Source organism: Thalassospira sp. SN3W, assembly GCF_038070535.1.
Classification (GTDB): domain Bacteria; phylum Pseudomonadota; class Alphaproteobacteria; order Rhodospirillales; family Thalassospiraceae; genus Thalassospira; species Thalassospira xiamenensis.
On sequence record NZ_CP121124.1, the window covers coordinates 1,490,199 to 1,720,884 of the forward strand.

Consider the following 230,686-nt stretch of genomic DNA (forward strand, 5'->3'; position numbering starts at 1 on the left):
CTTCTTCTCGATTTCTTCGCCACAATTGTGGCAGAAGCCGTAATCGGCATGCTCGATCCGGGCCAGCGTCTTTTCGATGCGATCAAGTTCAGCGGCACGACGGCGCTCCTGTTCCAGATGCATTTGCTGATCCTGAAGCGCATCCATCCGTGACAGGCGGCCGACGGCCTGTTGATCAAGCTCGACCGGCTTTCGATAATCTTCCGAATGATTTGAATGGGCACTTATATCCGCGCGCCGATCTTCAAGTCGCTGACGCAAGAATGCAATGTCAATATCGCTACGCTCAGACATTCTGGTCCCTCATCGATTTGTTGCCGCCATAAAACATATATATGGGTAGCGACCGATGCATTTCGCCAAGGGGGGATACGAATTTGTTCCACCCCGGCATTCAGCCTTGCCTAGCCACAGTTTCCGCAGGCATCCAACAGCTTCTCCATCGCCGCCTCCGCTTCGTCATCATCGAGTTTTTCGGCCTTCATCTTTTTCTGGATATTGCAGCACAGTGCAGGACCATCGGCAAAGGCATGGTCTGTCCAGAACGGAATATCGGTGCCGAAATATCCAATCTGATCAAGGAACGACACACCATAATAATACGCCGCCCCAACCGAATTATAAAAAGTCGGGTCATCGATGAACCCGCCATCCGGCGTCATGGATTTGGTCAGACACCAGTCCAGGATCGTGGAAATATCGGCTGATGCCAATTTCTGGCTATCGCTGTCGACTTCCGCCCAGCCAAGGTCAAAGATTTTGGCAACGTCATAATTGTTGTGATTGTTGAAGTCACCATTGTGCTTCCAGCCAAACGGATAGGCATCATCACGGATCGCCAGTGTCGTTTTGAAAATAGCGGGCCAAAGCCCGACCTTGCCATGCTGATACGAAATATTGTGGAACGTCAGACTAAGGTCCGGGCTTTTCAGAATATCGCCCGTATCTGTTTCAAACCAGCCGCCCCAATATCCCGATTGCGCGTCCTGCCAATCATCCAGCCAGCTTTTATAAGCTGCGATATAATCGTCGCTAAGATCGAAACCTTTGACATACTGGCGGAAATAATCGCGGATTTCGCTTTTGAAGCACATTTCCGACAAGGCGGCACTGACCGCGCCCAATGCATCGCGGCGATCCAGACCATCGGCAAAAATCCGTGATGTTTTCTGACTGTCCAGCCAGGCAACAAGATCGGCGGGTTTGGCAATCGGCGACAGAAAAGTCAGCGGATAATCCGGTGCAATCCCCTCATCTGCCAGCGCGTTGATCGCATCGATCATCGCATCCACCTTCAGGAACCACTGGTCATAGCATGGTCCCCACGAACCATCGCTTGCCACCTGTTCCTCGGCCCAGTCCTGATCCTTGTTTTTCAGCGATTTTTCAAACTGGGCTATCTTCTTTTCCAGCCCATCCCAGTCAGCGGTATAAAGCAGCAACCACTTGCACTCGATCATATACTGATCGGACGCGGCCATGCTGTTGCCGGTCTGCTGGGCCGCAATCAGTTTTTCTTCCAGCGGGGCAAGCTTGTCGGCATAGGCACCTTTTCTATCGGAATAGTCCGGATCAAAAGCACTGAACTGCTGCTCTATCAAGGAATTGAAATCTGTCACGCTGGCCCCCTGTCATCGGTGTGTTCGACGACTTAAAACAGGTGCCGCCCGAAATGCAAAGTGAAACAGAAACAAAGATCAGAAACGACCATCAGTTCTGGGCCAACCAATTTCTGATCACACGCAATGCCTGTCCAGGATCGGTATCGACAATCCGGTTTGCCATATTGGCCTTGCGACGATCAATTTTCCCGTCGATACCGGCCACAGAAAAACTGTCAGCATCAATACCATCTCCCTCATCGTTCGGGCGATGACGGCCCGGCGATGATCCCGGCTGATAACGCGGGATCGGTGCCGACGGCTTTGGCCCGGGCAGATACCCCGGATCAGAAGAAGCCTGCCCGGATGATGCAGATTTTTTTGCCATTCAGAAATTGTCTCTCCGATCCGCTCGTTCTGGCAAGAAGAATCACAATTGGTGTCTTTGACGTCAAATACCCCAGGAAACGGCCCAGAACGAAATTGATCACCGAAAACTTATATGATGGCAGTACCCATATTAGGTTGTGTTAAACTTTAGTCGAATTCGCCGTTGATCGGGGCAAAAGATCATTCCTGTCCAAATGGTCGGGAAACCGGCACAGATCAAGGTCAAAACTCTTGACCTTGGCGTAACCGGGGCCCTTCAATCGCTTCATTTCACTTGGTTCAAGCGAAAACACGGCGGACCGATATGTTGTTTATCGATCCCAAAAGGTGCAAATAGGAAAATTATCCGCCTTTGCGTTGTAAAAACGAACAGCTCGCGCATCTTTAAAAGATCAGGGGAGAATCCGCTTTCAGAACTTTACCCGGAAATGGCTTTAGGATATTCACCACCTAAGAGTAGGATAATCGATACCTTTCGATAAGCATAAGAAATTCAGGGGAAGCCCGAAGTGTACAGGGTAGTGGGTTGCTTTATATCGCTGGTATTATTGCTGGCCGTGGTTTTGACCGCGCCCCGGAATAATGCATATGCAGCCGAATTCGGCGAAGCGCCGATGCTTGCCGAGATGGTGGCGAACGGCAAATTGCCCCCGGCCGCAGAACGCCTGCCCAAGACCCCGATGATTGTTACCCCGACTGACAAGCTTGGCCAATATGGCGGCACCTGGATGATGGCGCAAAATTCGGAACGCGATCACGCCCTTCTGATCAGGACGATCGGCTATGAACCGCTTCTGCGCTGGACCCCGCAATGGACAGACACGGTTCCCAACGTTGCTCTTTCGATGCAGGCCAACAGTGACGCCACGGAATTTGTCTTCCGGTTGCGTCCGGGCATGCGCTGGTCAGATGGTGCGCCTTTTACCGCCGAGGATATATCCTTCTGGTACGACGACATTTTACGCAATCCGGCTTTTGGCAATGCGACGCCTGAATGGCTGACCGCGGGCGGAAATCCGGTGCATGTTGAAAAAATCGACGAAACCACGGTCGCGTTCCGCTTCGACACGCCCTATGGGCTGTTTCCGACCTTTCTTGCCCGGCCCGAAGGTGTCGAACCGGTAAGCTATCCCGCCCATTTCCTGAGGCCCCTGCTTCCGAAATATAACAGGCACGCAGATGCCGATGCGCAAAAGCTTGGCTTCAAGGATTGGAAAGATCGCTTCCTTTCGGTGTTCGGAACGCCGGGCACCATAGACGATCCCAGCCGCTGGATGAACCCGCAGGTTCCGACCCTGAACGGCTGGATTCTGACCGGGACATATGGCAAAGACGATCCGCTGGTTGCGGTTCGCAATCCGTTTTATTGGAAAATCGATCCGGGCGGACGTCAGTTACCCTATATTGATCGGGTTTCCTTTGATCTGGTCGGCAGCAAAGATGAAGCCGGTGACACCGCCATCACAGGCAGGGTCAATATGCAGGAACGCCATATTGGCCGCCGCGTGGACGAAATTCTTGCGGCCAATAACAATCTGCAATCCTTCACGCTGATTGAAAGCGACATGAATATCCTGACCCTGTCGCTTAATCTGAACGACAGGGACCCGGTGCTTCGCGACATATTCCAGAACAAGGAATTCCGCGTGGCCCTGTCGCATGCCATCGACCGCGACAGCATCATTGGCCGGTTCGTTCCCGGTGCCCTGCCCCATCAGGCCGCACCACGTCCCGAAAGCCCGCTTTACCACACGGTTCTCGCACGCCAGTTCATTACCTATGATCCGGTACTTGCCGCAAGCCATCTGGCGAATGCCGGTTTGACACGCAAAGACGACGAAGGTTTCCTTCTGCGTCCCGATGGCAAAAGGCTGTCCTTTACCATCGATACCGAAGGCGCATCCCGCTTCGAAATGCTCTCTGCCGTTATCGATTACTGGCGTGATGTCGGACTTGATGTGACGGCCCGCGACTTATCGCGTGATGTATTTGTCGATATGCGTGAAAAAAACAATCACCATGCCAGCGCATGGGGCGGTGATGGCGGGCTTGATGCCATGGTTCTGCCGATCAACTACCTGCCGGTATCCAGTGAATCATCCTGGTACGCCACCGGTTGGGCACAATGGTATTCCGACCCGGAAAATCCCGACGCGGTTGAGCCCCCGGCCGAGGTTATCCGTCAACTGGAACTCTATAACCAGTTGAAAGCCACCGCAGATGCAGAAAAACAGAATAAACTTATGCGCGATATTCTCGACATCAGCGCAAATCAGTTTTACGTTATGGGAATTGCCTTGCCGCCCAATCGCAAAGGGCTGGTGGCAAAGAACTTCAAGAATGTTCCCAAGGTCATCCCGGCGGCTTGGAGCTATGCCACACCGGCACCAACCAATCCATCCCAGTATTATCTTGAGAGCCAATAACAGAATTCACCGGCAATCAGGCTGGGCCAGGGTTTAGAGGTTGGCGTGAAGAAGCTTTTTGACCGCCTGTTTGGCAGTCTGGTTTTCAAGATCGGGATCGCAATTGTTATTGTCGAAACCATCCTGCTTGGCCTATTTGGTGGTTACTATGTTCAATATTTCGGTGCAGAAATTGATCGGCGGATCGCCGAACAGATCAGTGCGCCCGGCCGCCTGATTCAGGATGAACAGCTTAAGATTTCCGTCATTAGCGATCCCAAGCAGCTTGAACTGCTGTTGGGACCGCATCTTCGCGAAGCCATGGCCATAGGCTTTGATGGCACGATCTATCACGCGATGGACCCGATGCTGATCGGATCCGATATTGCCTCTGTACCGGATTTCCCCAAAGACCGGCTTTCTGCTGATTTGCGCAGTCAGGTGCTGTTTACCACTGATGGCCCGGATGGCCGCAACATGGTCAGCATCACACCCCTGTTCAGCCTGAATGCCAACCAGCCCTTCATGTTTGCTTATTTCAAGGTCTCGACCCTCGGTCTGGAACAAAGCCAGCGACAGATGCAGTCGGTTCTGCTGATCGGCTCGGTTCTGTGCATTCTGATGACGTCGGGACTGATTTTCCTGTTTATGCAGCAAACCGTGCTCCGTCGCCTTATCACGGCCGCGCAATTTGTTTCTGAAATCCAGTTTGGAAAGCTCAGTGCCCGACTGAAACCGGCTGGTCGCGACGAAATCGGCGCGCTTGAACGTGGCCTGAACACCATGGCCGAAAGCCTGGAGCGGCGCACCAACCAGCACCAGATCGCCCAAGAGGCCCTTCGCGATAGCGAGGAACGTTTCCGCGACTTTACCCTGTCGTCCGCCGACTGGTACTGGGAAATGGGGCCGGACCTTAAAATCGCGTTTGCATCCTACAAATTCTATCAGCTGATCGAAGAACTGAACGGCTCCCCGCAGGGTCAATCCTTTGACAAACTGGGCCTCAAAGCCGAAACAGATCATAGCTGGAACAGTCTGGTCAAACGGCTCGAAAGTCATCTTGCATTCCAGAATTTCGAATTTTCCTGGATGTCGCGGGACGGACAAAAACATTTCGGGCGCATCAATGGCGTCCCGGTTTTTGATCTTGATGGCTCGTTCAAGGGGTATCGTGGCACCGGTAGTGACGTCACATCACAGCACCGCGCGACCGAAGAACAGCATGCCCTGCAACGTCAGCTCGCCACGTCACAAAAACTCGAAGCCGTCGGTCAGATGGCAGGCGGCGTGGCGCATGAATTCAACAATTGCCTTGCAGGTATTCTAAGCTTTGCCGAAGTAGCTCGCGCGAAAATTGATGATCCGGAACGGGTCAAGGAATATCTGGACCATGTGATTTCCCTTGGCGAACGCGCCACCAGTGTCGCCGATCAGCTTCTGATGTTCTCGCGCCGCCGGATTGATCAGCCGACCGTCGTTCAGGTCGATACAGCCATTACCGAAATGGAAAAGCTGCTGATCACGCTGCTGGAACACCGTATTGAATTGCAAATCTGGGCCAATGATGCCCCGCTATATACGCGGGTTGACCCGACACAGCTATCGGCCTGCATCCTGAACCTTGCGATCAATGCCCGTGATGCGATGCCCGATGGCGGCACATTGCAGATTTCCTGCTATGGCGCGACAGTCCCGCCTGCGGATGAACGCTCCCCCGATGACGAAGATGACATCTTCCCGAAGGCCGCCGCAGGCGACTATGTCGTGGTAACAGTTCAGGATACCGGCACCGGCATTCCTGCCGACATTCTTGGCAACATCTTCGAACCCTTCTTCTCGACCAAGGAACCCGGCAAGGGCACCGGGCTAGGACTGTCGATTGTTCATAGCTGGGTCGAAGAATCGAACGGCTTTATCGATGTCGAAAGCGTCGAGGGCGAAGGCACGACCTTCTCGATCTATCTGCCGCGCTCCGAAGCCGGAAAGGTCAAGGCATCCGCCTTGCAGGAAATCGACTATTTTCCCGGCAATGGCGAACGGGTTCTGATTGTTGATGATGAGCAATCCCTGCGCACGACCGCCAAGATCATCCTTGAAGATGCCGGCTTTGATGCCCTTGTGGCCCGCAGTGCCGAAGAAGCCCTGCAAATCATTACCGAATCCCATAAAACAGATCGCATTGATGTCATTCTGACCGACGTTGTGATGTCGGGACTGAGCGGACCGCAACTTGCGATCGAGGCACAACGTCAATATCCCGATCTGGCCGTCGTCTTCATGTCCGGCTATCCGGCACGCACACGCAAGGAAATGGAAAAGATGCTGGGCGACTATATCTTTGTCAAAAAGCCGTTCCGCCCGGCCCAATTGCAAAAAGCCATTCACGAGGCCCTGGCCCATAAAACCGAACGCCAGCGTCTTTAGAAACCTTGTTCGATTCGTTCAAGCTCATCCAATGTTCTGGTCTTCCGCACGGCAAGCCCCCCGCACGCAAAAATTTTATTATTCCAGCCACAGATAACCCATTGATATAAAACGGCTCACAAAAATGTCATCGGGTTCAAATGCCACATTGTGACAGCTGTCACTTTAAAAGTGTTAATTGAAGCCTAATCTCTAAGTCAGAAGCAAGGATATCTCGATATGCAGGTATCACAACTTCACGAAATTTGAGGCGAGGATACAATGATCGGTTCAGTGGGTTCAGGACTAAGTTCAGCAGCGCAAGCCGTTAATGACGCCATTACGCCGGGTGGCGGAAAAGATGGCGTATCCGCACCGCTCGCCGCTGCAACCTCCTCCATCCAGAAGGCTCAGGGCCTTTCTCAGGTTATCGGGTCCATCGTTACGGAACATCAGCCGCTTGAAACCAGCGGTGCACGCGGTACCCGCGTCAATCTTCTAGCGTGATTTTTCCCTCTCGTTAGCTTCCTTGGGTGGTTTTGACCACCCCTTTTTCTGTGTGCGTCCCTGTCCACAGCGGTCCCACCCGCTACCCGCTTCAACGTCATGACAAAACCCGTTGATCATGCTAATGTTTTTGCAGTTTCAGAACGGATAAACTCATGGCAACCAACCGGATTGGCAGCAGCGCCACACAAACGGGCCTTCTTGATGCCCGATCCATGCCGCAAGGCGTGCCTTCGGGTACGCGCGGCCGTGTTGCCGCGAACATGGATCAACCTTCATCCGACAGCTTCATCGCCGCCCAGCTTGCCCGTCTGCGCAATCTGATCGCCGCCGACCAGATTGACCACAATGCGCGGCGCGGGACATATCTGAACATTGTCCTTTGATCAGGCCTTATCCTGGCCTACCCTTGCCTTGTGGGATGACCAAAAACCCGGATGTAACGTTCGACCTGCCTGGGATCGCCAGAAATCTTTTCCGGATTGTCTGAAAGCTTGACCGCCGGATGACCATTGGCACTTGTCACCTTGCACACCAGCGACATCGGCTCAAGCCCTTGTTCCCCCGCCGGATCACAACCGCGAAAATCATTGGTCAGGTTAGTGCCCCAGCCAAAGCTCATACGGACCCGGCCATGGAAATGCAGATAGGTTTCGATAATCGCATCAATGTCGAGATTGTCTGAAAAGACCAGAAGCTTCTCGCGCGGGTCCTTGCCGTGCTTTTCCCACCATCGAATGATCTGTTCACCGCCTTCAATCGGCGGCGCACTGTCGGGGCGAAATCCGGTCCAGTCCGCCAGCCAGTCGGGCGCGCCTTCAAGGAACGCCGCCGTTCCATATGTATCGGGCAACGCGATCAGAAGATTGCCGCTGTAATGCTGGCGCCATTGCTCCAGCACCCGATAAGGCGAAGCCGCAAGTTCGTCATCATTTTTGGAAATCGCCGCTTCGACCATCGGCAATTCATGGGCGTTGGTGCCAATCGCCTCGATATCGGCTGTCATTGCCAGCAGCACATTCGACGTGCCGATGAACCGGTTGCCGATCCCTTCTTTCAGGGCCTCGACGCACCAGCGCTGCCACAAAAAACCATGCCGCCGCCGGGTACCGAAATCGGCAAGAACAAGGTCTGGCAAATCGCGAAGCCGTTCAACCTTTTCCCAAAGCTTGGCCTTGGCGCGCGCATACAGCACATCAAGTTCAAACCGCCCGCGATTGCGCAACACAGCACGCGACCGCAATTCGGTAATGATCGCAAGGGCCGGTGTTTCCCACATCGAACTATGCGTCCATGGACCCGTAAAATGCAGCTCAAACTGCCCGTCGATCTTGCGCAATTCATATTCCGGCAATTGGAAATCGCCAAGCCAGCGGATAAATTCCGGCTTGAACATATGGTTGCGCCCGTAAAATGTCGCCCCCGCCAGCCAGATCAGTTCCTGGCGGGTAAAACGCAGGCTGCGCGCATGGTCAAGCTGCGCGCGTAATTCATCTTCATCAATGATATCGCCAAGCCTTATATGATGGCTGCGATTGATCAGCGAAAAGGTAACGTCCACATCCGGGTGTTCCTGCCAGATCGCCTGCAACATCAGAAGCTTGTAAAAATCCGTGTCCAGAAGACTGCGGATAATCGGATCAAGCTTGAAATTGTGATTGTAGGTCCGCGTGGCAATGTCGGTAACGGTCATGAAACACCTGTCGGAATGGCAAAGATGTTCGCTTTGACATAAGTATCGATGCCGCCCGGCGAAAGCACCACCCCATAAAGACCATAACCGGCAAAAAAGAAGCCCCGTACAAAGTACGGGGCCAGTTTGTTTGTCCGGGTGTATGGACAAGGGAGCTTGCGCAAAAGCGTGAAAAAGGGTTCACGCAGTTGCCTGGTTTTCGCTCATCGAGCGAATGGGGTTTTCCAGCTTGTCGACGATTTCTTTCGGCACGATCTGCCAGAAATTACCGCGTTCGCGATCCCAATTGTCAAGGATGGTCCGTGCAAAACCGCTATCGGTTTCCGCAACATGCTCTTCAATCAGCGAACGACAGACTTCGTCCCAATGCTGGGTTTCAATACGCTGGTACAGGATGGAACCATCATTGACGACATCCCCAAAGGTGCCCTCGACGTCATAGATGAACGCCATGCCGCCGGTCATGCCAGCACCAAAGTTCTCACCGACCGCGCCAAGGATCACGGCGGTACCGCCGGTCATGTATTCACAACCGTTCGAACCACATCCTTCGACCACAACCGTAGCACCCGAGTTACGAACGCAGAAACGTTCCCCGGCCTGACCGGCAGCAAACAGCTTGCCCGCCGTTGCACCATAAAGGATGGTGTTGCCGATAATCGTGTTTTCGTTGGTCTTAAGCGGGCTTGACGGCCGCGGGCGCAATACGATGGTACCGCCCGAAAGACCCTTGCCGACATAATCGTTGGCATCGCCCTGAACTTCGATTTTCAGCCCCTGAACCGCAAACGCGCCCAGTGACTGACCGGCAGAACCGCGCAAACGCACATGCAGATGGCCCGGTTTCAGGCCGGTCATGCCATATTTCTGCGTGATCAGTGACGAAATACGCGTCCCGATAGCACGCTGCGTGTTCTGAATGTTGTATTGCAGCTGCATCTTTTCGCCGTCTTCAAGCAATGCGCGCGCATCCTTGATCATCTGGGCGTCAAGCGTATCGGGCACTTCGTTGCGCCCTTCAATCGTGCAGTAACGCTTGTGATCACCGGCATCGGCCTGTGCAAGCAGCGGGTTCAGGTCAAGGTCAACAAGGTCCTTCGCACCGCGATGAACCTGCTGCAACAGGTCCGAACGGCCGATGATTTCCTGCAGGTTGTCATAGCCAAGCTCGGCCAGGATATCCTTGACCTCTTCGGCCATGAAGGTGAACAGGTTGACCAGCTTGTCCGCCGTACCGACGAACTTGGCACGCAATGCCGGGTCCTGTGTACAAACGCCAACCGGGCAGGTGTTCGAATGGCACTGACGCACCATGATGCAGCCAAGCGCAATCAGGGATGCGGTGCCGATACCGAATTCTTCCGCGCCCAGCATCGCACCGATCACCACGTCACGGCCGGTTTTGAACCCGCCATCAACACGCAGTTTCACCTTGCTGCGCAGGTTGTTCAGCGTCAGAACCTGATTGACTTCCGAAAGGCCCATTTCCCAAGGAATACCGGCATATTTGATCGAGGTCTGCGGGCTGGCACCGGTACCGCCATCATATCCCGAAATCAGGATGACGTCGGCCTTTGCCTTTGCCACACCGGCCGCAATCGTACCGACACCCGAACGCGACACCAGCTTGACGCAAACGCGGCAACGCGGGTTGATCTGTTTCAGGTCATAGATCAGCTGCGCCAGATCTTCGATGGAATAGATATCGTGGTGCGGCGGCGGCGAAATCAGGGTCACACCCGGCGTCGCATGACGCAACTGTGCGATTTCCACCGTGACCTTAAAGCCCGGAAGCTGACCACCTTCGCCCGGTTTTGCACCCTGGGCGACCTTGATCTGGATTTCTTCACAGTTGTTCAGATATTCGGCAGTCACACCGAAACGACCCGATGCCACCTGCTTGATTGATGAACGTGCGTTATCCCCGTTCGAACGCGGCCGGAAACGTTCACGCGATTCACCGCCCTCGCCAGAGTTCGATTTCGCACCGATGCGGTTCATCGCAATCGCAAGCGCCTCGTGGGCCTCGGTCGAAAGCGCACCGTGGGACATGCCCGGGGTGACGAACCGTTTGCGGATTTCGGTGATGCTTTCAACCTGCTCCTGACGAACCGGTTTGCGGTCGGAACGGAAATCAAGCAAATCACGAAGATGAAGCGGTTCACGCGAACGAAGCCCCTCCGAAAACTTGCGGAAGGTATTATACGACCCCGTGGTGACGGATGACTGCAACGTATGGATCAGCGGGCCGGTCCAGACATGGCGTTCACCCGAACGACGATATTTGTAAAGGCCACCGACCGGAAGGGTCACGACATTGCCGTTAAACGCTTCCTTGTGCTGGGCAATGCAACGACGCTGGATACCCTGAAGACCGATACCCGAAATGCGCGACGGCATGCCGGGGAAGAATTCCGCCACCAGCGACCGCGACAGGCCGATACTTTCAAAGTTATAGCCACCGCGATAGGAACTGATGATCGAAATGCCCATCTTGGACATGATCTTGAGCAGTCCGGCATCAATCGCCGCCTTGAAACGCTGCATGACTTCGGCCGTGCTGCCGACATTGGGGAACAGCCCGCGCGCATAACGGTCCAGAAGACCTTCCTGCGCCAGATAGGCGTTCACCGTCGTCGCACCTACACCGATCAGAACCGCAAAGTAATGCACATCCATGCATTCCGCCGAACGGACGTTAAGCGAGATATAGGTACGCAGCGACGTTTTCACGAGATAGCTGTGTACACCACCCGTCGCCAGAACCATCGGGATTGCGGCACGCTCGGCCGAAATGCCCTCGTCGGTCAGGATGATATGAAGCGCGCCACCACGAACCGCTTCTTCGGCTTCGCGCTGGATGCGGGTAATCGCATCGCGCAGTGCTGACGCGCCGCCATTGATGTCGAACGTGGTGTCGATTTCGACCGCCGTATCGCCCATATAACCGCGCATCGCGTCATACTCGGCATTGGTCAGAACCGGGCTTTCAAGCTGCAGCAGGTCACACTGGCTTTCATCCTCGTCAAGGATGTTGCCAAGGTTGCCAAGGCGCGTTTTCAGGCTCATGACGCGGGCTTCGCGCAAAGAGTCAATCGGCGGGTTGGTCACCTGCGAAAAGTTCTGGCGGAAGAAGTGATGCAAACCGCGATACCGATCCGACAGGATCGCAAGCGGGGTATCATCCCCCATCGAGCCAATGGCTTCCTTGCCGTCTTCACCCATCGGATGCAGGATCAGTTCAAGGTCTTCGTGCGTAAGACCCATTGCCTTCTGCAACCGCAGAAGCGCTTCCTTGCCGAGGCGCGCGGGTTCAGTGTGCTCCGGCGAAATCAGGTCATCAAGCACCTTGGTGCGACCCACCCATTTTGACCAGTCACGACGGTTCGCAAGCTTATCCTTAAGCTCGCTGTCATGGTACAGCTTGCCTTCCTCAAGGTTGATGGCAATCATCTGCCCCGGGCCAAGCCGCCCTTTTTCAAGGCAGCTTTCCTCGTCGATATGCACCATACCGGCTTCGGAACCGGCGATCAGAAGACCATTGCCCGTGACGGCATAACGCAGCGGACGAAGACCATTGCGGTCGGTACCACCCATCAGCCACTTGCCGCCATAAGCTGCCAGTGCCGCCGGGCCGTCCCACGGTTCCATCACCGCGTTGCAATAGGCATAAAGGTTTTTATAGCTGTCCGGCGTCGATGCCTTTTTCGACCATGCTTCGGGGACCATCATGGTTTTCACCATCGGCAGGTCACGACCGGCACGCACCATCAGTTCGAACACGGCATCAAGGGCGGCCGAGTCCGATGACCCCGGCTGAATGACCGGTTTCAGATCTTCGATAGTGTCGGAAAAGGCCTCGTGCGCCATGCGGGCTTCGTGGCTTTTCATCCAGTTGACGTTACCGCGCAGCGTGTTGATCTCGCCGTTATGGGCCAGAACACGGAACGGCTGCGCCAACGGCCAGCTCGGGAAGGTGTTGGTCGAATAACGCTGATGATAGACGCAGAAGTTCGAAACGAACCGCTCGTCACGCAAATCCGGATAGAAAATATCGACCTGCTCGGCAAGGAACATGCCCTTGTAGATGATCGAACGGCACGACATCGAACAGATATAGAAATCCTTGATCGCTTCGGACAGGACCGCTTTCTCGACACGACGACGGATGGTGTAGAGATCGACCTCGAACTGGTCTTCATCAACGTCACCCCGCGCACCGATCAGAACCTGTTCGATTTCAGGCCGCGTCTGGTTGGCTTTTTCACCGATAACCGAAACATCCACCGGAACCTGACGCCAGCCAAGAATGCCGTAACCCTGTTTCAGGATTTCGGTTTCAACGATGGCACGGCACCGTTCCTGTGCCGACATATCGATACGCGGCAGGAATACCTGACCAACCGCAATCAGGCTTTCCGGCGCTTCCTGATTGATAACCTTCAGATACGCCTTAAAGAAATCCTGCGGGATTTGCAGGTGAATGCCTGCGCCATCGCCGGTTTTGCCGTCGGCATCAACGGCACCACGGTGCCAGATCGCCTTAAGCGCTTCGATACCGGCTTCAACCACCTCGCGACGCGGCTTGCCATCAATCGCACCGACAAGACCCACGCCACAGTTGGCGTGTTCTTCGGCCGGATCATACATACCGTTCACCGACAGATGTTCGGCATTCTTTTCAAAACGGGCGATCTCTTGCGCGCCACGGTCATGAATAATCTTGTTCATAACTCTCTCTCCTAATGCGGCAGCGGGCTTAAGCAGCAGCTTCTTTGCGCGCCAGCAGATATTCATCGATCCGGTCAGCCGCATCGCGACCGTCACGGATGGCCCAAACCACCAGCGACGCACCGCGCGCAATATCACCGGCGGCAAAAACGCCATCCAGATTGGTCATCATCGAACGGAAATCGATTTTAACCGTGCCCCAGCGCGACACACCCAGTTCCGGCGCATCAAACAGGGTCGGCAAGTCTTCCGGCTCGAAACCAAGGGCCAGAATGACCATGTCGGCATCCATGGTGTAGTTCGACCCTTCGATCAGTTCGGGGCTCTGGCGGCCACCGGCATCCGGGGCACCAAGGCGCATCTTGACCGCACGTACACCGGTCACCTTGTCGTCGCCAACAAAGGCTTCCGGGTTGGTCAGCCAGACAAATTCAACGCCTTCTTCCTCGGCATTGGCCACTTCGCGCTGGGACCCCGGCATATTCGCACGGTCACGGCGATAAAGACATTTGACCGATTTCGCACCCTGACGGATCGCGGTACGAACACAGTCCATGGCCGTATCGCCACCGCCAATAACCACAACATTTTTATCTTTGGCATTCAGCGTGCCATCGTCATAGGCGGCAACCGTGTCGCCAAGGCCGATGCGGTTCGACGTGGTCAGATATTCCAGTGCCGGATAGATATTGCCAAGACCAACACCGGGCAGCTTCAGATCGCGGGACTTGTAAACACCCGTGGCGATCAGAACGCTATCATGTTTGCGGCGCAGTTCATCAAGCGTCGCGTCGCGGCCAACCTCGAATTCGGTGTGCATGACGACACCACCTTCTTCAAGCAGCTTCACCCGGCGTTCGACGATATGTTTTTCAAGCTTGAAACCCGGAATCCCGTAAACCAGCAACCCGCCCATGCGGTCATAGCGGTCATAGATATGGACTTCATATCCTTTAAGGCGCAGTTGTTCCGCAGCCGCCATGCCTGCCGGGCCACCACCGATGATCCCGACCGACATGCCGTTTTCCTGCGTCGGCTTGGGTGCCTTGACCCAGCCATTCGCAAAGGCGGTATCGGTAATGTATTTCTCGACCGACCCAATCGTGACCGCACCATGCGTTGACTGTTCGATCACGCAATTGCCTTCGCACAGGCGATCCTGCGGGCAGATGCGGCCGGTCACTTCGGGCATGTTGTTGGTGGCCGCCGAAATGGCATAGGCTTCTTCCATGCGACCTTCGGTCGTCAGGCGCAGCCAGTCCGGGATGTTATTATACAAAGGACAATGGGCCTGACAGAACGGCACGCCACATTGCGAGCAGCGCGCAGACTGATCCGCCGCGGCTTCTGTCTCGAAACCTTCGTAAATTTCATTGAAGTCCGTGCGACGCTCGGATGCTTCTCTCTTGTGCGGATATTTTTGTTCAAGATGAACAAACTTCAGCATCTTTTCTGTCATAGCGGCCCTCTAAAAGGGTTTTATGTTGCGGGTTGGCTTTTGTATACGCGCCGGTTTTGCAAGAATCCAGCACAAAATGCATGATAGGTCAACATTGCTGACCATTATGTCCCCAAATAAAATCAGGATATCGGGAATTTCGGGATTTAAAGCGCTGAAAGAAAGTTTCATTAGTACCACAATGGTACTATTAATGCATTTCGTCTGTTTGCGCTAAGCTGCTATAAGCGGTGAGTTTTTGCCGATAACAGCGATCGAGGCCGGGGTGACGTTACAACATATAATTCTTCTGGCGGTCATCCAGGGGATCACGGAATTCCTGCCCATCAGTTCATCGGGTCACCTGATCCTGACCCCCGCCCTGACAGGCGCAGCAGATCAGGGTTTGTTGGTAGATGTTGCCGTTCATGTCGGTACACTGGCCGCCGTCCTGATCTATTTCTGGCGCGATGTTTTCGCGATGATCGGCGGATTCTTCTTCCTTTTGTCCGGTCGGATCAACCCCGGGGCCCGACTCGCCCTGCACATCATCCTTGCCACCATCCCGGTTGTCGCGGTCGGATTCTATCTGAAGGTCTCCGGGATCGAAGAACAGATGCGCTCGGTCGAAATCATTGCATGGACCACACTTGTATTTGGCATCGTGCTTTGGATTGCCGACAAGATCGGCATGACGATCAACCGGCTTGAACATATGCGTTGGGGCGGGGCGCTGTTCATCGGCCTTGCACAGGTTATTGCCCTCATTCCCGGCACCAGCCGTTCGGGCATCACCATGACGGCCGCACGCCTGATGGGCTATGAACGCGCCGATGCCGCACAGTTTTCCATGCTGCTGTCGATTCCGGTTATTCTGGGCGCGGGTCTTCTGGCGGGGATTGACCTGCAACAGTCCGGTGACATGGCCCTGACCATGGATGTCCTTCTCGCGGCGGGCCTGTCCTTCATTACCGCCCTGATTGCCATTGCCATGCTGATGAGCTGGCTTAAACGCTCCACCTTCACGCCGTTCGCAATCTATCGCATCCTTCTGGGCGGCGGTTTGCTGGTGTGGATCTATGGCTATGGCGGCGGTCCGATCCCGTTCCTTGGGTAAAACCGCAACTGACCATGTGATTGACGATGACAACCCGAATGTTTCTGCGTCCGCTTGATCCTGTTGCTGACGGTGCGGCTCTCCACGCTATTTTTGGTGATCCGGAATGCTGCACATGGCTTCCCGAACCGGCCTTTGCATCGGTCGCGGATACCATCGCAAAGCTCAAAGACTGGAACAGCGGCTTTGAAAAAACGTCATGGGTGGTCGCTGCGTCGCCCGATGGCCCGGCCCTTGGCCGCATCGCCCTTTATAATACCGGCGATGATCCTGACGTATGGGAAGCTGCCTGCATGATTTCCCCTGCGGCACGCGGGCAAAACCATGCCGCCCGTGCCCTGTCCCATGCAGTTGGGTATCTGTTTGAAACGACAAGCGCACGTCGCGTTTTTGCCGATATAGATCCGGATAACATTGCATCAATCCGGGTATTTGAAAAACTGGGCTTTACCCGCGAAGGTCTGCTTCGCGGGACCTGGAACACCCATATCGGCATTCGGGATTCGGTGATCTTTGGATTGATGAAAACAGATCCGATGCCCGATATCGGCCCGGCCCCCGTCGTGATGATATGAATCCGGTCCGACAACACGACCGGAAGGCATCAATCCTGCCAGATCGGCCCACCCGAAAGAATGACTTGCGCGCGCGCCGGGTCTTCCGGTGCATAACCGCTATCTTCGGCAAAACGCACTAAAAACGGCTCATGCGACATTAAAAAGTCAATCGCACCCAGTTGGACTTCATTGCTGGTAATCCCGGCTTTCAGGTCATCAAGCCCCATACCGGTTTGCGCAAAAAGCCCCTCCAGCAACTCGTCATCACCTGCAATATGCGCGATTGCCCGAATGGCAAGCGTTTCTGCTGCTTCCTTGTTCATCGTCCATCTGCCCTTTGCCGCAAGACCTGTTTATTGACCAAAAGCACTAGCTGAACCACTTGGCCTTGGCCAAGGCTCGCCAGACAACCAGCCCGGCAATCACGATCAGAACCGTGCCGATCATACCGAAATTCTGCCCAAGCAACACGACAAGCCCCCAGAACCCGATAGTACCAAACCCGACAGCAAGTGCGAGGAACGCCGATTTTGTAAGGCTATCCTGATTTTTCTGGGCGGCTTCGGCGCGTTTGAGTTCGTCAACAATCTCGTACCAGGCAATCTGTTGCCAGCGGGAATATTTAAGGCCCTTGCGCGGACCTTTGCGCAGGAACTCGTCAAGCAGCTTGACGATATTGTTCGCGCGCTCTTCGGGTACGACATATTTGCCGAACCGCTCTTTCTTGCGCGGGCCCTCGTCTTCACTATCGATATCGTTCACCCAACCACTCCGAAAGCTGCCCGTTTTCAGGCCATGTCATCGGTCATAAGCGTTTCTGATTTATATCCGGTAAATCAGAAACGCCATGATGACGATCACATAGCACTTTATGTCCCGCAATGGATTGCAGGAAAAAGATCACGGCAGAAACCAGACGGTTGGAAATATCCAGGCTCAGGCAACAACCATTGCGGTAATTGCAATCACGCCAAATGCAAGAAGATGGATCATCATTTTCTCCTGTTGCTAGGGACATTCGTCCCGGTCAAACGTATGCATCTTACGTTTGTTCCTGATCCCTAATCTGCAAAACAGGTAATTTGATGGCGCAATTCCGCGCCAAAAACGGTGATCAAACAATCGTGACTGGGGGATATGGTGCGGGCGGCCGGACTTGAACCGGCAAGGTCTTTAAGGACCGGCGGATTTTAAGTCCGCTGCGTATACCAATTTCGCCACGCCCGCAAAGCGCTTACAAGGTTGGTGTCCAACCGGCAGAACAGGGTTCTAGCGCGGCTTTAAAAACGGCGCAATACCGGAATGCCTGATTTTATCAATCCGTAAAAGCCGAAATCCGATGCCATCGCACAAAAGCGAATGCGGCATTACGACAGAATTGCCTGTCTTTCACCATATTACCCCCATTTTTCTGCGACACGGTTGCAAGGATCCCATCGGAATCAAACAGGCGTACCGGTTGACCGTGAAGAGGCGCAGCTACATTTCACTGGCTATCTCAGCATGTCTGGCACTTGCCATGCTTGGCCTTTTGCTGCGTCACGAAATCGTCCCGAATGCCAATGCCGAAGATGACGGCTCCGGTCGCCCCGACGCTCCGATTTTGCGCAGCGAAACACTGAACCGCGCCGCCAACCAGCAACGCCATATCGACCGCCTGTATGACAAGATGGAAAATGACCTGCTGGGCAGCACCATCGGCCCCCTGTTTCTTGACGATTCTGTTCCCGCGTCCGAACAGCCGCCCAATGCCCTTGCGCTTGGCACCGGGAATGCGACCACGATTGAAACCTTTGGCGGGCGCTCGGCACTGGCATCCATCGCCAAGAAACTGGATTTCGATACCGCAAATGGCACCTTCCCCAACCAGACCCGCCGCGGTGCCTCCCCGATCAGCCTTTGGGTCCATGGCAGCCAGACCGATATCGAAAACAGGGTTACCGAGACCGGCTATAACCCGAACCTCAGCGGCGACGTCATTTCAATCGATACCGGGGTCGATTATCTGGTGGATGACAGCCTGATCATCGGGCTTGGCGTTGGCTGGGGCAGCACGCTTAGCGAGGCCGCCGCCCGTCAGGTACTGTATCGGGAAAACAACGTGACCTTTTCCCCCTATTTCGTGTCGCGCATGACCGAATGGCTTAACATTCGTGGCAGTGTGGGGATGGGCACAAGTACCATCACCCAGTCCGCCATTGATGGCGGCCCGGATGATCTCAGTTACGCCGAAAATCTTGAAAGTTCGACACTATCAAGCTCGATCGGTTTTGGCACCGAATACGACCTTGGTTTCCTGCCCGTCACCGTAAGCCTTGATGGCGACATCATCACCGCCCGCGAAGAATTTGAAAGCGCACGCGGTGCCGACGGGTCACTGATCCCGGCCAGAACCGCCCTGACCCAGCTTTTCGACAGCACCGCCGAGGCCCGCTACAACCTCGTGCTGGGTGATCATCGCCTTGTGCCCTTCGCCGGACAGGATCAAACCATCACCCTGATGAACCAGGGATACGGTCGATCCACCAATCGCCGCTACTTTGCCGGAAGCGAATATGCCTATGACCCGTGGAATTTCGGTTTATCACTCGAAGGATTCCGCGAATTTGCCCCCAATACCGATCCCTTGGAAGGTGTTCGCTCGGAACTCAGCCTCAGTTCCGAACTCCCCTATGGCTACGGTATTCTAAGCCCCTATGTGACAAGTGAAAATACCAGTACCTATTCACAGCTGGGCGGCGGCATCACCCATGACTGGGGTGGCATTCCCGGCCAGATGAGCCTCGAAGTACAGCGCAAACTGACCTTTGCGACCGAACACAACAACCTGTCAGGGCTGATGACAATCCATTTCGATTTCTGATGCTTTCCCATGCGCGCCCCCATCTTGTGTCTTGGCGTAATAGTGCTGTGCGGTTAGGGTGCACAAAGAATTGAAACCGCCAAGACCAGCAGGTTCGCGCCATGACCCGATCCGATCGCGATGCGCCCGATACGTCCGACGCGCCCAACGCGCCCACCGCGACAGATACACTGACCCCGCCGGTGTTTGATCGCACCTTTCAAAAACAGTTCATCGATCTGTTGTTATGGCGGCGTGACGTGCGGCGTTTTCGCACCGACCCGATCCCCAAGGAAGACATCGACGGCCTGATCAAGGAAGCCTGCCTTGCGCCATCTGTTGGCAACTGTCAGCCATGGCGCTTTGTAAAGGTCAACGATCCCGACCGCCGCAAAGCCATCCGCGACAGTTTCGAACGCGCCAATCAGCAGGCGCTTAACGACTATCACGGCGAACGTGCCAGACTTTATGCGTCGCTTAAATTGCAGGGCATGGATCAGGCCCCAGTGCAGCTCGCCGTTTTCGCCGACGAGGACACCGAGGCTGGCATGGGACTGGGCCGCAAAACCATGCCCGAAATGCTCGATTATTCCGCCGTCGCCGCCGTACAGCTTTTGTGGCTGGCCGCGCGCGTCAAGGGCATCGGGGTCGGCTGGGTTTCGATCCTTGAACCCGAAACCGTTCTCAAAACGCTAGACGTTCCGTCGCACTGGCGTCTGATCGCCTATCTGTGCATCGGCTATCCCGAAGAAGACCACGTCGTTCCCGAACTCGTCCGCGAAGGCTGGCAGGATCGCATCGATCCGGCTGCCCTGACGCTTGAACGCTAACCAAATTCGATCATCAAAGGAAACCCCGATGTCCGCCGACAAAGGCCAACCGACCAATCCCGAACAACCCGCCAAGAAAAGCCTGCCGAACGGTCACTATTTCAAGATCATGGGCTATCTGCTGACTGCGGCATGGGTCGGCTACATTCTGGCGATTTCCGGGGGCGATACCACGCACCCGATGTTTGATTATATCTTTGTCGTTCCGCTGGCATTCTGGATTGGCGGCATGATCATCGGCAAAATCCTGCGCGCGCGCAGTGGTGCAGATCGGCCCTAGAACCTTTTTATTCGCCCCTGCCGTCATTGCGGTCATTCCGGTGGCTTTTGCGTTCGTCCTCATAACGGTCGTTATCGGAAAAACCGCCCAGATTCATGATCCCGATGCCAAGACTGATGCCGCCAAACGTGATGAACAACCCGAAAAACAGCAACATGATAAAGATCGGCGCATCGCGTGATGCCATGGCAAGGCTGTAAATCCCGCCAATATCAAAAAACAGCACCAAGGCACCAAAAACCAGCGCCCCGAACCCGCCATAGGCGGTATGTTCAATCATGAATTTGACAATCGACCGGGCTTCGCGCGCAGCCCGGCTGTTGCGAATTTCATCCGTTTCCTTCGGGTCACCTGTCATACCGGTCCCTCCAACGCACCCTCAAACGATTGTCATAGCCGCAATGATAGCCCCGCCAAAATGATCAATCGCAATCCGCACGTTACGAAACGGCACCACTATCTTCGATAATCTCGCGGCCCAGCTCAATGATCACCGCGCGAATGCGCTCTGATGCAAGGTCAACATCCTTGGCCTCTTCGCCCCGCACCACAAGCGTCGTGCCCAGCTTCCCTTCGCGCAGGAACGGATAGGACCCGATATCAGTATCGGGGAAATCATGCTGGATCTCGCCCAGCACCTTGGCAATCGTGCCTTCCGGGATATAACCGCCAACTGATCGCGATACCATTGGTCGCCCGCCGGTCAGCTGATGTTTGATCCCCTGGAACATCGCCTGCATGATCATCGGCACACCGGCCATGACATAGACATTTTCCATCCGGAACCCTGGTGCCTTGGAAACCGGGTTATCAATCAGCTCCGCCCCCACCGGAATATGCGCCATGCGCAGCCGCGCCTCGTTCAGGTCGGCAGGGTTCTCATAATGGCTTTTCAGCAATTCATGCGCTTGCGGGTTCAGTTCGATCTCGACCCCGAACGCACGCGCCACACAGGGCGATGTAATATCATCATGGGTCGGACCTATGCCGCCCGTGGTAAAGACATAGTCGAACTTTGCCCGGCATTCATTGACCGTCTCGATGATCGTGGTTTCGATATCGGGAATCACCCGCGTTTCTGCCAGGCGAATGCCAAGCTTGTTCAGCTCCTCCGCCAGATAAGGCAGATTCTTGTCATGGGTCCGTCCCGACAGGATTTCATTGCCGATAATGATCAGACAGGCCCGAACCGCTTCAGACATCACAACCTCGCAAACTTGAACTCAGTATTCAAATACGACCGCCAAGAGGGGTCGGATCGTCACAGAAAATCGCGCAACATCGCCACCAGCGGCACATCGGCAGGCGGCATCGGATAATCACCCAACCGGATCGGGCGCACCCATTTTACCTGCTGGCCTTCCATCGGGGTGATTTCCCCTTTCCAGACCCGGCACAGATAAAGCGGCATCATCAGATGGAAATCATCATAGGTAAATGACGCAAAGGTAAAAGGTGCCAGACAGCTTTCGGTAATATCAATGCCAAGCTCTTCCTTAAGCTCGCGCACCAATGCCATCTCCGGCGTCTCGCCGGCCTCGACCTTGCCGCCGGGAAATTCCCAAAGCCCCGCCATGGATTTGCCTTCGGGGCGTTGTGCGATCAAGACACGATGATCGGCATCCACCAGCGCCACCGCACTGACAAACACCGTTTTTTCGGGGATTTTTCCCTGCCGCAAGTCCACCGACATGCAGCCTCTTTCTGGATTTTGAATGGTCATGCGATTGTTTTATCCTGCATGGCGGCTTTCGCCAAGAGATGCATTTGACGGATACCCGCCCCTTCCCGATCCGGGTTGAAACGGCAATATCCTTTGCGTCATATTTCCCTGAAATAAAAAAGAACCCGATAGCGGGCTATCGCGTACAACAGTCAAAATCAAATCAATAATATCTGTTTTACGGTGACAATGCGCGTATTCAAACTGACGGCAAATGCCCTGATCGCGGCCCTGTTTCTCGCCGGTTGCGATAAGCTCGCCGCATTCAATCACCTTCAGGCTGGCGACTATCAGCCGACCCTTGCCGATCTGCGATATGGCGATGCGGATCGCCAGAAACTTGATCTTTATCTGCCTGCTGATCGCACAAAACCGGCCCCGTTGATCGTCTGGTTTTATGGCGGATCATGGGATTCGGGCGATAAGGCAAAATACGCTTTCGTCGCCAAACGCTTTACCGAAATGGGCTATGCCGTCGCCATCCCCGATTATCGTCTGGTGCCTGAAATCCGTTTCCCGGAATTCATCAAGGACGGCGCAAAAGCCCTCGCCTTTCTGAAACAGTACGGCCAGGAACATCCAAACCGCATCACCGCGACCCCGATGATATTGGCCGGTCATTCCGCTGGTGCCTATAACGCGGTTCAACTGGTGGCCGATCAATCTTATCTGGCATCCGTGGCGATGACCGCCAACGACATTGCCGGGATCATCGGACTTTCCGGCCCCTATGATTTCTATCCCTACGACGTCAAGGCAACCCAAATCGCCTTTGGCGATACCCCCGCCGCCCAAAGCCAGCCGGTCGAGCAGGATTTATCCCACATGCCGCCGATGCTTCTGATCACCGGCAACCGCGATCACACGGTCTATCCCCGCAATTCCCGCCGATTGGCCGAACTCGCCCCGAACACGAAACTGATTGAAATCGCCGAAACCGGCCATGCCGGAACCCTCATTGCTCTGGGCAGTATCCTGACAGAAAACCGGGAAATTCTGGCACCAATGTCTACGTTTCTAACCAAACATCTGCCCGCGCCAACAAAGAGGACTGACGCATACTGAAACGTGCATCAGCCGCAATAGTCGTCGTCGCTCTCATTCAGTCCTATTTGTAACGCTACCCTATTTGATCTCGATATCCTGCGCCGCCTTACCTTCGCGATACAAGTCATATGCATGGGTGAAGGCCGCCTCCAGATGACGTGTGTAACGTTCGGAATCAAACAATGGATGCGTCGAACGGTTCTCGGCCAGTTTACGACGAATATCTGCCAGCTTTTCCGGATTCAAAGCCAGATCAAGGGCAATTTCTTCGTAATCCGCATCACTTCTGGCCACAAGCTCCGTCATGCCAACTGCATGCAGAAGACTTGCTGCGACGCGCGCAGCAAACTGTTTTCCGGGCCGTGTAATGACCGGCAAGCCTGCCCAAAGTGCATCACTGGCCGTCGTATGTGCATTGACGTTAAAGGTATCAAGAAACAGATCGGCATGCTTTTGCCGCGCCAGATGTTCTTTCTCAAGAAGCCTTTGCGCAAAGACCAGGCGGTCCGGGTCAACACCACGTGCCTTTGCCTCGCGGCGCAGGTTGTTCACCGCCCAGTCATTTGAATGAAACAGCCAAAGAACGCTTCCCTCAACCTTGTTGAGCAACCTCATCCAGATATCAAATTCTCGCGGGGTAATTTTGTAATTGCCGTTAAAACAACAAAAAACAAACCCGTCGTCGGGCAATCCGAAATCCGCGCGGGTCGTCTTTGTATCTGCTATTTCCCGGCAATTGTCATTTGGCTGATAACTGTCGGGCAGATAGATAACCTTTTCCGTGTAACAGTCTTTGTATTCCTGCGGGATGACAACCTTGTCGGCCACGATATAGTCGATGAAATCAGTGCCCAATGTTCCCGGATAACCGACATAGTTCATCTGGACCGGCGCCAGTTTATAGGCAAACACCGCTGTCCTGCCTTGGCGGGTGTACCCCTTCAGTTCAATGGCAATATCCAGATCCTTTTGGCGTGCGCGTTCCACCATTTCCTCATCGGAAACCCCGAACACATTTTCAAAAGAATCCACAAGACCCAGTAACCGGTCTCTCGTTTGACCCTGCTGGACTTGACCATAACTGAACGCATGGATTTCAAACTGATTGCGATCATGATGCTTAAACAGCCCCATCATCAGGGATACGGTCGCATGGTTATGAAAATCGGCAGAAAAATAGCCGATTTTCAACTTGGCCGTTTTCTCTTTCGGTTTTCCAAATACCGGCTGTGGTGGTTTATGGAAATTGGTACGCGCATATGCCTGTGACCGCTGAAGCTGATGCTTCGGATCATCCTCATAGGACAGCATGGTAAAGGGCTCGATGGCCTGATCTCGCTTACCAATCCGATCCGCAACCCGTTCAAATTCGGTTATTCCCGACCAGTCACATAGAATGGCCTGAATATAAAGCTTCTGGGACAGGGCACTCCAATAATCCGTCCTCATCCTGCAGGCAAAGGCAAAACCCTCCTGCGCTGCGGTAAGCTTGCCTTTGTCAAACAGGACAGTTCCAAGATTGTTATAAGCTTCGGCATATTTTGGATTGGCTTTGACCGCTTGAACAAAATATGCCTCGGCCGCGTCCAGCCTGCCAAGTTTGTAAAGCACACCACCAAGCGTGTTGTAGGCTTCTGCATCATCCGGATTTGCTTTAATCGCCGCAACCAGGGTTTCGCATGCGGCGTCCATCTTGCCCTGATGGAAATAAAGCGTGCCAAGATTTGAAAGTGCCTGTGCGAAATCCGGGCGAAGTTCGATTGATTTTTTCAAGCTGTCTTCGGCAACATCAAGCAATCCGAGACGAAAGGCTGATGCACCTCTGATGTTCCAGGCCATCGCCGCATCAGGGAATTCTTCCACAAGCGCGCTTGCACCCGAAAATGACTGGCTTACCTGCCCTTTCGCGAAAAGACTCACAACTTCTTCAAGTCTTTTCTGCAATGGTCGTCCCTGATCCTGTCTCTGCGCAGTCAGGTCCGCAAGGGCTTTGCGTGCACGTTCGTTTTTCGGGAAAGCATTCAGAAACTCTTGATAAAGCCCGACGGCCTGCCCGACTTCCCCGTCGCGCACCAACTTTTTTGCCCGTCGTGCGACCTGATCAAATGTAAGCTTCAAACCCCGTTCTCCAAACAACCCGCAACATAATTCACCAGCATCCCCCGAACGACGACACACCTCAAATATCTAACCGTTTATACGACTACGGTTACAATAAAGCTAATTGCTCCGTCCGTCTGGAAACAACTTTTACCACACAAAAAGCCCGGAAAATCTCTGTGATTTTTCAATCGTCATGCCTCGTCCCAAGGCCCATTTTCACCATCAGGCGCAGTCCCGGCACGGTGATTATCCCGGGCTCAGCCCCCTAACCTTACGAAACAAAAATATGATCTGGTTCTTTGCCTTCGAAATAACGGTCATATGCCTCAACATATGCTTTTTCCAGATGCTTGGTATAAGTCGCCGAATCAAATAGCGGCGCGCTTAAACGGTTATCGATCAACTGCTGGCGGATTTGAGCAAGCCGTCCGGGGTTTTCCACCAGATCAATGATCAACGCTTCATATTGCTCTTCGGTTTCTGACACCAGCTCAGGCAATCCAACCGCACAAAGCAGACTTGCCGCAACGCGCGCCGCAAAGCTCTCCCCGGTTTTTGTCACAATTGGCAACCCGGCCCAAAGCGCATCACTCGCTGTTGTGTGCGCATTGACATTAAATGTATCAAGGAACAGATCTGCATGTTTGTGGCGTGCCAGATGCTCGGGCTCTTGTAACCGTTCGGCAAATACGATCCGTTCCCGTGCAATTCCCCTGGCTTCGACCTCGCGCAACAGGTTTTCGCGAACGCCTTCATTGGCGTTCAACAGCCAAAGAACGCTGTCGTCATATTTCGCCAAAAGTCGCATCCAGATATCGAATTCTCTGGGCGTTATCTTGTAATTGCTATTGAAGCAGCAAAACACAAAACCCTTTTCGGGCAGTCCAAAGTCGCTGCGCGTCGTTGTTGTTTCGGGAATGATGCGGTTACGGTCATTGGGCTGATAACTATCGGGAAGATAGATCACTTTTTCGGTGTAAAACTGTCGCAGATTGTCAGGAATGATGACCTTGTCAGCAACGATGTAATCCATGAAATCTGCGCCAAGCGTCCCCGGATAGCCGAGATAGCTGATCTGGATCGGTGCCAAACGATAGGCAAAAAGCCCACTGCGCCCCTGACGGGTAAAGCCCTTCAGATCAACAGCGATATCAATTTTCTGCTGCCTGACGGCCGCCACGATCTGCGGATCGGACGCCATCGAAATATCGACAAAGCTGTCAACAAGCTTGCTCAATCGGTCCCGTTTGACACCCTGTTTGACGATCCCATAGCTATAGGCATGAATTTCAAACTTCTCGCGATCATGATGCTCAAGCAATCCGATCATCAGAATAAGCGTCGCATGATCGTGGAAATCGGCTGAAAAATAACCGATTTTGATTTTTTCCGATCGGGCCACCGGTCGCTCCGGCAACGGCACCGCATTCACGTGACACCGTTTGCGGATCATATTGGCCGCACGCTTTTGCTGGCGTTCTGCATTGTCATCGTATGACAGCATGGAAAATGGCTCGACGGCATCGCCTTCAATACCGATACGCGGCGCAAGCTTTTCAAAATCGGCAATTCCCGACCAGTCACATAACAGCGCCTGCATATAAAGCTTTTGCGACATGGCGGGCATATTCTCGCCCTGAACCTGTGCCGCAAAACCAAAACTTTGCTGCGCAGCACTGATCTTGCCGCTTTTGAAGAAGGTATTGCCTAGATTATAATAGGCTTCGGCATAGTTCTTGTTGGCCTTTATCGCCCCAACAAAGTATTTCTCCGCCGCGTCAAATTTACCCAATTTGTGGTAAATGCCGCCGATGCTGTTGTATCCCTCGGCATATTGCGGATTGGTTTTGATCGCGTTGGCAAAGGCTTCCAACGCGGCCTGAAGCCTTTCCTGCTGATACAGCAAAACCCCCAGATTGGCGTGGGCTTGGGTAATTTCCGGTTCCAGTTCGACCGCTTTGCGGAAACTCTGCTCGGCAAGGTCGAATTTCTTAAGGCCAAAGGCCGCCGCGCCGAGCAGATTCCAAACCACGCCAGAATTCGGCACTTCTTTTAACACCGCGTTCGCCGCATCAAATGACGCTTGGATCTGTCCGCTGTCAAACAACCTGCGAACTGCGGTCACTTTCTCCTGCAACGAACCCTTGGCGACTTCCGCTGGCAGCTTAAGCTCGGCAAGTGCCTTTCGCGCGCGTTCATTTTTCGGATAGGATTCCAGGAACTCTTCATAAAGCTTGATCGCCTCGTTCTTGCTTCCCTGACGCTCAAGTGATTTCGCCCGACGCCTGACCTGATCGAATGAAAGCTTCAAGTCCGGTTCCCCACAACACACAAATTATCAATCAACCTGCCCGATCCCAAACTTGGGACTCCTCGGTCTCATTGTTCCGTTCAGGCAGTATTTGTCTTCCATCATCATGAAAAAAGCCCGGATCAACAATCCGGGCTTTGTATTAATTTATGATTTCTGTCTTACGCCAGCTGACCGTGGCAATGCTTGTACTTTTTGCCTGATCCACACGGGCAGGCGGCATTGCGTGCAACACGGCCCCAGGTCGATGGATCGTTCGGATCAACATTACCCGATGCAGCCCGCGAATGGACCGTTGCGCTGTCACCCCCCTCACCTGCCATGGCTTCGGGTTCCGGGTGATTTTCGTGCATTTCCTGCGGCGCGCGGCGCGGTTCCAGATCTTCCGGGCGGGGCGTCGATTGCAATTCAACATGTGACAGCATCTGGGTCACGCGTTCGCGCAATGTCACCAGCATGCCTTCAAACAGGTTGAACGCCTCGCGCTTGAACTCGTTTAACGGATCGCGCTGGCCATAAGCCCGAAGCCCGATGCCCTGACGCAAATGGTCAAGGGCGAGAAGATGCTCTTTCCATGTCTGGTCAAGCAGCTGAAGCACAAGGCTCTTTTCAACCTGGCGCATGATATCGGCACCATAATTGGCAACCTTGGCTGCCATCTTGCTCTCGACCGCCTGCTCGATCCGCTCGCGCATGACTTCGACATCAATGCCTTCTTCCTTGACCCACTCGGCCACCGGAAGATCAAGACCGAACAGACGTGTGCATTCTTCATGCAGGCTGGCGGCTTCCCACTGTTCCGGATAAACCTTTTCCGGGCAGTATTTGGTCACAAGGTCCTCGACGACCTCGCTGCGCATATCCGCCACATCTTCGGCAACATTCTTGGCCTGCATCAGATCGCGGCGCTGTTCATAAATGACCTTGCGCTGGTCATTCATCACATCATCGAATTTCAGTACGTTCTTACGAATGTCGAAGTTACGCGCCTCGACCTTCTGCTGTGCCTTTTCAAGCGCCTTGTTGATCCACGGATGATAGATCGCCTCGCCTTCCTGAAGGCCAAGCTTCTGAAGCATCCCGTCCATGCGCTCGGACCCGAAAATGCGCATCAGGTCATCTTCAAGCGACAGGAAGAATTTCGATCCGCCCGGGTCACCCTGACGGCCGGAACGACCGCGAAGCTGGTTATCAACGCGGCGCGATTCATGGCGCTCGGTACCGATCACAAACAGACCACCGGCATCAAGAACCTTCTGCTGGTCGGCTTTGACTTCGGCCTTGATCCGCTCGATCCCCTCGGCGCGCTTTGCGTCGTCTTCGATATTGGCAAGCTCGATCTCGGCACGCATTTCAACGTTGCCACCAAGCTTGATGTCAGTACCACGACCGGCCATGTTGGTGGCAATCGTGATCGCGCCCGGCGCACCGGCCTGTGCCACGATGAACGCCTCGCGTTCATGCTGTTTGGCGTTCAGGACCTCGTGCGGGACTTTTCGTTCTTTCAGCAACGCGCCAAGAATTTCCGACTTTTCAATCGACACCGTGCCGACAAGGGCTGGCTGGCCGCGTTTGTGGCAATCTTCCAGAAGATCGGCAATCGCGTTCCATTTTTCCTTGGCCGTCCGATAAATTTCATCATCGGCGTCTTTACGGGCAATCGGGCGATGGGTCGGGATTTCGACAACCTGAAGATTGTAGATTTCCTCGAATTCCTCGGCCTCGGTCATTGCCGTGCCGGTCATGCCCGCAAGGGTCGGATAAAGACGGAAATAGTTCTGGAAGGTGATCGATGCCAGGGTCTGGTTTTCGTTCTGGATCTTGACCTTTTCCTTGGCTTCCAGCGCCTGATGCAAACCGTCCGAATACCGGCGGCCTTCCATCATGCGGCCGGTGAATTCGTCAATGATCACGACCTTGTCGTCCTTGACGATGTAATCGGTATCCTTCTGGAACAGCTTGTGCGCCTTAAGCGCCTGATTGACGTGATGCACCAGATGCACGTTGGCAACGTCATAAAGCGTGCCTTCGGTCAGGATGCCCATCTGCTGCAAAAGCTGCTCGGCATTCTCGGTGCCATCTTCGGTCAGGGTGACGGCACGTGCCTTTTCATCCTTCTCGTAATCGTCCTCGGTCAGTTTCGGGATCAGCGCATCAATCGCGCGATACAACTCCGAACTGTCTTCGGCCGGGCCGGAAATGATCAGCGGCGTCCGTGCTTCGTCAATCAGGATGCTGTCAACCTCATCGACAATGGCAAAGTTGAACGGGCGCTGCACCATGTCTTCAAGGCGGAACTTCATGTTATCGCGCAGATAATCAAAGCCCAGCTCGTTATTGGTCGCATAGGTGATATCGCATGCATAGGCCGCACGCCGCTGGTCATCGGTCATGCCATGCATGATCACGCCAACAGAAAGCCCCAGGAAGCCGTAAACCTGCCCCATCCATTCCGCGTCACGACGCGCCAGGTAATCGTTGACCGTCACAACATGGACGCCCTTGCCTTCGATCGCGTTCAGATAAACCGGAAGCGTCGAAACCAGCGTTTTACCTTCACCGGTTTTCATCTCGGCGATCTTGCCAAGTGTCAGAACCATGCCGCCCATCAGCTGCACATCGTAATGACGTTCGCCGCGGACACGTTTGGCGGCCTCGCGAACGGTGGCAAATGCGTCAGGAAGAATATCCTTCAGAGTCTCGCCCTTGGACAGACGTTCGCGCAGCCAATCGGTACGGGCGCGCAGTTCGTCGTCACTAAGCTTCTCGACTTCGGGTTCCAGGGCATTGACTTGCTCGACCGTGGCCCGCAGGGCTTTGACTTCACGATCGTTAGCTGAACCGAAAATTTTCCGGGCAATTACGCCGAGCATTAAAACGTTCCTGAACAAATGAAAAAACAGTTATGGGGCAACGGCTATATACCGAGGCCCGATCACAGATAGAACCCTGTCTGCCATCTGTCAACGGAACGAACCATTATCACTAATGTTAGGGCGGTTATGGCCGCAAAAAGTCCCGACCAAGGGCACGCAGTTATACAACCTTTGCCTGCACACGCAGATGTCACTTCCTTCACGCTTGAGGAAATCACAAAAAACACGTATGATCTGTGTTCAACTTTGAATTTCAGAGCAAGTAGCTCATCTTTTTCGCGATATCTCAGGGCTTGGGTGCCCTGCGCGAAAGAAGCCTCAGGAGGAGGAAATGGTGGATTTCTCCACGCTTAATCCCTTTCGACAGGGACAATCATCCCTGACCGACGCGCGTCAGCCGATTGCCACATCTGGCAGTCAGGCTGGTCAGAATGCAGGCAAAACCGGTGGCAATCCGACCCCGGTTGTTGATCCTGTTGACTTGTCCGAGGATGCGGTTGCCGCACGCAATGCGGATAAAAACCCGTTGCAGGCTGCCGGTTCGAAATCCCTGAAATCCGAACCGATGACCACCGACGAGCTTTTCGCCAAGGCGCTCGACGCCGCCCTTGAGCTGATCAAGGATGACATGGTCGAAATGTTCAAACTGGCCGGAATGGATGACAAGGAAGCCCTTGCCGCGACCAACGCGATGTTCAAGGGAATCCGCGAAATGGCTGCTGATGACGGCCAGATCGATTTCTCCTTCCAGCAGGCCATCGCAAGTCACTCGCGCACCGAAATTTCCTATGCAGGTGCCAATGGTGCGGGTGTCGGCGTTTCCGAGTCCGCGATGATGGCGATGCAGTCTCTTGATATCAACATCAACAGCGACACCGGCGAGTTTTCATTCAATTACGAGGCCTCCAAGATCCAGGTTGTCAGAACCGAAGCCGTTGCCATTGGCAACAGCATGGGGGCGGCGATGGGCGCGCTTGGTACCGTGATGAACGGCCTTGGCGGCGGCAATCTCGTCGATATGCTGGGGAATCCGGCCGGTGCCGGTAATGGCGGTCTTCTGTTTGATATGGAAGGCAGCGGAGTCGCTGACTTCATCCGCGATCTGATGCTTGATACCACCGGGGCCGCACCGGCCGCCGACGGCAAAGAAAATGCAGATGGCACCACCGAAGACGCCAGCATGCAGGAAATTCTCGCCAGCCGCATGGCCAAACTCAATGCCCAGATCATGGAACAGGCAACTCTGGTCGTACGTGGCGTGACCGAAACCATGGCCGAAGACGGTTCTGGTGATCCGATGCTGAAACTGTCGGTCGACATGCTGATGCCGATGGGCCGTTTCGGACAGGATGAAAACGGTGCCACCTTCCAGTTGCCGAACGGCGAAACCGTCTCCGTAATTGACCCAAGCCAGGAACAGGACGTTCTGGCCTGACCATAGCAGCACGGGATGGGGCCGCAGCAATTGCCCCCATCCCGCAGCCCTTCAGGAAGGAGGCGCTGAATGTTTGGACAAATCAATATCTCCAATTCTCCTGCCGACGCGACAGAACGCTATGTCGCTGCGACACCTAATGTCGTCACGAACGTCGTTGACGAAGCCAAAAGCACCGCGCAGCTAGAAGAAGACATCGCCCGGACGCGAAGCATCATCGACAATATCGAGATCAGCCAAGAAGCCAATGAACGACTGAAATCGACCGTCGAAGAGTTCGACAAGCCGGTTTTTGAATTTCAAAGCAGCGCACTTGACGTTCTGAACCTGATGAAACCTGCGCTTAGCGATGCGCAAAAGCGCATGAATAACGAGGCTTTCATCGTTCTTGCGATGATGGGAATCCCCCCGGAAAAGGCACGCGAAATTGCCAATTCCATGACGGGAAATACCCCCGAAGGGCTCGCCGTTTCAAATCTGGATGGCACCGCCGCCTCGGTCTCAGTGCAAGAACTGTCTTTAAATGCCACCAACGAAACATCTGTCATATCTGCTGGCGGGATGTCGATCGTTTCACAAAGCTTCAAGCTTGACCTGACCCAGCTCGAAAGCCGTTTCTCAAAGATCAAAGGCAGCGCGAACATCTCGATCTCGGAATTCCGCGCCCAGATCGAAATGATCCGCATTGAAATCACCCAAGTCTATCAGAAAGATCCGCTCATCCTTGATCTTGACGGGGACGGCATCACCACCTCACACGTCAATGATAACAAACAGTTCGATATTGATGGCGATGGAACTGTTGATCAAACCGCATGGATCGGCGGCAATGACGCACTTCTGGCGCTTGATCGCAACGATGATGGCATCATCAATGATGGCACCGAATTGTTTGGCGATCAAAACGGTGCCAAGGACGGCTTTGCCGAACTCGCCAAATATGACGACAACAATGATGGCGTGATAGACAATAAGGACAAGGTCTTTTCCTCTTTGGTCCTGCTGCGTGCTGATGGTAGCCAAAGCTCGCTTGAAAGCGAAGGCATCAAATCGATTTCGCTGACAATGATCACCCCGCTTGATCAGCGCCTGATCGGTGGTGATCTGGTTGCTAAATCACAATTTGAGCGCGATGACGGCACCACCGGCACCGTCGGCGAAGTCTTTTTTGACGTTCGCGCCTGAAGGCTATTTCTGGATTCTGGCAGAAACCGGTGGGCAAGGGCGCGAAATCACCCTTGCCCGCGCCATTATATTTTCCGCACTACATCAGCATTTCACATTTTAGCCAGATTGCTTTGAAAAAACCGTGACATCCGAGGGGAACCCTTGTGTGTCACGACCGGATGTGATTTATCCGTGGGGTGAGGCATGGGGAAAAATCCCCCTTAAATGAAAAGTCTGGAGAAAATATGCTGCGCAAAACCCTACTCGCTGCGTCACTTGCGACCGTCATGTTTGCAAGCCCGGTTATGGCACAGGACGCTGCACCGGCCGAAGACCAGGTTCTTGCAACCGTCAATGGCGAGGAAATCCTGGAATCCGAAGTGCGCGCGACACAAGAGGGCCTGCCCCAACAGTATCGCCAGCTCCCGTTTGAAATGCTCAAGCCGATGCTTGTCGACCGCGAAATCAATCAGCGCCTGCTGATGCTTGCCGGTCAGGATGCGGGTCTTGCCGACGATGAAGAGGTCAAGAATCAGCTCGCAGCTCTTGAGCGCCGCCTCGTTGCCGAAACCTATCTTGAACGCGCAATCGCCGAGAAAGTCACCGACGACGCGATCAAAGCCCATTACGACGAATTCATCAAAACCAACGAGCCAGAGCCGCAGGTTCACGCGCGTCACATCCTTCTGGAAAACGAAGACGACGCCAAAGCCGTGATTGCCGAGCTGGATGACGGTGCCGATTTCGTCGAACTCGCCAAAGAAAAATCAACCGGCCCGTCCGGTCCCAATGGTGGTGATCTTGGCTTCTTCAACAAGGGCGACATGGTCGCACCGTTCGCCGAAGCTGCCTTCGCGATGGAGCCGGGCACATACAGCAAAGAACCGGTTCAGACCCAGTTCGGCTGGCACGTGATCCTGGTTGAAGAGAAAAAAGACGGCGTACAGCCGACCCTGGAAGAAATCCGTCAGCAGATGGAAGCAGAAGTCACCCAGCAGGCCGTTCAGGACCTGATTGAAGAACTTCGATCCGATGCCGAGGTGGTGAACAACACCGAAACCCCGGCCACAGACGACAGCGCAGAAACCCCGAAAAACTAAGCCCCACGGCTTAACCGGTTTCAAAGCTGAGATCCAAAACGGGGTGAGCCGTCCGGCATCGCCCCGTTTTTTTTGTCATCCACCCGTGCCAAATGCGCTACCTTTGGATTAATGGCAGGGTTACGTTCAACGAAGGAAATTGAACAGATGGTTGCGACGTCGCTTTCTCCGCTGGCCCCGGCCAGCTTCCCCGATCTTCCGGCAATTCCCGGTGTCAAACTGCATACCGTGACCCTTGGCATCCGCTACAAGGGCCGCCCTGATGTCCTTCTGGCCGAACTCGAACCGGGCACACAGGTTGCGGGTGTCTTCACCACCTCGACCACGGCATCGGCCGCTGTTCGCTGGGGACGCGAGGCGCTTAAAGGCGGCACCGGCCGGGCATTCTTTGTCAATGCCGGTAACTCGGTTGCCTTCACCGGCAAGGCGGGCGAAAAATTCGTCGCAGACAAGGTCGAAGCCGCCGCAAAGGCGCTGGGCTGCGACAAGACCGAGATTTTCACCGCCTCCACCGGTGTCATCGGGGAGCCGACCACCGCAAACCGCATCACCGATGCCCTGCCCGATCTTCTGGCAAATGACGCTGGCTGGCTTGATGCCGCCAAGGCGATCATGACCACCGACACCTTCCCCAAGGGCGCATCGGCCACCGCCACCATCCACGGTGCCAAGGTCAGCATTGCCGGTTTTGCCAAGGGTTCAGGCATGATCGAACCGAACATGGCAACCATGCTGGGCTTCATCTTTACCGATGCCGCCGTGCCCCATGCCGTGCTGCAATCCCTGCTTGCCGATTGCACCAACCGGTCGTTCAATGCGATCACGGTCGATAGCGATACCTCGACGTCTGATACCGTCCTTCTGGCGGCAACCGGCAAGGCGGGCAATGCCGCCGTCACCGGTATTGATGATCCGGCACTGGCCGGTTTCAAAACCGCGCTTGAAGACGTCATGCGTGATCTTGCCCATCAGGTCGTGCGCGACGGCGAAGGGGCGTCAAAATTCATCACCGTCAATGTCACCGGCGCCATCAGCGAAGCAGAAGCCAAAATCACCGCCAAGGCGATTGCGAACTCTCCGCTGGTCAAAACCGCGATTGCCGGTGAAGACGCCAACTGGGGCCGCATCGTCATGGCGGTTGGCAAATGCGGTGTGCAGGCCGACCCGAACAAACTGACCGTTTCCATCGGTGGCATTGTTCTGGCGAAAAACGGCGAACGCGTCGCCGATTATGACGAAGCCCCGGTCGCAGCCCACATCAAGGGCCAGTATATCGATATCGATGTCGATCTTGGCTTTGGCGATGGCACGGCCACCGTCTGGACCTGCGATCTGACACATGGCTATATCTCGATCAATGCGGATTACCGTAGCTGATCAGCTTGCCAGACCCCAAAAGATCAAATCCGCCTTTCACCCGAAAGGCGGTTTTTTTTACAGATACCCCCGACCTTCAAAATCAGGCGTGATCGGGCAAACGCCCATTCAGGGCCGCGGCCACATTGGCCCCGGCAAAATCCACACTGCTCAGGTCCGTTTCACCAAATGCAACGCCGGAAATATTGGCGCGCACCATTTTGACTTCCGCCATCTTTGGCTGACTGAAACTGGCATTGCGCATATCGGCCTTGGAAAAATCCGCACCGCTCAGATCGGCATACCAGATCACACCTGTTTTTTGCCCATTGCCATCACGTTGTTCAACGGCACCAAACCGCGCGCCCTGGAATATCGCCTTCTGGCAGTTGGCCCCGTTCAACCGCACACCGTTTAATATCGCACTATTGAATTTCGCCAGTTTAAGGTCTGCCCGCCGCAGTGATGCCATGGCAAGAATGGTATCGACGAACAACGCACCGCGTAAAACGCAATTTTCAAAACATGCCGCCGAAAGATCCAGGCCCGAAAAATCCATCCCCGAAAGGTCACGCCCGTTCGCATCCAACGGCTTGCCCTGTCGTCCACCGGTCGAAAGCCATTCGCTATGTGCATTGACCAGATCGCGAATATCTTCGGGCAGGGGGGCCACTGCCTTGCTGCCAAGGCTGTTGGCGGTATTGGCCTGCGAAAGATCGACACCGTTCAGATCGACATTGCGAAGGTTCGCTCCGCTTAAATCGGTACCGGCCAGAACTGCATTATGAAGCTTCGCCCCCTTGAGGTTGGCGTTCTTCATCTTCGCCCCCGAAAGATTGCAGCCCGTTAAATCCGCCCCGGCAAGATTGACGGCAAACATGTTCGCATCACTCAGGTCGGCATCCACCAGACTGGAACCCGACATATTGGCTTCCGAAAGATTGGCCCCCGCCATCACCGACCCTGCCATGTCGGCATTGCCAAGATCGGTGGCCCGTTTGACCCGGCGTTCCCGCCCGGCATCCATCACGATCATCACTCCGGACCGAAGGTCGGCCGCCTTGAGACTGGCGTTTCGCAACTTGGCCCGCGCCATATTCGCCCCGCGCAAATCGGCCCGCTCAAAGCTTGATCCTTCAAGATCGGCTTCGACAAAGTTGGTTCCAAACAGGTCACAGAAATTGAAACTGACATCCTTGATCACGGCCTGGATGAAGTTTGCTCCGGGCAGGATGGCGTCTTCAAGGCTGATCTTGCTCATTTTGATACGCGAAAGGTTCCCGTTGCGAAGCTGCATGCGCTTGCCACCGGGCTGCTTTAAAACATATCGCTGATGCTTTTTGATCGCCTCAATCAGCTCCGGTCGTGACACCATGTGATAGAATCAATCCCCCAGCAACCTGCCCCAACCGCAAAATGCAACGTTACAAAATTAGTATAGCCGGGCCGGGCCCGTTATTTTCTGACACTATATGACATCTTGGAATTTGCCGGGCGCTTTCCAACAACCAGCCAACATAAATTGTAAAACAATTATGCTCGCCCAAGGCCTGTTCGATGCGGCATTGATCGACCCTGTATCGCCTGTGCACGACTCGCGGCCCGCCGCCGAAATGCGCCATCACATCCTGAACGTGCAGAATATCTTTTCCTGCAATTTTATTTAAATGTGATCGAGACCTTTGATCTGGCGGACAAAATCACCAAATTCATAGTCAGTTCTCGTGGCATGGACCTATTTTATGAACAATATCCTGTTCGTTGATGATGACGAAAACATCCTGAACGGCCTGCGGCGGCGGTTGCGCGGCATGCGTCCGGACTGGCACATGGTTTTTGCCACCAGTGCGGCTGCCGCCATTGAACTTGCCAGTCACGAAGAATTCGATGTGGTTGTATCGGATATGCGGATGCCCGGTATGGATGGCGCAACGTTGCTGAGCACCCTGCAAAAATCCCATCCACACGCCACCCGCATCATCCTTTCGGGCTTCGCCGAGGAAGAAGCCGTTCTGCGTACCGTAGGGCCAGCCCATCAATATCTTGCCAAACCGTGCGAAGACCTGGTGCTGATCGAAACCATCGAAAACGCGCTTGATTTGCGCAGTCTGCTGACCCGGCCGGAATTGCGGTCCCTCGTTGCCAGCATCGACACACTCAGTTCCCCGCCCGATACTTACCTTCGGCTGGTCAAGGCACTCGAAGACCCGAGAATATCCCAGGATCAGATCACCCGGATCGTTTCATCCGATATAGCCCTGACCGCCGAAGTCCTGAAACTGACCAACTCCGCCTATTTCGCCATCGCCCAGAAAATCAGTTCCGTCTCCCATGCCGTACGCATGATCGGGACCGAGACGCTAAAAGCACTGGCCCTTTTTGTTGGCATTTTCCGCGGATTTGATGGCCCCAAAAGCGAAGCCGACAAATTGCTGCGCCTCTGCCATCGCAGCCAGCAGATCGGCGTCACCGCCGCCCTGATTGCCGAATATGAAAAACTGCCGCGCGCCATCTGCCACGCTGTTCCCTCGACCGGCATGCTCAGCCACGTCGGCAGCCTGATCCTTTACGCCAACCGCAATGCCGAAATGGCCAAGGTGATTGACCGGGTCGAACAGGAACATATCCCCATCGAACAGGCCGAAATCGAACAGTTCGGCGCCGGTCATCCGGAAATAGGCGCCTATCTTCTGGGTTTATGGGGCTTCCCGGCACCCGTGGTACAGGCCGTTGCCTATCACCACCGCCCGATGGATACCCCGCATCGCGAAATGAACGTCCTTACCGCAATTTATGTCGCACAGGACCTCACCCGGCAGGTTGCCGCCGAAGAAACCGGCAAACAGGTCGAAAGCCATATCGACATGGAATATCTGAAAACCATCGGCAAAGCTGACCAGCTTGACGAATGGCGCATGATCGCGCGCGTTGTCGCCGACAAATACAAAACCCTGACCCAGTAAAGATCCGTGGCCATGGAAAAAAGCAAAGTCCTTTTCGTTGATGACGACAAAAACCTGCTGCATGCCCTGCAACGCAAGATGCGCCACAAATACGATTTTGAAATCGCCATTGGCGGGCAGGAAGCCTTACGTATCCTGATGGAAGACGGTCCCTTTGCCGTCTGCATCGCCGATATGCGGATGCCTGGCATGGACGGTGTGAAACTTCTGACCGAAATCGGGCGCGTCAGTCCCGATACGGTTCGCATGATGCTGACCGGCAATGCCGACCAGCACACCGCCGTCGAGGCCATCAATCGCGGCCATATTTTCCGGTTTTTCAGCAAACCCTGCGATGACGAGGTGCTGGAACAGGGGATCAACGATGCCATCCGCCAATATCATCTGATCACGGCGGAACGCGATCTTCTGGAACAGACACTGGCAGGCAGCGTCAAGGTTCTGACCGATGTTCTGGCCCAGCTTAATCCCCTGATATTCGGCCGGTCCATGCGGGTGAAATCATGGTGCGACATGATTGCGCGCGATATTGGCTATCCCCAGCCGTGGGAACTTGGTCTGGCCGCCCTTCTTGCGCCGATTGGCCTGGTCTCGCTACCACCTGAAACGCTGGCGCGTCTGGCCATGGGCAAGGTTCTGCAACCGCTTGAACGCGACCTTTTGAAACGCACGCCAGAGGTGGGAAAACGACTGATTTCCAATATCCCGCGTTTGAACCATATCGGCGAAATCGTCTATCTTCAGTTCCGCAATTTTGACGGGACGGGCTTCCCCACTGACAACAGTCCGAAGGGTACGGATATTCCTCTTGGCGCGCGCGTGCTGCGTATCCTCAATGACCTTGCCGAAATCAGCACCAGCGACATGCCACTGGCCCAGAATTTCGATGAATTGAAAGAACATTCGCATCGCTACGATCCGGAACTTTTCGGTCAGATTTCCGACCTGCTGGCAATAGTTGACGACTCTTACGATGTCGATATCCATCCCAAGGGCCGCGAACAGGATATCTTGCTGAAATCGCTGCGTGTGCACGACTTCCTGATGACCGATATCGAAACCGTCGATGGTCATGTGCTGCTGACCCACGGCAACCACGTTTCCGAGGTCCAGTTGCAGCGCCTGCGCGTGTTTCAACAGATTCACAAATTCCATGAACCGATCCGCATTCGTCGTGGCGGCATGAAACCTTCGCAAAACGGTTGAAACACGGAAAGCCGGTATGAACGACACACACCACAATGACGAAAACCTCAAGGTCATCCACCCGACCAGCGATTCGGCAGGTACCGACGACTTGCTCGACGCGATTGATCAACTTGATGTCAGCCCCGAAGCCCTGAAGCAGATTCATGCTCTTCTGAACGAACAGAAGAAACGCGAAACAGAGTCAAATCAGCGGCTTAAAACCATCCTCAACAGCGTTGTCGAAGGCATTCTGGTCATTGATGGTGCCGGGATGATCTGCGATTGCAACGAGTCCGCACTCAATCTGATGCGGGGCACGATGTCCGATATGCTGGGCCGGTCGGTTGATGCCTTGTTTGTCGATCGAAAATCGACCGTGCGTCACAAATTGCTCAACCGTTGCATCAATATCAGCAGCGGCACATTGCGCTATGACTATACCGAAACCATGGGACAGCGCCTTGATGGCGATACCTTTCCGATGGAAATCACCGTAAGCCCCGCCAATTTCACCGGCGAAATGAGCTACCTTTACATTTTCCGCGATATCACGCGCCGCAAACAGGCCGAAGAATCGCATCAAAAGCTCGAAGGTGAATTGCGCGAAGCCTTGAAACTCGAAGCCATCGGTCATCTTGCCGGGGGCATTGCCCATGAAATCAATACGCCCAGCCAGTATATCCGCGACAACCTGAAATTCCTCAATGACGGCTATGGGGCGCTGTCGCGCATTCTGGGGCTGGCGCTGCAAACGCTCTGGCAGAATCGCGACCGATTGCCTGAAAACACCTTCAGGAATTTTGCCCAGAAAATGCGCGATGCCGATCTGGAATTCCTGCTTGATGAAATTCCCCACGCCACCCAGCAATCCCTTGACGGCATCAATCAGGTCGCCCGCATTGTCCTGTCGATGAAGGAATTTTCCCATCCGGGCGGGGCGGAAAAAACCGCGACCGATATCAATCGCGTCCTGTCAAACGTCACCGTGATTTCGCGTAACGAATGGAAACATTATGCGCAACTCATCGAAGAATACGAACCGGAAGTGCCGCATATCCCGTGTCACATCAACGAAATCAATCAGGTCTTCCTCAACCTGCTCGTCAATGCCGCCCAGGCGATTGACGCCGCTGGACGCACGCCCGAAGAAGGCGAGATCAGGATCAAAACCACCTTCCTCGATGACAGTGTCCTGATCAGTATTTCCGATAACGGCACGGGCATCGCCAAGGAAAACCGATCCAAAATCTTCAACCCGTTCTTCACCACCAAGGAAGTCGGCAAGGGCACAGGTCAGGGCCTTGCCATCACCCACGACATCGTGCAGGTCAAGCATGGCGGACGCATCTGGTTTGAAACCGAAATGGGCAAGGGCACAACCTTCCATGTCCTGCTCCCGGCCGAGGATCGGACAGGCAAAGCCGATACGGTCAAAAAACCGGTTAACGCGGTGCGAACAAAATGATCCCCGCCCCGACCAGACAGACCGCAACCCCGGTCATGTCCCATCTATCGGGCATTTTGCCTTCAACCAGCCATAACCAGCCCAGTGAGGCCGCAATATAAATCCCGCCATAGGCCGCATAGGCCCGCCCGGCAAAATCGCTTTCAACCCTGGTCAGCGCCCAGGCAAACACGATCAGCGATAAAATGCCCGGCACGATCCAGAATGCGGATTTGCCAAGCCGAAGCCATGCCCAGAATGCAAAGCATCCAGCGATTTCGGCAATTGCTGCACCGGCATAGGCCGCGATGCTGTGCATCTTTCCCCCAAATCAGAATGCCGGGCGCAGATCCCCGGCATATTTGCCCGCCCAGTTGGTCAGAACCGGCGTCAGATAATTTTTAAGTGTTTCGGCACGGGCATCATCAATCACGCCATGCTGGCGCAGGATCGCGCCCATCGCAACCTCGGCCCCGCGCTGGGTGCCATCATCAATCTTAAGGGCAACGCCAAGACCCTGTTTGGGGAATGCTGCGCAATAAACGCCTTCCGCCCCAACCTTGACCAGCGCATCCTCGCCGCACACTTCCATGATCCCGGTGCAAAAACGCCCGGTGCCCGCCACCATGAACGGGGCTTGCGCACATCCCTTGCGAATGCGTTTGATCGCCTCGATGCGCTTGGGAGCCAATCCGCTCGGATCGGCCATCCGCGCCATGGCAAGGCCAAGGTCACGCAACCGCATCCCGATCACCGGAATGCCGCATCCATCAATGCCACGTGGCGTGGAAGACAGATCGCAATCGCCCATTTCCTCCAGAACCCTGATCAGGCGCTGCTGAACCGGATGGGCTTCCTCGATATAACCTTGCGGATCATCGCCCAGATACTGCGCGGTCGTCAGGAACCCCGAATGCTTGCCCGAACAATTGTTATGCGCCTTTGAAAGCTTCACATGATCAGACGCCTGCTTGATCGCCGCATTCAGGCTTAACGAATAATGCGGCGCGCATTCCAGCGTATCGACCGACAACCCGATTTTCTCAAGCCACGCCGCCACCGTCCGGGCATGTTCTTCCTCGCCATTATGCGACGAACAGGCCAGTGCAATATGCTTATCCTCAAGCCCGAACGCATCCGCCGCCCCGCTTTCAACCAGCGGGATCGCCAGCAACGGCTTGATCGCGGATCGCGGATACATCAACGCGTCAATATCCCCGCCCTCGGCAACCACCGTGCCATCGGCCTTCATCACGACATACCGCCCGCGATGGAAACTCTCGACCATCCCGCCACGCGTGGCTTCGACAAGGATCGGATTGGCGGCAATCTGGTTGGCAGAATTGGCAGACATCTTGGGGCTCTCCATGACTGGGCAAATTCAAAGACCGGGCGCATTCAGAACAGGATCAAACCTATGCCCGAAATCACCAACCAAAAGCAAGCATCACCCGTGACGCAGTGCAGCGCGATCACAATCAATCCGGCGGGACGTCAAATCTGGGCTTCCTTCTTTTCGAAGATGATCAACGAACCAAGGACCCACAAATGAAACGCCTCTATTCCCTACTCCTCGGATTGGTTCTGACACTTCCCTTGGCCATCCCTGTTATGGCTCAGAATCAGTGGGCAGACCCGCAAGATGCCATTGGACAATTATGGTCGGGCCGCGCACCAAACGGGGCTTCGCATACTTTCCCGGTCAATCAGTGCGATAACTGGGCTGCTTTACCCCAAAACGTGCAGGCCGTCTCGACCCAGACCCTATCCGGGTTGGTCGTGCCTTCGGTCAGTGCAACGCGCGCCGTTGTTACCAACGGCCTTCGCCAGATGGCGCAATCCCTGCACGCCTACAATGTCGCACAGGTGGCCGCCGGGAATTTCTATCCCGCTGCTGTTAATGGGCCTTTCGCGATGGGGCCTGCCTATTGGCAGGGGGCGGTTCGCTCACCACATGGCAACGCCGTTGATCACCTGCCCCGGATCGCGTTGGGCGGATTAAATACCGCCGCTTGCCCCAACTACGCAGGCAACCCAAACCAGCAACAAACAATGAATGCTCTTGATGCCTTGGGGGGCATGTCAAACAGCCAACGCTGGCATTGCGTTGCGCATCGTTTCTCTGTTGTCGGCGGTGTTGCAGTCCCGCTGACCGGCTATATCGAGTTTACCCAGCAGGAATATCCGGCCGATAACCAATATGCCTATGCCAACTCGGATGGCCGGATCGTTTACGACTATGTAAACAACCTCGTCTATTTCACCCCGGCCCATTATCGCCAATGGAAGAAAGCCGATTTTTCAATGGATATGACTGGCAATTACGGCTGCACGCCGGGTGGGACCTGCTGCGACCCGTTCTTCAAGATTGTGCCGTGATTTTGCAAAGCCGGTCCCAAAGAACTTCCCGGTAATTACAACCAATCATCAAGACGCTGTCGGCCAGGTCGAAAGTGCCTGGTCGATAACGCGTTCCAGCCTTTCACGGCTAAAACCTGCCTTGGCCTGTACTGCCATGCCATGCAGGATCGTCAGAACGAACGACGCAAGCACGCCCGGATCGGCTGTTTCAGGCAGATCACCCTCGGCCTTTGCCCTCTCGAACCGTTGGCGAAGCTGTTCTTCGCCGACTGCACGGGCCTCAATCAATGCCTGTCGCACCGGTTCCGCATCATCCGATCCGGCAAGAACCCCGTGGATGCCAAGACAGCCGGTATGATCGGGGTAACGTGTGTTCAGATCAGCCGCCTGATACAGGATATGCGCTGCAACTTCGCGGGCCGTCGGCAGGTCGAGTGCCACCGGAATATAATCAAGATAATGCGCGTAATAACGGTCCAGCGCCTTGCGAAACAGGGCTTCCTTGTTGCCAAACGCGGAATAAAGCGCGGGCCGTTCGACACCGGTTGCTTCTGTCAGATCGGCATAGGACGCCCCTTCGTAGCCCTTGCGCCAGAAAACACAAAGTGCCGCGTCGAGTGCCTTTTCCACATCAAATTCGCGATGACGTCCCATCAGTCCAATCCTGCTTTTTCATAATGACCGTTACTAAACCACTTGACAGCACATGTCCAGTTTTCATAATGATCGTTATAGTAACAATCGTTATGAAATATGCTGCCGCCATCTTGGCCGACCAGCACGGATCACACACAGGAAGGATTAATCATGACCGAAACTCTTGGCGGCAAAGTCGCCCTCATCACGGGCGGGTCGCGTGGCCTTGGGGCTGTCACGGCCGAAAAGCTTGCCGATCTTGGCGCAAACGTCGCCATCAGCTACGCGTCTTCCGCCGACAAGGCCCATGCCGTCGTCGAAAAACTCAAATCCAAAGGTGTTCGTGCGATTGCAATCAAAAGCGATCAGTCGAATCTGGCCTCTGCCAAACCGTTGATCGATGCGGTGATTGCCGAATTCGGCAGGCTCGACATCCTTGTGAACAATGCCGGTATCGCCATTCAGGGGCAATTGGTGGATGATCCCGAACTTGATGGCGAAAAATACAATCGCCAATGGCAGGTCAATGTCATGGGGACAATCGCCAATACCCGTGCGGCCGCCCCCAAACTTTCGGACGGGGGCCGGATCATCTTTATCGGCTCACTCCTTGGCAGCCACGTTCCCTTCGCCGGTGCGGCCGACTATGCCGGGACCAAAGCCGCCCTTGTCGGCTATGCCAAGGGTATTGCCCGTGATCTCGGCGGTCGTAACATCACGGTCAATGTCATTCAGCCCGGCGTGATGCCAACCGACATGGCCACCGAAGTCCTTGGCGACAGCGTGCCCGATGCGCTTCTTGACATGCACCCGATCCGCCGGATCGCGACACTCGACGAAGTCGCCGAAACCATCGCCTTCTTTGCCGGGCCGCATGCCGGTTACATCACTGGCGAAACCGTCAATGTCGCGGGTGGCATCGGCACCTGATGATCACCCTGATGCGGGCGGGAAAATTCCCCCTTTGCCTGCCCGCATCGCTTTCGTTGGCAAATCCAAAGTTAAATCTCCCGTGACGATCATCGGCATCATTGGTGCGGGCGAAGTTGGCAGCCATATCGTGCCTGCAACCCTCAAACCGTCGCCAATATCGGAATCGCCGTCTGGTTCTTGTATTCCTTAAGCACAAGGCTTGACTGCACATCACGCACATTGGGCATCGAGAGCAGCTTGTGCGTCACGAAATCCCCAAAGCTTTCAATATCGCGCGCCAGCGCCACCAGAAGGAAGTCCTGCCGACCGGTCATCGCCCAACAGGACATGATCTGCGGCAGGTCGTTCATCGCCTTGGCAAAATCCTCCGCCCCTTCTTCGGTGTGACGTTGCAGGCGGACCTGAATGGTTGCCAGCACGCCAAGCCCGGCCTTCCTGCGGTCCAGCAACGCGACCGTCTGGCGGATGATGCCCGATGCCTCAAGCTGCTTGACCCGGCGCAGGCACGGCGAAGGCGACATACCGACCTTTTCGGCCAGCTGCACATTGCTGATCGATGCGTCGCGCTGAAGGATTTGCAGGATTTTGATGTCGGTCGGGCTTAACAGCATATAGGTCATTTTTCGCCCTCAAAATGGTTTATGCGGTCATATTTGATCAACCATAACGCATTTTGATCCCTATATCGCGCGAAAATGACATTTGAATTGATGTAAAATGATCCATGCAGAAAGTCTCATCAGGGAGCAAACGAGGACCGTCATGGACCAGAACAAAAATCTGCGCGGCGATTACAGCCACATCAATGATGACTACACCGTGGCCCAGGACTGGGCATCCTATTCTGAGGCCGAACATGACCTTTGGCGCAAACTTTATTCCCGTCAGAAGGCGATCCTGCCGGGCTATGCCGCCCCCGATTACATCCGCAATCTTGAAAAACTTGATGCCGCCGATGGCATTCCGCATTTCGGTCGGGTCAGTGAGAAGCTCCATGCCGCCACCGGCTGGCACCTTGTCGCGGTGCCGGGGCTGGTGCCCGATGATGTGTTTTTCGATCATCTCGCCAACCGGCGTTTCCCGGTGACCGTCTGGCTGCGCAAGCCAGAGGAAATCGACTATCTCGTCGAGCCAGATATCTTCCATGACTTCTTTGGTCATGTGCCGATGCTTTATGATCCGGTCTTTGCCGATTATCTGGCGGCTTATGGTGCCAAGGGCCCCGAAGCCATTGCCAAAGGCGGGCTCAAGAAACTCGCCCGCATGTATTGGTACATGGTCGAGTTTGGCCTGATCATGACCGACCATGGATTGCGCGCCTATGGGGCGGGCATGCTGTCATCGCAAACGGAAACCATCTATTCCGTCACCGATCCAGCCCCCAACCGGGTGGCGTTTGACCTCGAACGGGTGATGGCAACCGACTATGCGATTGACGATTTCCAGAAAACCTATTTCGTGCTGACCGACTATCAGCAGCTTTTCGATGCGATGGATGCCGATTTTGCGGCACTCTATGACCGCCTTGCCCAACGTCCGACCATTGATCCGTCGGTCACACTTGCCGGTGATCAGCTTTATCATGTCCACGGGGACGAAAACCACACGATCACCATGCCATCAGGTGATCCGGCGCAACTTCGCCACGCCTGAGACGGCATTTGATATTATGATATGAGGAATACGAAAAATCGGGTCCAACGGCATTTTTTTGCCGAAAGACCCGATTTTTTGATTATTCACTGAAAATGAAAAATATGGACGATTACTAAAAATTACTCAGCAATGGCTCATGGATTTATCAAGCGCCCGGTTAAGCTGCTCGATCACCACCATCGGGCTTGCATCCTTGCTGATAAAGTCCGCCGCGCCAAGGGCATCGGCCTGGGCCCGCGTATCGGCATCATAATGGGCCGAGAAGAACAGAACCGGCACTTCAACCGCGTTCGGATAGCGGCGGCGAATCTCGCAAAAGGCTTCAAACCCGCTCATCCCGGGCATTTCAAGATCCAGAATGATCGCCCGCGGATAAAGACCGTCCAGTTGGTCGATCAGATCGTCGGCACAATCAAACCCTGCCACGTCATACCCAGCACGGCGCAAAACGGTCTCAAGGGCCGCCTTGGCGCTGGGGCTGTCGTCGGCAAACACCACCAGACCGTCATTCATTGGTCGGGGCGGCACGGCGCTAAGCGCATTCATGGATGGCAATACTCCGAGATTTGGGACAGCGCCAATCTGGCAGACGAAAATGTCAAATTGGTTAAACCCCGCAATTTTTCCCAGAAACCATCACAATCCGGCCAAAGTATAATGGCAGCGGCACGCCATTAATATCCGTTCATCAATCTCGTCCTTGGCAGAAAACAACCATTTTTCCGAAGGATAACGTTACGGAATGCTGATGGCTGGCCGCAACATTGACCTAAATAGGTATTTCCATGCCTATTTACGTAATTATGGGCGGGTGCTATAAACACCGCCATGTCGCAGATGCGATATGAAACATTCTTTTGGGAATTCGGTGCGATCCGCTGCATGTCCGCGATCAAGGCCGAAGCTGCCCTCGCAACTGTAACTGCGCCGTTTTTGGCGGCGCATAAGCCAGATACCGAAAGATGGCTCTTGTTTCTGCCGGACCGGGCGGGGTGTACCGGGCGGAGGGAATCCGTTGTAAAATAGATATCGGCCCAGATCCGAAAAGATCCGACCGCGACCGGGAGAGAGCATGACAGACCCGTTAAAGCTGGCCTCAGAGTTTCCAGCCGCCGATTATGCAAGCTGGCGTCAACTGGCGGAATCCGGCCTGAAAGGCGCATCCTTTGACAAGAAACTGGTCACAAGGATGCTTGACGGTTTCGCGATGCAGCCGCTTTACACCAACGACGATCAGGACGACGCAACCCGCCTGATCCATCAGGTCCTGTGTGCCGCCGTCGATGCCAAGGACTCCGCCAGCGGCTGGGACATCCGGCAGCTTCATGCCCATCCCGATCCCAAATCGGTCAATGCCGCGATTCTCGATGATCTGGAAAACGGCGCAACGTCGGTCCTGCTACGTCTGGATGCCGCCGCACGCACGGGCGCGGATATCACATCGGGCGATGCTGGCATTGACGGCATTGCCATTCACTGCCTTGCCGATCTCGATGCCACACTTGACGATGTCTATACCAACCTTGCGACCGTTGCACTTGATGCCGGTGCCGCCGCAATCCCGGCCGCCGCCCTTTTGGCCGCGCGCCTTGAAAAGGATGGGCAAAACAGCGCCGACGCGGATGACGATTTTGCAAGCGACGCCGCACCGGCCTTCAACATCGATCCGATTGGCACCTTGGCCGCAACAGGATGCCTTCCGGTTTCAGCCGATGATGCGATCAAACAGGCCGCCGATATTGCCGCCGATCTGATCGACCGTTTCCCGCATGCCACCGCCATCACCGTCAATGGCGCGCCGTTTTACAATGCCGGTGCAACCGATGGGCAGGAACTCGCCTGCCTGCTGGCAGTTGGTGTGACCTACCTTCGCGCGCTGACCGATACCGGTATGGTGATTGATCAGGCGGCAGGCGCGATTGCGTTCAATGTAGCGGTTGGCACCGATTTCTTTGCCGGGATTGCCAAGCTGCGCGCGCTTCGCCTGATGTGGAGCCGGATTCTTTCGGCATCGGGTGTGGATGACGCCACCATCACGATCAATGCGGTATCGGCCGAAATGGCCCTGTCGAAGGTTGATCCGTGGGTCAATATGCTGCGCACCACCGTCACCAGCCTGAGCGCCGGTCTGGGTGGGGCCGATAGCGTTATCTGCCTGCCCTATGATCATCTGATCGGCCTGTCTGATGGCTTTGCGCGCCGCATTGCGCGCAACACCCAACTGATCCTTCAGGAAGAAAGCAATGTTCATCGTGTGATCGACCCGGCAGGCGGTTCATGGTTCATCGAAAACCTGACCCGCGAACTGGCATCCAATGCCTGGGGCCGGTTCCAGTCACTTGAAGCCAAGGGCGGCATTATCAAGGCCCTTGCCGACGGGTCCCTGCAAAAAGAGATTTCCGAAATCTGGCAGACCCGCGAAAGCCGCGTTGCCACCCGGCGCGATCCGCTGACCGGCGTGTCGGAATTCCCCAACATCACAGAGGCCAAAGTCACCTGCGATGCGCCAGACCTGACGACAATTCGCAAGGAAGCCAAAGCCCGCCAGACCGGGTTTAAGGATGCAATCGGCATCAGCCTTGAGAATCTGATCACGGCGGCCAAATCCGGTGCAACCATCGCGCAGATGTATGAAGCCCTTTATGGCAAGGCCGCGGGCACAACCATCGATCCGCTGCCAACCCATCGTCTTTCGGAAAGTTTCGAAACCCTGCGCGATCGTGCCGATGCCCACAAGGCATCAACCGGCAAATTTCCGCAAATCTTTCTGGCCAATCTGGGCCCGGTTGCCAAACACACCGCGCGCGCCATGTTTGCCCGAAACTTTTTCGAAGCTGGCGGGATCGAGGCGATCACCAATAACGGCTTTGCAGACGCCCGCGAAGCCGCCAAGGCATTTGGCGAAAGTGGTGCCAGGATCGCGGTGATTTGCGGATCGGACCCGCAATATGCCGACATGGCCGCCGATACTGCCCAAAACCTTAAACAGGCGGGGGCGACCCGCATTTACCTTGCCGGACATCCCGGCGACGCCAGAGCCGATTACGAGACGGCCGGTATCGATGATTTCATATTTATCGGGGCGGATGTTCTTGCGATCTGCGAAACAGCCCTTTCACATCTGGGGGTAAAATAACCATGACCCGGATTCCGGACTTTTCCGATCTGCCGCTGTTTGATGGCGCAACTTCCGGCCCGACCAGCCCGGTCAACACCGCACCCTGGACCACGCCCGAAGGCATCGACGTCAAGGCCGTCTTTGGCGCGGATGATCTGGCGGGGCTTGATCATCTCAACACCATGCCGGGCATGCCGCCCTTCCTGCGCGGCCCCTATCCGACCATGTATGTCCAGCAACCCTGGACGATCCGGCAATATGCCGGTTTTTCGACCGCCGAAGAATCCAACGCGTTTTATCGCCGCAACCTTGCCGCCGGGCAAAAGGGCCTGTCGATTGCCTTCGACCTTGCCACCCATCGCGGCTATGACAGCGATCATCCGCGCGTAACCGGCGATGTCGGCATGGCCGGTGTGGCGATTGACAGCATCTATGACATGCGGACCCTTTTTGATGGTATTCCGCTCGATCAGATGTCGGTATCCATGACCATGAATGGTGCGGTCCTGCCGGTGATGGCGCTTTATATCGCCGCTGCCGAAGAACAGGGCGTGAAGCATGAACAGCTTTCGGGCACCATTCAGAATGACATTCTGAAGGAATTCATGGTCCGCAATACCTATATCTATCCGCCGAAACCCTCGATGCGGATCATTTCGGACATCTTTGCCTTTACCTCGCAAAACATGCCGAAATTCAATTCGATCTCGATTTCCGGCTATCACATGCAGGAAGCCGGGGCCACGGCGGACCTTGAACTGGCCTATACGCTGGCCGATGGCATCGAATATGCCCGTGCCGGTCAGGCCGCCGGGCTTCCGATTGATAAATTCGCGCCGCGTCTGTCGTTCTTCTGGGCGATTGGCATGAATTTCTTTATGGAAATCGCCAAAATGCGCGCCGCCCGCATGATCTGGGCCAAGCTGATCAAACAGTTCGATCCGCAGAACCCCAAATCCCTGTCACTGCGCACGCACAGTCAGACATCGGGCTGGTCACTGACAGCACAGGATGTATTTAACAACGTCATCAGAACATGCGTTGAGGCAATGGCATCAACCCAAGGCCACACGCAGTCGCTGCATACCAACGCCCTTGACGAGGCATTGGCCCTGCCGACCGATTTTTCGGCGCGCATTGCCCGCAATACGCAGCTTTTCCTGCAACAGGAAAGCGGTACGACCAAGGTCATCGATCCGTGGGGCGGGTCCTATTATGTCGAACGCCTGACCCGCGATCTGGCGGAAAAGGCATGGGCCCATATCCTTGAGGTCGAAGAACAGGGCGGCATGGCCAAGGCGATTGAGGCCGGCATTCCGAAAATGCGCATCGAAGAAGCCGCTGCGCGCACACAGGCCCGCATCGATAGCGGCCGTCAGACACTGGTGGGTGTGAACAAATACCGTGCGACCGATGATCGCCCGGTCGATGTTTTGCAGGTCGATAATGCCGAGGTCCGCCGTCAACAGATCGCCAAGCTGGAACGTCTGCGCGCCGAACGCAACAATGCGGATGTTGAAAGCGCCCTTACCGCCCTAACCAATGCCGCCGATCAGGGCAGCGGCAATCTGCTTGAACTTGCCGTGCAGGCTGCCCGGTCGAAATGCACGGTGGGCGAGATTTCCGACGCGCTTGAAAAGGTTTATGACCGTCATCAGGCGGTGATCCGGTCGATTTCGGGGGTCTATAAAACCGAAGTTGGTGCTGGTAACGAAGCACTGGAAAAGGTCGACCGGCTGGTAAACGAGTTTGAACAATCCGAAGGCCGCCGTCCGCGCATCCTGATTGCCAAGATGGGGCAGGACGGGCATGACCGCGGCCAGAAAGTCATTGCGACGGCCTTTGCCGATCTTGGCTTTGACGTCGATATCGGCCCGCTGTTCCAAACACCCGAGGAAGCCGCCCGGCAGGCGGTTGAAAACGATGTCCATATCGTCGGTGCCAGTTCGCTTGCGGCCGGTCACCTGACACTCGTGCCGCAGCTTCGTGCAGAACTGGACAAGCTTGGCCGCGAAGACATCATGATCGTTGCGGGCGGCGTTATCCCGCCGCAGGATTTTGACAAACTTTACGAAGCCGGGGCCGAGGCGATTTTTCCACCCGGAACCGTGATTGCCGAAGCGGCCTGTGACCTGTTAGAAAAGCTGAAGGAATCAACGTCCGAGGAAGCAGCCTGATTGTGAAGGCGAGATCGTGACAGAAACTGCACCAAAGAGTGCGCCCCAGAATGCGCCGGAAACGCTGCGCACCATATCGGGCGGCCCCAAGGGCCAGCCCCGCAAAACGGTGCGCAGACGGGTTCTTTCAACCGACCAGATTGTCGAGGGCATTCTGGCCGGTGATCGCACCATTCTGTCACGCGCAATCACACTGGTCGAAAGCCGCAATCCCAGACATTTTGATCAGGCGCAGGATGTTCTTTCGCGTCTGATGCCCCATACCGGCGGATCGCAGCGCATCGGCATTACCGGCGTGCCCGGTGTTGGCAAATCCACCTTTATCGAGGCATTTGGCAAAAACCTGACCAAGGCCGCTAAAAAGGTCGCCGTGCTGGCGGTTGACCCGACAAGTGCGCGGTCAGGTGGTTCGATCCTGGGTGACAAGACCCGGATGAACGAACTTTCCATCGATCCCAATGCCTATATCCGCCCATCGCCCAGCAGCGGCTATCTTGGCGGGGTCAATCGCATGACCCGCGAAACCATTTTGCTGTGCGAGGCGGCAGGTTTTGACGTGGTGCTGGTCGAAACTGTCGGAGCTGGTCAAAGCGAAACCATGGTCGCCCAGATGACCGATTTCTTTCTGGTTCTGATGTTGCCCGGTGCCGGGGATGAATTGCAGGGGATCAAGAAAGGCGTTCTTGAAATCGCCGATCTGATCGCGGTCAACAAGGCCGATGCCGACCCGGCCAAGGCGCGCGAAGCCAAACGCGAATATTCATCCGCCCTTCGTATCCTCCAACCCAGCAGCCATCATTGGCGCCCGCAATCGATCATGGTGTCCGCCCTGATCAATGACGGCCTTGATCAGGTTTGGGATTTGATCAATCAGCACCGCACGATCATGGAAAACGAAGGGGAGTTCACTGCGAAACGGGCGCGTCAGCAACGCGACTGGATGTGGACCATGCTGCGCGACCGTTTGCTTGAAACCTTTACCGCCCGCGAAGATGTCGCCGGACGCCTCAAAACCCTAGAAGCCGACGTGCTGGCCGGGTCAACCAACCCGACCGCCGCGGTCGAGGAAATGCTCGGACTGATCAAATCACCCCAAAAATAAAGGCCGCGCAAAAGCGCGACCTTTGATCGAATAGCTCATCGCAGCAGGTCTTATTTCTTTTCGCCAGCTGCTTCGAGTTTTGCCTTGAGAACCTTAAGCTTTTCGACGGCTTCATTGATTTCGGTGTCGAGATGCGCCAGGTCTTCACGCTTGTCACGCGGCATGGCTTCGATCTCGTTCAAAGCTTTTTCGATGATATAAAGCAAATTCTGTCCTCCGTTATTGGCTGCCGGTTATATGACAGCTCGAAATCTCTTTGTCTCAAGCAGACCGTAATCCGGCCTGTCATAATCGCTGCCGTCATAGCCCGGTTTGCTATCAGTCCCCATGATCCTGATCAACAATCCGGTCAAGCCGGGTCAACGGCTTATTGGTGGCGCACCCGTTTTAGTGCGCACCAATGAGCCGCCCGGATCGTATGCCGGACCCGCGCGTTATTCTACCCAAAACAGGGGCAAAGAAACAGGGATCAAGACGCTATTTGTTGAAAAAGCAGACCGGAAACTAGCCGTTGGTGGCAGGCTGTTCGAGTTTGTCTTTAAGGATTTTCAGATTTTGCGCGGTTGATTTCATCACGGTTTCAAGACGTGACAGTTTTTCACGGGCATCGCGCGATACGGCTTCGACTTCGTCCAGCGCACTTTCGATGACATACAGCATTTCCACACTCTCCTGCCCGAACCATTCGTTCGGGTCGTTTTATTGTGATTAGACCTTATGAAGGTGGGCGGGAAATTCGCTGAAACATTGTCGGAATTAAGCCAAATTGGCCTTAATTCGCCGATCCTGCTGTTGGCAGGACAAACCTGATCTGTGATTTTTGACCGGCATGATGTTGCGGTTTGTGTTAAAAGCCGCCCACTCAATTTCATTTAACGGGATAATCGGCAAATGACGCATCTGGTGCTTGCACCAATGGAAGGACTGGTCGACTGGCGCGTTCGGCAATTGCTGAGTGCGACAGGCGGGTTTGACCTATGCGTGACCGAGTTTATCCGTGTGTCGCAAAACCTGTTTCCGGCCCATGTGTTTTACCGTTATTGCCCCGAATTGCTTCAGGGCGGCAAAACCGCATCGGGCACGCCGGTTCTGGTGCAGTTGATGGGACATGATCCCGAATTGATGGGCGAAAATGCCGCCTTTGCCGCGTCCCTTGGCGCGCCGGGGATCGATATCAATTTCGGCTGTCCGTCCAAGACGGTGAATAAACGCGAAGCCGGTGCATCGCTTTTGAAATGCCCGGACAACCTGTTCAACATCGTTTCCGCCGTGCGTCGTGCGGTTCCCGATCATATCCCGGTCAGTGCGAAAATCCGTCTGGGTTATGCCGACAAGGAACTGTTTCTGGACAATTCTCGCGCGGTTGAGGCCGCCGGTGCCCAGCACCTGACGGTGCATGCACGCACCAAGCTTGAAGGATATAAACCGCCCGCACATTGGGAATATCTGGCGCGCATCCGCGACGCCATTTCAATCCCGATGACGGCCAATGGCGAAATCTGGACGGTTGAGGATTACGCGAAATGCCGGGATATTTCCGGCTGCACATCCTTCATGCTCGGCCGTGGCGCCATCGCCGCCCCGGATATCGCCAATAAGATCAAGGCGTTTGAAGCCGGTGAGATCCTTGAAAAGCAAAGCTGGTCCGATGTCCTGACGATGCTTTTGACCTATATCGATCTGATGAATGCCGATGACACCACCGAAAACCATCAGGCCGGGCGCATCAAGCAATGGGTGGCGATGATCCGCAAGGGGCATGAGCAGGCCGCCGATTGCTTTGACGAGATCAAACGCATTCGCGACATTCACGAGCTTCGCGCCAAACTGACCATAGACCGCGACAACCCGGAAAATCAGCGGCCAAATGTTCCCATTGCCGCCGAATAGCTGGCAAAGACAGACAATCAAAAGAAAAGGCAGCATGGTTGGCTGCCTTTGTCATTTCCGGGTCGGGTGATCCAAACGATCCGCGATCAGGTGCCAAACCCGAAATCATCGGCATCAAGATCATCGGTATCATGGATGCCCATCAGGGTGACGGATGCATCATTGCCAAGTTCAATCACGACATTGCCATCGGTATCAAGATGCATGTCGTTCTTGATCTGGTTGAAGTTGCTGTAATTCCATTCCGACAGGTTGATGATGTCCTCGCCCGGGGTGAAGTCGGTGATGATGTCGTGACCGTTGGTTTTGCCGATCTCGAACTCGTCCCAGCCCGAACCACCGGTCAGGGTGTCGTCACCGGCACTGCCATACAGGCGATCATTGCCCGCCCCGCCCAGAAGCACGTCGTCGCCCGAATTGCTCCAGAGGATGTCATTGCCGTTGCCACCATCCAGCGTAACATTGCCATAGGTTTCATAGGAGCTGGTCAGATCGATGATGTCATCGCCATCACCGGCTTCGATCACTTCGATATTGCGGATGCGCGGCGAAATGCCCGGATCGCTGACCGTATCGGCAAGGAATAGCGCGTCATTACCGCTGGTCAGTTTCAGGGTATCGGTACCATCGCCACCTTCGAAGATGTCATTCGACTGGTTATAGCCGTTCAGATTGACATATTCGCCGGTGCCGGAATCACCACTGTAATCATGGCCCCAACCGTTACCGTGATGGCCGGTATGGCCCCAGCCGGTATTGTTGTCATGGCCGTCTTCGCCCGGCGCGCCATCATTAAGCGCATGCCAGTTCGAGCTCCAGGTGTCGTCGGCATTGTATTGCAGGACGTCATCACCCGCACCACCATTCAGGATGTCGATCCCGGCACCACCGGCAAGAGTATCATTGCCCGCACCACCCCAAAGCGTGTCGTTGCCTTCGCCGCCATCAAGGACGTCGTCACCGGCGTTGCTCCAGATGATGTCATTGCCGGTTCCGCCAAGAACTGTCACATCGCCATAAGACTGGGTTTCGCTGGTCAGGTCGACGATGTCGTCACCGTTACCGGCATCGATGACTTCGATATTCGAAATGCGCGGTGAAACACCCGGATCGGTGATCTTGTCGTCAAGGAACAGGGCATCATTGCCGCTGGTCAGGGACAGGGTATCGGTACCATCGCCACCGTCGAAGATATCCTGCGAACGGGTATAGCCTTGCAGATTGATCTGTTCGTTGGTGCCGTCCATATCCGGATCGCCGACATTCTTTGCGGCATAGCTGCCCGACCAGGTCGCATCTTTCTGATATTCGATGATGTCATCACCGGCACCGGCATCGATCAGATCGCTGCCCGATCCGCCATTGATGACGTCATTGCCATCGCCCCCCCAGATGGTGTCATTACCGCCATCGCCGCCCAGAACGTCATCGCCCGACAGGCCCGACAGCAGGTTCGCACCATCGTCGCCAAACAGGTAATCATTGAAGTTCGACCCGATCAGATCTTCGATCGAAGACAGGACGTCATATCCGTCACCGCCAACGGCGGTACCGTTTTTCAGGCTGACACCAACCGCGGATGTTGCATTGGCATAGCTTGCGGTATCGCGGCCAGATCCACCCGAAAGGGTATCATTGCCCTGACCACCCATCAGGGTGTCATTACCGCCATCACCATAAAGCTTGTCATCGCCCGATCCGCCAAACAGGGTATCGTTGCCATCGCCGCCCCAAAGACGGTCGTTGTTTTCACCGCCATCCAGAACGTCGTTGCCGTCACCGCCAAGGATCGAATCATCGCCGGTGCCGCCATTGATCACGTCATTGCCGGCTTCGCCATAAAGCTTGTCCTGACCCTGACCGCCCAGCAGCGTATCGGCCCCGTTTCCACCCCAGACACGGTCATCGCCCGACCCACCATCCAGCGTATCATCGCCTTCGCCGCCGGTGATGCTGTCCTGACCGCTGCCGCCGTCAATCAGGTCATTACCGTTATCACCATACAGCTTGTCGTCGCCATCACCGCCATAAAGGCTGTCATTGCCATCCATGCCCGACAGCGTGTCCTGACCATTCAGGCCAAAGACGGTATCGTCACCCGCAAGGGCTGCAATCGTGTCATTGTTGCTGGTGCCATACAGGACATCGTCATAGGGGGTCGGCCCGGTCGAGGCTTCGACACCGACGAACATGTTCGCATTCAGGTCGCTAACCGCGACACCGATCAGGGTCAATGTCCCCTGACCATTCAGGTTGATCACGGCATTGCCATTGACCTCGGACATCAGGCCACGCAGTTCGGCCCAGTTATCCACATCAAGGGCAGACAGATTGATCTGGTCACTTGCCGGATTGAAATCGGTAACGACCTTGTCGCCGGAATTATCCGAAACGATGATCTGGTCCGAACCGGCACCACCGATATAGGTATCGTTGCCAGCCCCGCCATCCAGCGTATCGTTGCCGTCACCACCCAGCAGCGTGTCATTACCGGCATCGCCCGACAGGGTGTCGCTTCCGATACCGCCTTCGAGAAGGTCATTGTCATTGCCGCCCGACAGGACATCATTGCCGGTGCCACCCGAAAGCGTATCGGCACCGTCGCCACCCATCAGGGTATCGTTGCCATCCGCACCCGAAAGGGTGTCATTGCCCGCATCGCCCGAAAGCACGTCATTGCCAAGACCGCCATTGATGGTATCGGCACCATCCCCGCCCGAAATGACATCATCGCCCGCTTCGCCCGAAAGCTGATCATCACCGGCCGCGCCATAGATCGTGTCGGTATCATCACCGCCGGTAACAACATCATCGCCATCCATCGCATCGATGAAGTCCGAACCGCCGCCACCAGAAATCACATCGTCGCCCGATCCACCGATCAGGGTGTCATTGCCCGCACCGCCCGCGATCACATCATGGCCGTCATTGCCATGCAGGCTATCGTCGCCGTCGCCACCGTCGATCACATCATTGCCGTTGCCGCCCGAAATCGTATCGTTTCCGGCACCACCCGACAGGTTATCGTCGCCGTCATTGCCAAGGATGGTGTCATTGCCATCCCCGCCATCGACCACATCATTCCCAGCCAGTGCATCGATATAATCATCTTCGCTGGTGCCCAGCAGGACATCATCAAACGGTGTTGCGCCAACCGGGCCTTCGATGCCGACAAACATGTCGGACGTGACTTCGTTCAGACGCACACCCAGCAGCGTGACCGAGCCATCCGGGCCCAGATCGATGACGAGATTGCCATTGACCTCGCTCAGACGCGGGGCAAGTTCGGACCATTCGGAAATGCCAAGCGCATCAAGGGAAATCTGGTCAACACTGGTGTTGAAATCGGTAACAACCTTGTCGCCGACAAGGCTTGTGACCTTGACCAGATCGGCACCCGACCCGGTCGAGATACGGTCATTCCCCGATCCGCCATCCAGCGTATCGTTGCCATCACCGCCCACAAGGCTGTCATTACCAGCCCCACCGTCAAGCGTGTCGTCGCCTTTTTCACCGTTCAGATAGTCGTTGCCATTGCCACCGATCAGGGTATCGGCGCCATCGCCGGTCCAGATCGTGTCATTGCCTTCGCCGCCATCGACTGTATCGGCACTGACATCGGCTTCGACATTGTCAAACGTATCGTTGCCATCCCCAAGATCGACAACGTTGTTCTGGCTGTTGCCATAGACGTAATCATCATGCGCCGACGCAATGACGCGTTCAAAGTTGGCAAGAATATCGCCTGCGGCATCACCACCAAATGCGCGACCGCCTTCGCCCGGTGTTCTGGCATTGGCATCGGTATCGCCAAGATAAATCTCGACCCCGGCGTCTGATCCCTCATAGCTGATGGTATCAATGCCATCGCCGCCATCAAGCGTATCGGCACCCGCACCGCCTTCAATGGTGTCATCCCCGGCACCACCCAAAAGGACGTTATCGCCATCCGATCCGGCAATGTCGTCATTGCCCGCCGATCCGATGACATTTTCAAAACCGGAAATATCATCATTGCCGGTTTCGGCACTGCTTGCGGTACCGGCCGACAGATCAACCGTGGCTCCACTTGCCGCCTGGCTCAGGTCAAGGGTATCGGTGCCTGCACCACCCGAAAGCGTGTCATTCCCGGCACCGGCGATGATGGTGTCATTACCGGCCCCGCCATAAACGGAGTCATCACCCGCACCCCCGTCCAGAACGTCATCACCATCCGCACCAGACAGGACGTTTGCCCCGCTTGATCCGATAAGCGTATCCGCACCCGCCGTGCCCAGAACATTCTCGAAGCCGGAAATGGCGTCCGTACCGGTGGCATCGCTGCTTGCGGTGCCGGTCGACAGGTCAACCGTCACACCATTGGCGGCAGCGAAATCAAGGGTGTCGGTGCCATCACCACCGGCAAGGATATCGTTGCCCGCACCAGCAACAACCGTGTCATCACCCGTACCCGCATCAACCGTATCGGCACCGGCACCTGCGGTGATGACGTCATTGCCATCGCCCGCCAGAATAACGTCGTCACCCGCCCCGGCATCAAGGGTATCGTTACCGGCACCGCCACCCAGCGTATCATTGCCTGCCCCGCCATAAAGGCGATCAGCACCGTCGCCGCCGGTCAGGATGTCATCACCATCGCCACCATCGAGCATGTCGTTGCCGATACCACCATCAAGGGTATCGTTGCCGCCATTGCCGATCAGGCTGTCATTGCCCGCACCGCCCGAAAGCAGGTTATCGCCATTCGACCCGGTCAGGGTATCGCTGCCGCCCGAACCAATCAGGTTTTCAATGCTGACAAGGCTGTCTGCTTCGCCATTGGCAAGCTGTGCGGTACCGGTTGCAAGGTTCGCACGAACCGCCGCGGCCGAATTGCTGTAATCCGCCGTATCGTTGCCATCACCACCGCGCAGCGCATCATTCCCGGCACCACCCGACAGGGTGTCATCACCAGCACCACCATCCAGCGTGTTGTTCTGCGCATCACCCCTGATGATGTCATCATGGGCAGATCCGACAACATTTTCGACCCAGTAGATGCCGTCATTCCCGGCACCACCCGTCGCGGTGTAATTGGCAAGATCAACATTCACGCCCGATGCCGCGTCGTCATAGGTCACGGTATCGATGTCACCACCACCATGGATGATGTCGTCGCCTTCACCTCCGCGAAGCGTGTCGTTACCCTGCCCGCCGATCAGCGTATCATTGCCTTCGGCACCATCAAGAACATCGCGGCCATAACCACCATCAAGATAGTCGTCACCCGCGCCGCCATAAAGATTGTCGTCGCCAAGTTCGCCATTGATGCGGTCATTGCCTTCGTTGGCCCAAAGCGTATCGTTGCCGCCACCGCCATTGATGGTGACATCGCCATAGGCAATCGTATCGCTGGTCAGATCGACAACGTCATTGCCGTCACCCGCGTTAATAACCTCGACCCCGTCAAGGCGCGCGCCGTCGGCAACGGGTTCTTCGACCACCGCATCAAAGGTGATGGAACGCACGAAATAATCGCTGCTGTCACCACCCGATGAACCGTCGGCATAAGGCTCGCTTTCAAAGGCGAGGTAACGGAATTCAACCGGATTGCCCAGACTGTCGGTGACACTGATGGTTGCCGTGCCGACACCGCCACTGGTGTAACTGATCGTGCTTTCGTCAAGCACACCCGATGCCACCAGATTGCCATCGGCATCAAAGGCCTGCCAGGAACCGACTTCGCCGCCATGTTCGGCCGCAATCAGGTTGGAAACCTGAACCGTGGCATTGCGCGCATTGGCACCAAGATCGACAACGACGGCTTCGCTTTCGCCGGTATTGCCATTGTGGTTGATCTGGCTTCCGGCCGGTGAACCGCCGTTATTGCCAATACCGTTGCCATCAAAGGTCACGGTGTCATCGGCCGCGGCAAGGTTCAGTTTGCCGTCTTCACCGACATAGGATGTACCGAAATCAAAGGCGTAAAGATTTGCATCCGACCATGCGGCCTGCACCGCACCCGACGATGCCGAATCCGTCAGGCCCAATGTCCGGGTTTCAATCGTGCTACCCGTCGTCTGGCCATCGCCCAGTTTGCTGCCATCAAGGATGAGCGCATCACTGCCACCGGTCAGATTCAGGGTATCGGTACCGTCACCACCGATAAAGGTATCGTCCGAGATGTTCTTGCCACCGATATTGGCAAGATCGCCGGTACCATCGACGCCCGGGCTGCCGGTATTTTCGGTGGTGTCACCGCTTGCGGCCGTGCCATCGGCGTCGAAATTCAGGACATCGTCGCCGGATCCACCATCAAGGGTGTCGTCACCCGCACCGCCCGAAAGCGTGTCGGCACCATCGCCACCATCGAGTTCATCATTGCCGGTGCCACCGCCAAGCGTATCCGAACCGCTTCCACCATCGACCGTGTCATCGCCCGAACCACCCGTCAGGGTATCGTTGCCCGCACCACCATCAATCGTATCGTTACCGGCACCACCATCGACAATATCGTCACCGGCAAGCGCATCAATAACGTCATCACCATCGCCGCCGGTCAGGCTGTCGTCATAAGGTGTGCCGCCATCCGTCACACCGGTGAAATCATCGGCTGAAAGATCAAGCGGATTGACACCTTGCAGCGTGATCGTGCCGCCGGACGGCAGATTGATCACCGCATCGCCAAGCGAATTGCCGGTGATCAGATCACGAAGCTGGGTCCAGGTTTCAATGCCCGTGCCATCAAGGGTCAGCTTGTCGGTCCCGACTTCGAAGTCGGTGACAACATCATCATCGGTGCCGTCGGCAAAGATAAAGCTGTCATTGCCAGCCCCACCCGAAAGCGTATCGTCGCCAGCCCCGCCATCAAGGGTGTCGTTACCCGCTCCTGCGGCCATGACGTTATTGGCGTCCGATCCGGTCAGTTCATCATCGCCCGAACCGGTTGTGACATTTTCAAAATTCGAAATGCTGTCCGAACCGGTTTCTGCCGATTGCGCCGAACCTGCCGCCAGATTGACCGTGGCACCACTGGTTGCGTTGCGCATATCGATGGCGTCATTGCCGTCGCCACCATCAAGACTGTCATCACCGGCACCCGCGATAACCGTGTCATCGCCCGCACCGGCATCGACATAATCACTGCCCGCCCCATCAGACACGACATCATTGCCGTCACCGGCCACGATCCGGTCATTGCCATCGGCACCGTCAATCGTATCGTTTCCTGCGCCGGACGATATGGTGTCATCGGCGGAACTTCCGGAAATCGTATCGTCACCAGCACCTGTAACGACCTGTTCAAAGCCCGAAATGGTATCAGAACCGGTTTCCGTGCTGCTTGCCGTGCCATTTTCAAGATCAATGACGGCCCCGCCATCGGCATTGGTCAGATCAAGCGTATCGGTGCCATCGCCACCGGCAAGAATATCATTCCCGGCATCACCGATAACGCTATCGTCACCCGTACCGGCATCGACGGTATCGTTGCCATCACCTGATGAAATCACATCGTTGCCGTCACCCGCAGCAATCACATCATCGCCAGAACCCGCCGCGATATCGTCATCACCCGCCCCGGCGTCAATCACGTCACTGCCAGAACCCGTATTGATATGGTCATTGCCATCACCGGCAAGGACGCTGTCATCACCGGCACTGGTCCAGATGGTATCGTTGCCAGCCCCGCCATCAACCGTGACATCGCCATAGGAATGCACCTGGCTGGTCAGATCGACAACGTCATCACCGTCGCCGGTTTCAATGATTTCAACGCCACTGATTGACGGATTGGCAGCACCATTTTCATGATCGCGATCCAGAATGATCGCATCACCGCCCGACGTGCCCACCAGCGTATCAATGCCGTCACCGCCATCATACTGATCATCACTGACGCCAAGCCCGTCAAGATCGGCAATTTCGCCGGTGCCATCGACACCCGGACTGCCCGCATGATCGGTGGTATCACCCGATTGGCCGGTGCGATCCGCGCCAAATTCCAGAACGTCATCACCCGCACCACCGGCAAGCGTATCCGTGCCAGGCCCGCCGATCAGGGTGTCGTTGCCGTCACCACCGTCGAGCGTGTCATCACCATCCCCGCCATCAACCGTATCGTCCCCGGCACCACCACCAACAGTGTCGTTACCAGCACCACCACCGACGGAATCATTACCATCACCGCCATCGACCGTGTCATTACCGTCGCCACCGTCGACCGTGTCGTTGCCAGCACCACCGCCAACGCTATCGTCGCCCGTGCCGCCACCAACGGAATCATCTCCGTCGCCGCCATCGACCGTGTCATTACCGTCGCCACCGTCGACCGTGTCGTTGCCAGCACCACCGCCAACGCTATCGTCGCCCGATCCGCCACCAACGGAATCATCTCCGTCGCCGCCATCGACCGTGTCATTGCCATCGCCACCGTCGACCGTGTCGTTACCGGCACCACCGCCAACGCTATCGTCGCCCGATCCGCCACCAACGGAATCATCTCCGTCGCCGCCATCGACCGTGTCATCACCATCGCCACCGTCGACCGTGTCGTTGCCATCACCGGCACCAACCGTATCGTCACCGCTGCCACCGCCAAGTGTGTCATCACCCGGCGTTCCGACATTTTCGATTCCGGCAAAGTGATCCGGCGTCAGGTCGCCAACAGCAACCCCCGAAAGCGTTACCGTGCCACCGGACGGCAACGTGATCACCGCACCATCCGGACCATCGGACAGAAGCGACTGCAATTCGGTCCAGCTTGTAACACCGATATCGGGCAGGGAAATCACATCGCTGGCAAGGTCAAAGTCACTGACCAGATCGGCGTCGCTGCCATCTTCAAAGACAAAGACATCCGCACCATCGCCACCGGTCAGGGTGTCGTTGCCGTCGCCTGCAGCCAGGGTGTCATTGCCCGCACCGCCCGAAAGGACATCGTCGCCAGCGCCACCCTCGATCACGTCATCACCGGCACCACCATCAATCGTGTTGGCCGCGTCACTGCCGGTAATGGTATCGGCATCTGCCGAACCCGTAACATTTTCGAAATTGGCAATCGTATCGGAACCGGTTTGCGCACCATTCGCGGTGCCAGCGGCAAGATCAACCGTCACCCCGCCACTGGTGCCCGACAGATCAAGCGTATCAATGCCGTCGCCACCATCAAGGTGATCGTTACCGGCATCAATCGAAACCGTATCGTTGCCTGCACCGGCATCAATCACATTGTCCGCGGCATTGCCGATGATGGTGTCATCACCATCCGTCGCGATCACATTTTCAAAGCCGGAAATGCTGTCCGAGCCAGTGGCATCGCTGCTTGCCGTACCATTGGCCAGATCAATTGTCGCGCCATTGGCCGCAGACATATCAAGCGTATCGGAACCGTCACCACCCGAAAGCGTGTCATCACCGATACCGGCCATGATGGTATCGGAACCATCACCGCCCGCGATGATGTCATTCCCGGTTCCGCCATCAAGGATGTCGTTATCCGCACCCCCATCGATATTATCGGCACCCGCACCGCCCAGAATATTGTCCGAACCAGCCCCGCCAAGGATGACGTCATCACCGTCATTGGCCCACAGGGTATCGTCACCGGCACCGCCATCAATCGTGACGTCACCGTAGGAATGCGTTTCACTGGTCAGGTCGACAACATCGTTACCCGCACCGGCATTGATGTTTTCAATATCCACAATCGACGGGTTGGCGGCACCGCCACCGGCGTGATCGCGATCCAGGATGATGGCATCATCACCATCGCCTGCCTGCAGGGTATCGTTGCCTTCGCCACCGACAAAGCTGTCATCAGACAGGTTTTTGCCGCTGATATCTGCGACATCGCCGGTGCCATCCGTCGTCGGGCTGCCGACATGGTCGGTGGTTTCACCCGATGCCGCGACATGGTCCCCTTCGAAGGCCAGGACATCATCACCGGCCCCACCGTCAAGCAGATCGGCCCCGGCGCCACCGGCAAGGGTGTCATTGCCCGAACCGCCCGAAAGGGTGTCATCACCGGCACCGCCCGAAAGGATGTTATCGCCATCCGACCCCAGAAGGGTATCGTTACCCGATCCACCGGTCGCCCCTTCGATATCGATCAGCGTATCGTTGCCATCGCCGGTCGTGCCGGTACCCGCGGCCAGATCGACCACAACCGGATCGGTCCGATCCGAATAATCGGCGATATCGGTGCCATCGCCACCGACAAGGGTATCATTGCCGGTACCCGCCTGCAGGGTATCGTTACCCGCCCCGCCCAGAATGGTGTCATCGCCACCACCACCGACCAGCACATCGTCACCGGCACCGCCTTCGATCACGTTGCTAGCATCATCGCCCGAAATGGTATCGGCATGATCAGAACCGATCACGGTTTCAAAACCGTCAATCACATCATTTCCGGCACCACCACTTGCCGTGCCATTGGCAAGGTCGACGGAAACGCCGTCTTCGGCCCCGTCGTAGGACAGCGTATCATCGCCTTCGCCGCCAATCAGGGTATCGTCGCCGCCATTGCCATAAACGGTATCATTGCCAGCGCCGCCATTCAGTATATTGGCGTTTTCATCACCAATCAGGATATCGTCGCCATCCCCGCCGGTGACATTTTCGATGCTATCAAGGGTATCGTTTCCGGCTTCACCAGTTGCGCTACCTGTGCCGAGGTCAACAGTGACACCTTCGGATGTGTCGGAATAATCGGCGGTATCGTTGCCATCCCCGCCATTGAGTTCGTCATCACCGGCACCACCGGTCAGGGTATCGTTGCCCGCATCACCATTGATGACATCATCCCCGGCACCGCCATCAACAACATCGTCACCGTCCAGCGCATTGATTTCATCGCCAAGCTGGCTGCCCTGCAGGACATCGTCGAATTCAGTACCTTCGATGGTGACATAGCCAAAGAAGTTATCCGGCCCAAGATCATCGACCGAAACGCCTTCAAGCGTGATGCTTTCACCCGGGCCGAGCGATATAACCGCATTGCCATTGGCATCATCGAACATGCGATCGGCAAGATCGCTGTAATCCTCAATCCCGTAGGATGACAGATCAATCACATCTTCGTTGACGTCAAAATCGGTAACCGTATCGCTGCCGCCGCCCGGGGTCACAACAATCATGTCTTCGCCGTCGCCGGTGATAATGACGTCGTCACCATCGCCGCCAATCAGCGTATCATTGCCCGAACCACCATCAAGCGTATTGACCCCGTCCGCCCCGATCAGGGTATCGGCAAAGTCGGTACCAATGACCCGTTCGACATTGCGAACAATGTCATTGCCACCCGAACCCGACGCATACTGGTTGACCAGATCGACAACAACCGGGCCTTCGACATTGGAATAATCGACCGTGTCGATACCGTCGCCACCATCGATGATATCGTCACCGGTATCGCCATAAATCCAGTCATTGCCGGTGCCTGCCTGAACAATATCGTCACCCGCACCGCCCGACAGGGTGTCATCATCGGCACCACCGTCGATAACGTCATTGCCTGTACCACCGGAAAGTGTATCCGATCCCGTACCACCGGTAATTTCGTCGTCGCCACTTCCGGCATCAACAACATCTTTGCCATCGCCGGTGTCGATCACATCGTTACCCGCACCGGCCGTTATGGTGTTATCAGCAGCATTGCCATTGATTGTGTCGTTGAAGTCCGAACCGACGACATTTTCGATATTGGCAAGGGTGTCGTTGCCCTGACCGGTGGCTGTGCCTGTGGTCAGGTTGACATTCATCGCCCCGGTTGCGGCACTGTAATCCACAGTGTCAGAATCCGCACCACCGTCGAGCACATCATTGCCTTCGCCACCGACCAGCACATCATCGCCAGCCAGGCCCGAAAGGGTATTGCTGCCATCGGTTCCGGTCAGGGTATCTGCAAACAGCGTCCCGGTAAGATTTTCGATGCCGTCAAGGACATCATTACCGTCTCCGCCGGTTACGGTACCGGCCGTCAGATCACCTACTATTCCGGCACTTTCGGTCGAATAATCGACCGTATCGGTGCCAGCACCACCAATCAGCGTATCCGACCCGGAATTGCCAACCAGGGTATCGTCACCGGCATCACCCGACAGGGTATCGTTACCCGAACCGCCAATCAGACGATCATTGCCATCACCACCCGAAACGGTGTCATCCCCGCCCAAAGCATTGATGATATCGCCACCGTTTCCGCCAACCATTTCGTCGGCATTTTCCGTACCAAGACGAACGTCGACACCGATGAAGTTTGCCGCGGTCAGGCTGCCTGCCTGAATATTGTTCAGTGTAATCGTGTCGCCGCTATCAAGCGTGATGATCAGATTACCATCGCCATCCGCACTGAACTGGGATTTCAGGGCATCGAAACCGGCAATATTGAAATCGGTAAGATCAATAACATCAACGGCCGGGTCGAAATCGGTAATCGTGTCGTTGCCATCGCCCGGGCGGAAGACAACCTGATCAGCCCCTTCGCCAAGCGTCAGAATATCGTCGCCAACCCCGGCATCGAAGGTGTCGTCACCAGCCCCGCCAAGGAAGATGTCCGTGCCTTCCCCGCCAAGGAAGGTATCGCTGAATCCTGAACCTTCGATGATTTCGATACCGTCAAGCGTATCGGTTCCGGTTCCCGTCCCGCTGACGGTATTGTTCGCGGTATCAATAACCAGCCCACCGGTCGCATCCGAATAGGTTGCCGTATCAAGACCTTCACCACCGATCAGGACATCATCCCCGGCACCTGCACGCAGGATATCGTCGCCTGCACCACCATCTAGAACATCTGCCCCGCCGCCACCGGAAATGACGTCATTTCCTTCGCCACCGGTCACATGGTCATCGCCCGCACCCGCGGTGATCGTATCAGCGCCGACACCACCATCGACAGTATCGTTCCCCGTGCCGCTATCGATGACATCATTGCCTTCGCCACCAAGGACGACGTCATCGCCTTGGCCAGCAACAATCGTATCGTTACCGGTACCGCCGTCGACCGTATCGTTGCCATCACCGGCATTGATGACATCGCTGCCTGCCCCACCGGTAACAATATCGTTGCCGGAACCCGTGGTCACAACGTCGCTGCCGTCGCCACCATCGACGGTGTCATTTCCGGCACCGGTATCAATGATATCGTCTCCGGCACCACCAGAAACATAATCCTCGCCGCTGCCGGTTGTCAGCGTATCTTCACCGCCCGCACCGATAACCGTGTTATCGCCATCCCCGGCATTGATAACATTTACCTCATCGGTCGCGGTGATAACGTCATTACCCGCACCGGTAACAAGGTTTTCGATATTGGTGAAGATGTCGGTTGTTGTACCGTCTGTTGCCGTACCGGCGGCAAAATCAACAGTCAGATCACCCGAAACGTCTGACAGATCAAGGGTATCGGAACCTTCGCCACCATCAATGGTGTCTGCGCCGCTGCCACCGCGAATAACATCATTCCCGGCACCGCCCAACAGAACGTCATCACCATCACGGCCATCAAGGGTATCGTTCCCCGCACCACCATCAAGCGTATTACGACCTGCATCGCCTTTCAGAGTATCGTCGAAACGCGAACCGGCAATATTTTCAAAATTGGCAACCTGATCGCCTTCAGAACCACCGACTGCACCGGTTTGCAGATCAACCGAAACACCACCGGCGGCACTGTCGTAGGAAAGGGTATCTTCGCCGTCCCCACCATCGAGCGTATCGTTGCCGGCACCGCCATCAATCAGGTCATCGCCAGCCCCGCCGCTAATGATATCGCTTCCGGCACCACCAGATATGATGTCATTACCGGCACCCGCCGAGATGGTATCGGCGTTGGCGCTACCGGTGATGGTGTCGTCAAAATTCGTCGCAACAATTTGCTCGATATCGCTCAGGATGTCCGTGCCGGTATCCGCACCAGTCGCGATATTGTTGGCAAGGCTGATATCCATCCCCGACTGGGCATTACTGAAATCGATGATGTCCGAACCGGCACCACCGATATAGGTATCATCACCTGCTTCGCCGACGAATGTATCGTTGCCTGCACCGCCATCCAGCACATCATTGCCCGAACCACCAGACAGCGTATCGTTCCCCGCACCGCCCGATAGCACGTTATTGGCGTTATCACCGATAAGGGTATCGTCAAAATCGGTGCCTGTGACATTTTCAAAACCGGAAATGTCATCTGTGCCGTCGGCACCTGTCGCGACACCGGTTACCAGATTGACAACCTGCCCGCCGGATGCCTTGGAATAATCCAGTGTATCGACACCGGCACCACCGCGCAGCGTATCATCCCCGGTTCCACCCGAAACCGTATCATTGCCACCGCCCGCATTGATGATATCGTTCCCCGCACCACCGGCCAGGCTGTTTGCACCCGACGTCCCGGTCAGGGTGTCATCAAATGCGCTACCCGTCGCATCCTCGATATCCAAAAGCGTATCGGTACCGTCAATCTTGGTAGCAGTGCCACCTTCCAGATCGACATTAACCGCACCTTCGCTTGCGCTGTAATCAACACTGTCGGTGCCGGTTCCACCGGAAATCACATCATTGCCGGCACTTGTATTGAAAACATCATTACCGGCACCACCGATCAGCGTGTTATCGCCACTGCTGCCGGTAATGGTATCGTTAAGGTTTGAACCGGTAACGTTTTCAACATTCAGCACCTGATCGCCGGTCTCGGCACCGGTTTCACCGGTTTCAAGATCAATGGTAATGCCGTTCAGGCTGTTGCTGTAGTCGACAGTATCGTTACCCTCGCCACCATCAATAAGATCTGAGCCAGCGCCGCCGGAAAGTGTGTCGTTGCCACGGCCACCGAGCAATGTGTCATCACCGCCGCCACCAGCTATAATATCGTTGCCATCTTCACCCGACAGGGTGTTCGCGGCCTCGTTACCGACAAGGGTATCGGCAAACTGCGTGGCGATAATATTTTCGATGCCTGTGACTTTATCCTGTCCAAGACCGGAAACATCGCCTGTCGACAGGTTTGCCGAAATGCTGCCGGTTGCGGCACTGTAATCAACCGTATCAACCCCGTCCCCGCCAATCAGGGTGTCATTGCCCTGTGTTGCGGCAAAGAGGTCATCACCGGCCCCGCCATTCAGGACGTTCGCGCCGCTATCGCCCTTCAGGACGTCGTCGAATTCCGACCCGATGATATTTTCAATATCGATCAGTTTGTCCTGACCATCAGCACCGGTCGCACTAAGGGCGGACAAATCAACATTCACGCCACCGTCGGCATTTTGATAACTGGCCGTGTCGTTACCCGCGCCACCAAACAGCGTGTCGTCGCCGCCAAGCCCTTCGAGCAGGTCATCACCGGCACCACCGGCAAGAATGTTTCCTTCATCATTACCGGTCAGGACATCGTCCCCGGTACCGCCAATGACATTTTCAATATCAAGCAGCGTGTCGTTCTCAAATCCGGTCGAAGCCGTACCGTCTTCAAGATTGATCTGCATATCAGCGGTTTTGTCACTGTAGTCGGCGGTATCATTACCCGTACCACCGTCCAGTATATCGTCCCCGGCACCACCATCGAGCAGGTCATCCCCGGCACCGCCAAGCAGAACGTCATCACCTGCCAACCCGCCCAGCGTATCGTTGCCATCCAGACCCGATAACGTGTCTTCGCCAGCGGTACCGGCGAGAATGTCATCGCCAGACGTTCCGACGATGTCGCGGATACCGATGAAATTGTTGGCAGAAATCTGGTTCAGGCTGACGCCTTTGAGAACCATGCTGGTATCTTCGCCGAAATCAACAACCAGATCACCATCCGCATTGACCGACATGCGGCTGTAAAGTTCGTCATAGGTGTCTATCGCGAGTTCGGAAATGTCGATCTGATCGTAATTTACATCGAAATCTGTAACGGTGTCCTGACCGTCACCCGCAGACAATTTATAAATGTCCGCGCCGAAGCCACCGCTGAGCGTATCGTCACCCGCGCCACCACGAATAACGTCATTGCCAATTCCGGCCGAAATAACGTTTGCACCGTCACTACCGATGATCGTGTCATCACCGGTGGAACCGATAACATTTTCGACGTTTGAAATGCTGTCCGTCCCGGCCTCGCTTGTCCCAGTGCCCGCGGCAAGATCGATATTTACAGCGCCCGAACCAAAGAAACTGACGGTGTCCGTTCCCGTACCGCCATCAATGACATCGTCGCCATCGCCACCATACAAAAGATCATCACCAGCACCGCCGGAAACGGTATCGTTCCCTAAACCGCCCGCAATTGTGTTATTGGCAGAATCACCTGTAAGGATGTCGTCGAAATCCGAACCTGATATGTTTTCGATTTCCGAAAGCGTGTCATTGCCAGCCGCACCAGATGCCGTTCCGGATGCCAGATCAACGCTAACAGCACCTTCTGCGTCGGTGTAATCCACAAAATCCTGGCCCGCACCGCCAACCAGCTGATCATCCCCAAGGCCGCCATCAAGGATGTCGTTGCCAGCCCCACCGGAAATCTGATCGTTTCCGGCACCACCGCTCAGATCATCGTTGCCGGAACCACCTTCGATCCGGTCATCGCCAGCACCGCCATCGATGCTGTCATTGCCGCCCAACCCCTTCAGAATGTTGTTCTGTGCATCACCAGTGATCGTGTCGTTGAAGCTAGAACCCGTAACATCTTCGATATCGACAAGCGTGTCGCTATTGCCGTTGGCGATAAAACCACTGCCATTGTTCAGATCAACCGTAACAGCAGATTCTGATGAATAATCGACCGTGTCCTGACCATCGCCACCATCAAGCGTGTCATTGCCAAGCCCGCCCGAAAGCGTATCGTTGCCAGCACCGCCATAAACAGTGTCCGCACCAGCCCCCGCGTTGATGGTATCATTGCCACCAAGGCCATCGATGATTTCGTCAAAGCCCGTACCAACCAGAACATCGTCACCTTCGGTCGAACCAAGGCTTTCGATGCCAACAAAGTTATCAGCGGCAAGCTGATCCGGTGAAACACCGGTCAGGGTCAACGTCTGGTCATTGATGGAAATGACGGCATCGCCATCGGCATTGGTTTCGATCAGGCTTTTCAGTGCTTCCCAGTTCGGAAGGCCAAAGCTGCTCAGATCAATACGGTCTTCACCAATATCAAAATCGGCAATTTTATCTTCGCCGGAAGTCCCGTTGAAAATAAAGGTATCCGCCCCGGTGCCACCAGCAAGATAGTCGTTGCCTGCGCCACCATTGATCAGATCATTACCCGCGCCACCCAAAATGCTGTTTGCACGATCCGAACCAGTCAGAACATCATCGAAGTCCGAGCCAACTGCATTCTCGATTTCCTTGAGTGTATCGGTGCCTGCACCACCAGTTGCCGAGCCCGAACCCAAATTGACCTGAACGCTGCCTTCTGCACTGGCATAATCGACGGTATCAGAGCCATCCCCCACAAGGAGTCATTGCCCGCCCCACCGATCAGCGTATCGTTGCCTGCCCCACCAAGAAGCAGGTCATCGCCATCGCGACCATCAAGGATGTCATTTCCGGCACCGCCAGAAAGCACGTTATTCTGGTCATCTCCGGAAAGCGTATCGTTATAGGATGATCCGGAAACATTTTCGAAATTGGCAAGTGTGTCCGTACCCTGACCTGTTGCCGAACCTGCATCAAGATCGACATTCACACCACTGCCTGAATCCTGGAACGAAACGGTGTCAGTACCTTCGCCGCCGTCAAGTGTATCAGAGCCGACCCCGCCAACGATCACATCGTTGCCAAGACCACCATCTATGATGTCGTCGCCAGCATCACCGGATATAAAGTCATTCCCGGTGCCGCCATCGACGACGTCATTTCCAACGCCCCCCGAAATGACGTCATTGCCAGAACCACCTGAAATCGTGTCATTCCCAGCATTGCCCGAAATGCTATCGTTGCCAGCCTTGCCATCGATCACATCGCTGCGGCTGGTACCAACAAGGGTGTCGGCATTTTCTGTACCGTCCAGCGAACGAATACCTTCAAAGTTCTTGAAGGTCAGGCTATCGGGATCAACGCCCTGCAAGGTGACAATAGAATCACCAATCGTGATGGTCGCGTTTCCATCGCCATCCACACCGATAAAGTCTGCAATGTCCGAAAACAGCTCAAGACCATCGATGCCCTGAATGTCGATGATGTCATTTTCAGGATCGAAATCCGTGATCAGGTCATTGTCGCTATCGGCCGAAATAACAAAGGTATCCGAACCGGCACCGCCCGAAAGCGTGTCTGCGCCAGCCCGGCCATCAATCGTATCGTTGCCGGCACCGCCCCTAAGGATATCGGAACCCGAACTGCCCAGCATGCGATCATTGCCGGCCGAGCCTTCGACCTGCTCAAACCCGTCAATCTGATCGACAAAATCGCCACCGGTAACAGTTCCGGCTTCGAGATCGACGGTTACACCACCAACAGGGTTGCCTGCGGCGTCGCTATAGCTAAGCGTATCGAAACCGTCACCACCTGACAGCGTGTCCGAACCTTCACCACCAAATACGGTATCGTCACCCGCGCCGGTATCAATCTGGTTCTGCGCACCATTTCCGCGAACGGTATCGTTACCGTCACCGGTTGTCACATTTTCGATATCGATCAGCGTATCATTGCCATCGCCTGATGCTGTTCCGGCATCAAGGTTGACGTCCATATCCGCGTCAACGTCAATGTAATCGGCGGTGTCAGAGCCAGCACCACCGTCAAGGGTATCGTCGCCGCCACCGCCAGCAAGAATATCGTCACCGGCAAGGCCGGTCAGGATATTATTGCCGTCATCGCCGGAAATGATGTCGGAACTTGCCGAACCGCGAACATTTTCGAAGTTGGAAACGGTCGACAGACCGGAATTGGTCTGGACCGTGCCCGCCGCAAGATCAACAACCGCACCGGTTTCACTGCCAAGGGCGAGCGTGTCAGTGCCCTCGCCCCCATCAAGCGTGTCATCCCCGCCGCCACCGGCGACCAGATCGTCACCCGCTCCGGCCGAAATGACGTTATTGGCACCATCACCGATCAGAACGTCATTGCCCGCACCGCTGACAATGTTTTCAACGCTGCTAACCGTATCGACTTCGCCGCTAGTGTTGTCTGTGACGGTCCCGGAACCCAGATTAACCGTCTGCGCACCATCGCGTGCCGTCAGATCCAGCGTGTCGTTGCCCGCACCGCCGATATAGGTGTCATTGCCTGCCTCGGCGACAAAGGTATCGTCACCCGCACCACCATCAAGCGTATCGTTACCATCGCGGCCGGTAATGGTGTCGTTGCCAGCCCCGCCCCGCAGCACGTTGACACCGCTGTCACCGGAAATCGTATCGTCGGAATTCGATCCGATAACGTTTTCGATACGGTCAAGAACGTCATTGCCATCGGCACCGGTTGCGCTACCGGCGGCAAGGTCGACATTCACCGCGCCATTGGCACCGGAATAATCAACCGTATCAATACCTTCCTGACCGCGCAGGGTATCATTGCCCGCACCGCCCGAAAGCGTGTCATTGCCATAACCGCCCGAAATGACATCGTCACCGGCACCACCGCCAAGGATATCATTGCCGTCAAAGCCATACAGCGCATCGTCGCCGTCAGTACCTTCGGCAACATCGTCGCCATCGCCTTCAAAGATGCGCCCGAACCCGCGGAAATTATCCGCAACAAGACTGTCAGAACTGACCCCTTCAAGGGTCAGAACACCCTGTTCACCGAAATCGATAACAGCGTTGCCGTTGCCATCATCGCTCATCATCGATTGCAGGGTCGCGAAATCGGTGATGCCCAGCTTCGAAAGGTCGACCGTATCTTCGGCAATATTGAAATCGGTGACCGTATCGTTACCGAAATTCTCGGTCAGTTCGATGTCATCCTTGCCCGAACCGGTCGTCAGCGTATCGTCACCCGCCCCACCGGTCAGGGTATCGATGCCATCCCCGCCGATCAGCACGTTATTGCCGTCATTGCCGGTAATATGATCGTCGAAGTCCGACCCGATGACGTCTTCAACCATTTGCAGGACATCATTTCCTGCCCCACCGGTTGCCGTGTTCTGCGAAAGATCAACGGTTACCGCATCGGTCGCATCGGTGTAGCTGACGGTATCAGTGCCATCGCCGCCCTGGATATGATCATTGCCAAGACCGCCGCGCAGGAAATCGTCACCCGAACCGCCTTGCAAAACGTCATTGCCGGTACCACCAACCAGAAGGTCGCTGCCTTCGCCACCCTGAAGAATGTCGTCTTCGGAACCGCCATAAAGGCTGTCATTGCCTTCACCGCCCTGCAAGACATCCGCCCCAGCACCACCATCAAGGCTGTCATCGCCAAGGCCGCCCTGCAGCACGTCGTCACCAAGACCACCATCGATGACGTCATTGCCATCACTGCCCTGCAACGTGTCATTCCCGGCAGCCCCGCCAAGGAAATCATCACCATCAGTACCGTGGACAATATCGTTCCCCGATGTCGGGGTGTTGTCATAGATGCTGGTCTCGTCGCCTGTCTCATTTCCGCTGTCTGAAGCGCTGTCGCCAGTGTCGTCACCGGTAGCGTCCCCGGCTTCGGCATCCGTCTCGCTGGTGGTTCCACCATCAGTCTGTTCGCCCGATGTGCTGTCGCCGTCTTCAGCACCCGCGTCAATCGGGTCGGCTTCGCCATTCGTGGTTTCGCCGCCGGTCGCATCCTCGGCTCCGCCTGCATCCGCGCCAGCATCTTCACCAACAGTCTCATCACCTGTCGCGTCACCGGAAAGACCGGTTTCGTCCGTGCCGGTTTCGGGCGATGTTTCGGCCCCGGCCTGAAGACCGCTATTGGTGTTTTCCTGTTCGGTCTGGCTCTCTGACTGCGACGGCTGTTCTTCGCCGTCCGTGCTGTCATCACCATCACCCGACGCAGGCGTATCTTCATTCAGAACGTCTTCGCCCGCACCGTCCGAACCGCCAAGGCTGTCATCTTCGGCACCGTTACCCGAATTTGCTTCATCATCCGCCGCGTCCGAACCGGTTTCAGCCGGGGGTGTTTCCTGATCGGGCGGGGTTTCCCCGTCGATGACCTCATTCGATGAACCACCGGAAGTCTCACCATCGGTTTCAGTCGAAGGGCCTTCTTCGGTTCCGGATGTTTCCGAACCGTTTTCTGCCGGGGCCTCTTCGCCTTCCGTCACCGGATCGGTCGAACCTTCATCGGTGGTGTCCGCGGGATCGGACCCATCCGCGCCATTTGAAGTTTCTTCGCCAGATGCATCGGCTTCACCCGAACCATCACCCGATGCCGTATCATCCGGCTCGTTCGAGGATGCGTTATCGGATGCTTCATCCTGTGCACCGGTTTGCGTCTCACCCGTCTGCGGCTGATCCCCGCCGGTGGTCGATCCGGTTTCGGTTTCCTGCGAAGCACCATCGGTTTCGTCGGCACCATCCGTCTCGTCACTGCCGGTTTCCGATCCCGTGTTGGTATCGGCACCAGCATCAGAGCCCGCTTCGGCCCCAGTCTGATCGGTCGGGGTTGTTTCATCGACAGTGGTGTTCGGATCGGTTTCTTCATCCGTTCCTGCATCACCAGTCGCTTCATCACCCACACCCGAACCGGTGTCGGTTCCTGTATCGGTTCCTGTGTCGGTTCCTGCGTCGCCGCTTTCCTCGGCGATGGTGTCATCACCCGATCCGCCAGACGCAGAATCATCGCCAGCCCCGCCATCGCTTTCCGACTGGGAACTGTCTCCACCGTTACCGGAAGAAGCCTGATCACCGGTTTCGCCATCGGTCGTATCACTGCCGGACGTATCAGTTTCACCCGTCACCGGCCCCTCCGACGGGTCCGATGCCTCGTCGGTAGTGTCACCAGTATCTGCACCGGCAGTATCGCCGGTCGTTTCACCAGAAGGTTCGGTGTTGGCGTCCGTGCCGGTGTCAGTTGCCGTTTCACCGCCGGATGCATCGCCACTTGCCGTGCCGGAATCCGTGTTGCTGCCGGTTTCAGATGCGGCATCATCGCCGGTTTCAGTTTCTGTCCGGCTTTCGGTCGCGCCATTTTTCAGATCGACAACAACACCCTGTTCGGACGTGCTGTAATCAAGGGTGTTGTTACCCGCGCCACCGTCAATCGTGTCATTACCGCCACTGGCGCCAAAGGTATCGTCGCCTGCACCACCCGAAAGCGTATTGTTTCCGGCATCCCCGCGCAGGACATCATCGCCCGATGTCCCGGTCAGATTTTCGATATTGCTAAACGAAACGGTATCGTTGCCTGTCGCACTGCCTGCCGTACCGGTCGAAAGATCGGCCGTTACGGCATCATCCGAACCGTCAAATGACAGCGTATCGTTGCCAGAACCGCCATCAACAATATCGCCGCCGCCATTGCCCGAAATCACATCGTCGCCAGACGTGCCCTGGATAACGTCATCACCCGGTGTTCCGTCAATGATGGTTGCGTCGCCCGACGATAGATCGCCGGAACTGTCCAGCGCGACATCGGTCAGTTTCGGGGCATCAACAAGGGTGATTTCGGAAAGCTGGGCAATGCTAATGCCCTTAAGCGTCAGCTGATCGCCGGACGCAAAGGTAATAACAACATTGCCCTGACCGTCATCCGAGGCGCGCGAAACCAGATCGGCCGCACTTTCAATGCCGAGATCGTCAAGAGCCAGATAATCTTCGCCAAGGGTGAAATCGGTGATGGTCGCCTGACCAAATCCGGCCTGCAAAACAAATGTATCGCGGCCTTCGCCACCCGTCATTTCATCCTGGCCCTCGCCCGGTACCAGGATATCGTCACCCGCACCACCGATCAGGGTGTTGTCGCCCGCATCCCCGATCAGGATGTCGTTAAACGACGTGCCGATGATGTTCTGAATATTGGTAAAGACCTGCGTTGCAGGGGATTGTGAACCCGTCTCGCCCGACGAACCGGAATCAGAATTACCCGCAACAGAGCTATCCTCTGCGCGGTCATCCAGCACCTGTTCGATATCAGCATCCGTTAAACCGGTGCCATCGTCCTGATTGGCGGGCGAAGCCAAGATTCTGCTCCCTACTTGGGATTAATTTTTCAATCCATTGAATACAGAAGACAAAGCGGCCTTCTATATACAGTAGTATAGACACCAAACAAGCACCCATCAACGGAAGATGCGCACTGGAATCGCTAAATTACATTTTTTTCATGTTTTCCCGGGATTTGAAAGGCGAAATTCGCCTCTGACAGAATCTGTCAGGTTGTATAGGGTAGGTAGAAAGACCCCAAATCGGGCTGGAAGACCTATTGTTCGCGGAATGCGCGATCAAAACTGTCGGTGATCGGAGCAAACAGATAGGCGAGAATCGTTCTGGCACCGGTGACGATTTCAAGCTGTGCTGCCATTCCCGGCGATAAAATCATGCCTTCATGTTCGGCAAGGCTTTCCGAATCGATTTCGATCATTGCCTGAAAATACGGGCGACCTTCCGGGTCGGTCAGACGATCCGGCGACACATCGGAAACTATACCCTTTACCGGCGCAAACCAGCGCTGGCTGAAAGCCGTCACCCGGATATTAACCTCAAGCCCCTCATGCACGACATCAATGTCGTTTGGCGATACCCGTGCCTCGATCACTAGCTTGTCGTCCTGCGGCACGATTTCAAGCACTTGCGCACCGGGCGGGATCACTCCGCCAACGGTGGAAAACTGCAAATTGGTGACCGTACCGGAACGCGGTGCCTTGATGTCGGACCGCACCAGAATATCCTCGGCCGAGCGTAACCGTTCATTCAGGTCTGAAATCTCGCCTTGGATATCGCGAAGCTCGGTATTGATGGTTTGCAGATTGTCACGCGTCAGTTGGGCCTGACTGGATTTGACCTGCTGGATTTGTTGTTCGATGCGCGCGATATCGGCCGAAAACCGCCCGATATTACCCAAAACCTCGACCAACCGGCTTTCAAGCTGAAGCAGACGGGTGCGTCTGGCATAGCCAAGATCGACCATGGGTTTGACCATGGCCAGCTCTTCCTTGACGATGCCAACCTGCTGTTCGGATGCGGTTTTCTGTTCCTGCGTGCCGATGATTTCGCGGCGCAGTTCCTTGATCCGTTCGTCATAAAGTTCAAGTTCACCGCGAAACGCGTTTATCCGGCTTTGAAACAGGGTTTCCTGCGATTCAACAATCCCGGCATATTTCGGATCATAAAGCGGCGCGGGAAACTGAATTCTGTCCCTGCCGCCACGTTCGGCAATCAGGCGTGCCTGTGTCGCCAGCGCATTAAGATAGCGGTTGTTAAGCAGGTCATAACTGGCCCGCGCACGCGTATCGTCAAGCCGGATCAGGACATCGCCACCCTGCACACGCGCACCATTGCGCACCAGAATGTCGCGAATGATCCCGCCTTCAAGGTGCTGAACACTCTGCCTGCCCGAAAACGGTGCCACCACGCCGCTTGCCGTTGCGGCGGAATTGATGCGCGCCGTTGCCGCCCACAAGAACACCGACCCAACACCCAGGATCAGAATCAGAAGACCGATCCGCACCAGCGGTCTGACATCGGTTTCAAGTTCACGCGCGGTTGGAAGCTCCACCCCTGCCATCAGACACCACCCTGTCTGCGACCAGCCGATCCTTCAACCACCCGAAGCTTTGGCGGGTCACTGCGTTTCGGGCGCGGGGCGGCGGCAGACTGCTGTGTTCCACTTCGCGCCTTGCGGGCTTCTTCCCGCGCGGCGGCCTTTTTCGCCAGAACCTGTGCACGCGCTTCCTTGCGGCTGGCCTCAAGGGCGGCTTCACGCGCGGTTTTACGCGCGCTCAGTCTTTGTTTTTCCTGCTTTTCACGGGCAATGCGCATCCGTTCGGCACGGTCGTCCGCTGTTGTTTCGGCCTTCTTGCGGGTGGCCGGGCGCATGGTCATCATGGTGCCGCCCGGGGTCGGTTGCGGCACCATTTCGGTGCGCTCGATCCCGGCCTTTGACTTGGCCTGTGCGACACGGCTGGCCTGTGCGCGGGTCGGCGTCGGCATGATGCCTGCCGGTAGGGGCGGCTGTTCCGGTGTTTGATTTTGCGCCGAATTCTTTTCAATGATCGGGCGCGGTGCATCCGGGTTGGGCACGGCAATCCGTTTGGGCGTGATCCGCATTTGCCCATCAGATACCGGTGCAGCAGCAGGCGATGCCATCGGTGCCGGCGGCTCACCCATCTGATCGATCTTGCCCCGCACCGGCACAACCTGAATCTGACCGTTGGCAAGGGCAAGAATCGCATCGGCGCGTGTCAGAATTTCGCGTTCGTGACTGACGATAAAGGTCGTAATCCCGGCCCGGCGCACGATATCGATCAACGCGCTGATATGGCCAACACCATTGTCATCAAGGGCGGTTGTCGGTTCATCAAGCAACAACATGCGCGGCCGCCCGAACAGCGCCGCGGCAAGGGCGATCAACTGGCGCTGCCCGCCCGAAAGGTTGCGCCCGCCCCGTTCAACCCGGGTTTCATAGCCATCGGGAAGATCAAGGATGAATTTATGCGCCCCCGCCAGTTCGGCCGCCTGAATGATGTCGCGCATCTCTGCATTGCCAAGACGGGCAATATTTTCGGCAATCGTCCCGGGAAACAGGAACGGGTTCTGCGACAGATAGCCGACCTGCGGGCCAAGTTCGCCGCGATCAATGCGCGATGCCTCGATCTCATCAAGTTTGACCGATCCCGATCCGGGCACCCAGATGCCCATGATCAGCTTCAAAAGGGCCGTTTTGCCAACCCCGTTGAACCCGGCGATGGAAATCACCTGCCCCGGCCCGGCCTTGAAGGAAAATCCCTTGAACAGAACATTGCGGCTGCCCGGCGGGGCAAAAACCAGACGATCCACGGAAACTGACATACCGCGCCCGCGTGGGAGCGGCGCAGGTGTCGATTGACGTTTATCCAGAAGAATCTTGTTCAGCCGTTCGAACGAATTGCGCGCCGAATTCCAGCTGCGCCATGCCGAAACCGCGCCATCAAAGGGTGCCAGCCCGCGCATCCCCATGATCATGGAGGCCACCATGATCCCGATCGTGATGCTCTCGGACAGCACCAGATAGGCCCCAACCCCGATAAAACAGACCTGCATGGCCAGACGGATGAAATGCGAAAGCGTTGTCGATGTCCCGACCCGTCGGCTGGCCTGGCCTTCCCAATACAACGCATCGGACTGATCAGCCTGCCAGCGCTGGCGTGCGGACGGGGTCATGCCCATGGCTTCCATCGCCTCGGCATTGCGGATATAGGTTTCTTCCTGCGCGATGCCGCGGTTCTGGCTTTCTTCGGACCGGTCGACCGAAATCTTTGCCGCCGCCTCGTTGGCAATCGCGATCAGGATCAGGATCGTCGCCCCGGCACAGGCCACAAGCCCAAGCCGCGTGTCAAAGATGAACACCACACCGATATAGACCGGGGCCCACATGAAATCGATCAGGGTAAAGGGGCCCGATCCGGTCAGGAACCCGCGCAGACCATAAAGATCGCGCAACGGTCGCTGGCGCATATTGTTGCCGCGCGCGGCCTGTTGCACGACATGGGCAAACAGATCCCCGCCAAGCCGAAGATCAAGTGCGGTGCCAACCCGGATCAAAAGGCGCGAACGCAATTGTTCCATCGACGCAATGAACAGCAGCACCAACGCGATGCCAAGCGTCAGAAGCAAGAGCGTATCGACACTGCGGCTGGAAAGGACACGGTCAAATACCTGCATCGAATAGATCGGGATGACCATGTTCAGCATATTGATGACCATGCTGAATCCGCCGACAAGGGCAATCGACCGCCAGAACACCCGTTCCAGCGGGGTGCGATCCCCTTCCCGTGTCGCGCCCGCCTTGCGGACCGACTGGATTTTGTCCAGCAGGGTCATTGTGTTCCTTCCCAAACCCCGTTCGCAGCAAATCTTGTATCACATCAAATATGGCGCACGCGCCAAGCGACCCGCGACAAACCTGTTACGAGCCACCTATCCGATTGCATAAGCACTATTCTAGGGCAACATATAAGGATGTGTTAACAAATTAAGGAACTTCAACGATTTGCGGGCAATAATACGCTGGTTCCGGCATTGCGGAATGCTGCGTTTTGCCGCGAATCCGAAAAAACATGCCCGAAGGCGGACATGCCGGAATTTCCGACAACCTGTTGGAAATCTTCCTTTTTCTCATTTGAATTGCGCCAACTCAAATCAGGCGGCGCGCGTTTGGCTTACCCTTGGAGCACGTCGCAAGGCACAGGCAAAGGTATGTTGCCCTTGCCCTTAACATCTAAAAACATACCTTTTAAGTCAGGGAAAAAGAATCGGGACACCCCATGGAAAACGAACCCTCAAGCCTGCCTGTCTTCCTGCAACGCTTTCTTGCCATCAGTCCGGGCGGCAATTCGCACACCTTCCCGTTAATGGCCTGCATGGCCGGGGTTCTGGCGACCTGCGCATGGATGCTCGGTGGATTATCCATGGCAATTTCGGCCGCGATTGCCGTTGCACTGATGCTTGTGCTTGCCCCGATGATATCCCCCGAAGTCCTGATGAAATTATTGCGCGCCCGCCCGCTGGATGCCGCTTCCTTCCCTGCCATTCACGAAATGGCGGCGATGCTGGCGCGCCGTGCGGGACTTGATTACCTGCCAAAGCTTTTCCTGCTGCCGGGCAAGGGGGTGAATGCAATCACCACCGGCACCGCCGAAGAAACGACCATCGCGATATCAAATGATGCCCTTCATACGCTTTCCCCGCGCCAGATGCGCGCCCTGCTGGCCCATGAAATCGCCCATGCATGGCACGGCGATACGCGCATCCTTCTGATGACCGACGTGCTGTATCGGGCCACATGGACCATTGCCCTGTTCGGATTGATGCTTTTCATTTTTGGCGATTTTGATCCGCCGAACTGGATGGTCATTGTCTTTGGCGTGGTCCCGACCGTAAGCTTCCTGTTGCAGCGCGCCGTGATCCGGGATCGTGAATTCATTGCCGATCACGGCGCAAGCGACCTGTTGAACGGCCCCGAAGACATGATCGAGGCCCTTTTGCATATCGATCAGATCAATCGCCGCCGTTTGCGCCTGATCCCTTATCGCAGCACGCAACCACCCTTATTGCTTGATACCCACCCACCGGTCAGCGCCCGCATCCGGGCATTGCGCGACCTTAAACCCGGCACGTGGCAGAAATTCTTTGAAAACCGGCGACCTCCCGGCACAAAATAGCCCAACCTGACAATAACCACGTGCTTCTTTCATGCCCCTATCGCCCACGCCAGATCAGGAACTTGGTCCCTGCCCGATTTGCGGGCGGATGATGATCGCGGGCGACAGTGTCGACCGCCATCACTGGACGCCGAAATCAAAGGGCGGCACGGATACCCAATGGCTGCACCGCGTCTGTCATCGCATGATCCATCGATTGTTTGACGAAACCACCTTGGCGCGCGATTTCGATGTACCGGAAAAAATCATCGCCCATCCCGATATGCAGACATTCATCCGATGGATACGCAAAAAGCCCGTTGATTATATCGACTGGCCGGAAAATGCCGGACGATACGGACGCAATCGCCGCCGCAGCCGTTAAAATCACGAAAATCGACAACAGCCGATTGCATTTTGCAGCCGACATAAAGGTTTACCTTGCGCGACCGGGCCGATATACGGCCCCAGTTTTGCGGCGACAAATCCGGTCGCAATTGGCACTATGGCCAACGATCAGCTTACAGAACGGACAAAGGAAACCAGATGCCAAGCCTAGACATGCTGAGCGAACTGATCCCGGCCTTTGTCACGTTATTTGTGATCATCGATCCGATCGGGCTGGTGCCGGTCTTCATCGTCCTCACACAGGGCACCGATACCAGACATCGCCGCCGCATGGCGATCCGGGCCTGTATCGCAAGCTTCCTGATCCTTGCCGCCTTTGCCGTTATCGGCGAAAGCGTGCTTGGCATTTTTGGCATACATATGCCGGCCTTCCGGATTGCCGGCGGAACGCTTCTGTTCCTGATCGCGCTTGAAATGCTGTTTGAACGCCGCAGCCAGAAACGCAATCAGCGCGCCGAACAGGTTCATCAGGAACTTGAAGACGAACACGAACTTGATCAGCAGATCACCGATGCCAAACCGGCGCAACCCGACGAAGAACCGGACGACATTTCAATCTTCCCGATGTCGATCCCGTTCCTTGCCGGCCCCGGCTCCATCGCGACCGTGATGCTGCTGATGGGCAAATATGAAGACAGCGTGGTGATGCAGGTCAGCGTCGTCGCGGTTGTCGGCCTTGTCATGCTGTGCGCACTGACCATGTTCCTGCTGGCCAATCTGGTCGCCAAACGCCTGAGCCCGACGGTCGCCACGGTTATCTCCCGCCTGCTCGGCATGATCCTGGCCGCCCTTGCGGTCCAGTTCATCATTGATGGCATCAAACAGGCGTTTTTCTGATCGACACCTTCGACGTTACCTAGCCCTTCAACCCGGCATGGGCCAATGCGGCGATAAGGTCGGTTCGGGTGACAATGCCGATGATCCGGTTATCTTCAAGGACCGGAACCGCATCACAGGCCCCATCCGCCATCAATGGCAGCAGGGCGGCAATCGGAGTATTCGCCGTTGCCCGCGGTTCTGTCACCGACATGATTTCGATGGCCCGGATCGGGACATTGCGACGACGATCAATCAGGCGCGCCATGGCGGCAAGCAATCCGCGATCCAGACGAAGGGCGTCTTCGGTTGCACGCCGGATCAGATGGATCTGGAAAATCACCCCGATAAAACGTCCATCATCCTCAATGACCGGCAATGACGTAAATCCGTGCCGCCGAAACAGATCGGCGACCTCGTTAAGCGGGGTTTTGGCATTCACCGTCACCAGATCGCGTGACATGATCTGGCCTGCCGTGACCGGACCAGCGCGATGGGCCGCGACCTGAAATTCGGCCGCCCCGATCAGGCGCGCCAGGTCTTCAACGCCAAGGTTCAGCGACTGGCGATATTGCTGCAAAATCGAATTCAACTCCCCCTCGTCCAGACCAAGCCGTTCAATCGGGGAACGGTCCGCTGTCTGATACGGCCCCTTGTCATCGAAGTGACGCAGCGGATATTTCCGCCCCGTTGCCCGGGCATAAAGTACTGCCGTCAGAACAAGAATGGACGTGATTGCGGCAACCGGTGTCAGGGCAAACCGAAAGCCAAGCTCGTTTGCGATATCCGGGTTCATCGCAACAACCATCGCAACCGCCCCGCCCGGCGGATGAACCGCACGCGCCAGAATCATGACCGTAATCGCAAGCCCGACCGCCACCGCCACCCGCAAAACCGGATCGGGGATCACATAACAAACGGCAACCCCGGCAAGGGCGGCAACAGAGTTGCCGACAATCGCCGACCACGGCTGCGCCAGCGGGCTGTTTGGCACGGCAAACAGCAGCACGGACGACGCCCCGAACGGCGCAATCAGATAAAGCCCCGCCCCCTGCAGATCAAAGAACGACAGAACAAAACCGGCAATCCCCAGCCCGATCAGCGCCCCGAACCCGGCACGGATGGCTTCCTTATGCGTGCTGGCCGGTATGGCCGGATAAAGCGCGCGATAGTTGCGAAATTTCATCGGATTGGTTCATTTCCCGGCCCGTTATTGAACACTTAATTATTGTTCAATTTTTATAAATGCGATTTTTTCTAGTATTTGTAATTCGCATCCCCGTCAATAACGGCAACCGATAAATCCCCCAACAAAAAAGGAGGGCACGCGGCCCTCCTTTCGAACTTTTCCCGGCAAGGCCCCTGATCGCAATGCCCCGCACAAGGCCGGATCGCGGTCGTGCTGGCTGGCAATATTTCACTGTGCGGCAAAAACATATCCGCCATAGGCAACAAGCATCACGATCCCGATCCCCCGCCCGATGGTTTGACGGCGCAGCAACACAGTCAGAACCAGCGACACCGCGATCATGATCGGCAGATCAAAGGTCAGGAAACGGCTGGCAACCGGGATCGGGGTAATGATCGCGGTCAGGCCAAGAATACCCAGAATATTGAAAATGTTCGATCCGACGATATTGCCGATGGCAATTTCCGACTGCTTTCGCAACGCCGCGATTAACGAGGTCGCGAGTTCCGGCAAGGACGTGCCAACCGCCACGACCGTAAGCCCGATAAACGCCTCTGACACGCCAAAGGTCCGGGCAATTGTTACCGCCCCATCGACCATGAAACGCGCGCCAAACATCAACGCCACCAGCCCGCCAATCACCCAGACCAGCGACAGCCACAATCCACGCGCCGGAACCGGCAGATCACCCTCATCGGCAAGTGGCGCATTGGGCGCATTGCGCGACTGGCGATAGGCAAACACAAGATAGGCAACAAGCGATACAAACAGGATACCCCCGGCAACCCGCCCCATCATCCCGAAGGCAAAGATCGGCACAAGGGCAATGGCTGCCGCCATCATCACCGCCGTGTCGCGTTTCAGGGTATCGCCAGAAACCCGGATCGGCCAGACAAGGGCTGACACACCCACGATCAGCAGAATATTGGCAATATTCGATCCCACAACATTGCCAAGCGCAATATCGGAAACCCCGCGCAGGGCCGCATCAACCGAAACCAGCAATTCCGGGGTCGATGTGCCAAAGCCAACCACGGTCAGGCCGATCAGAAGCGGCGGCATCGCCAGACGCTGCGCAATCCCGACACTGCCACGCACCAGCGCCTCGCCGCCGAAAAACAGACCGACAAGGCCCGCCAGCAACATCAGATATTCCATAACCAAAGCCCCCAAAGCGCTAATGATCGATAGTGTCACAGCATACAGCGCGCAGATGTGTGCACATCCCAAGGCCAGCGCAAGTGACCCCGATTACATTTTCGCCGACAAAGCAAAATGGCCGGGAATTTCCCGGCCATTGATGCAGATTTCCAGATGGATATCAATCCCAACGCTTGGTCGCGCGAATGATCGCATCGGTATCGATCTGGTAATATTTATACAGATCAATGCTGTCGCCGCACTGGCCAAACGCATTGACGCCAAGCGGGGCGACCGCGTGACCGCGGACCGAACCAAGCCACGCCATCGCCGCCGGATGACCATCAATCACCGTGACAAGACGCGCATCGGATGCCAGCGGTTTCAGAAGGTTTTCGATATGGGCCATGCGGCCATCGGCCTTGCCTTCAAGTCGCGCCCGTTCCAGATCCTGCCATTCGTTATAAAGCCGGTCGGTCGAGGTCACGGCAAGCAAGCCAATCCCCGGATGATCGGCTTCAAGTTTTTCCCACGCGGCAATCGCTTCGGGGGCCATCGCGCCGCAATAGGCAATCGCCATCTTGCAATTCTCGCCCGGTTCACGCAGCCAGTACCCACCCGATACGATTTCAGATTTGGTGGCATCGGAAAGATCACGTTCGGGCTGCGCAAGCGGCTTGGTCGACAGGCGCAGATAAACCGACCCGCCATCGGGATTTTGCAGATGATCAAATGACCAGCCCATGATGGTCGCAAGTTCGTCGCCAAAGCTTGGCTCGAAACTGGTCAGGCCCGGTTGCCCCATGCCGATCATCGGGGTTGAAATCGACTGATGCGCGCCCCCTTCGGGCGCCAGCGTAATACCGCTTGGCGTGGCAACAACCATAAACCGCGCATCCTGATAACAGGCATAATTCAACGCATCGAGGCCGCGCGCAATGAACGGATCATAAAGCGTTCCAATCGGGAACAGCCGCTGCCCGAACAGGCTGTGCGACAGGCCAAGCGCGGCAAGGTTCAAAAACAGGTTGTTTTCGGCAATGCCCAGTTCGACATGCTGGCCTTCGGGCGATCTGATCCATTTCTGGGCCGAGGGCACCTTGCGTTCGCGGAATTCATCGGCAAGATTTTCGCGCGCAAACAGCCCGCGCTGGTTCACAAACCCGCCAAGATTGGTCGATACCGTCACATCGGGCGATGTGGTGACGATCCGGTCGGCCAGATCGCTATCCTTCATTTTCGCAAGCTCGTTCAGGATTTTGCCAAAGACTTCCTGCGTGCTCGATGTATCAACCCGCGCATAGGGCATTTCGGGAATATCGATGACGGTTGCAAGCTTCTTGCGCGATTTGCCATCATTAAACGGGGCGGCGTCGATATAGGCACGCACCTTATCCTCGGCGACGTCAAGACCGGCGGCGTAATCCCATTCCTGCCCGTCCCCGATATTGTTCTGTTTTTTGAATGCGTCCATCTGGGCCACATTCATAAGCCCCGCATGGTTGTCCTTATGCCCCTGAAGCGGGGTGGCATAGCCCTTGACCGTATAGGCGATAAAGATTGTCGGCTTGTCATTGGGCACGGAATCAAACGCATTAAGGACCGCTTCCATGCAATGCCCGCCCAGATTGGTCATCAGGTCATGCAGGGCATCGTCATCATAATCGCCAAGCAAACTTGCCAGCGCATTGTCGCCCGGCATATCGCCAAGGATCTGTTTGCGCCATGCCGCACCGCCCTGGAAGGTCAGGGCGGAATAGACATCATTCGGTGCCTCATTCAGCCATTTTTTAAGCGACTTGCCACCCGGCTTGGCAAAGGCATCATGCAGTTTGCGGCCATATTTGATGGTGATGACGTTCCAGCCGACCGCCCGGAAAAACCGGCCAATCACGCGGAACAGATGTGCATCAATCATGCCGTCAAGGCTTTGACGGTTGTAATCGATCACCCACCAGACATTGCGAATATCATGCTTCCAGGTATCAAGAAGCGCCTCATAGATATTGCCTTCATCCAGTTCCGCATCGCCAACAAGGGCCACCATGCGACCGGGCTGTTCCCCACGTGGCAGCATATCCTTGTAACGCAGGTAATCCTGCGTAAGCGCCGCAAAGTTGGTGACCGCCGCCCCAAGCCCGACCGACCCGGTCGAAAAATCGACAACATCGCCATCCTTGGTCCGCGACGGATAGGATTGCGCGCCGCCAAATGCGCGGAAGTTTTCAAGCTTTTCTTTCGACTGGCGACCAAACAGGTAATTGATCGCATGGAAAACCGGGGATGCATGCGGCTTCACCGCGACCCGGTCCTGCGGGCGCAGGACGTTGAAATAAAGGGCGGTCATCAAGGTTGTCATCGATGCGCAGCTCGCCTGATGCCCGCCGACCTTGATGCCATCGCGTTTCGGGCGGATATGGTTGGCGTTATGGATGGTCCAGCTTGATAGCCAGCGCACCTTTTTTTCAATCTGGCCCAGCATCTCAAGATCCTTGGCCGCCACGCGCCCGGTCGAGGTTGCTTCGATCATTTCGCCAATTTCAGGTGTGCTGTTTTGTGCTGACATCTTGTTCTCGCCTCTCGCTGGCATTTCGGCCCGATCTCATCGGTTTTGCCGCACGCCTTATTTCGGTATGGGATTGCGTATTTTTGCTGCTGCGCGATGCCAATCAAGCGAAAGCAACAAAAATCGCAGGATTGACGAAACTTTCAAAAAACCCTCGTTCAGCCCACGCAAGTTTTTTGAAATTCGTCGAATGTGGCACACAGGCCCGGAGTTGATTTTTATCCGTTACCGATGCCGATTCGGGATGCCCCAACGCCACCAAGGCGATTACGCATGGCGCGGAACGGCACCCACACCATGCGCAACCTTATACGGACCGCAAATCGTTTGGGGGATTTGCGGTCCGCCTCCCTTGTTCAGGGATTCCGGGATTATTCAGCGGCAATCGCCATCTGATCCCCGTCCAGCGCCTGTTCAAGATCGGCAAGAATATCGTCGATGCTTTCAAGGCCCGCCGACAGGCGGATCAGGCCATCCGTGATCTGATACTCCGCACGTTCTTCGGGCGTATAGGTCGAATGGGTCATTGATGCCGGGTGCTGGATCAGGGTTTCGGCATCGCCAAGGCTGACCGCGCGCGTGATCATGTTAAGCCCGTTCATCAGCTTGCGGCCCTCCTCGATCCCGCCTTTAAGTTCAAACGCGATCATGCCGCCAAAGCGGGCCATCTGCTTTTTCGCCAGTTCATATTGCGCAAAGCTCTCAAGACCGGGATAGAAAACCTTTTCGACCTTGGGGTGGTTTTCAAGGAAGGCCGCGATTTTCTCCGCATTGTCGCAATGGCGTTCCATACGAAGTTCAAGCGTCTTGAGCCCCCGCATCACCAGATTGGCATCCTGCGGCGACAGGACCGCACCGGTCATGTCTTTCAGGCCAACAAGGCGAACCTGCTCAAGGTCTTCCGCACGGCCAATCACCGCACCGGCCATCAGGTCCCCATGACCGCCCAGATATTTGGTCGCCGAATGCACAACAATATCAGCCCCCAGCTCAATCGGGCGCTGCAGATACGGCGTGCAATAGGTGTTATCGACCACGACCTTCGCCCCATGTTTATGGGCGATCTCGGAAATGGCCTCGATATCGACCAGGCGCATGTTCGGGTTGGCCGGGGTTTCGAAATAAACGATCTTGGTTTTGTCCGAGATCGCCTTTTCAAGTTCCTTCGGATCGGTCAGATCGACATGAGTATGCTTGATCCCGAATTTTTCCAGCCCGTGGCGGAAATAGGCAAACGTGCAGCCATAAAGCGTGCGATCGACAATGATCTCGTCGCCCGGCGCAATGAAGGTCCAGAAGACCGACGTAATCGCCCCCATGCCCGATGCGGTTGCAAGGGCCGCTTCACCACCTTCAAGCACCGCCAGACGGCTTTCAAGAAGGGCCAGCGTCGGGTTGCCGATCCGTGAATAGATAAAGCCCTGCTCTTCCCCGGCAAACATGCGCCCGCCCTGCTCTGCTGTTTCAAATGCAAAGGTGGAACTCATGTAAACCGGCGGGTTCAGCGCGCCATTATGGCTTTGCGGATCATACCCATGATGGATGGCGCGGGTGGCAAAACCGGATTTGGTGTGACGCGGATCAGACATGAAAGGCTCCCGTTATTTGAAGTGTTCTGCTGCCATCTCCGCAAGGCCCGTGCCAGAATTGAAAACCCTTTCATTTCAGATACTTGGTAAACCCCCGCATCGCTCAAGTGTAAACTTAAGTTTACGAATACTTTTCCCAACCGCGACATTTCGCCAAAACCACTGGAAAACAGTCCCTTACAACTGTATAGTTTTCGATACAGTGTAAACATTTCGGTACAGTCATGCGTTTTGAAATCACCGGGGAAAACAGGGTCGGCATCACGCGGGACGTCGTCAATGTGCTGGCGGATTTCAAGCTTGATATCCGCGCCTTTGAGGTCACGACCCACCATATCTTTGCCGATATCCCGGCAATCCGGCCGGAACGTTTTCCACTGCTGGCCCATCGTTTGATGCAACTACCCGGCATTGAGGACGTCAAACCGATTGACCGCCTGCCGACCGAACGCAGGCGCGCCCAACTGCACGCAACCCTTGCCGCCCTTGGCGATCCGGTGATCGCGGTGGATGCCAACGGCCTGATCGCACAGGCCAACCCGGCAGCACAAAATATCGCCGGTTCCCCCGATGCGCCGCTGCGCGACCGGCCACTGGCCGATTTCCTGACCGACCCGGATATTGATGACCTGCGCCAAAGCCATTTCCGCCTGCCGGAACGCGAAGTCACGCTGGGCGGGCAAACCTATCTGCTACAGGTCGAACCCATCGGCCATGTCGATGACGGCACCGATGCCGCCGATGACGCACCATGGGGCGGGGTCATGGTGTTTCACCGGGCCGCGCGCCTTGGCCGCGTCATGACCGCCCTTCAGGATCGAAGCCACACCGGATTTGACGACATCATCGGCCAAAGCAAGGTTCTGGCACGGGTCAAGGCACAGGCAAAACGCCTGGCATCGGTCGATGCCCCGCTTCTGATCCTCGGCGAAACCGGCACGGGGAAGGAGCTTTTCGCCCGCGCCTGCCACCGCGCAAGCAACCGGGCCGATCAGCCTTTTCTGGCGCTAAACTGTGCTGCCATGCCCGAAGGACTGGCCGAAAGCGAACTGTTTGGCTATGCCGCCGGGGCCTTTACCAGTGCGCGGCGCGGCGGCAAGCCGGGGCTTCTGGAACTGGCCGATGGCGGCACATTGTTTCTGGATGAAATCGGCGAACTGACACCGTATCTGCAGGCAAAGCTTCTGCGCGTGTTGCAGGATGGCCGGTTCCGGCGTGTGGGCGGCACGGATGAAATCGCGGTAGATGTCCGCATCATCAGTGCGACCAACCGCGATCTTGACGCCATGTCGCATGACGGCACATTCCGCGAAGACCTTTATTTCCGCCTCAACGTCCTTGGCATCACCCTGCCGCCCTTGCGCGACCGGCGCGAAGACATTGCCGAACTGGCCCTTTATTTCGTCACCCGCACCGCCCAGCAAACCGAACGCGCAACACCCCATATCGCAAGGGATGCCCTGTCCTGGCTTGCCAGCCACGACTGGCCCGGCAATGTGCGCGAACTGGAAAACACATTATTCCGGGCGGTCGCCCTTCTGGATGGCGATATCCTGACCGCACGCGACCTGACCACAACCGCAAGCAACCCGCCCGCCACGGCCACGGACGAACCCGGCAGACTCCGCGATCAGGCAACCACCGCCCCCGCAACCGACCCGATCAATGCCGCCATCGCCCAAGGTACACTTGCCGACGGGTTGGACATGCTCGAACGTGAAATGCTGGCGCGCCTTTACCCGGATTATCCAAGCTCGCGGAAGCTTGCCGAACGGCTTGGCATCTCGCACACGGCGATTGCCCGCAAGCTTCGCAAATATGGCATTTCCGGTTGATCTTGCCACCCATGTTGCATTGCGGCATGATCCATAGGGTCAGGACCCATTAATTTGATTGAAATGGTCAATCAGATTTGTGCGGATACGCGAAGCAAAACCGCAGGAAGATATTTATCTTTCAAGGTTTTGCGACAAAGTAGCCCGTGCAAATCCGATTGATCCGAAGGACAGGTGTTATATTTGCGAACTCCGGCGTCAAATCCCTTGTCCGGGATGCCGACCCGCCCGGCGTGCTTTTCCTTGGATTTCGCAAATATAACACCTGCCATTACAATCAAATTAGTGGGCCCTGACCCTCACTTATGAGGAGGAACAACTCCTCACCCACAGGGAGAAACATCATGCTGACAGGCAAATGCGCACTTGTTACCGGCTCCACCAGCGGCATCGGTCATGCCATGGCCAAGGCCCTCGCAGGGGCCGGGGCGGATATCATGCTAAACGGCTTTGGCGACAAGGACGAAATCGAGGCCACCCGCAAATCGCTTGAAACCGAATTTGGCGTGACCGCGCATTACAACGGCGCGGACCTCTCCAAACCCGATCAGATCGAAGCAATGATGATGGACGCCGCCGCAAAATTCGGCGGCGGTGCCGATATCCTGATCAACAATGCCGGCATTCAATACACAGCACTCATCGAAGATTTCCCGCCGGAAAAATGGGATGCGATCATTGCGATCAACCTGACCTCGGCCTTCCACACGACGCGCTTTGCCCTGCCGAACATGAAAAAGAAAAACTGGGGCCGGATCATCAATACCGCATCCGCCCACGGTCTGGTCGCATCGGTGCAAAAGGCCGCCTATGTCGCGGCCAAACACGGCATCATGGGCCTGACCAAGGTAACAGCCCTTGAAACCGCCGAAAGCGGCATCACCGCCAATTCAATCTGCCCGGGCTGGGTGCGCACCGAACTGGTCGAACGCCAGATCGAAGCCAAGGCCAAGGAAGGCGGCATTTCCATCGAACAGGCCGCAACCAATCTGGTATCGGACAAACACCCGTCTAAACAGTTCGTCACCCCCGAACAGATCGGCCAGACCGCCCTGTTCCTGTGCTCGGACGCCGCATCACAGATGACCGGCACGCATATGTCGGTCGATGGTGGCTGGACGGCACAGTAAATTTTTCATGCGCTACTTTGATACCGTTTGGTGTCAAAGTAGCGCATTTTGCTTGAATGATACCGAATAGTTACATAACCTTGCCTCAGGCAAGGAAGAAACCGTTCGGTGACATAATGATCATTCGAAACATTGACGATATACGCAAGGCCGCGCGCAGCTTACGCAAGCAGCGCGGCCTTACCCAAAGCCAGACCGCGGCCCTTATCGGCTACAGCCGAAAATGGCTATCGTCATTCGAGCGCGGCAGCAGCACCCCACCCATTGACATGATCATTCGCCTGTTCGTTTTACTGGGCAGTCCACTATCGCTGACCGATCTTCAGGCCACCACAACACCAAACGATGCTTCCGAAATCATCGACATTGACGAGGGGCTTTAATGGCACAGGAAGCCTCTGTTCGATTGCACGGTATCGAAATCGGCACACTTGGCACCGACGATAAGGGTGGCCTGCGCTTTCGCTATAGCCCCGATCACATCCACCGATCTGCCACTGCTCAAACCGTCACCCCCCAACTGTCCCTTCGCCTGCCGGTACCGACCCAAGCGGTTGAAAATCACTGGTTTGATGATGCTGAATGCGGGCCTTTCTTTGCCGGGCTGTTGCCGGACAACAAATTGACCCGCCGAAAACTTGCTCTTGTTCTAAGCAAAGATCACGACATCGCCGCAGATGACGAATTTGCAATGCTATTTGCCCTTGGCAAGGATTGTGCGGGGGCCGTATCCATCGCCCCGGTCGGTACTGCTGAAACCCCCGAAGATACAACCCATCCGGAATATCGCATTCTCGACGAAGCAGAACTTGCCAGGCACATCCGCGACTTGCCCGCACGTCCCCTATTCGTTGATGCGCAAGGCGAAGTCCGCATTTCGCTGGCAGGCGTGCATGACAAGGCCGTTGTTATTCGAACCGGCGAAAAGATTGCCCTGCCGCATGGCAACACACCAAGTTCCCACATCCTCAAGACCGATATTCAGGGCCTTCCGGAATCGATCCGCGTCGAACATTATTGCCTTGAAATCGCCCGTGAAATCGGGCTTCCCTGCCCCCGGTCACACATTTTGCAGGCAGAAGATCAGATTTTCATGCTTGTCGCACGATACGACCGGACATTGCGCGAAAGATCCGGCCAACGATATCTGACCCGCCTGCATCAGGAAGATTTCTGTCAGGCGCTCGGATATTTTCCGCATCAGAAATACGAGCGTGATGGCGGCCCAAACTGGAAAAAAATGTTTGCCGCGCTTGATTTCAGCCTTGATCCTGCCCGCGATAAACTGCTGCTGCTACGATATGCCATTTTCCAATATCTTGTCGGCAATCCTGATGCGCATGCCAAAAATTACAGCCTGATCTGGCAGGCTGGCGGTGTGCGCCTCGCCCCGCTTTATGACCTCAATAACGCCGCAGCATTTCGTAATTTTTACAAAGAGCAACGCATTCTCCTTGCCATGTCCATCGGTGGCGAACGCAACCCGAAACTGCTTGGCCGCGAACATTGGGAATCTTTTGCATCCGATATCAATATCAGTCCGAAACTGGTGATCGACGAACTTGCAACACTCTCCAAGCTAACCGAAAAAGCAGCAACCAAACTGCGCCAAGCCACGCGCGGAACAATTGCGGATACAAGCCTGCTTGATCTCGCCTTGGAAGACATTAAATCGCGCTGCCAGAACCATTAAGCGATACCGAACGGTATCATTTCCTCGATTTCAAGACGAATGATACCGTTCGGTAACAAAATCACCCCAAATACCGCCCCAAATGCTCCACCAGCATCCTGATCTTGGGGCTAAGATGCCGGTTGGTCGGGTAAAGCGCCCAGATGCCTTCATCGGTCGGCTGGAATTTGGACAGGACCGGGATCAGATCGCCGCTGGCGATCCACGGATCGACGTAATAATCCGGCAACTGGACAATGCCGATGCCCTTAAGCGCCGCATCCAAAAGCGCCTGCCCGCTATTGGCATGGATCGATCCGTGAATGCGGATGGTGCGTTCGCGACCGTCTTCTTCAAACCGCCAATAATCCAGCGTCCCGACAAGGCAGTTATGGCGCGCCAGCTCCGAAAGCGAATGCGGTTCCCCACGTTTGGAAAGATAGGCTGGCGATGCGCAGGCATAAAGGCGGCGGGTTGAAAGCTGCTGGCTCATCAAACTGCCGGTCGTGCCATCCAGCCGCCCAAGCCGGATCGCCATGTCATAACCTTCAAGCACCAGATCAAGTTTCTGGTTGGTAAAGCGGCACTGGACTTCAAGTTCCGGATATCGCGCGACGAAATCATTCACCAGCGGCGCAATCACGGTTTCGCCGTAGGTTGTCGGCGCGGTCAGTTTAAGCTTGCCACGCGGCACCTGTGTCAGGGTGCCGATTGCGCGTTCCGCCTCCTGCAAGCCATCAAGCAATTGTCGGCAATGCTGATAATAAACCTGTCCGGCTTCGGTCGCACTGACCTTACGCGTGGTGCGGTAAAAAAGCTGAACGCCAAGCTTTTCTTCTAACGCGGTGATCTGGCGGCTGACCTGGGCCACGGAAATGCCAAGCTGCTTGGCGGCTGCCGTAAAGCTTTTGCGTTCCGTCACGGCGACGAATTCGCTGATCCCGTCCCACGCATTCATTATTACACCACCGTAAAAGTCATTTACCGAAATACCGGATTATCAGATCAGGGGAAATAAATACACTGTTGGCAGTAAATCATTCAAGCCGGAGGAGCGACATGAGCGCCCAAATCATCACCTGCAAAGCCGCCATTGCCTGGGAAGCGGGCAAGCCGCTATCGATTGAAGAAGTTCAGGTCGCCCCGCCCAAGGCCGGCGAAGTCCGTGTGCGCATCGTTGCCACCGGCGTTTGCCACACCGATGCCTTTACCCTGTCGGGCGACGACCCCGAAGGCATTTTCCCCGCCATCCTTGGCCATGAAGGCGGCGGGATTGTTGAATCAATCGGCGAAGGTGTGACCAGCGTTGCGGTCGGCGATCACGTGATCCCGCTTTACACCCCGGAATGCGGCGAATGCAAATTCTGCAAATCGGGCAAAACCAACCTGTGCCAGAAAATCCGCGCCACCCAGGGCAAGGGACTTATGCCCGATGGCACCACGCGTTTCTCGCAGAATGGCAAACCGATCTTCCATTATATGGGTTGCTCGACCTTCTCGGAATATACGGTTCTGCCGGAAATCTCGATTGCCAAGGTCAACAAAACCGCCCCGCTTGAAGAAGTCTGCCTGCTGGGTTGCGGTGTCACAACCGGCATGGGTGCCGCCACCAACGCGGCCAAGGTCAAACCGGGCGATAGCGTTGCGATTTTCGGTCTGGGCGGCATTGGTCTTTCGGCCATCATCGGCTGCAAAATGGCCGGCGCCAGCCGCATCATCGCCATTGATATCAACGAAAAGAAATTCGAACTCGCCAAACAGCTTGGCGCGACCGATTGCATCAACCCGAAAAACTATGACAAGCCGATCCAGGAAGTCATCGTTGATATGACCGATGGCGGCGTTGAATACAGCTTTGAATGCATCGGCAATGTCAATGTGATGCGTTCCGCCCTTGAATGCTGCCACAAGGGTTGGGGGGAGTCGGTGATTATCGGTGTTGCCGGTGCCGGTCAGGAAATCTCGACCCGTCCGTTCCAGCTTGTCACCGGTCGTGTCTGGCGCGGCACCGCCTTTGGCGGGGTCAAGGGCCGTTCGCAACTGCCCGATTATGTCGAACGCTACCTGAAGGGTGAATTCAAACTGTCCGATTTCATCACCCACACCATGAAGCTTGAAGACATCAACGAAGCTTTCGACCTGATGCATGAAGGCGAAAGCATCCGTTCGGTCATTCATTACTAAGACCATCTGGCTTCATACAAAAATCCCGTCTTGCCGGTGAAATTCCGGCAAGGCGGGCGAACGGGAGAATAAAATGGGCATTGAAAATTCATCCAGCAACAAGGTGTTCGGCGGCTGGCACAAACAATATACCCATCGGTCCGATGTGCTGGGCTGCGATATGCGGTTTGCCATCTTCCTGCCGCGTCAGGCGGGCAAGGGCAACCGTGTGCCGGTGATGTACTGGCTCTCGGGACTGACCTGCACGGATGAAAACTTCATGCAGAAGGCCGGCGCGTTTCGCATCGCAAGCGAGCTTGGCATTGCCATCGTCGCCCCCGACACCAGCCCGCGCGGCGACCATGTCCCCGATGACGAAGAAGAAGCCTATGACTTCGGCAAGGGTGCCGGCTTTTACGTCAACGCGACGCAGGAACCGTGGGCACGCAATTACCGCATGTATGATTACGTGACCAAGGAGCTTCCGGCCCTTGTCCGTGATCATTTCCCGATTTCCGATGATGCGGTGATTTCCGGCCATTCGATGGGCGGGCACGGTGCGCTTATGATCGCGCTTAAAAATCCCGGCATGTTCAAATCGGTAACGGCCTTTTCCCCGATTTCAAACCCGATCAATTGCCCGTGGGGCCAGAAGGCGCTTGGCAATTATCTCGGCGATGACAAATCCGTCTGGAAACAGTGGGACAGCTCCGAACTGATGAAGGCCGCCACTGCCAAGGATATGCAAACCCCCGCCCTTGTTGATCAGGGCGATGCCGATGGCTTCCTTGCCGAGCAGCTTAAACCCGATACGCTTTTTGCCGCGGCAAGCCACGCCGGTTATCCGCTGAACCTGCGCATGCAGGAAGGCTACGACCATAGCTATTACTTCATCGCGAGCTTTATCGAAGACCATCTGCGTTTCCACGCATGGCATCTTGGTATCGCCTGAGACCAGGTAACCGCATCAGAACCCGCACCCAAGCGGTTTTCACCCGGCACGCGCCTCGTCCCTGTAGGCGTGCCGGGTCTTTTTTTGAAGATCAATCCGGGTCAAAGCTGCGTGCATCAATAGCATCGGCCACATCATCCGCCGTTTTAAGCGTGCGGATAATCAGCGGTACGACAAGTGCCAGCACCGATTTATCAAGCCCGCGCGCGCGTTGTGCATCGCGGATTTCATGACCGATTTGCGCAATCACCGGGATAAAGCGCAACACCATCGAAAAGGCCAGACTGACCTTTTCCGGGTTCACCCCAAACCGCGCCAACGGCCTCATTGCCCGTTCCAGCGCGGCCAGCATGTCGGACGTTCTGGTCGTCAGGGTGACAAGCCCGGCGAAGGTAACAATCGCGGCTAGCCGGAAAATCACCACAAGCCCCGCCTGCCAGTCATTGAGCCAAAGCTGCACGGCAAAGAACAGGACCAGCAACCACAATATCGGCCTGATCTGTGCCCAAAGGATGCGCGGGCCAAAACCCGAAACCGGATACAGGACAAAAACCGTCACCAGCACCACCGCCAGAACCGGCCAGTCAGGGATCAGGAAAACACCGGTCCCCAGCAGGACAAGGGCAAGCACCTTTAACCCCGCCGCCGCCCGGTGCAAGGCGGAATTGCCATCGATGTAAAGACCGGCAATCACGCCATCATCTCCCGATAGCGGGCAATGGCGATGGCCGGGACATCGTCACAGGCGATCCGGCCGTTTTCAAACACCAGCACCCGGTCATAACCGGCAATCAGATCAAGATCATGGGAAACGGTGATGACGGTCTGATCCAGCTCGGCAATCGCGCGTTCGACCCGGTTGCGATTGCGCAGGTCAAGCAAGGTGGTCGGCTCGTCAAAGATGATGTAACGCGGCGCCATCGCCAGCACACCGGAAACCGCCAGAAGCTGCTTCTGCCCGCCGCTTAACAAATGGCTGGGATGGGTTTTGAAATCCGACAGGCCATATCGCGCAAGGATCTCGTCGATACGACGGTCAATCTCGTCCTTTGGCAGTTTCAACGCCTTCAGGCCAAAGGCGATGTCTTCTTCGACCACCGGATAGACGATCTGATTATCCGGGTTCTGAAAGACAAAACCGACATGACGGCGCAGTTTGCGCCCGTCTTTGGCCGCATCGAAATCATCGATGCGCACAGTCCCCGACGATGCCACCTGAAGCCCGTTCAGAAGCCGGACAAACGTGCTTTTGCCCGATCCATTGGCCCCGACAATCCCGATCCGCTTTTCGGAAAGTGACAGTGAAATATCGTCAAGCACGCGACGCTGATCGAATTCCACGGTGACATTTTCAAGCGTGATCATCGGCACCCGGCGCAAAATTTCAGACAGGGAATAACAGCAAAAGGCGCGATCTGATGACCGCGCCTCATCAAAACCTAGCGTGCCCTGGAAATCAAGGGATAGGCGAGACGGACCGCCATGCAGGCCGCCGTCGCAATCGCAACCTTGATCACATCGCCAATCAGGAACGGTGCGGCACCGACGGTCGCCTTCCAGTAACTGATTTCAACAACGATGCTGACCCAAAGATTGCCAATCGCATACAGGACAACAATCCCGCCAATCGCGATCGACAATGCCGCGTTAACGACATTCAGCCTGTCCCAGAATTTTTCAATCAGCAGGCCGATCACAAAGGCTGAAATCACCCAGCCAACGATAAAGCCCCCCGTCGCCCCCAGAAGAACGCCAAAACCACCGCGACCACCCGACAAAAGCGGCAGGCCAAGCGCAACCAGCACAACAAACAGCAGGATCGAAAGCCCGCCACGACGCGCCCCCAAAATCGCCCCGGCCAGCATCGGCCCCAGCGATTGCGCGGTCACCGGCACCCCGGTAATCGGCAGGGTGATGGGTGGAAACAGCCCAAGCACGGCGGTCACAGCCGCAAACAGCGCGATATAGACGATATCTTTGGTGTTCATGATTTTACGATCCTTCCTTCCCGTTCTCCCCGACGGTGATGGCACAAGCCCCGACACATCACCGTTCGTTTTCCGGTCCTCCCGACCGGTTCAACGGCCGAAGGGATAGCCGCAAAACCGCAGATCGCAAAGCAAAATGACGCATCATCTCCATCAGGATGGGATAAGCATCGCCTAATAATATTTTGGTTTCAAAAGCTTGCCGCGGATTAATCGCTGCTTTGTTCAGCAAAGGACTTAAGCCGCATCAGGGCAGAATCCCAGCGCCCCGCAACATGGTCAAGCCACGCACGAGCAAGGGCCAACCGATCCGGGCAAAAAGCATATCGGCTTTCGCGGCCGATCCGATGACTTTCGACCAGCCCCGCCATTTCAAGCACGCGCAAATGTTTCGTCACCGCCTGCCGGGTCATGTCCGCATCATTGGAAAGCGATGCGATTGACCGCGCCTGACCGTCCGATAGCCGATCAAAAATCGCCAGTCGGGTCGGATCGCCCAAAGCGGCAAAGATTTCGGCAAACCCCGGATCACCACCAGATCCCGGCATGTGATTTTCAGTTTTCGACATATTTCCTGATATTTTCCAACTGGAACGCCCAGCCATTTGTGTTGGCCTGCAAGGCCGCCGAAAGACGATGTGCAGGCAGTTTGTCAAAGCCGGTTTCGCGCACGATCACCCGTGTCACACCCGCTTTTTCTTCAAGCCAGAATTCGACAAGCGTTTCCGGCTCCTTGCTGTAATCCACATCCGGCTCAATCGCATAGGGATGCCACGTATAGGCAAAATAGGCTGGTTCCTCCATCGCCTTGATGGTCGATTGCCATTTCACATGCGTGAAACCTTCAATCGTGATCTGGCCATTTGAAACCTGCCCGACGACAAAGGCATCTTTGATATTCACACCAAACCATGTTCCGAATTGCCTGTGATCCGTCAAAGCCGTCCAGACACGCTGGCGCGGAGCGTTGATCTCGATTTTCTTTTCAATGCTATTGGCCATTTAAGCAACCTCCCGGTTGCATTTAATCTGTCAGAATGCTCCCCATTACGCAACCAAAAAGCTGCATTTAAGGATAAGACCGATTTGGAAAGTCAACAATTCTTTCCCTAATGGACCACTTTGAAAATTGCCGGACAACCTCACCAGCAATGTATTGGCTGGTCATTACAAACTCACCCGCACTTCTTCGGTCAGGCTGAGCAGACGAGTATCTGTTTTCAACGAACTTTGGTAAAGCTTTGGAGGCATGGGACATTCGATCAAAATCTGCAGCGCTATTCTTCTCGCAAAATGCGCTCACACACTTGTCAAGATTATGACCTAGCCCTTTTAGCTGAGAGGCCGTGTATCCAGAGGCGGAAAGTCCTGCTTTAAGAACCAGTTCCGCTGCAAGCAGGCCACTTTGCAGTGCTCCCCGGTAATCAAAGGAACTACATAGGACCGCCGCAGCAGCGTGCAGTTGGTATTTAGCCAGTTCAAACTTTGGAAGCAGTTCATCTTCAAGTTTCACCGCATCATCGAAGCCAACGAGCCCTGCGCCAAAATCAAATACATCAATCAGCTGGTCTGCAAATTGGGCAAGGAACTCCGGATTCATACATAGTAGCTTTTTCTGCAAATCACTCATGTCCGTAAGACTAAGAATATCAAGTTCAACTTGCCCATAAATCATAGGGATGCTGATTTGGACAAAAACGTCACGGAACATGTACACACCACCATGCACCCCACCCGTAGCTAAATCTTTCGACCTATACATTGATGAATGAAGCCTCTGAATCCTTCCAACTAAAGGATCTTCGTGTAAGCCTGCTAGAACGTAACTCTCATATCCAAGCTGCCTCATTACCGACTGAATCACCGGAAACACACGCTTCTTAGGTTCAACTCCAGCAATGAAAGCATCATTGTCAGCTGAAACAACCATAGACATAAGTTTTTCGTCACTAAATTCCATAGGCTTATCCCCCCAAGACTTGATGCTATTTATTATACACGAACGTCCGGCCATTTTCAGTCCGAGCGGTATGTGCTCCCGTCATCCGGTATTATTGCGTACAGATCCCCATCAGGACGCAACGGATTAACGGATGCGACGGCAAAGCACCCAACCTAAAACCGGGCTTCCCGCAATCAGGGAAGTCAGGATAAACTAGGAGCTTCGGCATCCTCGCCAATGGGGCGCAGACAAGCCGCCTTCGGACGAACACCCCGCTCCGGTCAATCCCGGCCATGACGGGTTTCCGGCAACCGATGAAGCCCGGACGCACCTCGGGCGTCTGCCATCCTCACCGACGAACGGCCTTCGGGCTCACCCCTCGCTCCGGTCACTTTCGGCAATGGTGGTTTTCTCGCAACCGATGGAGCCCGGACACACTTCGGGCGCACGGGGCCCCCAGTGGTCCACCATCGACGGGTCACAGATCACCGCTGCCCGCTGCTGCCATTACTGCCGCTCCCGGCAAATTCAACGCTCCTTTTCCAACAAGACGCACCTCTCCCGTCATGACAAATGACCGGGTTAGCTCCCTTAGTCCTCTGCCTTAGTCCTTGGGCAGAATGCCGCCGTAACGGCTTCGCCATCCGCCGGTCAATACCCTGCGGATCGCCCCGCTACCCTGGCTCAATCTTTGCCGTTGCATCCTGATCACCTCTTTCATCCGGCCCCAAACGCAAAAACCCGCGAGGCACAAGGCCTCGCGGGTTTCGGTCCGGGTGCTTTTCTCCCGTTGACTTTTCTCTTATGCCACAAACAAAAGAACAAATCAAGAACTTTTTGAAAAAAGTTTTATATGCAGTCCGCGCACGCGGCTATCGACCGTGCTCAACCTTTCGTCCAAATAGTTCAGGCCCGGCCATTTTCAGGCCGGGCCCGTGCGCTCCCGTCATCCGGTATTATTGCGTCCAGATCCCCATCAGGACGCGGCGGATTGACGGAGCCCCCCTGTCTCGATGATGAAATTCTTGACGTCTTCAAGGCCATCCATCGCCTTGAGATTGGTAAACAGGAACGGACGGGTGCCGCGCATTTTTCTGGCATCGCGGTCCATCACCCCCAGATCGGCCCCGACAAGCGGTGCCAGATCGGTCTTGTTGATCACCAGCAAATCGGACCGCGTGATGCCCGGTCCCCCTTTACGCGGGATTTTGTCGCCCGCCGAAACATCGATGACATAGATGGTGATATCGGCGAGTTCCGGCGAAAATGTCGCCGACAGGTTATCACCACCCGATTCAATAAAGATCGCCTCAAGCCCCGGATGCTTGGCGCTCATATCCTCGACCGCGGCAAGATTGATCGATGCGTCTTCGCGAATGGCGGTGTGCGGGCAGCCACCCGTTTCAACACCGGCAATGCGGTCCGCGGCCAATGCCCCCGACCGGGTCATGAATTCGGCATCCTCGCGGGTGTAAATATCGTTGGTGATCGCGGCGATATTGAACTCGTCGCGCATGGCCTTGCACAGCCGTTCCAGAAGGGCGGTTTTGCCCGAACCAACCGGGCCACCGATACCAATGCGAAGGGGTGAGCTCATGATCTGAAAAGCCTCGTATATTGGGTTTCATGTTTCATCGACGTCCAGTCCACCATCGGGGCCGCCGCCCCCAGATTGACCGGATCGGTATTCATCGCGGTTTCGGTCGCCACCGCCACCGCCTTATCAAGGGACGCAAGCGTCCGCACACCATCGGTCTGTCCCAACGGCACCAGACGCACGGCACTCGACACCAGATTGGCCGCCATCGCGTGCAAAAACGCGCTCAGCGCATCACGCAACGGCACATCCGCCTCGGCCGCGGCAATACCAACCGCAACCGGATAGGATGGCAGACGGTCATCATCGCGCATTCGCTTGGCCCAGAGGGTCAAAATGCCATCGCCCCAGACCTTTTGCGCGGTCGAGACAAAGGCACGCCCCTGTGCGGTTGCCTCCAGCGCCATTTCAGCCGTCCCGCGCCAGCAATCGGCATCAACCCCGATATCAAACAGCGCATCCAGATCCCCCGCACGTGCCGCGCGCCATGCGGCACAAAACAGCACCGCATCAATCCGCCCCGCACCGAATTCCAGAACCCCCTCGATCCAGGTTGTCAGGCTTTCGGCACTGATGACCCGGCGATCCTCGACCGCGTATTCCACGCCGTGGGAATAGGTATAGGCCCCGACCGGGAATGACGGGCTAAGCCATGTCATCAGCCGCATCAGGCCACCCGGCGTCAGGTTGGCGGGGGAACGGGGATCAAGATCAGTGGTCATGCGGCTCCCCGATTGCATGGGCGTGCGCATGAGAATGGGAATGCCCGTGAGAATGCGCATGGCTATGGTCATGGCCGTGATCATGCCGGTGGTCATGATTGTGATCGTCATGATCATGCGGGTCTTCGAAATGATCATTGCCGTGGCTGTGACCATGACCGCCATCGCCGCCCAGCCCGTGATAGGCTCCATTCAGCGGATCAAACGGCGCGACTTCGGCAAAAACAACACCACCCAGCCCCTGCACCATATCGCGCATGACATGATCATCAATGATGCGAAGCCGCCCGTCTTTCAGGACCTGAAGCGGGGTATGACGGTTGCCGATATGCCATGCCATTTTGGCCGCCGCAATCGGGCCGGAACAGGTGATGGTCAAAACATCCTCGGCAGCCGCACGCACCACGATCACCCCGCCATCAACCAGACGCAACTTATCCCCATCCCCCAAACGCACCGCATGGGGCAGATCAAGCAGAAACGCATCCCCGGCATCATCCATCAGCCGGATGCGCCGCCGGTGACGGTCGGCAAAGGCAAGTGTTACCGTACCGCGCACTTCGGATGTGTCGGACTGGCTGACCGGGATATGTTCAATCGCGCGACGCATGATCCGGGCTCCTAGAACAGGAAGTAACGCTGTGCCATCGGCACGCGGTCAACCGGCTGACAGGTCAGAAGTTCGCCATCGGCACGCACCTGATAGGTTTCCGGATCGACTTCCATTTTCGGCAGGGCATCGTTCAGTTTCATGTCCTTTTTGCCGATATTGCGCGTGTTCGAAACCGCCAGAAGCTGCTTTGCCAAACCAAACTCGGCGGCAATCCCGGCATCGATCCCGGCCTGGGACACGAACGAGAAGCTCGATTTCGACAATGCCGAACCATAGGCACCAAACATCGGACGATAATGAACCGGCTGCGGTGTGGGGATCGAGGCATTCGGATCCCCCATCGCCGCCCCGATGATCATGCCCGCCTTGATGATCATGTCGGGTTTGACACCAAAGAACATCGGTTTCCAGACCACGATATCGGCAATCTTGCCAACCTCGATCGATCCGACATGGGATGCAATGCCCTGTGCGATTGCCGGGTTGATCGTGTATTTCGCGACATAACGCTTTGCACGGAAATTATCATTCCCCGGCCCGTCTTCCGACAGGTTGCCGCGCTGTTTTTTCATCTTGTCCGCCGTCTGCCAGGTGCGCGAAATGACTTCGCCCACGCGGCCCATGGCCTGACTGTCCGACGAAATGATCGAAAACGCGCCAAGGTCATGCAGGATATCCTCGGCCGCAATGGTTTCGCGGCGGATGCGACTTTCGGCAAAGGCGACATCTTCTGGGATTTTCGGATCAAGGTGATGGCACACCATCAGCATATCAAGATGTTCGTCGATGGTGTTCACCGTAAAGGGACGTGTCGGGTTGGTCGAACTTGGCAGAACGTTCGCTTCCCCACACAGCTTGATGATATCGGGCGCATGGCCGCCACCCGCCCCTTCGGTGTGGAAGGTATGGATGGTGCGGCCCTTGAAGGATGCGCGGGTATGTTCGACAAAGCCGCTTTCATTAAGCGTATCGGTATGGATCATCACCTGCACGTCAAGGTCATCGGCCACCGACAGGCAGGTATCAATCGATGCCGGGGTCGTGCCCCAGTCTTCATGCAGTTTAAGCCCGCAAACACCGGCTTTGACCTGTTCGATCAATGACCCCGGCAGGGTCGCGTTGCCCTTGCCAAAGAAACCGATATTCATCGGCAATCCGTCAGCCGCCTGCAACATGCGGGCAATGTGCCACGGGCCGGGCGTACAGGTGGTGGCGTTCGTGCCCGCCGCCGGGCCGGTCCCGCCGCCCAGCATCGTGGTTACGCCGGAATACAGCGCATCTTCGACCTGCTGTGGGCAAATCCAGTGGATATGGGCGTCAATCCCGCCTGCGGTGATGATGTTGCCTTCACCGGCAATCACCTCAGTTCCCGGACCGATGATGATATCGACACCGGGCTGCACATCGGGGTTCCCGGCCTTGCCGATCCCGGCAATGCGGCCATCGCGAATACCGATATCGGCCTTGATGATGCCGGTATAATCAAGGATCAGCGCGTTGGTGATCACGGTATCGACCGATCCCTCGGCACGCGATGCCTGCGACTGGCCCATGCCGTCGCGGATGACCTTGCCGCCACCGAATTTGACTTCCTCGCCAAGGATCGTGAAATCCTGTTCGACCTCGATCAAAAGATCGGTATCGGCCAGACGAACCTTGTCGCCCACGGTCGGGCCAAACATGGCGGCATAGGATGCGCGATCAATTTCATAAGCCATTTTTACGCTCCCAGCTTGCCGTTGATTTTGGCGTTAAAGCCATAGACCACACCCGACCCGGCATATTTCACCAGATTGACTTCACGCGTCTGGCCCGGCTCGAACCGCACGGCGGTGCCAGCCGGGATATCAAGACGGAAACCACGTGCAGCTTCGCGATCAAAATCAAGGCCCGGATTGGTTTCATAAAAATGATAGTGCGATCCGACCTGTACCGGGCGATCCCCGGTATTGGCGACGGTCAGTGTTTTGGTTTCGCGATCCTGATTAAGGATCAGGCTGCCTTCTTTGGTAATGATTTCACCTGGAATCATGGCCTGTTTCCTTTGCCTAGCGGATCGGTTCGTGAACGGTCACAAGCTTCGTCCCGTCGGGAAATGTCGCTTCGACCTGAATTTCGTGGATCATTTCGGCAATGCCATCCATCACCTGATCACGCGTGATCACGGTCGCGCCGTCGCACATCAGATCGGCAACCGATTTGCCGTCGCGCGCCCCTTCGACCACAAAATCCGTGATCAGGGCGATGGCTTCGGGATGGTTCAGTTTCACACCGCGTTCAAGGCGGCGTCGCGCCACCATGGCGGCCATTGAAACCAGCAATTTGTCCTTTTCGCGTGGCGTCAGATTCATGCCGTTCTCCTAAATTTCCCAAAGACGCGGCAGGCGCGCCGGAAGTCCCCGTGTTTCATGGCGGAACTGTTTCCACCACGCGCCGTAAACCCGGCGTAATTTCATCGGATCGCGCGCCATGAAACGCGTGATCACAATCCCCTTCATCGCGGTTGCCGCGCAAAGCACATCCGTTTCCGTCAAACCCTCGGATGCGCGCACCAGACAATCGCGTGCAATATCAAGCTTATCTTCGGCACCCTGCCCGACCAGAATGGCGGTCGCCGCCGCCCGCGCCCCATCAAAGGCTGCGGGATGATCCAGCATGCGCAAAACATCACCTTCCAGATGCAGCGCATCGCGCCAGACAGGCCGCCCATCAATCGACACATCCCATGCATCACGTGCCAGCCCGGTCGTGAAAACCTCACCACGCGCAAGGCGGCCAAACACCATAATTTCCCCGGCCATCACCTGCCCGGAACCGGTAACGGAAACACTCGTCTTGCGACGCAGACGCGCCTGATCAAACAGGATGGTTTCATGGGGCAACCATTCCAGCCAGCCGTTATCTTCGGCCGCCAGATCAACCGACATCACGCAATCCGGCCCGGCGGAACGGTAAATCTTTTCTGCGGCCTGGGCGGTAAACAGGGTGGATGCGCCTGCCTTGACCCGACCTTCAAATGCCAGATGATCGCCACCTACCATGCCACCCGACGTCGTCACCAGAACGGCAGTCACCAGATCCCCGGCAACCGGCCGCGGGAACAGGATTTTCATCGGGTCGCGGTAATAAAGATGATCAAGGGCTGCAAAACCCGCACCCGGCTTGAACGCAACCTCGGCCCGGCCGTCGGTGACGATCGGGTTGGAAGCGTCTGACATTTGCGGTTCCGCCTTCAAAACGCTGCGGACCGGGTTTTCGAATTTGCGAAGCTGCACAAAGCCACCTGAATATTTCAGTCACACAACCGGTTAACCCATGGTCAGACCGGTTGGTCCATCGGCAAACACAGCAAGATGCGGGCCAAACCGCGCCGCCCGCAATCGCGCCACTTGCAGGGCCGTGTCCAATTTCCCCATGCGCAAAATTTTGGCAAATGCTGATCAAACAGTCAGATACGACCGCACCTTTTCGCGATCCAGCGCATCCTTGGACCCCGCCAGCACCACCTCGCCACGTTCGAGCACGACGATCTCGTCGGCCAGTTCATGGGCGAAATCAAAATACTGTTCGACCAGAAGGATCGCCATATCGCCGCGATCCGCGAGCTGTTTGATGACGCGCTGGATATCCTTGATGATCGATGGCTGAATGCCTTCCGTCGGCTCGTCAAGCACAAGAAGTCTCGGACGCGTGACCAGCGCCCGCCCGATGGCAAGCTGCTGCTGCTGCCCGCCCGAAAGATCGCCACCACGACGGCCCAGCATGTCACGCAGGACCGGGAACAGTTCAAAAATCTCGTCAGGGATATGACGAAGGGCGCGCGGAAGGGCGGCAAACCCGGTTTCAAGGTTTTCCTTCACGGTCAGAAGCGGGAAAATCTCGCGCCCCTGGGGGACAATCGCGATCCCGGACGCCGAACGACGCCACGCCGGATCACGCGAAATGTTTTTGCCTTCCCACGTGATGTTGCCATCGGCAATCGGGTGTTGCCCGACAACGGCGCGCATCAGCGATGTTTTCCCCACACCGTTACGCCCCAAAACCGCTGTGACCTTGCCGGTTTCCGCACTAAGCGACACCTTGCGAAGCGCATGCGAAGCCCCATAAAACAGATCGATATTGGCTACATCCAGCATGATCAGCGCCCCAAATATACTTCGATGACCCGCGGGTCTTTCTGAACATGGTCAAGGCGACCTTCGGCCAGAACCGATCCTTCGTGCAGGACGGTCACCTTGCAATCAAGGTCGCGGACAAATTCCATGTCATGTTCGACCACCACAACCGACCGATCCGTTGCAATGGATCGCAGCAATTTCGCGGTCTGTTCGGTTTCGGAATCCGTCATCCCTGCAACCGGTTCATCCACCAGAAGCAATTCCGGCTCCTGCATCAGCAACATGCCGATTTCAAGCCACTGTTTCTGCCCGTGCGACAGGTTTGCTGCCGTCTCGTCACGCTTGTCGGTCAGCATGATGGTTTCAAGCGTCTGCTCAATGCGAAGCTTCTCGGCATTGCCCAAACGATGGAAAAGCGCCTGAAACACGCCGCGCCCGCCCGAACAGGCCAGCAGCAGATTGTCAAACACCGTATGGCTTTCAAACACGGTCGGCTTCTGGAACTTGCGCCCGATGCCAAGGTTCGCGATCTCGGCCTCGTCAAGTTTGGTCAGATCGACTTCGCTTCGGAACATCACATCCCCGGTATCGGGCCGGGTTTTACCGGTGATGATGTCCATCATCGTCGTCTTGCCCGCCCCGTTCGGCCCGATAATCGCGCGAAGTTCACCTGGCTCGACATAAAACGACAGGCTATTGAGTGCCCGGAACCCGTCAAAGGTGACGGAAACGCCATCGACATAAAGGATGGTGTTGGCTTGGGCCGCCTTGCGTTCGGCCTGCTCGATCATGATTTCGGCTGCCTCGCTCATGCCTTGCCTCCTTCGTTTGCGCGCCCGTTCAGGAAACGCTTGCGCAGGGTGCTAAACGCCGATTGCCGGTCGGGTGACCCAAATGCCGGGACCGCACCGATCACCCCCTTTGGCAGGAACAGGGTCACGGCGATGAACAACCCGCCCAGGAAGAACAGCCAGAAATCAGGCATCACGCCGGTAAAGAAGGTTTTGGCATAGTTTACGATGAAGGCACCCAACACCGCACCATACAGCGTGCCACGCCCGCCAACCGCAACCCAGATAACGATTTCAATCGACAGGGCCGGGGCAAATTCACCCGGATTGATGATGCCGACCTGCGGCACATAAAGCGATCCGGCAATCCCGGCCATCACAGCCGATACGGTAAAGACGAACAGTTTGTAATATTCGACCCGGTAACCGGTAAACCGCACACGCGCCTCGGCATCGCGGATCGCGATCAAAACCTTGCCCAGACGCGAATTGGTAATACAGCGCGCCAAGATGTAACAGATGCCCAGCATCACGCAGGAGGCGATAAACAGGGCCGCCCGCGTTCCATCGGCCTGTAACGAGAAACCAAGCAGATCCTTGAAATCGGTCAGGCCGTTATTGCCGCCAAAGCCCATGTCGTTGCGGAAGAATGCCAGCAAAAGGGCATAGGTCATCGCCTGGGTGATGATCGAAAGATACACCCCCGTCACCCGCGACCGGAAGGCAAGGAAACCAAACACAAAGGCCAGAAGCCCCGGCACGAACATTGCCATCACAATGGCAAACCAGAACATGTCAAAGCCGTACCAGTACCACGGCAGTTCGGTCCAGTTCAGGAACACCATGAAATCGGGCAGTTCCGGGTTACCATAAACCCCACGATCCCCGATCTGGCGCATCAGATACATGCCCATGGCATAGCCGCCAAGTGCGAAAAACGCCCCGTGACCAAGGCTTAGAATCCCGCAGAACCCCCAGATCAGATCAACCGAAAGGGCCAGCAAAGCGTAGCAAAGGTACTTGCCAAGCAGGCTCATCATCCATGTCGGAACATGAAAGGCCGATCCTTCGGGCACGATCAGGTTGCCGACCGGGATCAGAACCGATGCGGCAATCAGGATCGCAAGCAGGATCATCCCGCCACGATCACGCAACAACCAGCCGATCACCGGTGTCATTTGGTATTTCGTGCGATAGTCGGTCATATATCAGGCCTCCACCGCGCGACCCTTAAGGGCAAACAGGCCCTTTGGTCGTTTCTGGATGAACAGGATCAGCGCAATCAGAACAAAGATTTTCGCCAGCACCGCACCGGCCACCGGTTCAAGAAACTTGTTCACAATGCCAAGGCTGAACGCACCAAGGACCGTGCCCCAAAGGTTGCCGACCCCGCCAAACACCACGACCATGAAACTATCGATGATGTAGGTCTGGCCAAGGTTCGGACTGACGTTTGAAATCTGGCTAAGCGCGACACCGGCTATCCCGGCAATCCCCGAACCAAGCCCGAATGTCAGGGCATCGACATAACCGGTACGGATGCCAACCGATCCGGCCATGCGGCGGTTCTGGGTCACGGCACGCATCTGAAGGCCAAAGGCAGTATAGCGCAGCACAATCGCGATCCCGCCCACCACAATCAGACTGAACAGGATGATCCATAGCCGATTGTAGGTCAGCACCAGACCGCTTGAAAGTTCAAGCGCGCCGCTCATGAAATCGGGTGCCATTACCTGCTGGTTGGTGGCACCAAACAGGCTTCGGATCGCCTGCTGAAGCACAAGGCTCACCCCCCATGTCGCCAGAAGGGTCTCAAGCGGACGCCCATACAGGAAGCGGATGACACAGCGTTCGATCACAATACCGACCAATCCCGCCACGACAAATGCCGCAGGCACCGCAATCACCAACGACCACGGCGAACCGGACGGGAAGACAGATGAAAAAATCTGCTGCACGACAAAGGTGGTGTAGGCACCGATCATGATCATTTCGCCGTGCGCCATATTGATCACGCCCATCACGCCAAAGGTAATGGCAAGACCAACCGCGGCAAGTAACAGGACAGAACCAAGGCTGATACCGCGATATACATCGCCCAGCGTCTGCCACATCGAAAGTCGCCCCTCGACATCGGCGAGCGCGTCTTTGGCCGCTGCAACGACTTCGGGCTGATAACCTTCGGCTTCGGCACTGGCAACGAATTGCGACAATACCGCACGGATTTGCGGTGTGGTTTCGCTGGCCAGCACTTCGATGGCCGTCAGGCGTTCCTCGGTGGTTTCACCAGCCGCCAGCGCCATGGTTGCCCGTGCAAGCTCCATCCGCGCCAAAAGTGTCGCATCTTCTTCACGTTCGATCGCGCGGATCAGCAATGGCAACATCGACGGATCGCGGGCATCCATGACCTGTTCAACGGCAGCGGTACGGATACCGATATCCTGACTAAACAGGTTAAGGGCCGCCAACGCATCGCGCAGCGCACCGCGCAAACGGTTGTTGATCTTGATCTTGTCGAGTTCTCCGGAACCGCTTTCGCCCACCACCTCGCCGCTGACGACATCGATATGGCTCCAGACCTTGCCCTTTTTTTCGCCAATCACGACATGCTCGTCGCTGGCACGCACAAACAGATTTCCTTCAAGCATCGCATTCAGGATCGGCGCCACACGGGGGTCGCCATCGGCCGCCATGGCCTCGATTGCGGCAAGCTTTTTGGTCGAACTTTTATCGTTCAGCTGTTCCGTTACATTGCGCAGTTCTTCGTCGCTAAATGCGTGTGCTGGCTGCGGAAATGCCAGCGTCATAACCGCGCAAATTGCGGCAACAGCAAACAGAGCGGACAGGGAATTTTTTGCGCGGAAACAGAAACGGCACAGGACAGCGGTCATGACAGTACGCATGGTCACCAAGCCTTTGAAAATCGGATGTCAGAAAATTACAAAAGAATAGTCGCCCGATGATAAGGGCAACGAAAAACAGGCTGGCTGCATCAACAGCCAGCCTGTCCAATCCCGATCAGTACATCGGTTTTTCACAGTTGCCGCAGACCCACGGATAGGTCCAGTCGGCGGTCAGCTTCGCGCTTTCGGGCAGGAAGTCCGACCATGCATCGCCAACGACGGTGCCTTCGGTTTCCCAAACGATGTCAAACTGGCCATCATCCTGCACTTCGCCGATCAGAACCGGCTTGGACAGATGATGGTTGGTGTTCATGACAGCGATGCCACCGGTCAGGTTCGCAACTTCCTGGCCATACATGGCCTGACGGACGGCATCAACATCGGTGGTGCCAGCCTGTTCAACAGCCTGTTTCCACATGTTGAAACCGATATAGGTTGCTTCCATCGGATCGTTGGTTACGCGTTTTTCGTCACCGATAAAGGCATGCCATTTTTCGATGAAGGCCGTGTTGGCATCGGCTTCAACCGACTGGAAATAGTTCCAGGCCGCCAGATGACCGACCAGCGGCGAGGTATCGATACCAGCCAGTTCTTCTTCACCGACCGAGAAGGCAACAACCGGAATGTCTTCGGCTTTGACGCCCTGGTTGGCGAGTTCCTTGTAGAACGGCACGTTGGCGTCACCGTTAATGGTCGAAACCACCGCGGTTTTCTTGCCGGTGGATGCGAATGCCTTCACATCGGCAACAATCGACTGCCAGTCGGAATGACCGAACGGGGTGTAATTCTCCATGATGTCTTCATCGGAGATACCCTTGCCATTCAGGTAGGAACGCAGGATTTTGTTGGTCGTTCGAGGATAGACATAGTCCGTTCCCAGAAGAACGATACGCTCGGCACCGCCGCCATCTTCGCTCATCAGGTAGTCAACAGCCGGGATTGCCTGCTGGTTCGGCGCGGCACCGGTATAGAACACGTTGCGCGAGCTTTCCTCACCCTCATACTGAACCGGATAGAACAGCATGCTGTTCAGTTCCTCGAACACCGGCAGAACCGACTTGCGCGAGACCGAGGTCCAGCAGCCGAACACGACATCGACCTTGTCTTTTTCAATCAGTTCACGTGCTTTTTCGGCAAAAAGCGGCCAATCCGACGCCGGATCGACAACAACTGCCTCAACCTGTTTCCCCAACAGGCCACCATTTTTATTCAGATCATCCACCAGCATCAGGACCGTGTCCTTCAGCGTGGTTTCCGAAATCGCCATCGTCCCAGAGAGAGAGTGCAGAACGCCGACTTTAATCGTATCAGCGGCCTGGGCATTTGACATGGTCATTGCCGACCAAGCCAAGGCCCCAGCGCCCATAAGCGCCTGAAGCTTCTTATTCATTCTATTGCCTCCACTGCGAGTTTATTGCACCGCAGTGTTGCTTGCTAAAATCGTGCCAGATTCCGAATAATATGCTGCAACGCCAGAAATCGCGGCGACTCAACGCAATATCCAACTATTTAACAGGCAGAAAATGGAAAATATTTGCGCTACACGCGATTTCAATGATCACTTTTCGATCATTAATTAAAATTTGATTATTTTTTAATCACGTTGACCTTGGACTTCTTCCCCCTTATCTGAGGGGCGGAAGTTTCGCCTTTCTGCGGTTATTGCACCACAATGCCCATAGGCCGAAGCATCCCGCCCCGCCGGTTCGCCGGCGGGGTTGCTTATATACAGAAATCCCGGTCAATCATTGTGCCGCAATGGCACGCAGATCCGTTGAAATGTCGTCGATCACTGATCTGATCCGATTACGCAACCAGACCAACCCGACATCCTTGTCCGCCCAGATCGGCCAATTCATGGTTACCGGCGGAAAATTCAACGGGATGGGCATTTCGCAGAACACCAAACCAAATAACGGCGCATATTGCACGGCGATCCTGCGCGGCACAGTCGCGACAATCGGAGCGTTCCGGGCCGCAGCAAGCAACGGCATGAAGTCCGGCGCGGCCAGAACGACATCAAGATCAATGCCAATCGCCCGCAAGGCATCACCAACGCAACCTTCAACATTTCCCGTCTGGGACAGGACCGCATGGCGCGCACCAAGGTATGTTTCGCGAGATAGCGGCAGTGTCAGTTTGCAAATATCGGGATTAAAGCAACAGGCCACACTGGATTCAAACAATACTTCGCCGATCCGGCGGGATTCCTTGCATCCGATTGCCAGATCGATTTCCCCGGTATTCAGCATAAGATCGACTGTCTCGACAGTAACCGAACGACTCACCAGACGCACACCGGGTGCGGTTGATTGCAAATGGTGCACCAATGCCGGCAACAGAACCATTTCCATTTCGCCGGTGATACCGATCCGGAAAATGCGATCTGCCGTTTCCGGATCGAAACTGTCGGTCGCCTGAAGCGCACTTTGTGCCTGCGTCAATGCGGCCCGAACCGGTCCGGCAAGGGCACGCGCCTTTGCGGTTGGCTGCATTTTCTGTCCGACACGGACAAAAAGATCATCCTGTAACAGCATCCGGAGCGTTGATAAATTGTGGCTCATGGCGGACTGACCAATCCGCAATTTTTCCGCAGATTTTGTGACGCTCAGCTCTTGCATCATTGCGTCAAACGCAATCATTAGGTTGAGGTCAAATGACCTTAAATTGAAATGATCAATAGCATCCATGATCCGCATCGATTTGATTACTGACTGATTGGAATATAGCCTTTCTCTATCGCGTTACAAGCTGCCGGTTAAATCCCGGCATTTGATTGAGGGAGAATATTCTGATGCTGTCACGCAGAGACATGCTTAAAGGTTCGCTTGCTGCCGCTGCCATCGGGGCGACGGCCAGCACCGTTTTTGTACCGTTGCGCGCTAGCGCCAAGGCACCATTGGTTGGCACACAGGCCCCCGGATATTACCGCCTGATGGTGGGCGAGGTCGAAGTTACCGCACTTTCGGATGGTACCGGGCAGTTTCCACTTGCCGATCTGTATCTCAATACCAGCCCCGAACACGCACGCACGGCCCTTGCCAATGCATTCCAGGGCACACCAACAACGACATCCGTGAACGCCTATCTTCTAAACTTCGGTGATCGTCTTGTGCTGCTGGATGCCGGGACCAGCGACCTGTTGGGACCTGCCCTTGGCAAATTACCGGCCAATATCATCGCATCGGGCTATCACCCCGATCAGATTGATGATGTGGTGATTACCCACATTCATACTGATCACACTGGCGGACTGACGTTTAACGGCAATAAAGCCTTTCCCAACGCTACGGTGCATGTACCGAAACTTGATGCCGAATACTGGCTAAGCACGGAGAATCGCAACAAGGCCCCGGAAAGTGCCAAGCAATATTTTGATCAGGCCGTCCTATCGACCAAGCCCTATATCGACAGCGGCACACTTTCGACTTACGAGGCCAATGCATCACCCGTTCCGGGCCTGATCAATTCAACACATCGTCCGGGTCATACACCGGGCCACAGTGCACTTTGGTTTGAAAGCAAAGGCGAGAAGTTTGTTTATTGGGGCGACATCACCCATGGTGATGTCATTCAGTTTGACGAACCGGGCGTCTCGATTGCCTTTGATGTTGATCCAGATCAGGCGATCATCACCCGTGAAGCCGCCTTTGCCGAAGCCGTATCAGAAAAATATCTGGTTGCCGGGTGCCATATCGCCTTCCCGGGCATTGGTCATGTCATCGAAGACAGCACGATGTATGACTGGGTGCCCATGAACTATCGCGCTGACGTCTGATCCGACTTCCCCCGACCCGCGCTTAAGACGCCAGGCGAAAAAAGGGCGACCTGCATCACGCAGGCCGCCCTTGATTTCCGTCATCAACAGAACCGGCTATTCCGGCATCCCGGCACGGATCCACTGCCCCAGTTGCCCCCGTTCCTCGTCCGTCATTTCGGTCATATTGCCAAGCGGCATGGCACGCCCGATGACGGCCTGCGCTAGAACGCGCTGCGCATTGGCTTTGACCTGTGCGATGTCGTCAAACATCACCCCCATCGGGGCTTCGTCAAAACCTTCATCGGTCGGGCTGGCAGAATGACAGGCCGTGCAGCGGGTCTGAACAATCGCCAGCGCATGATCGGCAGTGATGATTTCCTGATCGGCCAGCTTGGCGGCATCGGGATCATAGGACGCAAACATCGCTAGGATCGCCATGCCCACCGCAGCCGATGGCAGTTGCCATGCAATCGCCTTGCCGCTGCCCCCGGCATTACGCGTGTTAAAGAAATGACGCACCAACCCACCAATGATCAGGATCAGACCGACAATCAGCCACGACTGATCATGGGAAAACAGCATCGAATAATGGTTGCTGATCATCATCAACAAAACCGGCAGGGTCAGATAGTTGTTATGCGTGGACCGTTGCTTGGCCTGCAATCCCAGGGCCGGATCGGGTTTCTCGCCCGCCATCAGGCTGGCGACGACCTTTTTCTGGTTAGGGATAATGATGCGAAACACGTTGGCAGCCATGATCGTGCCCAGCATCGCACCAACATGGATGAACGCCCCACGACCACTAAACACATGGGTAAAGCCATAGGCCGCAACCATCGCCAGAATGAACACGCCAATCGCGAGTTTTCCGGTGCTTTGGCCAATCGGACTTTTGCACATCAGATCGTAAATCACCCAACCGGCAAACAGGCTGGCAAGCCCGATCAGGATGGCATCCCATTTGCCAAGCGGCATGACATTCGGATCGATCAGATAGCTCTCCGCACTCCAGTAATACATTGTCACCAGAAGCGCAAAACCGGTCAGCCAGGTGAAATAGGCCTCATACTTGAACCAGTGCAGTTCGGGCGGCATGGATTTCGGCGCAACCATCCATTTATTCACATGGTAAAACCCGCCGCCATGGACCATCCAGGCTTCGCCATAAACGCCTTCATCCATGCCCGGACGCTTACGCAGGCTCAGATCCAGCCAGACGAAGTAAAAGGATGAACCGATCCACGCGATACCGGTAATCAAATGCGCCCAGCGCAGGATCAGATTGATCCAGTCCTGAAACAGAATATCCACCCGTTGAAACCTCCGTCTTGCCGGGCGTCGCTCATACCGCCCCGCTGCCCCCTTGCCGGTGATGCGCATCATGCGACCGCACTGATCCGGAATTATTCCAATCAGAGTCCTAACATAGCGTATCCGGGTGCTCTATTATTAAGGGCAGGTGCATAATCGAAATGACTTTCAAGTTATTTTTTAAAATGGCACAGTAGCCGTCAGGATTTGGAAACACACAAATTCAGAAAATAAAAAAGCTGTATCAGGAGCCCGTAACCCATGTCCGACTTTGAGGACATCCAGATTTTTGTCCGCGTAGCCGAACTTGGAAACCTGTCTGCCGCCGGGCGCGAGCTGCGCCATTCGGCGGCGGTCGTTTCAAACCGGATTGCGCGCCTTGAAGAACGGCTGGGTGTTCGGCTTTTGAACCGCACAACGCGCCGGGTCAATCTGACGACCGAGGGCGATGTTTATTACCGGCACTGCCTGCGCATTCTGGCCGAAATGCAGGAAGCCGAAAATGCCGTCGCCAATCAGAAAAACACCACGCGCGGTCCGGTCACGCTGACGTGCCCGATTGCGTTTGGCAACAAATATGTCGCCCCTATCATCCCGAAATTTGTTGAAAAAAACCCGGACGTTCAGATCAGGCTACACCTTTCCGACCGGTTGCTGGACCTGCTGCAGGACAAGGTCGATCTCGCCATTCGCATTGCCGAGTTAAAGGAAAGCTCTTTGATCGTGCGCAAGCTTGCAGCCAATAAACGTATGCTGGTGGCAAACCCGGCCTATCTGAAACGACATGGCATTCCCAAGGCGCCGGGCGATTTGTTGCATCACAACTGCCTGTTGTTGCGTTTTCCCGGATCACGGCAATATCAATGGACCCTTCATGGTGCCGAGACGGAAGGCCCGGTAACCCTGTCGGTTTCCGGATCCATGGATTCAGACAATGGTGAAGTGCTGACCCGCTGGTGCCTTGATGGGCATGGCATCGCGCTTAAATCCCACTGGGAAGTCGGCGACCATATCCGCAACGGCCAGCTTCAGGTGGTTCTGCCCGATTATACGCCTCCAGCCCATGCGGTTTACGCGCTTTATCCCGAAAACCGTTACCTGCCAACACGTGTGCGGGCATTTGTCGATTTTCTGGTAAGCGAGTTTGGCGGGACACCGCCATGGGATAAGAGCTGATACAAATCCGTATATCCACAAAACGCTCCGATAGATGCAAGGCGTTTTGAGGCTTTTGTTTGTATTACTTTTTGATTTCGGACAGATACCCACCCAGCACAGCCGCGACATTGAAACCGATGACGTCATGGGCATAACCACCTTCCATGACAAAGACGGTTTTCAATCCCAATCGCCCGATCATCTGGCCAATCCGTTTAAAATCATCGGTTTGCAGTTTGAAATCGCACAGCGTTTCGGCCTCATGAGCATCAACGCCGAGCGCGATTACCAAAGCTTGCGGCTGCCAGGTGATAATTTTTTGAATAGCCTTTGCAAAACCTTGTGACCACGGCCCGAAATCCGATCCGCCGGGAAGCACGATATTCAGGTTCGCCCCCTGCCCGTCCAGACGACCGGTTTCGTTTTCATAACCCATAAAGAACGGGAATTGATGCTTGGGATCTGCGTGGATCGACACGGTCAGAACATCACCACGGTCATAGAAAATATCCTGCGTTCCGTTACCGTGATGGTAATCGATATCAAGGATCGCGACCTTTTTCGCACCTTTGGTAATCATCTGCTGGGCGGCAATGGCAGAGTTATTAAGGAAGCAATATCCGCCATAACGATTGGCATGTGCATGATGCCCCGGCGGGCGGGTCAGGGCAAAGGATGCCTCTCCATCGTTCCAAACGGCTTCGGCCGCCGACACCACGGTTTGTGCGCCCCAATAGGCCGCCTTCCATGTCCCCTTGGTGATCGGGGTATCCGATGAAATGGCATATTGCCCAAGACGCGCGCTGATATGAGCGGGATAACCACCGGAAAAACCGGCTGTCGGCCAGACATAGGGAAAAGCATCATGATCATTGCCTGCGGCATTCCAGTCCGCCCAAGCGTTTTCAAGAAAGGACAGATAATCCGCATCATGAATGGCGGCAATCGGTGCCATGCCATGATCGGTCGGGTCAACCAGCTGCGCCTGTACGGAATGGGCCACCGCATCGCGGATGATTGCCATCCGGCGGGAATTTTCAAAGCATGGAATCAAACGCCCATGGTGCATTTCACCATTCCCGTCATGGGCATCGTGGCGGGAATTAAAAAACACACGCATGACTGACTTCCTTTCCGGCAAAGACGATAAGGGGCATCTATCCCCTTATCGTAGCAGAAAGTTCTTAACAGGTAGCTATTTGCGCGCGGTGCTGTACAGCAGTTCGGCGATGGTATCGAGGAACCCGCCCAGCTGCTTGCGCAGATTTTCAGACTCCCGCGCCAGTTTGCCCGCCATATCGCGGGTGGTATCGGCGGCCTCGCCAGTCTGACCGGCCATTTCGGAAACCACGGTGATATTGTCGGTCACTTCCTGTGCGCCGCTGGATGCCTGTTCGACATTGCGGGTGATGTTTGATGACAATGCCGTCTGGGTTTCAACATTATTCGAAATCAGATCCGAACGGATGGCCAGATCATCAATGACAGATGCAATCTCGCGGATCGAATTGACCGATGCCTCGATTGCATTCTGGATGTCCTGTACTTTTTCCTCAATCGATTCCGTTGCCTTGCTGGTCTGGTTGGCAAGGCCCTTGACCTCGTTTGCGACCACGGCAAAGCCCTTGCCCGCCTCGCCTGCACGGGCCGCCTCGATGGTCGCATTCAGAGCCAGAAGGTTGGTCTGTGCCGCGATATCGCGGATAAAGCTGACAACTTCGACAATCTCGCCTGCTGCTGCTTCGAGCTGGCCGATACGCCCATCCGTTTCCTGTGCCAGGCCATTCGCACGATTGGCGATTTCTACCGATTCACGAGCCTGATCGGCAACAGTGCGGATCGACTGATTGAGTTCTTCGGATGCCTCGGACACACCAGCAACATTGGCCGCCGTTTGACGGGCCGCGGCGGCAACGTTTGTCGAACGCGAACTGGTTTCATGTGCAATACGATTGGCGTCACCCGATGCGCTTGAAAGCGCACCCGCGGCCTCGGCAATCTGATCAACGGCTTCGAATGAACCGCTTTTGAATTCTTCAACGATGGTATTGAAACCGGTCAGTTTTTGTTCAATCGACGCGGTCGCCGCATTGATTTTCTGTGCCGACGTCAGATAGGCCCCGACAAGCCCGGTTTCGACAATCCGACGATAATACCGGTTTTCAGAAACAGCCCCCATCGAAGCCGCACTTTCGCGCAAGAAAGCGTCATTTCGGTCAATCAACCTGTTGATCGCGATGAAAAGTTCGCGCATGTCGGGATGACTGTCGACGCTGGTTATGCGCGCTTCGTAATCCCCTTCGGCCGCGGCCAGAACAACGTCCAGTGCCTTTTTGATCCCCGATTTGCTAGAACCACCAAATAGCGACATTTTGAAACCTCGAATTAGCAAACAGCCTAAAGGCTTTGAATGAATTTGTCGTATGCCAGACCGGCATCTGAAAGCTTTTGCGCCAGAGCTTTTTCCGCGGCGATCATGCCGTCCTTACGATTGGCGGTGCTTTCTTCGATCTGGCGGAGTTCCGCATAAAGCGGGATGATCGTGTCTTTAAGAACCTTTGGATCAGCCACCCGACGGTTCGAGTGGTAGCCGATGATTTTGCCATTCGCGTCAAGACTGGGCGTGATATGGGCGTACACCCAGTAATGATCGCCATTCTTTGACATGTTGACGACATAAGCGAAGATCTCGTGACCGGCGGCGATTTCATCCCACAGCAATTTGAAAACACAGCGCGGCATATCGGGATGACGAATAAGCGAATGAGGCTGCCCGAGAACTTCCTTTTCATGGTAGTCAGATAGACGCAGGAAAACCTCGTTAGCATATGTAATCCGGCCTTTAAGGTCAGTTTTGCTGACGATCAGTTCTTCCGGCTCGAAATGACGTTCCTTGCCCGTTGGCTTGGCCCTGACTGGCGTTTGGCTCACGTTTCTTTCCCCGATTTTCTGTCCGATTACCTGCTATTTTAGATCACAGCAGTTTGAATGCCCGGATACCATGTAACGATATATCCGCGAATGATAAATGTAAAATATCCATGTGATACATAGACTAAGCGTGATGATAAAAATTAGATAAATATAATTGGCGCCCACAATCCCAACATACAATAGTAGGATCGACCAACGATCATGTCTTGTCAGGCGGTCATCCTTTTGATCTTCTGATAAGGGGGTGTTTGCAGGGAAGCAACATGACAAAAGATCTTCGGGACTTTCCATTTCGCGTGGTGATCCATGAAAAGCGCTCTGCCCAGGGCGTGCTTGACTGGCTGGACAAGAATATCCGCAGCGACAGATGGACCATGGGCATTCGCAATATCGAACTGCCGCGCGCGACCCAATCCGCCCCCATCGTCGATCTGGTGATCTATTTTTCCCGGCGGGAGGATATGGAGCTTTTTCGCGAACGCTGGGCGGGTAAAACGCGCGAGCACAAGGTCAAACTGAAATTCTGGCGCGCTGCACTTTATGCCTTGCTACACCCGAAGATGGAAATGATCGCCTACGAAAAAGTCGATGACAGCCCAAAACGCATCCGTCCGGGGGATCCGGAAACAAGCATCAAGAACCCCTGAAACGAAACAACCCCGCACATCAGATGCGGGGTTGTTCAGTACGTCGCCGTTACAGGACGTGCAAATCGTGATTATTTCGGCAGTTCGGCATCAATGCCTTTGATGTACCAGTCCATGCCCAGAAGCATTTCGTCGGTTGCATCTTCGCCTTCCTTGATGCGCAATTCGCCAGCCTGATCATAGATCGGGCCTGCGAACGGATGAATTTCACCTGATGCGATCTTGGCTTCGGTTTCTTCGGCCAGTGCTTTTACGTCGTCCGGCATGTTGGTGTAAGGTGCCATGTCCACCATACCGGAATCAATACCGCCCCATGTGTCGATTGATTCCCAAGTACCATCCATGACAGCCTTGGCGCGTGCGACATAATATTCATCCCAATGGTCAACAATCGCGGTCAACTGTGCCTTCGGGGCGAATTTGATCATGTCGGATGCCTGACCAAAACCAACGATACCGCGGTTCTCGGCAACCTGAAGCGGAGCCGGGCTATCGGTGTGCTGGACCATGATGTCAGCACCCTGATCAATCAGGGCCTTGGCTGCGTCGCCTTCTTTGCCCGGATCGTACCAGGTGTTTGCCCAGACGATTTTGACTTTCACATCCGGGTTAACCGACCATGCACCCAGCATGAAGGCGTTGATGCCACGAACAACTTCCGGGATCGGGAACGAACCGACATAGCCGACAATGTTCGACTTGGTCATTTTACCTGCGATCACACCAGCAACGTAACGGCCTTCATAGAAACGCGCGGCATAGGTCGAAACGTTTGCATCACGTTTGTAACCGGTTGCATGTTCGAATTTCACATTCGGGAACTGCTTGGCGACCTTGACAGTCGGGTTCATGAAACCGAACGAGGTGGTGAAAATCAGGTTATGGCCGGTCTGGGCCAGCTGACGAATCACACGTTCAGCATCGGCACCTTCCGGAACGCTTTCGACGTAACTGGTGGTGGCATTGTCACCAAGGGCCGCTTCGATCGCCTGACGACCGATGTCGTGACGATAGGACCAGCCATGGTCACCAATCGGTCCGACATAAACAAAGCCGGCTTTGACGTCTTCGGCCTGGGCTGCACCCATGCCGAGTGCAAGTGCACCGGTTGCCACAACGGCGGCAAGCGTGCGCTTCACGAGGTTTGCATTCATTATCTGGTCTCCCTGTTAATCAGCTAATCAGGATTTAAACCCAATTGTTTACGCAATCAATGACGTGTTCTTGTCCAGACCAAGACTCAGCCAAACCGGCCTGATGATATCCAGAGATAATATTCAGAACGGCTTGATTGAGTTTTGGTCCGATACGCACTTCCTCCCACCGGGTCGGGGAATCTTTTTGGCGTTCCCCGATCCCGTTGCACCAGCCCTATTGTGCGGGCCGGAACGCCTGCCCGATACAGGCAGGTGCATTCAATCTGATCTTGGCGCGATCACTGGAAATGATCACCAGAACAATCACGGTCGCAAGGTAAGGCAACATCGACATGAATTGTGACGGGACATGAACACCCGCACTTTGCGCATGAAGCTGCAATACCGAAATAAGCCCGAACATATAGGCCCCGGCCAACAATCGCCCCGGACGCCACGTTGCAAACACCACAAGTGCCAATGCGATCCAGCCACGACCCGCGGTCATGTTTTCGGCCCACATCGGCGTATATGAAAGTGACAGATACGCCCCGGCAAGCCCCGCCATTGCCCCACCAAACATGGTCGCCATATAGCGGATTTTGATCACCGAATAACCAATGGCATGCGCGGAATGATGCGAATCACCAACCGCCTTGAGGATCAATCCGCCACGGGTCCGTGACAGGAAAAATCCGACCGCAATCACCATCACAATCGACAGATAAACCAGAAAATCCTGACCAAACAGAATTTCACCAACCAGCGGAATATCGGTCAGAATCGGGATATGAAGCCCCGGAAGCGGTTCAATCGCAAAACCGACAAAGCCGGAGCCAACAAGCGCTGAAAAACCGACCCCGAATATGGTTAGAGCCAAACCCGTTGCCACCTGATTGGCCATAAGGGTCAATGTCAGGAAGGCGAAGATCAACGACATCAGCATTCCGGCAACGATTGCCGCTAGGATACCCAGAATGGCCGATCCGCTTGACGCGGTAACCGCAAAGCCGGAAATTGCCCCGACCAGCATCATGCCTTCGACGCCAAGGTTCAGCACACCGGATTTTTCGGTGATCAGTTCGCCGGTCGACGCCAGCAAAAGCGGGGTCGATGCCGTAATCACAGTCAGCATCAGTGGAATGAGCCAATCCATTATGCGGCCTCCCCTTTGGCAGCAGGGGTTCCGAAACGAACCCGATACTTGGTCAAAACATCACATGCCAGCAGGAAGAACAGCAAAATCCCCTGGAACAGGCCGGTTACTGCATTTGGCAGCCCCAACGTAATCTGGGCCAATTCCCCCCCTAGGTAGGTCAGCGCCATGATCAGCCCACCAAACAGAATACCCAGCGGATGCAACCGCCCAAGGAAGGCAACGATAATCGCGGTAAAGCCATAACCGGGCGATATGGCGGGTTGCAACTGACCGATAGGTCCGGCAACCTCAAACAGACCGGCAAGACCGGAAAGACCGCCGCCCAGCAACAGGGTAAACCAGACCATGCGTTTCTGCCGGAACCCAACATGACGCGCGGCCTGCGGGGCCTTGCCCACCACGCGCAACTGGAACCCGATCACGGATTTCGACAGCAAAATCCACCCGGCAATCACCACCAGTACCGCAAAGGCCGTTCCAAGGTGGACCCGCGTACCGTCATAAATGATCGGCAACAGGCCTGCATCCGGGAACGGGCGGGATTCAGGGAAGTTGAATCCTTCGGGGTTGCGCCACGGCCCATGCACAAGGAAGCTCAGGAACAGTGTTGCGACATAGGTCAGCATCAGGCTGGTCAGGATTTCGTTGGCATTGAATCTGGTGCGCAAAAGCGCCGGTATCGCCCCCCAGAAGGCCCCGCCAATCGCCCCAAGAACAAACATTGCGGGCAAAAGGAACATGCTTTCACTGTCATGAAAATACAGCGCAAGACCACCGCCGAATATGGCGCCCATGGTCAATTGACCCTCGGCACCGATGTTCCAGACATTGGCGCGGAACCCCATCGACAGCCCGATGGCAATGATCACAAGCGGAGTTGCCTTAACAAACAGTTCCGAAAGTCCGTAGCTGTCGTTGATCGGCAGGATGAAGAAAGTATAGAGCGCATCGAACGGGTTCTTGCCCATAAAGGAAAAGATGATCCCGCCGACAAACAGCGTCATGAGAATTGCCAGAACCGGCGACAGATAAACCATCGCCTGACTATGCTGGCGACGGGGTTCAAGCCTGATCAACGTGATCTCCTTCGATAAGCTCTTTCGTCTTCAGGGTTACGTCGCCGTCCAGATCGTGAAGTCCCCCCATCAACAAACCGATTTCCTCGACACTGACGTCGGCCATCGGCCGCGGGGCGGACATCTTGCCTTCGGCCATCACCACCACCTGATCACAGATGGCGAAAATCTCGTCCAGATCCTGCGAAATCACCAGAACCGCCGTGCCCTTCGCCGCCAGATCAAGCAATGCCTGATGGATGGCACTTGCCGCACCGGCATCCACACCCCAGGTCGGTTGGGAAATCACCAGTACGCCCGGATCCTGAAGGATCTCACGCCCGACGATGAATTTCTGGAGGTTGCCACCCGAAAGGCTTCCGGCCTCGGCCGAGGCACCGGTGGTGCGTACATCAAATGTCTTGATGATCTTGTCGGCAAAGGTACGGGTCGGCACTTCGCGGATCAGACCACGTGCAGACAACGCCATACGACGAAACGCTGTTAAAAAACCGTTTTCCGACAGGCTCATATCGGGAACGGCACCATGCCCGTTACGTTCTTCGGGCACAAACGCAGCACCAAGCCGACGGCGGCGGCGCGGACCCAAATGCGCAACCGGATTACCATCAATTTTGATGCAGTCGGGCGTGCCGATGATTTCGGTTTCGCCAGCCAGTGCCTGAAACAGCTCGTTCTGACCATTTCCGGCGACACCGGCAACGCCCATGATTTCGCCGCCGCGCACCTTAAGGCCAATCCCCTTAAGGTCGGTGCCGAATTGTTCGTCGCTGATCAGTGAGAGATCGGAAATATCAAGACGCACATCCCCGAATTTGCGTGTCCCGCTGCGATCGGGTGCGGTCAGTTTCTGGCCGATCATCATTTCGGCCATGGATTTCGCCGTTTCCGCGCGCGGATCACACCCGCCAACGACCTTGCCGCCGCGCAAGACGGTCGCCTTCTGACACAGTGCTTTGACTTCGTGCAGCTTGTGGCTGATATACAGGATCGCGCAACCTTCATCTGCAAGACGGCGCAATGTTTCAAACAGCTTTTCGACTTCCTGCGGGGTCAAAACCGATGTCGGCTCGTCCAGAATAAGCAGTTTTGGATTTTGCAGAAGGCATCTGACGATTTCGATCCGCTGACGTTCACCAACCGAAAGTGTATAGACATGCCGATCTGGATCAAGCGGCAGACCATAGGTCTTTTCGACCTCGATCACCTGCTGACGCAGGGCGGCCATATCGCGCACGTCGTTCATCGCCAATGCGATGTTTTCCAGAACCGTCATGGTTTCAAACAGCGAAAAATGCTGGAATACCAGCCCAATGCCCATTTCGCGTGCGTCATGCGGGCTATGGATCGTGACCGGCTTTCCTTCCCACAGCAATGCGCCATGATCGGCCTGCAACACGCCATAGATAATTTTCACAAGCGTACTTTTACCCGCGCCATTTTCCCCCAGAAGGGCATGGATTTCGCCAGGTTCGATACGGAAACTGATATCGTCATTTGCCAGACAGCCCGGAAAGGCCTTGGTCACACCGCGCACTTCAAGCTGTGCCGGTTTCACCGCGCCTGTCATCACCAAGCCTTTATCTGAGCCGGTATTCCCGGTCCTCGACGTCACTGCTGCCACCCCTATTTTGCGATCCGATCACGCGCACCGTTGGTATTACCCGTTCACGGTTTGCTAATCAAACGGTCTCAATACGCGATTTTATCTTCTTTGGCATCCCAGGCCGCAAAGACATCACGCGCTTCCCCTAAATCCAGATGTTCGCACGGCAGGCTCCGATCCGGGATCGGTTTTGCCACTTCATCATACAGGAATTGATCGTCAAAGCCGATTGCCGCGGCATCTTCGCGGGAATTGGCATAATAGATTCGGTCAAGACGGGCCCAATAGATCGCGGCAAGGCACATCGGGCAGGGTTCGCAACTGGTGTAAATCTCGCATCCGGCAAGATTGAAGGTACCAAGCTTTTCGCAGGCCGCGCGTATGGCACTGACTTCGGCATGGGCGGTCGGATCGTTGCTGGATGTGACATTGTTCCATCCTTCGGCAACGACTTCACCGTTCCTGACAATGATTGCCCCGAACGGACCGCCACAGCCTTCTTCCATTTTTGCCCGCGATAAATTCACGGCATGGAGCATGTGTTCATGCTTGGCATCACACACAGCCAAATCTCCCTATATGAACTCCTGATCCGGTGAACGGATCCTCCTGATCAGGCCACTATTGGCGCGGCCCTTTATCATTTATATGCCTTGCAAAGAAGGCCTTTATCATCCGGCAAGGCCGTCTTGTGCGACCCTGTTCACCAGATTTTGCGCCATTCGTGCTTCACGCACGGACAGCAATTGCACAGCGACCGATGCCGCGATGATTGCCGGTTGTTTGCCCACAATGCCTTGAATTCCAATCGGGCATGTCAAACGACCGATTTCCGCATCTCCCAACCCGCGATCTTTTAATCGCCGGACAAAACGCGCGCGTTTGGTTTGGCTTCCGATCATGCCGACAAAACCAAGATCATCCCGCATCAAAGCCGCCCGGCAGATGTCAAAATCCTGCGCGTGACTGTGCGTCAGGATCAGAGCAAAGGCACCAGGCGGCATGTCGCCCACTTCGTTCTGTGGCCTATCGCTTTGATGCAGATGCAGTTTTGCTGTTTCTGGCAGGGTCAGGTATTCATCACGCGAATCGATCAGATGAAGATCGAACGGCAAGGGCGCCAGTGCCTGAACAATCGCCTGCCCGACATGCCCGGCACCAAACAGCCAAAGCGGTGTTGCCCCGTCGTCAAGCCGCAGGCAAAGTTTCCGTTCCTCGCCCGCCCCCGACAAACCGCCGCACACGCCTGTAAAAAGACGATCCAGTGCTTCGGCATCCGCAGCGCTGGCAGTTTCAAGATGTCGACTTTCGCCCATCGGCAACAATACCCAGTCACCATGACCAATACCGGCGCGGTTTTGTGTGCTGCTTATTGCGGTGGCCAGCTGATGCTTTTGCATCGGGTTCAGCCGGTGAAATGCAATATCGACAGCGCCCCCACAACATTGCCCAAGCCCCGGCCCCAAGGGGAACGGGACCAGTTCCGTGATGATATCGCCCTGCGAGGCAAGAGTTTGACGGGCACGCAATGTGACCTGATGTTCGAGATTGCCGCCGCCAATCGTTCCGGCAATGGCATTTTCGCTGACCAGCATAAACGCCCCTGCCTCCCGCGGGGTAGACCCGCGAATGGCCGCCACACTGATTAGCATCACCGGATCAGGGGACTGCAAAACAGCAATATGGGCGTCATGGGACAGGCGCATGATGCTATTCCCCCGCCGCCGGAACCGCATCATGACTTTGGGCGATCATGCCCTTTGCCACATTTGCGACCGCATTCAGGACGGCTTCGGGCGTTGCCGGCGCATCGAGCATCGGGATCACCTTGTAATTCCCGACCGATGCAATCGCATCAGCAATTGCGCGATGCACTGAAATCGCCAGCATCAGGGGCGGCTCACCAACCGCCTTGGATCTGTGGATGGTTTTTTCAACATTTCTTCCGGATGACCACAACTCAAGCCGGAAATCATCCGGACGATCCGAACATGCGGGAATTTTATAGGTGGACGGCGCATGCGTGCGCAAACGACCTGCATCATCCCACCACAATTCCTCAGATGTCAGCCATCCCATCCCTTGAATAAAGCCGCCTTCGATCTGCCCCCGGTCAATCGCCGGGTTCAACGACCGGCCGACATCGTGGCTGATATCAACGCGGGTCACCTTGTATTCACCGGTCAGGGTATCGATCATCACCTCGGAACAGGCCATGCCATAGGCGAAGTAATAGAACGGCCGACCCGATGCGGTTTCACGGTCATAATGGATTTTCGGTGTCGCATAATAGCCCGTTGCCGAAAGCGAAACACGCGCCAGATAAGCCTGTTTGACCAGATCGGCAAATTCCAGTTCGGCAACATCACCAACAATCACCCGGCCCGGGACAAAGCGAATGGCGGCCTCGGCCACACCGTATTTTTCAGCCGCAAATGCAATCAGGCGGGATTTGATTGTCATTGCGGCATCGCGCGCTGCCATGCCGTTCATATCCGCCCCGCTTGATGCCGCGGTTGCCGATGTGTTGGGAACCTTGCCGGTATTGGTTGCCGTGATTTTGATCCGGTCCAGATCAATCTGGAATTCTTCGGCCACAACCTGGGCGACCTTGATAAACAGGCCCTGCCCCATTTCCGTCCCGCCATGGTTCAGATGCACCGATCCGTCCTGATAAATATGGATCAATGCGCCTGCCTGATTCAGGAAGGTCGTGGTAAAGGAAATGCCGAACTTGACCGGCGTGATCGAAAGTCCGCGCTTGATCACCGGGCTTTCGTCGTTAAACGCATCTATTTCTTTGCGGCGCTTGCGATAATCGCAAGATGCCAGAATGTCGTCCGTCAGTTCCGGAAGGACATTATCCTCGACCGTCATGTGATAGGGCGTCGTGTTGCGGTCCGTCGTGCCGTAATAATTGGCGATCCGCACATCAAGCGGATCACAGCCAATCGTCATGGCGATTTCATCAATAATCCGTTCAATTGCCACCATGCCCTGCGGCCCGCCAAATCCGCGAAAGGCGGTATTGGACACCAGATTGGTTTTGCAGCGATAGGACCGGATTTCGACATCGCCAAGGAAATAGGCATTGTCGGTATGGAACATCGCCCGATCACAAATGGCGGCGGACAGATCGGCCGAGAAACCGCAATTGGCGGCATATTGAATATCCAGCCCGCAAATCCGGCCGTCATCATCAAAGCCGACATCATATTCGACAATAAAGTCATGGCGTTTGCCGGTCATGACCATGTCATCATCTCGATCCAGACGCATTTTTGCCGGACGCCCGGTTTTGACCGCAACAATCGCGGCCAATGCCGCCCATTGCGATGCCTGGGTTTCCTTGCCGCCAAAACCACCGCCCATACGGCGAACTTCGACCGTTACGGCATTGGCCGGACGACCAAGGACATTGGCGATATTGTGCTGCACTTCGGAAGGATGCTGGGTCGAGCAATGCAAAAGCACGTCACCGTCTTCCTGCGGGATGGCAAAGGTGATCTGTCCTTCAAGATAGAAATGATCCTGCCCGCCGATTTCCATCACCCCGCACCGGCGATGCTTGGCACGTGCCAGTGCCGATTTGGCATCGCCCTGCGCCATGACATGGGGCGGTGCAACGAATTGCTGTTTTTCCAGTGCTTCCTTAACGCTTAGGATCGCGGGCAATTCTTCATATTCGATCTCGGCCAGCTTGACGGCATTGCGTGCCTGTTCGCGGGTTTCGGCGGCAACACAGAAAACCGGCTGACCGTAAAACTTAACAATCCCGTCGGGCAGAACCGGATCATCATGGCTATGAGCGGGTGACACGTCATTGACACCGGGCACATCATCCGCCGTCAGGACACACACCACACCGGGGGCGGATCGCACCTTTGACAGATCCATTTTCGTGATTCTGCCATGTGCGATGGTTGCTGCACCGGGTGCCAGATGAAGGGTGCCGAACGGTTCAAGAATATCGTCGACATAAACCGCTTCGCCCGCGACATGTTTCGGACCACTGTCGTGCTTGCTGGCGGATCGGACCCCACCTGAAAGCCCCGGTGTCGGCGCCAGAAGTTCGTCCGGGTCTTTGGTATCGATGGTTTTGGATGCGTTGTCAGACATAGGCAGCCTCCCTGCCAACCAGACGGGTGGCAATTTCAGGTGCCGTTGTTTCGATAAACAGTTTGGTCAGAAGGTTCTGCGCGACCAGCATGCGGTATTCTTTTGATGCCCGCATATCCGACATCGGTGCAAAATCCCTGGTCAAAGCCAGTTGCGCCGCACTCAGGCTGGCCTCGTTCCAGTCCTTGCCGATCAGGGCCGCCTCGCACTTTTTGGCCCGCATCGGTGTTCCAGCCATGCCACCAAATGCCGCCCGGAATTCGACCACCTTGCCGCCATCAATCCGAATGGCAAAGGCCGCAAGAACCGCCGTAATGTCCTGATCAAACCGCTTGGAAATCTTGTAGGCCTTGAACTGCACCCCGGCGGCTGGTTTCGGAACGATGATGCTTTCAACGAACTCGCCCTTGGCCCGGTCCTGCTTGCCATAGGTGATAAAGAAATCTTCAAGGGCGACTTCGCGCCGGAAATCCCCCATGCGCAGAACAATCCGCGCACCCAGCGCAATCAGGGCCGGTGGTGTATCGCCAATCGGCGATCCATTGGCGATATTACCACCAACCGTCCCCGCGTTGCGGATTTGCCGTGACCCGATCCGGCGAACCAGTTCCCCGACATCACCGGCAATCATGCCAAGCGCAGCATGAGCATCGCTATAAGTCACACCGGCACCGATGGTCAGAGCACCGTCCTTTTCGCGGACCGATTTAAGATCGGCGACATCCCCGATATAAATGATCGGATCAATCCGCTTGAGCATCTTGGTCACCCAAAGCCCGACATCCGTTCCGCCCGCCAGCACCGTCGCATCGGGATGGGCCACCAAAAGTGCGGCCAGTTCATCGCTGCTGCGCGGGGCGAAGTAACGACCCACCGGCGTTTCGAGTGCCAGCATGCCTGCACCTTCGATCATCGCGGTCAATCGGGTCGTGATATCGGAACGGCGTTTTTGTTCGACCGGATCGGTTGCGCTTATGCCACCGGCCTTGCGGGCGGCTTCGATGATCGGTCCATAACCGGTGCAACGGCAAAGGTTCCCGGCAAGGGCGTCATTGATGGCACCCCGGTCATCCTCGCCCCCATCCAGCCAAAGCTGATAGAGGCTCATGACAAAACCCGGCGTACAGAAACCGCATTGCGACCCATGGGTTTCTACCATGGCCTGCTGCACCGGATGAAGGCTGCCGTCATCGGATTTAAGATGTTCCACAGTCAGAAGCTGCTTGCCATCAAGGGTCGGCATAAACTGGATACAGGCATTGACCGTCCGGTAACGCATGCTGCCCATTCCATCCGGTTCGCCCAGAATAACCGTGCAGGCACCACAATCGCCCTCGGCACAGCCTTCTTTCGTCCCGGTCTTGCGCTCGTTTAAGCGCAGCCAGCTCAAAACCGTCATTTGCGGATCGATATCGCGCAGGCGACGTTCCTCGTTTCCGAACAAGAACCGGATATCATCGCGTGTATCAAGGGCCGGTTTGGTCATGATGGCCTCAGCTGCCACGATAGGTGGAATAGCCAAACGGCGAAAGCAGCAGCGGCACATGATAATGTGCCTGCGCATCTGAAATACCGAACCGGATTACGACCTGATCAAGGAATTTCGGCTCCGGCAGATCAAGACCGATGGCGTCGAAATACGCCCCGGCATGAAAGACAAGCTGATACTCGCCCGGCTTGAACGAGGCACCATCAAGCATTGGCACATCGGTTCGCCCGTCGGCATTGGTTACGGCTTCGGCGACCAGATCATCATGGCCGTCACCAAAACGGTGCAGCTCGATCCGGATGCCGCCCGCCGGGCAACCTTTTGCCGTATCTAGAACATGGGTAGTCAGTCGTCCCATGCCGGGCCTCCTCTTTTCTCTCTCATGCGGTGGTCAGTCGCTTCTTCCCTGGTCGGCTTTTCTGATTGATCGTTTTATGCCGAACGAATTTATAGCGTTTCAAAAAGGTCGCATTAGGACACGGATCGTGGAAAGAGGCGATAAAGTGAAACTATATCAATAATTCTTTGAAAAACGATTGCCATAGCTTCGTGCAGAATACTATCAAAGTCGGATCAAAAGCTTTTAAAAGCCAATAAAAAACCGGCCAAAGCGATTTCCCGTCCAGGAACATTATCAAAGTCAGATTGATAGTGCGGCATTATCATCCACCAACCAGCGCGCAGGAGTTCTTCCTTGCTGCGCTTCGACCTATGGTTAATGCTACACCAAACAGCCCGCATGACAAAGCCGGGCGTTGCGATATCAGGAGAGGCCAAAGATGACCGAACAGAATTATGCACGCGACCTGATTGGCTATGGCCCCAATCCGCCAAAGGCCAACTGGCCGGGCAAGGCCCGTGTTGCGGTGCAGTTCGTGCTGAATTACGAGGAAGGCGGTGAAAACTGCGTTCTGCACGGGGATCGCGCGTCAGAATCCTTCCTGTCGGAAATCATCGGTGCCGACATGCGCGAAGGCGTTCGCCATATGAGCATGGAGTCGATTTACGAATATGGTTCGCGCGTTGGTGTCTGGCGGATCCTGAACCTGTTTCGCGAACGGCAAATTCCGATCACCATCTTTGCCGTTGCCATGGCACTGGCCCGCCACCCGAAGGTTGGCGAAGTCGCGATGCGCGATGGTCATGAAATCTGTTCACATGGTTATCGCTGGATCGATTACCAATATTTCCCCGAAGAACTTGAACGCGAACACCTGCACAAAGCCATCGACATCATCAAGGATGTGACGGGCGAACGCCCGCTTGGCTGGTATACAGGCCGCACAAGCCCTAACACCCGGCGGCTTGTCGCCGAAGAAGGCGGCTTCCTGTATGACGCGGATGATTACAGCGATGAACTGCCTTTCTGGTCGACACAGACAGAAACCCCGCATCTGATCGTGCCCTATACGCTTGATGTCAACGACATGCGCTTTGCCGCCATGCAGGGCTTCAATTCCGGCGAACAATATTTTCAATATCTGAAAGACAGTTTTGATACGCTTTACGAAGAAGGTGCTGAAACCCCGCGGATGCTATCGGTCGGTTTGCATTGCCGTCTTGTCGGCCGTCCGGGTCGGTTTGCAGCCCTGAAACGCTTTGTCGATTATGTTCGTGGTCATGATGATGTCTGGTTCGCACGTCGCATCGATATTGCGCGTCACTGGCGTGAACATCATCCGTTCACCGAAAACCAATAACCATGAAGAAAAACAAGAACTGAAATGGCCGATATGACCGAACCTGCAAAATCATTGTTCGAAACCCGACCACCCAGCACATTGGCACAAAGCGCCTTTGTCTCGCTGTATGGCGGGGTTTACGAACATTCGCCCTGGATCGCTGAACAGTTATATGATCGCGGCATCACGCCCGCCCTTGATACCCCTGATGCACTCGCCGATGCCATGGCAGCCGTGGTAAATGGCGCGGTTGATGGTGACAAACTGACACTGCTTCGCGCCCACCCTGATCTTGCTGGCAAGCTTGCATTGGCGGAACTCACGCATTCCTCGCAGAATGAGCAAACCGGTGCCGGGCTTGATCAATGCACGCCCGATGAACTTGCCCGTTTTACGCAATTGAATGACGACTACAAAAAGAAGTTCGGTTTCCCGTTCATCTTTGCGGTCAAAGGGTTCCATCGGACCGACATCCTGAACGCATTCGAACGCCGCGTTAAGAACGATGTCGAAACCGAATTTAACGAGGCCATCAATCAGGTACACCGTATCGCCAAGCTGCGCCTCGAAGCCCTTTGATCACCAATGACCGGCCCGAACAAAATAACCAATAATCAGGATCTAGAAACCATGAGCCACCACACAAACCATGATGCCCCGGAATTTACCCGGCGTTTTGTCAACCTGGCCGACGAACGTCTGGGCGCAGAAGCAATCTTTGCGACCGATGATTTCTTTGCCGACAAGCAACGCATGTTGCAAACCGCCGATGCCATTTTTTATCCGGATAAATATGATGACAATGGCAAGTGGATGGATGGCTGGGAAAGCCGCCGGAAACGTGTGGAAGGTCATGATTACTGTGTGGTACGGCTGGCAACATCGGGCCGGATTTACGGTGTCGATATCGATACCAGCCACTTCACCGGCAACTTCCCGCCCGCCGCATCGCTTGAGGCATGCTATTGCCCGGATGGTGATCCCGCCGAAGATGCGACCTGGATCGAAATCGTTGCCCCGATCGGGTTACGTGCCGGTGTCGGCGCAGAAGCCCACCATTATGCTGACGTCACGGCAGAGGGCGTTTTCACCCATGTCCGCCTGCATATCTATCCCGATGGCGGCATTGCCCGTCTGCGCGTTTATGGCTGCCCGGATCGGGACTGGTCAAAAATGGCAAGCAGTGCCGATCAGGTTGATCTGGCGGCCATGATCAATGGTGGCGTGGTCCTGACATGGTCGGATGCCCATTATGGCAACCCGAATGCCATTCTGGCCCCGGGCAGAGGCATCAATATGGGTGATGGCTGGGAAACACGGCGCCGCCGCGAACCCGGCAACGAGTGGCTTATCGTTGAGCTCGGCCATCCTGGCGAGATCGAGAAAATCATCGTCGATACCTGCCACTTCAAGGGCAACTATCCCGACCGGGTTTCCATTCAGGCCGCCTATGTGGATGGTGAAAAGGATAAGTCGCTGCGCGCACGTTCGATGTTCTGGCAAACCATTTTGCCTGAACAGAAAATGCAGGCCGACCATATCCACGAATTTGATGCGTCGGTCATCGCCAAGCTCGGCCCGGTATCGCATTTGCGCGTCAATTCCATTCCAGATGGCGGGATCAGCCGCCTGCGCATTCTTGGCAAGCCGGCAAAGCGATAAGACTATGAAACTGAAAGTCGAACCGCTAACCCCCGCGGCTTTTGCCCCGTTTGGCGAGGTGATATCCACCGCCACCGCGCGGGACGAATATAAAATCAATCTGGGCACAACAACGCGGTTTCACGACATATCGCGCGTTGATGTCGGGGACGAAGGTGGCACACCAATCATCAGCATTTTTCGCGGCACACCGCGCCCGATGCCGATTGAAATCAAAATGATGGAACGCCATCCACTGGGCTCCCAGGCGTTCGTGCCTCTAAGCGGTCAGAAGTTCCTGATTGTTGTGGCAGAGGGTTCAGACACCCCTGCTCCCGAAAATCTGCGCGCCTTTATCTCGGACGGGTCGCAGGGTGTGACTTATGCCAAGAATGTCTGGCACCACCCGCTTCTGGTGCTTGAACCAGAAAGTGACTTTCTGATCGTGGATCGCAGCGGCCCGGGCAACAACCTGAACGAAATTGATCTGCCGATGGTTGATGATACGCCTGTAACGCTTGACTGGCCCCAGACCTGAGAAAACGATCACAAGACATTGCACCCTGATCAATTGCGATCAGGGTCGTTTTGCCAGTCCCTGATTGCCAAGATACCGGTGCAGTTCGCTGGCATCACCGACAACATCCTCGGCACCGGCCTGCATCAACATTTCGGCATCTTGCGGATTTCGATGGCCGCCACCAAGAAAGCCGACGGATCGCATCCCGGCCGCCCCGGCGGCAATAATCCCGGCGGGGCTGTCTTCGATCACAAGGCAGCTTTCCGGTTTGGAACCGCATTCCCGCGCTGCATGCAGGAAGATATCCGGGGCCGGTTTGCCATTTGCCACTTCCTCGACCGAGAAAATCCGCGCCTCGAAGAAATCAAGCAAACCGGTATTTCCAAGACAGGTATCAAGGCGTGCCAAATCACTGCCCGATGCAACGCAAACCGGCACATCAAGTGATTTCAGAACCGCGTCAATGCCACCAATCGCCCGCAGATCCGTTTCAAAAAGACTTCCGAGCAGATCTTCACATTCTTTCTGATACTGCACGGCGTCAATCGCGGTTGCGTGATCATTATTCAGGCAGTCGACCATCCCGGCATAGGACACACCGCCAAAACGGCGCGCCAGGTCATCCGATGAGACTTCAATGCCATAGCCTGCAAGTATCTGAACATCGACGGCAAACGACAGCACTTCGCTATCGATCAGCACCCCATCGCAATCAAAGATGACAAGATTGATCATTGTGTTGCCGCGCCGCCACCGAGATCAAGGGCGAGCAACCGTTTCTGGATTTCCTGTGACAGCACCGCACTTGGCTGCGCCTCAAGGGCGCGCTGATAAGCCGCGCGTGCCATTTCGGTTTTGCCCATCGCAAGAGCATTGTCGGCAAAATGCGCAAGATGTTCAGCCGTCGGCATTGCCTTGTTTACAGCCACAAATATCTCTTCTGCTTCCTGATATTTGCCCTGCTTATAAAGCACCAGCCCGTAAGTATCGAGCGCACCGGGATCATCGGGTGCAACCTGCAAGGCACGCTTGATCAGACGTTCTGCTTCACCCAAATTTTCACCGCGAACCGCATAATGGAAGGCAAGCCAGTTCGCCGCACCGGCATTCCCCGCATTCGATGCCTGCGTTGCTTCTGCCAGCATGGTGTTGCGATAGGTTTCCATCACCGCCTTGATGGCATCGCTGTCAAGACCATCAACCCATGTCAGACCGACACGGACCGCCTTGCATCCCTTGCCACCCTTTTCCTGACAAAGGGCAACGGCTTCTTCCACCGCGCCCAGAACGGTCGCGCTCGGCCCGGCGGCATATTCAACCCCGGCATCGTCACGCGATAGCGCCTTGAAATCGATCATCGCCCGGTATCGTTCGTCAACCGGCTTTTCCGCAGGGCTTGCGAACATATCCTGGGGCTCCCATTTCGCAGAGGTATCGCCGCAGGCCGCCAGCGTTAGAAGGGCCAGGCCCGCAATGAGATGATGTGTCCGGATCAACAAAGCAGTCATTCCCTGATGCTGTTTCATGTGATGACAAAGCATAGCCTGTCCCGATTAGACAGGCGTTAACGATACTGGCCCCACTGCACCTCACCGATCAAAAGATCGGAATAGCGGGGCGAAACCGCTTTAAAATTACCATCGGCAAGATCACGCAACATTGCCGCATGGTCGATTTCGTTCTGGCCATGGAAGAAACTGGTCACAATCTGCCAATCATCATCCGCGACCTCATAACGATAGATATCAACATAATCACGCGCCGTGAAAAAGGCTGCTTCTTCCATTCCATCGCCGTCAAGATCGACCAGCAACAATGCGCACTGATCCGGGGTTGCTGTGCCTAAACCTCCCTTGCGACAGAAGCGGCGATCATATTCAAGCTGTGCTTCAAGCAATCTGGTTACGGCTTCCCCAGGCACGCGATATTCCGCAGGATAAAGCGGAATATTGTCAATTTCGACCATCATCCGTCCGGCATCAGGATCGATATAGCTGCGCAGTTCGGCAAGTGGCGGCACCTTGTCGGGTTTTGCCGCGTCAAGTTCAGCAAGTGCCTTTTCGCCCGGCATTCCAAGATTTCGGGCAATGAAAGAAAGGTCAGCCTTGTCCCAGTCTGCCATCGACAAAAGACGGCTTTGCTGATTTCGCGCCGAAATGCTGACCGGGTCAAGCAACGGCAGATGTATGATAAAGGCCGTCAGGGTCCCGCAAATGGCAATATGACCAAAAGCCCGGCGCAACGATACCGGGGTTGACTGGCGACGGCCAAATGCCGCCACCGAAAGCCATATCGTCGCCATCAAGACAAATACCGCCGCCCAGATCGCATAAATCCGCGATGGGGTCAGGCCGTATTCACGCACCCGGATATAAATCGTTGCCATCGCAATCAGGGCAAAAATCGGTGCCATCCACAATGTAAAGCGAAAGACACGATCACCGATCCGGCCAAACAAGGTTACACCTTCGCCTGCCTGCACCGCCCCAAACAGTAGGTAGCTTAACCCTGCTGCGGCGGCCATCACGGTCCACCAGACACCAAATTCCTGATCCAGCAGAACTTCCCAGCCACCCAATGCCGCCGCAATCAGAAACAGGAAAAGCCCCAGAGCCTGAATCGGATAAAGAATGCGGAACATTCCGCCAATCACCTGGCGGACCGGGATCAGAAGCCCCGATTTTTCACGCGCAATGAGGATACCTGTGGCAAAAGCCGCCCCCGAAAGGGGCATCGCAACATACGCCTCACTGATCAGGTCCCAAATCTGGTCGATCCCCACCAGCATAAACAGCGAAGACAAGGCATAAAGAACGGGCCAGACGACACCAACCCCGACCAAACCAAATGCCAATGCCAGCTTGATTGACCAGATTTCGGGCACCAGTGCCGCCCGATCCGGATAGTTTGGTAAAACAGTCGTCTGCAACGGCCCCCATATCCGCCATATGGCGACAGCAAGCCCGACCCAAAACGCCTGACAGGCGAGCAAACCTAAAATGGCGACATCATCGGTATGATCGAACCCGACCAGATGCTGAAATGCCAGCACCTGAAGGGCTGCGAGGGTTGGTAAAACAAACGTCACCGCAAGATCATCACGCAGACGACACACGCCAATGGCAAACCAGCTGCAATAGGCCAGTGCGGCAATAAAGGTCATCAGACTCGCCAGAAGATAGTCATCCTCCCAGCGATAATCGATCAGATACCAGAATGCGAAGCCATATGCCGCGCCGCTAAGGGGGAACAGCCAATGCGCTTTTTTCATCGGTTTGCCTTTGCTCGTGCCCGATTGTTCGGGTCAGGTTGTCTTTATAAACAGTATTAAAACAGAAAAAGCCGCCGGGATCATCCGATCTCCGGCGGCTTTAACTTTTTGTCTTAAAAAGACTTTTTTATGGTCTAAGCCGATCAGGCGCGGCGTTCTGCGATCATCTTTTTGATTTCGGTGATCGCCAATGCCGGGTTCAGGCCTTTCGGGCAGGTATTGGTGCAGTTCATGATCGTGTGGCAACGATACAGGCGGAACGGATCTTCGAGCGCGTCGAGACGTTCACCGGTATATTCATCACGCGAGTCAGCCAGCCAACGATAAGCCTGCAACAGAACAGCCGGGCCGAGATAACGGTCGGAGTTCCACCAGTAAGACGGGCACGCGGTCGAGCAGGAGAAGCACAGGATGCATTCCCACAGACCGTCAAGCTTCGCGCGTTCTTCACGCGACTGCAGACGCTCGCCATCGGGCGGAGTCGGGCTATCGGCCTTCAGCCACGGCTCGATCGAGGCGAGCTGTGCATAAGGCTGCGACAAATCCGGCACCAGATCCTTGACCACCGGCATATGCGGCAGCGGATAGATTTTGACCTCGCCCTTGATGTCCTCGATCGGTTTCAGACACGCAAGCGTGTTGCGACCGTCGATATTCATCGCGCACGAACCGCAAATGCCTTCGCGACAAGAACGACGGAATGTCAGGGTCGCGTCGATCTCGTTCTTGATCTTGATCAGCGCATCAAGAACCATCGGACCGCACTTATCAAGGTCAATGTCGTAAGTATCGGTACGCGGGTTATCGCCACTGTCAGGATCATAACGATAGATCTTGAAGCTGCGGGTGTTTGTCGCGTCAGCCGGTGCAGAGAACGACTTGCCCTCTTTAACGACCGAATTGGCGGGAAGATTGAATTCTACCATCTCTCAAATCCTCTCTTGCCGCGCCTTAATAGACGCGCTCTTTCGGCTCGATATACGACACTTCATCGGTAAGGGTGAAGTTATTGACCGGACGATAGGTCAGATCAACGCCATACCCTTTGTCCCAATCGACAGTCGCAATCGTGTGCTTCATCCAGACTTCGTCATCACGCTTCGGATAATCCTCGTGGGCATGTGCCCCGCGTGATTCGTGACGGGCCTCGGCGGAATTCATGGTTGCAGCAGCGCAGACCATGAGGTTTTCGAGTTCCATCGTTTCGACGAGATCGGAGTTCCAGATCAGCGAACGATCCGACACGGCAACATCAGGAAGCGTTGCTGCGGTCGCGGAAAGCTTTTCGACACCTTCCTTGAGAATCTCGGCAGTACGGAACACGCCGCAATTGCCCTGCATGACGCGCTGCATTTCCAGACGGATTTCGGCGGTCGGACGAGAACCCTTTGCCCAACGCAGACGGTCGAAACGTGCAATAGCCTCGTCGCCATCGGTGGTTTTGAGTTCCTTGTAGGATGCCTTGGCATCGACGACTTCGGCGGCGTGCAAGCCACATGCACGACCAAAAACAACAAGGTCGAGCAACGAGTTGGTGCCAAGACGGTTTGCACCGTGGACCGACACGCAGGCCGCTTCGCCGGCCGCCATCAGACCCGGAACGATTGCGTTCGGGTTATCCGCGGTCGGACGCAGGACTTCGCCCTTATAGTTGGTCGGAATGCCGCCCATGTTGTAATGAACCGTCGGCAGGACCGGGATCGGTTCCTTGGTCGCATCAACACCGGCAAAGATTTTTGCGGTTTCGGTAATACCCGGCAGACGTTCCCACAGCACTTCCGAACCAAGATGTTCAAGGTGCAGGTGGATGTATTCACCGTGTTCGCCAACACCGCGACCATCACGGATTTCCTGTGCCATACCGCGCGAAACGACGTCACGTGACGCAAGGTCCTTAACGGTCGGTGCGTAACGTTCCATGAAACGTTCGCCTTCGGAGTTGGTCAGATAACCGCCCTCGCCACGCGCACCTTCGGTGATCAGGCAGCCAGAACCGTAAATGCCGGTCGGGTGGAACTGAACGAATTCCATGTCCTGAAGACCAAGGCCTGCACGTGCGACCATGCCATGACCGTCACCGGTGCAGGTATGGGCCGAAGTGCAGCTAAAGAATGCGCGACCATAACCGCCCGACGCCAGAATGGTCATCTTGGCGTTGAAACGATGGATTTCACCGGTATCAAGATCCCAGGCGACCAGACCTTTGCACGACCCGTCGTCACCCATGATCAGATCAAGGGCGATATATTCGACAAAGAATTCGGCTTTGTGTTTCAGGCACTGCTGATACAGGGTGTGCAGCATGGCATGACCGGTACGGTCAGCCGCGGCACAGGCACGTTCGACCGGCGCTTTACCGTGGTCACGGGTATGACCACCGAACGGACGCTGATAGATTTTACCATCTTCGGTCCGCGAGAACGGCATGCCGTAATGTTCAAGTTCATGAACAGCCGGAACAGCGTTACGGCACATATATTCGATCGCGTCCTGGTCACCAAGCCAGTCGGAGCCCTTGACGGTGTCATACATATGCCACTGCCAGTGATCTTCGGACATGTTGCCAAGTGATGCACCAATGCCGCCCTGCGCCGCAACGGTGTGCGAGCGGGTCGGGAAGACCTTGGTGATACAGGCGGTTTTCAGTCCGGCTTCGACCGTACCAAGCGTCGCACGAAGACCGGCGCCGCCTGCGCCCATAACAACGACGTCGTAGTTATGGTCGATAATTTTATATGATTCGCTCATTGGTTCAGGCTCCGGCAAAAACGATACGCATGACCGACACGATGGCAGCAACCGACAGGAATGCGGCCACAGCCTTGATCAGGAACAGCGATACGATTTCTGCTTTACGGTTGTGCACATAATCCTCGATCACGACCTGAAGGCCATGCGTGAAGTGCACAGAAACACTGATGATCATCAGGATCATCATGGTCGAATGGAAATACGAGCTCAGCCAATCACGGACTGCATCATAGTCGGCCGTATGGCCAGACAGAATCGATATGATGAACCAGATGCCGAGCGGAAGGTTTGCGACAGCGGTAACGCGCTGGGTCCACCAGTGCGACGAGCCACTTTTAGCAGAACCGAGGCCGCGAACACGGCCCAGATCGGATTGCATTTTCATGACAGGTTTGTCCCCTCTTGCCCGGCCTTAGGCCAGACCGATAATCCAGGTAAGAATGGTCAGCACGATTGCCGCGCCAAAGACGATCGGGTTGCCTTTTCTGGCGCCCTCATTCGTCAGGCCGCGACCGGTATCCCAGACAAGGTGCCGGACACCGTTGCAAGCATGGTAATAAAATGCCGCCGTCCAACCGAACAGCAGCAGCAGACCAAACCACGAGGTGAAAAATGCGTGATAGCCGTCAAATGCATCACGACCAGCGCCGGCACCAATCAGCCAGGACGCCAGAAATACGAAACCAATGGCAAGACCGACACCCATCGCACGGAACGAAATGGACATCTTGGCTGCCATCGGAAGCCGGTACACCTGCAAGTGCGGAGACAGCGGCCGATTGGCTTTGCTCATAGCGGATTTGCCTCTTCTCAAAGTAGCTGGCGGGAAAGCAGGGTTTATTTACCCATGCAACGGGTTTGAGTCAATCTAGACACCTTTGAAATCCAAAGAAATCCGCGACCAAATTCCGTTTTCGCCTCGGTTAAACTACGTAGTTGACCTCTCTTGTGCCGTCTACGACCCGCGGGAAGGGCCAAGGGTTTCCCCTTAATGCAGAAAACGGCGTAACGTGCATTTAGCAATCGCACAATTAGACCTTAATACGCAAGACTGCACCTGCCAGATTATCTGGGAATTAAAACGGTATAATCAAAGTCCAGAAGAACGCCGGAGTCATATTTTCCTTCTGCGTCACGTAACGGGAAGTCAGATGCCTGCCGATCGCGCACCGCAACAAGACGCAAACGAAGCGCACCGATGTCTCGTCGCCCCGGAATTTCAAACTTGTCCAGAACCTCGGACCAGGCAAATACCGTATCGCCGGCAAAAGCCGGATTAACATGCGCACCGGCATTAATCGCAGCAATACGAAAACCGTTGCCAAGCCCGTTAAAGGACAATGCACGTGCCAGTGAAATGATGTGCCCACCATAAATCAGCCGCTTGCCAAACCGCCCGGCACCTGCCGCAACCTGATCAAAGTGAACCTTGGCTGTATTCTGGTAAAGACGGGTTGCGATCTGGTGTTCGGCTTCTTCGATGGTCATGCCATCGATATGATCGATTTTTTCGCCAATCGCATATTCACCCCAACGATGGGATGCCCCGGCCAGCTCAAAATCATAGGCCGACAGATCAAGGCTTTTGGGGATCTGCAATGCCTCTGGCGCAACGACGCCTGGCAATTCAGGAATGACTGTTTCAGGTGCCCGGGCACTTTCATCATGTTTGCGCACCATGACCCAGCGATTGTAATCCAGCACCATCTCGCCGCGCTGATTACGACCGATGGAATTGACGTAAACCACACCGCTCTTGCCGTTCGAGTTTTCCTTAAGCCCGATCACGGTCGATACCGTACTGACCGTATCGCCAGGATAGACCGGCGCGCCAAACACGCCGCCCGCATAACCAAGATTGGCAACCGCATTCAACGACACATCTGGCACGGTTTTGCCAAATACCATATGAAACGCCAGAAAATCATCCACAGGCGCGCGATCAAACCCGATCCGCCGGGCAAATTCATCAGATGACTGCACCGCAAAACGGGAACCATAAAGCCCGGTATAAAGTGCGACATCACCGGTCGTGATCGTGCGCGGTGTTGCGTGGCGCATTTCCTGACCGATGCGGAAATCCTCAAAGTAATTTCCTGGATTTGTTTTCGATGCCATGGTGCCTCCCTGCATGTATGGCGCTTGGTCTGACAAAATGGAATGCCGATGCTTTTCGCGCTTTTTATCCAGCTATGTGCGGGGCTTAAACCGCGTCCATTTCCGCAATCTGATCGGCCATTGCGACCAGACGCTTGGCCGAAACCACATGCAAATTCTCGATCAGCTTGCCATCGACCACGACAACACCTTTGCCCTCTTGTGCCGCTTCCTCATGGGCGGCAATGATTTTGCGTGCCCAGGCAATCTCGCTTTCGGCTGGGGCGAATGCGGTATTAGCAGCCGCAATGGTTTTGGGATGGATCAGCGTTTTGCCATCAAATCCCATTTCACGCCCCTGCTTACAGGATGCGGCGAAGCCATCATCGTCCGAAAGATCAAGATGAACGCCGTCAAGGATCGCAAGGCCATAGGCACGGGCCGCCAGCAGGCAAAGGCCAAGACTTGTCATCATTGGCAAACGATCAGGCGTATGAGCGCAGTTCAGATCCTTCGCCAGATCAGATGTCCCCATCACAAAACCGCCAAGGCGCGGATGAGCCCCTGCGATTTCCCTGGCATCAAGCATCGCAAGCGGCGTTTCCATCATGCACCAGATACGCATATCCGCATGCGCACCCTGCGCTTCCATGATGGTCGCAACCTGTCGGACCGTATCGGCACTTTCGACCTTTGGCAGCAAAATCGCGTCGGCCGATGTTTTGGCCGCAGCCACGATATCGGCATATCCCCACGGGGTATTTAACCCGTTGGCCCTGATCTGGATTTCACGTTTGCCATAACCACCTTCTGCCAGCGCGGCAACGATCTGATCGCGGGCAACATCCTTTGCGTCGGGTGCCACCGCATCCTCAAGATCAAGGATCAGGCCATCAGCAGGCAGACTGCGTCCCTTTTCCAGCGCCCGGGCATTGGAGCCCGGCATATAAAGAACACTGCGGCGTGGACGTGCGATTGCAGCCATCTGGCATCTCCCGTTTGATAATTTTTGTTCAATAATTATCGATATTGTTTCCGAAAATTACCGAAACTTGTTTTGCACTGCAAGCCATCTTTCGCGCTGCGGCATATTATTACCGATCAGAAAATGACCTAAAAATCCCATGCATCAAAGGCTCGGGAAAGTCGCACCACGTGCCTCCATCACCGTCACCGTCGCACTGCGCCCCGCAACCAGCCGGACATTTTCAGGGACGTTATCAAGCGAAACCCGCACCGGTACGCGCTGCGCCAGACGGACCCAGCTAAAGGTCGGTTTGACATTTGCAAGGTTCCCCCCTGCGCCCGACCGTTCACTATCCTGAATACCACCTGCGATGCTGACAACATGGCCGTAGATAGCGTTATCTTCACCCATCAAACGGACTTCGACCTGATCGCCGATTGCGATACGCGGCAGTTTGGTTTCTTCGAAATAACCCGCCACATAAAATGACTGGCTATCGACCAGGGCAGCAATCGCCTGCCCTGCACCAACATAGTTCCCCCGACGTAACGAGAAATTCGTCAGGATGCCATCAACCGGGGCAACAACCTTGGTACGTGCCAGATTCAAAACCGCAAGGTCAAGATCGGCCTTGGCCAGATCCATATCTGCCTGTGCGGTCGCGAGATTGGTCGCAACCTGTTCTTTTTTCTGACGCGAAACAACGTCGCTATCAAGCCCCCGGTAGCGTTTCACTTCACGCTTGGCCTGATCACGTGCGGCAATGGCACTTTCAAGCTTCGCCTGCGCCTGATCAACGGCCACCTGATAACGGGCGGGATCAATGGAAAACAGCAAATCCCCGGCATGAACAATCTGGTTGTCGGTGACATTTACCTCACTGACCAGCCCGGCGATGTCCGGCGCAATTGCCACAACGTCGGCACTGACCCGCCCATCCCGGGTCCAAGGAGAATTCATGTAGTAATCATAAAGCTGATAACCGCCAGCAGATGCCGCCAGAACAAGAACAAGCGTCACCAGAACGCGAAGGAAATTGGCAAAAGTCGGTTTCACATCGTCACCTATTGAACAAACAGAGCCGAAAGTGCCGTCAGGATCAGCACGAACAGGGCCAGATCCGTTAAAGCGGGATGCGCGGTTATCTTGTAAAAACCGATCCGCGCAAGGCCGACATGCAGCACTTTCAGGCAGAACCAGGCGCCAAGCGCCATTATCAGAAAGGCGGGTACAAACACGCCGTAAACATCGATCATCGGATTGATCATGCGGTTTCTCCGATCAGGGGTGGCAGATCGGAGACGAATGCCTTATCTGCCGAGCGATCCAGCACCGGTGCGCCCGCGCGGCATAAGGCACGGCGCAGCGCAATCAGAGGGATCAGCAATTTAGCGCGAAGCGGTGTGGGTGAAATTGCCACGACTTCACGCAGGATATTATCGACTTCATCAAGGATCACAGGATCGGGCAGTGCGCCAAAATCTCGACGGCGATTGTCAAAATGACGCGCCATGTTTCGCAAAACCACATCCAGTTTGGTCGCGATCCTTTGATCCGCCAGCGCCTTGAAACGATGCAGGTCATAAATGCTGGCAGCAATCGAGACCTCCGGCATTGACCGGATCAAAGTATCGCGATGGTCTGGTGCCAATGCCAATCTGGGCAAAATCAAACCCTGCCGATCCAGTAAACGGCGGATCATCACCATGCGCGGCAAACGGAGCGTCCCGCGCGCAATAGCACTAATGTCGCGCCAGTTTGACATCACCAGTCGCCGAATGCTGGCATCGACTGTCACGCTGCGCACAAAGGCCGTAACAAGTGCCGCGACAGCAAAACCGGCAAGCGATGCCAGACCGCTATCGAGCAGGGTGGCAAAGTCGCTGCTGTAACTGGTATCGACATTCAGGATCATCACGACATTGACCAGCATCGCCAGACCAAACCCGTATGTCTGCGGGGAAGTCATCAACACCCCCAGCAAAAGGAAATAGGGTGCAAACGCCATAACAAGAAGCGGGAAGCCATCAATGCCGGGCAGAATCGCAAGGCTGTAGATAATCACGACAACAATTGCCATCGCGGTATAACGGATGAAGCCCTTCAAGGCCGGAACCGGATTATCAAGGAACGACATGATACTGGCACCGACTGCTGCCATCATCGCCGCCGTCCCGCCTGCAGGCCATGCCGTCATGATCCAGAAACCGCATACAAGCAAGGTTGCAATCACCGCCGTCATACCGGACCGGAACGCAACACCGTAATCGCGATGCAAAGCCCGCTCCTGCGCGCTATCGCGCCAGCGATCCACGACGTCGACTGGAACATTGTCGACACGCACCCCATCCCACAATCGGCAGCAATCGGAATAAAAATTCAAAAGCCGATGCAGACGATTACAAAGATTAAGCTGCAACAGGCCATCCCATTCCGATGCATTCGAAAACTCGGCACCATATGCGGCAATTCGCGCATGAAGCGCCTGCGCTGACGAACCATCGTAGTGGCCGGTTGCCATATGGATCCCCACATCATCAAGAATGGCCCGCAAATCTTTGGGGATGCTCCCACTGTAATCGACAAGCGCGGTTATTCTGTCATGAACGGCGAAAAACACAGGCAGAAGAGCGGCTATCGCGCTTTGCAGGGCTTGCAATTGGCGGGTTCGCCCAGCAAATCGGGACTTTTCATATCCCAGATGAACAGAAAGCCCGTGCAATTCACCAATATCTGCCGCGATGCGTGTCCGGTCCTGATGCAATTTTTCAGGATCAGAACCAGCATCAAAGCTTAGCTTTGCCAGGTCGGCAATATCGCCCATCCAGCCATCAATCCGTGCCGCGACGACCGGGCCGACATGGCGTGGGAAAATGATATGACTGACCAGTGTGGCACAAATGATGCCAAGCGAAATTTCCTGGACGCGCGCAACGGCCGTATCAAAAATAATCCCGGGGTCCGTTACGCACGGAAAACCGACAATCGCCGCGGTATAGCCCGCCAGCATGAAAAGGTAGCTTTTGGGCGTCCGGTCCAGTCGGGAAAGATAAAGGCAGCCCCCAACCCAAAGTGCGAGCGCAAGCGATAGCAAAACCGGCGCATTCACAAGATTGGGCACCATTACAATCGCCGCAACCGCCCCAATGATCGTTCCGATCACACGATAAAGTGCCTTGGACGCCAGAACACCGGACAAAGGATGGGCAACGATATAGACCGTTGCCATCGCCCAGACAGGCCGATCAAGATCAAAGGCCAGCGCAATGAACAATGCAAGAACCGCCGCAGCAAACGTTTTTGCCGAAAACAGCCAGTCAGCACCTTTGGGACGCAGGGCAAGAATATTTGCAAACATCTTATTCCCCGCACCCTAAGCGTCGCCACCGCGTTGCGCCAGTTTGCCAAGCAATTGCTGCATGACATCAAGAGTGGTCGCAAGACTTTCGGGGTCGATATCGGCCGTGAGTTCGTTGCGGATATCGGCAAGAATGATCTCGATCTCGGCGGCTTTGTCTTTACCTGCTGCCGTTAGTGCAACCATTTTGGCGCGCCGGTCGCTCAGATCGCAAACACGCGAAATAAGTCCGTCGCGTTCTAGCACATCAATAACCCGCACAAGAGACGGGCCTTCGACGCCGATTTCATCCGCAATCAAACCCTGCCGTACGGGACCGGCAGCCCGATTGAGAACAATCAGGGGCATCACCATGGTTTGAGACAAGCCGTGCGATTGCAATGTGCTGTCGATCTCGCGACGCCAGCAACGCGCGACGCGCATCAACGTGCTTCCAAGACTCAGATAAGGGGTATCAAGATCATTGTTTTCCATGACGCAAAGCATAACAGAGAAATTAGATAGGATTCTAACTATTATAATCCTATCAGTTATGCGCTGTAAGCATAAATATCCTCCCGCATGCTCGCGATGAAAAATTAATCGATTAGTTTCAATTATTTAAATTGCACTGATCTATTGCGCCTTGCCAAACAGGCCCGACAACAGCAGGCCCGTTACAGGTAGCACCTCGTTCAACGCGCGCCCATTGGACAAGAAAACAATCGCGACATCCTGTTTGGGGAACCACGAAAATTCCGCAGAATAACCGAAATAAACCCCGTCATGCCCCCAAACAGGTCCCCAATCGGTTTTGCCGATCATCATGCCATAGCCATAGGAACCTTCGCCGGCGAACAATGTATCCGTCGTGGCCCGCTCCAGCGCGTTCGCGCCCAGCAAAATACCATCCGCAAACAGCGCCCGGCCAAATTTCAAAAGATCTTCTGCGGTTGAAATCACCCCGCCATCTGAAAGCTGATCGCCGACATCAAAATCGGTCACATCCTCAAGCTTGCCATCCCCATTGGCGTCATCAAAGCCGCGCGCAAGATCATCGGGGCGCGGATACCGGCCAAAGGATGTATTGCGCATTTCGGCTGGCTCAAAAATCCGTCGATTGAACACCGCTTCGATGTGATCGCCTTCGACCTGTTCTATCAGGACACCCAGCAGGATATAGTTGCTGTTGGACGGGTTATATTGGGTGCCGGGCTTGAAATGTGCTTCACGGCCCGCAATCAGCGGCAGCAATTCGCGATTACGCCATCCATGCTGGGGATCGCGCCCGACCAGCTCAAAGAAAAATTCCCCATCCAGATAATCGGGAATGCCTGAACTATTGCGCAAAAGATCACGAACGGTCGCAACATTGGCATTGGCAATCTTGTCGCGGAATTCCGCAGGAAGCCATTTGGCAATCGGATCGGAAAGGTCGATCCGCTTTTCAGATGCCAACTGCAACACAACCACCGCCGTCATCATTTTGGTCAGCGACCCGATATAGAATTGCCTTTCGCGCGTCATGCCTGTGTCGGGATTTACCGACGCATACCCGGTTGCGGCAAAGCGCATCTGACCGTCACCATAACCAATGCCGATTACTGCCCCCGGCAAACCGGCCTGCTCGACATATTGCCGCAAAAATTTGACAAGCGGCTCATCGGGCTCGTTTTTTTCCTCGGCATATGCCGCCGACGGCACCGATACTGCGACAAGCAGCAGAAATAATACCGGCACCAAACGCCGCCAAAACCCTGAAGTCACGACTTTGTCCCCACAAAACGTCAAATTTGGTGCCAGCATTGATGATATTGTTTATCGGCTGGTTAACCTGTTGATTGATCTATCTGTTTTATCCATGCGACCAGAGCAGCACGAAATTCCAAAGACGGGACCCAGACAATCTCTTCGCACTGCTCTTCATATGCCGGGGCAATTTCGCAAATTGCCGGACCCATTTTTAAGATATAGGCATTCATTGCCATCTCCCAATGGTCTTCACTGCCATTGATGATGGCATCAACCCGATCAAGCACGATTTGCGCCCATTCCGGCGCATTCTGAATATCCAGAACAAGACAGGCAGCGATGCGATCATGCCCTTCATCGCCAACAATCCTGCCGGGCCAATCGGGTACCATCATTTCACCGCCTGCCATTTTCAAGCCTCACATTTCACGGTTAACGCAGCGGGAACGCGGTGTTGATGTTTCCGCCATTGACCCCAACCGCGATGTAGAAACGGTTTGAATCGTCGTCACCTTCGCAATACGGCCCCTGTGTAGCCATCACCGGATCTGGTCGATTTTTCCCGCAGACCACCCAGCCGGGTGCTCCGGCAGGACAGGCTTCCTGATTGGCTTCCGCATAAAGGATGGAGTTCACAACCTCATCCTGGGAACAGCTGTCGGGGAACATTGTCGAAATCGACTTCTGAACCCCGTTCTTTTGAAAGGATATATTGTAAATTCCCATCGGGTTCGCTGGCTGGGTGATCACAACATTCGTTATCCCCCCACCCGCAGGATTGTTTCCGCCGGGACGTGAATGGAAACCGACAGCCTTGCCTTTGCTGTTTATCTCGCCACAGAAAACGTGATCGCCATTGATGTCGGGCAGCCCCGCATTTGTGATCACACCGACCGGGCACGCGACCTGAGCCATCGCGGATGTGGCATTGATCATCAACAGCCCGCAAACCACCAGGATCACGGCGACAAAAGTATGGGAGAGCTTTGAAAGTGTCGTCATAAACGACCTCCTTTGCCTTGTCCTAGCAGTTCCTGCCGCCACCATCAGGGCTGCGGCATACTGCCCGGAACAGACGCCATCAACCCAGCACTGTGACGCCGTTCAAAGCTGCGAGAATTCCAACCCGATCCGAAGTGCAAGGACACTCGCAGGTTCAAAACGCATTGGCACGCCACCGATTTTACCGCCATGCCATTGCGCCTTGGTCAGGACGAATGCCCCTAGTGGCAAGGCATGACTGGTGCGGAAATTGACCAATGCACGGATTTCCTTGGGCTTTCGAATGCCTTCATCACGCCATAGGCAGTGATAGGCAAAAAGCGGTGTTCCGCTTCGCCGGTCAAGGAAAACGAACGGCACCTCGTAATGCCCCCAACGCGCGTAATAAAGGCTTTCAAGCCCGACACTCGACGTCAGGAACTGGGTCTGGATCGCGGTTTCCGCCAGTCGGGTAATTGTCGCACTGTCCGCGGCCTTGGCACCGATCAATCCGGCGCGAAGCCCGGGGTGAATCAGATGGACCTTAAATGCCACCGCGCGCTGAAACGGTTTTGCATCCTGATCGACACGTTCCAGCCTGCGCACCAGCCATGCACTTTCAAGATACTCAAGATAACGGCGTAGCGTATTTTTGGCGATATCAAGTTCCCGCGCCAATGTCTCGATCGAGAATTCCGCACCGGTGTTATAGGCCAGCAACACAAACAGACGGTGCAAATCCGATGGATTTGAAATGCCGTGCAACCCGGGAAGATCGGAATGAAGCGATCGATGGATTGCCCCCGCCTCGCCGTCACGATCATGGAAACCGCCTTCGTTGATATAGGCTTCGAACAGGTCGTTAAGCTCGATCAGGCCATCGGGAATATCGGCGGTATAGCGCCCGACATTGGGTGTTTGCGGCAAGACGTCTGACGGCGCGATCCCGCGCTGCTCAAGATATTCGGCGAAACTGAAAGGCGGTAAAAACAGGCTTTGAATATGACCAAGCGCGTTTGGATTGGGTGCCAACGCACTAACCGCAACCACGCGCAACATCGGGTCCGCCACCAGCAATTTTGCAACCCGGTCTTCCCAATCGCGCTGATAGGACACCTCGTCGATAAACAGCCAAAGCGGATGATCTGCCGATATACCCCGCATGGAACGGAGTATTTTTGGCAGTCGCGGCAAATCGATTTCAAGAAACAGCGGGTGCTCAAGCGAGATATAGCAAACATGTCGACGTGGTGTATCGGCATTAAGCAATTCGGCAACGGCCTGCCGCAACATGACGGTCTTACCCACCCCACGCGGCCCGGTTAAAACAACGGCCTTTGTTCCGTCGTTTTTTTCAATTGCGGCCCAGAACCGTTTGAAAAACGCACGCTGCGGCAGATCATGAACCAGATCATCGGTGATGCCATCCCACCACGGATTATCAAGCATCAACCGATGCAGAAAATCCTGTTCGCCCGGATGTTCGATCATGGCCGCCATATCACCCCCCGTTTTGCTGGCAGGCTTTCCCGCCAGATATCGCCAGAGGACACCAAGCTAGTCAGAAAACCTTTAAATTAGGTATAGTGATAAATGCTATTTGGTTATTTTTCAGCAAATAGTTGCGATCACGAACAAAAACAAAAAAAGAAACCGAACCCGTAGAAACAGGTCCGGCTCGAAAGGTGAAGCTGCGGGATAACTCAATATCACTGCGAAGCAGGGGGGATTGATACCGATGTCATCGCAGCATCGACTACGCTTTATCGTTGGGGGAGGTCGAAGCATCATCGTCGCTGCCATCGGCGTCTTTCTTGCCGCTGGCATCGTCTTTTTTCATCTTTTCAAGTTCCGATGCCAGCCGGTAATCACCGGAAGCAACGTAACCTTCCATTGAACCGGTCCGGCGTTCAAGGTCATCGAATTTCTCGCGAAGGTCTTCCATCCAGGGCTCTTCGAAATCGACACCCATGGTCGGGCGCTCTTCTGGCGCGTCGGTATGCGCGGTCGAGGCATTATACGACCCCGTCCGACCGGCCCCGCGAAACTTGCCGCGCAGACCATCAAACCATTCCGGATGATGCACATAGGCCCACGCAAGGGCGAACAGCATCACACCGACAGGGAAGCTGAAAATCAGGATCAGGATAAAGGCGATCAGCACACCTTTGCGCGGGATACCAAACTTTTCGGCAATTCCCCGGGTCGTGCGGCGAATGACGCCACCGCACTCCTTGCCGTCCTGGCCCTCACGCCGGAAACGGCAACCGCCATGACGATGTTTATTTTGACCGCGCTGATAGCCGGCACCGGCAGCAGCTTGCTGTGCAGTCATATCCTGTTCCTCCATTCGGCAACCTCGGCATCCAACAGGCGTTCAAGTGTTTCGACACGATTTTCAAGGCGTTCTGCCCGGCCTTTGAGCGTGGCGACGATTTCCTTTTCCTTCGCCACCTGTTCCGGACTGGATTTTTGCTGTTCGGCTTTCATCCGTTTCCAAAGTGTTATGTAGTGAAACACAACCCAAACAGGGCCGACAACGACAACAAACACAATTAACGGTACAGCAATCGCCCACATCTTTGTCAGCTCAACCTTTGTTGCAGCTTATCGCATCGAAACACGCGAACCGCTGATTATTTGTCTTTCTTGACCCGTGCTTTAAGCTCTTTCAGATCGTCCTCGATCCCAAGCTCGGCTTCAAGGTCTTCGAACTGTTCTTCAAGGCTCTGCCCGCGACCAAGATCCCAGGAGTCCGCACCGGCCTCAAGCTCGTCAATGCGGCGTTCCATCTGCTCATAGCGCAGCAATGCTTCATCGATCTGACCCGAATGCAGCTTTTCGCGCATCTTGACACGCTTTTCGGCAGTCTGCATGCGGATTTCAACCGCACGCTGCTTACCCTTGGCTTCGTTAAGCTTGCTCTGAAGCTTGTTCAAGTCATCGTCAAACTTGCCAAGCGTTTCCTCGATCACTTCAAGCTCGCGCTCCAGCACGATGCTCTGATCGGCCAGACGGCGACGCGCCATCAGCGCACCTTTCGCCAGATCGTCACGGCCTTTGGAAATGGCAAATTCCGCTTTGCCTTCCCACTCAATCTGACCGTCATGAAGCTTCTTGAGCTTGCGCTCGACTTCTTTCTTATCGGCAATCGCCTTGACCGCGGCGGAACGGACTTCAACCAGGGTATCTTCCATTTCCTGGATCATCAACCGAACCATTTTCTCCGGATCTTCGGCACGATCCAGAAGCGAGTTGATATTGGCATTTACGATATCGGACAAACGCGAAAACACGCCCATTGTCTGATCTCCTTAAAAATACGGGGGACGCAAAAATTCTGATCTCTCTATTTCAAATGCCGTGCCAGTTTTGACATCCAATAAAATCAATGACTTAGAATCACCCGCCTTATCCAATTAACTTTTATCGCGACAATTTTGTCTTTTTTCGATAACGTTTTTCGCGAAATGGATAGCTTGCAACCGATATTGGGCGAAGACCCCGTTTTTCTGGCCGCCCTTGAACATGTTTCACGTCTGGCACCGATTGAACGGCCATGCCTTGTGATCGGGGAACGGGGATCGGGCAAGGAACTGATTGCTTCACGCCTGCACTATCTGTCCCATCGCTGGGGCGGCCCGCTGGTCAAGGTCAATTGCGCGGCCCTGTCCGAAAGCCTGCTTGATACCGAGTTGTTTGGTCACGAAGCAGGCGCGTTTACCGGGGCAACCAAACGTCATGTCGGGCGATTTGAACGCGCGCATGGCGGCACCATCATTCTCGATGAAATCGCCACCGCCAGCCCAATGGTGCAGGAAAAACTCCTGCGCGTTGTTGAATATGGCGAGATTGAACGTGTTGGCGGCTCCGAGGTGATCGAAGTTGATGCCCGCGTCATTGGTGTGACAAATGAAAATCTGCGCGAATTGGCCAAAACCGGGAAGTTTCGCGCCGACCTGCTCGACCGATTGGCTTTTGATGTCATTGCCGTACCGCCGCTACGCGAACGGCCCGATGACATCCTGCCGTTGGCCGAACAATTTGCGCTTGAAATGACCAAACGCCTGTCCCGTTCGGTCTTTGCCGGGTTTACCCCTGCCGCCGCCCGACAACTCCTTAGCCATTCATGGCCGGGTAATGTCCGCGAATTGCGCAACGTAGTTGAACGCAGCCTTTATCTGGCTGAAGATGATGAAAATCCGCTTGTGCATATCGTTCTTGATCCGTTTGCGGGCATCTGGAGCGAAACCGGGAGCAAAACCGAACCAACCAAGACCGAAACCCCGATATCAGGAGACGGTGCCAACACAGACTTCAAATCAGAAGTCGCAGCCTTTGAAATTCGCCTTCTGGAGAAGGCACTGGCAAACAATGCCAACAATCAGACCGAAGCTGCCAAACAGCTTGGCCTGAATTATCATCAGTTCCGCCGATTGCTCGACAAACACAATCTGCTTCCCGGAAAATAGACCCGGAACACAGGAATGTATCAGCCCCGTACCGCAGATTACTGCAAATCCGATCCTGTCAAACGCTGGAACCTGCCCGACAGGGTCTTTTTTGCTTGCGGTGCCTGTCACATTCTCGCACACGCCTTTCTTGAACAACACGCAACAAGCACGATGCAACCACTCTGGCTCCGGCCGTCTGAAGATTATACCGGCAACCATATCATCGTCATCTGGAACGAGTGGGCGTTCGATTATCATGGTTACAGCAAACGTACCGACCTGATCGCCCATTATTTCAAGCGGGCAAGGCAACGCTGGCCGAGATGGAACGCCGAACTTACCCTGCTACCTCGCAACGTTCTGATATCGGAGCAAAAATCAAAGGAAATCAAAGGCCTCTGGTTGCGCGAACCCGATCAGTTTCTTCACAACGCGCTGCCCCGTGCCGAACGCTATCTAGATCGATTTGGCCCACCACCCGGCACTTAATCGGCCAGTGATCGCGCGATCACCATGCGCTGGATATCGGATGTGCCCTCATAAATCTGGCAAACCCGGACATCACGATAGATGCGTTCGACCGGGAAGTCCTTCAGATAGCCGTATCCGCCATGAATCTGGATTGCTGCCGAACAGACTTCTTCGGCGATTTCGGATGCGAACATCTTGGCCATGCAGGCCTCGGTCAAACAGGGTTTGTGATCGTCGCGAAGTTCGGCAGCACGATGGACCAGCAACCGGGCCGCATCGATTTTGGTCGCCATATCGGCAAGGCGAAATGCCACCGCCTGATGTTCGATGATCTTTTTGCCGAACGTTTCACGTTCATTGGCGTAATCGCGGGCCGCCTCGAACGCCGCGCGTGCCATGCCGACCGACTGGGCCGCAATGCCGATGCGCCCGCCTTCAAGGTTCGCTAGTGCGATTTTATAGCCTTGCCCTTCTTCACCCAGCATGTTTTCACCGGGCACCCGGCATTCGACAAAGGTGATCTGGCAGGTGTCCGATGCATTCTGGCCAAGCTTTTCCTCGACCCGCGAAACGACATAGCCCGGCGTATCGGTTGGCACGATGAAGGCCGAAATACCGCGTTTACCAGCTTCCGGGTCTGTAACGGCAAAGACAATCGCTACATCACCCTCACTGCCGGACGTGATGAATTGTTTGGAGCCGTTGATAATCCAGTCATCGCCATCGCGCACGGCACGCGTGCGCAAGGAACTGGCATCCGAGCCTGCCTGCGGCTCGGTCAGGCAAAATGCGCCGATCTTTTCGCCACGCGCCATCGGGACCAGATATTTTTCTTTCTGATCTTCGGTACCGAATTTCAGGATCGGCATACACCCGACCGAATTATGCACCGACATGATGGTGGAGGTTGCCCCATCGCCAGCAGCTATTTCTTCGAGTGCCAGCGCATAGGCGACGTGATCCATGCCCGCCCCGCCATATTCTTCGGGCACCAGCATGCCCAAAAAGCCAAGTTCTCCCAATCCGGCAATCGCTTCGGCCGGAAAGGTATGGTGGATGTCCCATTTTGCGGCATGAGGTTTGAGTTCATTTTCGGCGAACTCGCGCGCGGTATCGCGCACCATGATCTGATGTTCTTCCAACCGCATGGCGGCCACCCTCCCAATTGGGCGATGCACCGGCCATGCGATCAGAAGATCGTTTTCATCAGGCCGGGCCTATTCTTCGCCCTGAACAAATTTGTCCTGCTCGGCATCAAAGCGCCACAGGATTCCTTCTTTCATGCCGTACCACCAGCCATGCAGCTTGAGGTCGCCGGCTTCGACCCGTTCCTTGATGAACGGGAACGACATCAGGTTTTGCAGCGAGTTACGGATCGAATGACGCGATACCTTGTCGACATCCGGGCCATGCTCCAGACAGCATTTCGCAATGCTGACCCACTCGCCGATAAAGTCGCGGTCCGGCACCTTGCCCGCTTCGCCGTGCTCGACCAGAGCCTCCATGCCACCGCACGCCGAATGGCCCAGAATGACGATGTCCCTGACCTTGAGATCACGCACCGCAAATTCGATCGCCGACGACGTCCCGTGGTAATTCTCATCGGGCTCATAGGGCGGAACAAGGTTTGCCACGTTACGGATGACAAACATCTCGCCCGGTTCGGCATTGGTCAGGATGGCTGGATCAACGCGGGAATCAGAACAGGCAATCAGAAGAACTTCCGGGCGCTGGCCCATATTGACCAGGTCCTCGACGCGTTCCGGGCGCTGATCATAATACATCGCCTTAAAGCTCTTGAACCCGGCAAGCATCCGATCAACGGTTGGCTTTGACATCTCGCGAAGTTCCCTATTCTGTCATAACGCTGCCGACAAAATAGGACCAAATTGCCCAAGTTGATAGTCCCCATTCAGACCTTTTGAACCATTCTAAACGCGCGATCTCCTTTGTTTCGCAGACAACCAAACCCTGACGTTTCTAGAAACGATCCGCGCGTAGCACCTGACAGTCACTGATCGTGACAACGCCGATATGACGATCCACCACCTCGAACGCGGCTTCAAGCATCCGGTCAAGCTTCTCCGGGCGGATAATACAGATCACCTGAACCATGCCGCCGCCGCGCGACACGGTATCGTCGCGGCTCCAGCTGCCTGACCGCCCCGATCCACCAAGCACCGGCAGCACGGAAAAGCCGGTAACCCCCGCCCCCTCAAGCGCCTGGCGCAGGCGGCTCTCCATAATGGCTTCGATAATGATCGCCACGCGTTTGGCATCATGCTTTTCCATGGGATTAACCTCCGTGAACGGCGCTGGCCATCGCAAGATAAAGCGGAATACCAAGCGTCAGGTTGAAGGGGAACGTCACGCCAAGCGACAGCGTAAGATAGACCGACGGATTGGCCTCTGGCAGGGCGACACGCATGGCCGCAGGCACCGCGATATAACTTGCCGAGGCGGCCAGAACCATCAACAGCACTGTCCCCCCCAGTGACAGGCCGATCAGCAACGCAAATACCAGACCAAGGCAGGAGCCGATCACCGGCATCATCACACCAAAGGCCAGTGGCCCCGCACGCAGCACGGCACGACCCTGTTTAAGCCCACGCCCCGCAACCAGCCCCATATCAAGCAGAAACAGGCAAAGAACCCCCTGGAAGGGTGAAACAATCAGCGCCTCGATCTTTGCCATGCCCTCAGCCCCGGTGATCCAGCCGATAAAGAAACTGCCGACAAGCAAAACGATGGAACCATTGAGCAGGATTTCACGGATCAGCGCACCATCCATCCGCCCCTTACCGCCCGATGACACAAGCAACAGGGCCGAAAAAATAGCCGGTGCCTCCATGGCCGCCGCGACAGCAACCATGTAACCCTCTGCCACAATGCCGGAACTTTGCAGGACCGAGGTCGCCGCAACAAACGTCACGATCGAGATCGAGCCATAATGCCCGGCAACGGCGGCGGCATCTGTCCGGCTGAGTTGCGATATCCACCGCAAAAGGCCAAAGGCGATAAAGGGCAGAACGAAGGACAGGATCACACCTGCCATCAGGGTCATACCCAAGGTCAGGTCGATCCCGTTATTTGAGACCGCAACCCCGCCCTTGAAGCCAATGGCAAACAGAAGATAAAGCGATATCCCTTTGGCCACGGCTTCGGGGATCGTCAGATCGGATCGCGCAAGGGCAGCCCCCACCCCCAGAACAAAGAAAAGTACGATGGGCGACAGAAGATTTTGCGCCGCCAGGCTCAACACATCTTGCATGGCTGTCCCTTGACTATGATACCTTGGTGTTGGTGTCGCGCAAGCAGTCTCGCCCCTGCGCCAAAACCGCAATTCCGATAGCAGGATCACGGTTTTCTGTCATCAGAAAGCCGAACCCTCCGATCACAGGGGCGTAACTTCGTTCACATAATTTACCAAAAACTTAAAGCAGCTCGATGGCGACCGCCGTGGCCTCACCGCCACCAATGCAAAGCGACGCCACGCCCTTGGTCCCGCCATGGGTTTTAAGCGCATGGATCAGGGTCACCAACAACCGCGCACCGGTGGCACCTATCGGATGGCCCAGCGCACAGGCACCGCCATGGACATTAACCTTGCCGTGATCAAGTTCCAGATCACGGATGGCGGCCATCGCCACCACGGCGAAGGCTTCGTTGATTTCCCACAGATCAACATCGTCCTTGGACCAGCCGGTTTTGCCCAGCACCTTTTTGATCGCATCAATCGGAGCGGTCGTGAACCAGCAAGGTTCTTGGGCGTGGGTAGACTGACCAACGATTTTGGCAAGCGGCTTAAGCCCGCGCTTTTCTGCTTCCGACGCGCGCATCATGACAAGAGCCGCCGCCCCATCGGAAATCGATGCCGAATGGGCCGCGGTTACTGTGCCGTCCTTGGCGAATGCCGGGCGCAAGGTCGGGATTTTTTCCGGCTTGGCCTTGGGCGGCTGTTCATCGGCATCAATGGTAACCTCGCCATTACGGGTGGCATATGTCACCGGGGCAATTTCATCAGCAAAATGGCCTGACTTGGCAGCATTCTGCGCACGAGTCAGCGACGTGATGGCATAGTCGTCCTGCGCTTTGCGGGTAAAGCCGTATTTTTCGGCTGTTGCCTCGGCAAAAGTGCCCATCGAACGGCCCTTGTCATATGCATCTTCCAGCCCATCCAGCGCCATATGGTCATAAACCATGTCATGACCGTATTTGTGACCCGACCGCATTTTCGGAAGCAGGAACGGCGCATTGGTCATGCTTTCCATGCCGCCCACCACCATGACATTGGCGCCTCCGGCGACCAGCGTATCATGGGCAAACATCACGGCCTTCATGCCCGATCCGCACATCTTGTTGATCGTGGTTGCACCGGCAGAACGCGGGATACCCGCCTTCCATGCGGCCTGACGCGCCGGAGCCTGTCCCTGACCAGCGGGCAGAACGTTACCCATAATGACTTCGTCAACATCTTCGGCAGCAACACGGCCATGCTCAAGCGCGGCCTTGATGGCAACGCCGCCCAGTTCGGATGCGGTAACGGTTGCGAAATCCCCCTGCAGGCCGCCCATCGGGGTTCTGGCACAGGAAACGATAACGATGGGGACTGAATTGCTCATGGATCTGATCCTGTATTCCAAATATGGGGATTAGGCGGTTTCGCCGAAAAGTTCGCGGCCAATCAACATGCGGCGAATTTCGCTGGTGCCTGCGCCAATCTCGTAAAGCTTGGCATCGCGCAGCAAACGCCCCGTCGGGTATTCATTGATATAACCATTACCACCCAGCGTCTGAATGGCTTCAAGCGCCATCCAGGTCGCTTTTTCGGCAGCATAAAGGATCACTCCTGCCGCGTCCTTGCGTGATGTTTCACCACGATCACATGCCTTGGCGACCTCGTAAACATAGGCCCGGCAGGCATTCATTGTGGTGTACATATCGGCCATCTTGCCCTGCATCAGCTGGAATTCACCGATCGCCCTGCCGAATTGTTTGCGTTCATGAATATAGGGCACGACCACGTCCATGCAGGCCCGCATGATGCCGGTCGGTCCGGCGGCCAGAACGACACGCTCATAATCAAGGCCGCTCATCAAAACACGAACGCCGCCATTCAAATTCCCAAGGATATTTTCATCGGGTACTTCGCAATCCTGAAACACCAGTTCGCAGGTGTTTGACCCCCGCATCCCCAGTTTATCGAGCTTCTGCGCCGTCGAGAAACCCTTGAAACCCTTTTCGATAATAAATGCCGTAATACCCTTGGGCCCGGCATCCATATCCGTTTTGGCATAAACCACCAGCGTATCGGCATCCGGACCATTGGTGATCCACATCTTGTTGCCATTCAGGATGAAACGGTCACCTTTTTTTTCCGCCCGCAATTTCATCGACACCACATCGGAACCGGATCCCGGTTCGCTCATGGCAAGCGCACCGACATGTTCACCACTCATCAACTTTGGCAGGTACTTTGCCTTTTGCTCGGCATTGGCATTGCGTTTGATCTGATTGACGCACAGGTTTGAATGCGCACCATAGGAAAGTGCAACCGATGCCGATGCGCGGCTGATTTCTTCCATGGCAATCACATGTTCAAGATAGCCAAGACCGGTACCGCCATCTTCCTCGGGGACTGTCATACCCAGCAGACCAAGATCGCCAAATTTGCGCCACAGATCATTGGGGAATTCATTTTTTTCATCAATCTCGGCCGCGCGCGGCGCGATTTCTGCCTCGGCGAAAGATGAAACGGTTTCGCGGATCGCTTCTGCGGTCTCGCCGAGATCAAATTTCAATCCGGGAAAGTCGAAAAATGCCATTTTACTATTCCTGCCCTGGGTGTTTTGATTTTTTGATAAAAGTGAATAATCAAACCGATTATGCAGCGTTACTTAATAATTCCGGCGGCAGCTTCATGACCTTGAGCGTCTGAAGCGACGTCGCACACAGAACCGGCTCACTATTCCTCATACCAAAGACATCGATGCGGGTGACAATGATCGACCGACCGCGTGAAACCACCTCGCCAACCGCGCGCAACTGATCGCCCATGCCCGGCGCGACGATGTTAAGCTTGTATTCGATGGTCAGCATGCCCTGATCTTCGGCAACGAGGCTCCATCCAGCAAAACCGCCCGCGATGTCGGCCAGACCGGCGATCAGGCCACCATGAAAATAGCCGTTATGCTGGATCAGATCCGCGCGTGACGGCACGACAATCTCGACCCGCCCCGGCTTCACATCAACGACCTCGGCCCCAATCGAAAGATTGTAGGGCTGCTGAGAAAACCGATGCCGGACTTCAGCATCATAGTTCGGATTTTGCGGCTCAAACTGTGCCATCTTGCGGTCCTGTCCTGCCTGCAGTCATGCCGGTTCAGTATATCGAGCACCGGTCATCACGGGTTATGAAGCAAATCTGTTGTAGTTTACGTTAACGTAAACGTCAAATCAAAATCCGCATCACTATACCTATTTATGATCACAACAGGCAAAAGGCCGGTTTTCAACTTTATATCAACTCATCGGGAGTCAGTTTGTGCCAGTGCTCCAGCGGGCGATGCTGGCTTCGAGCATTTCATCCATCACGCCGTCGCCCACAAGCTTGAAAAGTGCCTGAGCGATACGGCCACGCATCGCGCCGGTATTGCAGGGCGACTTATGCGACATGGTCAGATACAGGCTTTCTTCGCTTACGGCGATGTCATAGCTGCGAATATCGTCAATCTTTTCCCGCGCAGCAAAAGCTTTGCCGGGGAACTCTTCGTAAATCAGATATTCTCCGCGATTACGATCCAGCATCTTCAAACCTTGTTCAAGGCTTGGAACTTCCCGAATTGTCAGGTTTTGGGCCGCATAGCTGTCGAATTCCTGCCCGAAACTGTTGTTGATGACTGTAAGCCCCTCAAGCCCGCGCAGATCCGACCATTGGCGATAATTGATATCAATGTTGGCTTTGGTCCAGATGACCGTACGCGTTCCCTGGAATGCCGGATAAAAATAATCCATGTATTCAAGTCGCGGCACCGTAAAGAAGGCACCTGCGATCATATCGATGCCACCCTCACGCATGTGCTGCTGCACACGCCCCCAACTACCGGTATTGACGACTTCAATGTTAATGCCCGCGGCATCACCAACCCGCTGCAGGAATTCAGCAGCCGCACCAATAAGATGACCAGAACCATCGTCGGCTGGCCAAAGATAGGGTGGGTAATCCGGGTTTCCCGATGCAATCAAATGGTTGCAATCCCGCACGCCACCATTATCGACCGCAAAATTCTGTGAGGCGTCCTTGGCATGGGCAATGTTTGCTGCGATTAAACCAGCAACGCAAATGGACGCTAAATACCCTGTCCGGGTCATCAACTGCATATCCATCACTCTCCAACCGCATCACCAATCTCGCAGCGTCGATTATTTTATGAGTAATGTAAGGAGACTCACGAGCATATTCACCATCCGGTATGTGTTTTTTCGCACATTACCACAATCGCACACCAACCGCTGGATGATACTGAAATCAAAAAAGCCCCCGCAAAGCGGAGGCTTCTTTTAAAATCTTCAGATTGCCCGGAACTTTCAGCAAAAGGCGGAAAGAAAAAGGCAAAATGACTTAGGCGGAACGGCGCTTCATGCCCTGGTTTCCACCACGGACTTCACCACGACCACCTTCGGCACGGCGCGGACGATCACTGAAATCACGACCGCGGGTATCACGATCTCGATTTTTGAAACCGCGTTCGCTACGTGGTTTGTCAGCAAAACGACGCTCGCCATCACGTGCCGGTGCACCTTCGCCACGCGGGCGGAAGTTGGTGCCACGGTCCGTGCGCTCGGTACGATCAGAACGCTCTGCACGATCAGGGCGCTGGTCGGCAGCAGCGCGATCAAAGCGCGGCTTGCGATCAAAACGGTCACCACCGCGGTCATTGCGATCCGAACGGGCCGGACGATCACCACCGCGATCACCACGCGGCTGATCTGACTGGCCAAAACGACGGCCGCCATCACGACCACCGTCACGATCACCACCAAAAGCCCGACCGCCTTCGCGATCCCCTTCGAAACGGCGTACACCATCACGGTCGCCTTCGGCACGACGTGGACCACCGAATGAACGGGCACCGTCGCGGGCACCATCACGGCCACCAGCAAATCCACCGCGACCACCACGGCCAGCATCGCGACCACCATCACGACCGCCGCCGAAACCACCACGGCCACGACCGCCATCACGCCCGCCGCCAAATCCGCCGCGACCACCACGAGCACCATCGCGACCGCCGCCGCCCGACGAACGGACCGGAGGAGCCGAATGGAATTCATGATCTTCGTCGATCTCGACCTGCTGGCCGATCACCCGTTCGATGTTGCGCAGATGACGAACGTCACGCGGTTCGCAGAACGAAATCGCGATGCCTTCGGCACTGCCGCGACCGGTACGGCCAATGCGGTGCACATAGTTTTCCGGATCGGTCGGCAGGTCATAGTTGATGACATGCGTGATGCCCGGAACGTCAATCCCACGTGCTGCAACGTCAGTTGCAATCAGGACCGGGAACTGACCATTACGGAAGTTACGCAGGATTTTCTGGCGAATACGCTGCTGCTTGTCACCATGGATGGCGTCGGTATCGACACCTTCATCGCGCAGTTGGAACGAAAGCTCGTCCGCATCGGCTTTGGTTTTGGTGAAAACCAGAACGCGTTCGCTTTCCTGACGTTTCAGCAACTGAACCAGAAGCGAGGTCTTGTCGTGACGTTTCACGAACATGCCGCGCTGGGTCACACGCTCGGTCACGCTGGACTGCGGCGCGGTTTCAACCTTAACCGGATTGTTCAGCAAACGGTCGGTCAGATGTTTGACAGCTGGCGGCATGGTTGCCGAGAACATCACCGTCTGGTGATCACGCGGCAGCACTTCGGCAACGGTCAGAACGTCTTCCGAGAAGCCCATATCGAGCATACGGTCGGCTTCGTCGAGAATGAAGACTTCGATGTCATCAAAACGAATGGTATTGCGTGACATATGGTCAAGCAGACGACCCGGGGTCGCAACCAGAATGTCAACACCACGGCGCAGTTCCTGAATCTGCGGACCCATCGGCGAGCCACCGTAAACAACAGAAGAGAACAGGCGAATGCCTTTTTTGAAATCACGCAGGCACTGACCGATCTGGTTTACCAGTTCACGCGTCGGCGCAAGAATAAGCGCGCGCGGCTGGCCCGGTGCCGGGCGTTTCGGGTTTTCGGCAAGGCGCTGCAACAGCGGAAGGCAGAATGCAGCGGTTTTACCACCGCCCGTCTGGGAAATCCCCATCAGGTCACGACCCTCAAGCAAAGCCGGAATGGTTTTTGCCTGAATCTCGGTCGGTGCGGTGAAACCAGAAGCTTCAACGTTGCGCAGCAGGGGCTCGATAAGGTTGAGCCCTTCAAAATTAGTCATAAAGGAAAGTCCTTCAAAATCCGGTCGGCGCCATGTTCGCGCCATGATGTGCCTGCTCGACAGCAATAGCGACCGGTGCACGGCGATCAAGCCGCTGCTTCGGACCCTGCATGAGAGGCATATGATGAGGCCATGACGTCATCACGTCATCGCCGCCCTCGCCTTTTCACACAGTTCCTGACAGCTCAATCTGCCCTACAAGCGAAGGAATGAACGGGGTGATACATGCCCCCCGAAACAAAGTCAATCAATCCCTGCGCCGGGCAGCCATGCAAAAACGCATTCACCATTCCCATATGTAACGCGGAATTAATCTATGCATGCCTAATTTGTGTGCATTATCGGTCGCTTAAATAACGCGTAAGGGGAAGAAATATGCGTTTTCGGGTTGTTACGGGGATTTTTTCGATCCCGGCCATCTGCCTGCTGACACTTCTAGCGATTATCGCGACAGTCGCTTTGAATTATCAAAGCAGCCTGCGTAACGGTAAGTTCGAACAGATCGAACATCTGACCGAGGGTGCGGTAACGATCGTTGATTCATATATTGCCAAGGTCAAAGCGGGCGATATGGATGAAAACGCCGCCAAGGCAGAAGTGCTTTCATTGCTCAATGCGTATCGCTTTGATGGGGAGAACTACATATACGCCACCGATTATAACCATTGCATGGTTCTTGATCCGCTCAGCCCCGAAGATGTCGGCAAATGCAACCCCGACAGCAAAGTGCGCCAGATGATCGTCAAAACCGCCAAGGCCGGTGGTGGCGTGATAACCTATGAAACCAAAAAACCAGGCATGGGCGATACATTGGTCGAAAAGGCCGCATATGTTCGCCCGATTCCGGGCTGGAACTGGGCATTAGGTGCTGGCGTCTATATGGATGACGTCGCCGCAGAATTTCAGTCTGTGATGCAACGTATCGCTATTATCTCTGTGATCGCGATCGTCATCGCCGGCGTGTTGTCCTGGTTCGTCGGCACCCGTATCACCAAAAGCATCGTCGGCCTGAACCGTTCGATCGCGACAATTGCCGAAGGCAATTATCAGGCACCAGTTGAGACGGATTCCAACTTTACCGAAATCGGCGACATGGCATCTGGCGTTCTTGCCCTGCGTGACAAATCCGCGCAGGCCCAGCAGCTTGAAAAAGACGCCGCCATCCAGAAACAGAGAGCCGAAGAAGAACGGCGCACCAATATCCGCAACATCGCCAAAAAACTCGAGAGCGAAGTTGGTGGTATTGCCGGTGCCGTTGACCAATCGGTTAAACGCAGCGGTGAACTTGCAGTTAGTATGTCACACAACGCCGAAGGCATTCTTGATCAAAGCCAGCAGGTCGCATCTGCCGCCGGGTCCGTGTCACAGAATGTTGACGCGGTTGCCGCCGCGACCGAGGAACTTTCTTCCTCGATCACGGAAATCAACGTTCAGATTTCTCAGATGTCAAACACTGTCGAACGCGCAACGCATGAAAGCCAAAGCGCCTCTGACGATGTTGGCGGCCTGTCCGAAGCCGTTGATAAAATCAAGGAAATCGTCAGCCTGATTAACGACATCGCGGGCCAGACCAACCTCTTGGCCCTGAACGCAACCATCGAAGCCGCCCGTGCAGGTGATGCGGGCAAGGGCTTTGCGGTGGTCGCAAGCGAAGTCAAAAACCTTGCCACCCAGACCGGGCGCGCGACCGAGGAAATCGCGGCCCAGATCAACGGCATCGTCGAAGGCACCGAGCGTGCGGTTACGGGTATTTCGCGCGTGTCGGAAACCATTGATCAGGTCCGGTCTGCGTCAACCGCCATTGCGGCGGCAATTGAAGAACAGGGCGCAGCCACACAGGAAATCGCGGGCAATGCCAATCGCAGTGCGGATGGCGTCAAACAGATTTCGTATAGTGTCGATCAAACCATGAAGAACGCGCAAAGCACAACCACCCATGCGGGCGATCTGCGCAACGCGTCCGAAGAACTTTCGTCGCGGTCTTCGGAACTGACACAGATCATTCACCGCTTCTCGAACGATCTGATCAAGCAGGCTGAGAATTGATCGCTGCGAAGAAAATAGCCTCAAACAAAACGGATGAGGCTTAAGCAAAACGGGCCATTTCGCAGGAAATGGCCCGTTTTCTTTATCGAAAAGGATCTAAGCCGATCTATTCGGCGGGAAGATCATTTTCCCGACGGAAGGAATGAGACGGGTAAACACCCAAAATCCGGACCTCGTGCGAGAAGAACTGAAGTTCTTCAAGCGCATGGCGCAGACCAAGCTGTTCTGGATGGGCTTCGACCTCGGCAAAGAACTGGGTTGCGGTGAAATGTCCCTCGACCATATAGCTTTCAAGCTTGGTCATGTTGATCCCATTGGTCGCAAAACCGCCAAGCGCCTTGTAAAGGGCCGCCGCAACGTTACGGACGCGGAAGACAAAGCTTGTCACTACCGGCGTGCCGTCATTGGCGATATCAAGCGGCTCGCGCGCCAGAATGATGAAACGGGTCGTATTATGTGCCGCATCTTCGACCTCGGTGCGCAGCACATCAAGGCCATAAATCTCTGCTGCCAGAACCGGAGCAATCGCAGCAATGCTTTTATCGCCCAGATCGGCCACTTCCTTTGCGCAGCCTGCCGTATCTGGCCCGACAACGGTATTCACGCCAAGTTCCTGACGGATTTTACGGCACTGGCCCAGCGCGTGAACGTGGCTTCGGATTTCCTTGATATCCGAAATCCTGGCACCGGGAACTGCGACAAGCGCGTGGTTGATGCGCAGGAACGTCTCGCCAATGATATGCGCTCCGGAGTCAGGCAAAATGTGGTGAACATCCGCCACACGACCGGCCAGAGTGTTATCAATCGGGATCACTGCCAGATCGACATCACCATCGCGCAATGCACCAAATGCGCCCTCAAACGTCCGGCAAGGTACGGTCGTCGCACCCGGAAAGGCGCGCCGCGCTGCCTGATCGGAGTAGGCACCGTGCATTCCCTGAAAAGCGATACGTTGTTGGGCAGTCATCTGGTTGTTTCCTGATATCTAATATGATTTCCATGTCATGCCCCGCGGCTTTACCGCCAGACAAGACATAGAAAAGCCTAATTACGCGCCCAGCACAAGTCGTGCGCGTTCAAGGTCTTCCGGGGTATCGACGCCAAGCGGCACGCCGTTCACAAGTGCAACCGCGATCACCATGCCGTTTTCAAGTGCGCGCAGTTGCTCAAGCTTTTCACGCTTTTCAAGTTCGGCCGGTGGAAGACTTACAAACCGGTCAAGTGCTGCCCGGCGATAGGTATAAAGACCGATATGATGGTAAAGCGGCCCGTCGCCATGCGGGGCCGTTGCCCGCGTGAAGTAAAGCGCACGCGCCACACGACCGGCACCAAAGGCCGCTACCGCCTTCACCACATTAGGATTTGTACGTTCTTCTTGCCGCGTGATTTCAGCCGCCAGAGTCGCGATGTCGACATTCGGATCGACAAGCGGATCAAAAACCGCACGAATATCGGCTGCATCAATCGTCGGAAGATCACCCTGAACATTGACCACGGCGTCATATTTTCCATCCGGGTCAAAGCTTTGCAACGCCTGATGCACCCGATCCGATCCGCTTGGCAAATCCGGATCGGTCAAAACGGCAATACCACCAGCCGCCGTTACCGCGTCGGCAATTTCCTGTTCGGCGCACGCGACGATAACCGGACCGATTCCGGCCTCGGTTGCCCGGCGCCAAACATGAACAATCATCGGTTCGCCGTGAATATCAGCCAACGGCTTGTTGGGCAGGCGTGTCGATGCCATACGGGCAGGAATAACGACAACGGGGTTGCGCGGCGTAGTCATATAGGCCTCCGGTCTGGCTTGATCCTGCTTTGATCTCGCGCAAAGCGCGCGTCTGATCACCTGTGCAAGAAGCAATGTCGTGAATCGGCGGGACAATAGCCGGTTTTGGGGATTCTGCGAAAGACGGAATTGAATATGACGAAGGTATATCTCGTCTGTTTTCGCCTTTATGTTTAAGAAAGGTTGATGCAAATCTCTGAAACGTATAGTTTCCCTCCGACCGGTCTGACCTGCTGTCGCATGCGCGTTCTTGTGATCTTTAAGAGCGTTTTGGGGGCGCATGGGTCAGCTGTTAAAAAGAAACCTGAGAGTGATTAGGCTGTAGGGATCCCGTCATGAAAACGATGGAAATCAACAAGATCGTCGCCGGTGTTATCTGTGCTGTGCTTTTGGTTATAGTTGTTGGCAAGATCGGAAGTGCTCTTGTGCACCCCGAAGAACTGGAAACGCCCGTTTACCCGTTCTCCGAGGATCTGATGGCTGGTGCCAACGCACCGGCTGCCGCACCGGCAGAGCCGGCTGGACCAGAACCGATTTTTGCATTGCTGGCATCAGCTGACCTTGCCGAAGGCGAGAAAGTCTTCAAAAAATGCGCATCCTGCCACGACACCGAGAATGGCGGCCCGAACAAAACCGGCCCGAACCTTTATGGCATCGTCGGTAACAAGTTCGCCCACAAGGATGACTTCGCCTATTCCGACGCCATGGCAAACCATGGCGGAACCTGGGGCTGGGAAGAACTGAACCACTTCCTGTACAAGCCGCGTGATTATGTCGAAGGCACGAAAATGAGCTTCGGGGGTCTGAAAAAGGCCGAAGATCGCGCTGCTGTCATCGCATGGCTTAACAGCAAGTCGGACAATCCGCTGCCTTATCCTGATCCGGCAGAAGCCACCGCAGCTGAAGGCACCGACGCCGCAGCAGATGCAGCCGCAGATACCCCGGCCGAGGCCGCGGAATCCAACGATGCCCCTGCTGAAGAAGCACCTGCTGCTGATGCACCGGCAGAACCTGCAGCAGAGGGTGAAGCACCCGCCCAATAAAGGGGTGGGAAATTCACCGGATAATCGATTGATTTTTTACAGGGGACAGGTAACTGTCCCCTGTTTTCGTTTGCCACTAATCGTTTCAAAACAAGGAATGCGTTTTAATGGAAAATCTCGACCACTTTCTGGAGATTGCCCACAAACTGGCCGATACCGCCCGTCCGGTCGTGCACCAGTATTACCGCACCCCTGTTGCCGTGGACGTCAAGGCCGATGCAAGCCCGGTGACCATTGCCGACCGCGAAGTTGAAACCGCGATGCGGGCAATCCTGATTGCGGAACTTCCCGATCACGGAATTCTTGGCGAAGAACATGGCCGCCACAATATTGATGCCGATTTTGTCTGGGTCCTTGATCCGATTGATGGCACCAAGTCATTCATCGCTGGCAAGCCAAGTTTCGCAACACTTATTGCCCTTTGCCACAAAGGTGTTCCCGTTATTGGCATTATTGATCAGGCCATCACCAATGAACGCTGGGTTGGTGTTATGGGTCGCGCCAGCACAATGAATGGAGACGAAATCAACGCCCGCGAATGCGAAACGCTTGATGCTGCCACCTTCTTTACCACGGCACCGGAACTGTTCCGCACCGATGCCTCGGCGCGCGCCTATAAGGCAGTTTCGAACAAATGTCGGCAGCCGATGTATGGCGTTGATGCCTATGCATATGGGTTGGTTGCGCTTGGCTTTGCCGATACCGTGGTTGAATGTGGTTTGCAGGCCTATGATTTTTGTGCCCTTGTACCGGTCGTCGAAGGTGCCGGTGGCGTTATGACCGATTGGCAGGGCAAGCCGCTGACGATTTTCAGTGACGGTTCCGTCATCGCGAGTGGCGACGCCCGATGCCATCAGGACGTTCTTTCGACCATCCGGGCAGCAACGGTCTGATCTCTGTGCCCGCTTTCCGTTAGGCCGCATCATGTTCGAATGGGTCATCATCCTGTTTCTGGGAACCGGACTGCTTTACGGCCTGCAATCGCGAAGGCTGCAACGGCGTAACATATCCTCGCCGATGATGATGGTTCTAACCGGTGCGTTGATCGCATTGCCATTAGGCATATGGCACGAAGCACCCCTTGCCCCGTTCGCTGATCGCATCCATTTCGCCACCGGGTTTTCCGAAATGACGCTGGCGATCATTCTGTTTCTTGATTCCGCTGTCCTTGACTATCGCAAGGAAAAACCTGCAATACGGCTTGCCAACCGGTTGCTCCTGATCGGGTTGCCGTTGACCATCGGTGTGACATGGGCTTTCATCATTGGCCTTCACCCTTCCATCGGGATTCTTCCGGCACTGATCCTCGCACTGATTGTAAGCCCGACCGATGCGGCCCTTGGCCGACCGGTATTGGAAAACAAATCGGTTCCCGATCCGATCAGACAGGGGATCAATATCGAAAGCGGTTTGAATGACGGGCTGGTTTTACCAATATTCACAGCCGTTGTATTGCTCGAAGCCGATCTTGTCGGTGAAGGCAGCAACAACTGGCTGACCGAGGCGATCATCGAAATTTCCGTCGGGGCCGGGGTCGGGCTTCTGGCTGGCTATGTCATCGGCCAGATCGTCAATCACGCGGTTACCACCAACACCATCCTTGACCGGTTCGAACGCTTGCTTGGCGTGCTTTCAGCACTTTTCATCTTCTTCCTGTCTGAGAAGCTCGGCGGGAACGGCTTTGTCGCGGCCTTCGCTGGTGGTCTTGCATTGAACATATTCTCCGAAAAGGTCCGCGAAACTATCGAAAGTTTTGGCGAAGCAGAATCAGAACTACTTACCATGCTGACCTTCTTCATTTTCGGTCTGGTGGTTATCCCGGCTGTGTATCAGCTTTGGACATGGGAGATGCTGATCTTCTCGATTGTCAGCCTCGCGATCCTGCGCCCGCTTTGCGTCTGGATTTGCATGATCGGCAGCCCCTACAGTCTGGCGGAAAAACTCTATGTCGGCTGGTTTGGCCCACGCGGCATCGCGTCGGTTATTTACCTGCTGATCATGATCACCATGATCGATCCAAAGGGCTATGAATCCCTGATTGCTGCCGCCGTCATGATCGTCGCCATCAGCGTAACCGCACATGGTCTGTCGGCTGCCCCGCTTTCAAATATGCTGGTGCGTCACCTTGCAAAAAAAGGCGCCCGGTCCTGAGGATATCCCAGCCGGGCGCAAGTCTTGGTTTGCAGTAAGAGAGCTCTGGATGGAGTGCAAAATCCAGAGGGCCCGGCTACCAATCCGGACCAAGGACCTTTGCGCCTGAATGCAAAGGCCCGACATCGTCATCCTTCCCAACCGGTTGGGAACGAAGGGTGACGAATTCGATTATCAACGCTCGGTCAGCGCCAACCGGACACCCAACGCGATAAACATCCCGCCAAGTGAACGTTGCAGCCAGATACCGAGCGACCCGTTAGCCCGAAGGCGGGTTGCGGCAAATCCGATGGCAAACACCACGACCGTCTCGACACAAAAACCGATGACATTCACCAGGGTACCAAGCACCAGAAACTGGATCGCACCATCCCCCGCCACCGGATCGACAAACTGGGGCAGAAACGCCATAAAGAAAATCGCGACCTTAGGATTAAGGACATCGATCATCGCGCCCTGACGCCATGCGTGAAACGCTGTCATGGTTGGTATCGGAGGCCGCTTTACCGCAGATATTTCAGATGCCGCATCATCCGGACCACGCTTGGCAAAACTGCTGCGCAAGGCACCGATCCCCAGCCACACCAGATATGCCACACCAACCCATTTCACCACCGAGAATGCCAGTGTCGATGTGGCCAGAATGGCCGAAAGCCCAAGGGCTGCGGCAACCACATGGACAAACGCACCGGAACAAACGCCAAGACTGGAAAACACCCCGATCTTGCGACCATGGATCGCGGTCTGGGCACTGATATAAGCCAGATCCGGCCCGGGCGAGATATTGAGCAACAGGGCGGCAATCAGAAACGGCGTATATTGGATCAGAAGATCGGCCATCACGCATCGACCTCCAGGCAATAGTAAACCAGATCCATTGAAAGTGACTTGGCACCGGCCTCGATCAGCATGGAATGAAGCTGCCCGCGATGATGTGTTTGGTGGTTGAACATATGCGCCAAGACAATCTCGCGCGGCAGTGTATATGCCCCGGCCAGCATCGATTGATAGGACAGATCACTTGCCAATGTGTCCGCGTCAAGTTGTTCGGTAAAGGCGATGATTTTGGCATCCTGTGCCTCACGCGCGGTTCGAAATTCTGAAAATCCGGCGTACAGCACGGCATCAAGCGCCAGACGTTCAGGCACCCCGACCAGACGCCCCAACCACAGACGATCCGCCACCAAAAGATGGTTCAGTGTCTTGATGATCGACGGGAAAAAAGCAGCCCGCGGGGCGGTAAGTTCGCCCGCTTCAAGACCCGCACATGCGTCCAGAATATGCTGGTTCGCCCACGCATTATAATTGGCCATGCGTTGAAAGTAGGCAACTCCGTTCATAACATTTCATCCATCATGATTCCGCCTCCCCCGTCACTTCAAAAGCTTTATCCGGCCTTTGCGTCGCAGGGGCTTGTCGTCTGGTTAGCACCACCTGTCGCATCTGCTGTTGTGTTCATGGCAAGGACGGGCGGTTTGGGCATCCGTTTGGTCAGGATCACGATATTACCCAGCAAAGTCAGGCCAACGCCTAGAACGATATTGCTGTCCCAGACAAATCCTTCAAACCAGGTCGACAGTAATAGCGCTACTACCGGAAACATGACGGAACTGTATGCCGCGCGATCCGGGCCGATCTTGCCCAGAAGTGTCAGATAGGACCCAAACGCCAGAACAGAGCCAAACAGGGAAAGGTAAATCAGTGCGGTAATAAAAGACGGGCTGGTGTCAAAGGTAAACGGAATACCGGTAACAAGGATGTATCCGATCAACAGGATCGAGCCATACATCATGCCAAAGGCATTGGCCTGCAACACCGGAATACCGCGCGCCTGATTGCGTGCCGATGCCATATTGCCAAGCGACGCGATATAGCTGCCCGCAAGCGAAACCAGCAACCCAACGCTACCACCCGCCGCCAGATCAAACGTTGCGAGATCGCGCGCAAACACCAGCGAAATCCCGCCAAGCCCGATTGCCGCCCCGATCAATGTCCGGGTTTCCGGGCGTCGCTTGAAAAAGATCGCACCATTAATCATGTTCATGATCACGATGGTCGAAAACACTACCGCCAGAAGACCCGACGTCAAATGCGCACTTGCGATGTAAATCAGTACGTAGTTCAGCGAAAACAGGCATATGCCAAGGGCCGCCATAAACACATGATCACGCAGGGAATAGCGCATAGGCAAACGGCGGATAACACACCATGCCATCAAAATTACTGCCGCCAGGACAAAACGATAGGCAACAGCCAGTTCCGGCCCGACCGAAAGCTGATACTGGATTGCGATCCAGGTGCTTCCCCAGATCAGAACAACAACACTATATAATCCAAGCGGGTCCATGACGGCACTCCAACGAAATCAATCGTTGGTATTTAGGGCAGTTTTTGCCAAACAGACAAACCAGCAAAACTCATCTATTCATTAGGCACACTAATGGACTTTCCGTGCCATCGCTAAGATTTATCGCTTTTTCCCGATTCTGCCCGCACCGGTCCGATATCATCATTTTCGCCATCATTGGCGGCATCGTCGACAACCGACATGTCATCTCCGGGTTCTTTGACGTCATCGGTATCAAGAACATCATCACCACGCTTCTTGCGCATTTTTTCGCGCAGGCGACGACGCTGCCATTCCTTCCAGATTGCCAGCAATTCTGTGCGCGAATGGAACATCGGCAGATGGCGTTTGGGCTTGACCGGTTTCTGTTCGACCGCCATGCCAACTTCGACAATCTCGTGCGTATCATCGATCCGACGAACAATCAGTTCGACCATGCCATAGGCAACCCGGTCCCCTGGTTCGATATCGCCCGAAAGGTTGCGTTCAAGGATTTCGGCAACGGTCGCTTCTTCGTCCGCGTCCCCAACCACAAAGCCATACAAACGGCCAAGATCGGCAATACGGGTATCGGGTGGGAAACTGAAATCACCAAACAGGTCGACGTCATTTGCCCCCTCGGCCGGACCGGCGAACAACTGATCAAGCAGTTCGACATGGCGCGGTGGGGTAATGATATAAACCTGATCACCGCCTTCGATGCGCCCGGCACTGTGCGGGCGTAACGATTTGCCATCGCGCAAAATCAGGCTCGGCCGTGCCCAGCGCGGAATACGTTGCCCGGTTGCCACCGCACTTTCGCTGTGAACGCGATAAACGACAATTTCCTGATTGGCGTTGCCCGGCAGTTCAAGGTCGATACGATCGACCGGCCCGTGTCGCGGCGGAATCATAATGCCCAGCCAGCGCGCCATCAGCCGGATTGTCCACCCCTGCAACAGCAGCGACGTGATCACAACAATAAAGGCCGTGTTGAAAAGAAGCTGGCCATATTCAACACCTTCCACCATCGGCACGATCGCAAGCAGGATGGAAACCGCCCCGCGCAAACCAACCCATGAAATAAAGGCGGTATCATTGCGTGAGAAGTTGAAGAACATCAGGCAAAGCCATACCGCAACCGGGCGGGCGACAAACACCAGTACAAGCGCCAGAATAACCCCGGGAATGATCACATCGCCAAACTGTGACGGTGTTGCAAGCAACCCCATGGTGACAAACATCACGATCTGCGCCAGCCAGGTGGTTACGTGCTGGAACCGGCGCACCCCGACACTCATGCGCATCTGACTGTTGCCGGCATAAAGACCGGCGACATAAACTGCCAAAAATCCGCTGCCACCAACGATACTGGTTGCGCCAAAAAGGCTAAGCGCGCAGGCAAGCGTGACAATCGGAACAAGTGCGGGTTCAAGCTTGACCCGGTTGATCATCTGGACGATGGCCATGCCACCCAGCAGACCCAGAACAGCCCCAAGTCCGATTTGCAGGACAAACCGTTCAAGCAGTTCCAGTGCCAGATTATCCCCGCCGCCCTGCATGATCAGTTCGACCAGCGAAATGGTCAGAAACACCGCCATGGGATCGTTCGAACCGGACTCGACTTCAAGTGTGCTGCGCGTACGGTCGCGCAAATTTATCCCGCCCACCCGCAAAAGGAAAAACACCGCCGCCGCATCCGTCGAACTGACAATCGCCCCGAACAACAAGGCCACCAGCCATGGCACATCAAGCACAAGCCAAGTGACCCCGCCAACGACAAACGTGGTCAACATGACACCGACCGTCGCCAGTACGAGCGAGGGTGCGGCTGCAATCTTCAGGGTTCGAAGCTGGGTTTCAAATCCGCTATCAAACAGGATCATCGCAAGCGCAATGGACCCGATAAAATAAGCCAGCGGCGCATTATCGAAATTGATGCCGCCAATCCCGTCCTCGCCAGCACCAAGGCCGACAAACAGGAAAACAAGCAACAAGGGTGCACCAACCCGGAAACTGATCAGACTGGTAAAGACCGCAACAACGACCAGAACCGATGCAATCAGGATCACCAGATTCATCGATTCGATCATATTCGCGTCTCCATCCTGTTTGTCATTATCGTGAGACAGGTCGAAAAACCCGTCAGGTTCCTGTCGAATGTTTTCTAAGACAGGAAAGTTTGAAATGCGTTACGGCAACACATCTTGCAATGATGTGCTTAAAGCGCCCAAAGGCGGCATTCTTGCGGCAGGATTACCCGATATTTGGTCAAATATCAGGCAAATGAAATCAATTCTCTCCATCGGTTACAATTCAGCACAGCCAATCATTTATCGCCATCAAGCATTGCCGGAACAAAGCCGGTTTCTTTGGCTGTAGACAGGGCAATTTCCGGAATAACCTCGACCACGCCGGGGACTTCCTTGATCGTGTCCGTCACAAAGCTCTCAAGATGAGAAGTATCGCGCAGGCGCAACTTCAACAGAAAATCAAATCGACCGGTCATGTGATGACATTCAAGAACCTCGTCTGCCTTGATCAGCGACTTGACCAGTTTCTTGTTTCCCTTGGCCGGGTCGGTGCGCAACCAGACCATTGCGGTAAGCGCGCGACCAATCGCATTGCCGTCAACTTCGACGCGGTAAGCCTTGATAACCCCCTGCTCGCGCAATTTGCGCACACGGTCATTCACCGCCGAAACAGAAAGGCCGACCTTCGTCCCCAGCGCCGAATAAGACAAAGACGCGTCATCCTGCAAAATGTCGATCAACTTGCGATCAATGGCATCCATAAAACATCCCCCTGAAGAATTTTTATCAATATCAGACGATCTTACACGAAAACTGTGTAGGCATGAAACTTTCGGGTCGCCATCAACAAATGGTAGGACTATTTCGCTGATCAAGGCTGGATTTTTTATAAAATCAGTCTTATTCGTTGATGATCATGCATCTTTTTCGTGTTTCTCCGGATGACGATGCGCTTCGCGGCGCCCTTTTAATGACCGGTGCTGCAATCCTTTTTGCGGCGATGGCGGTGCTTATCCGCTACATCACACGCGAAGTTCATCCCTTCGAAGCAGCCTTTTTCCGTAATCTGTTCGGGTTGATCCCAATGATCCCCTGGATGCTGCGCGACCGGTTGGTTGGTCTGCGTACGCTGAAACTGAAATTGCATTTCATCCGGGCGGTCATCGGACTGGCCGGAATGCTATGCCTGTTTTCGGCACTTGCCATTGCCCCGGCGGCACAGGTGATTGCAATCAATTTCACGGTCCCGATCCTGACCACCATCCTTGCTGCCCTGATCCTTCATGAAACCGTCAGGGCGCGCCGCTGGACGGCTGTGGCACTCGGCTTTATTGGCGCAATGATCATTGTGCGTCCGATTGGACAAACGCTTGAAACCGGTGCGATCCTTGCCCTTCTGGCAACCCTGTTTACTGCCTTTGCCGTAACAACGGTCAAGATGCTCTCGCGCAGTGAAAGTGCCAACGCCATCGTCACATGGATGGGCATGATCATGACGCCCCTGTCACTGATCCCGGCTCTTTTCTTTTGGCAAAATCCGACATGGGAACAGCTTGGGGTACTTCTTGCAATCGCCGTTCTGGCGACTGCAGGACAACAGCTTTTTGTGCGCGCCAATCGCACGGCCGACCAGTCCTATGTCATGGCCTTCGATTTCCTGCGTCTGCCATTTGTCGCGGCCCTTGCCTTTATCATGTTTGGTGAAACCGTCGATTTCTGGACCTGGGCCGGGGCGTCGCTGATCATTGGCTCAACCCTTTATATCGCGCGCCGCGAAGCTGTTCTGGCCAGAAAGGAAAAACGCCGCCGCCGTATGCCGACAACGGCAGCCGCGGATTCTCAGGCGATCCCGGTCACCAAGGCGAAAACCATCAACCCGCCCGAATATCCGGAAAGCACCCCCGAAAGCAAAGCAGGCCGCATTGATGCGTAGGTGGTTCAACAGCCTGCCCCCCTATCTTCAGGCATCTGTTTTCGCCGTGACTGCATCGCTTATGGCCGCCCTTTTTTCGGTGATTGTCCGCATAGCAACCCGTGAAATCGATCCGCTGCAGGCTGTTTTCTTTCGCAACTTATTTGGGCTTCTTTTCATCGCTCCCATCGCGCTCCGGTCCGGTTTTGCACAGCTGAAAACACAGCGGATGCCGCTGTTTCTGTTGCGCGCTTTGCTGTCGATGGGGGCCATGAGCTTCTGGTTCTCCGCCATTGCCTATATGCCGCTGGCCGAAGCAACGACGCTGAACTTCACCGTCCCGCTGTTTGGTACCGTCCTTGCCGCGATATTTCTGGGTGAAGCGGTTCGAAAATACCGCGTAGCCGCCCTTCTGGTAGGCTTTATCGGTGTCGTCATCATTATCCGCCCCGGCAGCGAAACCATGCAACTGGCAAGCCTTCTGCCAATTGCCGCCGCCCTTTGCATGGCCAGCGCAGGGTTGACGATCAAGTCGCTGTCCAGAACTGAAAACAGTACAACCATCGTGCTTTACATGATGCTGTTGACCACGCCACTGACATTCATCCCCGCGCTCCTCGTCTGGCAGACACCAAGCCTGCAGGTGCTTGGTTTGATGGCACTGGGTGCGTTTATCGCCAACATCACCCAGATCTGTAACACCAATGCTTTTCGAATATACGATTACAGTTTCGTCGTCGGCTTCAACTATCTGCGCCTGCCCTTTGTTGTCGCCATCGCCTTGGTCATGTTCGGTGAGGTCCCTGAAATCTGGCTGTTGCCCGGTGCGGGTTTGATCATCGGGTCCGCACTGTTCATTGCACGGCGTGAAGCCAAACTCGCCAAAGAAGCAAGACGGATAAATCGCGGCCCGTCAGCCGCGGCGATTGACCTTGACCCGCCCCCGTCACGCGATAATCGACAAAATATTAATGGGCCAGAACGCAGATGAAAAACTGGTTCAAAAACCAACCTGCCACGATACAGGCCAGTTTTTATGCCCTATCGGCAGCGATTCTTGCAGCCTGCTTCACATTGACAATTCGCTTTGCCACCGAGGAACTCCACCCCTATCAGGCTGTATTCCTGCGATTTCTGTTCGGACTGCTGATGATCGCACCAGTAGTTATGCGCGGTGGATTCGCCCCCTTACGCACCAAACGCCTGCCGCTTCTTGGATTACGCGGTATTCTGTCGGCATCGGAAATGTGTTTGTGGTTCTTGGCGGTGCTTTATCTGCCACTGGCCGAGGCCACGACACTTAACTTTACCGTCCCGTTATTTGGCACCATTCTGGCCGCGCTGATCCTGCGCGAAACCATCCGCATTCACCGTTGGCTTGCTGTTTTTGTCGGATTTATTGGTGTTGGGTTGATCATTCAGCCCGGAACGGCCGCCATGCAACCGGCAAGCCTTCTGCCAATTGCCGCAGCCATCTGCATGGCGAGTGCCGGGCTCATCACCAAGCGACTGGTTGCCACCGAAAGCACCACCGCCCTTCTGTTTTACCTGATGCTGATTACAACGCCAGTTTCCTTAATTCCGGCCCTGTTTGTCTGGCAAACGCCAAGCTGGCATGTGCTTGGCCTGATGGTGCTGGCGGCCGCGATGATGAACGTCATGCAGGTTTGCAATGTCAAAGCTCTGCAACTTGCCGATTACAGCTTCTTTGTCGGATTTTCCTATTTGCGCCTGCCGATCATCGCCATTCTGGCCCTGATCCTGTTTGGCGAAGTCCCCGACATCTGGATATTTCCCGGTGGCGCCCTGATTATCGCAGCAGCAGTCTATGTTGCCTTGCGTGAACGCAAAATTGCCTGAACAGCAAACCTGAACAGTTCGAAAACCACCCGGCCAGCCGGGACCACACCCACGCCGCAACATCCAAACGCTTCCCCCTGAACTCAGACGGTCAAATGCCCTTGCCCGACAAACAAATAATTTGGTATAGAATTACCTATTATTTGTTTATCGGGATCAAAACAGGGAATTTCATGTCATGCAGGTCAAGGGATCCATTGCCATTGTCACCGGGGCTGCATCGGGCCTGGGCGCCGCCACCGCGCGCGTGCTTGCAGCCGCCGGGGCAAAGATTGCGGCCTTTGATCTGAATGAAGCAGGCGCCAAAACAACAGCAGTCGAACTTGACGGCATCGGTTACGGGGTTGATGTATCAAACGCCAAAAGCGTCGAAGACGCGATTTCCGACGTTATCAAGACCCAAGGCATTCCATCCATTTTGGTCAATTGCGCAGGCATCCTGCAAGGCGAACGCATTGTTGGTCGCGAAGGCCCGGCAGATCTTGATGCATTTGCGCGCGTGATCAATGTCAATCTGATCGGGACATTCAACATGATGCGCGTTGCCGCAACCGCCATGAGCCGCAATGAACCGACCAAAGGTGGTGAGCGCGGGGTTATCGTCAATACTGCATCCATCGCCGCCTACGAAGGTCAGATCGGACAGGCCGCTTATTCGGCATCCAAGGGCGGCGTTGCCGCGATGACCTTGCCAGCAGCGCGCGAACTGGCCCGGCACGGCATCCGTGTCGTTTCGATTGCTCCGGGCATGTTTGGCACGCCCATGGTCACCGCCCTGCCCGACGACATGCAGCAGGCACTTGCGGCCAACATTCCCTTCCCCAAGCGCCTTGGCGATCCGGCGGAATATGGCCGATTGGCCCTACATATATGTGAAAATGAAATGATTAATGGCGAAACGATCCGCATCGATGGCGCGGTAAGGCTGGAGCCCAAATAAGCCAGCCCCCCAAACGGGAACCGCTGCCACGAAAAACGCCCTGCCAGTCCCGCAATGGCAGGGCGTTTATTTTCCAGCTTTGATCAAGGATCAGCCCCTACCGTCCGAAACGGCACCTAGTGGGCGATAACCGTTTCGGCAAAAGTCGCCAGATCGATGTCTTTTTGCGTCACGCCACCCGCGTCGTGAGTTATCAGCGTGACCCCCACCTTGTTATAAACATTGAACCATTCCGGGTGGTGATCCATCTTTTCGGCCTGTATCGCGATGCGCGTCATGAAACCAAATGCCGAATTGAAATCACCGAACATGTAAACCTTGCCGATTGATAACCCGTCTTCTGCCAGTTTCCAGCCATCGAGTTTAACAAGCGCAGCTTCGATGGCGGTTTTGTCCAGTTTGCTCATTGTGACCTCCTGCTTTTTTCTTGATCCCATTTGACCATGACACCGGAAACTTGCCAAATATTGAACGGCGCAAAGCAGTCCCTACTTCAAAAGGCAATGCACACGTTCACGCAACACCGGTAAAAGGTCACTTTCAAACCACGGGTTCTTTTTGATCCAACCGGTATTGCGCCAGCTTGGATGCGGCATCGGCAGTAACCCGTCTGGCAAATACTCGGCAAATAGATGTACCGTTTCGGTCATGCTTTTTGCCCGGCGCGGGCCAAGATAACGTTCCTGCGCATACTGCCCGATCAGAAGTGTTAATCCAACATCGGGCAAATGTTTTAGCAATGCATCATGCCATGTCGGTGCACATTCGGGGCGCGGTGGCAAATCACCACCACGTTCAAACCGGCCGGGATAACAAAATCCCATCGGCATGATGGCAAGCTTGCCCGGATCATAGAAATCCTCAACCGGCATTTGCAGCCAATCGCGCAACCGGTCCCCCGATGCATCATTCCACGGCAGCCCGGTTTCATGCACCTTCGTCCCCGGTGCCTGCCCGATCACAAGGATTCTGGCACCCGCCGCCATCCGCACGACAGGTCTGGGGCCCAGGGGCAATGCACTTTCGCATATCCGACAGGCCCGGACATTGACCAGAAGATCGTCAAGTGCGGGGTCACCACCCGGCGGATCGATTTCGGGAAGCCTGCCGGTTAATCCGGCCATTGCATGCTCCTGTTTTGAGGTATCGAACTATGCGTCGGGAAGTTCGCCACCGGCAACAACCCATTCCTCGGCCATGGCGTCGCGATACCATTCCACCATTTCAGGCAATCCAAGAATGGTTTCCATATAGGCATTACCGATGGGATCAAGCGACACGTCATAAGTTTTGAACCGGGTCACCACCGGCGCAAACATCGCGTCTGCAATCGAAAAATGCCCAAAAAGGAAGTCTCCCCCCTGACCAAACTGCGTGCGGCATGTTTTGAAAATCTCGCAGATGCGCGCGATTTCTTTTTCGACGATCTCGCTTCGGCCACGCCCGGGCAATGTTTTGCGTAAGTTCATCGGCATGTTGCTGCGGATCGCACCAAACCCGCCATGCATTTCAAGCGAGACAGACCGCGCAATCGCCCTCACATCAAGATCAAGCGGCCACAACATCGCATCAGGTCGACTGTCCGCAAAATATTCCAGAATACTCAACGCTTCCCAAATGGTTTTCCGGCCATCAAAAAGTGCGGGGACCTTTTTGCTCGGCGAGACGACTTCGGCCTTGGCATGCCATTCTTCGCTATAAAGCGGGATCAGCTTTTCCTCGAAATCGATCCCTGCCACACGCAGGCCCAGCCACGCGCGAAGCGACCACGAAGAATAGTTTTTATTACCGATATACAGAATGGGGCGCGTTTCCATAGGAAGGTATCCTTCATTCAAACCAAAAGGGGGCGGCCAACACACTATCGGGCTATTCAAAACCCGGTTCAAGGCCGTTCAGTCACCGGGCCGTGCTCGGTTTTGGCGATCCGACAAATGATCATTCAAGGTCTGCCAATCAATGTCGCAGTCACCCAGCACATCCCGAATTATATTTCCGGATGCGGGGTTTTCTTTTGGGCGATTGCCGATTGACGGTGGCATCCGTAAGATCGAAGTCATATCTCGCAATAACAGGCCTAAACAGACTGCCTGCTCAAGAGCCCCACCACTCTCGCCAACACGTCACCACAAGGGAAGTATCAAATTGTTCGATCACATTATCTCGTCTGAAAAGCCCTCCAACCCGGTCCGCATCACGGCAGTTCAAGAATCCGATTTCAAAAAATGGCTCGGCAAACAGTCCGATGCTCATCAGGCATGGATTGCCTCGTCCGGCTATGACGGCAAACGCGGCACCCATCTTGCCCTTGCCGGTGACGCGGGTACCTATCAGACCATCGTGATCAGCTATGTCGACGATGCCAAAACCCAGTGGGATTTTGCTGGACTTCCGACTGCCCTGCCCGCGGGTGAATATATCCTGACAGATGATGTTACAAAAAATGATGCCATATGCGAAAAGGCCGTTCTTGGTCTTTACCTTGGCGGGTATCGTTTTGATCGCTACCGCAAATCAGAAGCCAGCACCGCGAAACGTGCGCTATTTGCCATTCCGTCAAACGATGCGACCAAACGTGCTGAAAATATCGCGCGTGGTATCGGACTTGCACGCGACCTGATCAACATTCCGGCCAATGATATGGGGCCGGAAGAACTCGAAGCCGCAGCACGTCGCCTTGGCGAAGAGTTTGGCGCAAAGGTGACGAGCATCATTGGCGAAGACCTGAACAAACGCAATTTCCCGGCGATCTACACGGTTGGCAAAGGCAGCGATCGTGCCCCCCGCCTGATTGATCTTCATTGGGGTGATGAGAACGCGCCCAAGGTCACACTGGTCGGCAAGGGTGTCTGCTTTGACACCGGCGGCTATGACCTCAAACCGTCAAGCAACATGCTTCTGATGAAAAAGGATCTGGGGGGATCGGCACAGGTTCTTGGTCTGGCCCGTATGATCATGGCATCGGGTCTTCCGGTGCGCCTGCGTGTTCTGATCCCGGCTGTTGAAAACATGGTTTCGGGCAAGGCATACAGGCCAAGCGACATCCTTCAGACCAGGAAGGGCATCACCGTCGAAGTTGGCAATACCGATGCCGAAGGTCGCCTAGTTCTCTCCGATGCCCTGACCGAAGCCGCGGCCGAGGATCCCGAAATCCTGCTTGATTTCGCAACTCTGACCGGGGCTGCACGTGTTGCACTGGGCCTTGGCCTGCCGGCACTGTTTTCCAACAATGACGACCTTGCCAATGGCCTTCTGGAAAATGGTCTGGCGCTGAATGATCCGATGTGGCGCTTGCCGTTGTGGGATGATTATCGTCCGATGCTCGATAGCAAGGCGGCCGACATGAACAACATTTCCGGTTCGCCCTATGGCGGTGCGATCATTGCGGCTCTGTTCCTTGATCGCTTCGCCGAAGGTGCAAAAGCCTGGGCCCATATCGACCTGATGGCGTGGAATCCTTCGGCACGTCCCGGACGTCCCGAAGGCGGCGAAGCCCAAGGAATCCGGGCCGCTTTCAAGCTCATTGCGGATCGTTACGGAAAGTAAACATTTCGATTTTCCCAATTAGACCTTTGACATCCGCGCAGGGGTCAGGTAGACAGGTTACGTATTCGTAACAAATTAATTGTTGGGCACAGGCATGTCGATCGAGATCAAACCGTCTCAGGCGCTTGACCTTTGGCGTATCGCGATTGTTGAAAGCGTGCGTCGGGACTCTCCCGACCTATCGGCTCGCCAGATGGCCCTTATGCTGACTGTTTATCTGACCCCGGCCCCGCATACCGTTCGGGGCCTTTCCGACGCCCTGAATATCTCCAAACCAGCGATTACACGTGCGCTTGACCGCCTCAGTTCACTGGGCATGGTCAAACGCAAGGTCGACGAAGATGATCGTCGCTCCGTTCTGATTCAGCGCACTGTGAAGGGTTCTGTCTTCCTGCGCGAATTTGGCGATATTATCGTGTCCGCGGGGAAGAAAACCGAATAGATTGATCTCTTGATCCGATGACGTTCGGGTCTCGTGGCAGTAGGTCAGGCGAAATTGAATTGATATTCTGTCGCCAATAGCTGGTCTGAATACCAAAGGTCGGGAAATGGGACAGAAAATCTGTCCTAAAGCTAAAACTCTCCCTTCTCATACGTAAGAATAGGCATCAAACAGACCAGTTGGTTTGTTCGAAGCTTCTGTATTTCGTCAAACAGAATATATTTTTAGTATTTAATATCAAAACGTTACTGACAATCACCTGTATCACGAGCCCAAAACACGCAGCTTTGACGCCAAGAAATAATACCCGATCCAACTTTCGGCCTAGCGGTTCCGCGCCACGCTTTCAGGCATGTCAATCAGGGACAAAAGCAGGGCGGCAACAATCAAAACACCGCCACTGATCCGGCCAATCGTGTTTTTTCCACCACGTTTCAACAACCATGGCATCAGTCTTGCGGCACCAAACGCATACATCATTACGAATGTGTAATCAAAAATCACAAACGTGATCCCAAGGATCACCAATTGCGACCAAAGGTCCACCGAAGGATCGATGAACTGCGGGAATAATGCACCAAAAAACGCGATCGCTTTCGGGTTACCCGCTGCAACCAGAAAACCTTCGCTAAACAACCGACGTTTTCGTACCGGCTCAAACCCTGTTCTGATTTTTATTTCGGTATCGTTATCATTTCTTGATACCTTGGGTTTTCGCAGGATTGCCGTCAGACCGATGACAATCAGGAACGCTACGCCGCACCATTTGACAACGCCAAACGCCGTCACCGATGTCGCCAGCAACGCCCCCAAGCCAACCGCGGCAATCACCATCTGGATCATGTTTGCGGTCACATCACCAAGGGCGGTAATCATGGTCGGGCGCGGTCCATAACGTAACGAATGCGACATGCCGATCAGGACACTGGGCCCGGGCGTTGCCACCATAAGCGATACAAGTGCGCAAAAGCTGAGCCATGTTTCAATCGACATTTCATTCCCCGGATTACGTCAATCAAGACGGAATATCACGCCCATGTCACCATACAAGTGCACTCTGTGCACTGCTGGCATCTGCCGATCAGGCATCCTGAAAACAGGTAACCCGGCAATGGATCACACCGAACCAAAACCATTCGGGTAAGGAGAAGGAAATTGTTTTGAATTACCGATACGGTATCGGCGGGTATGCCTTTAGGCGGGCGAAATAACCTTAGCGGCCCGGCTTCTTGTCGCCGGGCCAGTTATCATAAAATTTGCGCACCTGAACCGAACGAATTGATTCTGGCGGCACGATGCCGCGTGCGGTTGCCAGAAGCCGGTTCTGAAGTGCTGCAAAATACCTATTGGTTGTTGGACGGAACGGAGAGAACGGTGGCTCGGATTTGATTTCCTCGCCCTTTTCTTTCGCCGCTTCTAAGGCTTCTTTTTCTGCTTCGAGTTCTTCTGGCGTTTTGGGCGGCGGTGGTGCAATCAGCTCCGGCCCGTTATAGACAAAACCACGTTTGCCTGCTTCAAGTTTCTCGTATCGGTTCTGGGTATCGCGATACATGATGCGTTGCAGATCTCGCAGGAACGCATTCAATAATTTTGGCTCTGCCTGCTCGATGACCGCACGATCAGCAACACTTGATGCTTCAAGCCAGACATAGAACACCATTTGCCGGATCGCGCCGGTCTTAGGCAAAACAACGGTAAGCGCAATTGAATCCGGTTCGATCACCGTTTCCGGAATTTGCGGTTCTTTTGGCTCGGCACTTTCAGACGGCTTTGCATCCTCTTGCCCACCGCCCGATGCCTGTGCATCCGGACCAAACAGCACAATCCCGATCATCATCGCCAAAAGCGATTTGAAAAGGCAGTTCCTGAACGCTTTCGGTTTTCTTGCCGGTTCGGTCATGAACAGTTTGCTTTCAGCCCGTTATTAATTTTACGCAATACCCAACGAACGCCAATTGTCCTGTCAAGTTCCGATTTGGGGTCAGCTCTGCACAAGCTCCAGCCCCGCAGCACGCAAATCAAGCGCTGCTGCCAACAAAGCCTTTGTATAGGATTCTTTCGGATTTTCAAAGACTTCGTCGGAATTTCCGCTTTCGACAAGCCGCCCGCCCTGCATCACCATCACCCGATGCGAAAGCGCACGCACAACCCGAAGGTCATGGCTGATAAACAGATAGGCCATCTTGTGTCGCGCCTGAAGATCGCGCAAAAGATCAACAATCTGCGTCTGTACAGACATATCAAGTGCCGAGGTCGGTTCATCAAGCACCATAAAACGCGGCTTTAAAACAAGTGCACGCGCAATCGAAATACGCTGGCGCTGTCCACCGGAAAATTCATGTGGATACCGGTCCATCGCATTTACCGGCAAATCAACTTCGCGCAGGGCTTCGGCAATGCGTTCGGTACGCTCCTGCCGCGACATTTCCGGATGATGGATTTCAAGCCCTTCGCCCACGATCTGGCTGATTGACATCCTCGGGCTCAGGGATCCGAAAGGGTCCTGAAACACCACCTGCATGTCGCGGCGCAGGGCCCGCAAATCCGCCCCGGAAAACTGCCGCACATCTTTACCGTCAAACCAGATATCACCAGTGGACGACAAAAGCCGCAAGATCGCCATCGCCAGTGTCGTTTTGCCCGATCCGCTTTCGCCGACAATACCCAGCGTCTCGCCCTGCCTCAGGGTAAGCGATATATGGTCTACAGCATCAAGGTAATATTCCGGACGCCCCAAAATCCCCTTCTTGCCAATCGGGAACCGCACCAGAATCTCATTGGTTCGGATCAGTTCCTTTGCATTTTCGGGCAATGGCGGGGCATTACCACTTGGCACTGCCGCCAGAAGCTTTTGGGTATAAGGATGCTGCGGATTGTCAAAAAGCCCCTGGCCTGTGCCGCGCTCAACCACCTCGCCATCCTTCATGACGCAGACATTATCGGCCATCTTCTGCACGATCTGAAGATCATGGGTAATCAGCAACAAACCCATGCCAAGCTTGGCCTGCAAATCCTTCAATAATTCAAGGATCTGTGCCTGAATGGTTACATCAAGGGCCGTGGTCGGCTCGTCGGCAATCAGCAATTCCGGTTCATTTGCCAATGCCATGGCAATCATCACGCGCTGGCGCTGTCCACCCGATAATTCATGCGGCAATGCTTTAAGCCGCGAAGCCGGATCAGGAATACCCACCAGATCAAGCAGCTCAAGAATACGCGCCCGTGCTTTGGCACCGCGCAATCCCTTATGCAGCAGCAACACCTCGCCGATCTGCTTTTCAATATTATGCAGCGGGTTTAACGATGTCATCGGTTCCTGGAAAATCATTGCAATCCGGTTGCCGCGGATGTTTCGCAGAATTTTCGCATCCGTTCCGACCATTTCCTGTCCGTCAAACAGGATCGAACCACCCGGGTGGCTGGCCCGCGGATAGGGCAGCAATTGCAGGATCGAAAGTGCGGTCACCGATTTACCCGATCCGCTTTCCCCCACAAGCGCCATGGTCTCCCCGCGCTTCATGGCAAACGAAACGCCTTTGACCGCCGGGACACCGGCAAAACTTGCCGAAAGATCCCTTACTTCCAGAAGCGGCTGTGTCGATTGATTGGTCGTCATAACCGTTCCCCTAGAAGGTTTTTCGTGGATCAAAGGCATCGCGCACCGCCTCGCCGATGAAAATCAACAAACTCAGCATAATCGCGATTGCAAAGAACGCCGTCATACCAAGCCACGGTGCCTGAAGGTTGTTTTTACCCTGTGCAAGCAACTCGCCAAGCGACGGCGATCCGGGCGGCATGCCCAGCCCCAGAAAATCAAGCGATGTAAGGGCCACGATCGAGCCGTTCAACACAAACGGCAGGAACGTAATCGTTGCCACCATCGCGTTCGGCAGAACATGGCGATACATGATGCGATAATCGGTCATGCCCAATGCGCGCGCGGCCCGAACATATTCGAAATTGCGCGCCCGCAGGAATTCTGCACGCACAAGCCCCGTCAAACTCATCCAGCTAAACAGCACAAGAATGAACAAAAGCGTCCAGAAACCCGGCGCAAACAGGCTGGCCAAAATGATCAGGATGAACAACTGCGGCAATCCGGACCAGATTTCGATCACACGCTGGAAACCAAGGTCAATCCAGCCACCGAAATAGCCCTGTACCGCACCGGCCGCGATCCCGATCACCGAACTGATTGCCGTTAAGGCAAGGCCAAACAGGATCGAAATCCGGAATCCGTAAATCAGGCGCGCCAGAACATCCCGACCAAGATCATCTGTTCCCAGCCAATGCCGGAACGATGGCGGGGCTGGCTGTGCCTCGCGCATTTCAAAATCGATGGTGTTGTAAGAAAACGGTATCGGCGGCCAGATGGCAAAACCGTGTTCTTCGATCTTGCCAAGGATATAGGGATCATAGAAATCGGTTTCGACGTCAAAATCGCCGCCATAAACCGTTTCCGGATGGTCTGACAGGATCGGGATATACCAGTTATCGTCATATTTGACGAAGATCGGCTTGTCATTGGCCACCACCTCTGCGACCAGACAGATGACGAACAGGATCGTGAAAATCACAAGCGACCAGTATCCGCGCTTGTTTGAACGGAAATTTGCGATCCGGCGTTTGTTCAACGGCGAAAGAATGATGTTGTTCATGATCAATTCTCCCGCGCTTCGAAGTCGATCCGCGGATCAATCAGGTGATAGCTGAGGTCACTGATCAGGTTCAGAACAAGGCCAAACAACGTAAACAGATAAAGTGTCGCAAACATTACCGGATAATCACGCTTCATCACGGCCTCAAAACCAAGCAATCCAAGTCCGTCGAGTGAGAAAATCACTTCAATCAGGACCGAACCGGTAAACAGCAACCCGATCAGTGCACTGGGAAAACCGGCAATCACCAGCAACATCGCGTTACGGAATACATGTCCGTACAGAACCCGCTTTTCCGTCAGTCCCTTGGCCCGCGCGGTCACCACATATTGTTTGTTGATTTCATCCAGAAACGAGTTCTTGGTCAGCATCGTAAGCGTGGTGAATCCACCAATGGTCAATGCCGTAATCGGCAAGGCCAGATGCCAGAAATAGTCCGCAACCTTGCCCAAAAGCGACAATTCATCAAAATTCGATGATGTCAGCCCCCTTAACGGGAACAGATCGAAATAGGTTCCACCGGCAAACACCACGATCAGCATCACGGCAAAAAGGAAGCCCGGAATGGCATAACCGACAATGATCGCCGCCGATGACCAGACATCAAAATTCGATCCGTCCCGCACGGCCTTGGCAACGCCAAGCGGCACGGAAATGATATAGATGATCAATGTCGACCAAAGGCCAAGCGATATCGAGACCGGCATCTTGTCGATCACGATATCAACCACATCGCGATCCTGAAAATAGCTTTGGCCGAAATCGAACGTCAGATAATTTTTCATCATCATCCAGAAACGTTCATAAGCCGGTTTATCGAACCCGAACTGCTTTTCAAGCTGGGTGATGATTTCGGGGTCAAGTCCCTGAGCCCCACGGTAGTTCGAGGTCGAGGAAAAATTGTTTCCCTCGCTAGCACCACCGCCGCCGCCACTATCAGCCCCCTGATTGCTGATGCGCGCGGTTGCGGCAACATCCGTGCCCTGTAACTGGGCAATCATCTGTTCGACCGGGCCGCCCGGCGCGAATTGCACGATTGCAAAGTTCAGAACCATAATCCCGAACAGCGTCACCGGGATCAGCAAAAGACGACGCAGGATGTAATTCAGCATGGCCTAGTACCCTCCCTTCTTAAGCTGCCGCGACTTTTCGGGATCAATCCACCATGTCATGACCGATGTTCCCTTAAGCGGCACCTCGTCAGGTCGCCCGAATACATCCCAATAGGCCATCCGATCCCCGCCAAGATAATATTGCGGGATCACGTAAAATCCCCACTGCAACACGCGATCAAGCGCGCGTACCCGCTGCACAAGACTTTCCCGGCTGTCGGCATCCACAACCAGATCGATCAGTTCATCAATGACCGGACTTCTGATACCCGCGAAATTGCGACTGCCGGGTTGGTCGGCGGCGGCGGATGACCAGAAAATCCGCTGCTCGTTCCCCGGTGAAAGACTTTGCGTCCACCAGAAAGTCGTCATATCGAAATCATAGGCCTGAATACGATTAACCCACTGCCCGGTATCAATCATGCGAATATCCATGGTCACGCCAAGCTGGCGCAGGCGGGCTTTAAGAACCAGCGCGATTTTCTCAAGCCCTGGCTGGCGGATAATCAGCTCGAACCGGAACGGCTCGCCGGTCTTGCTGTTGACCAGTTGCATGTTGCGCAATTCCCAACCCGCCTCCTGCAAAAGCTTCATCGAATGACGCAATGCTTCGCGACGGCCATTGGGTGCATCAAAGTTCGGCAATTGCGGCGGCTGGGTGAACAGTTCGGGCGGCAGCTGGCTTCTGAATCCTTTCAGAATATCAAGCTCCTCGCCTTCCGGCACGCCGGTTGCCGCAAGTTCCGAATTGGCGAAATAGCTGACATTGCGCTTATACGCGCCATAGAACATCGCCCGGTTCAGCCATTCGAAATCAAACGCATATTGCAGCGCCTCCCGAACACGGATGTCAGAAAACAGGGGCTTGCGTGTGTTAAACACATAGGCCTGCATACCGTTTGGCAGATTGTCAGGCAGGAATTCCTTCCTGATCTGGCCGTTCTGGATTGCCGGGGTGTTGTATGCCGTGCTCCATTCTCGCGACGAATGTTCGCTTCTGATCATGTATTCACCGGCAAAGAACGCCTGACGTGATACATCGGGATCAAGATAGGTATCAAACCGCAGCGTGTCGTAATTATTGCTGCCGCGATTGACCGGCAAATCCGCCGCCCAGTAATCCTTGACCCGTTCATAGATGATCTGGCGACCGGCCTCGAAAGACTTGATTTTATAGGCCCCACTGCCGACAGGAGGATCAAAGGTCGTCTTGGAAAAATCCCGCCCTTCCCAGTAATGCTTTGGCATGATGGAAAGTTCGGCAACAATCATCGGCAATTCGCGATTATTGCCCGGCTTGAAATCAAAACGCACCGTCAGATCGTCAAGCGCTTCGACTTTATCGACCTGCGCGTAGTACTGCCGGTAAACCGGGCTGCCTTTTTCAATCAGGATATTGAATGAAAACACCACATCTTCGGCGGTGATATCAGTGCCATCCTGAAAACGTGCCCGAGGATCTAGATGGAAAATAACAAAGGATCGATCGACCGGATATTCAACGCTACGCGCAATCAAACCATAAAGTGACGAAGGCTCATCCGCACTCGACACCATCAGACTGTCATACATAAGCCCGAGGCCGCTTGCTGCCGTCCCCTTAAGCGTGAAGGGGTTTAATGTATCAAACGAGACGATGGAACTTTGCACCAGCGTCCCGCCCTTGGGCGCATCCGGATTGACGTAATCGAAATGCCGAAAATCAGGACCGTATTTCAGATCACCATAAAGCGATATGCCATGTGACACAGTGGTTAGCGGACTGAGCTGTTCCTCGGCTACCGGAACTGTCGGGGCCGCTGTAATGTCGGGCTTGTCGCCTGTCTGTGCCGCTGCCGGACCGGCCATTGCGATTGGTAGCCCGATCACAACCGCCAGAAGCATCCCCCCGACATAACGGGAAAACGTTCCCCGGCTCCCGTTTTTCCGTGCTATGCACGTCTCGCCTTCTTGCCGCGTCATATTTATTCCTGAAATGTGCCCGGCTCGAAGCCCGAACCCCGGCAGGGCCAATACGCATCATTGAACCATCTGACATCATTACGGACGCAATGATCGGAACGTTCCGGACAATTCCCGCCAAGAAAACGGGACCGGTTACGCCGACGTTACGTCCGCAAAGCCATTTGGTCCAAACGACATATTCATAATGAGGAATAAAATGGTTCAATTTCAAGGCATCATCTTGAAACTGTCATTCCGTTCCTGATTCTTTTTGCACAAGCTTGCGCTTGCCTGTCTCGATCTTGATTTCGCTCATCAACCAATCGCGAAATGCCTTCACTTTTCGCCGCTCCAACCTTCCTTCGGGATAGCACAGCGAATAGGCATAGGGACTATCAACCGGCAAATCGAACGGCACCATAAGTCTATTGGTCACAACATATTCACCGATCATCGCCGGATCGGAAATTACCGCACCAAATCCACTGGCCGCGGCCTCCATTGCCATATCAAGGGTCGCAAAAACAGGTCCCCGGTCCGGATCGACGCTCTCAATCCCGGTTCCCTTTAACCAGATGCGCCAATCCTCACGCTGTGCCGAACAATGCAGCAGGGGCACATTGCCAAAGTCTTCCGGTGTTTTCAGTTGCTTTGCCAGATTGGGATGACATACCGGCAAAAGCCGTTCCCCGGTCAGAAATTCATGCACCAGCTGGTCGCCCGGCGTATCAGCAAAACGGATGGCAATATCGGTTTCATTGAAATCAACCGGGGCGGCATCGTCACTATAGGTGCCAAGCTGTACCTGCAGGTCAGGATGTTCCATCTGAAACCGGCCAAGACGCGGCACGATCCAGCGCATGGCAAATGTCAAGGGCGACAGGACCTTAAGCTGCGTGTCATCAGGCCGGTTTTCGATACGCGAAACCGCAAGTTCAATCGAATCGAATGCCGCCGTCAGGGACGCCAGCAAGTTCCGCCCTGGCCGGGTCAGTTTCAATCGGCGGTGATGACGTTCGAACAATTGCCGCCCCAGCACATCCTCCAGGTGCTGAACCTGTCGACTGACCGCCCCTTGCGTAACATTAAGCTCATGTGAAGCTTTGGTGAAACTTTCAAGTCGACCGGCCACTTCAAAGGCACGAAGGGCGTTTAACGGTAATGGACGGCGTTTCATGACGACCATCTTGCATGATTAAAACTCATGCAATGATGACAAAAGATGGTTTGAGCGCAAGTGTTTTTAGGCGTAACTCTGGGTTTAGAAAAACGAAACACATTCAGGCCGCATACAAACTGAGAGCTGGCCGATAGATTGAAGGAATAAGATCATGGTCGCGATCACCAAAGATGCCGGTGCTTTTGTCACCACCCGACGTCACCACAACATCACAAATGTTATGGAACTCCCGCGTCAGTGGGCGAAACGTTATATTCTCCGCCAGAAGCTTGCGACGATGGACAGCCATCTGCTGCGCGACATTGGCTGGGACGTATATGAAGCCCGTATCGAAGCAGCCAAGCCGTTCTGGAAAGCCTGAGCATTTCGCTTAAAGGCGCCAAACCGAGAGTATTTATTATGTCTCCCCGACTTTTCCGCCTGCAGGGGCCACTTTCTTTCCCTCTGCAGGTTATTGAAGCGCTGACAAGCGTCTTCAGCCTCCCGACACGCAAAACCGAGACCCGCACCCGCTATTGACGGTTTTGTGTCCCTGATTGCCGGCCATCCCCCGATGGTCGGCATTTCTTTTGCCTGATCGGATCTGCAAGACGGATTATTTTGATGGATGCAGATACATCAGGTTCGCGGCGTTCAGCACCGAATACATCACTGCGAACTGGGCATCGAATTCATATTTATCTGGGCTTGGCTCAAACAGCTCGTAAATCTGGCCAACCGTGCGTTTGCCATCGATGCGTGACAGAATCCCCGGGCTTGCAGGCGGAAGACTGCGCGTTACCGACAATCCCGTAAAATTGATCTTGATATGGCCGGTCTTCGCGACAGAGCGGGCCAAAGCAGCTCCGTCAATACGCACAAAAAACGGCACCGCATGACGATCCGGGACCGGCGGCTTGATCTTGTTATCCGATTTGACCACATAAAACAGATGCTTGGTAATATTGCCCGCCATCAATTCAGCCAATGCCGCGCGCTTGCGAAACGGCACATGCACGGCCTTGTCCAGAACGTCGTGGCGCGAACAATAGGTCGTCGGATCATAGCGCATCGGTTCAATGAATTGCTGAAGCCGCAAACCGGCCTTCTCGACAAAATCAAAAACCTCGTCCACGCGATAGGCCCGATCCTGCTGATGCAAAAGCAGATCGTAAAATCCGGAATCGCCCCCTTGGATATGGTCATTCACAAACGGGTTACGCTTCAACCAGTTTGTACCCGGCAGTGAATCGAACAATGCCTTGCCAAGGTTAAGCCGTTTGCGCCCACCCGCCTCGGCCGAGAGGCGTTCCATCATTTCCTGCATATGGTAGACGCCGATCCGGCCAAGTTCGCCATACACCATCAAACCCATACCGCCCCTGGGTTTAAGCGCATCTGCCAACGCCTTTAAACCGGCGTCCGGATCAGGCAGATGATGAAGCACCCCGCAGCAATCAATATAGTCAAACGGCCCATATTTCCCGGCCAGATCAACGAACGACCCGGTAACGAATTTGACACTCTTTTCAAGATTACGGCGCTTGATCCGGGCCTCAGCGATCTTGCGCGAGCTTTCCGAAAGATCGATATAAACAATCTCGACCTTGGCCTTGCGATCACGCGCCTGCTGCGCGAGCATCACCAACGCATCTCCGGAGCCGCCCCCGGCAACAAGAACTTTTATCTTTTTGCCATCAGCCGATGGATCGCGGCCGCCAAACACGAAATGAACCACTTCGTCCCAATTGCCGGGGGACCCTACGACAAGACGCTTGTCCTCATCTTTCGGGTCACGCGCCGGATAAGGAAATGTTTCATATTGCGCCCGTGTTTTGTCGGACGGTTGCGGCGCGTCTGGCTTTTTCCGGATTTCGGACATCTATAAATTCCAATGGATCAACAGGTGCGGTGGCAAGCCCGAAAACAAGCCCGCAAGCAGTAATTCTATCAGGGACGGCAACATCCTATAAAATTTCAAGGATTTGATTAATAGAATAATCACCTTGGGACGCACTCATTCCCGACACCGGATCACAAGCTTCCCTGTTGCCGTCCGGTTACGGAGCGCCGCAAGTGCCTCCATCGCGTTTATCAGCGGATATGTCGCAGACACCAATGGCGATATTTCCCCAGACGACAGCAGCTCCAAAAGCTCGGCCATGCCAGCCTTTGCGATATCGGGGTTCTGTTCAAGATAAGCCCCGAAATAAAAGCCCAGTGCAGCAACATTCTTGACCAGAAGGATATTGGCAGGAATTTGTGGCACCGATCCGCTGGCAAATCCGATCAGAAGGATGCGCCCTCCCGGCGCAACACAGCGCAGGCTATGATCAAACACATCGCCCCCGACCGGATCATAAACCAAGTCGACACCTATTCGCCCGATGCGGGCACAGATTTCCTTTACCCGGGCCCGTATGCTTTCGGATTTGTAGTCAATTACATGATCCGCACCATGCGCTTTGGCGATGGCACATTTATCAGCCCCACCCGCGGTTGCGATCACGGTCGCGCCCAGAAGTTTGGCGCATTCCACCGCCGTCAGGCCAACACCCCCGGCAGCCCCATGAACCAGAACCACTTCACCCGGCAGCAAATTGGCGCGATACTTCAAACCAAACCATGACGTTCCATAAGCAATCTGGAATGCAGCCGCCACATTGAATTCAACATTGTCGGGCAACCCCGTCACCAGTCTGGCATCAACTGAAATCCGACCGGCATATCCACCCCAGTCAGGCAGGGCCATGACCCGATCACCAATGGTAAAACCCTGGACGTCCGTCCCAATTGCAGAAACGGTCCCGGCAATTTCAAACCCCGGCGCAAACGGACCAGTCGGGCGTTTCTGATATTTTCCCTCAAGAATCAGGGTATCGGCAAAATTAACGCCACAGGCGGCAATATCGATGATGATTTGATGGGCTTGTGCGATCGGTTCTTCGCAGTCGATCAGCATCGGCGCTTCGCCGAAAGCCTCGCATATCCATGCTTTCATCGCTGTCTTCCATCCTATGATCCTGCCCGATCACGCACAGTGTGCCGTGCACGCAGCGATCAGACAAGCGAAAGACAGATACGGTATTGAAAACGGTGGAATACAGACAGGAACGGCTTAGAAAAACTTCTGACGCCTGCGTTTTCGCGTCACCAGCAAAAGAAGTATTCCGGGCACCAGCAATATGACAAACGCCGGGGCCAATAGCACGGGCACAAACGCATTGTCCCAAATCCAGGCCGAGATATAGCGCTGAATCACGGACTGCAACAGGTTCAGGCTTCCGGCATCCAACCGATACCAGAGCTCCCCTGCCGCGACAAAGCGGAACGTTCCCGTCTGAAGCGAGGTAATGCCATCACCGACCAGTACAGCAAGACTGGAAAACAGCAATATCCATCCCAACGCTCTGAAAAGCCACATAGCCGTCTCCGAATTCCCGGTCTGAACTTTTCGTTATCATCACAGACATGCCGACGGCTTTGCCCCGTCAGCATAAAGGTTGCTGCGAATCACCCTATCGTCCCGGTACATCTGGAACCATAGCCTGAAACCTTAGAGGCGATTAATCAACAAGAAGTAAATATTGGACAAATTGCTACAACTTTATCCGTCAAGTGATTGTAAAAATGGCATTTGTTCGCTGTTTGGATAGTGACCAGAACAAACATCAAAAAGTAAGGGATTTTGCCTTGTCAACCGGGATCGGGTCGGCTAATGTCCGCCCGCTTTCGCGATATATACAAGATCGCATGTGGAGAGGTGGCCGAGTGGTTTAAGGCGCACGCCTGGAAAGCGTGTTGGGGTGTAAGCCCCTCAGGGGTTCGAATCCCCTCCTCTCTGCCACTTTGCAGCCTGCGGGCCGCAGCGATACCAAAAGCTGCAAAAAACTTCCCTTCTTCGATGTGAAATACGAAAATGCGCGCACAACTTTTGTGTGTCGTGTTTCTTATTGCCCGCTAAACTGCACGGTAAGGCACAAATCAGGTACCTGCATCATCATAGGGACGTGGCAAAACATGGCGACAATTGAAGGCGGCTTTCTGCATACGGCGGTTCTTTTCCTCGGTGCGGCCGTGGTTGCAGTACCGATCTTCAAGAAACTTCGCCTGGGTTCCGTGCTGGGTTATCTGTGCGCTGGGGCACTGATCGGGCCGTTTGGCCTTGCCATGATTGCGGAACCGGAAGAAGTTTTGCATTTCGCCGAATTTGGCGTTGTTCTTCTGCTGTTTATTATCGGTCTTGAATTGCGCCCCCAACGCCTGTGGGCAATGAAAAGCGAGATTTTCGGGCTGGGGATGGCGCAGGTGGCCATCACCGCCGCCCTTCTTTACGCCGCCCTGATTGCATTTGACTGGCCATGGCAGCAGGCGATGATTGCCGCCCTTGCCCTGTCCTTGTCCTCAACCGCGTTTGCCCTTCAAATCCTTGAAGAAAAGGGCACGCTTAACAGCGACCATGGCAACACAGCCTTTTCAATCCTGCTGTTTCAGGATCTTGCTATCGTACCACTAATCGCGCTTGTCGCGTGGCTCAGCCCGATAAGTGACGGCGACGAAGCCGGTACCGACTGGATTTATATCGCCAAAACCATCGGTGCAATTGCGTTGGTCATCGGGGCTGGGAAATATCTGCTCAATCCGTTTTTCCGCATCATCGCCCTGACCCGCGCGCAGGAAATCTTCACATCCGCAGCACTGCTGCTCGTGATTGGCGCGGCTCTTTTGATGCAGGCCGTCGGGCTTTCTATGGCACTTGGCGCATTTCTGGTCGGTGTCATGTTGGCGGATTCCGAATATCGCCACCAACTTGAAACCGATATCGAACCGTTTCGCGGCATTCTGCTCGGTCTGTTTTTCATCGCGGTCGGCATGTCGGTCAACTGGCCGCTTGTCGCGGATAATATCGGGATCGTCCTGGCATCGGTTGCTGGTCTGATGGCAATCAAGGGGATCGTCGTTTATGGACTGGCCCGGATATTTGGCAAATGTCACGCAACCGCATGGCGGACTGCGGTCACCATCCCGCAGGGCGGCGAATTTGCCTTTGTCCTGTTTAGTCTGGCGACATCGCTTGCGGTCATCAGCTCCACACGCGCCAACCTTCTGACCGCCATCGTCACCCTTTCGATGGCTGCCACCCCGCTTGTCGGTGCGATTGCCGAAAAACTGTCGGCCAAGCTTCGCAAGGATGATCAGCCCGATGTCGATGGCGTTGAAACAGCTGAACTGCAATCAGTGGTCATTGTCGGCTTTGGCCGTTTCGGACAGATCATTTCACGTGTTATGGCAGCCCGCGGCATCAATGCCACCGCAATCGACAACGACCCGAAACGTATTCAGATGGCCAGCCTCTATGGCAACAAGGTCTATTTCGGTGATGTCCGGAGAAGTGATGTTCTTGCCACCGCCGGGGCGGCGAATGCCGATCTGATCTGTCTGTGTATAAATGATCGTGACGCGACCACACAGGCCGCCAAATATATCAGCGAACTGTTTCCCAAATCGAAACTGCTGGTGCGCGTTTATGACCGCAACCATGCACTTGATCTGATGGAAATCGGGCTTGGCGTGGAACAGCTTTATCGCGAAACCTTTGATACGGGTGTTTCCATGGCACGACACGGGCTTTCAATGCTTGAAACCGAACAGGATGTGATTGATCAGATTGCTGATGAATTTCGCCGTCGTGATATCGACATGCTGCACGCACAAGTGGCCGAAGGCCGCATTGCGGGCATGGCAAAGGTTCATGAAAGCTATCAGCTTGACCGCAACGATGCCCGCACCAACAAGGATGACCCGGCAATGTCGCGGCTGTAATTATCCGGTCCGTTAACCTTGGGCAAAAGCCCGAAGCTTGTCGCGCATCACCAGAACCGAATGCTCGTCGGTGTAATCTTCGAGGCGGTCCAAAGCCACCCATGCCAGATCATCGGATTCATCGGTGATTTTAAGCGGATCGCGCATATCGGCCTCGAATAGGAACCGCATGTCATAATGCAGATGTGCAGGCCCCTTGGCATTTTCGGGAATTTCGTGGATATCGATATCAAATATCGCTGACGACAAGGGCCGTATCCACGAAAGACCGCTTTCCTCATAGGCTTCGCGCTGGGCGACAAACAATACGTCGCGCACTCCATCACAATGCCCGCCAAGCTGAAGCCAGCGTTTAAGCTTCCGGTGATGGGTCAGCACCACATGACTGCGTTCCGAATTCACGACAAAAGCCGATCCCGTGACATGTGACGTTACCGGATCATTTTCAAATGCCTTGGGTTCACCTGCGATAAAGTCACTGATACGCATGTGATTTTCCAGGTCACGATCAGACTGTGAGACAAAGCTGGCAAGGTCGATCTGCATGATATTCCGGTGTTTGAAATTGACGGTTTGCCGACCCTAGCCGAAGCCGCCACAACAGAACAACCGAAAACCCGGAAGCATAAAGACGAAGCCAACCTATTTCCGGACGATCCGATTTACCGCCTCGGAAATCTCCGTTCCCCCATCGGTCAGTTCAAGAATCTCCCGCCGGATTTCCGGGGTTTCGATCAATTTGGCCAGAAACTGCGCAACATTGCCACGCTTGACCGTGCCGTAAGGGATGGCAAATCCGGCGTTCACGCGCCCGTCCTGATCTTCATGCAACAATGTTCCCGGCCGGAGGATCACCCAATCGGCATCGGATGCCGCAACATCCGCATCGGCGCGCTTTTTCTCGGTCATGTAATGTTCAAACCGCGGGTTGGGGTCTTTGCCGCGCCCGGCTTCGGGGAAGGCAGAAACAAGATAAAGCCGCGAAATGCCTTCCTGCTTCATCGCGGCCACCACATGCCCCGGTCCGTCGCCGTCAATCCGCGTGGTCCGGTCAAGGCCGCTTCCTGCCGCCCCGGATGAAAAAACAACAATGTCGTGGCCCCGGATCAAAGGGGCGAGCGTTTCTGCCGTCAGTTCCATCAAGTCACCGAGAACCGGCGTAATCCCCGCATTCCTGAGGTTGTCGGCCTGTTCGGGTTTGCGATGCAGGCCCGTAACCTGATGCCCATTTGCCAGTAAAAGCGGTGCCAGACGATGCCCGATCCCACCCGTGACGCCGATAATGAAAATGCGTGCCATATCCTGCCTCTATCCTTCGCATCGGAAATCGAACCTACCTGAAAACTAGTTTGCGCCCCCGTGATGTCAACAAAGCCCGGCGTCACCGCGCAGCATGCAGATGGGCATAAAATTGCCACAAGAAATTCTGGAACGTTTTGAAATCACAGCCGTTGGTGAGGTGTAACGCTCGACATCAATGAAAGGAGAGACGTTATGCCTGCGATTGATACCGCAAAGATTCTTATTCTCGCCACCGATGGCTATGAACGTTCGGAACTTCGTGTTCCACTTGATAAGCTGTCGACCCACGGGGCCGATGTCAAAATCGCATCGCCCAAATCATCCCCGATCAAAAGCTGGGATAAAAAGGACTGGGGCGACACCGTCGAGGTCGATATCGAAGTCAAAAATGTCGATATCGACGATTATGACGCGCTGGTTATCCCCGGCGGTCAGATCAACCCCGATCTTCTGCGCAATGACGAGGCATCCGTCAGTCTGGTTCGTGAATTTGTCGCGTCAGGCAAACCGGTTGCGGCGATTTGCCACGGCCCATGGCTTCTGGTTGAAGCCGGTGCCCTGCGCGGACGCGCAGCAACCTCATACAGTTCGATCAAAACCGACTTGCTAAATGCCGGTGCAGTCTGGCGCGACGAACCGGTGGTCTGCGATCAGGCCATCATCACGTCGCGCAATCCCAACGATCTTGATGCCTTTGTTTCCAAGATCGTCGAGGAAGTTAGCGAAGGCAAACACAGGCGCGCGGCCTGACAAACCGCCTGGAAGGCAGCCTTGCCCACCCCGCAACTGCAAACGGACGGATGGTTCCCATCCGTCCGTTTGCGCATCAGCAATCCGATCACCCTATTCCGACCCCTTATTCCGGGCACGGATCCTTGGCATTCAGAAGATTGCCGGTCGAATACCAGATATCATGCACGCCCTGGCTCAGATCAAGGCGTACCGGTGCATCCTCTCTCCCCTGAAACAGGGTGTCATAAACCTTGGCTTGCAGCGGTGAACTGCACCCCAATGGTTGGGTTGGTATCCCGGGAAAATCAAGTTCAAGCCCCGCTTCGATCTGGGTTTGCGAAAACTCATCGGGCGGCGACGGCAATGTCAGAATATTCTGAAAATCAGGATCGCGAGCGATGTAATGCGTCAGATGCGCCTCATCCCCATAGCCAAACAGGTAATAGACAAGCTCGGCCGGTTGATCGATCCCGAAATTGAAATGCCGGAAAATAACGACATCCTCGATCTCGACCGCGACATTATCCAGTAATACCGGTCCCGGTGTCCCGCCGCCTGCATTGGAATAACCGTCATAGACTGTCGCGGTAAAGCTGGTCACCCTGCCTGATTTGATATCGGGCAGGGTGAATTTGTCATCATCGACATTGATCAGGTTATAGGGCTTATCAGGATTGGCTGCGCGCAATTTACGGTACTGCGCCATCGCATCATCCGTCAGACGTGCGCGCAGAACCATCTGGTACATATGCTTTTCCTGCGTAAACATCGGCATATGCAACAAAAACAGCGTTTCCGATCCAACCATAAACATACCGTGATTGCCCGGTGCATCGGCTTCGGCCCCATTACTGGTATGGCTCATTTCACCCATCGGCGGATGGGCCTTCGCCATCTCCACCAAACCAGAAAACATGGTAATGGTAACGGCAACCGCGATCATTATCGCCGGTTTCCTGAAGACAAGAGGTCCGATCATTGTGCCTGCTCCATGAATTGTTTTACCTCATCCACCAGTGACGGGTTTTTCGCCGATCCGGCATCGCGGAAAATGAATGAGAAATCCGATGCCAGCGTATCGCTGCCAGCAATCGTCGCATTGGCATGACAAAAATCGCAGGATTGATCCTGGATGTAGGTTTCCATGGTTGTATTGGCGACTTTCAGATTACCCTCGGACTCAAAGGTGCCATAGCGCAGCGGTATTGATGCATTCGCACCGGGCTCCATGACCGGGGGACTTGGGCTGCCATCCCACAACACATTGACCAGCTTGTAATACTGAAACACCGATTTCCCGCCGGTTTGCGATGCGATCTTTTGGGCAACACCGGCATTTAGCGTATCCATTTCGGTGGTTAGGGCCTGTTCGCGCGTAACCTGTACGGGCTGATCGCGGGGATAAAGGTCCTTGCACTGGTTCTGATCGTTACAGTCAATGCGCGGCTGATTGGGTTTGCAATCCGGTCCGGTACAATTCGGGTTGTTAAAGGAATATCCGCCAGGCGGTAAAGTTGCCTGCCCGTCGGGCACATTGTCGACCTGCTCGAAGGTTGCCCAGATCAGATCGGGGAATGTATCGGTCTTGTGAATGATATGAAGCCCGACCAAACCGACAACTTCTTGGCTGCATTCACCGGTATCAGGACGTTTCAGCCATGCAACCGATGTCAGATACCGGTCATAAATGTCGCTTTGCCCTGTCAGGACCCGCCACGCTGCCTTGATCTCGAACGCTCCAAGCGCATCCTGACCTTGCGGTTCCGTCGGTGGAACACGCAGGAACTTGCCACTTGGCAGGGACAATCCCGCCGGATGTCGACCATCAGCATTGGTTGCGACCCGCATCTGATCGGCTGCGTCATAAAGCGTATTGTTCATGATGTAATCGAACTCGGCCTTGCCGACCTTACGTTCGAAAAACACCAGATTGCCGTTCTGATCGGTCAGCCATCCGCCGGTGGCTTCCATGATCTCGTCGGACTGGGTATCACGCGTACCACTTGAAAGATGGAACCGATGGGCAGTATTAACCGCATTTTTTGAAAGCGTTGTTAAAATCTTTGCCGAACCAGCCGGATAGCCCAGCAACATCTTGTCACTTTTACATCCCGGCGGCACGGCTTGCGGCACGCCCCAATCGGTCGGCTTGGCCGCATCAGGCAGGAAGATCGCCTGCGCATCCTTGAAACTGCCCCAGACCGGTACGCTGGTTAAGGGTGAGGTCGGATTTTCCGGTACCCCCCAATTTTCCACCGAAACGTTTTGATCTGGCTCACCTGCGGCCGATGGTGTTCCCGGCCATGAACTGCTGACCGGCCAGTTCATCGCGATGAACATTTGCCACGCATAACAATTGTTACCCTGCTGGGTTGGCAGGAAAAGATTGTCACTGGTCATGAACGACCCGCTTGTCGGATCGAAAACCAGTTGATCCGGGCATTGCTGTGCCGATTGGGCTATTTCCGTCACCCGGCTGATATTGATTTCATCCGCCCTGCCAGCCGGAACATCAATCACCCAAAGAAGTCCCGCAATCGCCAGGATACAAAACCCCGCAAGCACACAGCCTGCCCCCAAATGTAATCGGTTCATCATAACGGCTCCCTCTGTCGCAAACAGCATCCGGGGCAGATCACAATCTTGACCCCACCCCGGATGCGTCCCCCCGCCCCTGTTAATGACTTGGAATAACCGCCAAACCACTTTCCCACGGATGATCAGCATCCGATGGATTGGCCGGTTCATTCGGGTTCAGAACCCGGAGACTGACGGATCCCGGCTTTGCGGATGACGATACAGCAACATCCATAATGAAGCCCTGCGTACCGCCACCGTCGGTCTGGCCCGGAATCGCCGATGCATCCGGCAGGAACTTGGTCACTTTGGCCTTGATCCCGGGGTTGGAAAACTCAATCCGCGCGTTGCCGATCGTAGTGTTTTTATCCGCTCCCTGCACGATCAGAACAAAGCTGTTCACCGTTCCCGGTACCATCAATGCCGGAAGATCGGTCGGAGATTCCCCATAAAACAGATCAATCGGCACGAACTGAACCGGCCAGGGCTGCATACTGCCGCTGCTGCGGCTTGAAACGCATTTCATCGGTGACTGCAACGGTTGGTTCGGAGTCATCTGCGTTGCCGAAAGGGCAATTTTCATCTGGTTGGCGATATCGCCAATATGAGCAATCTTCTGACCATTGATCGTGCAGTCATTGATCGTGAAACCGGCACTTGGCGGAATATCAAACACCGCATGCAGTATCTGGTCCGAATTGTTCGGACCGGTTCCCGCCGTGCCGCGGGTGATTTTCCAATACTGGCTGATATCCTCGCCATTCGGCCCCTTCCAGTTCGAAAGGTTCTGGGGCTGCTGGATATAAAGCCCGACCGGATCGGTCAGTGAAATACGGTAACGTGCCGCAGCCCGGTTGGCGATGAAACCGATATGCGGATCGGAATTGCGATAGTTCTGACCGTATTGCGCACAACAAATCAGGCTTTGCGGATCGCGGCTGCTTAAATCCGGACGCTGGATGGTTGCCGCCGCGGCAAGGTAAATTTCAGCACTCAGCGTATTGGGGCCTGACGTCAGATGCAGCGCCCCGCCCGACTGGCCGGGAACCCGCACCGTGCCGCGGTTCCATTTGTTGGTCACGTCATAGGCCGGACGTCCGGTGGTCGGATCCATGACCGGATCGCCTTTTTTACCGGTCGGCTGATCAACCGTGTAACGCAAATAAAGGTCTTCAAGCTTGACCGCCGGATCAACATACATCTGATAAAGGCCAAGGACCGCCTCGGGATTGATCCGCCACATCGTCAGGTAATAGGCCGGGTTTTCGCAGGTAAACATGACGCTTTGCATCTTGCTGCCAGACGCATCATAGGTAATCGACCATTCACAATATTCATCAAGCCAGCCACGTGGGCCGGATGGCGAGAAATCAACATATTCCCCGGTCCAATCGATTTCCGGACACCGTTTGGCCGGGATTTTCAGGATCGGAGCCGAACCGCTCGGATCATAGAGCTTGTAAAGCGTGCCATCGACGGTGATCTCGCCACTATCGGCAAGGCTCATAACCTCATCCATGGTCAATGGTCGATGCAGTTGCGGGTTGTTGGATGCCTCGGGTGGGGTCAGAAAGGCGATCAAGCGGTTCGGGAACGGGGTCCAACTGATGACTGCGTCACCGGCTTCACCAAATCCCTCGGTCAGCGGGTTATAGTAATCCGCCCGTGGTGCATCATTCAGGTTCGACCACGGATCACCAATGATCGCCATCTCGGTCCAACCGGCAACATTATTGTTCCAATCGGTTTCAAAAGCCGACAGTTCGTTTTCCATACCAAGCTTTTTGTAATCCTTGGGTGCCTGATGGGCGGGCGACGTAAATCTGGCAAAGGGTGTGCTCATTTTCGGTCTCCTGGGTCACGGTTATGATCAATGAAGCGAACAGCAGCCGCGCGGTGCCATCTGTCCAATAATCGGTTGGCGCGGATCCCCCCAAACCAGCTGGGGAATAAAGCCGGGTAGCGCTTTGTAATCGTCAGCCGTCACAACACGGCCGGTATCGAGGTGGGTCACAACAAGGGAAATTTGCGGTTTGTCTTCGGGGCGAAGATCAAGCGAATAGATGGTCGGCCCGGCATTCAGAACACGTGACACACCCTGTGTCACACAACGTCCTTTATCATCGACAAGCCCCATGCCGATCCGGCTGAACCGGCCGACATAATGCATGTTGCAGCTTGTCGCGTCGTTCGGAGTCGCGTCGGCCTGATTGATGAAAACATCGATCAGATAACTGTCATGGGTACAACGAACATCGTCAAAGACCACCCATGGACCATCGTCCATGATCTTGGCTTCGGCACGTGTTGCGACAAACGGATCGGCGGAAACACCGGCCTCTTTTGCCATTTTTCCCGGTTTGGATGGCTTCGCCTTTACTGCCGTCGGGGATTTCTTGCGCGCCGCGTCACCAGTGAACTGTTTGGCAAGAGGTTCGCCATAGTCATACCCAATACGACGGCTATCCTGCGACATTTCACCGATTGAAGTATAGCGCCAATGGTCCGCGCTGGAATAACTTACATCCGTCGCACCTGCGCCCAAAAACGGTTGAAGCGGTGTCTGGGTGGTGAATTGCGCGCCGGGATGATTGCGGATCCAGACTTCAAGCATCCGGTCGATATTGGCGTGATAGGACAGGAACAGCGGATCAAACGCGGTATAGGCATTGTCGCCCATATCCGGCCCCAACCAGCCGTGATAATTGTCGTGGGGCTGTTCATAAAGACCGTCAAAATTGACATCGCGATAAGGATACAGATTATCGGGCTGCGGCGGGTGAAACGCCGGGATATTAGCCCACGGGTAACCGGGAACTCCCTGCGGCGTGCTGAAAGTTTCGAATTCCAGCGCATCAACGACCTGCTGCTGGAAAATCCGCGCCATCGCATAAAACTTGGTGCGTTCCGCCCTGTCGGTATCACCGGATGTGTAAAATAACGGATTACGCTGGACGTATTTGCAGTCCGGTCCGCTCATCCTGCCGATCGCACACAGTTTGGAATTGCCGTCCTTGGCCGCAGCATAACGTAACGGGTTGGGGCGCTTCTTGCCGGTGCCGGGATGGATATATGCCTCGTCCAGAAACGCTTGGGGCAAGCCTGCTTCGGGGCTACCATCGACACTGGCATCTTGTGCCATCCAGTCCCAATAGGGGATCGCAAAATCGATCAGTTCTTCCAGATACAGAAGATACGCCCGATGCCAAAGCGCAAAGGCTTCCTGATAATGCAGGCACCAGTTGGTGTGGATATAGGCAAATATCTGCCACGGTGCGCCGCGGTCCGGATTGCCAATCTGCATGATATCGTCAAGCTTGGCACGATAGGCATCAAGCTCGTCCTGACTTAACGACCGGATATCGGCGCGGATACGTTTGACCTTTTGCGGCAAATCCGGCGGCGGTATGCGGTCGGCCGGATCGAAGGGGGACGTTTGATCAACCCGCCACCCCTGATTAACCCAAAGCCGAAAGGTTTCCAGCGCATCAATCGGCCAGAATTGAGTCTGATCGGTGGTCAATGGCATGCTACGCGATGCCAGATGATTATAAATCGTCACCGACCATTCCTTGACCGAATCCACCTGATCCAGATCGATGAAATAACCGCGCATGCACCCGACCCAGCCCCGCGCCACTGCATCTCGCTCGTTAGGCGCAATCCAATAAGGCGCGATAAACAGGTTTTTAACGTCAGAATTCCATGTCGGTTTCGCTACAATCATCGCCTTCCCCGAATAACCCCATGAGTTTTATTGAAGTTTTCTCCACTTTAGGTAGTGTTAAGTTTAGCCCTTCCGTACGGAGAAATTTTGCAAAGTTGGGCGAATAGTGATGGGGTTTTTGCAATTTCAGGGGGCTATTGCAGGATTTATGGCAGATGCGATTGATCTGAAGATTTTGGCGAAGCTCCAGAAAGACTGTACGCAAAGTCTGGAATCGCTTAGCGACAGCGTCGGGCTATCCCCGACAAGCTGTTATCGACGGATCAAGAAACTCGAAAGCGACGGGGTCATTCGCGCGCGCTGCGCAATCCTTGATGAAAAGAAACTCGGCTTTCAGGTCACTGCCATGTTTCTGATAAAGCTTGAAAAAGATAGCGCCGATATCGATCAACGCATGCAGCAGATCCTCAAAAACCGGCCTGAAATCCAGCATTGCTATCTGATCGCCGGTGATTTTGATTTTGTGATGATCGCCAAATTCCGCGATGCGACGGAATATACCGATTACATCTATCACTTCCTCGAAACCTACGCCGATATCCCGATCCAGACCTATACCTCCAAACTGGTGGTCCGTACCGTCCGGCAGGACTGGGCCCTACCGCTTTAGGCGACAAAAATGCCTCGGACAAGATCACGAGGCGCTTTTGAGTAGATGCTCAGAAAACCACGCTTGGCAACCATTGCGCCAAAGACGGCCACAACCAGATTACGAAAATGCCAAACACCTGAAGTGCTATGAACGGCACCACACCGGCATAAATCTGTCCGGTGGTGATTTCCGGAGGCGCGGCACTGCGCAGATAAAATAACGAAAACCCGAATGGCGGGGTCAGGAACGATGTCTGAAGATTGATCGCAATCAGGATCGCCAGCCACACCGGATCATGGCCCATCATAATCAGTCCGGGGGCTATCAGCGGCAGCAGGATCACCGTGATTTCAACGAAATCAAGGAAGAAGCCCAGAACGAAAATCACCGCCATGCAGAAGAACAGGGCCCCCATCGGGCCACCGGGCATGGATTCAAGGATTTCCGCCACATGGTCTTCGCCGCCCAACCCGATAAATACCAGCGAAAACATGCTGGCGGTCAGGATGGTGGCAAAGATCATCGCCGTAACGGTCATCGTCGATGTCAGTGCAGATTTCAGAACGTCCGCCTTCCATGCCTGTTTCAGGCACGCGGCAATCGCGGCAATACCGGCAATCGCCAGAACGACATATCCCGCGCCCAGAACATAATCAAACCCGGTCAGATCATTTCGCTGAAACCGGACCGGGGCAATCCCGGCCATAACAGCAAGGATCAGAAGGGCCGCAGTCCCCGCCAGGACTAGCTTCCGGTTTGCTCCCTGCCGCACACCGGCCATCAGGATCGCGCCAATCGCGCCGACCGATGCGGCCTCTGTCGGGGTGGCGACACCACCAAGGATCGCGCCCAAAACCGCAATGATCAGCAAAACCGGCGGCAGGATAGCCCGGATTACCTCGCCCATATCCGGGCGGCCATCGTCACTTTTGACCGGCGGCATATCATTTGGCCGGAAAAAACCACGCAACAGGATATAGGCAATATAAATCACCACCAGCGTCAGACCGGGGATGAGGGCCCCTGCAAAAATCTGCCCGACCGAAATGGTCTCGATGGTGAACTTGCCCTGTTCGTACTGTGCCTGCTGATAGGCCGACGACATCACATCAGACAGGATAATCAAAAGCGTAGACGGCGGAATGATCTGCCCCAGCGTCCCCGCCGTGCACACAAGCCCCGATGCCATTTTCGGGTTATAGCCAGTACGCAACATGGTCGGAAGCGCAATCATGCCCATGGCAATCACGGTTGCACCAACAATCCCCGTCGATGCCGCCAGCAACGCCCCGACCAGCACGACCGAAATGCCAAGACCACCGCGCAACTGGCCAAACACCCGGCCCATGGTATGAAGCAAGTCTTCGGCAATGCGCGATCTTTCCAGCACCACACCCATGAGGACGAAAAGCGGAATGGCAATCAGCACGTCATTGGTCAGAACACCAAACACCCGCTGGCCAAGGGCACCCATCAGCGCAATATTCATCGCGTCCGTTGCCCAACCGATAAAGGCAAAAATCACCGCCACACCAGCGATGGAAAACGACACCGGGAAACCAAGCAAAATGCAGCACATCAGGGCCGCAAACATCAATAAATCAAGGTATTCCATCAGGCGGTACGCCCCCGCAAAATGATAATTTGCCGCAGAAGACAGGCAACCGACTGAATAATCAAAAGAATACAAAAGGCCGGAATCAGGGATTTAAGCAACCAGACGGCCGGAATCCCCCCCACCGAAATCGCGCCTTCCAGCATCGAAACGGAATTAACCACCGACGGCCATGACCAATACAGCAATGTCGCCATCGAGGGGATCGCAAGCACGACATAGCCAAAGGCATCAATCCTGGCCTTGGTCGTTTCATGTGCCGCAGCATAGAAAATATCGACCCGCACATGTCGATCAACCAGAAGCGTATAACCCGCGCCCAGCATGAAAAGCCCGGAATGCAGGTAAAGCACGCTTTCATTCAACGCGATCGAACTGAACCCGAAAACATAGCGCAGCAAAACCACGGCAAACTGTAAAAGAACCATCAGAAGTGCAAACCACCGCACGGTCATTCCGGTCCACTGGTTCACCTGATCCAGCGCATCAGCAAGGCGTTGCATGAAATCCCCCGCGAAACAACAAGACCGGCGCGAGCAAACCCGCGCCGGTCTTCAGTTCTATCAGAAGCCAAGGACCTTGGCGCGCGCATTCATCTGACCATTATCGGCATAGGTCATGTAGCCGCCAATAAGATCACGATAGGCAACAAAGCTCTCAGTCGTTTTGCGTGTCAGTGCATCGTTGCTTTCGCGAAGCTCGCCAATCACTTCGGCTGCGGCCTTGCCCATTGCTTCGATCACATCATCGGGCAACATGCGCACATGCACTTCCTGCTCGGCAACGAGCTGTTTCAGGGCCATCGCATGCTTGGTCTCGTACTCGGTCCAGACCTCGTTATAAAGGCTGTCACAGGCAAATTTGACCACGGCCTTAAGGTCGTCGGGAAGGTCGGCATATGCCTTGGCATTCACCGCACATTCCTCGGCCGAGGACGGCTCGCCCACACCGGGCCAATAGTAATTCTTGGCAACCTGATAGAAGCCAAGCGCACTATCGGACCACGGACCGATGAACTCGCCTGCATCAAGCGCACCAGACTGCAATGCCTGGAACATGTCACGCCCGCCCATGGCCTGAACCGCCATGCCAAGCTTGGCACACATTTCCGAGGCAAGGCCGGTAGTACGGAATTTAAGCCCCTTAAGGTCTTCGGCCGATTTGATTTCATTGCGGAACCAGCCAGCCCACTGCGGGCCAGAGTTCCCGCACAAGAACGGTTTCAGGCCAAACTGGCCATAAATTTCGTCATAAAGTTCCTGACCGCCACCATGGGTCAGCCAGCCAACCTGCTCGTCTGCACGCAGGCCAAACGGCTGCGACCCGAACAGAAGAATGCCCTTGGATTTTGATCCCCAATAAGCCGGAACCGCGTGATAAATGTCCGCAGTCCCTTCGGCAACCGCATCAAACACGCCGTTGCCCGGCACCAGTTCACCGGCAGCATGCAATTTGACCTCGATCCGGCCACCCGAAAGGGTCGTGATGCGATCAGCCAGTTTCTGTGCGGCAACACCCGGCCCAGGCAGGTTTTTGGGCCATGCGGTTACCATGTTCCATTGGCGTTTATCCTGTGCAATGGCTGGCGTTGCAAAGGTTGCCGCCATGGCGGCAGCCCCGGCACCCGCGACACTGGCAGTCAGAAATTCACGTCTTTTCATTTTATATAGCCTCCTTGATGAAGAACCCTGATTGGCCGGGGGCATTTGCCCCCGGCCCTTCTTTTGTCAGATTACTTGCCGAGAATCCCGGGAAGATTAAGCCCGTGTTCTCGTGCGCAATCCAGTGCGATTTCATATCCCGCATCGGCATGACGCATCACACCGGTTGCCGGATCATTCCAAAGGACGCGTTCGACCCTGCGTGCGGCATCTTCCGTGCCGTCACAACAAATCACCATGCCGGAATGCTGCGAAAAGCCCATTCCGACACCGCCGCCGTGATGCAACGAAACCCAGGTGGCCCCCGATGCCGTGTTCAGCAGCGCATTAAGCAACGGCCAGTCACTGACCGCATCCGAGCCATCTTTCATCGCCTCGGTTTCGCGGTTCGGGCTTGCGACCGAACCACTGTCGAGATGGTCGCGACCGATCACCACCGGGGCTTTCAATTCGCCGTTTTTGACCATCTCGTTAAAGGCCAGCCCCAGACGGTGCCGCTGCCCCAGACCGACCCAGCAAATACGTGCCGGCAAGCCCTGGAACGCAATGCGTTCACGCGCCATATCCAGCCAGTTATGCAGGTGTTTGTCATCCGGGATCAGTTCCTTAACCTTCTGATCCGTCTTGTAGATATCCTCGGGATCGCCCGAAAGTGCAGCCCAGCGGAACGGTCCGATCCCCTTGCAGAACAGCGGCCGAATATAGGCAGGAACAAAGCCCGGGAACGCAAAGGCATTTTCAAATCCTTCTTCGAGGGCCATCTGACGGATATTGTTGCCGTAATCGACCGTCGGGATACCGGCATCGTGGAAGGCAACCATCGCCTCGACCTGAACGCGCATCGATGCGCGCGCGGCCTTTGCCACCGCTTTCGGATCAGATTCCTGCTTTTCGCGCCATTCCGCAACAGACCAACCCTGTGGCAGGTAACCATGCACCGGGTCATGTGCCGATGTCTGATCGGTGACGATATCCGGGCGAACGCCGCGTTTGACCAGTTCCGGGAACACGTCGGCAGCATTGCCGATCAGGGCAACCGATTTTGCCTCGCCCGCCTTGGTCCAGCGGTCAATCATCGCCAATGCCTCGTCCAGCGAATGGGTTTTTTCATCGACATAACGGGTCCGAAGGCGGAAATCGGCCCGCGTTTCATCGCATTCGACGGCCAGACAGCACGCACCGGCCATAACCGCGGCCAATGGCTGTGCACCGCCCATCCCGCCAAGACCACCTGTCAGGATCCATTTGCCCTTAAGGCTGCCGCCATAGTGCTGACGCCCGGCCTCGACAAAGGTTTCATAGGTGCCCTGAACGATGCCCTGTGATCCGATATAAATCCACGACCCCGCCGTCATCTGGCCATACATCGCCAGACCTTTTTTATCGAGTTCGTTGAAATGATCCCAATTGGCCCAATGCGGCACAAGGTTGGAGTTCGCAATCAAAACACGCGGTGCATCCTTGTGGGTGCGAAACACGCCCACCGGCTTGCCCGACTGCACCAAAAGAGTCTGGTCATCTTCCAGTTCCTTCAGGCTGGCAACGATCTGGTCAAAATCCTTCCAGGTACGTGCCGCACGGCCAATGCCGCCATAGACCACCAGCTCATGCGGATTTTCGGCCACATCGGGATGCAGGTTATTCATCAACATGCGCATCGGTGCTTCGGTCAGCCAGCTTTTGGCGGTGATTTCCGTGCCGGTTGCCGGATAGACGTCGCGCTGGTTATGCCGCGGATTGTTGCTCATGATTTGCCTCTTAACGTCGGGGCCAGTTCGGCCAATTTTTCAAGAATGGAAGTCAGATGCGTGCGCAGTTTTGCGGCACGGCTTTCGTCATAGGCCCAGGGTGCTGCCTCGGCCTGAAGATAGGTCGATTGCGCCAGTTCCATTTGAATGGCGTGCTGGTTGATATCCGGGCGACCGTAATGGCGCGTGGTCCAGCCGCCTTTGAAACGGCCATTAACGATGCTGGTGTAATCCTTCGCCGCCCCACAGATATCGCGCGTTGCTGCTTCAATCACCGGATCGCAGGTCGTACCCAGATTGGTGCCGATATTGAAATCGGGAAGCTTTCCGTCAAACAGGAACGGGATGTGCGACCGGATCGAATGACAATCATAGAGGATCACAACCCCGTGCTTTTCGCGCACCCGGTCAAGCTCGCCTGCCAATGCCTGATGATAGGCGCTGTGAAAATGATGGGCGCGAAATGCGATATCATCCTCGTCAGGTGCCTGATCCCAGATGTTTTCACCATCAAAATCAGTCAACGGCACCAAGGTCGTGGTGTTCTGACCGGGATACAAACTGACCCCTGCTGGGTCGCGATTGGCATCGATCACGTAACGATGGAACGTTGCCCGAACCGTCGTGACATTATCGAGAAGCCCGTCATAAAGCGTGTGGATATGCCAATCCGTATCGGCAAGTTCGCGCCCGCGATCATTCAGTTTTGCGGCAATGTCGTCTGGAACATAGGTCCCCGTATGGGGCAATCCCAGAACGATGGGACCATCGCCGTGCCTGACTTCAACCGGATTGCTCTTGGTCATGCGTTGCCCCCCAACACAAAACCCGAAAGTTTCGCCGCCGAAACAAGGCTGCCGTTGGTGACCAGCTCCGCCGCCTTCGCCAGATCAGGTGCCATGTAACGGTCCTGCTCGACGCTTGGAATGCCTTTGCGGACCATCGCCAGAACATCCTGCAAACCGGCACTGGTTTTCAGCGGACGGCGGAATTCAACGCCCTGTGCCGCACAGATCAGCTCAACCCCCAGAATATAAGAAAGGTTGGCATTCATCCGGGCCAGTCGGCGTGCACCGTGGGCGGCCATCGATACATGATCTTCCTGATTGGCGCTGGTCGGCGTACTGTCGGTCGAGCACGGATTGGCAAGATGCTTGTTCTCGCTCATAAGGGCTGCCGTCGTGACCTCGGCAATCATCAGGCCGGAATTCAAACCCGGATCGGGGGTCAGGAACGGCGGCAGATCATGGGAAAGTGTCGGATCAACCATCAATGCCACGCGACGCTGGGCAATCGCCCCGATCTCGGCAACAGCAAGGGCAATCTGATCGGCGGCAAAGGCCACCGGTTCGGCATGGAAATTCCCGCCCGACACAATGCGACCGTCTTCTTTGAGAACCAGCGGATTATCGGTGACCGCATTGGCCTCGATCTCCAGCGTCTGCCCGGCGAAGCGCAGCAAATCCATTGCCGCCCCGGTCACCTGCGGCTGGCAGCGAATGCAATAGGGGTCCTGAACGCGGGTATCGCCCTCGCGATGGCTTTCGCGGATTTCCGATCCGTCCATCAATGCGCGCATCGACCGCGCGACATTGATCTGCCCCGGATGACCACGCAGCGTATGGATTTCATCAACCAGTGGGGCTGTCGATCCCATGATCGCATCGGTCGAGAGCGAGGCGGTGACAATCGAGCTTGCCGCGTTGCGCCACGCCGAAAACAGCCCGACCAGCGCGCATGCGGTTGAAAACTGTGTGCCGTTAATCAGGGCAAGCCCCTCTTTCGGGCCAAGGACCACGGGCGTCAGACCGGCCTTTTTCAGGGCATCCGCACCGGCCATGGTTTCACCGCGATAGACCGCTTCGCCTGCACCGATCATAACCGCCGTCATATGGGCGAGCGGCGCCAGATCGCCCGACGCCCCGACCGAGCCCTGTGACGGGACAACAGGGGTTACACCATGTTCCAACATGCCCTCGATCAGGTTGATAATGTCCCAGCGCACCCCCGATGCCCCCCGCCCCAGCGACAGCAATTTCAACGCCATCATCAAACGCGTGGTCGGAATATCAAGCGCATCCCCGACACCGCAGCAATGGCTGAGGATCAGGTTGCGTTGCAGGGTTTCGGTATCCTTGGCCGCAATCTTGACCGATGCCAGTTTGCCAAAACCGGTATTGACCCCGTAAACCGCATCGCTGCCGTCGGCGGCGGCACGGACCATCGCATGGGCGGCCTCGACCCCGGCCTTGGCCGACGGGTCCAGCTTCACGGCGGCCTGACTGCGCCAGATATGTTCAAGATCGGCCAGTTTCACCGAAGCAGGGATCAGGGTGACGGTCATTTTGCATCCTTGTCGAATACAGGTTACGGGGCGCGTGGGCAGGGCTTCGATACGCTTAGTGCGCGACCGGAACCCCGCCGAAAATACGTTCAAACAGCGGGTTGAACCCGATGCGATATGAAAGTTCGGCCGGGTGCGACACATTCCAGATCGCCAGATCAGCCCGCATCCCTGCCCTGACCTGCCCGGTATCGGAAAGCCCCAGCGCACGGGCGGCATGGGCGGTTGCGCCGACCAAGGCTTCTTCGGGGGTCAGGCGGAATAATGTGCAGGACATATTCATCGTGAGCAGGATCGACATCAGCGGCGATGTGCCCGGATTGCAATCGGTAGCAACCGCCATCGGAACGCCATGCTTTCGAAAGGCCGCGACGGGCGGCAACTGTTTTTCATGCAGGGTATAAAATGCACCGGGCAACAGAACCGCGACCGAGCCGGATTTGGCCATCGCCATCGCGTCTTCTTCGTTAGCATATTCGACATGATCGACCGACAATGCGCCATAGCTCGCGGCCAGTTTGGTGCCGCCGATATTTGAAAGCTGTTCGGCATGCAGTTTGACCGGGATGCCAAGCGCGCGGGCAACATCGAACACACGGGCAATCTGTGCCGTGTCAAAAGCGATGCCTTCGCAGAAACCGTCAACCGCATCGACCAGCCCTTCGGCATGGGCGGCGCGCAATGTCGGGATGCAGACCTCGTCTATATAACGATCCGCTTCCCCCTTGAATTCCGCCGGGGTAGCGTGGGCACCAAGGAAGGTCGTTTTGATTCGAACCGGGCGATGTTTTTCAATCGCACGTGCGGCGCGCAACATGTTCAGTTCCGTGTTGCGGTCCAGCCCGTAACCGGATTTGACCTCGATCACGCAAACACCCTCGGCTAGCAGCGCATCGACCCGGGGCAAGGCACTTGCCAGCAATTCATCGACACTGGCGGCGCGGGTTGCGCTTACGGTTGAGACAATACCACCGCCCGCACGGGCGATTTCCTCGTAACTTGCCCCTTGCAGGCGCATTTCGAACTCAACCGCGCGATTGCCGCCATGCACGACATGGGTATGGCAATCGATCAGGGCCGGGGTGATCAGACGGCCTTCAAGATCGCGATAGGGGAATTTTTTGCTGTCTTTATAGTCTTCGGGGATCGCATCGGCATCGCCGACCCAGACGATCTTTTCGCCTTCAATCGCGACCGCGCCCTTATCAATCATACAATATGATAATTGATTTTCGCCCGGCGCTTTATCGATCGCGACAATTTTCGCATTCCCCAAAAGCATGTAAAGCTCACCCTTGATAAGTCTGTTATTAAATATAATATGTACGTACATAATATCACTGTCAAGACGGGTAGAAGCAATGACGGTTCTCTGGGCAAATCAGGCACTTACCACCAAAGGTTGGGAAAACAGCGTCCTGATCGAGATCGATGAAAGCGGCAGAATCACAAAGGTTCAGGCCGATTCCCCTGCCACCGGAAACCGCGTTGGTACGCTTCTGCCCGGCATATCAAACCTGCATAGCCACGCGTTTCAGCGTTCGATGGCCGGACTGACCGAAAAACGCGGCCCCGATCCCCGTGATACCTTCTGGACATGGCGACAATTGATGTTCCGCTTCCTGGATCAGCTCACCCCGGATCACGTGCAGGACATTGCGGCCTTTGTGCAAATGGAAATGCTCGAAGCCGGATACGCCAACAATACCGAGTTCCATTACCTGCACCATCAACCGGGCGGCGTTCCCTATGACAATATCGCCGAGATGGCCGAACGCATTGCGGCGGCGGCAAACATCACCGGTATCGGCCTGACGCTTCTGCCCGTGCATTACCAATTCGGCGGTTGCGACAAACGCCCGCTGGGCGCGGGGCAAATCCGGTTTGGCAATGATCCGGAACGCTTTGCCAAATTGTATGAGGAAAGCGAAAAGGCGTTGAAATCCCTGCCGTCCGACACACGCATGGGGGTGGCCCCCCATTCGCTGCGCGCCGTTGGTCGCGAGGACCTGATTGCCACCACGCGGCTGTCAAAGGACGGTCCGGTTCACATGCATCTGGCCGAACAGGTCGCCGAGGTCGAGGAAGTCGCGGCATCCTGGGGCAAGCGCCCGGTCGAATGGCTGCTTGAACATGCCGATGTCGATGAAAACTGGTGCCTGATCCATTGCACGCAAATGCAGGAACACGAAACGCTTGGCCTTGCCAGAACCGGGGCTGTTGCCGGGCTTTGCCCGATCACCGAAAGCAGCCTTGGCGATGGTATCTTTGATGGTGTGCGCTATCTGAATGCGGGTGGAAATATCGGTGTCGGATCGGATTCCAACATTCGCATTTCACTTTCCGAAGAACTCCGCACGCTGGAATACAGCCAGCGTCTGCGCGATAAATCGCGTGCCGCCCTTGCCACCCCGGAAAAATCCACCGCCCGCCGGTTGTTCGATGCGGTTGCCAAAGGCGGCGCACAGGCCGCAGGCCGCGATGCAGGCCGGATCGAGGTTGGCGCACTGGCCGATCTGATGGCGCTTGATGGCGCGGCAGTTGACCTTATCGGTCGGACAGGCGATACGATCCTCGATACATATGTCTTTGCCGGAGATGATCGCATGGTGCGTGATGTCTGGTCGGCCGGTCGCCATGTCGTGACCGAGGGCCGCCATATCGCACATGATACGATCACCGACCGGTATCGCAAGGTGATGGAACAACTCAAGGAAGCGGTGTGAGCACCACCACGGAACTGACAAACTGGCAATCGGTCCATGACGAGGTCCTGCGCCGCATTCACACCCGTGAATGGAAACCGGGCGACCAGATCCCCAAGGAAGTCGAACTGGCCGAGGAACTGGGCTGCGCGCGCGCGACCGTCAACCGGGCGCTTCGCGAACTTGCCACCGAGGGCTTCCTTGACCGCCGCCGCAAGGCCGGAACACGCGTCGCGACTCATCCGGTGCGGCGCGCGCGGCTTGACATCCCGGTCATACGGCTGGAGATCGAGGGCCGCGGCCAGAAATACGCCTATGCCCTGCTGTTTCGCGAACGCCGCAGCCCGCCGCCGGAAATCTGCGCCAATCTGGGTGTAACACCTGACAGCGACATGTTGCATATCACGTCGCTGCATCTGGCGGATGGCAAGCCCTATATGTTTGAGGAACGCTGGGTCTCGGTCGCCGCGACGCCGGAAATTGTTGATGCTGATCTGTCCAAAATCAGTGCCAATGAATGGCTGGTGCTTCATGCCCCCTACACCAAGGGCGACATTTCATTTTCCGCCGTGCTGGCTTCCGAAAACGAAGCCGAAATCCTGCGCACGCAAAAGAATGAACCGCTGTTCCTGATCGAGCGCACGACCTGGGAAGGGGAAAAAGGCATTACCTCGGCCCGGCTGGTGTTTGCACCGGGATATCGGATGCATACGGCACTTTAAAATACGCCTACATTTCTGAGATGAACGCATGTGCAGACTAACTTGCCGCGCTTCAATAAATCTTAAAAGCACCCACCATGCAAGTTATATGGCAGCAGTTAAACTTAAACCGCCTTTCCCACAGACATTACTGAATATAGCTCAGCCAAAAGGATAGGATAATATTAGAATTTATATCCACATAGATGAAATCAACTGACCATATGTCTATTTAAACTACTCCTTTGCAGAAGTTGCGCCGCACAAAAAATTCTCATAGGTTCGCTCTACTCTCTTGGTTTTTGAAACAAACTATAAAAGCAAAAAGCCGAGACTAGGGGCGATCTTGAGACGATGCGAGGCAGAAAATTTGCCGTGTTATTCTTGCTTACGGGGGTTTTGCAAGGAGAACTTTCCGTTGCTGCGCGGGCACAAACACCATCACAACGCGACCAGATTATCAGACAACAAGAGCAAATTCTGCGGCAACAGGAAGAACGTTTTCGACCTGAAGATCCGTTGATTCCCAAGGAGTTACCTCCGGGGTATGAGAAGCCTGTACCGCCGAACAAAACCGGAGATAGCACAAAGTATCCGTGTTTTAATATTCAGCGTATCGAAATCGACGGCTGGGAAGCCGATCTTCGCCCTTTGATTTCCCAATTCGAGATGCAATGCATCAACAAAGCCGACATCGACAAAATGCTAGAGATTCTCACAGATCATTTTGTCGAGAATGGCTATGTAACGACCAGAGCCTATGTGCCAGCCCAAGACCTAAGCTCCGGAATCCTCACGCTGACTGTTATTGAGGGTAAAGTTGAAAATATAAAACCCTCCACTCCCAATGTTTTATCAAATGGTCAGATTGTTACTGCCTTTCCGGGGCTAGAAAAACAAAGACTGAATCTAAGAGATTTTGAACAGGGCCTAGATCAAATAAACAGGCTGCCAAACTCCAGTGCGACAGTGGAGTTTGAACCCGGCTCGAAGCAAGGGCAGTCAATCGCGGTTATTGATAACACGATTGATAAAAGCTGGAGGGTTAGCGCTGGCCTTGACAATTCCGGCAGTGAAGCAACCGGAGAATTACAACAAACTTACAGTGGCGAAGCCTACAACTGGTTGGGGTTCAATGACCTTCTAAGTTTATCTTACGGACAAGACACGGAACCTGCCTCATCTCTGAAGGCAAGCAGAAACAAAACCGGTTTCTTCTCGGTTCCATACGGATACTGGCTGCTATCATTATCAGCAAACTACTTCGAGTACAGAAACCAGATTGAAGGCACCGTACAGGACTTCAAAAGTTCGGGCACTTCAACCACATGGCGCGCAGACCTTGCGCGTGTTTTACATCGTGACCAGACGAGCAAAACAACGCTGTCATCGTCATTCACCCACAAAAAAACAAAGAACTACATTGAAGACGTTTTGCTAGAGGTCAGCAGCCGACGCCTTACGATACTTGGCTTGAATATCAATCACAGCCGTCGACTTGGGCCAGGACTGGTTTCAGCTTCTGTAGGTTATGAAGCTGGCATCAAGGCCCTTGGTGCAAAGCAAGATGATGACAGAGCACAAGATTCACCAGAAGCCCAATTCGAGAAATACACCGCAGACCTTACAGTCATTCAGAATTTTGAAGTTCTGGAAACACCATTCACTGTAACCAGCGGGATGCGTGGGCAATGGAGCCCAGATACGCTCTACGGCAGCGAGCGCATATCGATTGGAAGTCTTGGAACGGTACGCGGTTACAAAGAAAGTTCCATAAGCGGTGACACCGGTGGCTTTATCAGAAATGAACTGGCGCTTCGTTTCCCGATTTCATCTCCCCAGCTCTCGCAAATTGCTAGCGAAATCCAACCATTTGTAGGCTTTGACTACGGTGTCATATCCCAAGACGCCTCAGAACTCTTTGAAGGCGGCAGAATTTCTGGATGGTCGGCAGGGTTCAAGGTTCGAGGCCCCTATCTCAATCTGGCGTTAACCTATGCCCGCCCCATTGATGCATCTTCCTTTGTTAACCGGCGCAATTCTGAAATTTATTTCTCAGCCAATTTGGCATTTTAGGGAGCACTGGGAACCATGCTCAAATCACTTGCTACGAAATTTCTCAGTGTAACTCTTAGCACAATTATTGTGATACAGCCTGTCATGGCGCAGGTTTCGGTCGATAGTCAGGCCGCATCAAACAATCAGGCATCTCTTGGAGCTGCTCCGAACGGTGTGCCAATTGTCAACATTGCCACACCGAATGGCGCGGGCGTTTCACATAACAAATTCTCAGATTTCAATGTTGGATCGGAAGGCCTGATCCTTAACAACAGCCGAAATGTCGGGCAATCCCAGCTTGGTGGTGTAATTGCAGGCAATAGCAACCTACAGTCCGGCACAGCTCGCCTCATACTTAACGAAGTTACCGGCGCAAACAGGTCTAACCTTCTTGGCTATCAGGAGATTTTTGGCCAGAGCGCAGAATATGTACTGGCAAACCCCAACGGCATCACCTGTAACGGCTGCGGCTTTATCAACACGCCACGCGCCACATTCAGCACCGGCAGACCACAGTTTGATGGTACCGGGGATTTACTTGGACTGGATGTTGAAACCGGCGATGTGCTGATTGATGGTGCAGGTCTTAATGCCAACAATACTGCTTATTTTGACATCATAAGTCGTACGGCAAAAGTCAATGCAGATCTGCACGCTGCGGATTTGTCCATCATTACAGGACGCAATAGCGTCAACTATGAAACGCGCGAAGTAACTGCAAAAGCAGATATCAGCACGAAGCCAAGTGTTTCGATAGATTCCAGCATTCTTGGCGGAATGTATGCCAACCGTATCCGACTAATTGGCACCGAACAGGGCGTGGGAGTTACGGTAGCAGGCGATATGGCCGCATCCAGCGGCGGTTTGACAATATCAGCTGATGGCAAGATCAGCGTTAATAATGTTGCGTCCGAACAGAATATTGATATCGCGTCAACATCCGATGCCGTCGACGTAAGTGGCACCCTCCAGGCCGCTCAAACCGCCCGCATCGCTACAGATCAGGACATTGATGTCGGGGCAAACGCAGCTGTTAGCGGTGACACAATAGACATCCAAGCAGCAAGACTGAACAATGCCGGGAAAATCAAAGGCGGACAGCAAACAACAATTGAAACCACGCATATTGATAACGCCGGAACGATCATCGGGATTGGCGATGTTTCGATTGTTTCAGCAACTTTAAACAATCAGGAAACCGGACTAATCAAATCGGATGCCAATGCCTCCATCCAGAGCACTCTGGCAAATGAGGGCCACTTGGAATCTGGAGGAAAACTCGAGATCACAAGTACCAGTGATCTGGTCGTAGGCGGCGTTCTGAGCGGCGGTAGCAGGCTTATATTAAGGGCCGCAAACGACCTCACCATTAACAGCGAAGAAGTTTTTGCCGCTGGCCCGGCGGAGCTAACGGTCGGCGGTCAACTGGTCAATAATGGCAAACTTTCAATTGCGGGCGATCTTGCCGGAACAATTGAAAACCTTGTTAACAATGGTGAGTTTCAGGTCGCCAATGACCTTTATCTGACAGTTAACAACAATTTCGAGAATCGCGACCTTGTTTTTGCCGCGGGCGATCTTTCATTCTTTGTCGGCGACACCCTTTTTAATAGCGAAGGGACATTGATTGCAGGTGGAGATATCACCTTGCAAGGCCTTGATGATGGGCGCATGGCATTGCTTGACAATGCATCATCAACAATCGAAAGCCTTGAAGGCGACATTAATATCAAGGCGGATCAATTGCTTAATCGCAAGCTCCGTTTTGCGATGTCTGATCAGAGAACTTTTAATCAATACTACGCCGCAAATCATACAACACATCCAGGATGTAACAGTGTTCCGGGAGCAGGAATATCACCCGAAGGTTGCGCCTATTTCTCGCGCGGGACAATCGCCTACGTTCCACATCCCTGGAGAAGCAATTACACCAGCTATTACAGCTCTGTATATGGTGGTGGCGGCATCACCGTCAGTGTCTATGAGAATGTTGTTTCGGAAGACTCAGCCAAATCCGTTATCTCTGCAGGACAGGATATTGCCGTTGAAGGCGGCACAATTAAAAATGACAAAAGTGATATTCAGGCTGTTCGTAACATTACCCTGACAGGGACAACCCTCGAAAATACCGGGTCGCAAGCGACCCGCCGTCTCTATCATTCCGCCTCTGTAAATGACACTCATGCTCGTTGTTATGGAGGGCCCTGCCAATGGTTCGAGTTCAATCACTCGGCGAAACTTCTTGAATCAGAAGTCATCGCCAGCCATGACGCTCAAATCGTTGCAGGCGGAATATTCAGCGGCTCCTTCACCGGGCAAGTCAATAACACCACAATCGTTCAAGGGGCTGCAAGCCTGCCGTCCGGCGGCATTTCCTATGTCGATGAACTGGTCGACGCAATTCCCGACCCAGCGAATATCCCGGTAACCGCAGCCCCAGAAGGTGGCACTTATGTTCCGCCAACACCCGGATTGTTTAAAAAAGCATCCGAGGATCAGGATTACATTTACGAAACCCGGTTTGAGTATACGGATTTTGGCACATTCTATGGATCCGATTACTTCTTTGATCAGATAGATGTCGATCAATCGATTATCGAAGACTTGCCCAAACGACTTGGTGATGCGTTCTTTGATACACGACTGGTACGCGAGCAGGTTCTGGCCGAGACCGGAAAACGGTTCCTCGGCAACGCCGAAAATGACGCAGCGCAAATGCGTCAACTTATCGAGGCGGCAGCGGCCCAGAAACAGGGGGTGGGGCTTAGTGTTGGCACAGCCCTTTCAGCAGAACAGATAGCAGCCCTGACCGAAAGCATTATCTGGTATGTCGAAGAGGAAGTGAACGGACAGACGGTTCTGGTACCCAAGCTTTATCTGGCAATCAGTGACAAAACCGATCTGACACCACAAGGCGCAATCATTGCCGCCAATGACATCCAGATGGTCGCAGATTCCATCGCCAATTCTGGAAAGATTTCCTCAACCGAAGACCTATCTCTGACAGCACTGGGATCGATTATCAATGTCGGCGGAACTCTAAGCGCAGGCGAAGATTTGCGGCTTGTTGCTGCGACCGGTGACGTCATCAATATGTCCGTCACAGACCGGGCAAGCGGTAGTGACGGTTATCAGGACATGCTGATTTCCAAAGGCAGTATTTCGGCAGGAAACACACTTTCCGTCGAAGCCGGTCGCGATATTGTCAATGAAGGTGCTGATATCGCGGCTGGTGGCAACGCAACACTGCAAGCAGGCGATGACATCACCTTCGCCGCAACTGAAATTTCGCGAAATGTTGCCTATGACACCTCCGGTTTCAGCCTGGAGCAACGCAGCACCCATAATAAGGGTTCGAACGTTACCGTTGGCGGCAATCTGTCAATCAAATCCGGCGGGGATGTGACCGTTGCCGGAAGTCAGGTTTCAGCAGGCGGCAACCTTGATCTTGAAGCAGATGGCAATGTTCATGTCGTTGCCCTTCAGGATTACGATTACCAGCACAGCGAACGACGCAAAAGCAATTCCTTTAACTCCGGCACGCGTGAGGCCCTGACATCTGTCATCTCCTCACTGCAGGCCGGTGGAACCCTTAATGTCGTTTCCGAAAATGGCGATGTTCTGATCAAGGCATCCAAACTTTCGAGCAAAGAGCAAACAACGCTTTCAGCCGAAGAGGGCCAGGTTGCCCTGCTTTCGAATACGGATTCTCTTTACGAACATAAAATCCGCGAATCATCAAATTTCGCATGGTTCAGCAATCGCGACACCGGCCATATCGATGAAACCGTTGTCATGACTGAAATAACCGCAGATGGCGGCCTGATCGTCAATGCGGGTAACGGTGTCGTTATCGAATATCGCGATACCGGAAATCTCGAGGAGTCCGTCGCAGCCCTTTCGGCAACGCCCGGCCTTGAATGGATGGGCGAGATGATGGAGCGCGACGACGCCACATGGCACGCGGTTCAAGAGGTCCATAAAAACTGGGATTATAAGGCCGAAGGCCTAAGTGGTGCAGGAGCTGCGGTTATTGCGATTGCAGTTACGGCCATCAGCATGGGCACGGGTGCGGGAGCCGCCCTAGGCGCCTTGGCGGCCAATGGCATGGGTACAGCAGGGGCTATTGCCTCCAGCGTCAGTGCCGCCGTATCCGCTGGCTTCACAGCCCTGGCAAGCACGGCCGCCATTTCACTGGTTAACAACAAAGGCGACCTTGGTGCCGTTCTAAAAGAACTCGGCTCCTCTGCCACCCTGCGCTCACTCGCAACCAGCATGGTGACCGCGGGAGTTACGGCTGGAATTATTGGCAGTATCAACGCTGATGGCACCGTAATTGAACTTGGAAAAACTGCGGAAATTAGTGACCAGATTGCATATCAGTCAATCCGCGCCCTGACAGACACGGTTGTAAAAACCGCGATCAATGGCGCGGACCTTGGCGATGCACTTAAAGAAAACATTATCAGCTCCGTCGCCAGTATTGCGTCCGCCCAGCTCGCCAAGCAGATAGGCGATTTGTCTAACACCGATCAATGGAACCTTGAAGAAGGCGACATCCGAAAAGTCGTTATGCATGCCATTGCCGGATGTGGCGTGGGGCAACTTTCAAGTCAGAGCTGCGCTGCTGGAGCCATTGGTGCAGGCCTGCAGGAAGTTTTGGGTGATCAGATTGACGCGATGTCCGACGACGAAGCAACTCGCGCACAGATTGCCGGTCTGGCCGGTGCGATTGCCGTTGCCTTGACGGGCGGGGATGCAGAGGAGGTTAATACCGCTTCTGAGATCGCCAATGCGGCCTGGACCTATAACCGAGAACTCCATCGGGAAGAAAAACAACTCAACATTTTGCTCGCAGAAGAGATGAGCAAGGAGAGTGGACGCACACCATTCCAGGAACGCGAACTTCTGGATCGTGTGAGCTGCCAGATCGTCCAGTGCGGTGCCACGACGGGAGCCATTGATCCGGAAAGTCAACAATATGCGGAAATGATCGAAAACCTGTGGGATCTTTATCCCAAGCAGATGGCTGTTCTTGCCGCAGCATCCGGTGTCATGACGTTTGAGAACGGCCAGCCAGTTTACAGCTACACCCGGATGGATCAGGTTTTTGACAATGATGTTCCGATTGAAGCACCAGGCCTTGTCTTTGGCCTTGCAACGGGTGGTGCAACAGGGCTTCTCAAAGTCGCCAGCAAGGAACTTGCCGTTCTTGGCAAAGTCATCGTCAGGAACATGCTGGATAATCCCGCAGCGATTGGTGCAAGCGGCAAAACAATTGCCCAAAACGTTGCTGCTGCTGCGAAGCAGGCGATGCAGAGAATTTCAACAGGTAAGGAAAATATTGATACCATCAATGATTTCTTCACGGGAGCTAAGTACTCACAAAAAGTGATAAATCAGATCAAAACAGGTGATTATCATGCTTTTCCGGATAGTGTTCTTGCATTCCAAGAGGCAGGACATGTGACGAAAATTACTGGAGGCGATGGTGTCGTGCGTGACATGTTGAAGATTCCCGGAGAATACAGAGGAAAGAAAGGCGTTTTTGAGTTCATTAAAGAAGCTGACGGAACTATTAATCACCGACTATTCAAACAAAATGTGGAATAATGATTTATGTGCCCTATTTGGTCCACGGAAATAGATTCGATTTTGAGTGTTGGATTTTCTGCCAACCACTTAGGAATAAAAAACTGGGTTCTAGATCGGGAAAAAGCTATTCGGGCAATCGCTCAGCTTGAGAACTTGAGAATTCCAGTACTTGGCGGCGATGTATTCGAAATTGAAGACGGGAAAATCTATCAGACTTATGACAGTTGGTACTGCGATCAAAAATATGACGAGAATGACTCGCATTTTATGAAAAGAAGCATAATAGAAGCTAGGAATTATATTTTAAAATACCCTCAAAAAAAGATGGGCTTTTCAATAGTTCCCAAAGTCTAAGGAAAAATGGGAAAGATTTACTTTCTCAAGTTAACTGGCAATTACTGGTTTTTGATGAAATCGTCAAAATCATTGGCAAAGTGGTGGAGCAAAGGGCACTGGGACGACCACGAAAAACAGGCACATAAAAATGAAACTGCCACCCCTTTTTATTATCAGATTTCCTGAAAAAAGTTCTTGATTTGTTCTTTTAATTGTGTCACAAGAGTCAAGTCAACGGGACAAAAGCACCCGGACCGAAACCCGCAAAGCCTTGTAGGCTCTGCGGGTTTTTGCGTTTGGGGCCGGATCAAAGAGGTGATCAGGATGCAGCGGCAAGGATTGAGGCAGGGCGGTGGGGTAATCCGCAGGATATGGGTCGGCGGATGGCGGAGCCATTACGGCGGCATTCTGACCAGACGCTAACAGGTTTCGAAAACGCTTATTTGTCATGACGGGAGAGGTGCGTCTTATCGGGGAAGGACCCCGGATTTGCCGGAAGCGGCAGCGATGGCAGCAGTGACGGCATCGGATTGTGGCCCGTCGGTGGTAGACAGGCTGGGGGCAGTATGCCCGAAGTCCGTCTGCTGGTGAAAATGGCGAACGCCCGAAGTGTGTCTGGGTCGAGGTGGCAGGTTGCCGCCGTGGCCGAAGCGGGCAACGAGCCGGTGGGCCATCTGTGGGTCGTCAGTTGGCGAGGTTACTGGGGGCCCGAGGTGTGTTCAGGCTTCATGGTCGTGGCATTGGCGAAGGG

At 55.0% G+C, this 230,686-nt stretch carries 186 protein-coding genes, 2 tRNA genes and 1 riboswitch (1 of these 189 running past the window's edge); of the genes, 62 read left to right on the forward strand and 126 right to left on the reverse strand.

Annotated features, from left to right (window positions below; genetic code table 11):
- The 3 genes from P8T57_RS06685 to P8T57_RS06695 all read right to left on the reverse strand — a co-directional run.
- A protein-coding gene (locus P8T57_RS06685; RefSeq protein ID WP_007091665.1) for a TraR/DksA family transcriptional regulator crosses the window boundary here: on the reverse strand, nucleotides 1–294 show its 5' portion. Its footprint begins 66 nt before the window's first position; 294 of the gene's 360 nt are visible here — the first part of the coding sequence; its start codon is at nucleotides 292–294; its stop codon lies beyond the left edge, outside the window.
- Nucleotides 295–404: 110 nt separating this feature from the next.
- Entirely contained in the window at nucleotides 405–1,619 is a 1,215-nt protein-coding gene (locus P8T57_RS06690) for a hypothetical protein (protein ID WP_341364961.1), read from the reverse strand.
- 91 nt (nucleotides 1,620–1,710) lie between these two features.
- The gene (locus P8T57_RS06695) at nucleotides 1,711–1,989 is read right to left on the reverse strand and encodes a hypothetical protein (protein ID WP_341364962.1); all 279 of its coding nucleotides are present in this window, start codon (nucleotides 1,987–1,989) and stop codon (nucleotides 1,711–1,713) included.
- Nucleotides 1,990–2,500: 511 nt separating this feature from the next.
- On the opposite strand from P8T57_RS06695, the gene P8T57_RS06700 reads away from it, so the two are divergent.
- From P8T57_RS06700 to P8T57_RS06715, 4 genes are all read left to right on the forward strand, one after another.
- A complete protein-coding gene (locus P8T57_RS06700) occupies nucleotides 2,501–4,417 on the forward strand; it encodes an ABC transporter substrate-binding protein (RefSeq protein ID WP_341364963.1) in 1,917 nt (638 codons plus the stop codon).
- A gap of 45 nt (nucleotides 4,418–4,462) precedes the next feature.
- A complete protein-coding gene (locus P8T57_RS06705; protein WP_341364964.1) occupies nucleotides 4,463–6,820 on the forward strand; it encodes an ATP-binding protein in 2,358 nt (785 codons plus the stop codon).
- Nucleotides 6,821–7,081: 261 nt separating this feature from the next.
- Nucleotides 7,082–7,306, forward strand: coding sequence for a hypothetical protein (locus P8T57_RS06710; protein ID WP_341364965.1), 225 nt, complete (start codon nucleotides 7,082–7,084; stop codon nucleotides 7,304–7,306).
- Nucleotides 7,307–7,461: 155 nt separating this feature from the next.
- Nucleotides 7,462–7,692 carry a hypothetical protein gene (locus P8T57_RS06715; RefSeq protein ID WP_007091670.1) on the forward strand — a complete coding sequence of 77 codons (231 nt, stop codon included), beginning with the start codon at nucleotides 7,462–7,464 and terminating at the stop codon, nucleotides 7,690–7,692.
- 17 nt (nucleotides 7,693–7,709) lie between these two features.
- Here the strand turns inward: P8T57_RS06715 and pncB are convergent, their stop codons facing one another.
- From pncB to P8T57_RS06730, 3 genes are all read right to left on the reverse strand, one after another.
- Nucleotides 7,710–8,999, reverse strand: coding sequence for a nicotinate phosphoribosyltransferase (gene pncB, locus P8T57_RS06720; RefSeq protein WP_341364966.1), 1,290 nt, complete (start codon nucleotides 8,997–8,999; stop codon nucleotides 7,710–7,712).
- 180 nt (nucleotides 9,000–9,179) lie between these two features.
- The gene (gene gltB, locus P8T57_RS06725; RefSeq protein ID WP_037987038.1) at nucleotides 9,180–13,730 is read right to left on the reverse strand and encodes a glutamate synthase large subunit; all 4,551 of its coding nucleotides are present in this window, start codon (nucleotides 13,728–13,730) and stop codon (nucleotides 9,180–9,182) included.
- Nucleotides 13,731–13,758: 28 nt separating this feature from the next.
- On the reverse strand, nucleotides 13,759–15,189 hold the full coding sequence (locus P8T57_RS06730) for an NAD(P)-dependent oxidoreductase (RefSeq protein WP_007091673.1): 1,431 nt from the start codon (nucleotides 15,187–15,189) through the stop codon (nucleotides 13,759–13,761).
- Between the two features lie 265 nt (nucleotides 15,190–15,454).
- Here P8T57_RS06730 and P8T57_RS06735 point away from each other — a divergent pair, with 265 nt between their 5' ends.
- Nucleotides 15,455–16,285: an undecaprenyl-diphosphate phosphatase gene (locus P8T57_RS06735; protein ID WP_037987449.1), complete on the forward strand. Its 831-nt coding sequence runs from the start codon at nucleotides 15,455–15,457 to the stop codon at nucleotides 16,283–16,285.
- 38 nt (nucleotides 16,286–16,323) lie between these two features.
- Entirely contained in the window at nucleotides 16,324–16,860 is a 537-nt protein-coding gene (locus P8T57_RS06740; RefSeq protein ID WP_037987036.1) for a GNAT family N-acetyltransferase, read from the forward strand.
- Nucleotides 16,861–16,889: 29 nt separating this feature from the next.
- Here P8T57_RS06740 and P8T57_RS06745 read toward each other — a convergent pair whose 3' ends face one another.
- The 3 genes from P8T57_RS06745 to P8T57_RS06755 form a co-directional block, all read right to left on the reverse strand.
- Entirely contained in the window at nucleotides 16,890–17,165 is a 276-nt protein-coding gene (locus P8T57_RS06745) for a DUF3572 domain-containing protein (RefSeq protein ID WP_037987034.1), read from the reverse strand.
- A 46-nt stretch (nucleotides 17,166–17,211) separates the two neighbouring features.
- Nucleotides 17,212–17,604, reverse strand: coding sequence for a hypothetical protein (locus P8T57_RS06750; RefSeq protein WP_007091677.1), 393 nt, complete (start codon nucleotides 17,602–17,604; stop codon nucleotides 17,212–17,214).
- Nucleotides 17,605–17,980: 376 nt separating this feature from the next.
- Nucleotides 17,981–18,069: transfer RNA gene (locus P8T57_RS06755), tRNA-Leu, on the reverse strand.
- 238 nt (nucleotides 18,070–18,307) lie between these two features.
- On the opposite strand from P8T57_RS06755, the gene P8T57_RS06760 reads away from it, so the two are divergent.
- The 3 genes from P8T57_RS06760 to P8T57_RS06770 all read left to right on the forward strand — a co-directional run bounded on the left by P8T57_RS06760 (nucleotide 18,308) and on the right by P8T57_RS06770 (nucleotide 20,794).
- On the forward strand, nucleotides 18,308–19,705 hold the full coding sequence (locus P8T57_RS06760) for a hypothetical protein (protein ID WP_341364967.1): 1,398 nt from the start codon (nucleotides 18,308–18,310) through the stop codon (nucleotides 19,703–19,705).
- Between the two features lie 101 nt (nucleotides 19,706–19,806).
- Complete coding sequence (gene bluB / locus P8T57_RS06765; RefSeq protein ID WP_341364968.1) at nucleotides 19,807–20,514, forward strand: 5,6-dimethylbenzimidazole synthase; 708 nt, start codon at nucleotides 19,807–19,809, stop codon at nucleotides 20,512–20,514.
- A gap of 28 nt (nucleotides 20,515–20,542) precedes the next feature.
- Complete coding sequence (locus tag P8T57_RS06770) at nucleotides 20,543–20,794, forward strand: hypothetical protein (RefSeq protein WP_007091680.1); 252 nt, start codon at nucleotides 20,543–20,545, stop codon at nucleotides 20,792–20,794.
- Nucleotides 20,795–20,801: 7 nt separating this feature from the next.
- Here the strand turns inward: P8T57_RS06770 and P8T57_RS06775 are convergent, their stop codons facing one another.
- The 3 genes from P8T57_RS06775 to mutT all read right to left on the reverse strand — a co-directional run bounded on the left by P8T57_RS06775 (nucleotide 20,802) and on the right by mutT (nucleotide 22,487).
- A complete protein-coding gene (locus P8T57_RS06775; RefSeq protein ID WP_007091681.1) occupies nucleotides 20,802–21,152 on the reverse strand; it encodes a hypothetical protein in 351 nt (116 codons plus the stop codon).
- Nucleotides 21,153–21,234: 82 nt separating this feature from the next.
- Nucleotides 21,235–21,996, reverse strand: a complete 762-nt coding sequence (locus P8T57_RS06780; protein ID WP_063094312.1) for a molybdopterin-binding protein — start codon at nucleotides 21,994–21,996, stop codon at nucleotides 21,235–21,237.
- A 59-nt stretch (nucleotides 21,997–22,055) separates the two neighbouring features.
- Nucleotides 22,056–22,487 carry an 8-oxo-dGTP diphosphatase MutT gene (gene mutT / locus P8T57_RS06785; RefSeq protein ID WP_007091683.1) on the reverse strand — a complete coding sequence of 144 codons (432 nt, stop codon included), beginning with the start codon at nucleotides 22,485–22,487 and terminating at the stop codon, nucleotides 22,056–22,058.
- A 219-nt stretch (nucleotides 22,488–22,706) separates the two neighbouring features.
- On the opposite strand from mutT, the gene P8T57_RS06790 reads away from it, so the two are divergent.
- Nucleotides 22,707–23,582 (forward strand): alpha/beta hydrolase, encoded by an 876-nt coding sequence (locus P8T57_RS06790; protein WP_341364969.1) that lies wholly within the window; start codon nucleotides 22,707–22,709, stop codon nucleotides 23,580–23,582.
- A gap of 60 nt (nucleotides 23,583–23,642) precedes the next feature.
- On the opposite strand, the gene P8T57_RS06795 is transcribed toward P8T57_RS06790, so the two are convergent.
- The 3 genes from P8T57_RS06795 to secA form a co-directional block, all read right to left on the reverse strand.
- Nucleotides 23,643–25,682 carry a tetratricopeptide repeat protein gene (locus P8T57_RS06795; protein WP_341364970.1) on the reverse strand — a complete coding sequence of 680 codons (2,040 nt, stop codon included), beginning with the start codon at nucleotides 25,680–25,682 and terminating at the stop codon, nucleotides 23,643–23,645.
- A gap of 256 nt (nucleotides 25,683–25,938) precedes the next feature.
- Nucleotides 25,939–27,978 (reverse strand): tetratricopeptide repeat protein, encoded by a 2,040-nt coding sequence (locus P8T57_RS06800; protein WP_341364971.1) that lies wholly within the window; start codon nucleotides 27,976–27,978, stop codon nucleotides 25,939–25,941.
- 161 nt (nucleotides 27,979–28,139) lie between these two features.
- Nucleotides 28,140–30,851 carry a preprotein translocase subunit SecA gene (gene secA / locus P8T57_RS06805; RefSeq protein ID WP_037987025.1) on the reverse strand — a complete coding sequence of 904 codons (2,712 nt, stop codon included), beginning with the start codon at nucleotides 30,849–30,851 and terminating at the stop codon, nucleotides 28,140–28,142.
- 334 nt (nucleotides 30,852–31,185) lie between these two features.
- Here secA and P8T57_RS06810 point away from each other — a divergent pair, with 334 nt between their 5' ends.
- The 4 genes from P8T57_RS06810 to argJ all read left to right on the forward strand — a co-directional run bounded on the left by P8T57_RS06810 (nucleotide 31,186) and on the right by argJ (nucleotide 35,933).
- Nucleotides 31,186–32,289: a hypothetical protein gene (locus P8T57_RS06810; protein ID WP_341364972.1), complete on the forward strand. Its 1,104-nt coding sequence runs from the start codon at nucleotides 31,186–31,188 to the stop codon at nucleotides 32,287–32,289.
- 69 nt (nucleotides 32,290–32,358) lie between these two features.
- Nucleotides 32,359–33,474 (forward strand): hypothetical protein, encoded by a 1,116-nt coding sequence (locus P8T57_RS06815; RefSeq protein WP_341364973.1) that lies wholly within the window; start codon nucleotides 32,359–32,361, stop codon nucleotides 33,472–33,474.
- 227 nt (nucleotides 33,475–33,701) lie between these two features.
- Nucleotides 33,702–34,556: a peptidylprolyl isomerase gene (locus P8T57_RS06820; protein WP_114093504.1), complete on the forward strand. Its 855-nt coding sequence runs from the start codon at nucleotides 33,702–33,704 to the stop codon at nucleotides 34,554–34,556.
- 147 nt (nucleotides 34,557–34,703) lie between these two features.
- A complete protein-coding gene (gene argJ / locus P8T57_RS06825) occupies nucleotides 34,704–35,933 on the forward strand; it encodes a bifunctional glutamate N-acetyltransferase/amino-acid acetyltransferase ArgJ (protein ID WP_341364974.1) in 1,230 nt (409 codons plus the stop codon).
- 82 nt (nucleotides 35,934–36,015) lie between these two features.
- Here argJ and P8T57_RS06830 read toward each other — a convergent pair whose 3' ends face one another.
- Nucleotides 36,016–37,287, reverse strand: a complete 1,272-nt coding sequence (locus P8T57_RS06830; protein ID WP_063094297.1) for a pentapeptide repeat-containing protein — start codon at nucleotides 37,285–37,287, stop codon at nucleotides 36,016–36,018.
- Between the two features lie 367 nt (nucleotides 37,288–37,654).
- Between P8T57_RS06830 and P8T57_RS06835 the strand changes: the two genes are divergently transcribed.
- From P8T57_RS06835 to P8T57_RS06845, 3 genes are read left to right on the forward strand one after another with little or no spacing between them, the layout of a single operon-like run.
- The gene (locus tag P8T57_RS06835) at nucleotides 37,655–38,875 is read left to right on the forward strand and encodes a response regulator (protein ID WP_037987020.1); all 1,221 of its coding nucleotides are present in this window, start codon (nucleotides 37,655–37,657) and stop codon (nucleotides 38,873–38,875) included.
- A 12-nt stretch (nucleotides 38,876–38,887) separates the two neighbouring features.
- Nucleotides 38,888–40,081, forward strand: a complete 1,194-nt coding sequence (locus P8T57_RS06840; RefSeq protein ID WP_037987017.1) for an HD domain-containing phosphohydrolase — start codon at nucleotides 38,888–38,890, stop codon at nucleotides 40,079–40,081.
- Nucleotides 40,082–40,097: 16 nt separating this feature from the next.
- Nucleotides 40,098–41,528 carry an ATP-binding protein gene (locus tag P8T57_RS06845; protein ID WP_341364975.1) on the forward strand — a complete coding sequence of 477 codons (1,431 nt, stop codon included), beginning with the start codon at nucleotides 40,098–40,100 and terminating at the stop codon, nucleotides 41,526–41,528.
- Here the strand turns inward: P8T57_RS06845 and P8T57_RS06850 are convergent.
- Nucleotides 41,506–41,826, reverse strand: a complete 321-nt coding sequence (locus P8T57_RS06850) for a YnfA family protein (protein ID WP_110252440.1) — start codon at nucleotides 41,824–41,826, stop codon at nucleotides 41,506–41,508. The genes P8T57_RS06845 and P8T57_RS06850 overlap by 23 nt on opposite strands.
- Before the next feature lie 12 nt (nucleotides 41,827–41,838).
- Nucleotides 41,839–42,861, reverse strand: a complete 1,023-nt coding sequence (locus P8T57_RS06855; protein ID WP_341364976.1) for an asparaginase — start codon at nucleotides 42,859–42,861, stop codon at nucleotides 41,839–41,841.
- Nucleotides 42,862–43,055: 194 nt separating this feature from the next.
- On the opposite strand from P8T57_RS06855, the gene P8T57_RS06860 reads away from it, so the two are divergent.
- Nucleotides 43,056–43,886 carry a hypothetical protein gene (locus P8T57_RS06860; protein ID WP_146216701.1) on the forward strand — a complete coding sequence of 277 codons (831 nt, stop codon included), beginning with the start codon at nucleotides 43,056–43,058 and terminating at the stop codon, nucleotides 43,884–43,886.
- 48 nt (nucleotides 43,887–43,934) lie between these two features.
- Here P8T57_RS06860 and P8T57_RS06865 read toward each other — a convergent pair whose 3' ends face one another.
- A complete protein-coding gene (locus tag P8T57_RS06865) occupies nucleotides 43,935–44,522 on the reverse strand; it encodes a TetR/AcrR family transcriptional regulator (RefSeq protein WP_037986999.1) in 588 nt (195 codons plus the stop codon).
- Nucleotides 44,523–44,675: 153 nt separating this feature from the next.
- Between P8T57_RS06865 and P8T57_RS06870 the strand changes: the two genes are divergently transcribed.
- The gene (locus P8T57_RS06870) at nucleotides 44,676–45,434 is read left to right on the forward strand and encodes an SDR family oxidoreductase (RefSeq protein ID WP_341364977.1); all 759 of its coding nucleotides are present in this window, start codon (nucleotides 44,676–44,678) and stop codon (nucleotides 45,432–45,434) included.
- 143 nt (nucleotides 45,435–45,577) lie between these two features.
- Here P8T57_RS06870 and P8T57_RS06875 read toward each other — a convergent pair whose 3' ends face one another.
- The gene (locus tag P8T57_RS06875; RefSeq protein WP_341364978.1) at nucleotides 45,578–46,057 is read right to left on the reverse strand and encodes an Lrp/AsnC family transcriptional regulator; all 480 of its coding nucleotides are present in this window, start codon (nucleotides 46,055–46,057) and stop codon (nucleotides 45,578–45,580) included.
- A 142-nt stretch (nucleotides 46,058–46,199) separates the two neighbouring features.
- Between P8T57_RS06875 and phhA the strand changes: the two genes are divergently transcribed.
- Nucleotides 46,200–47,090: a phenylalanine 4-monooxygenase gene (phhA, locus tag P8T57_RS06880; protein ID WP_341364979.1), complete on the forward strand. Its 891-nt coding sequence runs from the start codon at nucleotides 46,200–46,202 to the stop codon at nucleotides 47,088–47,090.
- Between the two features lie 126 nt (nucleotides 47,091–47,216).
- On the opposite strand, the gene P8T57_RS06885 is transcribed toward phhA, so the two are convergent.
- Nucleotides 47,217–47,639, reverse strand: coding sequence for a response regulator (locus P8T57_RS06885; protein ID WP_007091698.1), 423 nt, complete (start codon nucleotides 47,637–47,639; stop codon nucleotides 47,217–47,219).
- 313 nt (nucleotides 47,640–47,952) lie between these two features.
- Nucleotides 47,953–48,050, forward strand: a riboswitch (cobalamin riboswitch).
- 115 nt (nucleotides 48,051–48,165) lie between these two features.
- Here P8T57_RS06885 and P8T57_RS06890 point away from each other — a divergent pair.
- From P8T57_RS06890 to meaB, 3 genes are read left to right on the forward strand one after another with little or no spacing between them, the layout of a single operon-like run.
- On the forward strand, nucleotides 48,166–50,229 hold the full coding sequence (locus tag P8T57_RS06890; RefSeq protein ID WP_341364980.1) for a methylmalonyl-CoA mutase family protein: 2,064 nt from the start codon (nucleotides 48,166–48,168) through the stop codon (nucleotides 50,227–50,229).
- Nucleotides 50,230–50,231: 2 nt separating this feature from the next.
- Nucleotides 50,232–52,388: a methylmalonyl-CoA mutase gene (gene scpA, locus P8T57_RS06895; RefSeq protein ID WP_341364981.1), complete on the forward strand. Its 2,157-nt coding sequence runs from the start codon at nucleotides 50,232–50,234 to the stop codon at nucleotides 52,386–52,388.
- Nucleotides 52,389–52,404: 16 nt separating this feature from the next.
- Entirely contained in the window at nucleotides 52,405–53,490 is a 1,086-nt protein-coding gene (gene meaB / locus P8T57_RS06900; protein ID WP_341364982.1) for a methylmalonyl Co-A mutase-associated GTPase MeaB, read from the forward strand.
- A gap of 50 nt (nucleotides 53,491–53,540) precedes the next feature.
- On the opposite strand, the gene P8T57_RS06905 is transcribed toward meaB, so the two are convergent.
- Together P8T57_RS06905 and P8T57_RS06910 are read right to left on the reverse strand one after the other, a co-directional pair.
- On the reverse strand, nucleotides 53,541–53,696 hold the full coding sequence (locus tag P8T57_RS06905; RefSeq protein WP_156484587.1) for a hypothetical protein: 156 nt from the start codon (nucleotides 53,694–53,696) through the stop codon (nucleotides 53,541–53,543).
- A 298-nt stretch (nucleotides 53,697–53,994) separates the two neighbouring features.
- A complete protein-coding gene (locus P8T57_RS06910; protein WP_156487991.1) occupies nucleotides 53,995–54,150 on the reverse strand; it encodes a hypothetical protein in 156 nt (51 codons plus the stop codon).
- Nucleotides 54,151–54,381: 231 nt separating this feature from the next.
- On the opposite strand from P8T57_RS06910, the gene P8T57_RS06915 reads away from it, so the two are divergent.
- The gene (locus tag P8T57_RS06915) at nucleotides 54,382–55,380 is read left to right on the forward strand and encodes a tRNA-dihydrouridine synthase (RefSeq protein WP_341364983.1); all 999 of its coding nucleotides are present in this window, start codon (nucleotides 54,382–54,384) and stop codon (nucleotides 55,378–55,380) included.
- Nucleotides 55,381–55,466: 86 nt separating this feature from the next.
- On the opposite strand, the gene P8T57_RS06920 is transcribed toward P8T57_RS06915, so the two are convergent.
- The 4 genes from P8T57_RS06920 to P8T57_RS06935 form a co-directional block, all read right to left on the reverse strand.
- Entirely contained in the window at nucleotides 55,467–72,734 is a 17,268-nt protein-coding gene (locus P8T57_RS06920; protein WP_341365367.1) for a hypothetical protein, read from the reverse strand.
- Nucleotides 72,644–78,394: a hypothetical protein gene (locus P8T57_RS06925; protein WP_341364984.1), complete on the reverse strand. Its 5,751-nt coding sequence runs from the start codon at nucleotides 78,392–78,394 to the stop codon at nucleotides 72,644–72,646. The genes P8T57_RS06920 and P8T57_RS06925 overlap by 91 nt, the downstream gene beginning before the upstream one ends.
- Nucleotides 78,395–78,633: 239 nt before the next feature.
- Entirely contained in the window at nucleotides 78,634–79,938 is a 1,305-nt protein-coding gene (locus tag P8T57_RS06930; protein WP_341364985.1) for an HlyD family type I secretion periplasmic adaptor subunit, read from the reverse strand.
- On the reverse strand, nucleotides 79,938–82,232 hold the full coding sequence (locus tag P8T57_RS06935) for a type I secretion system permease/ATPase (protein ID WP_341364986.1): 2,295 nt from the start codon (nucleotides 82,230–82,232) through the stop codon (nucleotides 79,938–79,940). Before P8T57_RS06935 ends, P8T57_RS06930 begins: the two co-directional genes overlap by 1 nt.
- A gap of 443 nt (nucleotides 82,233–82,675) precedes the next feature.
- Between P8T57_RS06935 and P8T57_RS06940 the strand changes: the two genes are divergently transcribed.
- From P8T57_RS06940 to P8T57_RS06950, 3 genes are all read left to right on the forward strand, one after another.
- Nucleotides 82,676–83,572 carry a M48 family metalloprotease gene (locus P8T57_RS06940; RefSeq protein WP_114093484.1) on the forward strand — a complete coding sequence of 299 codons (897 nt, stop codon included), beginning with the start codon at nucleotides 82,676–82,678 and terminating at the stop codon, nucleotides 83,570–83,572.
- A 31-nt stretch (nucleotides 83,573–83,603) separates the two neighbouring features.
- Nucleotides 83,604–83,936, forward strand: a complete 333-nt coding sequence (locus tag P8T57_RS06945; RefSeq protein ID WP_341364987.1) for an HNH endonuclease signature motif containing protein — start codon at nucleotides 83,604–83,606, stop codon at nucleotides 83,934–83,936.
- Between the two features lie 161 nt (nucleotides 83,937–84,097).
- Nucleotides 84,098–84,796, forward strand: coding sequence for a MarC family protein (locus tag P8T57_RS06950; RefSeq protein ID WP_114093483.1), 699 nt, complete (start codon nucleotides 84,098–84,100; stop codon nucleotides 84,794–84,796).
- A gap of 19 nt (nucleotides 84,797–84,815) precedes the next feature.
- Here P8T57_RS06950 and P8T57_RS06955 read toward each other — a convergent pair whose 3' ends face one another.
- The 4 genes from P8T57_RS06955 to P8T57_RS06970 all read right to left on the reverse strand — a co-directional run bounded on the left by P8T57_RS06955 (nucleotide 84,816) and on the right by P8T57_RS06970 (nucleotide 91,259).
- Nucleotides 84,816–85,961 (reverse strand): HPP family protein, encoded by a 1,146-nt coding sequence (locus tag P8T57_RS06955; protein WP_341364988.1) that lies wholly within the window; start codon nucleotides 85,959–85,961, stop codon nucleotides 84,816–84,818.
- A 231-nt stretch (nucleotides 85,962–86,192) separates the two neighbouring features.
- Nucleotides 86,193–87,122 carry a calcium/sodium antiporter gene (locus P8T57_RS06960; RefSeq protein WP_063092717.1) on the reverse strand — a complete coding sequence of 310 codons (930 nt, stop codon included), beginning with the start codon at nucleotides 87,120–87,122 and terminating at the stop codon, nucleotides 86,193–86,195.
- Nucleotides 87,123–87,285: 163 nt separating this feature from the next.
- Nucleotides 87,286–89,670 (reverse strand): transketolase, encoded by a 2,385-nt coding sequence (locus P8T57_RS06965; protein ID WP_341364989.1) that lies wholly within the window; start codon nucleotides 89,668–89,670, stop codon nucleotides 87,286–87,288.
- 371 nt (nucleotides 89,671–90,041) lie between these two features.
- Complete coding sequence (locus P8T57_RS06970) at nucleotides 90,042–91,259, reverse strand: methionine gamma-lyase (RefSeq protein WP_341364990.1); 1,218 nt, start codon at nucleotides 91,257–91,259, stop codon at nucleotides 90,042–90,044.
- Between the two features lie 224 nt (nucleotides 91,260–91,483).
- Here P8T57_RS06970 and P8T57_RS06975 point away from each other — a divergent pair, with 224 nt between their 5' ends.
- From P8T57_RS06975 to P8T57_RS06990, 4 genes are all read left to right on the forward strand, one after another.
- Nucleotides 91,484–93,094, forward strand: a complete 1,611-nt coding sequence (locus tag P8T57_RS06975) for a sigma 54-interacting transcriptional regulator (protein ID WP_341364991.1) — start codon at nucleotides 91,484–91,486, stop codon at nucleotides 93,092–93,094.
- 344 nt (nucleotides 93,095–93,438) lie between these two features.
- Entirely contained in the window at nucleotides 93,439–94,224 is a 786-nt protein-coding gene (locus P8T57_RS06980; RefSeq protein ID WP_341364992.1) for a 3-hydroxybutyrate dehydrogenase, read from the forward strand.
- 116 nt (nucleotides 94,225–94,340) lie between these two features.
- The gene (locus P8T57_RS06985) at nucleotides 94,341–94,607 is read left to right on the forward strand and encodes a helix-turn-helix transcriptional regulator (RefSeq protein WP_341364993.1); all 267 of its coding nucleotides are present in this window, start codon (nucleotides 94,341–94,343) and stop codon (nucleotides 94,605–94,607) included.
- The gene (locus tag P8T57_RS06990; RefSeq protein ID WP_341364994.1) at nucleotides 94,607–95,917 is read left to right on the forward strand and encodes a type II toxin-antitoxin system HipA family toxin; all 1,311 of its coding nucleotides are present in this window, start codon (nucleotides 94,607–94,609) and stop codon (nucleotides 95,915–95,917) included. Before P8T57_RS06985 ends, P8T57_RS06990 begins: the two co-directional genes overlap by 1 nt.
- Before the next feature lie 61 nt (nucleotides 95,918–95,978).
- Here the strand turns inward: P8T57_RS06990 and P8T57_RS06995 are convergent, their stop codons facing one another.
- Complete coding sequence (locus tag P8T57_RS06995; protein WP_341364995.1) at nucleotides 95,979–96,854, reverse strand: LysR substrate-binding domain-containing protein; 876 nt, start codon at nucleotides 96,852–96,854, stop codon at nucleotides 95,979–95,981.
- Between the two features lie 116 nt (nucleotides 96,855–96,970).
- Between P8T57_RS06995 and P8T57_RS07000 the strand changes: the two genes are divergently transcribed.
- Nucleotides 96,971–98,080: an S-(hydroxymethyl)glutathione dehydrogenase/class III alcohol dehydrogenase gene (locus tag P8T57_RS07000; protein ID WP_341365368.1), complete on the forward strand. Its 1,110-nt coding sequence runs from the start codon at nucleotides 96,971–96,973 to the stop codon at nucleotides 98,078–98,080.
- 73 nt (nucleotides 98,081–98,153) lie between these two features.
- Entirely contained in the window at nucleotides 98,154–99,011 is an 858-nt protein-coding gene (gene fghA, locus P8T57_RS07005) for an S-formylglutathione hydrolase (protein ID WP_114109471.1), read from the forward strand.
- A 91-nt stretch (nucleotides 99,012–99,102) separates the two neighbouring features.
- On the opposite strand, the gene P8T57_RS07010 is transcribed toward fghA, so the two are convergent.
- The 19 genes from P8T57_RS07010 to P8T57_RS07100 form a co-directional block, all read right to left on the reverse strand.
- A complete protein-coding gene (locus P8T57_RS07010) occupies nucleotides 99,103–99,705 on the reverse strand; it encodes an energy-coupling factor transporter transmembrane protein EcfT (RefSeq protein WP_341364996.1) in 603 nt (200 codons plus the stop codon).
- On the reverse strand, nucleotides 99,702–100,376 hold the full coding sequence (locus tag P8T57_RS07015) for an ATP-binding cassette domain-containing protein (protein WP_341364997.1): 675 nt from the start codon (nucleotides 100,374–100,376) through the stop codon (nucleotides 99,702–99,704). Before P8T57_RS07015 ends, P8T57_RS07010 begins: the two co-directional genes overlap by 4 nt.
- Before the next feature lie 74 nt (nucleotides 100,377–100,450).
- A complete protein-coding gene (locus P8T57_RS07020; protein WP_341364998.1) occupies nucleotides 100,451–100,999 on the reverse strand; it encodes a biotin transporter BioY in 549 nt (182 codons plus the stop codon).
- A 209-nt stretch (nucleotides 101,000–101,208) separates the two neighbouring features.
- Entirely contained in the window at nucleotides 101,209–101,568 is a 360-nt protein-coding gene (locus tag P8T57_RS07025) for a metalloregulator ArsR/SmtB family transcription factor (RefSeq protein WP_007088870.1), read from the reverse strand.
- The gene (locus P8T57_RS07030; RefSeq protein WP_341364999.1) at nucleotides 101,555–102,001 is read right to left on the reverse strand and encodes an SRPBCC family protein; all 447 of its coding nucleotides are present in this window, start codon (nucleotides 101,999–102,001) and stop codon (nucleotides 101,555–101,557) included. Before P8T57_RS07030 ends, P8T57_RS07025 begins: the two co-directional genes overlap by 14 nt.
- A 67-nt stretch (nucleotides 102,002–102,068) precedes the next feature.
- Nucleotides 102,069–102,959, reverse strand: a complete 891-nt coding sequence (locus tag P8T57_RS07035; protein ID WP_341365000.1) for a hypothetical protein — start codon at nucleotides 102,957–102,959, stop codon at nucleotides 102,069–102,071.
- A gap of 958 nt (nucleotides 102,960–103,917) precedes the next feature.
- The gene (ureG, locus tag P8T57_RS07040; protein ID WP_007088868.1) at nucleotides 103,918–104,538 is read right to left on the reverse strand and encodes an urease accessory protein UreG; all 621 of its coding nucleotides are present in this window, start codon (nucleotides 104,536–104,538) and stop codon (nucleotides 103,918–103,920) included.
- Entirely contained in the window at nucleotides 104,535–105,260 is a 726-nt protein-coding gene (locus P8T57_RS07045) for an urease accessory protein UreF (protein WP_341365001.1), read from the reverse strand. Before P8T57_RS07045 ends, ureG begins: the two co-directional genes overlap by 4 nt.
- Nucleotides 105,250–105,870 (reverse strand): urease accessory protein UreE, encoded by a 621-nt coding sequence (locus P8T57_RS07050; RefSeq protein WP_341365002.1) that lies wholly within the window; start codon nucleotides 105,868–105,870, stop codon nucleotides 105,250–105,252. Before P8T57_RS07050 ends, P8T57_RS07045 begins: the two co-directional genes overlap by 11 nt.
- 11 nt (nucleotides 105,871–105,881) lie before the next feature.
- Nucleotides 105,882–107,591, reverse strand: coding sequence for an urease subunit alpha (gene ureC / locus P8T57_RS07055; RefSeq protein WP_297204560.1), 1,710 nt, complete (start codon nucleotides 107,589–107,591; stop codon nucleotides 105,882–105,884).
- A gap of 2 nt (nucleotides 107,592–107,593) precedes the next feature.
- Nucleotides 107,594–107,905: an urease subunit beta gene (locus tag P8T57_RS07060; RefSeq protein ID WP_007088864.1), complete on the reverse strand. Its 312-nt coding sequence runs from the start codon at nucleotides 107,903–107,905 to the stop codon at nucleotides 107,594–107,596.
- A gap of 16 nt (nucleotides 107,906–107,921) precedes the next feature.
- Nucleotides 107,922–108,224, reverse strand: coding sequence for an urease subunit gamma (locus tag P8T57_RS07065; protein ID WP_341365003.1), 303 nt, complete (start codon nucleotides 108,222–108,224; stop codon nucleotides 107,922–107,924).
- 9 nt (nucleotides 108,225–108,233) lie between these two features.
- A complete protein-coding gene (locus tag P8T57_RS07070; protein WP_341365004.1) occupies nucleotides 108,234–109,091 on the reverse strand; it encodes an urease accessory protein UreD in 858 nt (285 codons plus the stop codon).
- Between the two features lie 222 nt (nucleotides 109,092–109,313).
- Nucleotides 109,314–110,009 carry an urea ABC transporter ATP-binding subunit UrtE gene (urtE, locus tag P8T57_RS07075; protein ID WP_062951169.1) on the reverse strand — a complete coding sequence of 232 codons (696 nt, stop codon included), beginning with the start codon at nucleotides 110,007–110,009 and terminating at the stop codon, nucleotides 109,314–109,316.
- A gap of 2 nt (nucleotides 110,010–110,011) precedes the next feature.
- Nucleotides 110,012–110,803, reverse strand: coding sequence for an urea ABC transporter ATP-binding protein UrtD (urtD, locus tag P8T57_RS07080; protein ID WP_341365005.1), 792 nt, complete (start codon nucleotides 110,801–110,803; stop codon nucleotides 110,012–110,014).
- Complete coding sequence (urtC, locus tag P8T57_RS07085; RefSeq protein WP_341365006.1) at nucleotides 110,800–111,987, reverse strand: urea ABC transporter permease subunit UrtC; 1,188 nt, start codon at nucleotides 111,985–111,987, stop codon at nucleotides 110,800–110,802. The genes urtD and urtC overlap by 4 nt, the downstream gene beginning before the upstream one ends.
- Before the next feature lie 3 nt (nucleotides 111,988–111,990).
- Nucleotides 111,991–113,685, reverse strand: coding sequence for an urea ABC transporter permease subunit UrtB (urtB, locus tag P8T57_RS07090; protein WP_341365007.1), 1,695 nt, complete (start codon nucleotides 113,683–113,685; stop codon nucleotides 111,991–111,993).
- 115 nt (nucleotides 113,686–113,800) lie between these two features.
- The gene (gene urtA / locus P8T57_RS07095; RefSeq protein ID WP_341365008.1) at nucleotides 113,801–115,075 is read right to left on the reverse strand and encodes an urea ABC transporter substrate-binding protein; all 1,275 of its coding nucleotides are present in this window, start codon (nucleotides 115,073–115,075) and stop codon (nucleotides 113,801–113,803) included.
- A gap of 355 nt (nucleotides 115,076–115,430) precedes the next feature.
- A complete protein-coding gene (locus P8T57_RS07100; protein WP_341365009.1) occupies nucleotides 115,431–116,384 on the reverse strand; it encodes a LysR family transcriptional regulator in 954 nt (317 codons plus the stop codon).
- A 95-nt stretch (nucleotides 116,385–116,479) separates the two neighbouring features.
- On the opposite strand from P8T57_RS07100, the gene P8T57_RS07105 reads away from it, so the two are divergent.
- Entirely contained in the window at nucleotides 116,480–117,463 is a 984-nt protein-coding gene (locus P8T57_RS07105; protein ID WP_341365010.1) for an MBL fold metallo-hydrolase, read from the forward strand.
- A 96-nt stretch (nucleotides 117,464–117,559) separates the two neighbouring features.
- Here the strand turns inward: P8T57_RS07105 and P8T57_RS07110 are convergent, their stop codons facing one another.
- A complete protein-coding gene (locus P8T57_RS07110) occupies nucleotides 117,560–118,828 on the reverse strand; it encodes a urate hydroxylase PuuD (protein ID WP_341365011.1) in 1,269 nt (422 codons plus the stop codon).
- A 189-nt stretch (nucleotides 118,829–119,017) separates the two neighbouring features.
- Here P8T57_RS07110 and P8T57_RS07115 point away from each other — a divergent pair, with 189 nt between their 5' ends.
- The gene (locus tag P8T57_RS07115) at nucleotides 119,018–119,932 is read left to right on the forward strand and encodes a LysR family transcriptional regulator (RefSeq protein ID WP_341365012.1); all 915 of its coding nucleotides are present in this window, start codon (nucleotides 119,018–119,020) and stop codon (nucleotides 119,930–119,932) included.
- Between the two features lie 64 nt (nucleotides 119,933–119,996).
- Here P8T57_RS07115 and P8T57_RS07120 read toward each other — a convergent pair whose 3' ends face one another.
- From P8T57_RS07120 to P8T57_RS07130, 3 genes are all read right to left on the reverse strand, one after another.
- Nucleotides 119,997–121,034, reverse strand: a complete 1,038-nt coding sequence (locus tag P8T57_RS07120) for a histone deacetylase family protein (protein WP_007088852.1) — start codon at nucleotides 121,032–121,034, stop codon at nucleotides 119,997–119,999.
- 75 nt (nucleotides 121,035–121,109) lie between these two features.
- Complete coding sequence (locus P8T57_RS07125; RefSeq protein WP_007088851.1) at nucleotides 121,110–122,285, reverse strand: methyl-accepting chemotaxis protein; 1,176 nt, start codon at nucleotides 122,283–122,285, stop codon at nucleotides 121,110–121,112.
- Between the two features lie 26 nt (nucleotides 122,286–122,311).
- The gene (locus P8T57_RS07130; protein WP_007088850.1) at nucleotides 122,312–122,845 is read right to left on the reverse strand and encodes a PAS domain-containing protein; all 534 of its coding nucleotides are present in this window, start codon (nucleotides 122,843–122,845) and stop codon (nucleotides 122,312–122,314) included.
- A gap of 266 nt (nucleotides 122,846–123,111) precedes the next feature.
- Between P8T57_RS07130 and P8T57_RS07135 the strand changes: the two genes are divergently transcribed.
- A complete protein-coding gene (locus P8T57_RS07135) occupies nucleotides 123,112–123,495 on the forward strand; it encodes a hypothetical protein (RefSeq protein WP_007088849.1) in 384 nt (127 codons plus the stop codon).
- 71 nt (nucleotides 123,496–123,566) lie between these two features.
- Here P8T57_RS07135 and P8T57_RS07140 read toward each other — a convergent pair whose 3' ends face one another.
- The 9 genes from P8T57_RS07140 to uraH all read right to left on the reverse strand — a co-directional run bounded on the left by P8T57_RS07140 (nucleotide 123,567) and on the right by uraH (nucleotide 134,438).
- Entirely contained in the window at nucleotides 123,567–124,634 is a 1,068-nt protein-coding gene (locus P8T57_RS07140) for a BMP family ABC transporter substrate-binding protein (protein WP_007088848.1), read from the reverse strand.
- A gap of 232 nt (nucleotides 124,635–124,866) precedes the next feature.
- Nucleotides 124,867–125,787, reverse strand: coding sequence for an ABC transporter permease (locus P8T57_RS07145; RefSeq protein ID WP_341365013.1), 921 nt, complete (start codon nucleotides 125,785–125,787; stop codon nucleotides 124,867–124,869).
- Complete coding sequence (locus P8T57_RS07150; protein WP_007088846.1) at nucleotides 125,787–126,866, reverse strand: ABC transporter permease; 1,080 nt, start codon at nucleotides 126,864–126,866, stop codon at nucleotides 125,787–125,789. The genes P8T57_RS07145 and P8T57_RS07150 overlap by 1 nt, the downstream gene beginning before the upstream one ends.
- The gene (locus P8T57_RS07155) at nucleotides 126,853–128,436 is read right to left on the reverse strand and encodes an ABC transporter ATP-binding protein (RefSeq protein WP_040060194.1); all 1,584 of its coding nucleotides are present in this window, start codon (nucleotides 128,434–128,436) and stop codon (nucleotides 126,853–126,855) included. Before P8T57_RS07155 ends, P8T57_RS07150 begins: the two co-directional genes overlap by 14 nt.
- A gap of 122 nt (nucleotides 128,437–128,558) precedes the next feature.
- Complete coding sequence (locus P8T57_RS07160) at nucleotides 128,559–129,035, reverse strand: nucleoside deaminase (RefSeq protein WP_007088844.1); 477 nt, start codon at nucleotides 129,033–129,035, stop codon at nucleotides 128,559–128,561.
- Between the two features lie 108 nt (nucleotides 129,036–129,143).
- Nucleotides 129,144–130,178, reverse strand: coding sequence for a xanthine dehydrogenase accessory protein XdhC (gene xdhC, locus P8T57_RS07165; RefSeq protein WP_007088843.1), 1,035 nt, complete (start codon nucleotides 130,176–130,178; stop codon nucleotides 129,144–129,146).
- Nucleotides 130,179–130,182: 4 nt separating this feature from the next.
- A complete protein-coding gene (gene xdhB / locus P8T57_RS07170; protein ID WP_341365014.1) occupies nucleotides 130,183–132,591 on the reverse strand; it encodes a xanthine dehydrogenase molybdopterin binding subunit in 2,409 nt (802 codons plus the stop codon).
- Nucleotides 132,584–134,077, reverse strand: a complete 1,494-nt coding sequence (xdhA, locus tag P8T57_RS07175) for a xanthine dehydrogenase small subunit (RefSeq protein ID WP_341365015.1) — start codon at nucleotides 134,075–134,077, stop codon at nucleotides 132,584–132,586. Before xdhA ends, xdhB begins: the two co-directional genes overlap by 8 nt.
- Nucleotides 134,078–134,084: 7 nt before the next feature.
- The gene (gene uraH / locus P8T57_RS07180; RefSeq protein WP_341365016.1) at nucleotides 134,085–134,438 is read right to left on the reverse strand and encodes a hydroxyisourate hydrolase; all 354 of its coding nucleotides are present in this window, start codon (nucleotides 134,436–134,438) and stop codon (nucleotides 134,085–134,087) included.
- A 421-nt stretch (nucleotides 134,439–134,859) separates the two neighbouring features.
- Between uraH and puuE the strand changes: the two genes are divergently transcribed.
- The 4 genes from puuE to P8T57_RS07200 are packed head-to-tail and all read left to right on the forward strand — an operon-like array spanning nucleotide 134,860 to nucleotide 137,941.
- Complete coding sequence (gene puuE / locus P8T57_RS07185) at nucleotides 134,860–135,780, forward strand: allantoinase PuuE (RefSeq protein ID WP_037987644.1); 921 nt, start codon at nucleotides 134,860–134,862, stop codon at nucleotides 135,778–135,780.
- A gap of 24 nt (nucleotides 135,781–135,804) precedes the next feature.
- Entirely contained in the window at nucleotides 135,805–136,341 is a 537-nt protein-coding gene (gene uraD / locus P8T57_RS07190; RefSeq protein WP_341365017.1) for a 2-oxo-4-hydroxy-4-carboxy-5-ureidoimidazoline decarboxylase, read from the forward strand.
- 51 nt (nucleotides 136,342–136,392) lie between these two features.
- The gene (alc, locus tag P8T57_RS07195; RefSeq protein WP_341365018.1) at nucleotides 136,393–137,424 is read left to right on the forward strand and encodes an allantoicase; all 1,032 of its coding nucleotides are present in this window, start codon (nucleotides 136,393–136,395) and stop codon (nucleotides 137,422–137,424) included.
- Nucleotides 137,425–137,428: 4 nt separating this feature from the next.
- Nucleotides 137,429–137,941, forward strand: coding sequence for an ureidoglycolate lyase (locus P8T57_RS07200; protein ID WP_341365019.1), 513 nt, complete (start codon nucleotides 137,429–137,431; stop codon nucleotides 137,939–137,941).
- Between the two features lie 39 nt (nucleotides 137,942–137,980).
- Here the strand turns inward: P8T57_RS07200 and P8T57_RS07205 are convergent, their stop codons facing one another.
- From P8T57_RS07205 to pspA, 20 genes are all read right to left on the reverse strand, one after another.
- The gene (locus P8T57_RS07205) at nucleotides 137,981–138,658 is read right to left on the reverse strand and encodes an HAD-IA family hydrolase (RefSeq protein WP_341365020.1); all 678 of its coding nucleotides are present in this window, start codon (nucleotides 138,656–138,658) and stop codon (nucleotides 137,981–137,983) included.
- The gene (locus tag P8T57_RS07210) at nucleotides 138,655–139,329 is read right to left on the reverse strand and encodes a tetratricopeptide repeat protein (RefSeq protein WP_341365021.1); all 675 of its coding nucleotides are present in this window, start codon (nucleotides 139,327–139,329) and stop codon (nucleotides 138,655–138,657) included. The genes P8T57_RS07205 and P8T57_RS07210 overlap by 4 nt, the downstream gene beginning before the upstream one ends.
- A 158-nt stretch (nucleotides 139,330–139,487) precedes the next feature.
- Nucleotides 139,488–141,194, reverse strand: a complete 1,707-nt coding sequence (locus P8T57_RS07215; protein WP_341365022.1) for a hypothetical protein — start codon at nucleotides 141,192–141,194, stop codon at nucleotides 139,488–139,490.
- 143 nt (nucleotides 141,195–141,337) lie between these two features.
- On the reverse strand, nucleotides 141,338–142,120 hold the full coding sequence (locus P8T57_RS07220; RefSeq protein ID WP_063092548.1) for a succinate dehydrogenase iron-sulfur subunit: 783 nt from the start codon (nucleotides 142,118–142,120) through the stop codon (nucleotides 141,338–141,340).
- A 25-nt stretch (nucleotides 142,121–142,145) separates the two neighbouring features.
- Nucleotides 142,146–143,942: a succinate dehydrogenase flavoprotein subunit gene (gene sdhA / locus P8T57_RS07225; protein WP_063092547.1), complete on the reverse strand. Its 1,797-nt coding sequence runs from the start codon at nucleotides 143,940–143,942 to the stop codon at nucleotides 142,146–142,148.
- A gap of 4 nt (nucleotides 143,943–143,946) precedes the next feature.
- On the reverse strand, nucleotides 143,947–144,330 hold the full coding sequence (sdhD, locus tag P8T57_RS07230) for a succinate dehydrogenase, hydrophobic membrane anchor protein (protein ID WP_007088830.1): 384 nt from the start codon (nucleotides 144,328–144,330) through the stop codon (nucleotides 143,947–143,949).
- A 27-nt stretch (nucleotides 144,331–144,357) separates the two neighbouring features.
- Complete coding sequence (sdhC, locus tag P8T57_RS07235; protein WP_007088829.1) at nucleotides 144,358–144,738, reverse strand: succinate dehydrogenase, cytochrome b556 subunit; 381 nt, start codon at nucleotides 144,736–144,738, stop codon at nucleotides 144,358–144,360.
- 272 nt (nucleotides 144,739–145,010) lie between these two features.
- Nucleotides 145,011–146,063 carry a MaoC family dehydratase gene (locus P8T57_RS07240; RefSeq protein WP_037987640.1) on the reverse strand — a complete coding sequence of 351 codons (1,053 nt, stop codon included), beginning with the start codon at nucleotides 146,061–146,063 and terminating at the stop codon, nucleotides 145,011–145,013.
- An 85-nt stretch (nucleotides 146,064–146,148) separates the two neighbouring features.
- Entirely contained in the window at nucleotides 146,149–147,027 is an 879-nt protein-coding gene (locus P8T57_RS07245; protein WP_341365023.1) for a CoA ester lyase, read from the reverse strand.
- 144 nt (nucleotides 147,028–147,171) lie between these two features.
- Complete coding sequence (locus tag P8T57_RS07250; RefSeq protein WP_341365024.1) at nucleotides 147,172–148,065, reverse strand: HlyD family secretion protein; 894 nt, start codon at nucleotides 148,063–148,065, stop codon at nucleotides 147,172–147,174.
- A gap of 8 nt (nucleotides 148,066–148,073) precedes the next feature.
- Nucleotides 148,074–148,277, reverse strand: a complete 204-nt coding sequence (locus P8T57_RS07255) for a DUF1656 domain-containing protein (protein WP_007088825.1) — start codon at nucleotides 148,275–148,277, stop codon at nucleotides 148,074–148,076.
- Nucleotides 148,274–150,367 carry an FUSC family protein gene (locus P8T57_RS07260; RefSeq protein WP_341365025.1) on the reverse strand — a complete coding sequence of 698 codons (2,094 nt, stop codon included), beginning with the start codon at nucleotides 150,365–150,367 and terminating at the stop codon, nucleotides 148,274–148,276. The genes P8T57_RS07255 and P8T57_RS07260 overlap by 4 nt, the downstream gene beginning before the upstream one ends.
- Before the next feature lie 15 nt (nucleotides 150,368–150,382).
- Nucleotides 150,383–150,841 (reverse strand): MarR family transcriptional regulator, encoded by a 459-nt coding sequence (locus P8T57_RS07265; protein WP_341365026.1) that lies wholly within the window; start codon nucleotides 150,839–150,841, stop codon nucleotides 150,383–150,385.
- A 141-nt stretch (nucleotides 150,842–150,982) separates the two neighbouring features.
- On the reverse strand, nucleotides 150,983–152,113 hold the full coding sequence (locus P8T57_RS07270; protein ID WP_341365027.1) for a serine hydrolase domain-containing protein: 1,131 nt from the start codon (nucleotides 152,111–152,113) through the stop codon (nucleotides 150,983–150,985).
- Between the two features lie 62 nt (nucleotides 152,114–152,175).
- The gene (locus P8T57_RS07275; RefSeq protein ID WP_341365028.1) at nucleotides 152,176–152,508 is read right to left on the reverse strand and encodes a hypothetical protein; all 333 of its coding nucleotides are present in this window, start codon (nucleotides 152,506–152,508) and stop codon (nucleotides 152,176–152,178) included.
- 22 nt (nucleotides 152,509–152,530) lie between these two features.
- A complete protein-coding gene (locus P8T57_RS07280; RefSeq protein WP_341365029.1) occupies nucleotides 152,531–153,145 on the reverse strand; it encodes an EndoU domain-containing protein in 615 nt (204 codons plus the stop codon).
- Between the two features lie 57 nt (nucleotides 153,146–153,202).
- Entirely contained in the window at nucleotides 153,203–154,579 is a 1,377-nt protein-coding gene (locus P8T57_RS07285; protein WP_037987631.1) for an AAA family ATPase, read from the reverse strand.
- Between the two features lie 256 nt (nucleotides 154,580–154,835).
- Nucleotides 154,836–155,414, reverse strand: a complete 579-nt coding sequence (locus tag P8T57_RS07290; RefSeq protein WP_341365030.1) for a PspC domain-containing protein — start codon at nucleotides 155,412–155,414, stop codon at nucleotides 154,836–154,838.
- The gene (pspB, locus tag P8T57_RS07295) at nucleotides 155,411–155,659 is read right to left on the reverse strand and encodes an envelope stress response membrane protein PspB (RefSeq protein WP_007088817.1); all 249 of its coding nucleotides are present in this window, start codon (nucleotides 155,657–155,659) and stop codon (nucleotides 155,411–155,413) included. Before pspB ends, P8T57_RS07290 begins: the two co-directional genes overlap by 4 nt.
- 56 nt (nucleotides 155,660–155,715) lie before the next feature.
- The gene (pspA, locus tag P8T57_RS07300) at nucleotides 155,716–156,381 is read right to left on the reverse strand and encodes a phage shock protein PspA (protein WP_007088816.1); all 666 of its coding nucleotides are present in this window, start codon (nucleotides 156,379–156,381) and stop codon (nucleotides 155,716–155,718) included.
- 168 nt (nucleotides 156,382–156,549) lie between these two features.
- On the opposite strand from pspA, the gene pspF reads away from it, so the two are divergent.
- Complete coding sequence (gene pspF, locus P8T57_RS07305; protein ID WP_341365031.1) at nucleotides 156,550–157,551, forward strand: phage shock protein operon transcriptional activator; 1,002 nt, start codon at nucleotides 156,550–156,552, stop codon at nucleotides 157,549–157,551.
- Nucleotides 157,552–157,566: 15 nt separating this feature from the next.
- Entirely contained in the window at nucleotides 157,567–158,022 is a 456-nt protein-coding gene (locus tag P8T57_RS07310; RefSeq protein WP_341365032.1) for a hypothetical protein, read from the forward strand.
- Here the strand turns inward: P8T57_RS07310 and P8T57_RS07315 are convergent.
- From P8T57_RS07315 to P8T57_RS07355, 9 genes are all read right to left on the reverse strand, one after another.
- Entirely contained in the window at nucleotides 158,019–159,152 is a 1,134-nt protein-coding gene (locus tag P8T57_RS07315) for an acyl-CoA dehydrogenase (RefSeq protein WP_114095116.1), read from the reverse strand. The genes P8T57_RS07310 and P8T57_RS07315 overlap by 4 nt on opposite strands.
- 69 nt (nucleotides 159,153–159,221) lie before the next feature.
- Nucleotides 159,222–159,842, reverse strand: coding sequence for a carbonic anhydrase (locus P8T57_RS07320; protein ID WP_007088812.1), 621 nt, complete (start codon nucleotides 159,840–159,842; stop codon nucleotides 159,222–159,224).
- A 142-nt stretch (nucleotides 159,843–159,984) separates the two neighbouring features.
- Nucleotides 159,985–160,296: a hypothetical protein gene (locus tag P8T57_RS07325; protein WP_007088811.1), complete on the reverse strand. Its 312-nt coding sequence runs from the start codon at nucleotides 160,294–160,296 to the stop codon at nucleotides 159,985–159,987.
- 4 nt (nucleotides 160,297–160,300) lie between these two features.
- Entirely contained in the window at nucleotides 160,301–161,275 is a 975-nt protein-coding gene (locus P8T57_RS07330; RefSeq protein ID WP_007088810.1) for a sodium-dependent bicarbonate transport family permease, read from the reverse strand.
- Between the two features lie 163 nt (nucleotides 161,276–161,438).
- Entirely contained in the window at nucleotides 161,439–162,626 is a 1,188-nt protein-coding gene (locus P8T57_RS07335) for an acetyl-CoA C-acyltransferase (protein WP_341365033.1), read from the reverse strand.
- 30 nt (nucleotides 162,627–162,656) lie between these two features.
- Complete coding sequence (locus tag P8T57_RS07340) at nucleotides 162,657–163,829, reverse strand: isovaleryl-CoA dehydrogenase (protein ID WP_341365034.1); 1,173 nt, start codon at nucleotides 163,827–163,829, stop codon at nucleotides 162,657–162,659.
- A 58-nt stretch (nucleotides 163,830–163,887) separates the two neighbouring features.
- The gene (locus tag P8T57_RS07345; RefSeq protein ID WP_007088807.1) at nucleotides 163,888–164,352 is read right to left on the reverse strand and encodes a PaaI family thioesterase; all 465 of its coding nucleotides are present in this window, start codon (nucleotides 164,350–164,352) and stop codon (nucleotides 163,888–163,890) included.
- Between the two features lie 189 nt (nucleotides 164,353–164,541).
- Nucleotides 164,542–165,375 (reverse strand): transporter substrate-binding domain-containing protein, encoded by an 834-nt coding sequence (locus P8T57_RS07350; protein WP_341365035.1) that lies wholly within the window; start codon nucleotides 165,373–165,375, stop codon nucleotides 164,542–164,544.
- Nucleotides 165,376–165,625: 250 nt separating this feature from the next.
- Nucleotides 165,626–167,458, reverse strand: a complete 1,833-nt coding sequence (locus P8T57_RS07355; RefSeq protein ID WP_341365036.1) for a DEAD/DEAH box helicase — start codon at nucleotides 167,456–167,458, stop codon at nucleotides 165,626–165,628.
- A gap of 375 nt (nucleotides 167,459–167,833) precedes the next feature.
- On the opposite strand from P8T57_RS07355, the gene P8T57_RS07360 reads away from it, so the two are divergent.
- Nucleotides 167,834–169,504, forward strand: coding sequence for a methyl-accepting chemotaxis protein (locus P8T57_RS07360; protein WP_037987623.1), 1,671 nt, complete (start codon nucleotides 167,834–167,836; stop codon nucleotides 169,502–169,504).
- A gap of 106 nt (nucleotides 169,505–169,610) precedes the next feature.
- Here P8T57_RS07360 and P8T57_RS07365 read toward each other — a convergent pair whose 3' ends face one another.
- Both P8T57_RS07365 and P8T57_RS07370 read right to left on the reverse strand, forming a co-directional pair.
- Entirely contained in the window at nucleotides 169,611–170,471 is an 861-nt protein-coding gene (locus P8T57_RS07365; RefSeq protein WP_007088803.1) for a prephenate dehydratase, read from the reverse strand.
- 81 nt (nucleotides 170,472–170,552) lie between these two features.
- Nucleotides 170,553–171,293 (reverse strand): 3-deoxy-manno-octulosonate cytidylyltransferase, encoded by a 741-nt coding sequence (locus tag P8T57_RS07370; RefSeq protein ID WP_341365037.1) that lies wholly within the window; start codon nucleotides 171,291–171,293, stop codon nucleotides 170,553–170,555.
- Nucleotides 171,294–171,628: 335 nt separating this feature from the next.
- Here P8T57_RS07370 and P8T57_RS07375 point away from each other — a divergent pair, with 335 nt between their 5' ends.
- The 3 genes from P8T57_RS07375 to P8T57_RS07385 all read left to right on the forward strand — a co-directional run bounded on the left by P8T57_RS07375 (nucleotide 171,629) and on the right by P8T57_RS07385 (nucleotide 174,487).
- Nucleotides 171,629–172,336, forward strand: coding sequence for a cytochrome c family protein (locus P8T57_RS07375; RefSeq protein ID WP_007088801.1), 708 nt, complete (start codon nucleotides 171,629–171,631; stop codon nucleotides 172,334–172,336).
- 107 nt (nucleotides 172,337–172,443) lie between these two features.
- A complete protein-coding gene (hisN, locus tag P8T57_RS07380; protein WP_007088800.1) occupies nucleotides 172,444–173,229 on the forward strand; it encodes a histidinol-phosphatase in 786 nt (261 codons plus the stop codon).
- A 31-nt stretch (nucleotides 173,230–173,260) separates the two neighbouring features.
- Nucleotides 173,261–174,487 (forward strand): cation:proton antiporter, encoded by a 1,227-nt coding sequence (locus P8T57_RS07385; protein WP_110252395.1) that lies wholly within the window; start codon nucleotides 173,261–173,263, stop codon nucleotides 174,485–174,487.
- A 174-nt stretch (nucleotides 174,488–174,661) separates the two neighbouring features.
- Here P8T57_RS07385 and P8T57_RS07390 read toward each other — a convergent pair whose 3' ends face one another.
- The 5 genes from P8T57_RS07390 to P8T57_RS07410 all read right to left on the reverse strand — a co-directional run bounded on the left by P8T57_RS07390 (nucleotide 174,662) and on the right by P8T57_RS07410 (nucleotide 179,607).
- Complete coding sequence (locus P8T57_RS07390; protein WP_037987620.1) at nucleotides 174,662–175,327, reverse strand: LysE family translocator; 666 nt, start codon at nucleotides 175,325–175,327, stop codon at nucleotides 174,662–174,664.
- The gene (locus P8T57_RS07395) at nucleotides 175,327–175,827 is read right to left on the reverse strand and encodes a DinB family protein (protein WP_007088797.1); all 501 of its coding nucleotides are present in this window, start codon (nucleotides 175,825–175,827) and stop codon (nucleotides 175,327–175,329) included. Before P8T57_RS07395 ends, P8T57_RS07390 begins: the two co-directional genes overlap by 1 nt.
- A gap of 47 nt (nucleotides 175,828–175,874) precedes the next feature.
- Entirely contained in the window at nucleotides 175,875–176,834 is a 960-nt protein-coding gene (locus tag P8T57_RS07400; RefSeq protein WP_341365038.1) for an EamA family transporter, read from the reverse strand.
- Between the two features lie 113 nt (nucleotides 176,835–176,947).
- The gene (locus P8T57_RS07405) at nucleotides 176,948–178,906 is read right to left on the reverse strand and encodes a potassium/proton antiporter (protein ID WP_037987617.1); all 1,959 of its coding nucleotides are present in this window, start codon (nucleotides 178,904–178,906) and stop codon (nucleotides 176,948–176,950) included.
- A 236-nt stretch (nucleotides 178,907–179,142) separates the two neighbouring features.
- Nucleotides 179,143–179,607: an Lrp/AsnC family transcriptional regulator gene (locus P8T57_RS07410; RefSeq protein WP_007088794.1), complete on the reverse strand. Its 465-nt coding sequence runs from the start codon at nucleotides 179,605–179,607 to the stop codon at nucleotides 179,143–179,145.
- A 155-nt stretch (nucleotides 179,608–179,762) separates the two neighbouring features.
- On the opposite strand from P8T57_RS07410, the gene P8T57_RS07415 reads away from it, so the two are divergent.
- The 4 genes from P8T57_RS07415 to P8T57_RS07430 all read left to right on the forward strand — a co-directional run bounded on the left by P8T57_RS07415 (nucleotide 179,763) and on the right by P8T57_RS07430 (nucleotide 183,558).
- Nucleotides 179,763–180,779, forward strand: a complete 1,017-nt coding sequence (locus P8T57_RS07415) for a DMT family transporter (RefSeq protein WP_341365039.1) — start codon at nucleotides 179,763–179,765, stop codon at nucleotides 180,777–180,779.
- Entirely contained in the window at nucleotides 180,772–181,749 is a 978-nt protein-coding gene (locus tag P8T57_RS07420; protein ID WP_341365040.1) for a DMT family transporter, read from the forward strand. Before P8T57_RS07415 ends, P8T57_RS07420 begins: the two co-directional genes overlap by 8 nt.
- Complete coding sequence (locus P8T57_RS07425; protein ID WP_007088791.1) at nucleotides 181,746–182,618, forward strand: DMT family transporter; 873 nt, start codon at nucleotides 181,746–181,748, stop codon at nucleotides 182,616–182,618. Before P8T57_RS07420 ends, P8T57_RS07425 begins: the two co-directional genes overlap by 4 nt.
- A gap of 178 nt (nucleotides 182,619–182,796) precedes the next feature.
- A complete protein-coding gene (locus tag P8T57_RS07430) occupies nucleotides 182,797–183,558 on the forward strand; it encodes an SDR family NAD(P)-dependent oxidoreductase (RefSeq protein WP_341365041.1) in 762 nt (253 codons plus the stop codon).
- 116 nt (nucleotides 183,559–183,674) lie between these two features.
- Here P8T57_RS07430 and P8T57_RS07435 read toward each other — a convergent pair whose 3' ends face one another.
- From P8T57_RS07435 to P8T57_RS07445, 3 genes are all read right to left on the reverse strand, one after another.
- Nucleotides 183,675–183,965, reverse strand: a complete 291-nt coding sequence (locus tag P8T57_RS07435; RefSeq protein WP_341365042.1) for a 4a-hydroxytetrahydrobiopterin dehydratase — start codon at nucleotides 183,963–183,965, stop codon at nucleotides 183,675–183,677.
- A gap of 81 nt (nucleotides 183,966–184,046) precedes the next feature.
- Entirely contained in the window at nucleotides 184,047–184,682 is a 636-nt protein-coding gene (locus P8T57_RS07440; protein ID WP_007088788.1) for a uracil-DNA glycosylase family protein, read from the reverse strand.
- A gap of 27 nt (nucleotides 184,683–184,709) precedes the next feature.
- Nucleotides 184,710–185,375 (reverse strand): glutathione S-transferase family protein, encoded by a 666-nt coding sequence (locus P8T57_RS07445; protein ID WP_037987612.1) that lies wholly within the window; start codon nucleotides 185,373–185,375, stop codon nucleotides 184,710–184,712.
- A gap of 328 nt (nucleotides 185,376–185,703) precedes the next feature.
- On the opposite strand from P8T57_RS07445, the gene P8T57_RS07450 reads away from it, so the two are divergent.
- Both P8T57_RS07450 and P8T57_RS07455 read left to right on the forward strand, forming a co-directional pair.
- Complete coding sequence (locus tag P8T57_RS07450) at nucleotides 185,704–187,104, forward strand: leucyl aminopeptidase family protein (RefSeq protein WP_063092510.1); 1,401 nt, start codon at nucleotides 185,704–185,706, stop codon at nucleotides 187,102–187,104.
- A 94-nt stretch (nucleotides 187,105–187,198) separates the two neighbouring features.
- The gene (locus tag P8T57_RS07455) at nucleotides 187,199–187,546 is read left to right on the forward strand and encodes a MarR family transcriptional regulator (RefSeq protein ID WP_007088785.1); all 348 of its coding nucleotides are present in this window, start codon (nucleotides 187,199–187,201) and stop codon (nucleotides 187,544–187,546) included.
- 324 nt (nucleotides 187,547–187,870) lie between these two features.
- On the opposite strand, the gene P8T57_RS07460 is transcribed toward P8T57_RS07455, so the two are convergent.
- The 7 genes from P8T57_RS07460 to P8T57_RS07490 form a co-directional block, all read right to left on the reverse strand.
- Entirely contained in the window at nucleotides 187,871–188,539 is a 669-nt protein-coding gene (locus P8T57_RS07460) for a LysE family translocator (RefSeq protein ID WP_341365043.1), read from the reverse strand.
- 220 nt (nucleotides 188,540–188,759) lie between these two features.
- Nucleotides 188,760–189,446 (reverse strand): hypothetical protein, encoded by a 687-nt coding sequence (locus P8T57_RS07465; RefSeq protein WP_341365044.1) that lies wholly within the window; start codon nucleotides 189,444–189,446, stop codon nucleotides 188,760–188,762.
- Nucleotides 189,447–189,527: 81 nt separating this feature from the next.
- Nucleotides 189,528–191,162 carry an ABC transporter ATP-binding protein gene (locus P8T57_RS07470; protein ID WP_341365045.1) on the reverse strand — a complete coding sequence of 545 codons (1,635 nt, stop codon included), beginning with the start codon at nucleotides 191,160–191,162 and terminating at the stop codon, nucleotides 189,528–189,530.
- A gap of 10 nt (nucleotides 191,163–191,172) precedes the next feature.
- Entirely contained in the window at nucleotides 191,173–192,204 is a 1,032-nt protein-coding gene (locus P8T57_RS07475) for an ABC transporter permease (protein WP_037987608.1), read from the reverse strand.
- Nucleotides 192,205–192,206: 2 nt separating this feature from the next.
- A complete protein-coding gene (locus tag P8T57_RS07480; RefSeq protein WP_341365046.1) occupies nucleotides 192,207–193,316 on the reverse strand; it encodes a microcin C ABC transporter permease YejB in 1,110 nt (369 codons plus the stop codon).
- A gap of 3 nt (nucleotides 193,317–193,319) precedes the next feature.
- Nucleotides 193,320–195,278 carry an extracellular solute-binding protein gene (locus P8T57_RS07485; RefSeq protein ID WP_341365047.1) on the reverse strand — a complete coding sequence of 653 codons (1,959 nt, stop codon included), beginning with the start codon at nucleotides 195,276–195,278 and terminating at the stop codon, nucleotides 193,320–193,322.
- Between the two features lie 232 nt (nucleotides 195,279–195,510).
- Entirely contained in the window at nucleotides 195,511–196,437 is a 927-nt protein-coding gene (locus P8T57_RS07490; protein WP_341365048.1) for a LysR substrate-binding domain-containing protein, read from the reverse strand.
- Between the two features lie 154 nt (nucleotides 196,438–196,591).
- Between P8T57_RS07490 and P8T57_RS07495 the strand changes: the two genes are divergently transcribed.
- The gene (locus tag P8T57_RS07495; protein ID WP_063092502.1) at nucleotides 196,592–196,801 is read left to right on the forward strand and encodes a hypothetical protein; all 210 of its coding nucleotides are present in this window, start codon (nucleotides 196,592–196,594) and stop codon (nucleotides 196,799–196,801) included.
- A gap of 234 nt (nucleotides 196,802–197,035) precedes the next feature.
- Here P8T57_RS07495 and P8T57_RS07500 read toward each other — a convergent pair whose 3' ends face one another.
- The 3 genes from P8T57_RS07500 to P8T57_RS07510 all read right to left on the reverse strand — a co-directional run bounded on the left by P8T57_RS07500 (nucleotide 197,036) and on the right by P8T57_RS07510 (nucleotide 199,843).
- Nucleotides 197,036–198,301 (reverse strand): class I SAM-dependent methyltransferase, encoded by a 1,266-nt coding sequence (locus tag P8T57_RS07500; protein ID WP_341365049.1) that lies wholly within the window; start codon nucleotides 198,299–198,301, stop codon nucleotides 197,036–197,038.
- Between the two features lie 135 nt (nucleotides 198,302–198,436).
- Nucleotides 198,437–199,420 carry an NADPH:quinone oxidoreductase family protein gene (locus tag P8T57_RS07505; protein ID WP_063092500.1) on the reverse strand — a complete coding sequence of 328 codons (984 nt, stop codon included), beginning with the start codon at nucleotides 199,418–199,420 and terminating at the stop codon, nucleotides 198,437–198,439.
- A 117-nt stretch (nucleotides 199,421–199,537) separates the two neighbouring features.
- The gene (locus P8T57_RS07510) at nucleotides 199,538–199,843 is read right to left on the reverse strand and encodes a hypothetical protein (protein WP_007088774.1); all 306 of its coding nucleotides are present in this window, start codon (nucleotides 199,841–199,843) and stop codon (nucleotides 199,538–199,540) included.
- 333 nt (nucleotides 199,844–200,176) lie between these two features.
- Here P8T57_RS07510 and P8T57_RS07515 point away from each other — a divergent pair.
- A tRNA-Ser gene (locus tag P8T57_RS07515) sits at nucleotides 200,177–200,266 on the forward strand.
- Nucleotides 200,267–200,439: 173 nt separating this feature from the next.
- Nucleotides 200,440–202,242, forward strand: a complete 1,803-nt coding sequence (locus tag P8T57_RS07520) for a monovalent cation:proton antiporter-2 (CPA2) family protein (RefSeq protein WP_007088773.1) — start codon at nucleotides 200,440–200,442, stop codon at nucleotides 202,240–202,242.
- Between the two features lie 12 nt (nucleotides 202,243–202,254).
- Here P8T57_RS07520 and P8T57_RS07525 read toward each other — a convergent pair whose 3' ends face one another.
- A complete protein-coding gene (locus tag P8T57_RS07525; protein ID WP_007088772.1) occupies nucleotides 202,255–202,788 on the reverse strand; it encodes an NUDIX hydrolase in 534 nt (177 codons plus the stop codon).
- Between the two features lie 96 nt (nucleotides 202,789–202,884).
- Complete coding sequence (locus P8T57_RS07530; RefSeq protein ID WP_341365050.1) at nucleotides 202,885–203,541, reverse strand: NAD(P)H-binding protein; 657 nt, start codon at nucleotides 203,539–203,541, stop codon at nucleotides 202,885–202,887.
- A 195-nt stretch (nucleotides 203,542–203,736) separates the two neighbouring features.
- On the opposite strand from P8T57_RS07530, the gene P8T57_RS07535 reads away from it, so the two are divergent.
- Entirely contained in the window at nucleotides 203,737–204,294 is a 558-nt protein-coding gene (locus tag P8T57_RS07535) for a type 1 glutamine amidotransferase domain-containing protein (protein WP_341365051.1), read from the forward strand.
- 106 nt (nucleotides 204,295–204,400) lie between these two features.
- Here the strand turns inward: P8T57_RS07535 and P8T57_RS07540 are convergent, their stop codons facing one another.
- The 4 genes from P8T57_RS07540 to P8T57_RS07555 all read right to left on the reverse strand — a co-directional run bounded on the left by P8T57_RS07540 (nucleotide 204,401) and on the right by P8T57_RS07555 (nucleotide 210,580).
- Complete coding sequence (locus P8T57_RS07540) at nucleotides 204,401–205,219, reverse strand: hypothetical protein (RefSeq protein WP_341365052.1); 819 nt, start codon at nucleotides 205,217–205,219, stop codon at nucleotides 204,401–204,403.
- Between the two features lie 32 nt (nucleotides 205,220–205,251).
- Entirely contained in the window at nucleotides 205,252–206,874 is a 1,623-nt protein-coding gene (locus tag P8T57_RS07545) for a hypothetical protein (RefSeq protein WP_341365053.1), read from the reverse strand.
- 79 nt (nucleotides 206,875–206,953) lie between these two features.
- Nucleotides 206,954–208,696: a hypothetical protein gene (locus P8T57_RS07550; protein WP_114095085.1), complete on the reverse strand. Its 1,743-nt coding sequence runs from the start codon at nucleotides 208,694–208,696 to the stop codon at nucleotides 206,954–206,956.
- Between the two features lie 27 nt (nucleotides 208,697–208,723).
- Nucleotides 208,724–210,580, reverse strand: coding sequence for a tyrosinase family protein (locus P8T57_RS07555; protein WP_341365054.1), 1,857 nt, complete (start codon nucleotides 210,578–210,580; stop codon nucleotides 208,724–208,726).
- 109 nt (nucleotides 210,581–210,689) lie between these two features.
- Here P8T57_RS07555 and P8T57_RS07560 point away from each other — a divergent pair, with 109 nt between their 5' ends.
- Nucleotides 210,690–211,190: an Lrp/AsnC family transcriptional regulator gene (locus tag P8T57_RS07560; protein ID WP_196871093.1), complete on the forward strand. Its 501-nt coding sequence runs from the start codon at nucleotides 210,690–210,692 to the stop codon at nucleotides 211,188–211,190.
- A 49-nt stretch (nucleotides 211,191–211,239) separates the two neighbouring features.
- Here the strand turns inward: P8T57_RS07560 and P8T57_RS07565 are convergent, their stop codons facing one another.
- From P8T57_RS07565 to hutI, 7 genes are all read right to left on the reverse strand, one after another.
- Nucleotides 211,240–212,787, reverse strand: a complete 1,548-nt coding sequence (locus tag P8T57_RS07565; protein ID WP_114095083.1) for a TRAP transporter large permease subunit — start codon at nucleotides 212,785–212,787, stop codon at nucleotides 211,240–211,242.
- Complete coding sequence (locus tag P8T57_RS07570; protein ID WP_037987601.1) at nucleotides 212,787–213,290, reverse strand: TRAP transporter small permease subunit; 504 nt, start codon at nucleotides 213,288–213,290, stop codon at nucleotides 212,787–212,789. Before P8T57_RS07570 ends, P8T57_RS07565 begins: the two co-directional genes overlap by 1 nt.
- A 60-nt stretch (nucleotides 213,291–213,350) precedes the next feature.
- Nucleotides 213,351–214,448 carry a TRAP transporter substrate-binding protein gene (locus P8T57_RS07575; RefSeq protein WP_341365055.1) on the reverse strand — a complete coding sequence of 366 codons (1,098 nt, stop codon included), beginning with the start codon at nucleotides 214,446–214,448 and terminating at the stop codon, nucleotides 213,351–213,353.
- 71 nt (nucleotides 214,449–214,519) lie between these two features.
- Nucleotides 214,520–216,196 (reverse strand): urocanate hydratase, encoded by a 1,677-nt coding sequence (gene hutU, locus P8T57_RS07580; protein WP_063092490.1) that lies wholly within the window; start codon nucleotides 216,194–216,196, stop codon nucleotides 214,520–214,522.
- The gene (gene hutG / locus P8T57_RS07585; protein WP_341365056.1) at nucleotides 216,193–217,002 is read right to left on the reverse strand and encodes an N-formylglutamate deformylase; all 810 of its coding nucleotides are present in this window, start codon (nucleotides 217,000–217,002) and stop codon (nucleotides 216,193–216,195) included. Before hutG ends, hutU begins: the two co-directional genes overlap by 4 nt.
- The gene (gene hutH, locus P8T57_RS07590) at nucleotides 216,999–218,540 is read right to left on the reverse strand and encodes a histidine ammonia-lyase (RefSeq protein WP_341365057.1); all 1,542 of its coding nucleotides are present in this window, start codon (nucleotides 218,538–218,540) and stop codon (nucleotides 216,999–217,001) included. Before hutH ends, hutG begins: the two co-directional genes overlap by 4 nt.
- Before the next feature lie 55 nt (nucleotides 218,541–218,595).
- Nucleotides 218,596–219,822: an imidazolonepropionase gene (gene hutI / locus P8T57_RS07595; RefSeq protein ID WP_341365058.1), complete on the reverse strand. Its 1,227-nt coding sequence runs from the start codon at nucleotides 219,820–219,822 to the stop codon at nucleotides 218,596–218,598.
- A gap of 79 nt (nucleotides 219,823–219,901) precedes the next feature.
- Between hutI and P8T57_RS07600 the strand changes: the two genes are divergently transcribed.
- From P8T57_RS07600 to imm40, 5 genes are all read left to right on the forward strand, one after another.
- On the forward strand, nucleotides 219,902–221,266 hold the full coding sequence (locus P8T57_RS07600; RefSeq protein WP_341365059.1) for a formimidoylglutamate deiminase: 1,365 nt from the start codon (nucleotides 219,902–219,904) through the stop codon (nucleotides 221,264–221,266).
- The gene (locus tag P8T57_RS07605) at nucleotides 221,263–221,967 is read left to right on the forward strand and encodes a GntR family transcriptional regulator (protein ID WP_341365060.1); all 705 of its coding nucleotides are present in this window, start codon (nucleotides 221,263–221,265) and stop codon (nucleotides 221,965–221,967) included. The genes P8T57_RS07600 and P8T57_RS07605 overlap by 4 nt, the downstream gene beginning before the upstream one ends.
- A 333-nt stretch (nucleotides 221,968–222,300) precedes the next feature.
- Entirely contained in the window at nucleotides 222,301–224,022 is a 1,722-nt protein-coding gene (locus P8T57_RS07610; RefSeq protein WP_341365061.1) for a ShlB/FhaC/HecB family hemolysin secretion/activation protein, read from the forward strand.
- Between the two features lie 15 nt (nucleotides 224,023–224,037).
- Nucleotides 224,038–229,617, forward strand: a complete 5,580-nt coding sequence (locus P8T57_RS07615) for a DUF637 domain-containing protein (protein WP_341365062.1) — start codon at nucleotides 224,038–224,040, stop codon at nucleotides 229,615–229,617.
- Nucleotides 229,618–229,659: 42 nt separating this feature from the next.
- A complete protein-coding gene (imm40, locus tag P8T57_RS07620; RefSeq protein ID WP_181850011.1) occupies nucleotides 229,660–229,953 on the forward strand; it encodes an Imm40 family immunity protein in 294 nt (97 codons plus the stop codon).
- Nucleotides 229,954–230,686 lie beyond the last annotated feature (733 nt).

Excerpts from the sequence above, each read along its gene's own strand:
- P8T57_RS06695 (WP_341364962.1), bottom strand. The coding sequence starts at position 1,989 with ATGGCAAAAAAATCTGCATCATCCGGGCAGGCTTCTTCTGATCCGGGG.
- P8T57_RS06710 (WP_341364965.1), top strand. The coding sequence starts at position 7,082 with ATGATCGGTTCAGTGGGTTCAGGACTAAGTTCAGCAGCGCAAGCCGTT.
- P8T57_RS06715 (WP_007091670.1), top strand. The coding sequence starts at position 7,462 with ATGGCAACCAACCGGATTGGCAGCAGCGCCACACAAACGGGCCTTCTT.
- pncB (WP_341364966.1), bottom strand. The coding sequence starts at position 8,999 with ATGACCGTTACCGACATTGCCACGCGGACCTACAATCACAATTTCAAG.
- gltB (WP_037987038.1), bottom strand. The coding sequence starts at position 13,730 with ATGAACAAGATTATTCATGACCGTGGCGCGCAAGAGATCGCCCGTTTT.
- P8T57_RS06730 (WP_007091673.1), bottom strand. The coding sequence starts at position 15,189 with ATGACAGAAAAGATGCTGAAGTTTGTTCATCTTGAACAAAAATATCCG.
- P8T57_RS06740 (WP_037987036.1), top strand. The coding sequence starts at position 16,324 with ATGTTTCTGCGTCCGCTTGATCCTGTTGCTGACGGTGCGGCTCTCCAC.
- P8T57_RS06745 (WP_037987034.1), bottom strand. The coding sequence starts at position 17,165 with ATGAACAAGGAAGCAGCAGAAACGCTTGCCATTCGGGCAATCGCGCAT.
- bluB (WP_341364968.1), top strand. The coding sequence starts at position 19,807 with ATGACCCGATCCGATCGCGATGCGCCCGATACGTCCGACGCGCCCAAC.
- P8T57_RS06770 (WP_007091680.1), top strand. The coding sequence starts at position 20,543 with ATGTCCGCCGACAAAGGCCAACCGACCAATCCCGAACAACCCGCCAAG.
- P8T57_RS06775 (WP_007091681.1), bottom strand. The coding sequence starts at position 21,152 with ATGACAGGTGACCCGAAGGAAACGGATGAAATTCGCAACAGCCGGGCT.
- P8T57_RS06780 (WP_063094312.1), bottom strand. The coding sequence starts at position 21,996 with ATGTCTGAAGCGGTTCGGGCCTGTCTGATCATTATCGGCAATGAAATC.
- mutT (WP_007091683.1), bottom strand. The coding sequence starts at position 22,487 with ATGTCGGTGGACTTGCGGCAGGGAAAAATCCCCGAAAAAACGGTGTTT.
- P8T57_RS06790 (WP_341364969.1), top strand. The coding sequence starts at position 22,707 with ATGCGCGTATTCAAACTGACGGCAAATGCCCTGATCGCGGCCCTGTTT.
- secA (WP_037987025.1), bottom strand. The coding sequence starts at position 30,851 with ATGCTCGGCGTAATTGCCCGGAAAATTTTCGGTTCAGCTAACGATCGT.
- P8T57_RS06810 (WP_341364972.1), top strand. The coding sequence starts at position 31,186 with ATGGTGGATTTCTCCACGCTTAATCCCTTTCGACAGGGACAATCATCC.
- P8T57_RS06815 (WP_341364973.1), top strand. The coding sequence starts at position 32,359 with ATGTTTGGACAAATCAATATCTCCAATTCTCCTGCCGACGCGACAGAA.
- P8T57_RS06820 (WP_114093504.1), top strand. The coding sequence starts at position 33,702 with ATGCTGCGCAAAACCCTACTCGCTGCGTCACTTGCGACCGTCATGTTT.
- argJ (WP_341364974.1), top strand. The coding sequence starts at position 34,704 with ATGGTTGCGACGTCGCTTTCTCCGCTGGCCCCGGCCAGCTTCCCCGAT.
- P8T57_RS06830 (WP_063094297.1), bottom strand. The coding sequence starts at position 37,287 with ATGGTGTCACGACCGGAGCTGATTGAGGCGATCAAAAAGCATCAGCGA.
- P8T57_RS06835 (WP_037987020.1), top strand. The coding sequence starts at position 37,655 with ATGAACAATATCCTGTTCGTTGATGATGACGAAAACATCCTGAACGGC.
- P8T57_RS06840 (WP_037987017.1), top strand. The coding sequence starts at position 38,888 with ATGGAAAAAAGCAAAGTCCTTTTCGTTGATGACGACAAAAACCTGCTG.
- P8T57_RS06845 (WP_341364975.1), top strand. The coding sequence starts at position 40,098 with ATGAACGACACACACCACAATGACGAAAACCTCAAGGTCATCCACCCG.
- P8T57_RS06850 (WP_110252440.1), bottom strand. The coding sequence starts at position 41,826 with ATGCACAGCATCGCGGCCTATGCCGGTGCAGCAATTGCCGAAATCGCT.
- P8T57_RS06855 (WP_341364976.1), bottom strand. The coding sequence starts at position 42,861 with ATGTCTGCCAATTCTGCCAACCAGATTGCCGCCAATCCGATCCTTGTC.
- P8T57_RS06860 (WP_146216701.1), top strand. The coding sequence starts at position 43,056 with ATGAAACGCCTCTATTCCCTACTCCTCGGATTGGTTCTGACACTTCCC.
- P8T57_RS06865 (WP_037986999.1), bottom strand. The coding sequence starts at position 44,522 with ATGGGACGTCATCGCGAATTTGATGTGGAAAAGGCACTCGACGCGGCA.
- P8T57_RS06870 (WP_341364977.1), top strand. The coding sequence starts at position 44,676 with ATGACCGAAACTCTTGGCGGCAAAGTCGCCCTCATCACGGGCGGGTCG.
- P8T57_RS06875 (WP_341364978.1), bottom strand. The coding sequence starts at position 46,057 with ATGACCTATATGCTGTTAAGCCCGACCGACATCAAAATCCTGCAAATC.
- phhA (WP_341364979.1), top strand. The coding sequence starts at position 46,200 with ATGGACCAGAACAAAAATCTGCGCGGCGATTACAGCCACATCAATGAT.
- P8T57_RS06885 (WP_007091698.1), bottom strand. The coding sequence starts at position 47,639 with ATGAATGCGCTTAGCGCCGTGCCGCCCCGACCAATGAATGACGGTCTG.
- P8T57_RS06890 (WP_341364980.1), top strand. The coding sequence starts at position 48,166 with ATGACAGACCCGTTAAAGCTGGCCTCAGAGTTTCCAGCCGCCGATTAT.
- scpA (WP_341364981.1), top strand. The coding sequence starts at position 50,232 with ATGACCCGGATTCCGGACTTTTCCGATCTGCCGCTGTTTGATGGCGCA.
- P8T57_RS06910 (WP_156487991.1), bottom strand. The coding sequence starts at position 54,150 with ATGCTGTATGTCATCGAAAGTGCGCTGGACGAAGTCGAAGCCGTATCG.
- P8T57_RS06915 (WP_341364983.1), top strand. The coding sequence starts at position 54,382 with ATGACGCATCTGGTGCTTGCACCAATGGAAGGACTGGTCGACTGGCGC.
- P8T57_RS06930 (WP_341364985.1), bottom strand. The coding sequence starts at position 79,938 with ATGGCAGGGGTGGAGCTTCCAACCGCGCGTGAACTTGAAACCGATGTC.
- P8T57_RS06935 (WP_341364986.1), bottom strand. The coding sequence starts at position 82,232 with ATGACCCTGCTGGACAAAATCCAGTCGGTCCGCAAGGCGGGCGCGACA.
- P8T57_RS06940 (WP_114093484.1), top strand. The coding sequence starts at position 82,676 with ATGGAAAACGAACCCTCAAGCCTGCCTGTCTTCCTGCAACGCTTTCTT.
- P8T57_RS06945 (WP_341364987.1), top strand. The coding sequence starts at position 83,604 with ATGCCCCTATCGCCCACGCCAGATCAGGAACTTGGTCCCTGCCCGATT.
- P8T57_RS06950 (WP_114093483.1), top strand. The coding sequence starts at position 84,098 with ATGCCAAGCCTAGACATGCTGAGCGAACTGATCCCGGCCTTTGTCACG.
- P8T57_RS06955 (WP_341364988.1), bottom strand. The coding sequence starts at position 85,961 with ATGAAATTTCGCAACTATCGCGCGCTTTATCCGGCCATACCGGCCAGC.
- P8T57_RS06960 (WP_063092717.1), bottom strand. The coding sequence starts at position 87,122 with ATGGAATATCTGATGTTGCTGGCGGGCCTTGTCGGTCTGTTTTTCGGC.
- P8T57_RS06965 (WP_341364989.1), bottom strand. The coding sequence starts at position 89,670 with ATGTCAGCACAAAACAGCACACCTGAAATTGGCGAAATGATCGAAGCA.
- P8T57_RS06970 (WP_341364990.1), bottom strand. The coding sequence starts at position 91,259 with ATGTCTGATCCGCGTCACACCAAATCCGGTTTTGCCACCCGCGCCATC.
- P8T57_RS06975 (WP_341364991.1), top strand. The coding sequence starts at position 91,484 with ATGCGTTTTGAAATCACCGGGGAAAACAGGGTCGGCATCACGCGGGAC.
- P8T57_RS06980 (WP_341364992.1), top strand. The coding sequence starts at position 93,439 with ATGCTGACAGGCAAATGCGCACTTGTTACCGGCTCCACCAGCGGCATC.
- P8T57_RS06985 (WP_341364993.1), top strand. The coding sequence starts at position 94,341 with ATGATCATTCGAAACATTGACGATATACGCAAGGCCGCGCGCAGCTTA.
- P8T57_RS06990 (WP_341364994.1), top strand. The coding sequence starts at position 94,607 with ATGGCACAGGAAGCCTCTGTTCGATTGCACGGTATCGAAATCGGCACA.
- P8T57_RS06995 (WP_341364995.1), bottom strand. The coding sequence starts at position 96,854 with ATGAATGCGTGGGACGGGATCAGCGAATTCGTCGCCGTGACGGAACGC.
- fghA (WP_114109471.1), top strand. The coding sequence starts at position 98,154 with ATGGGCATTGAAAATTCATCCAGCAACAAGGTGTTCGGCGGCTGGCAC.
- P8T57_RS07015 (WP_341364997.1), bottom strand. The coding sequence starts at position 100,376 with ATGATCACGCTTGAAAATGTCACCGTGGAATTCGATCAGCGTCGCGTG.
- P8T57_RS07020 (WP_341364998.1), bottom strand. The coding sequence starts at position 100,999 with ATGAACACCAAAGATATCGTCTATATCGCGCTGTTTGCGGCTGTGACC.
- P8T57_RS07025 (WP_007088870.1), bottom strand. The coding sequence starts at position 101,568 with ATGTCGAAAACTGAAAATCACATGCCGGGATCTGGTGGTGATCCGGGG.
- P8T57_RS07030 (WP_341364999.1), bottom strand. The coding sequence starts at position 102,001 with ATGGCCAATAGCATTGAAAAGAAAATCGAGATCAACGCTCCGCGCCAG.
- P8T57_RS07035 (WP_341365000.1), bottom strand. The coding sequence starts at position 102,959 with ATGGAATTTAGTGACGAAAAACTTATGTCTATGGTTGTTTCAGCTGAC.
- ureG (WP_007088868.1), bottom strand. The coding sequence starts at position 104,538 with ATGAGCTCACCCCTTCGCATTGGTATCGGTGGCCCGGTTGGTTCGGGC.
- P8T57_RS07045 (WP_341365001.1), bottom strand. The coding sequence starts at position 105,260 with ATGACCACTGATCTTGATCCCCGTTCCCCCGCCAACCTGACGCCGGGT.
- P8T57_RS07050 (WP_341365002.1), bottom strand. The coding sequence starts at position 105,870 with ATGCGTCGCGCGATTGAACATATCCCGGTCAGCCAGTCCGACACATCC.
- ureC (WP_297204560.1), bottom strand. The coding sequence starts at position 107,591 with ATGGCTTATGAAATTGATCGCGCATCCTATGCCGCCATGTTTGGCCCG.
- P8T57_RS07060 (WP_007088864.1), bottom strand. The coding sequence starts at position 107,905 with ATGATTCCAGGTGAAATCATTACCAAAGAAGGCAGCCTGATCCTTAAT.
- P8T57_RS07065 (WP_341365003.1), bottom strand. The coding sequence starts at position 108,224 with ATGAATCTGACGCCACGCGAAAAGGACAAATTGCTGGTTTCAATGGCC.
- P8T57_RS07070 (WP_341365004.1), bottom strand. The coding sequence starts at position 109,091 with ATGTCAGACGCTTCCAACCCGATCGTCACCGACGGCCGGGCCGAGGTT.
- urtE (WP_062951169.1), bottom strand. The coding sequence starts at position 110,009 with ATGCTGGATGTAGCCAATATCGATCTGTTTTATGGGGCTTCGCATGCG.
- urtD (WP_341365005.1), bottom strand. The coding sequence starts at position 110,803 with ATGAGCGAGGCAGCCGAAATCATGATCGAGCAGGCCGAACGCAAGGCG.
- urtC (WP_341365006.1), bottom strand. The coding sequence starts at position 111,987 with ATGACCGACTATCGCACGAAATACCAAATGACACCGGTGATCGGCTGG.
- urtB (WP_341365007.1), bottom strand. The coding sequence starts at position 113,685 with ATGCGTACTGTCATGACCGCTGTCCTGTGCCGTTTCTGTTTCCGCGCA.
- urtA (WP_341365008.1), bottom strand. The coding sequence starts at position 115,075 with ATGAATAAGAAGCTTCAGGCGCTTATGGGCGCTGGGGCCTTGGCTTGG.
- P8T57_RS07100 (WP_341365009.1), bottom strand. The coding sequence starts at position 116,384 with ATGCGGATCATGGATGCTATTGATCATTTCAATTTAAGGTCATTTGAC.
- P8T57_RS07105 (WP_341365010.1), top strand. The coding sequence starts at position 116,480 with ATGCTGTCACGCAGAGACATGCTTAAAGGTTCGCTTGCTGCCGCTGCC.
- P8T57_RS07110 (WP_341365011.1), bottom strand. The coding sequence starts at position 118,828 with ATGATGCGCATCACCGGCAAGGGGGCAGCGGGGCGGTATGAGCGACGC.
- P8T57_RS07115 (WP_341365012.1), top strand. The coding sequence starts at position 119,018 with ATGTCCGACTTTGAGGACATCCAGATTTTTGTCCGCGTAGCCGAACTT.
- P8T57_RS07120 (WP_007088852.1), bottom strand. The coding sequence starts at position 121,034 with ATGCGTGTGTTTTTTAATTCCCGCCACGATGCCCATGACGGGAATGGT.
- P8T57_RS07125 (WP_007088851.1), bottom strand. The coding sequence starts at position 122,285 with ATGTCGCTATTTGGTGGTTCTAGCAAATCGGGGATCAAAAAGGCACTG.
- P8T57_RS07135 (WP_007088849.1), top strand. The coding sequence starts at position 123,112 with ATGACAAAAGATCTTCGGGACTTTCCATTTCGCGTGGTGATCCATGAA.
- P8T57_RS07145 (WP_341365013.1), bottom strand. The coding sequence starts at position 125,787 with ATGGATTGGCTCATTCCACTGATGCTGACTGTGATTACGGCATCGACC.
- P8T57_RS07155 (WP_040060194.1), bottom strand. The coding sequence starts at position 128,436 with ATGACAGGCGCGGTGAAACCGGCACAGCTTGAAGTGCGCGGTGTGACC.
- xdhC (WP_007088843.1), bottom strand. The coding sequence starts at position 130,178 with ATGCGCCTGTCCCATGACGCCCATATTGCTGTTTTGCAGTCCCCTGAT.
- xdhB (WP_341365014.1), bottom strand. The coding sequence starts at position 132,591 with ATGTCTGACAACGCATCCAAAACCATCGATACCAAAGACCCGGACGAA.
- xdhA (WP_341365015.1), bottom strand. The coding sequence starts at position 134,077 with ATGACCAAACCGGCCCTTGATACACGCGATGATATCCGGTTCTTGTTC.
- uraH (WP_341365016.1), bottom strand. The coding sequence starts at position 134,438 with ATGGGACGACTGACTACCCATGTTCTAGATACGGCAAAAGGTTGCCCG.
- puuE (WP_037987644.1), top strand. The coding sequence starts at position 134,860 with ATGACCGAACAGAATTATGCACGCGACCTGATTGGCTATGGCCCCAAT.
- uraD (WP_341365017.1), top strand. The coding sequence starts at position 135,805 with ATGGCCGATATGACCGAACCTGCAAAATCATTGTTCGAAACCCGACCA.
- alc (WP_341365018.1), top strand. The coding sequence starts at position 136,393 with ATGAGCCACCACACAAACCATGATGCCCCGGAATTTACCCGGCGTTTT.
- P8T57_RS07200 (WP_341365019.1), top strand. The coding sequence starts at position 137,429 with ATGAAACTGAAAGTCGAACCGCTAACCCCCGCGGCTTTTGCCCCGTTT.
- P8T57_RS07205 (WP_341365020.1), bottom strand. The coding sequence starts at position 138,658 with ATGATCAATCTTGTCATCTTTGATTGCGATGGGGTGCTGATCGATAGC.
- P8T57_RS07210 (WP_341365021.1), bottom strand. The coding sequence starts at position 139,329 with ATGTTCGCAAGCCCTGCGGAAAAGCCGGTTGACGAACGATACCGGGCG.
- P8T57_RS07215 (WP_341365022.1), bottom strand. The coding sequence starts at position 141,194 with ATGAAAAAAGCGCATTGGCTGTTCCCCCTTAGCGGCGCGGCATATGGC.
- P8T57_RS07220 (WP_063092548.1), bottom strand. The coding sequence starts at position 142,120 with ATGGTAGAATTCAATCTTCCCGCCAATTCGGTCGTTAAAGAGGGCAAG.
- sdhA (WP_063092547.1), bottom strand. The coding sequence starts at position 143,942 with ATGAGCGAATCATATAAAATTATCGACCATAACTACGACGTCGTTGTT.
- sdhD (WP_007088830.1), bottom strand. The coding sequence starts at position 144,330 with ATGAAAATGCAATCCGATCTGGGCCGTGTTCGCGGCCTCGGTTCTGCT.
- sdhC (WP_007088829.1), bottom strand. The coding sequence starts at position 144,738 with ATGAGCAAAGCCAATCGGCCGCTGTCTCCGCACTTGCAGGTGTACCGG.
- P8T57_RS07240 (WP_037987640.1), bottom strand. The coding sequence starts at position 146,063 with ATGGCATCGAAAACAAATCCAGGAAATTACTTTGAGGATTTCCGCATC.
- P8T57_RS07245 (WP_341365023.1), bottom strand. The coding sequence starts at position 147,027 with ATGGCTGCAATCGCACGTCCACGCCGCAGTGTTCTTTATATGCCGGGC.
- P8T57_RS07255 (WP_007088825.1), bottom strand. The coding sequence starts at position 148,277 with ATGATCAATCCGATGATCGATGTTTACGGCGTGTTTGTACCCGCCTTT.
- P8T57_RS07260 (WP_341365025.1), bottom strand. The coding sequence starts at position 150,367 with ATGTTTGCAAATATTCTTGCCCTGCGTCCCAAAGGTGCTGACTGGCTG.
- P8T57_RS07265 (WP_341365026.1), bottom strand. The coding sequence starts at position 150,841 with ATGGAAAACAATGATCTTGATACCCCTTATCTGAGTCTTGGAAGCACG.
- P8T57_RS07275 (WP_341365028.1), bottom strand. The coding sequence starts at position 152,508 with ATGGCAGGCGGTGAAATGATGGTACCCGATTGGCCCGGCAGGATTGTT.
- P8T57_RS07280 (WP_341365029.1), bottom strand. The coding sequence starts at position 153,145 with ATGGTGGCGGCAGGAACTGCTAGGACAAGGCAAAGGAGGTCGTTTATG.
- P8T57_RS07285 (WP_037987631.1), bottom strand. The coding sequence starts at position 154,579 with ATGGCGGCCATGATCGAACATCCGGGCGAACAGGATTTTCTGCATCGG.
- P8T57_RS07290 (WP_341365030.1), bottom strand. The coding sequence starts at position 155,414 with ATGACTGCACAGCAAGCTGCTGCCGGTGCCGGCTATCAGCGCGGTCAA.
- pspB (WP_007088817.1), bottom strand. The coding sequence starts at position 155,659 with ATGTGGGCGATTGCTGTACCGTTAATTGTGTTTGTTGTCGTTGTCGGC.
- pspA (WP_007088816.1), bottom strand. The coding sequence starts at position 156,381 with ATGGGCGTGTTTTCGCGTTTGTCCGATATCGTAAATGCCAATATCAAC.
- pspF (WP_341365031.1), top strand. The coding sequence starts at position 156,550 with ATGGATAGCTTGCAACCGATATTGGGCGAAGACCCCGTTTTTCTGGCC.
- P8T57_RS07310 (WP_341365032.1), top strand. The coding sequence starts at position 157,567 with ATGTATCAGCCCCGTACCGCAGATTACTGCAAATCCGATCCTGTCAAA.
- P8T57_RS07315 (WP_114095116.1), bottom strand. The coding sequence starts at position 159,152 with ATGCGGTTGGAAGAACATCAGATCATGGTGCGCGATACCGCGCGCGAG.
- P8T57_RS07320 (WP_007088812.1), bottom strand. The coding sequence starts at position 159,842 with ATGTCAAAGCCAACCGTTGATCGGATGCTTGCCGGGTTCAAGAGCTTT.
- P8T57_RS07325 (WP_007088811.1), bottom strand. The coding sequence starts at position 160,296 with ATGGAAAAGCATGATGCCAAACGCGTGGCGATCATTATCGAAGCCATT.
- P8T57_RS07330 (WP_007088810.1), bottom strand. The coding sequence starts at position 161,275 with ATGCAAGATGTGTTGAGCCTGGCGGCGCAAAATCTTCTGTCGCCCATC.
- P8T57_RS07335 (WP_341365033.1), bottom strand. The coding sequence starts at position 162,626 with ATGAGCAATTCAGTCCCCATCGTTATCGTTTCCTGTGCCAGAACCCCG.
- P8T57_RS07340 (WP_341365034.1), bottom strand. The coding sequence starts at position 163,829 with ATGGCATTTTTCGACTTTCCCGGATTGAAATTTGATCTCGGCGAGACC.
- P8T57_RS07345 (WP_007088807.1), bottom strand. The coding sequence starts at position 164,352 with ATGGCACAGTTTGAGCCGCAAAATCCGAACTATGATGCTGAAGTCCGG.
- P8T57_RS07350 (WP_341365035.1), bottom strand. The coding sequence starts at position 165,375 with ATGACCCGGACAGGGTATTTAGCGTCCATTTGCGTTGCTGGTTTAATC.
- P8T57_RS07355 (WP_341365036.1), bottom strand. The coding sequence starts at position 167,458 with ATGACTAATTTTGAAGGGCTCAACCTTATCGAGCCCCTGCTGCGCAAC.
- P8T57_RS07360 (WP_037987623.1), top strand. The coding sequence starts at position 167,834 with ATGCGTTTTCGGGTTGTTACGGGGATTTTTTCGATCCCGGCCATCTGC.
- P8T57_RS07365 (WP_007088803.1), bottom strand. The coding sequence starts at position 170,471 with ATGACTGCCCAACAACGTATCGCTTTTCAGGGAATGCACGGTGCCTAC.
- P8T57_RS07370 (WP_341365037.1), bottom strand. The coding sequence starts at position 171,293 with ATGACTACGCCGCGCAACCCCGTTGTCGTTATTCCTGCCCGTATGGCA.
- P8T57_RS07375 (WP_007088801.1), top strand. The coding sequence starts at position 171,629 with ATGAAAACGATGGAAATCAACAAGATCGTCGCCGGTGTTATCTGTGCT.
- hisN (WP_007088800.1), top strand. The coding sequence starts at position 172,444 with ATGGAAAATCTCGACCACTTTCTGGAGATTGCCCACAAACTGGCCGAT.
- P8T57_RS07385 (WP_110252395.1), top strand. The coding sequence starts at position 173,261 with ATGTTCGAATGGGTCATCATCCTGTTTCTGGGAACCGGACTGCTTTAC.
- P8T57_RS07390 (WP_037987620.1), bottom strand. The coding sequence starts at position 175,327 with ATGGCCGATCTTCTGATCCAATATACGCCGTTTCTGATTGCCGCCCTG.
- P8T57_RS07395 (WP_007088797.1), bottom strand. The coding sequence starts at position 175,827 with ATGAACGGAGTTGCCTACTTTCAACGCATGGCCAATTATAATGCGTGG.
- P8T57_RS07400 (WP_341365038.1), bottom strand. The coding sequence starts at position 176,834 with ATGGACCCGCTTGGATTATATAGTGTTGTTGTTCTGATCTGGGGAAGC.
- P8T57_RS07405 (WP_037987617.1), bottom strand. The coding sequence starts at position 178,906 with ATGATCGAATCGATGAATCTGGTGATCCTGATTGCATCGGTTCTGGTC.
- P8T57_RS07410 (WP_007088794.1), bottom strand. The coding sequence starts at position 179,607 with ATGGATGCCATTGATCGCAAGTTGATCGACATTTTGCAGGATGACGCG.
- P8T57_RS07415 (WP_341365039.1), top strand. The coding sequence starts at position 179,763 with ATGCATCTTTTTCGTGTTTCTCCGGATGACGATGCGCTTCGCGGCGCC.
- P8T57_RS07420 (WP_341365040.1), top strand. The coding sequence starts at position 180,772 with ATGCGTAGGTGGTTCAACAGCCTGCCCCCCTATCTTCAGGCATCTGTT.
- P8T57_RS07425 (WP_007088791.1), top strand. The coding sequence starts at position 181,746 with ATGAAAAACTGGTTCAAAAACCAACCTGCCACGATACAGGCCAGTTTT.
- P8T57_RS07430 (WP_341365041.1), top strand. The coding sequence starts at position 182,797 with ATGCAGGTCAAGGGATCCATTGCCATTGTCACCGGGGCTGCATCGGGC.
- P8T57_RS07435 (WP_341365042.1), bottom strand. The coding sequence starts at position 183,965 with ATGAGCAAACTGGACAAAACCGCCATCGAAGCTGCGCTTGTTAAACTC.
- P8T57_RS07440 (WP_007088788.1), bottom strand. The coding sequence starts at position 184,682 with ATGGCCGGATTAACCGGCAGGCTTCCCGAAATCGATCCGCCGGGTGGT.
- P8T57_RS07445 (WP_037987612.1), bottom strand. The coding sequence starts at position 185,375 with ATGGAAACGCGCCCCATTCTGTATATCGGTAATAAAAACTATTCTTCG.
- P8T57_RS07455 (WP_007088785.1), top strand. The coding sequence starts at position 187,199 with ATGTCGATCGAGATCAAACCGTCTCAGGCGCTTGACCTTTGGCGTATC.
- P8T57_RS07460 (WP_341365043.1), bottom strand. The coding sequence starts at position 188,539 with ATGTCGATTGAAACATGGCTCAGCTTTTGCGCACTTGTATCGCTTATG.
- P8T57_RS07465 (WP_341365044.1), bottom strand. The coding sequence starts at position 189,446 with ATGACCGAACCGGCAAGAAAACCGAAAGCGTTCAGGAACTGCCTTTTC.
- P8T57_RS07470 (WP_341365045.1), bottom strand. The coding sequence starts at position 191,162 with ATGACGACCAATCAATCGACACAGCCGCTTCTGGAAGTAAGGGATCTT.
- P8T57_RS07475 (WP_037987608.1), bottom strand. The coding sequence starts at position 192,204 with ATGAACAACATCATTCTTTCGCCGTTGAACAAACGCCGGATCGCAAAT.
- P8T57_RS07480 (WP_341365046.1), bottom strand. The coding sequence starts at position 193,316 with ATGCTGAATTACATCCTGCGTCGTCTTTTGCTGATCCCGGTGACGCTG.
- P8T57_RS07485 (WP_341365047.1), bottom strand. The coding sequence starts at position 195,278 with ATGACGCGGCAAGAAGGCGAGACGTGCATAGCACGGAAAAACGGGAGC.
- P8T57_RS07490 (WP_341365048.1), bottom strand. The coding sequence starts at position 196,437 with ATGAAACGCCGTCCATTACCGTTAAACGCCCTTCGTGCCTTTGAAGTG.
- P8T57_RS07495 (WP_063092502.1), top strand. The coding sequence starts at position 196,592 with ATGGTCGCGATCACCAAAGATGCCGGTGCTTTTGTCACCACCCGACGT.
- P8T57_RS07500 (WP_341365049.1), bottom strand. The coding sequence starts at position 198,301 with ATGTCCGAAATCCGGAAAAAGCCAGACGCGCCGCAACCGTCCGACAAA.
- P8T57_RS07505 (WP_063092500.1), bottom strand. The coding sequence starts at position 199,420 with ATGAAAGCATGGATATGCGAGGCTTTCGGCGAAGCGCCGATGCTGATC.
- P8T57_RS07510 (WP_007088774.1), bottom strand. The coding sequence starts at position 199,843 with ATGTGGCTTTTCAGAGCGTTGGGATGGATATTGCTGTTTTCCAGTCTT.
- P8T57_RS07520 (WP_007088773.1), top strand. The coding sequence starts at position 200,440 with ATGGCGACAATTGAAGGCGGCTTTCTGCATACGGCGGTTCTTTTCCTC.
- P8T57_RS07525 (WP_007088772.1), bottom strand. The coding sequence starts at position 202,788 with ATGCAGATCGACCTTGCCAGCTTTGTCTCACAGTCTGATCGTGACCTG.
- P8T57_RS07530 (WP_341365050.1), bottom strand. The coding sequence starts at position 203,541 with ATGGCACGCATTTTCATTATCGGCGTCACGGGTGGGATCGGGCATCGT.
- P8T57_RS07535 (WP_341365051.1), top strand. The coding sequence starts at position 203,737 with ATGCCTGCGATTGATACCGCAAAGATTCTTATTCTCGCCACCGATGGC.
- P8T57_RS07540 (WP_341365052.1), bottom strand. The coding sequence starts at position 205,219 with ATGATCGCGGTTGCCGTTACCATTACCATGTTTTCTGGTTTGGTGGAG.
- P8T57_RS07545 (WP_341365053.1), bottom strand. The coding sequence starts at position 206,874 with ATGATGAACCGATTACATTTGGGGGCAGGCTGTGTGCTTGCGGGGTTT.
- P8T57_RS07550 (WP_114095085.1), bottom strand. The coding sequence starts at position 208,696 with ATGAGCACACCCTTTGCCAGATTTACGTCGCCCGCCCATCAGGCACCC.
- P8T57_RS07555 (WP_341365054.1), bottom strand. The coding sequence starts at position 210,580 with ATGATTGTAGCGAAACCGACATGGAATTCTGACGTTAAAAACCTGTTT.
- P8T57_RS07560 (WP_196871093.1), top strand. The coding sequence starts at position 210,690 with ATGGGGTTTTTGCAATTTCAGGGGGCTATTGCAGGATTTATGGCAGAT.
- P8T57_RS07565 (WP_114095083.1), bottom strand. The coding sequence starts at position 212,787 with ATGGAATACCTTGATTTATTGATGTTTGCGGCCCTGATGTGCTGCATT.
- P8T57_RS07570 (WP_037987601.1), bottom strand. The coding sequence starts at position 213,290 with ATGCAACGCCTTGCTGATGCGCTGGATCAGGTGAACCAGTGGACCGGA.
- P8T57_RS07575 (WP_341365055.1), bottom strand. The coding sequence starts at position 214,448 with ATGAAAAGACGTGAATTTCTGACTGCCAGTGTCGCGGGTGCCGGGGCT.
- hutU (WP_063092490.1), bottom strand. The coding sequence starts at position 216,196 with ATGAGCAACAATCCGCGGCATAACCAGCGCGACGTCTATCCGGCAACC.
- hutG (WP_341365056.1), bottom strand. The coding sequence starts at position 217,002 with ATGACCAAGAGCAATCCGGTTGAAGTCAGGCACGGCGATGGTCCCATC.
- hutH (WP_341365057.1), bottom strand. The coding sequence starts at position 218,540 with ATGACCGTCACCCTGATCCCTGCTTCGGTGAAACTGGCCGATCTTGAA.
- hutI (WP_341365058.1), bottom strand. The coding sequence starts at position 219,822 with ATGCTTTTGGGGAATGCGAAAATTGTCGCGATCGATAAAGCGCCGGGC.
- P8T57_RS07600 (WP_341365059.1), top strand. The coding sequence starts at position 219,902 with ATGACGGTTCTCTGGGCAAATCAGGCACTTACCACCAAAGGTTGGGAA.
- P8T57_RS07610 (WP_341365061.1), top strand. The coding sequence starts at position 222,301 with ATGCGAGGCAGAAAATTTGCCGTGTTATTCTTGCTTACGGGGGTTTTG.
- P8T57_RS07615 (WP_341365062.1), top strand. The coding sequence starts at position 224,038 with ATGCTCAAATCACTTGCTACGAAATTTCTCAGTGTAACTCTTAGCACA.